This is a genomic window from Bradyrhizobium ottawaense (genome assembly GCF_002278135.3).
GTDB lineage: Bacteria > Pseudomonadota > Alphaproteobacteria > Rhizobiales > Xanthobacteraceae > Bradyrhizobium > Bradyrhizobium ottawaense.
On sequence record NZ_CP029425.2, the window covers coordinates 685989 to 911573 of the forward strand.

The 225585-nt window shown below is 63.7% G+C and carries 213 protein-coding genes, 1 tRNA gene and 7 pseudogenes (2 of these 221 running past the window's edge); 108 read left to right on the top strand and 113 right to left on the bottom strand.

The window, feature by feature from the left end; translation table 11 throughout:
• Positions 1-1262 (bottom strand): annotated as a pseudogene (locus tag CIT37_RS03150) (adenylate/guanylate cyclase domain-containing protein); it reaches 529 nt to the left of the window's first position.
• A gap of 248 nt (positions 1263-1510) precedes the next feature.
• Here CIT37_RS03150 and CIT37_RS03155 point away from each other — a divergent pair.
• Both CIT37_RS03155 and CIT37_RS03160 read left to right on the top strand, forming a co-directional pair.
• A complete protein-coding gene (locus CIT37_RS03155; RefSeq protein WP_152036320.1) occupies positions 1511-2506 on the top strand; it encodes an ABC transporter substrate-binding protein in 996 nt (331 codons plus the stop codon).
• Positions 2507-2794: 288 nt separating this feature from the next.
• The gene (locus tag CIT37_RS03160; protein ID WP_174719451.1) at positions 2795-3304 is read left to right on the top strand and encodes a cupin domain-containing protein; all 510 of its coding nucleotides are present in this window, start codon (positions 2795-2797) and stop codon (positions 3302-3304) included.
• A gap of 154 nt (positions 3305-3458) precedes the next feature.
• On the opposite strand, the gene CIT37_RS03165 is transcribed toward CIT37_RS03160, so the two are convergent.
• From CIT37_RS03165 to ligD, 5 genes and pseudogenes are all read right to left on the bottom strand, one after another.
• On the bottom strand, positions 3459-4421 hold the full coding sequence (locus tag CIT37_RS03165; RefSeq protein ID WP_161966324.1) for an ABC transporter substrate-binding protein: 963 nt from the start codon (positions 4419-4421) through the stop codon (positions 3459-3461).
• Between the two features lie 202 nt (positions 4422-4623).
• A pseudogene (locus CIT37_RS03170) lies at positions 4624-4830 on the bottom strand (DUF3606 domain-containing protein).
• A gap of 1 nt (position 4831) precedes the next feature.
• A complete protein-coding gene (locus CIT37_RS03175; protein WP_038973263.1) occupies positions 4832-5086 on the bottom strand; it encodes a hypothetical protein in 255 nt (84 codons plus the stop codon).
• 70 nt (positions 5087-5156) lie between these two features.
• A complete protein-coding gene (locus tag CIT37_RS03180; RefSeq protein WP_095424503.1) occupies positions 5157-5462 on the bottom strand; it encodes a hypothetical protein in 306 nt (101 codons plus the stop codon).
• 40 nt (positions 5463-5502) lie between these two features.
• Positions 5503-6363 carry a non-homologous end-joining DNA ligase gene (gene ligD / locus CIT37_RS03185; protein WP_435521329.1) on the bottom strand — a complete coding sequence of 287 codons (861 nt, stop codon included), beginning with the start codon at positions 6361-6363 and terminating at the stop codon, positions 5503-5505.
• A gap of 297 nt (positions 6364-6660) precedes the next feature.
• Between ligD and CIT37_RS03190 the strand changes: the two genes are divergently transcribed.
• The 8 genes and pseudogenes from CIT37_RS03190 (at position 6661) to CIT37_RS03225 (ending at position 12570) form a co-directional block, all read left to right on the top strand.
• Entirely contained in the window at positions 6661-6936 is a 276-nt protein-coding gene (locus tag CIT37_RS03190; protein ID WP_038973260.1) for a hypothetical protein, read from the top strand.
• Entirely contained in the window at positions 6937-8625 is a 1689-nt protein-coding gene (locus tag CIT37_RS03195; RefSeq protein ID WP_095424504.1) for a DNA polymerase/3'-5' exonuclease PolX, read from the top strand. It begins immediately after the preceding gene.
• A gap of 38 nt (positions 8626-8663) precedes the next feature.
• The gene (locus CIT37_RS03200) at positions 8664-9188 is read left to right on the top strand and encodes an MOSC domain-containing protein (protein ID WP_312015360.1); all 525 of its coding nucleotides are present in this window, start codon (positions 8664-8666) and stop codon (positions 9186-9188) included.
• A 12-nt stretch (positions 9189-9200) separates the two neighbouring features.
• Positions 9201-9365 (top strand): annotated as a pseudogene (locus CIT37_RS03205) (non-homologous end-joining DNA ligase); the annotation flags it as partial.
• 412 nt (positions 9366-9777) lie between these two features.
• Positions 9778-10734: a DUF3618 domain-containing protein gene (locus tag CIT37_RS03210; protein ID WP_095424505.1), complete on the top strand. Its 957-nt coding sequence runs from the start codon at positions 9778-9780 to the stop codon at positions 10732-10734.
• Positions 10735-10745: 11 nt separating this feature from the next.
• Positions 10746-11423 (top strand): hypothetical protein, encoded by a 678-nt coding sequence (locus CIT37_RS03215; protein ID WP_095424532.1) that lies wholly within the window; start codon positions 10746-10748, stop codon positions 11421-11423.
• Positions 11420-11836, top strand: a complete 417-nt coding sequence (locus CIT37_RS03220; RefSeq protein WP_038973256.1) for a phage holin family protein — start codon at positions 11420-11422, stop codon at positions 11834-11836. The genes CIT37_RS03215 and CIT37_RS03220 overlap by 4 nt, the downstream gene beginning before the upstream one ends.
• The gene (locus CIT37_RS03225; RefSeq protein WP_038973255.1) at positions 11833-12570 is read left to right on the top strand and encodes a hypothetical protein; all 738 of its coding nucleotides are present in this window, start codon (positions 11833-11835) and stop codon (positions 12568-12570) included. The genes CIT37_RS03220 and CIT37_RS03225 overlap by 4 nt, the downstream gene beginning before the upstream one ends.
• A 91-nt stretch (positions 12571-12661) precedes the next feature.
• On the opposite strand, the gene CIT37_RS03230 is transcribed toward CIT37_RS03225, so the two are convergent.
• Entirely contained in the window at positions 12662-12925 is a 264-nt protein-coding gene (locus tag CIT37_RS03230) for a GlsB/YeaQ/YmgE family stress response membrane protein (RefSeq protein WP_016839775.1), read from the bottom strand.
• Positions 12926-12962: 37 nt separating this feature from the next.
• Entirely contained in the window at positions 12963-13418 is a 456-nt protein-coding gene (locus tag CIT37_RS03235; protein WP_038973253.1) for a YidB family protein, read from the bottom strand.
• Positions 13419-14267: 849 nt separating this feature from the next.
• Here CIT37_RS03235 and CIT37_RS03240 point away from each other — a divergent pair.
• Both CIT37_RS03240 and CIT37_RS03245 read left to right on the top strand, forming a co-directional pair.
• Positions 14268-14477 carry a cold-shock protein gene (locus tag CIT37_RS03240; RefSeq protein ID WP_016839772.1) on the top strand — a complete coding sequence of 70 codons (210 nt, stop codon included), beginning with the start codon at positions 14268-14270 and terminating at the stop codon, positions 14475-14477.
• 226 nt (positions 14478-14703) lie between these two features.
• A complete protein-coding gene (locus tag CIT37_RS03245) occupies positions 14704-14943 on the top strand; it encodes a hypothetical protein (RefSeq protein ID WP_016839771.1) in 240 nt (79 codons plus the stop codon).
• A gap of 629 nt (positions 14944-15572) precedes the next feature.
• Here the strand turns inward: CIT37_RS03245 and CIT37_RS03250 are convergent.
• A complete protein-coding gene (locus CIT37_RS03250; protein WP_016839769.1) occupies positions 15573-15818 on the bottom strand; it encodes a hypothetical protein in 246 nt (81 codons plus the stop codon).
• Between the two features lie 465 nt (positions 15819-16283).
• Here CIT37_RS03250 and CIT37_RS03255 point away from each other — a divergent pair, with 465 nt between their 5' ends.
• Positions 16284-16526 carry a hypothetical protein gene (locus CIT37_RS03255; RefSeq protein WP_016839768.1) on the top strand — a complete coding sequence of 81 codons (243 nt, stop codon included), beginning with the start codon at positions 16284-16286 and terminating at the stop codon, positions 16524-16526.
• Positions 16527-17008: 482 nt separating this feature from the next.
• Here the strand turns inward: CIT37_RS03255 and CIT37_RS03260 are convergent, their stop codons facing one another.
• The 5 genes from CIT37_RS03260 to CIT37_RS03280 form a co-directional block, all read right to left on the bottom strand.
• Positions 17009-17752 carry a Crp/Fnr family transcriptional regulator gene (locus CIT37_RS03260; RefSeq protein ID WP_167456559.1) on the bottom strand — a complete coding sequence of 248 codons (744 nt, stop codon included), beginning with the start codon at positions 17750-17752 and terminating at the stop codon, positions 17009-17011.
• A 623-nt stretch (positions 17753-18375) separates the two neighbouring features.
• Complete coding sequence (locus CIT37_RS03265; protein ID WP_016839765.1) at positions 18376-18510, bottom strand: hypothetical protein; 135 nt, start codon at positions 18508-18510, stop codon at positions 18376-18378.
• A 63-nt stretch (positions 18511-18573) separates the two neighbouring features.
• Entirely contained in the window at positions 18574-18771 is a 198-nt protein-coding gene (locus CIT37_RS03270) for a hypothetical protein (protein ID WP_075968876.1), read from the bottom strand.
• Between the two features lie 261 nt (positions 18772-19032).
• Entirely contained in the window at positions 19033-19869 is an 837-nt protein-coding gene (locus CIT37_RS03275) for an ABC transporter substrate-binding protein (RefSeq protein ID WP_244611361.1), read from the bottom strand.
• A 393-nt stretch (positions 19870-20262) separates the two neighbouring features.
• Positions 20263-21309: a lysozyme family protein gene (locus tag CIT37_RS03280; RefSeq protein ID WP_038972830.1), complete on the bottom strand. Its 1047-nt coding sequence runs from the start codon at positions 21307-21309 to the stop codon at positions 20263-20265.
• A 909-nt stretch (positions 21310-22218) separates the two neighbouring features.
• Here CIT37_RS03280 and CIT37_RS03285 point away from each other — a divergent pair.
• Positions 22219-22410: a CsbD family protein gene (locus tag CIT37_RS03285; protein WP_038372499.1), complete on the top strand. Its 192-nt coding sequence runs from the start codon at positions 22219-22221 to the stop codon at positions 22408-22410.
• Between the two features lie 1252 nt (positions 22411-23662).
• Here the strand turns inward: CIT37_RS03285 and CIT37_RS03295 are convergent.
• Complete coding sequence (locus CIT37_RS03295) at positions 23663-25552, bottom strand: LuxR C-terminal-related transcriptional regulator (RefSeq protein WP_334262555.1); 1890 nt, start codon at positions 25550-25552, stop codon at positions 23663-23665.
• Between the two features lie 405 nt (positions 25553-25957).
• Positions 25958-26581, bottom strand: a complete 624-nt coding sequence (locus CIT37_RS03300; protein WP_038972828.1) for a response regulator transcription factor — start codon at positions 26579-26581, stop codon at positions 25958-25960.
• 386 nt (positions 26582-26967) lie between these two features.
• Between CIT37_RS03300 and CIT37_RS03305 the strand changes: the two genes are divergently transcribed.
• Positions 26968-27216, top strand: a complete 249-nt coding sequence (locus CIT37_RS03305; RefSeq protein WP_038972827.1) for a hypothetical protein — start codon at positions 26968-26970, stop codon at positions 27214-27216.
• Here CIT37_RS03305 and CIT37_RS03310 read toward each other — a convergent pair.
• The 7 genes from CIT37_RS03310 to CIT37_RS03345 form a co-directional block, all read right to left on the bottom strand.
• Positions 27191-27892: a phasin family protein gene (locus tag CIT37_RS03310; protein WP_095424509.1), complete on the bottom strand. Its 702-nt coding sequence runs from the start codon at positions 27890-27892 to the stop codon at positions 27191-27193. The genes CIT37_RS03305 and CIT37_RS03310 overlap by 26 nt on opposite strands.
• A 974-nt stretch (positions 27893-28866) precedes the next feature.
• Positions 28867-29232 carry a response regulator gene (locus tag CIT37_RS03320; protein WP_038972824.1) on the bottom strand — a complete coding sequence of 122 codons (366 nt, stop codon included), beginning with the start codon at positions 29230-29232 and terminating at the stop codon, positions 28867-28869.
• Positions 29225-31408 (bottom strand): PAS domain-containing sensor histidine kinase, encoded by a 2184-nt coding sequence (locus tag CIT37_RS03325; protein WP_095424510.1) that lies wholly within the window; start codon positions 31406-31408, stop codon positions 29225-29227. The genes CIT37_RS03320 and CIT37_RS03325 overlap by 8 nt, the downstream gene beginning before the upstream one ends.
• Positions 31409-31692: 284 nt before the next feature.
• Positions 31693-31932, bottom strand: a complete 240-nt coding sequence (locus CIT37_RS03330; protein ID WP_143279326.1) for a hypothetical protein — start codon at positions 31930-31932, stop codon at positions 31693-31695.
• Between the two features lie 1834 nt (positions 31933-33766).
• Positions 33767-34882, bottom strand: a complete 1116-nt coding sequence (locus tag CIT37_RS03335; RefSeq protein ID WP_244611362.1) for a L,D-transpeptidase family protein — start codon at positions 34880-34882, stop codon at positions 33767-33769.
• A gap of 33 nt (positions 34883-34915) precedes the next feature.
• A complete protein-coding gene (locus CIT37_RS03340; RefSeq protein ID WP_028141933.1) occupies positions 34916-35593 on the bottom strand; it encodes a nitroreductase in 678 nt (225 codons plus the stop codon).
• Positions 35594-35748: 155 nt separating this feature from the next.
• Positions 35749-36702: a LysR family transcriptional regulator gene (locus CIT37_RS03345; protein WP_095424512.1), complete on the bottom strand. Its 954-nt coding sequence runs from the start codon at positions 36700-36702 to the stop codon at positions 35749-35751.
• A 97-nt stretch (positions 36703-36799) separates the two neighbouring features.
• On the opposite strand from CIT37_RS03345, the gene CIT37_RS03350 reads away from it, so the two are divergent.
• From CIT37_RS03350 to recQ, 6 genes are all read left to right on the top strand, one after another.
• Positions 36800-37981 carry an MFS transporter gene (locus tag CIT37_RS03350; protein WP_028141931.1) on the top strand — a complete coding sequence of 394 codons (1182 nt, stop codon included), beginning with the start codon at positions 36800-36802 and terminating at the stop codon, positions 37979-37981.
• 120 nt (positions 37982-38101) lie between these two features.
• Positions 38102-39673: an amidase family protein gene (locus CIT37_RS03355; RefSeq protein ID WP_095424513.1), complete on the top strand. Its 1572-nt coding sequence runs from the start codon at positions 38102-38104 to the stop codon at positions 39671-39673.
• Positions 39674-39936: 263 nt separating this feature from the next.
• Positions 39937-41238: an O-acetylhomoserine aminocarboxypropyltransferase/cysteine synthase family protein gene (locus CIT37_RS03360; RefSeq protein ID WP_095424514.1), complete on the top strand. Its 1302-nt coding sequence runs from the start codon at positions 39937-39939 to the stop codon at positions 41236-41238.
• Positions 41239-41250: 12 nt separating this feature from the next.
• A complete protein-coding gene (gene metA, locus CIT37_RS03365; protein WP_095424515.1) occupies positions 41251-42249 on the top strand; it encodes a homoserine O-succinyltransferase MetA in 999 nt (332 codons plus the stop codon).
• Between the two features lie 104 nt (positions 42250-42353).
• Positions 42354-43097 (top strand): polysaccharide deacetylase family protein, encoded by a 744-nt coding sequence (locus CIT37_RS03370; RefSeq protein ID WP_095424516.1) that lies wholly within the window; start codon positions 42354-42356, stop codon positions 43095-43097.
• A 138-nt stretch (positions 43098-43235) separates the two neighbouring features.
• A complete protein-coding gene (gene recQ / locus CIT37_RS03375; protein ID WP_038972818.1) occupies positions 43236-45101 on the top strand; it encodes a DNA helicase RecQ in 1866 nt (621 codons plus the stop codon).
• Positions 45102-45277: 176 nt separating this feature from the next.
• On the opposite strand, the gene CIT37_RS03380 is transcribed toward recQ, so the two are convergent.
• Complete coding sequence (locus tag CIT37_RS03380) at positions 45278-46294, bottom strand: 1-aminocyclopropane-1-carboxylate deaminase (RefSeq protein ID WP_038950252.1); 1017 nt, start codon at positions 46292-46294, stop codon at positions 45278-45280.
• A gap of 158 nt (positions 46295-46452) precedes the next feature.
• Here CIT37_RS03380 and CIT37_RS03385 point away from each other — a divergent pair, with 158 nt between their 5' ends.
• From CIT37_RS03385 to CIT37_RS03395, 3 genes are all read left to right on the top strand, one after another.
• On the top strand, positions 46453-46917 hold the full coding sequence (locus CIT37_RS03385; protein ID WP_038950254.1) for an Lrp/AsnC family transcriptional regulator: 465 nt from the start codon (positions 46453-46455) through the stop codon (positions 46915-46917).
• Positions 46918-46960: 43 nt separating this feature from the next.
• The gene (locus CIT37_RS03390; RefSeq protein WP_038972816.1) at positions 46961-48124 is read left to right on the top strand and encodes a PLP-dependent cysteine synthase family protein; all 1164 of its coding nucleotides are present in this window, start codon (positions 46961-46963) and stop codon (positions 48122-48124) included.
• Positions 48125-48230: 106 nt separating this feature from the next.
• A complete protein-coding gene (locus tag CIT37_RS03395; protein WP_038950256.1) occupies positions 48231-48791 on the top strand; it encodes a carboxymuconolactone decarboxylase family protein in 561 nt (186 codons plus the stop codon).
• Positions 48792-48807: 16 nt separating this feature from the next.
• On the opposite strand, the gene CIT37_RS03400 is transcribed toward CIT37_RS03395, so the two are convergent.
• The gene (locus tag CIT37_RS03400) at positions 48808-49008 is read right to left on the bottom strand and encodes a diguanylate cyclase domain-containing protein (protein ID WP_240536474.1); all 201 of its coding nucleotides are present in this window, start codon (positions 49006-49008) and stop codon (positions 48808-48810) included.
• A gap of 92 nt (positions 49009-49100) precedes the next feature.
• Positions 49101-49973 carry a hypothetical protein gene (locus CIT37_RS03405; RefSeq protein ID WP_095424533.1) on the bottom strand — a complete coding sequence of 291 codons (873 nt, stop codon included), beginning with the start codon at positions 49971-49973 and terminating at the stop codon, positions 49101-49103.
• Between the two features lie 216 nt (positions 49974-50189).
• Between CIT37_RS03405 and CIT37_RS03410 the strand changes: the two genes are divergently transcribed.
• Entirely contained in the window at positions 50190-50435 is a 246-nt protein-coding gene (locus CIT37_RS03410; RefSeq protein WP_038972815.1) for a hypothetical protein, read from the top strand.
• A 9-nt stretch (positions 50436-50444) separates the two neighbouring features.
• On the opposite strand, the gene CIT37_RS03415 is transcribed toward CIT37_RS03410, so the two are convergent.
• A complete protein-coding gene (locus CIT37_RS03415) occupies positions 50445-51380 on the bottom strand; it encodes an alpha/beta hydrolase (RefSeq protein ID WP_095424517.1) in 936 nt (311 codons plus the stop codon).
• Positions 51381-51499: 119 nt separating this feature from the next.
• Here CIT37_RS03415 and CIT37_RS03420 point away from each other — a divergent pair, with 119 nt between their 5' ends.
• Positions 51500-52387, top strand: coding sequence for a branched-chain amino acid aminotransferase (locus CIT37_RS03420; RefSeq protein WP_028141917.1), 888 nt, complete (start codon positions 51500-51502; stop codon positions 52385-52387).
• A gap of 106 nt (positions 52388-52493) precedes the next feature.
• Here CIT37_RS03420 and CIT37_RS03425 read toward each other — a convergent pair whose 3' ends face one another.
• Both CIT37_RS03425 and phaR read right to left on the bottom strand, forming a co-directional pair.
• On the bottom strand, positions 52494-53111 hold the full coding sequence (locus tag CIT37_RS03425) for a class I SAM-dependent methyltransferase (RefSeq protein WP_028141916.1): 618 nt from the start codon (positions 53109-53111) through the stop codon (positions 52494-52496).
• A 184-nt stretch (positions 53112-53295) separates the two neighbouring features.
• On the bottom strand, positions 53296-53892 hold the full coding sequence (gene phaR, locus CIT37_RS03430; RefSeq protein ID WP_038950262.1) for a polyhydroxyalkanoate synthesis repressor PhaR: 597 nt from the start codon (positions 53890-53892) through the stop codon (positions 53296-53298).
• 316 nt (positions 53893-54208) lie between these two features.
• Here phaR and CIT37_RS03435 point away from each other — a divergent pair, with 316 nt between their 5' ends.
• From CIT37_RS03435 to yddG, 3 genes are all read left to right on the top strand, one after another.
• Positions 54209-55387, top strand: a complete 1179-nt coding sequence (locus CIT37_RS03435) for an acetyl-CoA C-acetyltransferase (protein WP_028141914.1) — start codon at positions 54209-54211, stop codon at positions 55385-55387.
• A 253-nt stretch (positions 55388-55640) separates the two neighbouring features.
• Positions 55641-56366 carry an acetoacetyl-CoA reductase gene (gene phbB / locus CIT37_RS03440; protein ID WP_028141913.1) on the top strand — a complete coding sequence of 242 codons (726 nt, stop codon included), beginning with the start codon at positions 55641-55643 and terminating at the stop codon, positions 56364-56366.
• 114 nt (positions 56367-56480) lie between these two features.
• Positions 56481-57350, top strand: a complete 870-nt coding sequence (gene yddG / locus CIT37_RS03445; protein WP_028141912.1) for an aromatic amino acid exporter YddG — start codon at positions 56481-56483, stop codon at positions 57348-57350.
• A 37-nt stretch (positions 57351-57387) separates the two neighbouring features.
• Here the strand turns inward: yddG and CIT37_RS03450 are convergent, their stop codons facing one another.
• Positions 57388-57810, bottom strand: a complete 423-nt coding sequence (locus CIT37_RS03450) for a cupin domain-containing protein (RefSeq protein WP_018320528.1) — start codon at positions 57808-57810, stop codon at positions 57388-57390.
• Between the two features lie 37 nt (positions 57811-57847).
• Positions 57848-58615, bottom strand: a complete 768-nt coding sequence (gloB, locus tag CIT37_RS03455) for a hydroxyacylglutathione hydrolase (protein ID WP_028141911.1) — start codon at positions 58613-58615, stop codon at positions 57848-57850.
• Positions 58616-58723: 108 nt separating this feature from the next.
• On the opposite strand from gloB, the gene CIT37_RS03460 reads away from it, so the two are divergent.
• The gene (locus CIT37_RS03460) at positions 58724-59470 is read left to right on the top strand and encodes a methyltransferase domain-containing protein (protein ID WP_038972812.1); all 747 of its coding nucleotides are present in this window, start codon (positions 58724-58726) and stop codon (positions 59468-59470) included.
• A gap of 94 nt (positions 59471-59564) precedes the next feature.
• On the opposite strand, the gene CIT37_RS03465 is transcribed toward CIT37_RS03460, so the two are convergent.
• Positions 59565-60353 carry a DUF4167 domain-containing protein gene (locus tag CIT37_RS03465; RefSeq protein WP_038972811.1) on the bottom strand — a complete coding sequence of 263 codons (789 nt, stop codon included), beginning with the start codon at positions 60351-60353 and terminating at the stop codon, positions 59565-59567.
• A 461-nt stretch (positions 60354-60814) separates the two neighbouring features.
• Positions 60815-61711 carry a peptide chain release factor N(5)-glutamine methyltransferase gene (prmC, locus tag CIT37_RS03470; protein WP_028141908.1) on the bottom strand — a complete coding sequence of 299 codons (897 nt, stop codon included), beginning with the start codon at positions 61709-61711 and terminating at the stop codon, positions 60815-60817.
• Positions 61712-61802: 91 nt separating this feature from the next.
• On the opposite strand from prmC, the gene CIT37_RS03475 reads away from it, so the two are divergent.
• Complete coding sequence (locus CIT37_RS03475) at positions 61803-62228, top strand: HIT family protein (RefSeq protein WP_038950266.1); 426 nt, start codon at positions 61803-61805, stop codon at positions 62226-62228.
• 24 nt (positions 62229-62252) lie between these two features.
• Here CIT37_RS03475 and CIT37_RS03480 read toward each other — a convergent pair whose 3' ends face one another.
• The 4 genes from CIT37_RS03480 to CIT37_RS03495 all read right to left on the bottom strand — a co-directional run bounded on the left by CIT37_RS03480 (position 62253) and on the right by CIT37_RS03495 (position 67109).
• Entirely contained in the window at positions 62253-62951 is a 699-nt protein-coding gene (locus CIT37_RS03480) for an ABC transporter ATP-binding protein (RefSeq protein ID WP_095424518.1), read from the bottom strand.
• Positions 62948-64786: a branched-chain amino acid ABC transporter ATP-binding protein/permease gene (locus CIT37_RS03485; protein WP_095424519.1), complete on the bottom strand. Its 1839-nt coding sequence runs from the start codon at positions 64784-64786 to the stop codon at positions 62948-62950. The genes CIT37_RS03480 and CIT37_RS03485 overlap by 4 nt, the downstream gene beginning before the upstream one ends.
• Before the next feature lie 11 nt (positions 64787-64797).
• Positions 64798-65673 (bottom strand): branched-chain amino acid ABC transporter permease, encoded by an 876-nt coding sequence (locus CIT37_RS03490; RefSeq protein WP_026202378.1) that lies wholly within the window; start codon positions 65671-65673, stop codon positions 64798-64800.
• A gap of 101 nt (positions 65674-65774) precedes the next feature.
• Positions 65775-67109, bottom strand: coding sequence for a substrate-binding protein (locus CIT37_RS03495; protein ID WP_038950268.1), 1335 nt, complete (start codon positions 67107-67109; stop codon positions 65775-65777).
• A gap of 390 nt (positions 67110-67499) precedes the next feature.
• Here CIT37_RS03495 and CIT37_RS03500 point away from each other — a divergent pair, with 390 nt between their 5' ends.
• Positions 67500-67979, top strand: coding sequence for a hypothetical protein (locus CIT37_RS03500; RefSeq protein ID WP_049801891.1), 480 nt, complete (start codon positions 67500-67502; stop codon positions 67977-67979).
• A 121-nt stretch (positions 67980-68100) separates the two neighbouring features.
• Entirely contained in the window at positions 68101-68571 is a 471-nt protein-coding gene (locus CIT37_RS03505) for a MarR family winged helix-turn-helix transcriptional regulator (protein ID WP_028141902.1), read from the top strand.
• A gap of 7 nt (positions 68572-68578) precedes the next feature.
• On the opposite strand, the gene prfA is transcribed toward CIT37_RS03505, so the two are convergent.
• The 3 genes from prfA to CIT37_RS03520 all read right to left on the bottom strand — a co-directional run bounded on the left by prfA (position 68579) and on the right by CIT37_RS03520 (position 73618).
• Positions 68579-69664, bottom strand: a complete 1086-nt coding sequence (gene prfA, locus CIT37_RS03510; RefSeq protein WP_028141901.1) for a peptide chain release factor 1 — start codon at positions 69662-69664, stop codon at positions 68579-68581.
• A gap of 57 nt (positions 69665-69721) precedes the next feature.
• Entirely contained in the window at positions 69722-71989 is a 2268-nt protein-coding gene (ptsP, locus tag CIT37_RS03515) for a phosphoenolpyruvate--protein phosphotransferase (protein WP_028141900.1), read from the bottom strand.
• 372 nt (positions 71990-72361) lie between these two features.
• Entirely contained in the window at positions 72362-73618 is a 1257-nt protein-coding gene (locus CIT37_RS03520) for an aspartate kinase (protein ID WP_028141899.1), read from the bottom strand.
• Between the two features lie 147 nt (positions 73619-73765).
• On the opposite strand from CIT37_RS03520, the gene CIT37_RS03525 reads away from it, so the two are divergent.
• The 4 genes and pseudogenes from CIT37_RS03525 (at position 73766) to CIT37_RS03540 (ending at position 76560) form a co-directional block, all read left to right on the top strand.
• The gene (locus CIT37_RS03525) at positions 73766-74233 is read left to right on the top strand and encodes a PH domain-containing protein (protein ID WP_028141898.1); all 468 of its coding nucleotides are present in this window, start codon (positions 73766-73768) and stop codon (positions 74231-74233) included.
• A 14-nt stretch (positions 74234-74247) separates the two neighbouring features.
• Positions 74248-75021: a bifunctional 2-polyprenyl-6-hydroxyphenol methylase/3-demethylubiquinol 3-O-methyltransferase UbiG gene (ubiG, locus tag CIT37_RS03530; protein ID WP_161966326.1), complete on the top strand. Its 774-nt coding sequence runs from the start codon at positions 74248-74250 to the stop codon at positions 75019-75021.
• Between the two features lie 100 nt (positions 75022-75121).
• Positions 75122-75396, top strand: a pseudogene (locus tag CIT37_RS03535) (GIY-YIG nuclease family protein).
• 264 nt (positions 75397-75660) lie between these two features.
• Positions 75661-76560: an EamA family transporter gene (locus CIT37_RS03540; protein WP_028141896.1), complete on the top strand. Its 900-nt coding sequence runs from the start codon at positions 75661-75663 to the stop codon at positions 76558-76560.
• Here the strand turns inward: CIT37_RS03540 and CIT37_RS03545 are convergent.
• Genes CIT37_RS03545 through CIT37_RS03560 form a run of 4 tightly spaced genes read right to left on the bottom strand, consistent with a single transcriptional unit; the run spans position 76557 to position 79031 of the window.
• Entirely contained in the window at positions 76557-77039 is a 483-nt protein-coding gene (locus CIT37_RS03545; RefSeq protein ID WP_038972803.1) for a DUF1178 family protein, read from the bottom strand. The genes CIT37_RS03540 and CIT37_RS03545 overlap by 4 nt on opposite strands.
• Complete coding sequence (locus CIT37_RS03550; protein ID WP_095424520.1) at positions 77036-77914, bottom strand: carbon-nitrogen hydrolase family protein; 879 nt, start codon at positions 77912-77914, stop codon at positions 77036-77038. The genes CIT37_RS03545 and CIT37_RS03550 overlap by 4 nt, the downstream gene beginning before the upstream one ends.
• Positions 77911-78186: a glutaredoxin 3 gene (gene grxC, locus CIT37_RS03555; RefSeq protein WP_028141893.1), complete on the bottom strand. Its 276-nt coding sequence runs from the start codon at positions 78184-78186 to the stop codon at positions 77911-77913. The genes CIT37_RS03550 and grxC overlap by 4 nt, the downstream gene beginning before the upstream one ends.
• Positions 78187-78221: 35 nt before the next feature.
• On the bottom strand, positions 78222-79031 hold the full coding sequence (locus CIT37_RS03560) for a ComF family protein (protein ID WP_028141892.1): 810 nt from the start codon (positions 79029-79031) through the stop codon (positions 78222-78224).
• Between the two features lie 225 nt (positions 79032-79256).
• Here CIT37_RS03560 and CIT37_RS03565 point away from each other — a divergent pair, with 225 nt between their 5' ends.
• Complete coding sequence (locus tag CIT37_RS03565; RefSeq protein WP_095424521.1) at positions 79257-80126, top strand: methyltransferase domain-containing protein; 870 nt, start codon at positions 79257-79259, stop codon at positions 80124-80126.
• 134 nt (positions 80127-80260) lie between these two features.
• On the opposite strand, the gene mutT is transcribed toward CIT37_RS03565, so the two are convergent.
• Positions 80261-80671 carry an 8-oxo-dGTP diphosphatase MutT gene (gene mutT / locus CIT37_RS03570; protein ID WP_038972799.1) on the bottom strand — a complete coding sequence of 137 codons (411 nt, stop codon included), beginning with the start codon at positions 80669-80671 and terminating at the stop codon, positions 80261-80263.
• 136 nt (positions 80672-80807) lie between these two features.
• Between mutT and CIT37_RS03575 the strand changes: the two genes are divergently transcribed.
• On the top strand, positions 80808-82133 hold the full coding sequence (locus tag CIT37_RS03575) for a TadE/TadG family type IV pilus assembly protein (protein ID WP_095424522.1): 1326 nt from the start codon (positions 80808-80810) through the stop codon (positions 82131-82133).
• Between the two features lie 218 nt (positions 82134-82351).
• Here the strand turns inward: CIT37_RS03575 and argJ are convergent, their stop codons facing one another.
• Both argJ and CIT37_RS03585 read right to left on the bottom strand, forming a co-directional pair.
• Entirely contained in the window at positions 82352-83593 is a 1242-nt protein-coding gene (gene argJ / locus CIT37_RS03580) for a bifunctional glutamate N-acetyltransferase/amino-acid acetyltransferase ArgJ (RefSeq protein WP_095424523.1), read from the bottom strand.
• A 104-nt stretch (positions 83594-83697) separates the two neighbouring features.
• Positions 83698-84606, bottom strand: a complete 909-nt coding sequence (locus tag CIT37_RS03585; protein ID WP_028141887.1) for a peptidylprolyl isomerase — start codon at positions 84604-84606, stop codon at positions 83698-83700.
• 354 nt (positions 84607-84960) lie between these two features.
• On the opposite strand from CIT37_RS03585, the gene secA reads away from it, so the two are divergent.
• Both secA and CIT37_RS40130 read left to right on the top strand, forming a co-directional pair.
• Positions 84961-87801, top strand: a complete 2841-nt coding sequence (gene secA / locus CIT37_RS03590) for a preprotein translocase subunit SecA (protein ID WP_028141886.1) — start codon at positions 84961-84963, stop codon at positions 87799-87801.
• 541 nt (positions 87802-88342) lie between these two features.
• Entirely contained in the window at positions 88343-88747 is a 405-nt protein-coding gene (locus CIT37_RS40130) for a DUF6006 family protein (RefSeq protein ID WP_414645261.1), read from the top strand.
• Between the two features lie 202 nt (positions 88748-88949).
• Here CIT37_RS40130 and CIT37_RS03595 read toward each other — a convergent pair whose 3' ends face one another.
• On the bottom strand, positions 88950-89393 hold the full coding sequence (locus CIT37_RS03595; protein ID WP_018320557.1) for a MarR family winged helix-turn-helix transcriptional regulator: 444 nt from the start codon (positions 89391-89393) through the stop codon (positions 88950-88952).
• Between the two features lie 37 nt (positions 89394-89430).
• Here CIT37_RS03595 and CIT37_RS03600 point away from each other — a divergent pair, with 37 nt between their 5' ends.
• The 8 genes from CIT37_RS03600 (at position 89431) to CIT37_RS03635 (ending at position 97057) form a co-directional block, all read left to right on the top strand.
• Positions 89431-89682, top strand: a complete 252-nt coding sequence (locus CIT37_RS03600) for a hypothetical protein (RefSeq protein WP_162130963.1) — start codon at positions 89431-89433, stop codon at positions 89680-89682.
• Positions 89573-90757, top strand: a complete 1185-nt coding sequence (locus tag CIT37_RS03605; protein WP_038950277.1) for a substrate-binding domain-containing protein — start codon at positions 89573-89575, stop codon at positions 90755-90757. The genes CIT37_RS03600 and CIT37_RS03605 overlap by 110 nt, the downstream gene beginning before the upstream one ends.
• Before the next feature lie 155 nt (positions 90758-90912).
• Positions 90913-92427, top strand: coding sequence for an amidase (locus CIT37_RS03610; protein WP_028141884.1), 1515 nt, complete (start codon positions 90913-90915; stop codon positions 92425-92427).
• Positions 92428-92463: 36 nt separating this feature from the next.
• Positions 92464-93321 (top strand): branched-chain amino acid ABC transporter permease, encoded by an 858-nt coding sequence (locus tag CIT37_RS03615; RefSeq protein ID WP_038972796.1) that lies wholly within the window; start codon positions 92464-92466, stop codon positions 93319-93321.
• A 2-nt stretch (positions 93322-93323) separates the two neighbouring features.
• Positions 93324-94541 (top strand): substrate-binding protein, encoded by a 1218-nt coding sequence (locus CIT37_RS03620; protein ID WP_028141882.1) that lies wholly within the window; start codon positions 93324-93326, stop codon positions 94539-94541.
• 6 nt (positions 94542-94547) lie between these two features.
• Positions 94548-95648, top strand: a complete 1101-nt coding sequence (locus CIT37_RS03625; RefSeq protein WP_095424524.1) for a branched-chain amino acid ABC transporter permease — start codon at positions 94548-94550, stop codon at positions 95646-95648.
• The gene (locus CIT37_RS03630; protein WP_028141880.1) at positions 95638-96369 is read left to right on the top strand and encodes an ABC transporter ATP-binding protein; all 732 of its coding nucleotides are present in this window, start codon (positions 95638-95640) and stop codon (positions 96367-96369) included. The genes CIT37_RS03625 and CIT37_RS03630 overlap by 11 nt, the downstream gene beginning before the upstream one ends.
• Complete coding sequence (locus CIT37_RS03635) at positions 96362-97057, top strand: branched-chain amino acid ABC transporter ATP-binding protein (RefSeq protein WP_028141879.1); 696 nt, start codon at positions 96362-96364, stop codon at positions 97055-97057. Before CIT37_RS03630 ends, CIT37_RS03635 begins: the two co-directional genes overlap by 8 nt.
• 225 nt (positions 97058-97282) lie before the next feature.
• Here CIT37_RS03635 and CIT37_RS03640 read toward each other — a convergent pair whose 3' ends face one another.
• The 13 genes from CIT37_RS03640 to CIT37_RS03695 all read right to left on the bottom strand — a co-directional run bounded on the left by CIT37_RS03640 (position 97283) and on the right by CIT37_RS03695 (position 110297).
• Positions 97283-97798 (bottom strand): hypothetical protein, encoded by a 516-nt coding sequence (locus CIT37_RS03640; RefSeq protein ID WP_095424525.1) that lies wholly within the window; start codon positions 97796-97798, stop codon positions 97283-97285.
• A 2-nt stretch (positions 97799-97800) separates the two neighbouring features.
• Positions 97801-98529: a thioredoxin domain-containing protein gene (locus CIT37_RS03645; RefSeq protein WP_095424526.1), complete on the bottom strand. Its 729-nt coding sequence runs from the start codon at positions 98527-98529 to the stop codon at positions 97801-97803.
• Positions 98530-98540: 11 nt separating this feature from the next.
• Positions 98541-99653 carry a tetratricopeptide repeat protein gene (locus CIT37_RS03650; RefSeq protein WP_095424527.1) on the bottom strand — a complete coding sequence of 371 codons (1113 nt, stop codon included), beginning with the start codon at positions 99651-99653 and terminating at the stop codon, positions 98541-98543.
• 26 nt (positions 99654-99679) lie between these two features.
• Positions 99680-100120, bottom strand: a complete 441-nt coding sequence (locus tag CIT37_RS03655; protein WP_095424528.1) for a hypothetical protein — start codon at positions 100118-100120, stop codon at positions 99680-99682.
• A 1038-nt stretch (positions 100121-101158) separates the two neighbouring features.
• On the bottom strand, positions 101159-101536 hold the full coding sequence (locus CIT37_RS03660) for a Rap1a/Tai family immunity protein (RefSeq protein WP_152036321.1): 378 nt from the start codon (positions 101534-101536) through the stop codon (positions 101159-101161).
• Positions 101537-101562: 26 nt separating this feature from the next.
• Positions 101563-102177: a reverse transcriptase domain-containing protein gene (locus tag CIT37_RS40135; protein ID WP_095424529.1), complete on the bottom strand. Its 615-nt coding sequence runs from the start codon at positions 102175-102177 to the stop codon at positions 101563-101565.
• Between the two features lie 236 nt (positions 102178-102413).
• Positions 102414-102677: a hypothetical protein gene (locus CIT37_RS03665; RefSeq protein WP_334262559.1), complete on the bottom strand. Its 264-nt coding sequence runs from the start codon at positions 102675-102677 to the stop codon at positions 102414-102416.
• Positions 102678-102966: 289 nt separating this feature from the next.
• Positions 102967-104484, bottom strand: a complete 1518-nt coding sequence (locus CIT37_RS03670) for a L,D-transpeptidase family protein (RefSeq protein WP_161966328.1) — start codon at positions 104482-104484, stop codon at positions 102967-102969.
• Between the two features lie 505 nt (positions 104485-104989).
• On the bottom strand, positions 104990-105952 hold the full coding sequence (locus tag CIT37_RS03675) for an acetyl-CoA carboxylase carboxyltransferase subunit alpha (RefSeq protein ID WP_018320570.1): 963 nt from the start codon (positions 105950-105952) through the stop codon (positions 104990-104992).
• A gap of 309 nt (positions 105953-106261) precedes the next feature.
• On the bottom strand, positions 106262-107551 hold the full coding sequence (locus CIT37_RS03680) for an IS4 family transposase (protein WP_038951373.1): 1290 nt from the start codon (positions 107549-107551) through the stop codon (positions 106262-106264).
• Positions 107552-107769: 218 nt separating this feature from the next.
• On the bottom strand, positions 107770-108729 hold the full coding sequence (xerD, locus tag CIT37_RS03685) for a site-specific tyrosine recombinase XerD (protein ID WP_028141871.1): 960 nt from the start codon (positions 108727-108729) through the stop codon (positions 107770-107772).
• A gap of 76 nt (positions 108730-108805) precedes the next feature.
• Positions 108806-109213 carry a nuclear transport factor 2 family protein gene (locus CIT37_RS03690; protein ID WP_028141870.1) on the bottom strand — a complete coding sequence of 136 codons (408 nt, stop codon included), beginning with the start codon at positions 109211-109213 and terminating at the stop codon, positions 108806-108808.
• A gap of 46 nt (positions 109214-109259) precedes the next feature.
• Entirely contained in the window at positions 109260-110297 is a 1038-nt protein-coding gene (locus CIT37_RS03695; protein ID WP_095424900.1) for an SDR family oxidoreductase, read from the bottom strand.
• 104 nt (positions 110298-110401) lie between these two features.
• Between CIT37_RS03695 and CIT37_RS03700 the strand changes: the two genes are divergently transcribed.
• On the top strand, positions 110402-110998 hold the full coding sequence (locus CIT37_RS03700; RefSeq protein ID WP_028141868.1) for a TetR/AcrR family transcriptional regulator: 597 nt from the start codon (positions 110402-110404) through the stop codon (positions 110996-110998).
• Between the two features lie 16 nt (positions 110999-111014).
• Here CIT37_RS03700 and CIT37_RS03705 read toward each other — a convergent pair whose 3' ends face one another.
• A complete protein-coding gene (locus CIT37_RS03705; RefSeq protein ID WP_014439243.1) occupies positions 111015-111161 on the bottom strand; it encodes a hypothetical protein in 147 nt (48 codons plus the stop codon).
• Between the two features lie 182 nt (positions 111162-111343).
• Between CIT37_RS03705 and CIT37_RS03710 the strand changes: the two genes are divergently transcribed.
• The 3 genes from CIT37_RS03710 to CIT37_RS03720 are packed head-to-tail and all read left to right on the top strand — an operon-like array spanning position 111344 to position 114437.
• Complete coding sequence (locus CIT37_RS03710; RefSeq protein WP_028141867.1) at positions 111344-111967, top strand: shikimate kinase; 624 nt, start codon at positions 111344-111346, stop codon at positions 111965-111967.
• On the top strand, positions 111964-113112 hold the full coding sequence (aroB, locus tag CIT37_RS03715) for a 3-dehydroquinate synthase (protein WP_028141866.1): 1149 nt from the start codon (positions 111964-111966) through the stop codon (positions 113110-113112). Before CIT37_RS03710 ends, aroB begins: the two co-directional genes overlap by 4 nt.
• Before the next feature lie 20 nt (positions 113113-113132).
• Entirely contained in the window at positions 113133-114437 is a 1305-nt protein-coding gene (locus tag CIT37_RS03720) for an HlyC/CorC family transporter (RefSeq protein ID WP_028141865.1), read from the top strand.
• 112 nt (positions 114438-114549) lie between these two features.
• Here CIT37_RS03720 and CIT37_RS03725 read toward each other — a convergent pair whose 3' ends face one another.
• Complete coding sequence (locus CIT37_RS03725; protein WP_028141864.1) at positions 114550-114819, bottom strand: BolA family protein; 270 nt, start codon at positions 114817-114819, stop codon at positions 114550-114552.
• A 106-nt stretch (positions 114820-114925) separates the two neighbouring features.
• Between CIT37_RS03725 and CIT37_RS03730 the strand changes: the two genes are divergently transcribed.
• Positions 114926-115558: a J domain-containing protein gene (locus CIT37_RS03730; RefSeq protein ID WP_028141863.1), complete on the top strand. Its 633-nt coding sequence runs from the start codon at positions 114926-114928 to the stop codon at positions 115556-115558.
• Between the two features lie 265 nt (positions 115559-115823).
• Here CIT37_RS03730 and CIT37_RS03735 read toward each other — a convergent pair whose 3' ends face one another.
• Positions 115824-116918 (bottom strand): citrate synthase/methylcitrate synthase, encoded by a 1095-nt coding sequence (locus tag CIT37_RS03735; protein ID WP_028141862.1) that lies wholly within the window; start codon positions 116916-116918, stop codon positions 115824-115826.
• Positions 116919-116999: 81 nt separating this feature from the next.
• Here CIT37_RS03735 and CIT37_RS03740 point away from each other — a divergent pair, with 81 nt between their 5' ends.
• Positions 117000-118220, top strand: coding sequence for a citrate/2-methylcitrate synthase (locus tag CIT37_RS03740; protein WP_038972785.1), 1221 nt, complete (start codon positions 117000-117002; stop codon positions 118218-118220).
• A 46-nt stretch (positions 118221-118266) separates the two neighbouring features.
• Here CIT37_RS03740 and CIT37_RS03745 read toward each other — a convergent pair whose 3' ends face one another.
• Positions 118267-119556, bottom strand: coding sequence for an IS4 family transposase (locus CIT37_RS03745; RefSeq protein ID WP_038951373.1), 1290 nt, complete (start codon positions 119554-119556; stop codon positions 118267-118269).
• A gap of 352 nt (positions 119557-119908) precedes the next feature.
• A complete protein-coding gene (locus tag CIT37_RS03750; RefSeq protein WP_095424760.1) occupies positions 119909-120568 on the bottom strand; it encodes a DedA family protein in 660 nt (219 codons plus the stop codon).
• Positions 120569-120935: 367 nt separating this feature from the next.
• On the opposite strand from CIT37_RS03750, the gene cobS reads away from it, so the two are divergent.
• From cobS to CIT37_RS03770, 4 genes are all read left to right on the top strand, one after another.
• Positions 120936-121934, top strand: coding sequence for a cobaltochelatase subunit CobS (cobS, locus tag CIT37_RS03755; protein ID WP_028141859.1), 999 nt, complete (start codon positions 120936-120938; stop codon positions 121932-121934).
• Between the two features lie 142 nt (positions 121935-122076).
• Positions 122077-123978, top strand: a complete 1902-nt coding sequence (cobT, locus tag CIT37_RS03760) for a cobaltochelatase subunit CobT (protein ID WP_028141858.1) — start codon at positions 122077-122079, stop codon at positions 123976-123978.
• The gene (locus CIT37_RS03765) at positions 123975-125069 is read left to right on the top strand and encodes an esterase-like activity of phytase family protein (RefSeq protein ID WP_095424761.1); all 1095 of its coding nucleotides are present in this window, start codon (positions 123975-123977) and stop codon (positions 125067-125069) included. The genes cobT and CIT37_RS03765 overlap by 4 nt, the downstream gene beginning before the upstream one ends.
• 298 nt (positions 125070-125367) lie before the next feature.
• The gene (locus CIT37_RS03770) at positions 125368-126480 is read left to right on the top strand and encodes an NADH:flavin oxidoreductase/NADH oxidase (RefSeq protein WP_095424762.1); all 1113 of its coding nucleotides are present in this window, start codon (positions 125368-125370) and stop codon (positions 126478-126480) included.
• Between the two features lie 73 nt (positions 126481-126553).
• Here the strand turns inward: CIT37_RS03770 and CIT37_RS03775 are convergent, their stop codons facing one another.
• A complete protein-coding gene (locus CIT37_RS03775) occupies positions 126554-127843 on the bottom strand; it encodes an IS4 family transposase (RefSeq protein WP_038951373.1) in 1290 nt (429 codons plus the stop codon).
• Positions 127844-128294: 451 nt separating this feature from the next.
• Here CIT37_RS03775 and CIT37_RS03780 point away from each other — a divergent pair, with 451 nt between their 5' ends.
• Positions 128295-128702 carry a hypothetical protein gene (locus CIT37_RS03780; protein ID WP_028141855.1) on the top strand — a complete coding sequence of 136 codons (408 nt, stop codon included), beginning with the start codon at positions 128295-128297 and terminating at the stop codon, positions 128700-128702.
• 47 nt (positions 128703-128749) lie between these two features.
• Here CIT37_RS03780 and CIT37_RS03785 read toward each other — a convergent pair whose 3' ends face one another.
• The 3 genes from CIT37_RS03785 to CIT37_RS03795 form a co-directional block, all read right to left on the bottom strand.
• Positions 128750-128995: a PilZ domain-containing protein gene (locus CIT37_RS03785; protein ID WP_026201681.1), complete on the bottom strand. Its 246-nt coding sequence runs from the start codon at positions 128993-128995 to the stop codon at positions 128750-128752.
• A gap of 344 nt (positions 128996-129339) precedes the next feature.
• Positions 129340-130653, bottom strand: coding sequence for a T6SS phospholipase effector Tle1-like catalytic domain-containing protein (locus CIT37_RS03790; RefSeq protein WP_095424753.1), 1314 nt, complete (start codon positions 130651-130653; stop codon positions 129340-129342).
• Positions 130654-130781: 128 nt separating this feature from the next.
• Complete coding sequence (locus CIT37_RS03795) at positions 130782-130916, bottom strand: hypothetical protein (RefSeq protein WP_275937776.1); 135 nt, start codon at positions 130914-130916, stop codon at positions 130782-130784.
• A 543-nt stretch (positions 130917-131459) separates the two neighbouring features.
• Between CIT37_RS03795 and CIT37_RS03800 the strand changes: the two genes are divergently transcribed.
• From CIT37_RS03800 to CIT37_RS03815, 4 genes are all read left to right on the top strand, one after another.
• On the top strand, positions 131460-131726 hold the full coding sequence (locus tag CIT37_RS03800; protein ID WP_038973646.1) for a hypothetical protein: 267 nt from the start codon (positions 131460-131462) through the stop codon (positions 131724-131726).
• Positions 131719-132015, top strand: coding sequence for a hypothetical protein (locus CIT37_RS03805; protein ID WP_038951164.1), 297 nt, complete (start codon positions 131719-131721; stop codon positions 132013-132015). Before CIT37_RS03800 ends, CIT37_RS03805 begins: the two co-directional genes overlap by 8 nt.
• Before the next feature lie 189 nt (positions 132016-132204).
• Positions 132205-132483, top strand: coding sequence for a DUF1488 family protein (locus CIT37_RS03810; protein WP_028141851.1), 279 nt, complete (start codon positions 132205-132207; stop codon positions 132481-132483).
• A 223-nt stretch (positions 132484-132706) separates the two neighbouring features.
• A complete protein-coding gene (locus CIT37_RS03815; protein ID WP_244611364.1) occupies positions 132707-133255 on the top strand; it encodes a hypothetical protein in 549 nt (182 codons plus the stop codon).
• A 302-nt stretch (positions 133256-133557) separates the two neighbouring features.
• Here CIT37_RS03815 and ftsZ read toward each other — a convergent pair whose 3' ends face one another.
• The 5 genes and pseudogenes from ftsZ to rpmB all read right to left on the bottom strand — a co-directional run bounded on the left by ftsZ (position 133558) and on the right by rpmB (position 137545).
• Positions 133558-134793 (bottom strand): cell division protein FtsZ, encoded by a 1236-nt coding sequence (gene ftsZ / locus CIT37_RS03820; RefSeq protein ID WP_099421832.1) that lies wholly within the window; start codon positions 134791-134793, stop codon positions 133558-133560.
• Between the two features lie 74 nt (positions 134794-134867).
• The gene (locus tag CIT37_RS03825) at positions 134868-135479 is read right to left on the bottom strand and encodes a hypothetical protein (protein ID WP_161966329.1); all 612 of its coding nucleotides are present in this window, start codon (positions 135477-135479) and stop codon (positions 134868-134870) included.
• Between the two features lie 116 nt (positions 135480-135595).
• A pseudogene (locus CIT37_RS03830) lies at positions 135596-135788 on the bottom strand (phospholipase effector Tle1 domain-containing protein); the annotation flags it as partial.
• A gap of 65 nt (positions 135789-135853) precedes the next feature.
• The gene (locus tag CIT37_RS03835; RefSeq protein ID WP_154694123.1) at positions 135854-136828 is read right to left on the bottom strand and encodes an AAA family ATPase; all 975 of its coding nucleotides are present in this window, start codon (positions 136826-136828) and stop codon (positions 135854-135856) included.
• Positions 136829-137233: 405 nt separating this feature from the next.
• Positions 137234-137545, bottom strand: a complete 312-nt coding sequence (gene rpmB, locus CIT37_RS03840; RefSeq protein WP_028141842.1) for a 50S ribosomal protein L28 — start codon at positions 137543-137545, stop codon at positions 137234-137236.
• Positions 137546-138103: 558 nt separating this feature from the next.
• On the opposite strand from rpmB, the gene CIT37_RS03845 reads away from it, so the two are divergent.
• The 5 genes from CIT37_RS03845 to CIT37_RS03865 all read left to right on the top strand — a co-directional run bounded on the left by CIT37_RS03845 (position 138104) and on the right by CIT37_RS03865 (position 144942).
• Entirely contained in the window at positions 138104-138913 is an 810-nt protein-coding gene (locus CIT37_RS03845) for a DUF3108 domain-containing protein (protein WP_038973650.1), read from the top strand.
• A 723-nt stretch (positions 138914-139636) separates the two neighbouring features.
• Positions 139637-143044, top strand: a complete 3408-nt coding sequence (locus CIT37_RS03850) for a helicase-related protein (RefSeq protein WP_095424757.1) — start codon at positions 139637-139639, stop codon at positions 143042-143044.
• A gap of 49 nt (positions 143045-143093) precedes the next feature.
• Complete coding sequence (locus CIT37_RS03855; protein ID WP_018316485.1) at positions 143094-143324, top strand: S4 domain-containing protein; 231 nt, start codon at positions 143094-143096, stop codon at positions 143322-143324.
• 132 nt (positions 143325-143456) lie between these two features.
• On the top strand, positions 143457-143795 hold the full coding sequence (fdxA, locus tag CIT37_RS03860) for a ferredoxin FdxA (RefSeq protein WP_011082989.1): 339 nt from the start codon (positions 143457-143459) through the stop codon (positions 143793-143795).
• A gap of 343 nt (positions 143796-144138) precedes the next feature.
• Positions 144139-144942 carry a CarD family transcriptional regulator gene (locus tag CIT37_RS03865; protein ID WP_080670149.1) on the top strand — a complete coding sequence of 268 codons (804 nt, stop codon included), beginning with the start codon at positions 144139-144141 and terminating at the stop codon, positions 144940-144942.
• Positions 144943-145222: 280 nt separating this feature from the next.
• Here the strand turns inward: CIT37_RS03865 and CIT37_RS03870 are convergent, their stop codons facing one another.
• Genes CIT37_RS03870 through cyoA form a run of 7 tightly spaced genes read right to left on the bottom strand, consistent with a single transcriptional unit; the run spans position 145223 to position 152146 of the window.
• A complete protein-coding gene (locus CIT37_RS03870; RefSeq protein ID WP_018316482.1) occupies positions 145223-145756 on the bottom strand; it encodes a response regulator transcription factor in 534 nt (177 codons plus the stop codon).
• The gene (locus CIT37_RS03875; protein ID WP_028141839.1) at positions 145746-147149 is read right to left on the bottom strand and encodes an ATP-binding protein; all 1404 of its coding nucleotides are present in this window, start codon (positions 147147-147149) and stop codon (positions 145746-145748) included. The genes CIT37_RS03870 and CIT37_RS03875 overlap by 11 nt, the downstream gene beginning before the upstream one ends.
• The gene (locus CIT37_RS03880) at positions 147121-147972 is read right to left on the bottom strand and encodes an SURF1 family protein (protein WP_095424758.1); all 852 of its coding nucleotides are present in this window, start codon (positions 147970-147972) and stop codon (positions 147121-147123) included. The genes CIT37_RS03875 and CIT37_RS03880 overlap by 29 nt, the downstream gene beginning before the upstream one ends.
• Complete coding sequence (gene cyoD, locus CIT37_RS03885) at positions 147969-148349, bottom strand: cytochrome o ubiquinol oxidase subunit IV (RefSeq protein WP_028141837.1); 381 nt, start codon at positions 148347-148349, stop codon at positions 147969-147971. The genes CIT37_RS03880 and cyoD overlap by 4 nt, the downstream gene beginning before the upstream one ends.
• On the bottom strand, positions 148346-148975 hold the full coding sequence (cyoC, locus tag CIT37_RS03890; RefSeq protein WP_095424759.1) for a cytochrome o ubiquinol oxidase subunit III: 630 nt from the start codon (positions 148973-148975) through the stop codon (positions 148346-148348). The genes cyoD and cyoC overlap by 4 nt, the downstream gene beginning before the upstream one ends.
• A complete protein-coding gene (gene cyoB, locus CIT37_RS03895; RefSeq protein WP_038951155.1) occupies positions 148976-150973 on the bottom strand; it encodes a cytochrome o ubiquinol oxidase subunit I in 1998 nt (665 codons plus the stop codon). It lies immediately after the preceding gene.
• Positions 150974-150985: 12 nt separating this feature from the next.
• Positions 150986-152146, bottom strand: coding sequence for a ubiquinol oxidase subunit II (gene cyoA, locus CIT37_RS03900; RefSeq protein WP_028141834.1), 1161 nt, complete (start codon positions 152144-152146; stop codon positions 150986-150988).
• 179 nt (positions 152147-152325) lie between these two features.
• Between cyoA and CIT37_RS03905 the strand changes: the two genes are divergently transcribed.
• A complete protein-coding gene (locus tag CIT37_RS03905; protein ID WP_028141833.1) occupies positions 152326-153654 on the top strand; it encodes an MFS transporter in 1329 nt (442 codons plus the stop codon).
• Between the two features lie 224 nt (positions 153655-153878).
• Here CIT37_RS03905 and CIT37_RS03910 read toward each other — a convergent pair whose 3' ends face one another.
• From CIT37_RS03910 to CIT37_RS03920, 3 genes are all read right to left on the bottom strand, one after another.
• A complete protein-coding gene (locus CIT37_RS03910) occupies positions 153879-154850 on the bottom strand; it encodes an IS110 family RNA-guided transposase (RefSeq protein WP_161966330.1) in 972 nt (323 codons plus the stop codon).
• 306 nt (positions 154851-155156) lie between these two features.
• Positions 155157-156548 (bottom strand): M48 family metalloprotease, encoded by a 1392-nt coding sequence (locus CIT37_RS03915; RefSeq protein ID WP_240536542.1) that lies wholly within the window; start codon positions 156546-156548, stop codon positions 155157-155159.
• A 134-nt stretch (positions 156549-156682) separates the two neighbouring features.
• Entirely contained in the window at positions 156683-157453 is a 771-nt protein-coding gene (locus tag CIT37_RS03920; protein WP_095425349.1) for a thermonuclease family protein, read from the bottom strand.
• 401 nt (positions 157454-157854) lie between these two features.
• Between CIT37_RS03920 and CIT37_RS03925 the strand changes: the two genes are divergently transcribed.
• The 4 genes from CIT37_RS03925 (at position 157855) to CIT37_RS03940 (ending at position 163034) form a co-directional block, all read left to right on the top strand.
• The gene (locus CIT37_RS03925) at positions 157855-159063 is read left to right on the top strand and encodes an ABC transporter substrate-binding protein (protein ID WP_028141831.1); all 1209 of its coding nucleotides are present in this window, start codon (positions 157855-157857) and stop codon (positions 159061-159063) included.
• 136 nt (positions 159064-159199) lie between these two features.
• The gene (locus CIT37_RS03930; RefSeq protein ID WP_095425350.1) at positions 159200-159988 is read left to right on the top strand and encodes an enoyl-CoA hydratase; all 789 of its coding nucleotides are present in this window, start codon (positions 159200-159202) and stop codon (positions 159986-159988) included.
• 2 nt (positions 159989-159990) lie between these two features.
• Positions 159991-160737, top strand: coding sequence for a VOC family protein (locus tag CIT37_RS03935; RefSeq protein ID WP_028141829.1), 747 nt, complete (start codon positions 159991-159993; stop codon positions 160735-160737).
• A gap of 182 nt (positions 160738-160919) precedes the next feature.
• Positions 160920-163034 (top strand): acetate--CoA ligase family protein, encoded by a 2115-nt coding sequence (locus CIT37_RS03940; RefSeq protein WP_095425351.1) that lies wholly within the window; start codon positions 160920-160922, stop codon positions 163032-163034.
• 208 nt (positions 163035-163242) lie between these two features.
• Here the strand turns inward: CIT37_RS03940 and CIT37_RS03945 are convergent, their stop codons facing one another.
• Genes CIT37_RS03945 through CIT37_RS03955 form a run of 3 tightly spaced genes read right to left on the bottom strand, consistent with a single transcriptional unit; the run spans position 163243 to position 166313 of the window.
• Positions 163243-164055, bottom strand: coding sequence for an enoyl-CoA hydratase/isomerase family protein (locus tag CIT37_RS03945; protein ID WP_028141827.1), 813 nt, complete (start codon positions 164053-164055; stop codon positions 163243-163245).
• Between the two features lie 16 nt (positions 164056-164071).
• Positions 164072-165232: an acyl-CoA dehydrogenase family protein gene (locus tag CIT37_RS03950; RefSeq protein WP_018316466.1), complete on the bottom strand. Its 1161-nt coding sequence runs from the start codon at positions 165230-165232 to the stop codon at positions 164072-164074.
• A gap of 16 nt (positions 165233-165248) precedes the next feature.
• Entirely contained in the window at positions 165249-166313 is a 1065-nt protein-coding gene (locus CIT37_RS03955) for an acyl-CoA dehydrogenase family protein (RefSeq protein ID WP_095425352.1), read from the bottom strand.
• A 261-nt stretch (positions 166314-166574) separates the two neighbouring features.
• On the opposite strand from CIT37_RS03955, the gene CIT37_RS03960 reads away from it, so the two are divergent.
• A complete protein-coding gene (locus tag CIT37_RS03960; protein ID WP_028141824.1) occupies positions 166575-167360 on the top strand; it encodes an SDR family NAD(P)-dependent oxidoreductase in 786 nt (261 codons plus the stop codon).
• Positions 167361-167554: 194 nt separating this feature from the next.
• On the opposite strand, the gene CIT37_RS03965 is transcribed toward CIT37_RS03960, so the two are convergent.
• Positions 167555-167827 (bottom strand): GlsB/YeaQ/YmgE family stress response membrane protein, encoded by a 273-nt coding sequence (locus CIT37_RS03965; RefSeq protein ID WP_080670147.1) that lies wholly within the window; start codon positions 167825-167827, stop codon positions 167555-167557.
• A 42-nt stretch (positions 167828-167869) separates the two neighbouring features.
• Entirely contained in the window at positions 167870-168445 is a 576-nt protein-coding gene (locus tag CIT37_RS03970) for a YidB family protein (protein WP_038947383.1), read from the bottom strand.
• Positions 168446-168606: 161 nt separating this feature from the next.
• Here CIT37_RS03970 and CIT37_RS03975 point away from each other — a divergent pair, with 161 nt between their 5' ends.
• The gene (locus CIT37_RS03975) at positions 168607-169614 is read left to right on the top strand and encodes a 2-dehydropantoate 2-reductase (RefSeq protein WP_095425354.1); all 1008 of its coding nucleotides are present in this window, start codon (positions 168607-168609) and stop codon (positions 169612-169614) included.
• A 16-nt stretch (positions 169615-169630) separates the two neighbouring features.
• Positions 169631-169843 carry a hypothetical protein gene (locus tag CIT37_RS03980; RefSeq protein WP_038947385.1) on the top strand — a complete coding sequence of 71 codons (213 nt, stop codon included), beginning with the start codon at positions 169631-169633 and terminating at the stop codon, positions 169841-169843.
• Between the two features lie 132 nt (positions 169844-169975).
• On the opposite strand, the gene CIT37_RS03985 is transcribed toward CIT37_RS03980, so the two are convergent.
• Positions 169976-170596 carry a hypothetical protein gene (locus CIT37_RS03985; RefSeq protein ID WP_038973549.1) on the bottom strand — a complete coding sequence of 207 codons (621 nt, stop codon included), beginning with the start codon at positions 170594-170596 and terminating at the stop codon, positions 169976-169978.
• A 242-nt stretch (positions 170597-170838) separates the two neighbouring features.
• Here CIT37_RS03985 and CIT37_RS03990 point away from each other — a divergent pair, with 242 nt between their 5' ends.
• From CIT37_RS03990 to CIT37_RS04020, 7 genes are all read left to right on the top strand, one after another.
• Positions 170839-172356, top strand: a complete 1518-nt coding sequence (locus tag CIT37_RS03990; protein WP_095425353.1) for an AMP-binding protein — start codon at positions 170839-170841, stop codon at positions 172354-172356.
• Positions 172357-172377: 21 nt separating this feature from the next.
• Positions 172378-173016, top strand: coding sequence for an RraA family protein (locus tag CIT37_RS03995; RefSeq protein WP_038973561.1), 639 nt, complete (start codon positions 172378-172380; stop codon positions 173014-173016).
• A gap of 27 nt (positions 173017-173043) precedes the next feature.
• Entirely contained in the window at positions 173044-173415 is a 372-nt protein-coding gene (locus tag CIT37_RS04000; RefSeq protein ID WP_038947388.1) for a dimethylsulfonioproprionate lyase family protein, read from the top strand.
• A gap of 125 nt (positions 173416-173540) precedes the next feature.
• Positions 173541-174497 carry a tripartite tricarboxylate transporter substrate-binding protein gene (locus CIT37_RS04005; RefSeq protein ID WP_038947389.1) on the top strand — a complete coding sequence of 319 codons (957 nt, stop codon included), beginning with the start codon at positions 173541-173543 and terminating at the stop codon, positions 174495-174497.
• 105 nt (positions 174498-174602) lie between these two features.
• Positions 174603-174679, top strand: a tRNA-Arg gene (locus CIT37_RS04010).
• A 592-nt stretch (positions 174680-175271) separates the two neighbouring features.
• Complete coding sequence (locus CIT37_RS04015; RefSeq protein WP_109866584.1) at positions 175272-177770, top strand: Ig-like domain-containing protein; 2499 nt, start codon at positions 175272-175274, stop codon at positions 177768-177770.
• A gap of 291 nt (positions 177771-178061) precedes the next feature.
• Positions 178062-179201 (top strand): amidohydrolase/deacetylase family metallohydrolase, encoded by a 1140-nt coding sequence (locus CIT37_RS04020; RefSeq protein WP_095424480.1) that lies wholly within the window; start codon positions 178062-178064, stop codon positions 179199-179201.
• A gap of 7 nt (positions 179202-179208) precedes the next feature.
• Here the strand turns inward: CIT37_RS04020 and CIT37_RS04025 are convergent, their stop codons facing one another.
• Genes CIT37_RS04025 through CIT37_RS04035 form a run of 3 tightly spaced genes read right to left on the bottom strand, consistent with a single transcriptional unit; the run spans position 179209 to position 180710 of the window.
• Positions 179209-179793 (bottom strand): TlpA family protein disulfide reductase, encoded by a 585-nt coding sequence (locus CIT37_RS04025; protein ID WP_028143847.1) that lies wholly within the window; start codon positions 179791-179793, stop codon positions 179209-179211.
• Entirely contained in the window at positions 179786-180247 is a 462-nt protein-coding gene (locus CIT37_RS04030; protein ID WP_028143846.1) for a DsrE family protein, read from the bottom strand. Before CIT37_RS04030 ends, CIT37_RS04025 begins: the two co-directional genes overlap by 8 nt.
• A gap of 19 nt (positions 180248-180266) precedes the next feature.
• Positions 180267-180710: a DoxX family protein gene (locus CIT37_RS04035; RefSeq protein WP_095424482.1), complete on the bottom strand. Its 444-nt coding sequence runs from the start codon at positions 180708-180710 to the stop codon at positions 180267-180269.
• 87 nt (positions 180711-180797) lie between these two features.
• Between CIT37_RS04035 and CIT37_RS04040 the strand changes: the two genes are divergently transcribed.
• Entirely contained in the window at positions 180798-181682 is an 885-nt protein-coding gene (locus tag CIT37_RS04040; RefSeq protein ID WP_095424479.1) for a LysR family transcriptional regulator, read from the top strand.
• 18 nt (positions 181683-181700) lie between these two features.
• Here CIT37_RS04040 and CIT37_RS04045 read toward each other — a convergent pair whose 3' ends face one another.
• Positions 181701-182846: an acyl-CoA dehydrogenase family protein gene (locus CIT37_RS04045; RefSeq protein ID WP_095424478.1), complete on the bottom strand. Its 1146-nt coding sequence runs from the start codon at positions 182844-182846 to the stop codon at positions 181701-181703.
• Positions 182847-182972: 126 nt separating this feature from the next.
• Between CIT37_RS04045 and CIT37_RS04050 the strand changes: the two genes are divergently transcribed.
• Complete coding sequence (locus tag CIT37_RS04050) at positions 182973-183653, top strand: alpha/beta hydrolase family protein (protein ID WP_161966331.1); 681 nt, start codon at positions 182973-182975, stop codon at positions 183651-183653.
• A gap of 3 nt (positions 183654-183656) precedes the next feature.
• On the opposite strand, the gene CIT37_RS04055 is transcribed toward CIT37_RS04050, so the two are convergent.
• Positions 183657-184631, bottom strand: coding sequence for a ketopantoate reductase family protein (locus tag CIT37_RS04055; protein WP_095424476.1), 975 nt, complete (start codon positions 184629-184631; stop codon positions 183657-183659).
• 153 nt (positions 184632-184784) lie between these two features.
• Here CIT37_RS04055 and CIT37_RS04060 point away from each other — a divergent pair, with 153 nt between their 5' ends.
• A complete protein-coding gene (locus CIT37_RS04060) occupies positions 184785-185588 on the top strand; it encodes an enoyl-CoA hydratase-related protein (RefSeq protein WP_095424475.1) in 804 nt (267 codons plus the stop codon).
• 3 nt (positions 185589-185591) lie between these two features.
• Here CIT37_RS04060 and CIT37_RS04065 read toward each other — a convergent pair whose 3' ends face one another.
• Entirely contained in the window at positions 185592-185864 is a 273-nt protein-coding gene (locus tag CIT37_RS04065; protein ID WP_038974703.1) for a hypothetical protein, read from the bottom strand.
• A 66-nt stretch (positions 185865-185930) separates the two neighbouring features.
• Positions 185931-186815, bottom strand: a complete 885-nt coding sequence (locus CIT37_RS04070; protein ID WP_028143838.1) for a LysR family transcriptional regulator — start codon at positions 186813-186815, stop codon at positions 185931-185933.
• 110 nt (positions 186816-186925) lie between these two features.
• Here CIT37_RS04070 and CIT37_RS04075 point away from each other — a divergent pair, with 110 nt between their 5' ends.
• The 4 genes from CIT37_RS04075 (at position 186926) to CIT37_RS04090 (ending at position 191074) form a co-directional block, all read left to right on the top strand.
• Positions 186926-188293 carry an FAD-dependent oxidoreductase gene (locus tag CIT37_RS04075; RefSeq protein ID WP_028143837.1) on the top strand — a complete coding sequence of 456 codons (1368 nt, stop codon included), beginning with the start codon at positions 186926-186928 and terminating at the stop codon, positions 188291-188293.
• A gap of 34 nt (positions 188294-188327) precedes the next feature.
• A complete protein-coding gene (locus CIT37_RS04080) occupies positions 188328-189332 on the top strand; it encodes an ABC transporter substrate-binding protein (protein WP_095424474.1) in 1005 nt (334 codons plus the stop codon).
• Positions 189333-189486: 154 nt separating this feature from the next.
• Complete coding sequence (locus tag CIT37_RS04085) at positions 189487-190260, top strand: ABC transporter ATP-binding protein (RefSeq protein WP_038947402.1); 774 nt, start codon at positions 189487-189489, stop codon at positions 190258-190260.
• The gene (locus CIT37_RS04090) at positions 190253-191074 is read left to right on the top strand and encodes an ABC transporter permease (RefSeq protein ID WP_161966332.1); all 822 of its coding nucleotides are present in this window, start codon (positions 190253-190255) and stop codon (positions 191072-191074) included. The genes CIT37_RS04085 and CIT37_RS04090 overlap by 8 nt, the downstream gene beginning before the upstream one ends.
• Before the next feature lie 208 nt (positions 191075-191282).
• Here CIT37_RS04090 and gtdA read toward each other — a convergent pair whose 3' ends face one another.
• On the bottom strand, positions 191283-192323 hold the full coding sequence (gene gtdA / locus CIT37_RS04095) for a gentisate 1,2-dioxygenase (protein WP_095424472.1): 1041 nt from the start codon (positions 192321-192323) through the stop codon (positions 191283-191285).
• 209 nt (positions 192324-192532) lie between these two features.
• On the opposite strand from gtdA, the gene maiA reads away from it, so the two are divergent.
• Both maiA and CIT37_RS04105 read left to right on the top strand, forming a co-directional pair.
• Positions 192533-193165, top strand: coding sequence for a maleylacetoacetate isomerase (gene maiA, locus CIT37_RS04100; RefSeq protein WP_038947404.1), 633 nt, complete (start codon positions 192533-192535; stop codon positions 193163-193165).
• Positions 193155-193667 (top strand): MarR family winged helix-turn-helix transcriptional regulator, encoded by a 513-nt coding sequence (locus CIT37_RS04105; RefSeq protein WP_028143831.1) that lies wholly within the window; start codon positions 193155-193157, stop codon positions 193665-193667. The genes maiA and CIT37_RS04105 overlap by 11 nt, the downstream gene beginning before the upstream one ends.
• A 196-nt stretch (positions 193668-193863) precedes the next feature.
• Here the strand turns inward: CIT37_RS04105 and CIT37_RS04110 are convergent, their stop codons facing one another.
• From CIT37_RS04110 to CIT37_RS04130, 5 genes are all read right to left on the bottom strand, one after another.
• The gene (locus tag CIT37_RS04110) at positions 193864-195477 is read right to left on the bottom strand and encodes a benzoate-CoA ligase family protein (RefSeq protein WP_095424471.1); all 1614 of its coding nucleotides are present in this window, start codon (positions 195475-195477) and stop codon (positions 193864-193866) included.
• The gene (locus CIT37_RS04115; RefSeq protein WP_028143829.1) at positions 195474-196613 is read right to left on the bottom strand and encodes an FAD-dependent monooxygenase; all 1140 of its coding nucleotides are present in this window, start codon (positions 196611-196613) and stop codon (positions 195474-195476) included. Before CIT37_RS04115 ends, CIT37_RS04110 begins: the two co-directional genes overlap by 4 nt.
• Before the next feature lie 189 nt (positions 196614-196802).
• Positions 196803-197018, bottom strand: a complete 216-nt coding sequence (locus CIT37_RS04120; RefSeq protein WP_028143828.1) for a hypothetical protein — start codon at positions 197016-197018, stop codon at positions 196803-196805.
• 119 nt (positions 197019-197137) lie between these two features.
• Positions 197138-197983: a cysteine rich repeat-containing protein gene (locus tag CIT37_RS04125; protein WP_028143827.1), complete on the bottom strand. Its 846-nt coding sequence runs from the start codon at positions 197981-197983 to the stop codon at positions 197138-197140.
• Positions 197984-198127: 144 nt separating this feature from the next.
• Complete coding sequence (locus CIT37_RS04130) at positions 198128-199129, bottom strand: NADP-dependent oxidoreductase (protein ID WP_038947411.1); 1002 nt, start codon at positions 199127-199129, stop codon at positions 198128-198130.
• Between the two features lie 212 nt (positions 199130-199341).
• Between CIT37_RS04130 and CIT37_RS04135 the strand changes: the two genes are divergently transcribed.
• Together CIT37_RS04135 and CIT37_RS04140 are read left to right on the top strand one after the other, a co-directional pair.
• Positions 199342-200640 carry a dicarboxylate/amino acid:cation symporter gene (locus tag CIT37_RS04135; RefSeq protein WP_095424470.1) on the top strand — a complete coding sequence of 433 codons (1299 nt, stop codon included), beginning with the start codon at positions 199342-199344 and terminating at the stop codon, positions 200638-200640.
• A gap of 9 nt (positions 200641-200649) precedes the next feature.
• Positions 200650-201591 (top strand): amino acid ABC transporter substrate-binding protein, encoded by a 942-nt coding sequence (locus CIT37_RS04140; RefSeq protein WP_095424469.1) that lies wholly within the window; start codon positions 200650-200652, stop codon positions 201589-201591.
• 186 nt (positions 201592-201777) lie between these two features.
• Here the strand turns inward: CIT37_RS04140 and CIT37_RS04145 are convergent, their stop codons facing one another.
• Positions 201778-202593 (bottom strand): ATP-grasp domain-containing protein, encoded by an 816-nt coding sequence (locus CIT37_RS04145; RefSeq protein WP_095424468.1) that lies wholly within the window; start codon positions 202591-202593, stop codon positions 201778-201780.
• Positions 202594-202977: 384 nt separating this feature from the next.
• On the opposite strand from CIT37_RS04145, the gene CIT37_RS04150 reads away from it, so the two are divergent.
• The 3 genes from CIT37_RS04150 (at position 202978) to CIT37_RS04160 (ending at position 206215) form a co-directional block, all read left to right on the top strand.
• Entirely contained in the window at positions 202978-203751 is a 774-nt protein-coding gene (locus CIT37_RS04150) for a ferredoxin--NADP reductase (RefSeq protein WP_028143822.1), read from the top strand.
• Between the two features lie 408 nt (positions 203752-204159).
• Complete coding sequence (locus CIT37_RS04155) at positions 204160-205872, top strand: FMN-binding glutamate synthase family protein (protein ID WP_174719452.1); 1713 nt, start codon at positions 204160-204162, stop codon at positions 205870-205872.
• 103 nt (positions 205873-205975) lie between these two features.
• Positions 205976-206215 (top strand): PilZ domain-containing protein, encoded by a 240-nt coding sequence (locus CIT37_RS04160; RefSeq protein ID WP_018316424.1) that lies wholly within the window; start codon positions 205976-205978, stop codon positions 206213-206215.
• A gap of 224 nt (positions 206216-206439) precedes the next feature.
• On the opposite strand, the gene CIT37_RS04165 is transcribed toward CIT37_RS04160, so the two are convergent.
• Positions 206440-207735, bottom strand: a complete 1296-nt coding sequence (locus tag CIT37_RS04165; protein ID WP_028143820.1) for a hemolysin family protein — start codon at positions 207733-207735, stop codon at positions 206440-206442.
• A gap of 241 nt (positions 207736-207976) precedes the next feature.
• Here CIT37_RS04165 and CIT37_RS04170 point away from each other — a divergent pair, with 241 nt between their 5' ends.
• Positions 207977-210052, top strand: coding sequence for a methyl-accepting chemotaxis protein (locus CIT37_RS04170; RefSeq protein WP_095424467.1), 2076 nt, complete (start codon positions 207977-207979; stop codon positions 210050-210052).
• Positions 210053-210266: 214 nt separating this feature from the next.
• Here the strand turns inward: CIT37_RS04170 and CIT37_RS04175 are convergent, their stop codons facing one another.
• The 3 genes from CIT37_RS04175 to CIT37_RS04185 form a co-directional block, all read right to left on the bottom strand.
• Positions 210267-212237, bottom strand: coding sequence for a carbohydrate porin (locus CIT37_RS04175; protein WP_028143818.1), 1971 nt, complete (start codon positions 212235-212237; stop codon positions 210267-210269).
• Positions 212238-212630: 393 nt separating this feature from the next.
• Positions 212631-212894 carry a hypothetical protein gene (locus tag CIT37_RS04180; protein WP_028143817.1) on the bottom strand — a complete coding sequence of 88 codons (264 nt, stop codon included), beginning with the start codon at positions 212892-212894 and terminating at the stop codon, positions 212631-212633.
• Between the two features lie 140 nt (positions 212895-213034).
• Positions 213035-213841, bottom strand: a complete 807-nt coding sequence (locus CIT37_RS04185; RefSeq protein ID WP_095424466.1) for a creatininase family protein — start codon at positions 213839-213841, stop codon at positions 213035-213037.
• Positions 213842-214006: 165 nt separating this feature from the next.
• Between CIT37_RS04185 and CIT37_RS04190 the strand changes: the two genes are divergently transcribed.
• From CIT37_RS04190 to CIT37_RS04220, 7 genes are all read left to right on the top strand, one after another.
• Positions 214007-215029, top strand: a complete 1023-nt coding sequence (locus CIT37_RS04190; protein WP_038973021.1) for an ABC transporter substrate-binding protein — start codon at positions 214007-214009, stop codon at positions 215027-215029.
• 10 nt (positions 215030-215039) lie between these two features.
• Positions 215040-215855: an ABC transporter ATP-binding protein gene (locus CIT37_RS04195; RefSeq protein ID WP_095424465.1), complete on the top strand. Its 816-nt coding sequence runs from the start codon at positions 215040-215042 to the stop codon at positions 215853-215855.
• Positions 215852-216670 carry an ABC transporter permease gene (locus CIT37_RS04200; protein ID WP_095424464.1) on the top strand — a complete coding sequence of 273 codons (819 nt, stop codon included), beginning with the start codon at positions 215852-215854 and terminating at the stop codon, positions 216668-216670. Before CIT37_RS04195 ends, CIT37_RS04200 begins: the two co-directional genes overlap by 4 nt.
• Positions 216670-217659, top strand: a complete 990-nt coding sequence (locus CIT37_RS04205) for a 2-hydroxyacid dehydrogenase (protein WP_028143812.1) — start codon at positions 216670-216672, stop codon at positions 217657-217659. The genes CIT37_RS04200 and CIT37_RS04205 overlap by 1 nt, the downstream gene beginning before the upstream one ends.
• Positions 217659-218396: an AprI/Inh family metalloprotease inhibitor gene (locus CIT37_RS04210; RefSeq protein WP_038947422.1), complete on the top strand. Its 738-nt coding sequence runs from the start codon at positions 217659-217661 to the stop codon at positions 218394-218396. Before CIT37_RS04205 ends, CIT37_RS04210 begins: the two co-directional genes overlap by 1 nt.
• Positions 218397-218498: 102 nt before the next feature.
• Positions 218499-218873 carry a caspase family protein gene (locus CIT37_RS04215; RefSeq protein WP_038947423.1) on the top strand — a complete coding sequence of 125 codons (375 nt, stop codon included), beginning with the start codon at positions 218499-218501 and terminating at the stop codon, positions 218871-218873.
• Between the two features lie 152 nt (positions 218874-219025).
• The gene (locus tag CIT37_RS04220; RefSeq protein ID WP_095424463.1) at positions 219026-219346 is read left to right on the top strand and encodes a YMGG-like glycine zipper-containing protein; all 321 of its coding nucleotides are present in this window, start codon (positions 219026-219028) and stop codon (positions 219344-219346) included.
• Positions 219347-219361: 15 nt separating this feature from the next.
• Here the strand turns inward: CIT37_RS04220 and CIT37_RS04225 are convergent, their stop codons facing one another.
• Positions 219362-220336, bottom strand: a complete 975-nt coding sequence (locus CIT37_RS04225; RefSeq protein WP_095424462.1) for an AraC family transcriptional regulator — start codon at positions 220334-220336, stop codon at positions 219362-219364.
• Between the two features lie 293 nt (positions 220337-220629).
• On the opposite strand from CIT37_RS04225, the gene CIT37_RS04230 reads away from it, so the two are divergent.
• Positions 220630-221742, top strand: a complete 1113-nt coding sequence (locus CIT37_RS04230; RefSeq protein ID WP_152036322.1) for a hypothetical protein — start codon at positions 220630-220632, stop codon at positions 221740-221742.
• Positions 221743-221776: 34 nt separating this feature from the next.
• On the opposite strand, the pseudogene CIT37_RS04235 reads toward CIT37_RS04230, so the two are convergent.
• The 3 genes and pseudogenes from CIT37_RS04235 to CIT37_RS40140 all read right to left on the bottom strand — a co-directional run.
• Positions 221777-221941 (bottom strand): annotated as a pseudogene (locus tag CIT37_RS04235) (JAB domain-containing protein); the annotation flags it as partial.
• A gap of 246 nt (positions 221942-222187) precedes the next feature.
• Positions 222188-223327 (bottom strand): phosphorylase family protein, encoded by a 1140-nt coding sequence (locus CIT37_RS04240; protein WP_223153803.1) that lies wholly within the window; start codon positions 223325-223327, stop codon positions 222188-222190.
• 96 nt (positions 223328-223423) lie between these two features.
• Positions 223424-223612: pseudogene (locus tag CIT37_RS40140) on the bottom strand (hypothetical protein); the annotation flags it as partial.
• 286 nt (positions 223613-223898) lie between these two features.
• Here CIT37_RS40140 and CIT37_RS04245 point away from each other — a divergent pair.
• Positions 223899-225585, top strand: partial view of a hypothetical protein gene (locus tag CIT37_RS04245; RefSeq protein WP_011082908.1) — the 5' portion only. The gene runs 125 nt beyond the window's last position; only the first 1687 of its 1812 coding nucleotides appear in the window; the start codon lies at positions 223899-223901; its stop codon lies beyond the right edge, outside the window.

A 225585-nucleotide genomic window follows, 5' to 3' on the forward strand; every position in this document is an offset into this window, starting at 1 on the left:
TTCGGCGCGAGGGAAAGTGCTTTGATCGAGGCCGACTCGGCTGCCGCAAACCGCGCGGTCCCGTCGTCGCTCATAGATAGTGCTCCAATCGTGGCATCGACACTCGCCACGCCGACCAATGCCTCGACGTTGCGGGGATCGAGCTCCAAGGCACGCTCAAAAAACCCACGTGCTTGCGTCAAGTGTTCGGGGGCGACCCCCTTGTAAAGGTAAGCCCTGCCCAGGAACACCAAGTCCATTGCATCAGGATGTAACGTGCGCTCGGCGCGTGTTGCCTCAGCCGCAACGAGCTGGGCTCTAAGCATGTTGGCAATCCTCGATACGATTTCGTCCTGCATATCGAAGAGGTCGGCGACCGGCTTGTCGAACCGCTCCGCCCATAAGTGATTGCCGGTTCGAACATCGATCAGCTCCACGTTCACCCTCAATCGCTTGCCACCTCGCTGCACAGAGCCTTCGAGCACATAGCGGACGTTTAACTCCCGCCCAACCTGCTTCACATCGACGGCCTTGCCCTTAAAAGTGAACGCGGTGTTGCGGGCGATGACGAATGAGCCGCTGATGCGGGACAAGTCAGTGGTCAAGCTTTCGGTTACACCATCCACGAAGTAATCTTGCTCGGGATCGCCGCCGAGGTTGGCGAACGGCAGCACAACGATGGAAAGATGAGGCGGTGAAAGCGGGCCTGGCACCGCGCGCGTGGTCTCTATCGCCGAGCTTGGCCCATCCCGGATGACTGCGTAGGCCCGGACCGGGCGAGCGATATTTTTGAGATTCTGCTCACCAAGATCAGCAAATTCAATTGCGACCTTGCCGCGGACATGATCATAGACGGCAGACGAGATGCAGATTCCGCCCGGTTCTGTAATGCTCTCAAGACGAGCGGCAATATTCACGCCGTCCCCAAAGATATCGTGCGGTTCGACAATTACGTCGCCAATATTGATGCCCACGCGGAAAGCAATACGCGTGTCCTCCACGTCGGCGATTGTCAGTTCAAGAATGCGGGTCTGGAACTGCATAGCAGCCCGAACCGCTTCGACCGCGCTCGGAAACTCCGCCAAGAACCCGTCGCCGGTGTTCTTGACGATGCGGCCGCCGTGCTCCGCAATCGCGGGTTCGACACTGCCCGCGAGGAGCGCTTTCAGTTTGGCGTGCGTAGCCTCTTCGTCGCTGTGCATCAGCCGCGAGTAACCAGCCACGTCAGCGGCCAATATTGCGGCTAACCTGCGCTCGAATCGGACCGGCCGCTCCTGCACCATGGCTCTCAACCCAACCGACGAGATATTGTACGACGGATCGGGTGACCGGGCCATACCGCTAATGTCGCCTAATGGCCCATCGCTGCCCAGCGGAATGCTTGTTGGGGCGTCGGCTGTCGGGTGTGGAGCGGAAACTGATTGCAGCGGTCCGGACCGCCGATTTTGACCCTGAGCAGACATTTTTCTAGCCACGCATTGACTCAGTATGCTTTGATCGGCCGAGAAATGTGGTCATCGGGATAAAGACCATGCGAAGGCGAGACCTTCTCACAGGCGTACTGGCCACGGCAACGGCGAGCGCATTGCAGGCCGCCGAAAGAAATAAGGTGGTCTATCGTCTCGCCGTTTGCAGCCAGTTCGGATTGGAAAGCTTCACGACGACCCACTGGGCGATCCTATTTAATCGATTGCCTCAGATGGGGTTCACCGAGGGCAAGAATCTGATCGTGGATCGATTTTCGACCGAGGGCCGACCTGAACGGTATGAAGAGATTGCTTGGAGCATGGTGCAAGCAAAGCCTGACGTGATAGCGCTTGGGTTCGATCATCAGCTCATCTTACAGGTCGCAAGATACACAACTACGATTCCCATCGTTGCAAGTTTTGGTGATCCGGTGGCTGCTGGAATTGTAAAGAACATGGCAAGGCCAGAGGGCAACATCACCGGCGTTTCGTTAGACGCTGGAATCGAGATGCAAGGAAAACATTTGGAAATTCTTCGGCGGGCTGTCCCTTCAGCATCGCAGGTTGCATATCTCTCGGACCGCGCAGGATGGGAAGGGAGTTGGGGCAAGGCGGTCAGAGAAGCAGGACAGCGGTCGGGAGCTACAATCATAGGTGCGCCGATGGAGCTTTCGGCAGGAGAGACGGAGTACCGCCAAACCTTCAGGACCATGGCGCAACAATCGGTTCAAGCGCTTATGGTTAGCGGACTTCCGCCGAATTCCGAGCACCGTGAGTTGATACTTGAACTGGCGACGCAACATCGGCTGCCGTCGATTACTTGGTGGACGGACATCGCCGAAAGCAAACAAGTGCTTTTGGCTTATGCGCCGGACTGGCCGTACTATTTCGGGATTTGGGCGGATGAAGTCGGCCAAGCTCTCAACGGCGTCGCACCGGCGGACATTCCAATTCATCAGCCCACGAAGCTTGTGCTTGCAATCAACCTGAGAACCGCGAAGACACTTGGCCTTGAGGTGCCTGCCACATTGATCTCTAGTGCGGATATGGTCATCGAATAGGGTATGCTGCACCGCATGAGTCCGTCAGCGGCCCATCTGCGAAGTTGCGCCGCGTCTGACGGAGGTCCGCTCATCGCGGCGAACCGGACCAGATTTGCTCAACCTGAGTTCTTCCTATTTTGACGCGGACGTGGCGCACACCGTCCTAGCTACGTCCGTTTTCGGCCGGTAGGCCACGCACCCGAGGCCGCGGCCAAGTTTTGCCTTCTCCCCCGTTGCGGACCAGTCTGGATAGACAAGCGTCTCCTACGGTGTGCCGCTGCGAACGTATAATAGACAGATGAGAGGTTGCTGCGTTCAATTTGCTTGCTGATCAGAGAACGCTGGCAATTCCAGCGCGAATGCGGGCGTCAACCCGCGCAGTTCCAAAGGGAGGACAACGAAATGCGTCAATCGCTGACGTTACGCGCTGCCATTGCGTTAGCTTTCACGGCTTCCGCCCACATCGCATTCGCGGAAGATGCCCCGAAGGACAACCAAGGATACACCACCCCTAAGACCGTCGTCATCGACCTCGGCAAGGAAATTCCAAGTATGGCAGGGTGGCAACTGAGGCTGCGTGTTTTGAACATCGCGCCGGGCGGACACATCGGGTTGCACAACCACAAGGACCGGCCCGCGGTTGTCTATTTCCATCAAGGGACGGATGCCGTCACAAACGAAGACGGCAGTTCAAAAACATTCCACCCAGGCGACACCACGGCTGAGGGTGTCAGTACAGTGCATTGGCATAAAAACACCGGCGATGATGCTGTGGTGATTTATACTGCCGACTTGATCAAAGTACCGGCGAAATAGCAGTAAAAGGGGACGCAGCCCACTTCCGCTTCTGGCCCGTAGCCGAAAGTGGCCTAAACGCGCGTCATGTCCGGCTTCAGGGGCAAACCGGACTACGGTCTGACTTGGCATCTGCCGCCGCTTTTGACCCGAAGCGGACTTTCGGTGCCTCAATCTACTCGATCACTCTGTCTGCCAACAGGAGCACTTGCTCCGGGACGGCCAAATGCAACGCTTTGGCCGTTTGGAGATTGATCACGAACTGAAACTTCGTCGGTTGCTCAACCGGCAAGTCCGCTGCATTCGCACCTTTTAGGATGCGGTCCACGTGATCGGCCGCTAAAACAAATAGAGCCTTGATGTCCGGCCCGTAAGCCATCAACCCACCCAGGTCCGGGTAATTGGTGACCTGATATACTGTCGGCAGGCGGTACTTAAGTGCGATTGATGGCAACGACGGCCGCGGCGGGTCCGCAAGTACGTAGACGATTTCGCACTCCGCGGCCTGCATGTCGGCGAACGCCTTTTCGACGTCCTCGGGGTTGGGCGCAACGAACCGTTGGGCTGAAATGCCGATGACGCCCGCCGACCTGGCCGCTACGTCGGCCAAAGCCGGATGCGTCGGGTTGTTTGAAGTGAGTACACCGATTTTCCGGACCTTGGGAAACAGAAGGCGAATAATGTCGAGCGTCTTCGCTGTGAGATCACCGAACATATTCGCAACGCCGGTGATATTACCACCGGGCTTGGCAAAACTTCTGACGAAGCCAGAGCCGATCGGATCGGTGGCTGGCGCCATGATGATCGGAGTCGTCGAGGTCGCTCGTTGTGCAGCTGCAATAGCAGGCGTCGCTTCGGCAATTATGATGTCCGGCTTTAGTGCAACGAGATCCTCGACTAATTTCGGTAACAGCGCGTAGTGTCCCTTCGCTTCGCGCAGTTCGAATATAAGGTCCTTTCCCTCCCGATATCCTTTGGCTTCCAAAGCTTCTCTGAACCAGCCGATGATCCGGTCGCCTTGTCCGGAGGTAACCAGCGCGACGCGCCATGGCTGCGATCGCTGGGCGTGCACCACGGCGCCAATGGCAACTAAAGAAGCTGTCGTAAGCAAGGCACGACGCGTTACTGAACGAGCCATGTGTCTCTCCTTGAGTTCGCACTGCGAGGTTAGCACGGGCGGATTCTTCAAAGAATATGGTCTCGCTTGCTGCGGCACGTGAGTCCGGAACTGGCCCTCAGGCGACCTTCCGCAATGCCCCATGCTTTGTCCGCTAGTGAGTCATTGCAGACGTTAGCTTGTTTCGGCTACAGGACGCCGAGCAACCTGCAGGGCTGACCGCCTACACATGGTTTTCCGGCCGGATCTCCTGAGCGGCCGAGAGGCTATTCGACGCTCGGGAATTGCCCACTTTCTTGACGGCCTTCTTCACCGCCGAGGCCGAGCGGCGGGTTTTCTTCGCTTCCTAACGGACTGCATCTTCCTGTCCCTTGGGTACGCGTGCCCGGTCCTGCTTGCGTCCGCGAGCTGTCTTCTTCGCTACCGCCATCCTATGCGAACTGATGACGATACAACGCCGCAAGGATTCGCAGGTTCAGCATCAGCTCTCGCACGCGGCTCGATGCCCAAAAGGTGGCAGCATCCGTTGAATAACAGACCGTCCCGGCTATTACGCCCTCATCCCATCTCGACGCGTGTTGGCGGTACATCCACGCCCACTGGGGACTACATTCGATGATTTGGTCGTTGAGACCATCGTGAACGTGGCACGGCATATCGGGATCGAACGTGTCCATCGACTTCATGCCGGATGTCCAATTGACTTCCTTCGCCGACTGAGAAGCTCTTAGCCCTGGATGTCGTCCTGGGATCGTCTCATTCCATCCGAGCCTTGTCATTCAGATCGCGGATCCGGGCTTCGGCTTCTTCCCTCGAAGTCACGATCTCCGATTCATCCGGCATGCGCGCGATTGCACTGAGCCTCTTGAGCTCATCGACTTGTTCTTTTGTGGGCTTTTCCACTTTCCAATCCTTGAGGGCCTGCACAACGGCTTCGTCGTCGAGCACATCCAGCAGATTGTTTATGGTTTGCTCGCAATCTCTGGGGCCGGGCTCGACATGCCGGGCCAAAATGCCTTGTGCGTCTTCCAAGGCCTTCGCCACTCGCTGTTCCGGATCCATGACCGGTACTCCACTTACTTATAGGAAAACGCGGTTATGATCAGCGCGTTCCTTTGCTCAGCCCTTTGAACGAGCTGGCCCGCAGCAGACCTTCGGAGGTAATGTCACGGTACTCAATGTCGGCATAAAACTTGGGTTCGACCCACGTGGCCTTCGGCTTCCTGATGGTCTTGGTCAGCTTCTGTTTTGGGCTTACCACGGTGTCTAGCGCCTTGCGGATCTGCGCTGAGGTGGTTCGGCTCCATCCGGTCCCGACCTTTCCCATGTAGACTAGATCCTTGCCTTCCTTTTTGCCCAGATAGAGCGCGGCCACGCCGGATGGGTCCTTGATGAAGCCGACAACGGGAAACTTTCCCTTCTGAACGACCTTGATCTTCTGCCAAGCCTCCACCCGATCCGATCGGTATGGGGCATCCACGCGCTTGGAGACGATGCCTTCGTAATTCAGCTTGCTGGCTGCGGAGAACAGAGCCTGGCCGTCCCCTTCGTGGTGCTCGCTATAAAGGACGGGCTCCTTGAGGTCGTGCTCCTCGATCAGATCCTTGAGCAGCCTCTTTCGCTCGATTTGCGGCTCTTTCCGCAGATCTCTGCCGTCCAGCCAGAGCAGATCGAAAGCGAAGTATACCAATCGATCCTGATCACCTCTGCCAAGGTCTGCCTGCAGCTCGGAGAAGTTCGTCCGACCATTATGGATGACGACAACCTCGCCGTCGACGATGGCCTGTCCTTCGATACCGAAGGCGCCCGCAATCCTTGAGAACTTATTGACCCAATTGTAGCCGTTGCGGGTGTAGGCCCGGCGGTCGTCACCGTCGATCCGGAGCTGGATGCGGTAGCCATCGTATTTGACTTCGTGAATCCATTGGGATCCCGAAGGCGCCTTCAACTTCAGGGTCGCCAACTGGGGTCCAATGAACCCTGGCATTGTAGGGACTTCGGCCTTTTCGGCTCGAGGCTTTGTACGCTTTGCCACGCTACTCAACTCGCAAAAAACCCGCCGCCGGGTTGGAGCCGACGGCGGGCAGTCTACCTACCTCAATCAACGAGTCTCGCAACTTCGAAAGCGGCGAGGAGTTCCAGCGACCTCTCTGTTCGCAAGGTTTCGACTTTTGCGCCAGGCCCGACGGGCGCCGACCGGCGGTCCAGTCCTTCTCAGAACCCATCGAACTCTCGGCGAGAGCCGGCGTTTACTGACATCATGTCAGACGCATTCGACTATTTCCGCGCCTACGCCGTCCGAGCTCTCTGCAAAGCGAGAGCCCTGCCGCGGGGCAAGATGAAGCATCTGCAACTGGTGGCCGGTCGGATCTACAATCTCCTCAAGAAGGAGGCTGCCTACGGCCCGAATGTCCAGCACCTTGAGGACTTTCGCGCAGCCCAGAAGCTCGAGGCCTCTCTCGATCGGCCAAGTGACCGCTCCGGCGGTCGCCTTACTCCGGCGGCGCCGCAAAGCTCGGACCGGGAGGCTGGCTGAATGCCTTCGCTTGACGCGCGCGGTGTGGCAAGTCTCCTGCGAGAGTACGCGCAGCGCACTGCCTTGCGAGGCGGCAATCCCTATCGGGCGAAAGCCTACTCTAGGGCCGCCGACAGCCTGGTGGCCCTAGCCGTTCCTCTGGACGTGCTCGTCGCCGAACATCAACTTACTGATATCCCGGGCGTCGGCGACGCTATTGCCGACATCATCACCAAGGTTCACAAGACGGGCAGTCATCCCAGCCTCGAGAAGCTGCGGAAGGAGATTCCCGCGGGCGTGCTCGAGATGCTCGGTGTACCTGGCCTTCGTCCGGAGAAGGTGCTGCGCCTGTACAAGGATCTCGGCATCGGCTCGCTCTCGGAGTTGGAGGCCGCCGCCAAGGATGACCGCATCAAGAAGGCGAAAGGGTTTGGCGCCGCGCTTCAGACCAAGATCCTACAGAACCTTGCGATCGCCAAAAGCGGAGAAGGCCACCTCCACCTCCACCTCCACCGAGCCGCCGCGCTGCTCGCACATGCGAAGGACTCGATCCGCAAGTCCCGCCCCGAACTTAAGCGTGTGACAATCGCCGGCGATTTCCGCCGCGGCAACGAACTCGTCGGCGATCTCGCGATCGTTGCGGAGGCTGCCAAGCCGGACAAGTCATCGACGCCATCGGCCGACGGGCTGCAAATCCGAGTATCCGACCGCAACCACTTCGGCGCTGCTCTCCTCTTCGCGACAGGCTCCGCCACTCATATCGAACAACTCCGGGCTTTGGCGGCGGAGAAGGGAATGCGATTGGAGCCCGACGGCTTGCACAAGGGACGCACCCTGATCGCCGGCGAGGAGGAGGCGGAAATCTACCGCGCCCTCGGTCTGCCCTTCATCGACCCTGAGCTCCGGGAGGGCCGCGGCGAGATCGAGGTGGCTCTGAAAGGCAAGCTCCCGAAGCTCGTCACCGACCAGGACCTGCGCGGCATCCTTCACTGCCACACCGATGCCTCCGACGGCACCGAGACGCTGGAGACCATGGCCAAGGCCACGCGCCAGCGGGGCTTCGAGTATTTCGGCGTGGCCGACCATTCCAAGTCCGCCCACTATGCCGGCGGCCTCTCCGTCGAGCAGATAGCGCAGCAGCACCGGGAAGCCGACCGTCTGAACAAGCGCTTCGGCAAGGACTTCCGGATCCTCAAGGGTATCGAGTCCGACATCCTGGCGGACGGGTCGCTTGACTATGACGACGACGTTCTCGAGCGCTTCGATTTCGTGGTCGCCAGCATCCATGGGCGCTTCAAGCTGGATCGCAAGGCGCAGACGCAGCGCCTGCTTCGGGCTATTTCCGACCCTCACACCACGATCATCGGCCACATGACGGGGCGACAGCTCCAGCGGCGGCCGAGCTACGAAATCGACGTCGAAAAGGTACTGCGGGCCTGCGCCAAGCATGACGTTGTCGTCGAGATCAACGCCCATCCTTGGCGTCTAGATCTGGACTGGCGTTGGCACCAGGCGGCGCTGGAATTCGGCTGCATGCTGAGCATCAATCCGGACGCGCACTCGATTCCAGAGCTCGACCACATGCACTGGGGCGTCGAGATGGCCCGCAAGGGCGGGGTCTCTGCCGACCGGGTCCTGAACGCGATGACGCTTGCCGAGATCACGCGCTACTTCCGCCAGAAGCGGCGCTCGCTCGCCCGGGCGGCCTGATGTCAGAGGGGCACGATCTGGCGCTCGAGGGGAGGGTCGTGGCGGTCGCCGCCGATCGCGGGCACCACTTCAGCAAACCAACTCAGGACCGCATAATCCTGGTGGAAGGCCAGGGCGTCGAAGGCGACGCCCACGCCGGCCCGTTCGTCCGGCACCGCTATTTGGCACGCCGCGGGCCCCGCCAGCCCAATCTACGGCAGGTCCACCTGATCCCGTCCGAACTCTTCCCGTCTCTCCTCGAAGTTGGCTTCGAGGTTGGCGCCGGCGACCTCGGCGAGAACGTCACCACCGCGGGATTGGCCCTCGAACGGATGCCGCTCGGGACCCTGATCGAGCTCGGGCCGTCCGCGGTCGTCGAGCTGACGGGCCTCCGGACGCCCTGCGTGCTCATCGACCGCTTCCGAGCCGGCCTCAAGCGGCAGGTGTTCTCGTCGGCGGAAACGGGCCCTCCGTTCAAATCCGGGGTGCTGGGCGTGGTACGGGCCGGCGGGACGGTCGCGGCTGATGATATCGCGCGGGCTCGCGTCCCGTCTTCCCCGTTTCGGCCTCTGCCGGCCCTGTAGCGAGCCCCTGCCATGGCACGAAAATCGACCCTGCCCTACCGCCTGCAGCCCATGCTGGCCACGCTGACCGATTCACCGTTCGACGACCCCGATTGGGTCTTCGAGGACAAATTCGATGGTTTTCGTATGGTCGCGGAAATCCGGGGTGGTCGGGTCGCGCTCTACAGCCGCAACGGTGGACACGGTCATGGCGGCGGCCACGGGTGGGGGCACCGCGGCGGCCGTGGCCATCATTACGGGTGGGGAAGGGGCCGTGGCCATCACTATGGCTGGAGCCACCACCATCGTTGGTGAATCACAACCAGGGCCGCTCATAGCGGCCCTTTTTATTCGTAGGCCAGACGGCGAAAAGCCATCTCTGGCCCTACGCTAAATTGCTTGCTGACGTTCCTCGCGACCGCGTCTTTTCAGGCCGCGTCTTCTCCGCGGACATCTGGCAGGCAGCTTTATCGCTGTCGCCCGGCACTCCCCTCGCGTTTGAGCAAAAACCGTTTTTGTCGCCTCGGCAGGCTGCCAAGCGACACGAGGAACGATTCAAGAAAGCGTGAGTTCGATCTCAAATCTAAAGAAACACGAAAAGGGTAACGCGATGACACGATCCGTGGAGGAGTTGAGACGCGAGTCCGAGCGTAGCCGTGCGGAGCTGGCGGCGACGGTAGGTCGGTTGAAGGAGCAGATATCGGACACTGCTGACGACATTCGCCACAAAGTTTCGCCGCAGCACATCAAATCTGAAGTTACCGACTATGTCAGCCAAAAGACCCAGAGCTGGGTCGAAGGGCTTAAGCAACAGATCATGGACAATCCCATGCGCGCAGTGGCCGCGGGCGCCGCACTGGGTGTCCCGTTGCTCCGCTTGGTACGAGGCACGCCGCTGCCGCTTCTCATGATCGGGGCCGGGCTGGCCCTGACCTCGAAGACGGTGCGGAATCGCGCTGCGGACGCCTCCGGTCTAGTCATGGACAAGGCGGGGCGCCTGCTTGAGGAGGTGACGGAGGGCGCGCGATCCATGCCAGGCGACGTCAAGGAGACGCTATCCTTCGCCCAAAGCCGAGCGGCCGGCATGGCAGATGACGCTCAGAAGGCCGCTGGTCTCGCCGCTGATCTGCGGGCAAACGCGGCGCAGGCTGCCAGCTTCGCAAGTGAAAAGCTCAAGAGCGGCATGGACGCTGCCAAGGATGCCGCTGCGAGCGCGCCCGATCAGGCTCGGCAGACCATCGGCGACAATGCCGCGTTGATCGGGGGCTTAGGCATCGCGATCGGCGCCATCATTGCTGCGGCTCTTCCAGAGACCAAGGCTGAAGGCAAAGTGATGGGCGGAGCAAGCGATGGAGTGAGGCAGGCTGCGGCCGCCGCGATGCAATCCGGAGTCCAGGCAGCGAGAGACGCGACCACGACCGCGGCCGATGCTGCGACGCAAAAGGTCGCCGAGGCAGATCTCGGCAGCCATGCCAGCCGCGTGACGCAGAACATGGCTGACAAATTGAAGGAGGCTGCCGAGGACGTCGTCAAAGCTGCCTTTAGCCCCTCTCAACCCAACACTTGAAGGAAACCATCATGAGCGAGTTCGATCCGGACAACGTGACACAGTTCTCAAAGAACCAAGACAATGGCACCGCCAAAGACATGAAGGAGCAGATGAGTGATGCCGCAGCGGAGGTGAAGCAGCGCGCTGGCGACGCTTTCCGGGCTTCGGCCGATGTCGCGCGCGACAAATTCGGTGAGGCCGCGGATGCAGCAAAGGGGGGTGCGGAAGGAACCTTGGACCAGATCCAGAGCCAGGCCCGCGAGCAGCAACGTTCGGGAGCAGACTTCGTAGAGCGCCTCGCTGACAACATCCGCGAAGCCGGCAGGGCTTTCGAGAGCGATGTTCCGTTTGCAGCACGTGGCATCGGCTCCGCCGCCGACTATGTCAAAGACGCTGCGCAGAAGATCCGGGATGGGAGCTTCCCAGATCTCGTCGAAGGCGCAACCGACTTCGCAAGACGTCAGCCTGCGGCCTTTCTTGGAATATCGGTGCTGGCAGGCTTTGCGGCCGTGCGCTTCCTGAAGGCATCGGGCGGACCGTCGTCATCCCAAGGGCAGCGTAACACCACTGGCAGCACTTCGGGGAGCGGACAGGCGTCGCGTGGGACCTCGTTTTCGTCGGGAGAGCAAAACTGGAGTCAGGAGACCAGGAACGGTCGCCCTCATACGCAACAAGATTCATATTCAAAGGGCAGCACCGTACCATGAGCATCGAGCGCGATATCAAAACCAGCCAAAGCGAGTTCAGGGAAATCTCGACGCTGCTTGGTGACGCCATGTCGCAGTTCGCCAAGCTGTTTCAGAATGAAATCGACCTGGCAAAAGCGGAGGTTGGCGACAAGCTCCAGAAGATCGGCGGCGCCCTCGGCTTGATCATAGGCGGCGCCGTTCTAGTGATCCCAGCCATCGTCATGGCCTTGTTTGCACTGTCCGCGGCACTCATCTCCGCCGGATGGTCGCAGCCGCTGTCGTATCTGACTTCGGCAGTCATCGCCGCCGTCGCCGCCGCCGCGCTGGTCGCAATGGGCATGAGCCGCCTTGATATGCGTCAGCTGGCCCCCCGCGAAACGATCGGCCAGCTGGAAAAGGACAAGGACACCGTGAAGGGAATGGTGCGATGAGTAGCACAAAGACCGGCTTTATCGACAATCTGGTGGCGGCTGCCAAGGACAACCCGCTTGCCGCGGCGCTCATTGGAGGCGGAGCGCTCTGGCTGTTGGCCGGCGACCAGAGGCTGAAAACTGTTGCGCGTTCCGCTGCCGAAGCCGTCGAACCCGTCGCCGACATAGGGACGAGTGCTTTCAGGTCGGCAGCATCCGCGATCAAGCAGACCGAGGCGCCGCCGACCGCACCCGAAATGGACAACGAAAGCGCGCGAGGGGGCGGCGAGAGTCTCCCTGGTGCGACAGCAGCCCTTTCCGATACCGTCTCGCAGGCCGCCGGCAGCGTCCGGGATCGTTTCGATGAAGGCGTCGCCTTCGCGCAGGAGCAGTTCAGCAAGCTCGGCAATCCGCTTCCGAACAAGGACACCGTGAACAGCGCGAAGTCGTCACTCACAGACATGCTGGAACGGCAACCCCTCGTCCTGGGAATCGTGGGCGTCGCGGTCGGTGCAGCGGTTGCAGGCGCGTTTCGCGCGTCCGACATGGAGAACAAGTATATCGGCGAAGTCAGCGATAACCTGAAGGCCGATCTGGATCGACGCGCTGGTGCCGTGTCGCAGGCGCTGCGGGAAGCTTCTGATACCGTCGTCGCAGAAATCGGCGATACCGGGGCCGAAGTCGTGGACCGGGTTAGGCAAGCGGGTATGGACGCTGCGGCAGCTGCGCGCGCCGAGGTGAAGTTGCCTTCGTGAACGGAATAGGAGGAGCGCGCGGAGGATGGCGCGCTCCTCCAAGCTCGTCAGGCAACATGGTCACGCAGATCGCTGCGCGCGGCCTTAACTTTCATATGGCGCGCCGTTGTCGTCCGGCGAAGAGACCATACACAAAGAGGACGATGATGGCGCCGAGGACCGCTCCGACCAGCCCGGCACCCTCTCCAGGACGGTACCAGCCTAAGGCTTGACCCAGGTAAGTGGCAACGAAGGCACCGACGATGCCCAGGATCGCCGTGAGGATGAACCCGGAGGGTTCGTTGTCACCAGGCATGATGAATTTTGCAATCACGCCCGCAACAAAGCCGATGATAATCGTCCAAAGAATGCTCATTCTCTCCTCCTCTCGAATACCGGCGAAAGTTCAGCTGTTATGTCGTCGGTAGGCGCCCCTCGGGCGTGTACTTGTCGATTGCCTGAGGCAGCTCGCGCGACAATCTTGCGAGTATTTCCTCTTGAGAGAGTCCGGTCTCCGTCTCGAGCTTGTCCAACACCTCGGGCCCGATTGCTTCCCGCAACTGCGGCGGCGAGAGCTCCCTGTTTGGCCCAGAACTGATCCAAGACCTAGCCGCGTCTCCGTGGCCATTTTGATTGAACTTCTCCAGGAGTTCGCCAATTCCTCCTTGGAGCAGTCCCCCTACCCCTCCGCCACTCAACATACCTGTGAGATTTCCGAGTAGGCCACCAAGCGGTTGCTGGGCGTTGGCTGGCTGAAGCGATCCAGCACCCGGCCCTCTGAGCAACTCTGCCAACTTGTCCCGATTCTGATACCCGGCGATTGCCAGCATCCCGAGAAGTGCAGTCATGGCTGGCATTCCGCGGCTCATCTTTATGGCTCCTCAACGGCTTTGACAGCTCGAACTCGGAGGAGCCAGCTCTGTTCCTATGCGCCGGCACTGGAAGCGCCGCGCTATCCGTACTTCCGGAAGACGCGATAGACGTGAGAGGCGCGTCCTAGATCGGCACGAAGGACGAAGCTGCTCGCCCCGGTCGCGAGCCTCACGGGAACGTTTGACAGAACGACGGGTTCGGCTAAGCGCCGCGCCGCTTGCCGACGCGCCTGCTTCATAGGGCTGCCATGTCGAATGTTGATCGCACCCCGTCCTGGGAAGAGGAAAACGTCCGAGCGGCCTCGAGCCCGGCCTCGAACTTCTTGTCGTTGCAGATCGGCGTGGTCATCGTAGCTGCGCTATACGTCGCTCGTGAGGTGCTCGTTCCGATTACGGTCGCGGTGCTTCTGTCCTTCGTCCTGTTACCTTTGGTGAACGTGTAAGTTAGCGTCTGGCGCTTCTGACAGGAACGACTCGGCGCTCCGTTGATTTGAGATATCGGTCTGTGGCGCGATACCTGGACCCCTCTAGGTTTTTCGTCATCCACCCGGAACGGCCCATCGTCCGACGCGCGTTAGGCGATGGGCCGGTTCTCGTAATGCCACCTCATCGGCATCGTCACAACGCATTCGTGCAGCACCGTGTGATGCACCGCTGGCTTTCTTCTTGAAGTTTCTCAACTGCTAGAGTATTGTCTCATTTATCGATACTGGCCGAACAACTGTTCCGCTTTCGCCTCAGATCCTGACGGCGCGCACGTTTCAGACATTCTCCAACATCGACTAACCGGACGACTGGCCGCAACTCTGTGCGCCAGGTCCTGCGCGCATACGAAAGGAAGACCTGATGAACACAGGTACAGTGAAGTGGTTTAACACCCAAAAGGGCTTCGGCTTTATCCAGCCATCAAACGGCAGCAACGATGTCTTTGTTCACATCAGCGCGGTCGAACGTGCCGGTATGGGTACTCTGAGCGAAGGTCAGACGCTGTCTTATGACGTCGTCGCAGACCGTCGCACGGGCAAGTCCGCTGCCGAAAATCTTCGTGCTGCTTAAGAGCACGACAGACCTGTCGCTCTAGCCACGGATGTACTGGTAGAGCTTGTGGTCACGCCCCGCTCCCGAGTTATCGGGGCGGGGCTTTTCATTCAAGCAGGTAAAAGATCGAACAGCGGGCGCCACTGCGGCTCCCTTGACTGTTGCGCCTGTGCCCGATGACTGCGTCAGCGTGTTCACCAGCCGCATCGGGAACGTGATTCCTCAGTGCCAAGCAGGAGACTCAATGAGCATAGTTAAACGTCATCTAGCCGAGCAAGAAGAACGCCTGGTCCTGATCGAGGAAATTTGTATCGATACAGGAGCGCTTGTCTTGGATACTGCCACAGACGAAGTCTACTTCTCCGCGGACGAAGCGGCTTACAAGAACGCATACGTCACAGTGTTCCAAGCTTGGGCAAAGGGCACGATAAAGGGCACCGCGGAACAGATATTCGAGGCTACAAAATCCATTCTTGAAGACTAGCAAGACCGCCGATAGAGCCGTAAACGTCGAGGAAAATATGTCATACGCCTATAAGCTAAATGAAGAGGTTCGGCACCACGCTCAGGGTCCCCAAGGACGCGCCGCAACTGAACTGCCGAGGATCTACACGATCGTACAGTGCATGCCGATCGAGTCCGATGGACGAGTAAGATATCGCATCAAGTGCAGGTCCGAGAACATTGAGCGCGTCGTTACGGAAGATCAGCTTTCGTATCTTCACTGATCTCCGCGAGAATGGCGCTTTGGTTGAGGGAGCTGGAATAGTACAAGTGAGTCCAGACCTTCAGCCACGCCAAAAGCACCGGATGCACACCTGAAGGTGTCATCGAGTCACTTCGCGTAACCCTGTGATCGGAGCCAAGCGATCCGACGCTCTCCATTCGTCCAATCGTCAATATCGGCTTTGCTCGTGAAGCCCGTAATCTCTCGCGCTTCTGCGCCCGGGTACTCGGCGATGATAGCCCAGTCGCCCTCGGATTTACGAACTGGTTTGAAGTTCACTTTTATTTTTGCCATGCCGAATTATGTAGGAAGGCGGCCGAAAAGGGAACCCGGTTGTGCCATGTTCGGCCTAGAGTAAATAGCAGACGTTGGCCCCCGAGGATGCCTTACTCTGGAGCGATCCTGTAAACATCGCCGGGTTTGAGGTTGAGTTCCTCGAACATCCTCTGCTGGTTTTCAGTGAGGACCGCTGGCACAACTGCCGCAGTCCAGCCTTCGGGAACGGCAGCAAGGACTAGCGTCAATGCCTGATTAGGCTTGGCTAAGGCGAGCCACATCTGCTTCGTTGGCTGCGGAGCGTCGTCCGAGGTCACCTCAACGATAGTGAATGAAGTGCCGAACGACTCTGCCATCCCTGGCCAATCCGCGGAATTGCTAAGAGTTGCAATAACTAGCTGGGTCGCTGAAGGCGGACGGGGTCAGCAATCAATCTATAGGTGGGCACCCAAGCGGTGTTCCACGATTCCATGGTCGCGCCGCAAACCGAGCACTCGAAGCTGGCGATCTGCCGACCCGGGGCCATCGCCTCGGTTCGGGTATAGATTGCTCCACAGTGGCAGGTTCGGTAGTGGGAATCGGGCATTCCCGTTTATGCGCTCAAAAGGCGAAACAGGCCACTGCGAAGATTGAACTAGGCCGTTGAGGAGGGAAGCAGGATAGCCGGTGAAGCCGGCAGAACCTGGCCCACAACTAGAACGTGCGATAGCTAAGCCTGGCTCCACTGTGCGGGCGCCGCCTTGCCCCCAGCTCTGGATATAGTTACTCTCCACTAGTTACTCTCCACGCGAAGCTCAATTCGATAATGGCAGAAACTTCACATGCCAACGACGACACGCGAGTACATTGATTTTTGGGTCGAGAACAGCGTTCACGCCGCGGAGCAATATGGGACGCCGGGCGCTTCACAAAGCGTGGACGTATTGGTTGACCGCCTCGTTGAGGGGGCCAAAAATCAAAACATCCCGCGAGAGGCCCTTGAAAAAGAGGTCGGTGATCTAAAGCAGCACATCGAGGGAAAACTCGCGACTGCCAACCGGATTGAGCAAAATCGCCGCAAGTGACTTCGACTTGCGCAGATCCAACGAAGTCGCGTCTAACTTAGCTCCGATCAGGAAAGGCACTGCGAGAACGGCCATGGCAATGCGAGAGGAAATAAAGCGAGTGATACATGCTGCGACACCCGGTATGTCGCAGCAGCTCTACTCAGCACTGCTGGTGTTAGGCGAGCTCCTTAGCAACGCACTCGACCGAATCGATGAACTCGAGAAGAAGGCCAACGGCCAAACGGCAGACAAGCGCTGATCGCCCGCCCCATCTCATTGCTCAAGCTTTTTCCGGCTACCTAGAACGACGTCAGGTTAGCCACAGGCGAGGCCCGCAATGGGTCAGAAGCGCCGATTTGACCAGCGGTCGGGCGCTTCCGGTTTACCACCGACTCCGGACAACTCGCCGCTACGCCCTAACGGAAGCGATGGGCCAAGAGCAGAAATCGCCGACGCAAGCCGCTCTGAGAACATCTTCTCATCGAGCATGTCGGGCTAGGCTATAGATCGTCATCCCGCTCTATTTCGGGCTTTTCGTGCAAAACGGCATCCAGCAGCGAATTGTGAACTTCTATCTTCCCATTATAGCTGATGAGTCCAAGTTTGCGGAATTTGTTCATGAAGAAGCTCACCCGGGATCGCGTCGTGCCGATCATCTCTGCCAACGTTTCCTGGCTGATATCGATCAGAATAGGCTGAGTTGTGCCTTCCGTTCCGAAATGCGCGAGCAGAAGAAGAAGGCGTGCAAGTCGCTTCTCGCTTGAATTGAAAAGCTGGTCGATCAAATCCTCTTCGATGCGGCTGTTTCGCGTCAGGAGATAGGCCATGAACAGCTCGGAAAATTTCGGCTCGGACTGAACGGTGTGGATCATCGCTTCTTTGCTTATTGAAGTGATCATGCATTCCTCCACCGCAGTTGCGGTCGCGATCCGCAGTGGATGACCATTGAGGCACCCTTCGCCGAAGAACTGGCCCGGTTCCAAAATCCCGACGACCGCTTCCTTTCCTTGCTCGGACACGACGGTGAGCTTGACGCGGCCTTTTTGAATGTAAAAAACTGCATCTGCCACGTCTCCTTGCGTGAAGACGTGCTGACTTCTCTCAAATTTCAGGATTGCCTTGCCTGCCCCTACCTTTGCGAGAAAGGCTTGGGGATCGAACGCCTTCTTGGTCGATTTCCCCACAGGAGTCTCCTTTACTCCGATGAGCGCGTTCTCATCGTTATAGCGGTTGAGCGCCGGCATGTCACTTACGTCTTCGCTGCCTAGGGGGTGCCGAAAATCACGCCCCGATCTGCGGGCTCGATCACAACGCCGCGTTTGCTCGTCGAAATGGCACGAAGTCTTACGTCGGCGCTCGCAATTCACCCCGGAGCCATCCTGCAAGTTCGCCGGACTTCATCGGATCGAAAAGCTCGACCACGCGCTGATGAACGTGATCGCAAGCGGGGCACTTGAATGTTCGGATGTCAAAGCCGGAGGCACCGGAGGTAATCCGTGCCAGTATTGTAATTGCTCTCTTGCACTTTGGACATCGTGGCTCGTGAACCGTGATCATGTGCTTTGCCTTCATCAGGCGGGAGCGCTACAGAACTCTCAGTCACCGGTAGTTGCCGATAAGTGAATGGTGATAAGATCACCATGCAACTGTCGCGAGTTCCGCGCTGTTCTGTTTTGCTCAGACGTGTGACAAGGGGTCCAACGACGGACAGAAGCCATCGTTCAAGCACCGGGAACGTCCGGTGAGGGTCAAAATGCAAACAACTCAATCTGAGTTACTGAGCGGACCTCAACGAAACGCTCCACTTCGCTGATGGGCCAAGACGGCATGCGGTTCGTCTTTAAGTGAAAGAGGCCGCCAGGCGGCCTTAATTCATTTTGCGATGCAGCTTCCAGATGATCTCGCGGAGGTCGCTCATGTACTCGGAAATCACCCGCTGCGCTTCCTCCACGCGGGAGGGCGTAAGTTGCTTTACGTCGCTCTGCTGTTCGGACTTAGTCATGTTTCTAACGCTCCCAGAGTGGCTGCCGGGAGACGCAACGCAGGAGGCTGGCTTTTTCAACGTTCACCTCGGCGGCTGCAATCCGGGCGAATTTAGCCATTCGCTGATGTGAGCGCCGGTCTCGGCTTGCCGGGCTTTGCGGATCGCGCGTTCCCGCTCGATACCAGGTGGAAGCGATTTGGCTTCCTGACGGAGGCGTTGGGCTTGTTCGGCAAGGCGCTCTTCAAGAGACGTGGTTTGCTTGAAACGGCGTCGCTGCATGGCGCTGCTCCTTTCTAGAGGAGGCGGGAGCGCTAGTGGCGTTCTCATCACCGATGAAAGCCAAGGGCCGTGCGGTGATCATGGAAGTCTGGCATGTCCGGTAACCGACATCTGGTCAATATTGACCACCAACTGGAATACAGATTCGGGAACGTGGCCCACGGCAGGTCCGGTAAGGGTCACAAGCGGCCCTCAACGGCCATCACCGTGAAGGTCCGCTCGGGGCCAACAAGAGACTCGTGCATCGCAACAATAGGATCTCTATTCGATCACCTCATCAGCGCGAAGCAGTAATGAGGTCGGCACGCTGAGGCCGAGTGCTCTGGCAGTCTTCATGTTGATCACGAACTCGAATTTTGTCGGCTGCTCTACCGGCAGATCGGACGGCTTGGCGCCTTTAAGTATCTTATCCACGTAGCCGCCTGCACGGCGGAAGAGATCGGCGAAATCGGGGCCGTAGACGATCAATCCCCCATTTGCGAATTGTCGGGAGAAATGAACGGCAGGCAGATGATGTTTCGCCGCGAGCGCGACGACTCGGGGGGCCTCGACAACAGTCAGAGTATCGCCAAAAACAATGATTGCATCAGCGCGCTGGGCGGCAGCCGAGGCAAAGGCCACATCAAGCTCCTCGGCCGTGGTCGCCTGAACTATCGGCAGAGCCACACCTAGGTTACGGGCCGTACTGGGTACCTCGTCGGCTAACAACAGCCTATGCATCGGGTTGCCTGGATTGGCCAGGATTGCAAACTGCGAGGCACCAGGCACCAGTTCCCGGAGGATTTCTATTCGTTTTGCGACAAAATCTCCCGGCACGTAAGTCGCAAGTCCCGTTATGTTGCCGCCGGGCCGCGCTAGGCTTTGCACGAGGCCAAGTCCCACAGGATCAGCCACGGCTACGAATACGATGGGAATGGTAGCAGTTGCCGATTTCAGAGCCTTGGTTGCCTGCGGTGCCGCGACGATGAGCACATCGGGACTGAGGGCAACCAGATCGGCAACCGAAGCGGGCAGTCGATCCGGAGGTTGGGAAAAACGATAATCGATAATCAGATTTCTTCCGTCTATCCAACCGTGGTTTCGCAGCCCATCAAACAACGCCAGTTCGGTTTGATTGAGCGTCCGCCCGCTTCCGTCACCTACAGCGAGAAAGCCAAGTCGATAGCGTCGGCTCTGCGCCCGCAAACCCCGTGACGAAACGAGTAACGCCGCAGTCCCGCCGCTTCATTCGACCCTCATCACAACTTGAGGACGACCGGTGCAGTATATCAGTTCTCGACAGAGGTGGCACTTGGTGAGTGCAATATTGCGTCGCAAAGCGGCGCGACGATATGTCCGCCTTGGGTCAAAAGCTGCTCACCACGTCTCATCGCGCAAGGTCAGATCTCCCTCAAACAGCGGACGTGGCGACGGCGCGTTCGTTGTTCGGCTCAGGGCCATGAGCGGACTTGGTCTAGCCCGCAAGCGTGGCAGGGCCTGCCGAAAACGAATTTATTGGCTTGCCGCCGCAGCGGCAGTCGCCACATATTTCGTGTAAAATTCGGCGACCCGGCCGCGCCACATACCGACGAACGCCTCTGAAGTCACGTTGTCCACCGATTTCCAAGTACGCTTGAACGCTGGAAGTGCATTGCCCCAGATAGCGCGTTTGCACCACCTTCCGCCCTTCTCCTTGCCTTCGCTGGTGGCGCACATGGATTTCCAAGCGATGCGAGCGGGCTGGCTGATGTGCTCAGCGGCGCCTTCCCAGCCCTGCTGATGGATCAGGTAAAGATCGCTCAAGTCCGGCTTCCGATGCGTGATCCACTCGAAAAGGATGCCTTCGGTAATGACCTTATAGGCGGCCGCAACGGCGTTATCCCGCGGACTGCGAATCTGCCCGAAACCGAACTTCCCGAACTCATATTGGCTCAGCTGAAACAAGCCGATATACGACCCGGTGCGTTGATTGGGATTGAAACCGGATTCGATCTTGGCAACCGCCATCATGAAATTAAAATCGAGACCAAATGCGTCGGAAGCGCGCTTGATCTCTTCGGCCGGCGTTCCGACCGGGATGTCCTTGAACGAACGCAAGACGATCTCCGCCGGTTTCTCGGCGGGCGGCAGTTCAGACCAGACGTAGTAGACCAGATAACGGAAATCCTGCGTCGACGCCACTTTCGGAGCATCGTTGGAAGCATCGCGTCCTGCCGGCAGCGGTTGGACGATATCCTGTCCCAACGACGCCAATTTGGTCGCGACGGGTTCATCGACGATCTCCGCTCCGGTGCTCAACGGCCCGGAACCTGCTGTCGTCACCGAGCCCAGCTCGGCTCTTTCTGCCCGAAGCGCTATCGCAAGTCTGGCCGATGCCTCGGCGTACAAGGCGGGCGTCGCCATGTTCGCAGGAGCCGTCATGTTCGCGGGAGCCGCTATGTTCGCTGCAGCGCCCGTCATGACATCCGGCCCCGTCCCGGCCGGCCTGTTACCGGCGGCTAGATAAAGTCCCACGGATGCGACCGCAGCCGCGATGCAGCTTGTCTGCCAAACCTTCATTGCCCGAAGTCCACGGATGGCTTCTGTACAAAGGCTGTTCGCATGTTCCTGCGGCCGGTGGTGCGTCCTCCTTCGTAAAATCTTAAGGTTTAAATGTGGTGAATGAGAGCAGACCTTCTGCCTCGTCACTCATCGTGTCCCGCTTTGGGTCACGAGCGCCCCTTGGCGGGAGACGCTGTGGGTCGGCTATGGGCCAGAAGCGTCGCTCAGCGGGCATCACCGTGAAAGTCAGGCTACGCGCCAGCTGAGTTTGAAAGAGCGTTGGCGCTGGATTGCAATTTGGCTGAGGCACACGCGCAAATTGGCGGCGCAAAGCTGTATATGGGTCGCGGGGCTGAGACTGAAGCCCATATCAAAGAAGCATTTCGCCTCTCTCCCGCGATATCTTCGCTCATCGCTGGTTCATGATAGTAGGCTTTGCCACTGCAAGGGCGTTGTGTGAGCTTGTTACAACTTTCACAATTCGCCGCCTTCGGGACGGCGCGTACAGTGATCACCCAGTTTACCTCGTCAAACGCGAGCGCATCTATGACGGTTTGCGGCTGGCGGGGGTGTCGGAAGAATGAAGTTATAGGTAGCGATTCCCACCGAGTGTCGCGCAGGTCCGCTTCGGGGCAAAGGCTGCCCTCGTCTGTCCGCAGGACGCTATTCTGCTCACCTGGCTGTTTCTCCATCTAGGCCCCGCCGCTTCATCAACGTGCGCATCCCCGAACATTTCCGCCAAACTGGTGAAAACTTGCGACTGGAGCGCTGACACATTGCACACAGAAACGAGCAGGACAGAAACGCAATCCGTTCCTTCGTCCGCTATAGCCAAGTCTTGGTGTGCAAGAGCGGTGCGCGCCTCGCAGGAACGACCGCGCAACGGTTTCGTTGTGCTCGTCTTCCGGACAAGAAAGGATAATGATCATGGACCGTGAACATGTGAAGGGCGCCGCCGACAAGGCAAAAGGTGCGATCAAACAGGGTGCCGGCAAACTTACCGGCGACAAGGACCTGGAAACCGAAGGCAAAATGGATAAGGCCAAGGGATCCGCCCACAACGCTGCGGGAGACGTGAAGGACGCCGCGCGGGATACCGCTGACGCCCTCAAGAAATAAGTAGAAAAAGGAAGGTCTGAAACTAGCCGCCGCAGGGCGGCTTTTTCTTTTCCATCACGTCCCGGACAAGTTTTTCGGGGCCCTTTAAGCTCGGGGTCTTTGCCCTCATGGCCGTGTGGCCATGGCCTCACGCTGCGCATCTTCGCTGAGTGTCCGCGGCGCACCTCTGCCGGAGCGGAGGTCGGCTCGGGTCACGAGCGGCCTTCAGCGGGCATCACCGTGAAGGTCCGCTGCGGGCCAATAGGCGGACTAACCAGACTTGCCCTGCTGCGGCAGCCCGCCGATCGGGCCAAGCGGCGCCGTGAACGTCGTTGAGAGGCGCGCGAACGGGCGAGGTCAAGCCCCTCCTGAGTCCAAGAAAGAAGCCGCCAGCTTAACGCCGCGGCTTAGATAGTCCCGGACTGTCGATTGCCTCCTTGGCCCCAAGCGTACCACCGTTACCTTGTTTGCGGCCATGCCCGTCCGACCTACAGAACAAGCTTCATTTCTGCTATCGGGCAGCCGAGTTGTGCACCGGGCTCTTAGCCGCTAAGGCGCGAAGGGAGGCGGACGGCAGCCGAACCCGCGCCGTATCGCCAGCCTCGACCGTCCCGCCGACCCGCACCACGCCCAGCACCTCGGATTGGAACGGAGGGCCCTTCTCCGCCGACGAGAGCATCTGTCGTTTAAGCCCGTCAATGAGGATGCAGGGCGTCCGTAGGCCGGTTAGCTCCACGATCGGCCCGGGTCCGACTTCGGCAGCCGCTCGAGGTCCAGGCCGGCGGTGGTGATGTTCTCTCCCAGGTCTGCCGCCGACCTCGAGCCGGTTTCGAGAAGGACCGCAAAGAGCTCGGATGGGATCAGGAGGACTTGTCGGAGATTGGCCAGGCGGGGCTGGCGACGCGCAGATAGCGATGCCCAACGAACGAGCCAGCGTGGCCGTCGCCTTGGATGCCGAACAGCGAGCGCCGCTATCGGCGCCAGAACCGATATCGCATAATTCATGTGAGGCGCGCTATCGCCGACACGCTAGGGTCGGGCCTTCTATCCGCGCCCTGATCGGAGGTGCCGCTCTGCAGCGCCGGCTCGCCTATCGGCGACGGCATGATTGAACAGGTCGAGCACTAGATCGAATGCAGCCATGTCCTCCTGTTCGATTGCTCCATCATCGGAGCGCTTGGGTGTCTCGGCGATGGTCGCGTCAACTGCGCGTTGCGATGTCAGCAGGGCAAAAAGCGTTTGAACCACGGCCCGGCCATTCGATCAGTGAATGCTAAACAATCAGATCGTGAGCCGCATGGAGATTGGCGTGCCATGAGTGATCGTGGTGCGCATCTGCAACATCAATTCCGTCAGCATCCTGGACCGGCTCCGGCCCCTCGCGCGCAACGGAATGCTGACCATCTCCATAGGCTTTTCCATCTCCGTGGCTCAGTTGCTGAAGGTCATACACGTCTGAAGACGTATTGTCGGCGAAACTCTGAAAACGAAAGGAATCGCCCAGTTCAGTGCCAACCGCTGATTTGGCCTGATCTGCATTGTCGGAAGAAGGCCCGCCCTTTCCTTCAGTGGCCGAATGTGCGTCATTGGCAGAATTTACGGACGCCGTTGGTATATTCTGCTGCGGTTTGCCAGTATCTAAATCAGCTGCCTGTGCATGCTGTGCGTGTTGCTCGCCGGCCGCGGAGCCATGTTCAAAAGTCTGCAAATCGCCGTGAGCCTGTCCGCGATTCGAATCTTCTCCCGGGGCCTCATGCTTGGCGTGCCCCTTGGCGGCTCCGGAGCCGTTGTCGGATTCATGCAGAGCCTTCTGCGATTGACCGCGATTTAAACCGTCGCCCGCAGCGTCATGCTTGGCATGCCCCTTGGCGGCTCCCGAGCTGTGGTCGGACTCATGTAAGGTCTTCTGCGATTGACCGTGATTTAAATCGTCTCCCGGGGTCTCACGCTTAGCGGCTTCGTCGGAAGGGCGCAAATCGAATTGGGATCGACCGTGATTTGACCCGCTGTCCCGGCCTGCCTCCGCGGGGCCCCGCTGCGAGGCTTCGTTCGCGGCCGCCGCAACAACATCAACGGCCCCCGAACCTCGGGGAATAGGGACTTCCCGGTCACTACCGCCATCCTCTGCATGGGCATTGCCGACATAAAGCTCGCGGCCGTCTGTGGCGATTGCATCGCCTAGGGCCAACTCGAATGCGAACGCCCGATCGTACTCGGCCGTGCCGCCGAAATTTGCGAAGCCGGGAAGTGCGGATGCCAGTCCGTTGGCGTCGCTTGCGGTAGATGAAGTGACGATGTCATCGCCGAAATCGGACGCCTGCACGGCGTGGTTGGCACCATCGAGCTCGTAGATCAAGGCGGCGAAAGCTGCAACCATGAAGATGCTGTAGCCGCTCGAACCCGGTCTCGGCGCGTTGAGTGCTGCCAGCGCAAATAGGCTCGCGGCAATCTCAGCGTCGACGAGTTTGCCGGTCGGCGATGGCGTCCCAGTTGCGACGCCGGCGCGGTCCTTGCTCGCGCCTCTGGCCGGGGTGCCACCTGATACTGCTTCCTTGCGGCTGATTTTAATGGTGACGACCTCCGCGCCGCCATTTGCGGCCTCGACCGTGAAACTTTCGGTTGCGGCGTGACCGGGCGAATCATCCAACGCTGCCAGGATCGCAGCAGCCAGGATACTCATCGCGCCATAACGGCGCGACAGTGCCAGCGCGGCGAGCTCCGTTCGGCTGTTGATTCCCAGCTTCTGTCGCGCGTGGTCGATGTGAATCCTGACGATCTCCAGGGAGACACCAAGCACCCGCGCAATTTCAGTGTCCGACAAGCCTTCCGCGACGAGATCCATGATCGTCCGCTCATTGACGGTCAGAAGCGCCAGAACGTTATTGCCGAATGAGGCGATTCCATTGGCTTCGTTACCGACCCTCGCCTGGTCAGACCCCCGTTTTTCCAGCCTCAGCGACTGCACCAGCGCTTCTGGCTTGGCGTTCATCGAAATCGCGCCGCAAGCGCCGGTCGCCAGTGCTCTGGCAAGATCGCCGCAGGTGACAGTAGCAGTGAAGAACACAAGCCGGGAGGAAAGACCTTCGTCGTCCACGGCGGCGAGGATGTCGGAGGCGGTTACATCAGTGAACCCGTCCTCCAGTAACACCACATCGGGCGTCAAGCGGCGAAGGGCCGCAAGGCAACTAGCGCCATCGAGACAGCACCCAACCACTTCGAAATCTGGCTGCGCTTCGAGCAGCGATACAAAGCCCTGCAGAACAATGGGACGTCTATCTGCTATCACAAGTCGAACGCGACGCATGGGCTTCCTTCGCTCGGCCTTGCAACACAACATGAGAGGCCGCGACTTAACTCCGCTCGGCCGGTTGCGTTCCAAATTGTCATAATGGGGTTCGTGCGGACGCTTCTGACGATGAGTTCAATCAGTTCGTCGGGATAGCTCCATATAGCTCGCCCCTTTTGCCGTCGCGCGCGTCAGAGGTCGTGCCGCTCAAGTGCGCACAGTGAGCAGGGCACTCTCCGATGTCGCTGCTGTGCAAAAACTTCCAAAATAGCAGGATTCCGGTCACTGGTGCAAATCGATCTCGACTGCGATCCGGACCAAGTCGGAGTGATTTCGAGCGCCGAGCTTGGACTTCAGCACGGAGGTCGTGTTGGCAACGGTTTTATAGGAGATGCCGAGTTCGGACGCGACTTCTGAAATGCGGTCGCCACGACCCAAAAGCCTCAGGATCTCGAGTTCGCGTGGGCTCATCTGCGTCAAAGGACTGGCCTTGATCGCCGCGCCCGCGAAAGTCGTCGCTTCCGCCAGACGCGGTGAGACGAAGCGCTCGCCGGCTGCAACCTTCCGAATGGCCTTGGCCAGGAGCCGGGGATCATCGCTCTTTGAGACATATCCCTGAATGCCCATCTCCACAGCGCGCACCACGAACGCCGGATCCTCACTCGCGCTGAGCATGACAATTTTGCCGGCCGGATCATCCCTGCGGATTCGCCGGGTCAACTCGAAGCCGGTAAGGTCGGGAAGCCAAATGTCAATCACGGTGACGTCGGGATGCTTCTGCAAGTACGCACGGTGGCCCTCCTTTGCATCGGAAGCCTCCAGGATCTCGACGGAAGGGTCCGATGTGAACAAGGCCCGGCAGCCGGTCACGACAACGGGATGGTCGTCGACGATTAGTACCCGCATTTCGATCTGGTCCTCATTTGCACGTGCTCGCTTCCTCCAGTTGTGGAGAACGTCGCGAGCACTTTAATGGTTCAAATATCTGAGCGGGACGTGGAGCGACCTGGCAAAAGGAGTACGAATTTCAGAAGATTTGGAATGTTTATTCCTTTCGGCAGAGGCTGCTGCTTCCTATCGCTTTGATGATCCTGAGCGCGCAGTTGTCCGGCGCGAGGGCGCTTCTCGTCTTCTCCTAATCAGTTCGAGTACCCTTGCGCTAGCCATGGCGCCAGCGGATTGATGTAGATTGCTGCTCGTCGTAGCAAGCCACGCGGCTTTGATTGGACACCGCGCACGCCGTGGTCGTTGATGTAATCCGAAGTTATTCGCCTTGCTAGGAATATCGCAGCATGTGGAACTGGATGATGCTGGGGCTAGAAAGCAATCGCGTGATCGGACTGCGCCTAGCGAAGTTGATGCGCGGGGGCAAAGCGGCCCAACGTGAAGCCCAGCGCATGGTGAGTGAAAAAGTGCTGGCGGCGGCGAAGGCCGGTACAAGCCTGATGGCTGGCGCATCGGGAGACAAGATTGTTGAGCAATACCGAAGGAAGGTCGCGGCAAACGCCAAACGGCTCAGTCGCAAGCGAACGCGCAAATGAAAATCGCGCTGAATTCGCCGGGGCGGCAAGAGCGGCTTGCCCTGCCGCTCTCTCCGTTGAACAAGTCCGCCCTGCTTAGCGTGGGATCTGATCCATAGTTTTTTTTAATCTGCTTCCCAGTATCGTCGGCCATTTTGAGCGACAAGTCGGCGATACGACGGCTGCTTTCCAGAGCGGTCTCCACTGTCTCCCGCACCATGTCACTCTGCACCGCCGCAAAGTCCTGTGGAGTTCGGCACGTCCACAACCTGTTCAAGTGGTCCATGTGCTTCTCAAATTGTTGACGAACCATCTGGAGGTACTCTTGGGACATTCCCCCCATCACTTTGGCGGCGGCTGTACCACTGTAGAGGAGCGTCTGCGCGTTGCGAGCTGACCGTTCGGTTGCCGCCGTTACCTTTTGCGCATCTTCTTCAGATATGCCAAGCGTGCGGCTAAACTGCTCGCTTGACCGTCCCATTACCGAGGTCGCCGCCTCGAGGCTGGAGCGCCAAGTCTGCTGTAACGTCTCAACATTTTGCTTGAGCATATCAGCGCTGGCCCGTGCCACTTCTTCGCCGGCTTCAGCCGCAGCTTGCCCGATGCGCGTGGTCTGCTCCGCAGCCCTCTCGCCTGTACGGCGGGCTGCGTCTTCCATGTTTTGTGTCGATCTCTCTTCCGGACGCGGGTTTGCCATCTTTAGTTCTCCAATGATTGTGTCGATGACTCCCTCAGCCTGTTGTGCAGAAACGCGATCCTGATGAGACCGTTCCTGAGACTTCCTACTCTTTCAGAATGGGCCGATGTCGCTAGGAATTATAAGCGAGGGTTTACTGCAGCTCATTCCCGCCGCAACGTATGTTGCTCAAGAAGGGTAGCAGAGGGCGCTCGCCGGCTGTTCTGTCGTGAGCTGACGAAACCGACGGTGCGGCCGTGAGACAGGTCAGCATTGATCAACGACGGCCGATTGCGCCGAGAAGTAATATCAACGCCGAAGCGATGATGGCGAGGAAAATGCGATTCATGGGCATTCACCGGCTGCGCAGCCCCGAGCACAAGCTGCTCTGACAGGCCGTCCGCGCTACGCTTGATGTTCGTAGCGCCTACGCTCAATGCCCCTGCTAGTAGTTGTTCCCGACCTATACTTTGGGAGCCGAACCCGAAACCAAGAAGAAGGACCGTTGTTTGGTCCGGGCCCAGCGAGGATCGTCCGCTGTTCGCCTTCGCTGGTATCTGGACGACGTTCAACGGTGATCGCGGACCGAAGTCGAAGCCGATACAGGGGCCGCATCAGGTCTACGGCTTTCTGACGACGGCGCCGAATTCGATGGTCGAGCCGATCCATCCGAAAGCGATGACGATGGTCCTGACGACAGATGAAGAACGAGAGGTATGGATGCGCGCTGTCGGACGAAGAAGGCATTGCAGCGGCCATTGACGGAAGACCCGCTCAGGATTGTCATGCGCGGGGTCAACCAAGAGGATCGCGCGGCGGCAGCGTAAAATTATGGACGCGCATTCGATGCCGTCCAGAGGATGCGCAGCTGCTCCAGCACGGGGGCGATATAGTTATGGATGAACTTGACCATGATCACGGTTGAGGTGATCCTCGCAGAGCGCAATGTGATGGCGGGGCAGACATTGCACGGAAGTCCTTGATCCGTGGCGGCCTTAGGAGTGCGACAGAAGCGTTCGCAACATATCGTTCAGTTGGTCTACGGAGAAGGGCTTACCAATTGCGGGGGCGTCTCTGAACTCCTCCTCTACGGGCGGGGCGCCATAGCCCGTGCTGAACAGGAAGGGAATCCTTCGCTCGCGTAAAACGCGAGCAACGGGGAAAACAAACTCTCCAGCCAAGTTGACGTCCAGAAGCGCCAGATCAAAGGAGCCGGTGGTCGCCAATTCGCATGCCTTTTTAAGATGAGCCGCAGAGGCAACAACCTTGAGCCCCAGTTCCTCCAGCATGTCTTCAATCATAAGGGCGACCAATCCTTCATCCTCAACGAGGAGGACCCTGGCGCCGGATACCTCAGACATTGGTGGACGCGCCCCTAATTGGAAATACCATGCGACAGCGAGTACCCTCCGTCTCAAAGACCAAGTCGAAGTCACCGGCGAGATCATGTTCGACGCAACGCTCCATTAGCCGCGTGCCGAACCCTCGCCGCTTAGGTGGGGTAACCGGTGGACCTCCGCGTTCGCTCCATTCGCATTCTAGTGTGATTTGAGGCCGTCCGCTGTCGACGATCTTCCAGGTAAGCGACACGGCTCCATCAGGTGCGGATAGTGAGCCGTATTTTGCCGCGTTGGTCAAAAGCTCATTGAGAACCATGGTGACACTCAGTGCGGTACGCGCGTCTAAATTGACGTTCGGACCGCCTGTGACAACCCGTCCGCCAGACACAGGCGCGACGATATCGTGAACTAGTTGCTCGAAAGGGGCATCTTGCCAATTGCGGGTCGTAAGAAGGTCATGGGCACGAGCAAGGGCCAACAACCTTCCTGTGAACGTCGGCAAAAACTCTTGCAGATCCGCCGCATGTCGAGCGGTTTGGCTCGCGAGTGACTGCACCGTGGCAAGCGTATTCTTTACACGGTGATTCAGTTCGTCGATGAGCACCTTCTGAGCATTCTCTGCCTCCTTGCGCTCACTGATGTCGACGAGCATGTTGATGGCGCCGACCAAGTGTCCCTTCGCATCACGGAGCGGAGTCGGATAAGGAATAAAAGGCACGCGTTTGCCGTCTGGACGCTCGGCAATTGCCTCGGCACCGCGAACTGGGCGGTTTTCACGCAGCGCCACTGCCATCGGACATTCATCGTGCGGCAGAGGCGAACCGTCGGGCCAATAGAGTTTCCAGGTTACGCACCATTCATCGCCAGGCTGGGGAGTTCTGCCGGCCATCTCGACCGCTGCTCGATTGAAGAAATTAATGCGGCCCTCGGCATTGGTGGTGTAGATCGCTGCGGGCAAAGCCTCAAGGAGATCGCGCATGCGCTGCTCGCCTTCGCGGAGACGATCCTCCAGCTGTTTGGTGGCTGTGACGTCCTGGGCGACACGCACGCCGTAAAGAAACCGGCCATTTGGATCGCGCACGGACGAACTGGAGATGTCTAGATGGCGCACAGAGCCGTCGGGCCGCAATGCACGCTTGCGAATCGTATAATTCTCGACCTCGCCGCGCACCTGAGCCGCATAGAGTTCGGCGTCCTTCGCCTGGTCATCTGGATCAGTGTAGTCATAGAACGTCATTGCCAGCAGTTCGCCGCGCGAGCGCCCAGTGATCCGACAAAGTGAATCATTCACCCGCAAGAAGCGGCCGCTCTCGTCCGCTTCCGATATCCCGACGATGGCAGCCTCGTATGTTGCCGCAAGTCGGGCATCACTGGCCTGGCGTGCTTCGTTGGCGGCTTGCAAGTCTGTGGTGTCGACAGTGAAGCAACGTGTGTTGACGAATTTGCCATCCACAAATCGGCCGTTTGACGTAATCAACACGTGCTTCACTGAGCCGTCGCGCGCGCGCAACCGCGCCGGATAACGGTCGAGCGGCTGGCCGCAGGAGAGGCGCTGGAGGATATCGCCAATCACCGGGGCGTCGGCATGAAACTCCGCGATGTGGCGGCCAATGTACTCCTCCGGGCTGTACCCGAGCAGAGTCAACTCGGCTTTGTTGGCGCGAAGGATAATGCCTTCACCGCTGACGATATGAAGGCCGACCGCGCTATTCTCGAAAAAGTCCTCCAGGTCCTGCGTTCTTCGCCGGACTTCTTCTTCGATCTGCTTCCGTTCGGTGATGTCCTGAAAGCAGTTGATGGCGCCCTGGATATTCCCGGAGTGGTCGCGCAGAGCGCGGATATTGATCAGGGCCGTAAAGCGAGAGCCGTCCGGCCGCGCCATAATAACTTCGGCGTTGCGTATGGGCGTTCCAGCCCTAACCGCGGTGGCCATGGGACAGTCACTGCGGGCCAGCGGACTTCCGTCGGGAAGGTACAGTTGGTGCGAACCGCAGAAGCGTTCCTTTTTGGCAGGGTTGGGGGTCCTTCCCCACAATTGCACCGCCTCGGTATTGAAGGCGATCAGCAATCCCTCGGCATCGCAAAGGCAAACCGCGCCAGGAATGGCATCCAGTGCAGTTTGGCCGGCCGCAACCAGCGCCTCGAACTCAGTCGGTTGGCGACGTGGGGAGTACGGAAATTCCTCGACATTGGACATCGAAGCGTCTCTCGGGGCGAGGGGACCCCAGGCGGGCCGTTCTGTTCGGGATGAACTGGCGGACGCCCCCGTTGGGCCGCCGAACAAGCCATAACAAATAGGAAAGCTGATGGTTCCACGTACCTCGCATCAGATCGTCGCCGATGGTTTCCTGGGTGGGGTAGCGCAAGCGGGCCGTTTCCTACGGCAGAACCTAAGTTGAACGTAAGGCGTTGGAATGATCGGCGCCGGCGCAAGCCGGTTCGGGGAGATCTGGTATGCGTCGCCGCATTAAGCAGTCCTTCTCATTCAATCAGCGGGCTCGCAGGAAGCTGCGAGGTTCCGGAAAGCCGTTGAAAAGCCGCTGAAGAGTTGCCGCCCGGCACCGCCTGAGTGTTGTTGGTGAAGCGGGTGAGGCAGGCTGAAGCCGCACTGCAAATTAATGTCGGGCTGGCCACGCCCAGCGCAGCGCCATCTTCTCCGCTTGGGCAGCTGACAGCAAAATCGACGCCGACCGGCGGGCGATAACGGCGCTCAACCTCCAAGATTCGGCCTGATGACGTTCGGTGATGTCACGAGTAAGCTTTGCGAAGCCGACTAACTCTCCCGATTCATCACGATGGTGTCGACAACAAGCGCCGAGGACCGCTGCCGTCCTTGTGTACTCGCCATGCCTCCGAATGGAAAAGGCCAGTTTCGCGTACAGCCGCAAATGCCGCCCTGCGCTTCTTTGTCTCGTTCTCTTCAGGCGTATAGAACGTCGGGAAGGACTTTCTGATATCTCATCAGCCGAATAACCCTTGAGCCTTTCTGCGCCGGGCACTCCCACGTTTGAACGCGGCCCTCTGTGCAACATGAAGATGGCGTAATCGACAATAGCATATAGAAGCAGCTCGAACCGGGCGCGCATCCCCGATGCGTTCGAATGGTGTCGGCCTCATTTTTCCTGGAAGGGCAGAACAAGGGTCATAGCGAACTTGATACCTAAGGGATTGTTGAATCGGAAAAGGTAGCAGGCGGCCTGATCGGCCCTCGTTGTGCTGATACGAGCATCTGGATCTCCGGCGAAGGCGCTTGCGTTGATGGACCGACTCAATGTCGGCGTATTGGCAAACCGGGCCAGCTTGGTTGCACCTTCCCAAAGCTCTACGGCATGCCCGTCCACGAGGTGCCTAGCCCTATCCCTTGCCGCTGCTTCGTCTTAGACATCAAGATCGACCCGAAGCTGTAAGATCGACCCGAAGCTGTATGTGCCCATCGGCATCGATGATGTAAGCGCGAAAGTCCGGCATGATCCTGGCCAAAACCCGCTATGTTCCAGAACCGGGACGAGTTTAGAGGCGATCTCCGAGTCAATTCGCCGGGCGGTCTCGCCGGGCCAAAAAACCGTGACCTTTTGCGATACGGTCGGCAAGCTTTTCCCAGTCCTCGGCGAGCCGAAGCCAGGGCTCTCGGTCAATGGGACTGACGGCTTGCGCCGCCAGAACTCTGCACTCTTCTGCTTCTTCGCGGAACCTATGGGCGTCCCTTTCGGTCACGTGAATGCTCGCAACATAATCTCCTAATATGCGGCCGCGAGCTGATCGTTCCGCCGCTTTTGCGCCTGTTCTTTTTAGCGATGTTCGCTGAGTATCGTTGCGGATGCGGTGATGTCCGGCAAGACCACACTAGGAGATCTCCGGGTCGTACCGGGCCGCGCCCTAATGGCGTTCACGGGCCGCGAAGCGAGCTAGGGATACCCGCAAGCGGCAGGGACCATCCGACGTCCGAGATGGGTCAAAAGCAGATGGTTGTGGGCGCGTGAAGGAGCGCTAGGCGCCAACCGAGGACACTTGTCGCTGCGGTGCCGGCACCTAGTTTGTCTCTTACGGAGAGCAGATCGTAATCGATGCGATCTAAGACAGAATCTTCGCAGCCCTCATTGGAGGGGTGTGAGACATGATTTTTTCGGTACTCCTTGGCTGCATGCCGAAATGTTCGGGATTAAGGGCTGAAAATCGCCGGAGGTATGGCTGGCTCGATGACTTGAGCGACCTGATTCGTCCGTAGACCGGATCAATTAAGCGATCTTACCTTTTGCCCCGGGGCCAAACCTAAGGGATTGGAATTGAACGCGTTTTGGGGCCAGATGGGGTCCTTCACATGGAGAATGTTGGAACTCGGTTGCTCTCCCTCCGCCAGCCTTCGCAAACAAAGTTTGCGCAAGGCTGTCGCGCCGAAGCCCGCGGGGCGGAGGCGGACTCGTTGCCGTTTGCTTTGGTTCAGCAAGCCGGGACGAACTTTTTTTCGAGGTCTCCGCTCCGACGCCGCCAGCATTCCCTGGACGGAATGCCGATGCCATCCTCTTCTGATGATCCACCGCGGACGCCGCACGAGCGTTCAGCACCGACCTGACGGGAAGCCGACACGCGTCGGATTACACTCCGGCAGCTTGTCCAACGAGCTGCCAAACCATCTACTCGCCAACGAGCCATCATTGTCGATCCAGGGGATCGGTGGCAATTGCGGCAGGTAGGATGCATACGGCATGACTTTCGCAAGCGTCACTCTGCCCGGAAATTGTGTGAGGAATGCCTTGTTCATTCCGCCGTCCAGTCCGCTGTATATCGGGGCAGCCGGAACGTTGTCTTCAAGCAATCGCGCGTATTCGAGCTCGTCGGAGCGCCTCTTCTCCAGCGCCCGCCGCGCGATTTCCGGATTGACGACGAAGGGGGGACATTTTTCGGTAGGGTTGAACACTGGAGGCGACGGCGAATTCAGGGGAGGTCGCGCATCGAACACATAGCGGCGGTCGCACACATCCACCCTTGGTTCGAGTCGCGTCGTCTCGAAATGATCGTTGCCGATCTTGAGCATTTTCCAGAAGACCAGGTTGGGGCTATTTCGATGCCGCGCCAGGTTTGCCGGCGTCAGGCGGAACGGATAGGCCTGGACCTGGAACGACGGCCGGCCGCCGAGGAATGAGTCGCGTGCCAGCGAATAGATTTCGCTGATCTGTTCGTCGGTCATGGCATAGCAACCGCTCGACCAGCAGTCGCCGTGGATCATGAGGAAGCTGCCGTTGCGCTTGTTCGCCTTGTCGAACGTGTTGGGAAAGCCGAGGTTGATCGAAAGATGGAAGTTGGAGTTGGGATTCATCAGCTCGGGTGTAATCGTATAGAACCCTTCCGGAGCCTGTCGGTCGCCCTCGTACAATTTCGGCCCGAGATCGCCCGACCACCGACAGATCGGATAGGTCTTGAGGATCTGGAAACGGTCGGTCGCGTCCTGCTTCCAGACCTCGAGCTCGGCCTCCTCCTTGAACAGGCGCACGACGATAGGTGAATATTTCGGCATCTTCTTCTGTTCGAGCAGCGAGAGCAGCTCAGCGGGTAGCTCCCTCGTTGCCTTGGCTGGCAACGGCTTGCTGCTTTCGCCAAGACAAATGACCGGCGTCAAGGCAGTGGCAAAAGCCGCCGCCAGCACAAGTACACGTCGGACCATGGCGCGGATCACTGCTGTGCCTCCAGCCCTTCCGACCGCAGGCCGCTACTTCTCGAAACCGACGAACACCGTCGCTTCCTCGACGGACTTCCGCTCCGACACCACGGCATTCGCCGGAAAGGTTTCATCCGGCCAGCCCAGCGCGATGCTTTTCATGATGACTTGATCGTCGGCTATGCCCGCGTGCTCGCGCACCACGGGGGACTGCATGATGCCCTGGCTGTTGATCACGGCGCCGAGCCCGCGCGACCACGCGGCATTGACCAGGGCGGTCGCCACGGCGCCGCAGTCGAAGGGCGTATCGTCGCTACCGTCAAGCACGCGATCATAGGTGATGATCACGCAGACGGGCGCGTCGAACTGGCGGAAGCCGCGCAGCACCCAGTCCTGGCGCTTTTCCGTGTTGTCGCGCTCGATTCCCATCGCGGAGAATAATTGTTTGGCGACGCCGACCTGCCTGTCACGGTGCTTGCCTGCAAAGGCCTGGCCCGTGCGGAACTCGCGCGACTGCGGGATGCCCGCCACCATCCGTTCGGTGTTGCCGGCGCGGATCCGATCCAGCGGTTCGCCGGTGATGACATAGAAATTCCAGGGCTGGGTGTTCATCGACGAGGGAGCGCGCATCGCCAAACCAATGATTTCCGCAATCAGCTCCTTGGGTACCGGATCGGGTTTGTAGCCGCGGATACTCCGGCGACCGAGGATGACGTCATCGAACTGCATTTGTGTGGAATTCCCCTGACAAGCTCTGAAACAGTTAGGACTTTCGCGGTTTCGGCACCCTCGCGCAAGCGTCGGCGGTGCGTCCTCAACGGTCCAGCCACGCGGAACACGATCGCATCAGTCTGGATTGACTGACGCTCTCTCCGCCATCAGCCTCATCCCGCCAGTTTCCACCTCCCATCCCCCGCCCGCTTCAGCGCGGGATCGCTCACTAGCACATGCTCGGCAAGGAAATCGATGAACGCGCGGACGCGTGCGGGCAGGGGGGCGGTGTGGCCGACATAGACGGCGTGGATGTCTTCGCGGTCGCCGGGATTGTAGTTCTGCAGCACCGGCACGAGGCGGCCGGATTCGATGTCGGGGCCGATATGGAAGAGCGCGAGGCGGGCGAGGCCGACGCCGCCCAGCGCCAGCCGGCGGGCGACTTCGCCGTCGCTGGCGCGTGCGACCGGCGGCGGCACGGCTTCCTCGGTGCGATCGCCGCGCCGGAATGGCCATCCGCCGCGGATGCGCGGAAAGGTCCAGCCGATGCCGCGGTGCTCAGTGAGATCCGCCGGCGTCCTGGGCGTGCCAAAGCGCGCCAGATAGTTTGGGGTGCCGACGACCACCATGCGGCTGCTGCCGAGCTTGCGCGCGATCAGGCGGGACGCTTTCAGAGGTCCCACACGGATCGCAACGTCGGCATGCTCCTGCATCAAGTCGACCAGCGTGTCGGTCAGCACGAGATCGAGCGTGACCTCGGGATGCTGTTCCAGGAAGCGGGGGATCAGCGGCATCATATGCAGCATGCCGAACGGGATATTGCAGTTGACCGTGAGGCGGCCGCGCGGCGCCGCGCCTGACGCCGCCTCGCGCTCGGCTTCCTCCATCTCCGCGAGGATCCGCACGGCCCGCTGATAGAACGCCTGGCCTTCCTCGGTCAGGGTCAGCTTGCGCGTGGTGCGGTTGACGAGGCGCGAGCCGAGGCGGGCCTCCAGTCGCGACATCAGCTTGCTCACGCCCGACGGCGTCAGCCGCAGCTTTCGCGCGGCCTGGGTGAACCCGCCGAGATCGACGACGCGGACGAAGACCTCCATCTCGGCGGAGCGGTTGGTGTCGAAGCGGGCCATGTTGAATTCACGTCACAAATGATTGGATTGAGGACATTCTAATGGTTTTGCACGGGCACGGCTATCTGTGGCTCGTCTCATCCATCGGAGCCCACGCATGCCTCCCGCCGTCCTCGCGCTCACCGCCGGTGCCTTCGGCATCGGCACCACTGAATTCATCATCATGGGCCTCTTGCTCCAGGTCGCCGCCGACATGCATGTCTCGGTACCGGTCGCGGGCCTGCTCATCTCCGGTTATGCGCTCGGCGTGTTCGTCGGTGCGCCCGTCCTGACGCTGGCGACGCGGCGGATGCCGCGCAAAACCGTGCTGCTCGCGCTGATGGCGATCTTCACGCTCGGCAATGCGGCCTGTGCGCTGGCGCCGAACTACGAATTGCTGATGGCCGCGCGGGTGCTGACCTCGCTTGCCCACGGTACTTTCTTCGGTGTCGGGTCGGTGGTGGCGACGAGCCTCGTCGCCGAGGACAAGCGGGCCTCCGCGATTTCCACCATGTTCATCGGTCTCACCGTCGCGACGTTGCTGGGCGTGCCCTTCGGCGCCTGGTTCGGTCTGATGCTCGGCTGGCGCGCGGCGTTCTGGGCCGTGACGGTCATCGGCGTGATCGCCTTTGCCGTGGTTGCGGCCCTCGTGCCCGGCCATGTCGGCAACGGCGACAAGCCGGTCTCGCTTGCCGAGGAAGTATCGGTGCTCGGCCGCCCGCAAGTGTTGCTCGGCCTTGCCATGACCGTGTTCGGCTTTGCCGGCCTGTTCGTCGTCTTCACCTACATCCAGCCGATCCTGACGCGCTTCACCGGCTTTTCGGAAGGCGCGGTGTCGCCGATCCTGCTGGTGTTCGGCGTCGGCCTCGCGATCGGCAACGTTGCCGGCGGCAAGCTCGCCGACCGGGGCCTCGCCGGCGCGCTGATCGGAACGCTTGCCGCGCTCGCCATCGTGCTGCTTGGGCTTGCCGCCGTGCTGTCGGTCAAGATCGCGGCGATCGTGCTGATCCTGCTGCTGGGTATCGCGGCCTTTGCGACCGTCGCCCCGCTCCAGCTTCGCGTGCTGGAAGCGGCCGGCCCCAGCGGCCGGACGCTCGCCTCAAGCCTCAACATCGCCGCGTTCAATCTCGGTAACGCTCTCGGCGCCTGGGCCGGTGGCGTCACCATCGACCGCGGGCTCGGCCTCTCGGCGCTGCCTCTGGTCGCAGCCGGCATCACCGCTGTCGGTCTGGTGCTGGCGCTGTGGAGCCTGCGGCTCGACCGCGCGCCGGCGGCCGTCGCGGCCTGCCCCGCGGAATAGCGCAAGCGGCGCGATCGCGGACAATTCGCCGCGTCGCGCCGTTGGCCCATGCAGAAAACGCACCTGTACACATCCTTTCGCCATCCGTAACTTCCTCGGCGCAATTTCAGGAGGTGCGACGTGGCGAAGAAGACGGCCAAGAAGACTGCCGAGAAGAAGACTGCTTCGAAGAAACCGGCGAAGACCTCCAGCAAGACCAGCGCAAGCCGCAAGGCCGTCGTTGCAAAGAAGGCGAAGAAGGCCGCGCAGCTCAAGCCGGCTTCATCGCGCCGTCCCCAGGGACCGGCCTGGCAGTGGTCGGCGGTGGAGACCGCGGCTGCAATCCGCTCCGGCGCAATCTCCGCAGTCGAAACCGTCGAAGCCCATCTCGAACGGATGCGCGCCGTCAATCCGAAGCTGAACGCGGTCGTCGTCGATCTCTCGGAAGAGGCGTTGAAGGCGGCGCATGCCGCGGACAAGCAGCGCGCCAAGGGCGGCGAGCTCGGCCTCCTGCACGGCGTGCCCATCACCATCAAGGAAAACGTCGATTACGAGGGGCGGCCGAATTTCAACGGCGTGCCCGCCAACAAGGACCTGGTCGCGCCGTCGGATGCGCCTGTTGTTCGCAACCTGAAGAAATCAGGTGCGATCGTCATCGGGCTCACCAACACGCCGGAATTCTCCTTTCGCGGCTTTACCGACAACCCCCTGCACGGGCTGACGCTCAATCCCTGGGATCCCAATATCACCTGCGGCGGCTCCTCGGGCGGTGCGGGTTCGGCGGTCGCCGCCGGCATCGGCACCATCGCCCATGGGAATGACATCGGCGGCTCGCTGCGCTGGCCCGCGCATTGCAACGGTGTCGCCACCATCAAGCCGACGCAGGGGCGCATCCCCGCGTTCAACGCGAGCGCAACGGCCGAGCGGCCGATGCTGGCGCATCTGATGTCGGCGCAGGGGCCGCTCGCGCGCCATGTCGCGGACGTTCGCCTTGCACTCGAGGTGATGAGCCGGCGCGATCCGCGCGATCCCTGGTGGGTGCCGGCGCCGCTGGTCGGCGAGAGGCCGAAGGGGCCGATCAAGGTGGCGCTGGCCAAGATCCCCGAGGACATGGAGGTCGACCCTTCCGTACGCGCCGCACTGCGCCAGGCCGCCGATCATCTCGAACGTTCCGGCTATCGCGTCAGCGAGGTCGAGGTGCCCGACATCAACGGCGTCTGGCAGACCTGGTGCGACATCATCACCAACGAGACCGTGGTGATGCAGGAGGCCGGCATGCTGAAGGTCACCTCCGAGGACTTCCACAAGGCCTGGGGCGGCATGAAGGCCAAGGCCAATGTGCTCGATCTCAAGGCCTGGATGCAGGCGACCGCCGCGCGCAACGGCCACATCCGCGCCTGGCAATTGTTCTTCGAGGAGTACCCGGTCGTGCTGGCGCCGACCACGGTGAAGCCGACGCCGGGCCCGCGCGAGGATACCGTCAGCCCCGAGCGCGTGCGCGAGATCTTCTGGGGCGAGATCCGCTTCATCTCGGCGATCAACGTGCTGGGCCTGCCCGGCGCCGTGGTGCCGGTGGCCGTGCACGACGGCAAGCCGATCGGCGTGCAGCTCATTGCCGGGCGTTATCGCGAGGACCTCGCGCTCGACGCGGCGGCCGCGGTCGAGAAGCGCGCCGGCGTGCTCGCGCATCGGCTGTGGGAGAGCATGGTTTAGTCCATGATTGTCGCCGCATTGGCGGCGCCATCTTTCTCCGCAAGGAGAAGGCATGGCGCCGCCACGGCCGTGCAGGTCGCACTTCGTTAATCCGCTTTAACCCGGATTCCGGCCAATTCGCCGACAAGCATTAGGGTTACTTCCTCGATCTCTAAGCGAATTATTGTCCGCTTTACCACCCGCCTCTAACACGGGGGCGGCGGACAACGCACATGCCTCATACAGGCCAATAAGTGCGGCCCGCCCCACGCGGAGGTGGCACGATGCGCAACGAGACGATCGCTATTCACGCCGGCTACGAGCCCGAAGCGACCACGCACGCGGTCGCCGTGCCGATCTACCAGACCGCGGCCTACGCTTTCGATAGCGCCGATCACGGCGCGGCGCTCTTCAATCTCGAGGCCGAAGGCTTTCGCTACAGCCGCATCGCCAATCCGACCAGCGCCGTGCTGGAGAAGCGCATCGCCCAGCTCGAAGGCGGCGTCGGTGCGCTTGCGGTTGCGACCGGACAGGCGGCGCTGCATTTCGCCTTCGTCAACGTCGCCGATCACGGCGGCAACATCGTTTCCGTGCCGCAGCTTTACGGCACCACGCACACGCTGCTCTCACACATCCTGCCGCGGCAGGGCATCACCGCCCGCTTCGCCGAGAGCGACAAGCCGGAGGCGGTCGAGAAGCTGATCGACGAGAACACCCGCGCTGTGTTCGCCGAGACCATCGGCAATCCCGCCGGCAATGTCTGCGATATCGAGGCGCTGGCCAAAATCGCGCATGCACATGGCGTGCCCCTGATCGTCGACAACACCGTCGCAACCCCGATTCTGCTCAAGCCGTTCGACTACGGCGCCGACATCGCCGTGCACTCACTGACAAAGTTTCTGGGAGGCCACGGCACCACGCTCGGCGGTGCCATCGTCGATTCCGGGAACTTCCCGTGGGCGAAATACGCCGATCGCTTCCCGGCCTACAACAAGCCCGACGCCTCCTATCACGGCCTCGTCTATGCCGAGCGCTTCGGCAAGACCGCCTATATCGAGCGCGCGCGCAGCGTCTATCAGCGCACCATGGGCTCGGTGCTGTCGCCGTTCAACGCTTTCCTGCTGCTGCAGGGCATCGAGACCGTGGCGCTGCGCATGGAGCGCCATGTCGAGAACGCGCGCAAGGTCGCCGAATTTGTCCGCAAGGATCCGCGCGTTGCCTGGGTCAATTACACCGGCTTTCCCGACAGCCCCTATTATCCGCTGGTGCAGAAATATCTCGATGGCAACGCCTCGTCACTGTTCACCTTCGGCATCAAGGGCGGAATGGAGGCCGGCAAGTCCTTCTATGACGCGCTGAAGCTGATCACGCGCCTCGTCAATATCGGCGATGCCAAGTCGCTGGCCTGCCATCCGGCCTCGACCACCCATCGGCAGATGTCGGCAGAGCAGCAGCGCGTCGCCGGCGTGCTGCCGGAAACGATCCGGCTCTCGATCGGCATCGAGCATGTCTCTGACATCATCGAGGACATCGACCAGGCGCTGGACAAGGCCTGCCTCTCGGCGCGCCTCGAGGCCGCGGAGTAGGCGGCGGCGTCAATGACGATCTTGATCGACAGGGATCAAGTCATATCGAGCCCGGCGCTGGTGCCGGCCGAGCGCGATCTCGCGCGCGATCACGGCGCTGAGCTCACGATCGGGCTCGTCAACAACATGCCGGATCCGGCGCTGAAGGCGACCGAGCGTCAGTTCTTGAAGCTGCTTCAGGCGGCGGCCGGTCCGCGCCGCATCCGCTTCCATTGCTTCTCGCTGCCCAGCGTGAAGCGCTCGCCGGAGGCGAAGTGGCATGTCGAGAGCGAATATTCCGACCTCTCCGATCTGAAGCGCCAGAAATTCGACGGGCTGATCGTGACAGGCGCCGAGCCGGTTGCGCCCGAGCTCGACCGGGAGCCTTATTGGCGTGACCTCGCCGACCTCATTGACTGGGCCAAGGCCAACACGCGCTCGACGATCTGGTCGTGCCTTGCCGCGCATGCGGCGGTGCTGCATCTCGACGGCATCGAACGGCGGCGGCTGCCGGCCAAATGTCACGGCATCTTCGATTGCGACGCCGTGACGAGCGATGCCCTGACGCGTGCCGCGCCGGCGCCGCTGAAGGTGTCGCATTCGCGCCTCAACGAGCTCGCGGAGAGCGACCTGGTGCAGGCCGGTTATCAGGTGCTGACACGCTCGGCGGAGGCCGGCGTCGACGTTTTCGTTCGCCAATATGACAGCCGGTTCGTGTTCTTCCAGGGGCATCCGGAATATGACGCGCTGTCGCTCCAGCGCGAATATCTGCGCGACATCGGCCGCTACCTTGCGCGGGAGCGTGAGAACTATCCGCGCCTGCCCGTGAGCTATTTTGACGCAGCGACGGAAGAGAAATTGGTCCGCTTCGAGAAGAAGGCGGCGCACCAACGCCATCCGGCGCTCACCAACGAACTGCCCGGGCTGAATTTGCGCGCCGATATCGGCGCCGGCAGTGCGGCCGCGGTGCTTTTCCGCAATTGGTTGCAATATCTCAGTGTGGAAACCGAAGCGCCGGCCCTTGCGCGTTAGCGAAGGATATTGGTTCCGCGTTAGGATTACCCAGGCGTTAGGCTTGCCTCGACCAGCGCGCGAATGTTTCAGTACAGACATACGGAATCACGGGAAACGCAGTCGTGTGGTCGGCACTCCAGGGACGCGTGAGCAATCGGCTGGCCCGGCATTTCCGCGCCGCGTCGCACCGGCTGCCTGCGCATGCGCCGATCGTGAGCTTTACCTTCGACGATGCCCCGGATAGCGCCGCAGGCGAGGGCGCCGCGCTACTGGAAGAGCATGGCGGCCGCGGTACGTTCTATCTCGCCGGCAGCCTGATCGGGCAGCCGTCGGACCATTGGAATGGCCTGTCGGACGATGCGATCGTGCGGCTTCACCGCGCCGGTCACGAGATTGCCTGCCACACCTTCTCGCACCAGAGCTCGGCCAATCTCGACGAGGCCGCGATGGCTCGCGAGATCGAGCGGAACCGCACCTATTTTCGCAGCATCGATTCCTCGATCAATCTGGAGAACTTCGCCTATCCCTATGGGATTGCCTCGGTCTGGCGCAAGCCGCAGCTCGCCAAGGCCTTCCGTTCTGCGCGCGGCATCCTTCCCGGCGTCAACAGCGACGTCATCGATCTCCAGTTCCTGCGTGCGTCGCCCTTGGTCAATTGTGAGATCGACAAGGCAGGCGTCGATCGCTATTTCGACGAGGCGGTGGCGAGCGGTGGATGGCTGATCTTCTACGGCCATGACGTCGCGGACGCGCCGAGCCCCTATGGCTGCACGCCGGACCTGATGCGTCATGCGCTGGAAGCCGCCGGACAGCGCAACATGCCGATCGTGACGGTCGCAGAAGCGCTGCGCAGGATCGGGGCGTAGGGCTTATTCACCTCTCCCCGTAGGAATGGGGAGAGGGAGGAAGCAGCCGCGCCTCGACCCTCAAACGCTCTTGCCACGCCGACGCCAGCATGCGACTGGCCTTGTGACGAATCTCTTGGCCTTGTTCCCCGAACGCCCATGAATGCCCCTTCCACCGCCCCGCGACCTGCGCCGGCCAACGGCCGCGATGCGCTGTCGGTGCTGCATTCGGTGTTCGGCCTGCCGGGCTTTCGCGGTTCGCAGGGCGAGATCATCCGGCACGTCACTGACGGCGGCAATTGCCTGGTGCTGATGCCGACCGGCGGCGGCAAGTCGTTGTGCTATCAGCTGCCGTCCCTGCTGCGCGAAGGCTGCGGCATCGTGGTGTCGCCGTTGATCGCCCTGATGCGCGACCAGGTTGCCGGCCTGCTCGAGGCCGGCGTCAACGCCGCCGCGCTGAATTCGTCGCTGACGCTGCAGGAGGCCTCCGACATCGAGCGGCGCCTGCTCGCGGGCGATCTCGATCTGCTCTATGTCGCGCCGGAACGCCTGGTGACGCCGCGGTGCCTGTCGCTGCTGGCGCAGGCGAAGGTGGCGCTGTTCGCGATCGACGAGGCGCATTGCGTCTCGCAATGGGGCCACGACTTCCGCCCCGAATATGTCGGCCTCTCCATCATCGCCGAACGCTTCCCCGACGTGCCGCGCATCGCGCTGACCGCGACCGCCGACGAGTTGACGCGCAAGGAGATCGTCGCGCGGCTTCAGCTCACGGACTCGCCGCAGTTCGTCTCCAGCTTCGACCGGCCCAACATCCGCTACGAGATCGTCGACAAGCGCAGTGCGGTGTCGCAGCTGAAGGAGTTCATCCGGGAGCGCCATGCCGGGGACGCCGGCGTGGTCTATTGCCTGTCCCGCAACCGTGTCGAGGAGGTCGCCGCCGCGCTCGACGAGGCCGGCATAGCCGCGCTGCCATATCACGCCGGGCTCGACAGCCAGGTGCGTTCGCGCAACCAGGACCGCTTCCTCAACGAGGACGGCATCGTCATCGTCGCGACCGTCGCGTTCGGCATGGGCATCGACAAGCCCGACGTGCGCTTCGTCGCCCATCTCGACCTGCCCAAGAGCATCGAGGCCTATTACCAGGAGACCGGGCGCGCCGGCCGCGACGGCAAGCCGTCGGCGGCCTGGATGGCCTACGGCCTTTCCGACATCGTGCAGCAGCGTCGCATGATCGACGAATCCAGCGCCTCCGACGAATTCAAGCGGGTCTCGATCGGCAAGCTCGATGCGCTCGTCGGCCTTGCCGAGACGCCGCACTGCCGGCGTCGGCGGCTGCTCGCCTATTTCGGCGAGATCGTGATGGGCGAGAGCTGCGGCAATTGCGACAACTGCCTGACGCCGCCGAAAATGCGCGACGGCAAGGTGCTGGCGCAGAAGCTGTTGTCGTGCGTCTATCGCACCGGGCAACGTTTCGGCGCGATGCATCTGATCGACGTGCTGGTCGGGCGCCTGACCGAGAAGGTGACGCAGTTCGGCCACGACAAATTGTCCGTGTTCGGCATCGGACGCGAGCTCAACGAAAAGCAGTGGCGCACCGTGCTGCGGCAATTGGTGGCGATGGGGCATTTGCAGAGCGACAGCGAAGCCTATGGCGCGCTGAAGCTGACCGAGACCGCGCGCGGCGTGTTGCGCGGTGAGACCGAGGTGTGGCTGCGCGAGGAAGCGCCCGGCACGCGCCTTCGCGCAAGCCGCGGCAAATCCCGCCGCGGCGACCTTGCGCCCGCCGCCAACGCCCCGCAAGGCGATGTCGATCCCGAACTGCGCGCGCGGCTGCGCTCGTGGCGTTCGGACATTGCGCGCGAGCGCGGTGTGCCGGCCTATGTGGTGCTGCACGATGCCACCATCGACGGCATCGTCCGGGCCTGGCCGACGACACTCGACGAGCTGCGCAACGTGCCCGGCATCGGCGACAAGAAGCTCGAGCATTACGGCGACGAGCTGCTGCAGATCGTCAGGACGCGGTAGGGCTTCTCGTCATCCCGGACAAGCGGAGCGCAGATCCGGGATCCATACCGCGTGATTTATCTTGGGGCACGGGGAGACGTTCTTCGCCAAACGTCTCCCTGGGGTTATGGGTCCCGGGTCTGCGCTTCCGCTTGCCCGGGACGACAGCGAGTGGAGGCGCGAGGTACGGCGCAGCCTCACCCATTCCTAAACGCGTAGGCATACCCGTTCAGGGCGGGCGCGCCGCCGAGATGCGCGTACAGGATCTTCGCGCCCTTCTCGAAATAGCCCTTCTGCGCGAGGTCGATCAGGCCCTGCATCGATTTGCCCTCGTAGACGGGGTCGGTGATCATGCCTTCGAGACGCGCGGTGAGGCGGATCGCTTCCTTGGTCTCTTCCGACGGCACGCCGTAGGCGGGATAGGCGTAGTCCTCGATCAGCACGACGTCCTCAGTGACGAGGTCCTTGCCGAGCTCGACGAGCTTTGCGGTGTTCTGCGCGATCTCGAGCACCTGTGATTTCGTCTGCGCCGGCGTGAAGGACGCATCGATGCCGATCACCTTGCGGGCGCGGCCGTCGGCGGCGAAGCCGACCAGCATGCCGGCATGGGTCGAGCCGGTGACGGTGCAGACGACGATGTAGTCGAACTTGAAGCCGAGCTCGGCTTCCTGCTTGCGCACCTCTTCGGCGAAGCCGACATAGCCGAGGCCGCCGAACTTGTGCACGGAGGCGCCGGCGGGAATCGCGTAGGGCTTGCCGCCCGCCGCCTTCACCTCGTCGATCGCCTGCTCCCAGCTCTTGCGGATGCCGATGTCGAAGCCGTCGTCGACGAGGCGCACGTCGGCGCCCATGATGCGCGAGAGCATGATGTTGCCGACACGGTCATAGACCGCGTCCTCGTGCGGCACCCAGGCTTCCTGCACCAGGCGGCACTTCATTCCGATCTTGGCGGCGACGGCGGCGATCATGCGGGTGTGGTTCGATTGCACGCCGCCGATCGAGACCAGCGTGTCGGCGTTGGACGCGATCGCATCCGGGATGATGTATTCGAGCTTGCGCAGCTTGTTGCCGCCATAGGCGAGGCCGGAATTGCAGTCCTCGCGCTTGGCGTAGACCTCGACATTGCCGCCAAGATGCTTCGACAGCCGCTCCAGCTTCTCGATGGGCGTGGGGCCGAAGGTCAGCGGGTAGCGCGGAAATTTGTCCAGCTTCATGGGTCATCCCGATTGGCGTTGGTGTTGGCAGCTGCCTAGCATCGCGTCGGAAAAATGTGCTCTCGAATATTGCGCCAATGTTGCGCCATTTCTTGCGGAAATAGTGGCAAGGGCTAATAATCCTTCCGAAAGATCACCTATTTATGAAAGCTTCTTTCATGTCTGCCCGGCTCGATCGCACCGACCTTAAGATATTGAGATTGCTGCAAAACAACGGTCGGCTGAGCAATGCCGAGCTGGCCGAAACCGTCGCAATCAGCCCCGCCACCTGCCATCGCCGCACCCAGCGCCTGTTCGAGGGCGGGTTCATCGCCACTGTGCGCGCCATGGTCGCGCCGAAGAAGGTGGCGAAGGGCACGCTGGTGATGGTCGGCGTCGTGCTCGACCGCTCGACGCCGGAGAGCTTTGCGATCTTCGAGCAGGCGATCGCCAAGCTGAAATTCGTGCTCGACTGCCACCTCGTCGCCGGCGACTTCGACTATTTCCTCAAGATCCGCGTCGGCGACATGGAGGATTTCAACCGCATCCATGGCGAGCAGCTCATCGCACTGCCCGGCGTGCGCCAGACCCGCACCTTCTTCGTGATGAAGGAAGTCGTCGACAACGCGCCGCTGGAATTTTGAGCGCGCCCTTGATGCGCAATGCGTGTCGTGAGAGATTCGCTCGATGCAGACATTTCCCTTCCGCCCGCACAATCCGGCCGGACCGGCCTATCGGCGCGGCTGGGTCGACGAGGCCGTTGCCGCGATCGAGGCCGACCAGTGCCGCACAGCGGACACGCATCTGATCCGGCTGATCGTGCCGGCGCTATCAGGCATCGACATCTATCTGAAGGATGAGTCGACCCATCCGACCGGCAGCCTGAAGCATCGCCTCGCGCGCTCGCTGTTCCTCTACGCGCTCTGCAACGGCCACATCCGTGAAGGCACGCCCGTCGTCGAGGCCTCGTCCGGGTCGACCGCGGTGTCGGAGGCCTATTTCGCGCAGATGATCGGCGTGCCCTTCTACGCCGTGATGCCGCGCACGACCTCGGCGGAGAAGATCGCCGCGATCGAGCATTATGGCGGCAATTGCCATCTGATCGACGACGGCCGCGCGCTGTATGCGGAGGCCGCCGCGCTCGCCGCGCGCCTGAACGGCCATTACATGGACCAGTTCACTTTCGCCGAGCGCGCGACGGATTGGCGCGGCAACAACAACATCGCTGAATCGATCTTCACGCAATTGCAGGGCGAGCCGCGGCCGTTGCCGGACTGGATCGTGATGGGCGCGGGCACCGGCGGCACCTCGGCCACCATCGGACGCTATTTGCGCTATCGCCAGTATCCGACGCGGCTCTGCGTCGCCGATGTCGAGCATTCCGCCTTCTTCGATTGCTTCCGCTCGCAGGACCGCTCCCGTGTGTGCGACCGCCCGTCGCTGATCGAGGGCGTCGGCCGTCCGCGCTGCGAGCCCTCCTTCGTGCCTGGCGTGGTCGACCGCATGATGAAGATCCCGGATGCGGCCACGATCGCGGCGATGAACGTGTTGTCGCGCCGGCTGCGCCGCCCGGTGGGCGGCTCCACCGGCACCAATTTCCTGGCGCTGTGCCGGCTTGCCTCGGAGATGCGCCAGTCGAACGCGACGGGATCGCTGGTGACGCTGATCTGCGATTCCGGCGAGCGCTATCGGCAGACCTATTACGAGCCCGCTTGGCTGAAGGCGCGCGGGCTCGATCCGACGCCGTTCGAGGCCAATTTGTCGTCGTTTCTCGCGACAGGTGAGCCGCTGACGCTCGCCGTCGACGATTTCGCAAATCCCCAGAGCGCACGAGGCCCCGAGGCGACATAATCGAATTTGTCGGAACGCCCGCCTGGCGTGCGATGTCACGGCAACTTCACTTGCGTTGCGCGCACCTGCGGGCAAGCCTCGTATTCTCAACGAGGAGATCTCCACCGTGCGCCTTCCCATTCTCGATCCGAAGGATCTGACCGACGAACAGAAGCCGCTCTATGACGACATGCGAGCCGGCATCAAGGACCACTTCAAGGGCTTCGTGAACATGCGCGACGACGGGGCGCTGCTCGGGCCCTGGAATCCCTGGGTCCGCGAGCCGCGCTTCGGCAAGCCGGTGTGGGAGCTGGTCAAGGCGATCGCGTCGAACCCGCTGCTGCCGGCCCCGGTGCGCGAGGTCGCCATCCTCGTCACCGGCTCGCACTTCCGCTCCGGTTACGAGCTTTATGCCCATGTGCTGGTCGCCGAGCAGCGCGGCCTGTCTGACGAAAAGCTCGCGACCATCGTCGCCGGTCAGCGGCCGGTGGATCTCACCAGGCAGGAGGCCATCGCGTATGACGTGGCGTCCGCGCTGGTCAGTGGCGGCGTGCTGCCGGAATTGACCTGGCGCGCCGCCGTGAAGGAGTTCGGCGAGCACGGCGCGGCCGAGCTGTCCTATCTCGTCGGCGTCTATTGCATGGTCTCGGTCACGCTCAACACGTTCGACGTGCCGGTGCCGGACTAAAAGCCGCGTCCTTCGATCACTCCGCCGCCTTGCTTGCAGGCGGCGGGGGCGCGAAGGCGATGCAGCGGTTGCGGCCCTCGGCCTTGGCCTGGTAGAGCGCATGATCGGCCGCGCCCATCAGCGCGTCGATGCCGGACATGCTGACGGCGGCCTCGGCGATCCCGACGCTCACGGTGAGGCCGAACTGAATTTCGCCGGCGACGATTTGCGCGCTCATCACACGTTTGCGGATGCGATCGGCCACGGTCCTTGCACGAGACAGGCTGGTCTCGGGAGATCCGGTTTACCACCTATCCACCATGATCCCAGTCAGTTGCGGACCGCATAGAGCGGCGTTCGCAAGGTCACCTGGTAGGACGGCTTCGGCATCCAGGCGATCTGCGCGGTGATGCCGAACAGGCGGTTGTCGTTGTCGTCCATGCGATCGAGGTCGAGCCGCAGGATCGGCTGCGTGAAGGACTCCGCCAGCGTCCGGCCCGCGAGCTGCGCCCCGCCGAACGACTGCATGCCGAGGCGCCCGGTGAACTTCCAGTTGCTCGGCCATTGGTAATAGCCGCCGGCATAGAGGATCGTGTTGGGCCGGATGCTGGCGAACGGACTGGCGATGGTGGTGGTGGTGTACTGCACGCCGGCCAGCCCGCCGCGCGTCTCGTCCTCGTCGAGGGCGTAGTCGAATTCCAGGATGTTGTTGAACGAATTGGTCATGCCCTGATCGTTCGGCACCGATTGCGTCAGGGTCGATTGCAAAGTGATGGTCGGGATCGAGCCGCCATTCTGCCGATAGAGGTCGGCCTGCACGCCAATGTTCCAGCTTGTGACGTCGAACGTCGACCAGCCGCCGCCGATGTCGGTCGTCGAGCCCGACACGCCGCCATAGAGCGAGACGCGGTCGTTGACGTCGACGGTCAGCGGCAGGTCGACGGCAATCGATTTCGCGGCCGGCAAGCCGTTCGACGGCGCTGCGCCTCTGCGCACCGCCAAAGCCCCGAGCGCGGCCGACACTGACGTGTTGCCGAAGCCGAGCCCGAGCGTGCCCGCCGGAATCGTCGCATAGGTCGTGCGCAGATCGAGATAGATGTTCGGGACCGCCGGCTTTGCCGGTGCGTCCTCCTCGGCTTCGGCGGAGAAGGCGGCGCTGGCCGAAATCGCCAGACAGGCCAGTCCCATTGCGACAGTGCGCAGAGCCGGACGATGCGATGGGCTGTGATGGGGCACGTGACAATCCGACGCGCGGGGACTGTGTGGCGAAATCGTGTGCTAGATGGAACGTGATCGCTCCCGTGGTCAAGCGCTATCCGCAAACGATGGACGGCATCGACGGGCGCGGCTACCCTGTCGTGATTGCACCGATACGCTTCGCCGGCCAGAGTGCAGGCCGGGCAATGGAGGACGACAGCCATGACCACGTCACGCCGCATCCTGCTCGCCGGAATGGCGGGGCTCGCCGTCGCTCCGACCGCTGTCGCGGCCGCACCCGCGCCAGTGCGCGATGACGCGACGGTTGCCGAAGAACGTTTTGCGCGCATGATCGCCGCGGCGCATGCGCCCGATGTCACCTGCGCCCGGCAGGCCGAACGTTATGCGGACGCGCATTGGCCTGACTATGTTGTGGCAGCCAGGGCCGTTATCGATGCGCGCGCCTGATTCGCGCTCTTACCTCGCAACCGCTCGTCGGACCTGCTCGCCGATCTGCGACAGCACCAGCTGCGCCTGCGGCAGGATCGCGCCCATGGCGTGGAAATTGTGAACCATGCCGTCGTGGCAGACATGCTCGACGGCGACGCCCGCGGCGAGCAGCTTGCGGGCATAGGCATTGCCTTCATCGCGCATCGGATCGTACTCGGCCGTGTGGATGATCGCGGTCGGCAGACCCGTGAGCCGTGTTGCCCGCAAGGGAGAAACGCGGGGATCGGCGGTGTCGATACCGTCAGGCAGATAGTCGGAGAGATCGGCCTCGATCGTGACGCGGTCGATCAGATGGCCCTCGGCAAAGGCCTCTCGTGAGGGCGAGGTTTCCTCGAAATCCAGCACCGGGCAAATCAGGCATTGCGCGGCGATGGCGAGGCCGGCGGTCTGCGCTGCCTCCTGGCACACGATCGCAGCGAGCGTTGCACCCGCGGAATCGCCGCCGACCACCAGACGGTCCGCATCGATGCCGAGCGATTCGGCCTCGCGCGCGACCCATTCGGTGGCGGCAATCGCGTCATCGACGGCGGCAGGGAATTTGTGCTCCGGTGCGAGCCGGTAGTCGACCGAGACGAGGCGGCAGCCGGTGGCATGCGCCAGCGCCGCCGCGATGCGATCATGCGTGGCAATGCCGCCCGCGACCATGCCGCCGCCATGGAAAAACACGAAGCCAGGCGCACGCTGATCGGCATTTGCAGGCGTGTAGAGCCGATAGGGCAGTTCGCTGGCGCGGCCGGGCATCATACCGTCGCGCACCGTCACCTCCGGCGCATCGGTGCGCGCGAACTGCATCAGCTTCGCCAGCGATTGCCGCCGCGCCTCCACGCTCGGCCGGCCCCTCGCCCGCGGCCCAGCCGCAGCCATCATGGTCAACAGGCGCTTTGCGAGCGGATCGAGCGACATGCTGCTTCCTTTTTCCCCTGGCAGGAGAGGGTAAACCACCAATTCCGCGCAGGGAATCATTTAGATGTTGCGTCCAATAGTGGCGCTATATTGCGGCAGCATGCCAAGGGAGGCCTGATATGGCCGAGATCAGGAAGCCGATCGAATATTCGCCGAGCTGGACCTTCTTCGAGGGTAAATGGCACGACGGCAATGTGCCGATCATGGGCCCGCGCACGCATGCGGCCTGGCTCGGCTCGATCGTGTTCGACGGTGCACGCGCGTTCGAGGGTGTTGCGCCCGATCTCGATCGTCACGTCGCCCGCGCCAATCAATCCGCGATCAATTTTGGCCTGAAGCCGGTAGTCGATACCGGCACCTGGCTCACGCTCGCAACCGAAGGCATTGCCCGCTTTGCGGCCAATGCAGAGCTCTACGTCCGTCCGATGTATTGGGCGCAGAACGGCTCGGGCGGCGGCGTGCTGTTCGACCCCGAGACCACCAATTGGTGCCTGTGCATCTACGAGGCGCCGATGCCCAAACCCGTCGGCAACGCCATCACCCTGTCGCCATTCCGCAGGCCGACCGCCGAATGCGCCCCGGTCGAGGCCAAGGCGGCCTGCCTCTACCCGAACAATTCGCGTGCGCTCGCGGAAGCCGCCTCGCGCGGCTTCCAGAACGCGTTGATGCTCGACATGCTCGGCAACGTCGCCGAGTTCGGCAATTCCAACGTGTTCATGGCCAAGGACGGCGTGGTCTATACGCCGGTGCCGAACGGCACCTTCCTCAACGGCATCACGCGCCAGCGCGTCATCACCCTGCTTCGCGGCGACGGCGTCACCGTGGTCGAGAAGACGCTGCGCTATGCCGACTTCCTGGCTGCCGACGAGATCTTCTCCACCGGCAATTTCGCCAAGGTCGCCCCGGTGATCCGCATCGACGAGCGTGAGCTGAAGCCGGGCCCGTTCTACACCCGTGCGCGCAAGCTCTATTGGGACTTCGCGCATGCGGTGAAGCTGGCGGCGTAGCTGCCATTTACTCCGCTGTCATCCAGTATTCCAGAGACGGCAGTGATTGAACCGATGGGCCTCGGCGTACTGGATGCCTCGCCTTCGCGGGGCATGACAGCTGATCTTAGTTGCGCTTTCGAAACCGGCTGAACTGAAACGCCTGCGTCGAGCCCCAAGGCGTATGATGCGTCTCGCGGCGCGTCTCGACCAGCTCGAAATCCGGCCCGAGCTCCGCAGCAAGGCTGGCGCTGTCATGGCGTTGCACCGGCAAGCCGCTGCATTTCTCCGGACCGTCGGGCGCAAAGGTCGCGATGATGATCTGGCCGCCAGGCGCAATCGCGGATCGCAGGCGCTGGACATAGGCGTCCCTGTCGTGCGGGTCGGTCAGGAAGTGAAACGCCGCGCGGTCGTGCCACACATCGTAAGTCCTGGCCGGCCGCCAAGCCGTGGCGTCGGCGACGATCCAGTCGACCGCGGAAGAGGCCCGACCGATTCGCGTCTTCGCCGCGTCGAGCGCGTTGGCGGAGAGGTCCAGCACGGTGAGATCGCGATATCCGTCTTGAAGAAGAGCATCGACCAGCCGCGAAGCGCCCCCGCCGATATCGATGATCGCCGCGTCGCGATCCGGATTGGCAGCGCGGATCATGTCGCGCGAGATCGTCGGGCTATCCTGAAACCAGCTGACCTCGGCCTCGCCCTTGGTGGCGTAGACGTTGTCCCAATGCATGGTGCGGTCGGGCATCGCGCGCTCCGTGCGTGTCAACCCGTCATCCTGAGGCGCCGGAGCGGAGGCCTCCAGCGACAACGGCTTCGCCGTTGCGCGAGGATGACTGGGTTAAAGCCGGTGAGGAAGAAATGGTAGGCGCGCGCGAAATTGCCAATCGCGCGCCCGCCGCGGGCGGACGCGCTGGTCGACGCGAAAGGTCCTACTCGTCCTTCTTCGACATGCGCTCGAGGCGCTCCTGCATGTCCTTCATCTGCTGGCGCAAATCGTCGATGTTGCTGTCCTTCGGCGTCTCGGCGTTCGCGTCGGACTCCGGCTCGGCGGCGGCCGCCGGACGGCCCGCATTGGGAGCAAACGGCTTGAACATCGAGAAGGTCTGCTGGAACAGCTCCATGTTCCGGCGGACTTGTTCTTCCAGAGGAGCAAAAGGAGTGCCGGACAGGGTGTTGGCGATCTGCTTGCGGAACTTCTCTTGCTCCTGGGTCAGGGTCGCAATCGACTGCTCCAGATATTTCGGCACCACCATCTGCATGCTGTCGCCGTAGAAGCGGATGAGCTGGCGCAGGAAGGTGGTCGGGAGCAGGTTCTGGCCGGCCTTGTTCTCCTGCTCGAAGATGATCTGGGCGAGCACGGAGCGGGTGATGTCGTCGCCGGTCTTGGCGTCATAGACCAGGAAATCTTCGCCATCCTTGACCATCGCGGCGAGGTCTTCCAGCGTCACATAGGTACTCGTTCCGGTGTTATAGAGCCGGCGGTTCGCGTATTTCTTGATGGTCGTGGGTTGGTCTGATTTCGCCATGGGCTCTCACTTGCAAGCGCGGAGAACGGGAACCGAGCGGGCTATGCCGCAGGGCGGGAAGAGTACGCAACGCAACAAAATAAGCATTTTCAAAGGGCTCACGCTACCGTTTTGTGCGGCACGGTTAATCGCAGAGCAAAATCTTGCTTGCGAAAGCGCCAAGAACACTATTTTGAATGCGCTGCGGTATGAATTCGGTCGCCGGCCGATTGACATGCCTCAACGACGTTAACAGGATGGCTGACGAGACTGGCGAGCCGTTTTCTCAAAGCCCCGCCTGCCCCTTTCAAGAAACCTCAAGCCTCAGGAGATGCCCATGTCAGACGATGTCGTCATCGTCAGCGCCGCCCGCACCCCGGTCGGAAGCTTCAACGGAGCGTTCGCGACACTTCCCGCCCACGATCTCGGCGCCATTGCCATTAAGGCCGCGCTGGAGCGCGGTGGCATCGAGCCCGGTCGGGTCTCGGAAGTCATCATGGGTCAGATCCTGACCGCCGCCCAGGGCCAGAACCCGGCCCGTCAGGCCTCGATCGCCGCCGGTATTCCGGTGGAGAGCCCGGCCTGGGGCGTCAACCAGCTTTGCGGTTCGGGCCTGCGCACGGTCGCACTCGGTTACCAGGCGCTGCTCAACGGCGATTCCGAGATCGTGGTCGCCGGCGGCCAGGAATCCATGAGCATGGCCCCGCACGCCCAGTATCTGCGTGGCGGCGTCAAGATGGGTCCTGTCGAGTTCGTCGACACCATGATCAAGGACGGCCTGTGGGATGCCTTCAACGGCTACCACATGGGCAACACCGCCGAGAACGTCGCACGGCAGTGGCAGATCACCCGCGCCCAGCAGGACGAGTTCGCGGTCGCCTCGCAGCAGAAGGCCGAAGCGGCGCAGAAGGCCGGCAAGTTCACCGACGAGATCGTTCCCGTCACCATCAAGACCCGCAAGGGCGACATCGTCGTCAGCGCCGACGAATATCCGCGTCATGGCGCCACGCTCGACGGCATGGCCAAGCTCAAGCCCGCCTTCGAGAAGGACGGCACGGTCACCGCGGGCTCGGCATCCGGCATCAATGACGGCGCCGCCGCCGTGGTGCTGATGACCGCCAAGCAGGCCGCCAAGGAAGGCAAGAAGCCGCTCGCCCGGATCGTGTCCTGGGCGCAGGCCGGCGTCGATCCGAAGATCATGGGCTCCGGCCCCATCCCGGCCTCGCGCGCCGCGCTGAAGAAGGCCGGCTGGAATGTCGGCGATCTCGACCTGATCGAGGCCAACGAGGCCTTCGCGGCGCAAGCCTGCGCCGTCAACAAGGATCTCGGCTGGGATACCTCCAAGGTCAATGTCAACGGCGGCGCGATCGCGATCGGTCATCCGGTCGGCGCGTCCGGCGCACGCGTCCTGGTGACGCTGCTGCACGAGATGCAGAAGCGCGATTCGAAGAAGGGCCTCGCCACGCTGTGCATCGGCGGCGGCATGGGCATCGCGATGTGCATCGCGCGCGACTGAAGATGGCTGACACGTAGCTTACGCGCAGTTTGCGCGTGCGCTGCACACGTCAGTGAGTGCGTTGCACGCGACTAAAAAGGCAGCGGTTGCAAATCAAATATTCTTCGCAATCTTGCAGGCCTCGACTAAATACAAACGCCCGGCTCAACGCCGGGCGTTTTGTTCTTGATGTCCGTCAAACCAACCGCATAATCCAACGTTAAAAAACAATCGCTTCAGAAACGTCCGAAGAGTCCAAGGGAAGGAATACGACATGGCACGTGTTGCATTGGTCACGGGTGGTACGCGGGGCATCGGTGCTGCGATCAGCAAGGCACTGAAGGCGGCGGGATACAAGGTTGCGGCGAGCTATGCCGGCAACGATACGGCGGCGGAGAAGTTCAAAGCCGAGACCGGCATTGCCGTCTACAAATGGGACGTCAGCAGTTTCGATGCCTGCGCCGAGGGCGTGAAGAAGGTCGAGGCCGAACTCGGACCGATCGAGGTGCTCGTCAACAATGCCGGCATCACCCGCGACACCGCCTTCCACAAGATGACGCTGGAGCAGTGGAACGCGGTCATCAACACCAATCTCGGCTCGCTCTTCAACATGACGCGCCAGGTCATCGAGGGCATGCGTTCGCGCAAGTTCGGCCGCATCATCTCGATCTCGTCGATCAACGGCCAGAAGGGGCAGTTCGGTCAGGTCAATTATTCCGCGGCGAAGGCCGGCGACATCGGCTTCACCAAGGCGCTCGCGCTGGAGAATGCCAAGGGCGGCATCACCGTCAATGCGATCTGCCCCGGCTACATCAACACCGAAATGGTGCAGGCGGTGCCGAAGGACGTCCTGGAGAAGAACGTGATCCCGCAGATCCCGGTCAGCCGGCTCGGCGAGCCCGAGGAGATCGCGCGGGCGGTCGTGTTCCTGGCGGCCGACGAAGCCGGTTTCATCACGGGCTCGACGATGACCATCAATGGCGGCCAGTATCAGGCCTGATATGGCGCCAAGCCTTCAGGTCAAAAGCCTGTAGCTTCAGGCGCGACAAGGCGTTAGTGAAGACGACAATGCCCGGCCTCGTGCCGGGCATCGTTGTCCTCAGAGCCTTCGTCAATGACCCCGCGCACAGCCACGCTGATCGGATTGACCGCGATCCTGATGTGGTCGCTGCTGTCGGTGATGACGGTGGCGACCGGAACGATCCCGGCGTTCCAGCTCGCCGCGATGACCTTCGCGATCGGCGGCCTGGTCGGCCTGCTCACCTGGATCGGCCGCGGCGAGGCGGCGAAGAGCCTGCGTCAGCCGCTGGTCGTCTGGGCTGTCGGCGTCGGCGGCCTGTTCGGCTATCACGCGCTGTATTTTCTCGCGCTGCGCTTTGCGCCGCCGGCCGAAGCCGGCCTGCTGAATTATCTGTGGCCGCTGCTGATCGTGCTGTTCTCGTCCTTCCTGCCGGGCGAGCGGCTCGCCCTCCATCACATCGTCGGCGCGATGCTCGGCCTTGTCGGCACCGTGCTGCTGTTCGCCGGCAACACCTCCGGCTTCGTGGCGGGGCAGGTGCCGGGATTGGCTGCGGCCTTCATCGCCGCGTTCGTCTGGGCGGCCTATTCGGTGCTGTCGCGCCGGCTCAAGGCCGTTCCGACGGATGCGGTCGCCGGATTCTGTCTGGCCACCGCCGTGCTTGCCGCGCTGATGCATGGCCTGCTCGAGACCACCGTCTGGCCGGAGACCACGCTGCAATGGCTCTCGGTGATCGCGCTCGGCATCGGTCCCGTCGGTGCCGCGTTCTACGCCTGGGACATCGGCATGAAGCGCGGTGACATCCGCGTGCTCGGCGCTGCCTCCTACGCGACGCCGCTGCTCTCGACCGGCTTCCTCATCGCCGCCGGTTTCGCCAAGGCCAGCGCCAACATCGCGATTGCTGCGATCCTGATTGCCGGCGGCGGTTTGATTGCCGCGAAGGATATGGTGCTACGGAAGCGGTGATCGTCATTCCGGGCGAATCCGGAATGACGGTGCGGGACTACGGCTCCCAGCCCTGTGGTGCGAGCTCGAAGCCTGCGAATTCGAATGCCGGGGCCACGGTGCAGCCGACCAGCGTCCACTCGCCCGTCGTCTCCGCCGATTGCCAGGCCTGTGCCGGCACGATCGCCTGCGGCCGGTCTCCATTCGCAAGGTCAGTGCCGAGCCGCACCTGGTGCTGCGAGCAGCCGTCGTGGGCGATGCGCAGCATCAAGGGACTACCGGCGTAATAGTGCCATGTCTCGACCGCATCGACGCGATGCCAGTGCGAACGCTCGCCGCGTGCCAGCAGGAAGTAGATCAGGGTCGAGCGCGAACGCCCGTTGGCGTCCGTGGTCTGGTCGCGAAACGTCTCGCGATAGTGGCCGCCCTCGGGATGCGGACGGAGTTCGAGGCGCGCGATGATCTCGGCTGCAGTCGGCATCGATCCAGTCAGGACTTTCTTCTGCAGGACTTGTACTTCAGGACTTGTTTTTGCGCTCGCGCAGCTCGCCGAAGACTGCGGCGGCATCCGCGCCCTTCATGTGCAGCCTTGCCGCGACCTGTGGCTCATCGGCGCGCAGGAACACGTTGGCCCGCTTCTCGTCGCCAAGCAGCGTTGGAATGGTCGGCTTGTTCTCGGCCCGGAGCCTCGTCACCTCCGCCGCGCGCGCCTGGAGCGCCGCATTGTCGGGATCGACGGTGAGCGCGAACTTGACGTTGGAGGCCGTGTATTCGTGGCCGCAATAGAGCTTGAAGTCGTCGGGCAGGGCACGCAGCTTCAGAAGCGAATCCCACATCATCGGATAGGTGCCCTCGAACACCCGGCCGCAGCCGATCGAGAACAGCGTGTCGGCGGCGAACACCGTCTTCTCGGTGTCGAACACGTAGGAGATGTGGTCGAGCGTGTGGCCGGGCGTCTCCAGGACGCGTGCCAGCAAATTGCCGATCTTGATCACGTCGGCATTGGCAACACGCAGATCGACGTCCGCAATTTTCGTGGTCTTGTCGTGCGGCGCGACGACGCGGCAGTTGTATTTCTGCTTGAGTTCGGCGACCCCGCCGACATGATCGCCGTGATGATGGGTGATCAGGATGTCTGTGAGCTGCCAGCCCTCGCGCTCCAGCGCTGCCAGGATGGGGCCGGCCTCGGGCGCGTCGATCGACGCCGTCGCCTTGGTTTCCACATCGTGGATCAGATAGCCGAAATTGTCGTTTAAACAGCTGAAAGTACGAATTTCGGCGGCCATGTCATCTCCATCGGGCTCAGCCCCGCCAGACAAATATGGCGTTAACGTTGCGCAGGCAATGCAATATTCCGCGCGCGGCGGCGGTCTCGCGCATGTTACATTGCCGTCATGACCATCGACGTCGTCGACCTCCGCGAGTTCTATTCCCGCCGCCTCGGGATCGTGGCGCGGCAAATGATCAATCGCGGCATCAGGGAACGCTGGCCGAGGGCGGAGGGCCACCGCGTGCTCGGCCTCGGCTATCCCACCCCCTATCTGGGGTTGTTCCGCGAAGACGCCGAGCGCTGCCTCGCCTTCATGCCGGCGGCCCAGGGCGTCCTGAAATGGCCGACGGGACGGCCGGCGCTGGCCTCTCTGGTCGACGAATTCTCGCTGCCGCTTCCCGACGCCGCGGTCGACCGCATCCTGCTGGTCCACGCGCTGGAGATGTCGGACGATCCGGCCGCGCTGCTGCGCGAGGTCTGGCGCGTACTGTCGCCGTCCGGGCGCGTGATCGCGGTGATCCCGAACCGGCGCGGGGTGTGGACCCGCACCGACAGCACGCCGTTCGGTCACGGCCGGCCCTATTCACGCTCGCAGATCACCGACCTGCTGCGCCAGACCTGGTTCACGCCGACCGCCTGGGGCGAGGCGCTGTTCATGCCGCCCTATGCCGGCGGCTGGGTGCTGAAATCGGCGCAGATGTGGGAGCGCGCCGGTGCGGCACTGTCGCTGCCCTTTGCCGGCGTCCATATCGTGGAGGCGACCAAGCAGGTCTACCGCGCGATCCCCGCCAAGCGCGAGCGGGCGCGGCTCATTCCCTCACTCGCGAAGCCCGTGCTGGTGCCATCCTCGACGACGGTGACGCGCAGCTAGGTCACAAGCGTTGCCGCGACCGGTGGTCGTCAAAAACAAAATCGTCCCGGCGAGGCCGGGACGATTCCAGATCAGTCGATCAGAAGAAGCTCACTTACTCGCTGGGCGCGAGATCATCGCCCGACGCGGCCGGAGCTGCTTCGCGCTCGGGGCGCGGGCCATGCGGCCGGCGCCGCCGGCGCGGGAAGCGTTCGCCACCGCCGGCACCGCCCTCGAAACCGGCCTGGCCGCCATTCGCGCCGCCGTTCACCTGCGGCTGCGCGCCGGTGATGAAGGAGGGCAGGCGATCGACGCTGCCGGTGTCGGTGACGACGGGCTGCGGCTGATTCTGCGGTTGCGGCTGGGGCTGATATTGCGGCTGCGGGCGATGGTCGCGCTCGCGGTGCTCGCGCGGTTGCTGCTGATCGCGCTGATAGGGCTGGTTTTCGCGCTGCTGATGGTCACGCTGGTGATGATCGCGCTGGCCGTCGCGGTCGCGCGCGAAGGGCTGCTGCTGTTGCGGCTGCGGGACGAAGCCCGGCTCCTGGCCGAAATTCGAGAAATTCTCGCCGTCGTCGTCGCCGTCGTCGCTGTTGCTGCTGATCGGCTCGTCGCCGCGCGGCTGCTGATTCTGGCGGAACTGTTCCTGGGCCGCGGCGATCAGACGGAAATAATGCTCGGCGTGCTGGTAGTAGTTCTCGGCTGCAACGGGGTCGCCGGAAGAGCGCGCGTCGCGCGCGAGCTGGAGATACTTTTCAGCGATGTGCGAGGCGGTGCCGCGGATCTTGATGTCGGGTCCGTTGGACTCGTAGACCCGGGTCATCGGGTTCTGGCTGCGCCGGTTGTTGTTGTTATTGTTATTGTTGCGGTTGCGCATCCGCTGCTTGTTCTGACCGTTTCTCATGTCCTGCCTTTAATTCCAGCCCTAAACGTTGCACGCATTACTTGATTGCTAGGAGTGACCTGGACAGCGGTTCACATCGCTCGCGCGCACCGCGCCCAAGAGCGGATCGAACCCTGCCGATGTTCGTCGACCGTCGCGTTCAAACAAGGACGCGTTCCCCACCCGCCAGCACTGATCGCCAGCGAACCCATTCATTTTGCCTGCCGAAACAAGCCCAGCTGTGTTGCGTAAGTCTTCAAGCGCAATATCAGGCTTTCGTTCACTTTGCGGTCGGAGAGCAGCGCAGCTCCAATGGCTATCGCGCTTCACAGGACCTGCGGCTTGGAACCTTTATCAGTAAAGCTCTCGCCCGAGAGCCCGGCTTTCGCCCGTAGGTCTACGGGGCCGGCACCGATGTGTTGATCGGAACGTAGTCGTTCCCAAGGGATATTCCAAGAGCTTTTTGCAAGCCAATCCGGCTTTTATGGGGGCATTTTTCGGGCCGAAACGGCCCGCAGAATGCCCGCCAGGTCGGCCTTGGGTGGCCTGTCCACCGTTAACGCGCCTGCTATCATCAAGGTTTCAATATTTCTGGCCTGCCCCTGTCCGGCCTCGACGATCAGCGCTCCGCCGGGGGCGAGACGTTCGGCGGCCTGCGGGATCAGGGCGCGATAGGCGTCATATCCGTCATTGCCGCCGTCGAGCGCCAGATGCGGATCGTGCTCGCGCACCTCGATGCTCAGTTTCGGAATTTCGGCGGAGGGAATATAGGGCGGGTTCGAGACGATGAGGTCAAACGGGCCGCGCAGCGCCGTCAGATAGGAGCAGGCGACGAAGCCGGCGCGATCGACGAGGCCGAGGGCGGCCGCATTGTCGCGCGCCGTATCGAGCGCCGTCGGGCTGACATCGGTGCCGACGCCAAACGCGTCGGGAATCTCCCGCAGCAATGCGAGCAGGATGGCGCCCGATCCGACGCCGATATCAGCGATTCGCGGGCGCCGCCCCGATATCGACAGGCCCCAGAAGATCTCGAGCGCCAGTTCGACGACAGTCTCGGTGTCCGGCCGCGGTACCAGCGTCGCCTCCGACAACCGCAACGGCATGCCCCAGAAGTCTCGCACGCCGAGAATGCGGGCGACCGGCTCATGCGCGAGCCGGCGTTGCGCGTATCGTTCGAGCCGCGTGGTCTCCTCAGGCGTGAGTTGTCGCGATGCCTGCGTCACCATACCGGTCAGATCGAGCTCCAGCGCGGCGCCGACGAGCAGGCGCGCATCGAGGGCCGCCTGCTCGATGCCGGCCGCTTGCAGCCGTGCCCCGAGCGCGCGCCGCGCACTCTCGACATTATGTCCGGGATCGATATTTGTCGCCAATGGAGCCATCCTGCCTGCCATCGTGGATAGATCGGCCGGCTCGCTTGCGTCAACGGAAAGGAGCGCGTTTGATCGCGCCCCGCAAGCGACGGAGGGGTCCATGACGGCCTATGACGATCAGAACGTCTTCGCAAAGATCCTGCGCGGCGAGATTCCCTGCTTCGAGGTTTTCAGGGACGACCGCAGTCTGGCCTTCCTCGACATCATGCCGCGCGCGCCCGGACACACGCTGGTGATTCCGCGGGCGCCGGCGCGCGGCATCCTGGATATCGCGGAGGACGATCTGGCCGCCGTCGCCCGGACGGCCAAGCGAATCGCGATTGCGGCGATGAAGGCGTTTGACGCGGAGGGTATCATCCTCCAGCAGTTCAGCGAGCCGGCCAGCGGGCAGGTGGTGCTTCACCTGCACATGCACGTCATGCCTGTCAGGGCCGGCGTCGATCTCTTGCCGGCGCAGACGCGCAAGGAAGATATGGCCGTGCTCGCCGATCACGCCAAGCGGATGATCGCGGCGCTTGGCGGCTGAGCCCGGTCGTTGAATGGCGGCTGACTAAACGCCGAGGTAGCGCTGCAGCAGCTCCGGCTGGGCCCTGAGCTCCTGCGCCGGACCCTCGTGCACGATGTGGCCGTTGTTGACGATGTAGATCCGGCTTGCCAGCGCCAGCGTCGCCGCCAAATTCTGCTCGACCAGCACGATGGTCTGGCCGGCCGCCGCCAGCTCGCGGCAGGCCTTGACGAGATCGTGGACGATGACGGGCGCGAGCCCCTCGAACGGCTCGTCCAGCAGCACGATCTTGGGATCGCGCACCAGCGCCCGCGCGATCGCGAGCATCTGCTGCTCGCCGCCGGAGAGCTCGGTGCCGCGGTTGCTCCGTCGCTCCTTCAGCCGCGGAAACATCTCGTAGACGCGGTCGAGCGGCCAGCGTTGCGGCGCGGTGATCCCGGCAAGGGTGATGTTCTCCTCCACCGACAGGCTGCCGAAGATACGGCGCTCCTCGTGCACGAGCTGCATGCCCGCCTGCGCGATCCTGTGGCTCCTGCGTCCGGCGATATCGATGCCGTCGAACTTCACGCTGCCGCTGCGCGGCGTCACGACGCCCATCAGGCTCTTCAGCGTCGTGCTCTTGCCGGCGCCGTTGCGGCCGAGCAGCGCCACCACCTCGTGACGTTCGACGTGCATGGCGACGTCGAACAGGATGTGGGAATCCCCGTAATAGCTGTTCAGGCCGTTGACCTCGATCAGGCTCATGCGGCGATCTCCCCGTGCACGCCGCCGAGATAGGCCTCCTGCACCGCGGCGTTGGTCCTGATTTCCTCCGGCGTGCCGTCGAGCAGCACCTTGCCCTCCTGAAGCACCGTCACGCGCTCGACCAGCTCGAACAGCGAATCCATGTCGTGGTCGATGATGATCATGGTGCGGCCGCGCGCGATCGATTTGAGCAGCTTGACGGTCTCGACCCGCTCGCGCGGGCTCATGCCCGCGAGCGGCTCGTCGAGCAGCAGCAGGCGTGGCGAGGTCGCCAGCGCGAGCCCGATCTCGAGCCGGCGCTTCTCGCCATAAGCGAGTTCGGCGACCGGCGTGTCGGCGCGGCGGGTCAGATTGACCAAAGCGAGCGTATGCTCCACCTGCTCCGCCAGGCCCTTGACGCTGGAGAGCTTGCGGAAGAGATCGAGGCGGAACTTGCCGCGCAGCTCGGCGAGCGCGGCAATCGTCAGGTTCTGCCGCACCGTCAGCCCGGTGAAGAGCTGGTTGACCTGGTAGCTCTTGGTGAGCCCGAGCTGGCAAACCTCGGTGACCTTCAATCCCGTGATGTCGCGTCCCTCGAACACGATCTGGCCCGATGTCGGCGCGATCTCGCAGGTCAGCATCTTGAAGAAGGTCGACTTGCCGGCGCCGTTGGGGCCGATGATGCCGCGCAGCTCGCCTTGATTGACGCTGAAATCGATGTCGCTGTTGGCGACGAGGCCGCCATAGCGCTTGGTGAGACCGGTGGCTTTCAGGATCGGCCCGGAATAGGCGGGGTGCGCGACCTCCTTGGCCTGCATCGGCGCGGGCGCAAGGTGCAGTGTCGTCTCAGTGTCAGGCTCGGCCTCCGTATCGCTTCGCTTACGCCTGCCGGAGAGAAGGCGATAAAGGTCCGCAAGACCGCCGATGATGCCGCCGCGCAGGAAGCAGACCAGCAGCACGAACACGACGCCGAGCACCAGCTTCCAGGCGGCGCCCAGGCCCAGCGCGGACTGGAGGAAATCCTGGAGGAAGAGCCAGACGGTCGCGCCGACCAGCGGCCCGAACAGCGTGCCTCGGCCGCCAATGGCGGTCTGCATCACCAATTGACCGGACGTGTCGAAAGTGAAGGCGTCCGGCGGCATGAAGGCCTGGAGCACGCCGAGCAGGCCGCCGGCGAAACCGGCGTAGGCGGCTGCGATCACGAAAGCAGTCAATTTGTAGCCGTGGATGTTGTGGCCGACCGCGGTGGCGCGCAGCGGATTGTCGCGGATTGCGCTGAGGATGGCGCCGACCGGCGAGCGCACGATCCTGAGTGCGATGATGACGCCGATGAAATAGCACAGCGCGATGAACTGGTAGAGCGACCAGCCATTGGTGAAGTGGACGGTGGTGAAGCCGAGATTGAAGCTCGGCGTTGGCACGCCCGGCAGGCCGTTCTCGCCGCCGGTGAAGTCGGAGAGCGGATTGAACTCGACAAAGAAGAACACCTCTGCGATCGCCACGGTGATCATGGCGAAGTAGATGCCGGTGCGGCGGAGCGCGATCAGGCCGATCAGATAGCCGGTCGCGGCCGCCGCGATCATGCCGATGATCAGCGCGCCCAGCACGTTGCCGAAGCCGGCGCGGGTCAGGAGGTAGGCGGCGACGAAGCCGCCGGTGCCGTAGAAGGCGGACTGGCCGAACGACAACAGGCCCGTGAAGCCGAACAGGATGTCGAAGCCGAGGCCGAACAGGCCCCAGACCAGGATCCGGTTCACGGTGTTGGGTGCGAAGCCGAGATGGGGCAGCACGAAGGGAGCCGCGATCAGGCCGATGGCCGTCAGTGCCTCGATCAGGAAGGGGCGTTGCTTGAGCATCAGGCGATCACTCACTCGCGGCCCTGGACGCCGAGCAGGCCATGCGGTCGCACCACGAGCACGAGCGTCATCGCCGCAAACAGCATCACATAGGCGTAGCCGGGGTTGAACATGGAGGTGACGCTGATGATCTCGCCGGCGATCAGGCCGCCCAGGATCGCGCCTGGGAACGAGCCGACGCCGCCGATCACCACCACCACGAAGGTCTGGACCAGGATGTCGTCACCGATGCCCGGCGTCAGCGACACCACCGGCGCGTTGACGATGCCGGCAAAGCCGGCGGCCATCGCCCCGATGCCGAACACCACCATGAAGACCCGGTAGACATTGATGCCGAGCGAATCCACCATCACGGAATCCTCGATGCCGGCCCGCACGATCATGCCGAGACGGGTCCGGTAGAGGATGATGAACAGCGCGCCGAGTGCGATCGCGACGATGCCGACCACCGCGAGGCGGTAGGTCGGATAGAACATGAAGCCGAGATTGGTGATGCCCTGGAATATCGCCGGCGGCGGCACCAGCTGCGACTGGCTGGAGAAGATCAGCCGGATGATCTCGACGAAGCAGATGCCGAGCCCGAAGGTCACGAGCAACTGGTCCTCGTGCGGCCGATGATAGAAATGGCGAATGATGACGCGTTCCATCGCAACGCCGAGCAGCATCACGAACAGCGAGCCGGCGATCACCGCAAGGATGAACGATTCGGTGTACTGGTAGGCGACGAAGCCGGCATAGCCGCCGATCATGAACATCGCGCCATGCGCGAGGTTGAGCACGCCGAGCGTGCCGTAGATAATGGTCAGGCCGGAGCTGATCAGCGCGAGCAGCGCGCCGAGCGCGAGCCCGTTGAAGAGCTGCGAGACGAGGTTGGGCCAACTAATCATGCAATGGTCACGGTTGTGGCGCGTTCCGGCGGTGCGCAAAAAAAGGGTGACGCCGCAGGAGCCGGAAGCGACCTACGGCGTCGCAGGGGGTTAGCGCGAGCTCAGCTGTAGTCGCCGGGATGGCAGCCAAAGGCGTCCGGCTTCTGCATCAAGCCTTCGCCGGGCACGATCTCGACCACATCGTACCAGTCTTCCTTGGTCTTCATGTCCTTCTGCTGCTTGCCCTTGACGATGATCACGGGGCGGACGCACTGATGGTCCTCGGGGCGGTAATGCACGTCGCCGACCAGGGACGGCAGCGTCTCGCCCTTCTCATAGGCCTTGATCACGTCGGGCGGGTTGAAGCTGCCGGCCTGCTCGCACATGCGGGCCCAGTGCGCGAAGCTGACATAGGCGTTCTCCGCGCCCCATTCCGGCTTGTAGCCGTACTTCTTCTCGAAGGCCTCGTTGAACATCTTGGCGAGCGGAAACTTGTCCTCAAGCGTCCACCAATAGTCGGTCGCGGCGTAGACGCCCTGCATCAGCCCGCCGGTCTCGCGCGCGATGAAGGGCACCTGGTAGGGGACGACCAGCTTCATCTTGTCGAGCACGCCGAACTGCTTGGCCTGCTGGGTCGACAGCACCGCGTCGTGGCCCCAGTTGACGTTGATCAGCACGTCGGCGCCGGAATTCGCGACGTTCAGCAGATACGACGAATAGTCGGGCGCGCCGAGCGGCGCGACCTGGTTGGTGACGGTGGTCCAGCCGGCGGTCGCGAGGAAGTCCTGCATCGACTTGGTGACGGTGTGACCGTAGGTGTAATCAGGCGTGAGATACGCAGCCTTCTTGCCCTTGCCGAACTCCTTGACCATGACGGGGCCGATCGCCGCCGCGGCGGTCTGGCCGAAGAAATTCTGGCGGAAGCCGTAGCGGACGCAGTCCTTGCCGGTGGTGTCGTTCGAGCCGGAGATGCCGCAGACGAAGATCACCTTCTCGCGCTGGGCGAGCTTGTTCAGCGCGACCGCAACGGCGCTCGAGGTGCCGCCGGTGATCATGATCGCCTTGTTCTCGCTGATGAAGCGCTGCTGCGCCTGCACCGCCTCGTTCGGCTTGGCCGCGGAATCCGCGACGCCGAATTTAAGCTCCTTGCCGAGCACGCCCTTGCTGGTCTTCGGCGAGATCTTCTTGATCAGGTCGTGACCGCTGTTGATGTGCTCGATCGCGAGCTGATAGCCCTTGAGCTCGTCCTCGCCCTGCACGGCATAGGTGCCGGTGCGCGGCACCGAGATGCCGATGAAGGCGGTGGAGCCCGAAACGCCCGCGGGATAGGAGCCGACGGCCGGCTTGTCCTCGGCGAAGGCCGGCATCGCAGGCAGCACCGAGCCGCCGATGAGGCCTGCCGTGGTCTGGAGCAGGCCGCGGCGCGAGAGGCCACGGCGAATGAGATGGTCGGTCATGATCGTTTCCTCCGGATATCGTTCTTGTTTGCAGGCAAAACACGACCTGTCCGGCGGCAACCGGCCTCGAAAGGCCTGCCTGCACCGGGCACGTCACATCCGCGTGTAGCTCCTGGACCTAAACATTGCTCGTGAGCACCATCTGTCAATTTCGCCTTTGGTCGAACGACGAAAATTATCGCGTGAAAACATATCGGATCACGATATATATTAGTCTTTGTGAGTACGAGATTGGCGGGTTCGGCGAGAGAGATGCCGCGGCAGACGACAGTAGCGGGTACCCGGAAGCGACGGTCCTGGCCGCAAGAGGCGGAGCGGCAGGAGGCGGCGTGGCCTGCCGGGGAGGGAAGTGACCAGCGCGCATCGCCGCAGTCCGGCGATGCCTCGCGCATGCCGGAGTCGCGCGGCCGGTCCGCCGGGCAGCGGGGGCCGGCCATCGGCTCCGTTCAGGCCAAGCGCACGCCGGTGCCGATGCAGAGACTGAGCGTGCGGGCCCAGAATGTCCTGAAGGAGCTCGCGGTCGAGCTCACCGGCGAGCAGCCGCCGAAGGGGACCTGGTCGCCCTCGCGCGAGCTGCTGCTCGCACTGACGGCGGAGCGGCTTGCGACGACGCGCAATTGCGGTCCTCACACCATGCGGGAGATCGTGGACTGGGCGCAGGGCTGCGGCGTGACCATCAAGCCGGTGATCCCGCCCGGCGGCTCGCTGTCGCAGATGTGGGGCGAGTTGATCACGAATGCATCCGAAGGCGCCTTGACCAGCGCCGAGATCGCCAGTGCGCTCCAGCGCTCGATCAGGCGGAAGAGCGTTCGTATTCCGATCGCGTTTCAGGTCATCCTGGTGAAGATCCTGCTCTCCAACTTCGAATAGGAGGGCTGCAAAGCCCGCTATATTTGTGCATCTGCGAGGCCCATCGGTGGTTCCGCCCCGCCTTCCTTGCTAGTCTCGGCAGCGCCCGCTCCGCCGGCGGGCGGAGGTCGAAAGGCACGGAATGGCTGACTCGAAGCGGAAGACTGGACGCACGGCGCGTGCTGCGCCCTCGAGGGGCGGCGCGATGCGCGAGGCCGACTACGCCGCGCTCGCCCAATTCCGCTACCAGCTGCGCACCTTCCTCGCCTTCAGCGAAGCGGCGGCCCAGAACGCCGGATTGACGCCGCAGCAGCACCAGGCGCTGCTGGCGATCAAGGGACTGGCCGACCCCAACGGCGCCAGCGTCGGCGACATCGCCGGCTTCCTCCTGATCCGGCACCATACGGCGGTGGAGCTGGTGGACCGCATGGCGAAGTTGAAGCTGATCGGCCGGGAGGCCGATCCCGAGGATGCAAGGCGCGTCCTGGTCAAGCTGACGGCCAAGGGCGAGCAGAAGCTTCGCTCGCTTTCGCGCATTCACCTGGACGAGCTGAGCGCCGCTGCACCCGCATTGGGCAAGATCCTGCGATCGTTCCTGGCAAAGGTGCGCTGAGCAGGGATCAGGCTGCCGCGCCTTGTGCGGCGAGCTGCGCGGCCTGGTGTTCGGTGGTCAGCGCGTCGGTCAACTCGCCGAGCGCTTCGCCCGCGATCACCTGCGGCAGCTTGTAGAGCGTCAGGTTGATGCGGTGGTCGGTGACGCGGCCTTGCGGAAAATTGTAGGTGCGGATGCGCTCGGAGCGGTCGCCTGAGCCGACCTTCTCCTTGCGCTCGGCCGACCGTGCCGCATCGACGCGCTGGCGTTCGGCGTCGTAGATGCGCGAGCGCAGAATGTTCATGGCCGAGGCGCGATTCTTGTGCTGCGACCGGCTGTCCTGCATCATCACCACGATGCCGGTCGGGATGTGGGTGATGCGGATCGCCGATTCGGTCTTGTTGACGTGCTGGCCGCCGGCGCCTTGCGCGCGCATGGTCTCGATGCGCAAATCGTCGTTCTTGATGTCGACGTCGACGTCCTCGACCTCCGGCAGCACGGCCACCGTCGCGGCCGAAGTGTGGATGCGCCCCTGCGTCTCGGTGTCCGGCACGCGCTGCACGCGATGCACGCCGGACTCGAACTTCAGCTTGGAGAACGCGCCGCGGCCCTGCACCTCCGCGATGATTTCCTTGTAGCCGCCGACGGTGCCTTCGCTGGCCGAGATCACCTCGACCTTCCAGCCCTGCAAGGCAGCGAAGCGCTCGTACATCCGGAACAGGTCGCCGGCAAACAGCGAAGCCTCGTCGCCGCCGGTGCCGGCGCGGATTTCCAGCACCACGTTGCGGTCGTCCATGGCGTCCTTGGGCAGCAGCGCAACGCGAATCTTCTGGACCAGCTCCTCGATTTTCGGCGCGAGCTCGTCGCGCTCGGCTTCCGCCATGCCGCGCATCTCGGCATCGGTCGCGGGATCGGCGATCAGCGCCTCGGTGTCGGCGAGTTCTTTGACGGCAGACCGATATGCCTTCACCGCTTCGATCAGCGGGGTGATCTCGGCGAGCTCGCGCGTGATCTGCACGTAGCGCTCGGAGGCGAGCTGTCCCAACGATTCGGCCTCGAGAGAGGCATGATGTGCAAGGAGCACGTCCAGTTTGGCTTCGGGGAGTGACGACATCGGTTCAGTCTCAAATGGCGGAAGGAGGCGAGGCGGCAGGGAGCGGCGACAGGCCCGCTACAACGCCAGGCCTTCGGCCTCGGCGAATTCCGTCAGTTTCTGCCGGATCGAGACGCTGCCCGCCGGCGCGTCGAGGAGCGGACCGAGCACGGCTTCGGCCTTCTTTGCATCGAGATCGATGACCATGGCCTTCACCGGACCGAGCGCGGTTGCCGAAAGCGACAACGAGCGGTAGCCCAGCGCAATCAGCGCCAGCGCGCCAAGTGGCTTGGACGCCATCTCGCCGCAGAGCGAGAGCGACTTCTTCGCCGCCTGTGACTTGCGTGCGATCTCGCGCAGCGCGCGCAGGATCGGCGCCGACATGGTGTCGAAGCGCTCGGAGACCTTGGCATTGCCGCGGTCGACCGCGAACAGGAACTGGAACAGATCGTTGGAACCGACCGAGATGAAGTCGACCTTCTTCAAGAGCTCGTCGAGCTGATAGAGCAAAGCGGGGACCTCGACCATGGTGCCGATGTCGATACGCTCCGGCAGCGTGTGGCCGTGCTGGCGCAGATAAGTGAGCTCGCGTTCGACCAGCGCCTTCGCCGAATCGAATTCGGCGACTTCCGAGATCATCGGGAACATGATGCGCAGCGCGCGGCCGCCACCGGCGCGCAGCAGCGCGCGGATCTGGCCGCGCAGCAGGCCGGGACGATCGAGCCCGAGCCGGATCGCGCGCCAGCCGAGCGCGGGATTTTCCTCGATCACGGCTTCCATATAGGGCAGCGCCTTGTCGCCGCCGATGTCGAGGGTGCGGAAGGTGACGGGCTTGGTGCCGGCCGCATCCAGCACGGTGCGATACAGCGCCAGCTGGTCGCTGGTGCGCGGCAGGCTCTGGCCGACCATGAATTGCAGCTCGGTGCGAAACAGGCCGATGCCGGCGCTGCCGGTGTCCTCGATATGCGGCAGGTCGATGGCAAGACCCGCGTTGATCATCAGCTCGACCTTCTGGCCGTCCCTGGTGACGCAGGGCAGGTCGCGCAGCGCCAGATATTGCGCCTGGCGGCGGGCGCGGAAGCGCACGCGCTCGGCGAAGGCCGCCTCGACTTCCTGCGAGGGGCGCACATAGATCGAACCGGAGGTGCCGTCGACGATGATGGCATCGCCGGGATCGGCAATGCCGGGCGCGTTCGGCACCTCACCGACCGCGGGGATGCCGAGCGCGCGCGCCACGATCGAGACGTGGGAGTTGGCAGTGCCTTCCTCCAGCACGATGCCGCGCAGGCGCTTGCGGTCGTAGTCGAGCAGCGCCGCCGGGCCCATCGCGCGGGCGATGACGATGGCGTTGTCGGGCAGCTGCTCGCGCGAGGGCGCGTGGTCCTGGCCGACCAGCTGCCGCATCAGGCGGTAGCCGAGATCCTCGAGATCGTGCAGCCGGTCGCGCAAATAGGGGTCGGTCGAGCGCAGCATGCGCGCGCGGGTGTCGGATTGCACGCGCTCGACGGCGGCTTCCGCTGTGAGGCCGGTGGCGACCGCCTCGTGCAGCTTGTGCGACCAGCCCTGGTCGTTGGCGAACATGCGATAGGCTTCCAGCACCTCGCGATGCTCGCCGCCCTCGGCGACGTCGCCGCGCTCCAGCATGCGGTCGAGATCGGCGCGGAGCTTGGCCAGCGCGGTGTCGAGCCGCTTGACTTCCTTGGGCAGGTCCTCGGCGATGTAGTCCTTGATGACGACGCGCGGCTCGTGCAGCACGACATGGCCGAGCGCGATGCCCTCCGAGAGGATCGCGCCGACCTTCTGCGCGGAATGGCGCGCGGCAGGCTCCAGCCCCGGCTGGGCCAGCGCGGACAGCTCGCCCGAGGCGATCAGCTCGGCCAGCACCATCGCGGTGGTCTGCAGCGCCTCGAGCTCCTCCTCGACATAGTTGCGCTTGGCGCGGTTCTGCACCACCAGCACGCCAAGCGTGTTGCCGGCCCGCAGGATCGGCACGCCGAGGAAGGAGTGGTAGATTTCTTCGCCGGTCTCCGGGCGGAACGAGAAGGCCGGGTGGGTTTGCGCATCGCTCAGGTTGAGCGGCGTCGCCTCGCTGGCGACGAGGCCGACCAGGCCCTCATGGGCGCTCAGCACGGTGTGATGCACGGCCTCGCGGTTGAGGCCTTCGGTGGCGTAGAGCTCCAGCGTGTTGTCGATGCGCAGCACATAGACCGAGCACACCTCGGCCACCATGTTGGCGGCGATCAGCACCACGATCTTGTCCAGCCGCTCCTGGGCCGAGACCTGTTCCGCCATGGTTTCGCGGAGCCGTCTCAACAAGACGCGGGGACCTCCCGACGCGCTCCGCATGTCCCGTCAATCTCCTCCGTGTGCCCGGCCCGGCCGTATCGGCCGGCGGCTGGCCTAAAATTCCAGAAAAACAACCAATTTGTTTGTCCGGCGCCGGCACAAGCCCAAAATCCACTGGAGATTTAGCGCTTGCACCGAATCAGCGCCGCCTAACTGGGACACAGTCTGCGGCAGCCCACCCTGTTCGCCGTATAGCGAATTGAGGCTTGTTTTGCCAAGCAAAACGCCTGCCAAACGCGAAGGTGTGTACACCTTCGCGTTTGCTGCGACCGCTAAGAGAAAATTAGTCCAGGCATGGTCCGGAAAGTGCGAAACGGTTTTCCGGAAAGACCATGCTCAAACAACAACCTGAAGCGCGACGATGGTCGCGTTTCAGGCCTGATCGAGACCGTAGAGCGTGTGCAGGGTGCGCACCGCGAGCTCGGTATAGGCGGTATCGATCAAAACCGAGAATTTGATCTCGGAGGTTGTAATGGCCCGGATGTTGATATTCCGTCCGGCGAGGGCCGAGAACGCCTGGGCGGCGACGCCGGCATGGCTGCGCATGCCGCTGCCGATCACCGAGATCTTGGCGACGTCGGTGGCGGTATCGAGCCGCGCGTAGCCGATCTTGCCCTTGGCGGCGGTAATCGTGTCCTTGGCGCGGGTATAGTCGGCCGCCGGCACCGTGAAGGTGAGGTCGGTCGTCTTGCCGTCCTCGGAGACGTTCTGCACGATCATGTCGACGTTGATGTTTGCATCCGCCAGCGGGCCGAAGATCGAGGCCGCAACGCCCGGCTTGTCCTCGATCTGGCGCACCGAGATCTGGGCCTCGTCCTTGGAGAAGGCGATACCAGTGACGACGTGGCTTTCCATGATCTCCTCCTCGCTGCAGATCAGCGTGCCGGGCGGCTGGTTGGCATGCGGGTCGATATCCTCGGGCTTGTCGAAGCTCGAGCGGACGAAGATCGGCATGTTGTGGACCATGCCGAGTTCCACCGAGCGGACCTGGAGCACTTTTGCGCCCTGGGAGGCCAGTTCCAGCATGTCTTCGAATGCGATCTTGTCGAGCCTCTTGGCCTTCGGCACGATTCGCGGGTCGGTTGTGTAGACGCCGTCGACGTCGGTGTAGATGTCGCAGCGGTCGGCCTTGACGGCGGCGGCGATCGCCACGGCCGAGGTGTCGGAGCCGCCGCGGCCGAGCGTGGTGATGCGGTTGGTCTTCGGGTCGATGCCCTGGAAGCCGGCGATGACCGCGACTTCCTTGCGATCCTTGAAACGGCTGATGATCTCGCTGCCGTCGATGTCCTCGATCCGGGCCGAGGCGTGGGCGTCGCTGGTCTTGATCGGGATCTGCCAGCCCTGCCAGGAGCGGGCCTGGATGCCCATGCCCTGAAGCACGATGGCAAGCAGGCCGGATGTCACCTGTTCGCCGGAGGCGACGACGGCGTCGTATTCGCGCGCGTCGTGCATCGGCGAGGCCTCGGTGCACCAGGCCACCAGCTCGTTGGTTTTGCCGGACATCGCCGAGACGACCACGGCCACTTCGTGGCCGGCGTCGACCTCACGCTTCACATGGCGTGCGACGTTGCGGATACGTTCGATGTTGGCGACGGATGTGCCGCCGAATTTCATCACGAGGCGGCTCATGACGACGCGTGCATTCCCTCATAAGGATAAGTATGGTGACCCGCGCGAGGCGATGCCGCAGGCCCGACCGCGCGTATACAGAGGGGCGGGGCCGGGGGCAAGCGGGTTCCTGCTGCGGCCAATCCGGGCAATGGGTTATCAGAGGTTATGGCGCGCTATATTGACGAAATCCTGCAGCCCGGGGAGCGGGTGCTGTATTCGACCAATGCGCATTGGATCTTCTATTTTCCGGCGATTTTGGCCTGGATCGCGGCTTTGGGCCTGCTGATCCTGTCGCGGCAGGCGGCCGTCGACTGGCTCGTTTTGCTTTGCCTGGGAGCCGCAAGTGTCGCGGCGCTGGCGGCCGTGTATTGGACCCTCAAGGGCTGGTTCCACCGCTTCACCACCGAGACCGACGTCACCAATCTCAGGGTCGTGCACAAGACCGGCTTCATCAAGCGCCGCACCTTCGAGATGGCGCTCGACAAGGTCGAGAGCGTCGATGTCGATCAGACCATCCTTGGACGTATTCTCAACTACGGCGACGTGACGATTCGCGGCGTCGGCGAGGGGATCGAGACGATCAAGACCATCGCCTCGCCGCTCGCCTTCCGTAGTTCGATCACCACGCGGTAGGACCGCGCGTAACCATGAGCATGCAGCAAAATACTTCTCTCTCCGCCAGCCCGCAGCCGGGCTCGACCGTCGACGCCGCCGAGATCGCAAAATTCTCGAAGCTCTCGGCGGAGTGGTGGGACCCCAACGGCAAGATGGCGCCGCTGCACCGGATCAACCCGCTGCGGCTCGGCTACATCCGCGACGCCGCCTGCCGCAAGTTCGAGCGCAACGTGCGCAGCCTCAACTGCCTCGGCGGCCTGCGCGTGCTCGACATCGGCTGCGGCGCCGGCCTGTTGTGCGAGCCGCTGTCGCGGCTGGGAGCGCAGGTCATCGGCGTCGACCCTTCCCAGAGCAACATCGCCGCGGCCAAGCTGCACGCCGACAAGGGCCATCTTGCGATCGACTACCGCTGTACCACGGTGGAGGAGATCGACCCGCGCGAGCGCTTCGATATCGTGCTGGCGATGGAAGTGGTCGAGCACGTCGTCGATGTCGGCGTCTTCCTGAAGCGCTGCGCCGCGATGCTGAAGCCGAACGGCCTCATGGTGGTCTCGACGCTGAACCGCAACTGGAAGAGCTTCGCGCTCGCCATCGTCGGCGCCGAATACGTCCTGCGCTGGCTGCCGCGCGGCACCCACGAATGGAACAAGTTCGTCACCCCCGACGAGCTGACAAAATACCTGCTCGACAATCGCCTCGTCATCACCGAGCAGACCGGCGTGGTCTACAGCCCCTTCGCTGACAAATGGACGCTCTCGTCGGACATGGACGTGAACTACATGGTGGTGGCGGAAGGGATGGTGTGAGTGTGATGCGAGTTGCGACTCCTCTGCCGATGTCGTCCCTGCGAACGCAGGGACCCATAACCACAGGCCCGTCTAGTTAGCCCAATCAGGCGCCCCGAGCATGTACTACGTCTACATCCTCGCCAGCCGCCATCATGGGACGCTCTACATCGGCGTAACCAACTCTCTCCAGAAACGCCTGGAGCAGCACCGCGCCGGCAAGGGCTCGGAGTTCGTCAAGCGCTATGGCGTGCACCGCCTCGTCTACACCGAATCCTTCGAGCGAGCGGAATTGCCCGCGAAAAACAGCTCAAGCGCTGGAAGCGCGACTGGAAGATCGAGCTGATCGAGCGCGATAATCCCGAGTGGCGGGATCCAAGTGATCTGTTGGTTTGACGGTGTGACGCGGCCCAGAAAATGCTGTCGTCCCTGCGAACGCAGGGACCCATACCGCGTGATCTGTCGGTGGGGCGCGGTGTTGGATGCGCGGGCTGGCAGTCGTCGCAAAACTGCTCCCTGGGGTTATGGGTCCCTGCGTGCGCAGGGACGACACCGAGTTTGTGGCGAGAGCATCGCTCCCATGACGTCCGTGTGGTTGACCGCGCTGGCCTCAACTTGCAGGTTGGCCGCAGTTATTTCCCGCTAATGCCCGCCCACCCCATGCTCACCATCGCCAGCCTCTGGATTCCCTTCACCCTCGTTGCTGCGCTCGGCCAAGTCGCGCGCAATGCGATGCAGCGGTCGTTGACGAAGCCGCTGGGGACCTGGGGCGCGACCAATATCCGCTTCCTGTTCGGCTTCCCGTTTTCGGTGCTGTTCCTCGGCGTGGTGCTGGTCGCCACCGGCGATCGTCTGGGCATGCCGCCGACCGTGTTCTGGCCGTGGCTCTTGCTCGGCGCGCTCAGCCAGATCGTCGCCACCGGCCTGATGCTGCTCGCCATGAACGATCGCTCCTTCGTGGTGACGACGGCGTACCTGAAGACCGAGGCGATCCAGACCGCGATCTTCGGTTTCGTCTTCCTCGGCGATCACCTGACCTGGCTGAAGGTGCTGGCGATCGTGATCGCGACCGTCGGCGTCGTCATCACCGCGCTCAGGCCCGGCGGCGAGAAGAGTTTTGCCGAATTGAAGCCGACCATCACCGGCCTCGTTGCGGCTGCCGCGTTCGCGCTGTCTGCGGTTGGCTTTCGCGGTGCGATCATCAACGTTCCCGGCGTCTCATTCGTGACCTCGGCCTCGTTCACGCTGGTGCTCGGCCTGTTCGTGCAGACGCTGGTGCTGACGATCTATCTGCTCTGGCGCGCGCCAAAGGTGCTGCAGGCGATCCTCGGCCTGTGGAAGCCGTCGATGCTGGCCGGCTTCATGGGCGCCTTCGCGTCACAATTCTGGTTCCTGGCGTTCGCGCTGACGGCCGCCGCCAATGTCCGCACGCTCGCTCTGATCGAGGTGCTGTTCGCGCAAGCGGTGGCGTATTATTCGTTCAAGCAGCCGATCGCGCCGCGCGAGCTTGCAGGTATCGCGCTGATCATCATCGGTGTGGCGGTGCTGGTGGGGGCCTAATTCCGGTCTTCCGGCAATGTCGGCAGCGGCGACACCTCGATGCCCTCATCGATCAGCGACTTCGCCTCCTCCGGCGAGGCCTCGCCGTAGATCGGACGGTGCTCCTTGTCGCCGTAGTGCATCGCGCGGGCTTCATTGGCGAAGCGCTCGCCGACATTGTCGGCGTTCTTCACGATGTGATCGCGCAGCTCCTTCAGCTTGGTGCGCAGCTCTTTCTCCTGCGCCAGCATCAGCGAGGTCGGTCCTGATGGTGTTGCCTCCGGCGTGGGGGCAGCCGCCGGTTCCGGCGGTGGCGCCGCGCGCCCACGGCCCTTCTTGCCGACGATGCGCGGGGCCATGATCGCCTTGTCGACCTTGGCGGAGCCGCAGATCGGGCAGGTCACGAGCTTGCGCTTGACCTGCGAATCATAGGCCGACGAGCTCTGGAACCAGCTCTCGAAGCCGTGGTCGCGGTCGCAGCGAAGCGCGTAGCGGATCATGCCGATCCCCGCACGAGGTGCAAATGATCCGGCCCAGCCTTGGGATCGGACACGCCGAAGCGGCGGCCGTGCTGGAGCGAGGGAATCGCGCGGCGGGCAGTCTCGACCTTGGCCGGGTCGATCCTGGCCATGATGATGCAGGGCTCGACATCGCCCTCGGCGAGAATCTCGCCCCAGGGATCGACGATCAGCGAATGGCCATAGGTCTCGCGCTTGTTCTCGTGGGTGCCTGCCTGGGCAGCTGCGAAGATGAAGCAGCCGGTCTCGATCGCGCGCGCGCGCAGCAGCACGTGCCAGTGCGCTTCGCCAGTCTTGCGGGTGAAGGCCGAGGGCACGGTGATGAAGTATGCACCGCTCTCGGCGAGGGCGCGGTAAAGCGCGGGAAAGCGCAAATCGTAGCAGATCGTCAAGCCCACCCGGCCCCACGGCAGGTCGGAGATCACCGCGGTCTCGCCCGGCTGGTAATTGGCGGATTCGCGATAGCTCTCGCCGTCCGGCAGCTCGATATCGAACATGTGGATCTTGTCGTAGCTCGCGAGCACATTGCCCTCGGGCCCGATCAGGAAGGAGCGGTTGACCGCCTTTTCGGCTGAGAAGCGCAGCGCCAGCGAGCCGACATGGAGATGGATCTTCAGTTCCGCCGCGAGCGCCCGGTAGGCCTTCAGCGAAGTGTCGTCCTCCTCGCTCTGCAGATGCTCGAACAGCGCCTTGCGGTTCAGTTGCATCATGTTGCTGACTTCGGGCGTCTGCACGTAGTCGGCGCCGCCCGCCGCAGCCTGCCGGATCAGCTTCGTGGCCTGTTCGAGGCTGGGCCCGGGCATCAGGCCGGTGCGCATCTGCACCATGGCGGCCGTGAAGGTGCGGTTCTCGCTCATGACACCGCCTTCACGCTGTCCAGCATGCCGTCGAGCTTGCCTTCGCGATCGAGGGCGTAGAGATCGTCGCAGCCGCCGACATGGGTTCCGCCGATCCAGATCTGCGGGAAGGTCGAGCCTTCGCCGGCGCGGTCGTACATCTCGTCCCGCCAGGAGGGGTTCTTGGCGACGTCGAATTCAGTAAAGGTCGCCTTCTTGCGGGTCAGCAGGGACCTCGCCGCGGAACAATAGCCGCAGCCCGGCCTGGTGTAGATCTCGACAGCAGCAGTCATGGCGTCCGGCGCTCTCATCTCATGAAGTCATTGAATTATATGGGACGGGGGCCGCTCTCGACAACCCGGGCGAAGACCAGCACGTCGACCTGGGCGGCCTTGGCCCGGAGCAGGACCCGCGCGCAGGCATCCAGCGTCGCCCCCGACGTCAGGACGTCGTCGATCAGGACAATGCGGCGGCCCTGGATTTCGGCCTGACGGTCGGGAGATACCTGGAACGCGCCCTGCACATTGGTGGCGCGCTGGGCCCGCGACAGGCCGATCTGCTGCTCGGTGGCGCGCACCCGGCGCAGCACCTCAGCCCTCGCCCTGACACCGCTCTGCCGCCCGATGATCTGCGCCAGGGCTCCGGACTGGTTGTAGCGGCGGCGCCAGGCTCGCCGCCAATGCAGGGGCACCGGCACCAGCATGTCGGCCCCGGCCAGCAGCTCGCCGCCCGCGCGCGCCATCCAGCGGCCCATGGCGGGCGCCAAATCGGTGCGGTCCTGGTATTTCAACGCATGCACCAGCGTGCGCGCGACGTCGTCATAGCGCACGGCCGCGCGGGCGCGCTGGTAGGCCGGCGGGCTCGCGATCGCCTCCATCGACAGCATGTCGGGGCCGGGATCATAGACGAAGGGAATGCCGAGCCGCGGGCAGTAGGGACGTTCGATGAATGACAGCCGCGCCCAGCACGAAGCGCAAACGCCCTCGCCATCGACCGGTTCGCGGCAGGACACGCACTGCGTCGGCAGCGCGATGTCGAGCGCGAGCCGTGCCGCGCGCGACAGCGCGTGGCGGCCGGCCGTCCACGCCGCCCGGAAGGGGGCGGCGATGGAACGGGTGGGGGCGGCGTCGGCGTCCATGCGGGAAGGCTAGCGTTCTGAGGCTCCGGGCTCAAGCCACGCTCTCGTGCCCCGGACGCAGTGCAGCGCCCCCGGCGATGCGAAGCATCGTCCGGTGCGGTGCGCTGCAGAGCCGGGGCCCATCTCACGGCATCGTCCGGTGTTGGTGTCTGGGTCCCGGCTCTGCGCAGCAGCGCAAGAGCGCTGCGGCGCGTCCGGGACACGGGAGCGATTGCCAGAACCAGCATGATCGGCGTAACCAGCGGCATGGTTCAGTCCCCGCAAACCCCGCCCGCTCTGTTCGATCGCGCTTTGCTGCAATCGCGGCAGCGGCGTGCGCAGACACAGGGCGAGGTGACCTTCCTGCTTGATCGCGTCGCCGAGGACATGTCCGACCGGTTGGCTGCGGTGATGCGGGAGTTTCACGCGGCGGTCGATCTCTGGACGCCTGGTGAGGGGCTGGCGGCGTTGCGCACGCGCCTGCCTTCCCTCCAACGGATCGCGCTCGATGCTGCGGGTTCAGAGACGCTGCCCTTCGCGCCCGAAAGCCTCGATCTCGTCGTCTCCGCGCTGGCGCTGCAATTCGTCAACGATCTGCCGGGCGTGCTCGCGCAAATCCGCCGCGCGCTCAAGCCCGACGGCCTGCTGCTCGCGGCGATGATCGGCGGCGACAGCCTGACCGAGCTGCGCCAGGCCTTTGCCGCCGCGGAAGCCGAATGCGAGGGCGGCGTTTCGCCGCGCGTCGCGCCATTTGCTGACCTGCGCGACATCGGCGCGCTGTTGCAGCGCGCGGGCTTTGCGCTGCCGGTGACCGACGTCGACCGCGTCGTGGTGCGCTATTCCAACGCATTCGCGCTGATGCAGGATCTCCGGCGCATGGGCGCTGCCAATGTGCTGATCGAGCGGCGGCGAACACCGAGCCGGCGCGCGACGCTGCTGCGGATGGCCGAGATCTACACTGAGCGCTTTGCCGATGCCAACGGCCGCATCCGTGCCACCTTCGACATCATCTGGCTCTCCGGCTGGGCCCCGCATGCGAGCCAGCAGCAGCCGCTGAAGCCGGGATCGGCGAAAGCGAGCCTGGCGGAGGCGGTGAAGAAGGCGGGGAAAGAGTGATGCGTGTCCCGGACGCGCTGCAGCGTGAAACGCTGCTGCGCAGAGCCGGGACCCAGCTCCGCGGCAAGCGTGGGCCCCGGCTCTGCAGCGCATCGCTGAAGGAGCGCTGCGCTGCGTCCGGGGCACAGTGCATCTCACATCAATAGATCAATCAAATGCGGGATCAGCGGAATGTCTGCGGGCGGCATCGGGTAGTCGCGCAGCTTGTTGGCACGGACCCAGGCCAGGGTCTGGCCTTCGCGCGGCGTCACCTGTCCCTCCCAGCGCCGGCAGACATAGAGCGGCATCAGGAGGTGGAAGGTCTCGTAGCCGTAGCTCGCGAAGGTCAGTGGGGCCAGGCACGGCTCGGCGACGGTGATGCCGAGCTCCTCGTGCAGCTCGCGGATCAGGCTCTGCTCCGGCCGCTCGCCTGGCTCGAGCTTGCCGCCGGGAAACTCCCAGAGGCCGGCCAGCGTCTTGCCCGCGGGGCGCTGCGCGATCAGGACGCGCTTGTCGGGGTCGATCAGCGCGCAAGCCACAACCAGTGTCAGTTTCAGATCGGCCATACGCGATGTCGCTCGCTGAAGATCATCCGCAACGGTTTATTAACCCTATTGCGGCCCATGTTTTCGAGGTTCCCATAAGTCATATTTAATCGACGGTTCCTAGAGTGGAAACGCTTAAACCACTCGGGCCCAAGCCATGCGCGCTGCGAATTCCACCATCATCCGCCGGTTCGTCCAAGACCGGCGCGGCAATATCGCGGTGATCTTCGCCCTCGCCTGCGTCCCGTTGATCACGGCGGTCGGCTGCGCGGTCGACTACTCGCGCGCGACGCAGACCCGGGCCAAGCTTCAGGCCGCAGCCGATGCTGCCAGCGTCGGCTCGATCGCCAAGGCATCGCCGGCCTTCAAGGCCGCCGGCTCCATGACGTCGGATGGCGCGATCTCCGTCGGCGTCACCGACGCCCAGAACATCTTCGACGCCAATCGCGCCAATCAGACCGGCTACACTCTCAACAGCGTCACGCCGACCGTGGTCAAAACCGGATCGACCGTCACCTCGACCGTCGCGTTCAACGCCACCGTGAACACCATGTTTCTCGGCCTGATCGGCAAGACCGCGCTGACGCTGACCGGTACGTCGAAAGCGACGGCCAGCATGCCGCTCTATATCGATTTCTACCTGCTGCTGGACAATTCGCCGTCGATGGGTGTCGGCGCCACGCCGACCGACGTGCAGACGATGGTCAACAACACATCGGACAAGTGCGCTTTCGCCTGCCACGACCTCAAGGACAAGAACAATTACTACGACCTTGCCAAAAAGCTTGGCGTGACCACCCGGATCGACGTGCTGCGGACCGCAACGCAGTCGTTGATGGATACTGCGAGTGCGACTGAAACCTATTCAAACCAGTTCAGAATGGCGATCTACGATTTCGGCGGCTCCGCAAGCACGCTCGGCCTGCGCAATCTGTTTTCGTTGTCGGGCTCTCTCTCCAGCGCCAAATCGGCGGCGGGTAATATCGACCTGATGTCGGTGAACGGTCAGAACGAGAATAACGACCAGGACACGGCATTCACCGCGATATTCCCTGCGATCAACGGCGAGATCAGCTCCCCCGGAACCGGCACGTCGTCCAGCCCGCTCAAATATCTGTTCTTCGTCTCCGACGGGGTCGCTGACGAGAGCAACACCGGATGCCTCAAACCGCTCTCCGGCACCACGCGGTGCCAATCGCCGCTCAATGCTGCGCTCTGCAAGACGATGAAGGACCGGGGCGTCAAGATTGCCGTGCTGTACACAACGTACCTCGCGCTGCCCACCAACAGCTGGTACATGAAATGGGTCGCTCCGTTCAATACCGGCCCCTACGGGCCGTCGCCGAACAGCGAGATCGCGCAGAACATGCAGAGCTGCGCGTCGTCCGGGCTCTATTTCGAGGTGAGCCCGACGCAAGGCATCTCGGACGCCATGAACGCGCTGTTCAAGAAAGCGGTCGCGGACGCGCGGATTTCAGGGTGATTTGAAGCACGGCTCTCGCGCTCTCTTACCGTCACCCTTGGGGTGTCCGCTCCTTCGGCGGCCCTCGAAGGGCGACGGCCCGGCTCTCTCCACGCGGCTGTAGCGGTGGCCGTGCATCCTTCGAGGCTCCCGATGGGGCGCTTCGCGCCCCATCACCCGCACCTCCAGCGACAATGGCTTCGCCATTGCGCGGGGATGACGGTCTGAGAGTAGCGAAACTACGACCTGTAATCGCCGTTGATCGCGACATATTCCTTGGTGAGGTCGCAGGTCAGCACGCGGTCGCGGCCCTTGCCGAGGCCGAGCGAGACCTTGATCGCGATCTCCGGGGCCTTCATCGCTTCCGAGACCTGCGCCTCGTCATAATCCGGATCGCGCGCGCCGCTCTTGGCGACGCGGATGCCGTTGAAGGAAATCGAAAGCTTGTCGCGATCGGCCGGCTCGCCGGCCTTGCCGACTGCCATCACGACGCGGCCCCAATTGGCGTCCTCGCCGGCGATCGCGGTCTTGACCAGCGGCGAGTTGGCGATCGACATCGCGATCTTGCGCGCGGAGGTCTTGGTCTTGGCGCCCTCGACGGTGATCTCGACCAGCTTGCGCGCGCCTTCGCCGTCCCGGGCCACTTGTTCAGAAAGATTGGCGAGCACCTGGTTGAAGGCTTTGACGAAGGCCTTCAGGCGCGGATCGCTGGCGCGGCTGATCTTCGGTGCGCCGTGCTCGGCGGCAGCGCCGGTGGCGAAGGCCAGCAGCGTGTCCGACGTGGACGTGTCGCCGTCGATCGTCACCGCGTTGAAGGTGTCCTCGACGCCGCTCTTGAGCAGCGCCTGCAAGGCCGCGGGCGCGATCGGTGCGTCGGTGAAGATGAAGGACAGCATCGTCGCCATGTCGGGGGCGATCATGCCGGCGCCCTTGGCCATGCCGTTGATGGTGACCTTGGCCTTGCCGAGCTTGACGGTCGCGGTCGCGACCTTCGGGAAGGTGTCGGTGGTCATGATCGCCTTGGCCGCAGCGAGGTAGTCGCCGGGCTCGGCGGCTTCAGCCAGTCGGCCCAGCACGCCGTCGAACTTGGTCGCGTCCAGCGGCTCACCGATCACGCCGGTCGAGGCCAGGAAGATTTCGCCCTCGCTGCATCCGACCGCCTTGGCCGCGATCTTCGCGGTCAGCGCGGTGGAGGCGCGGCCGGTCTTGCCGGTGAAGGCATTGGCGTTGCCGGAATTGACCACCAGCGCGCGCGCCTTGCCGCCTTTCAGCTTGGCGCGGCACCATTCCACCGGTGCGGAGGGGCATTTCGACTTGGTGAAGACGCCGGCGACCGCGGTGCCCTTGTCCATCACCGCCAGCAACACGTCGGTTCGGTTCTTGTAGCGGATGCCGGCTTCGGCCGTCGCGAGACGGATGCCCGCAATGGTGGGCATGTCGGGAACTGTTTTCGGGGCGAGCGGGGAGACGGAGGAGGACATCGCGGGGCGCCTTGGTGGGATCTGAATATGCAGATGCCCGGCGCGGGGGCCGGGCATCACGAAGGCTTAGATACTCTTCACGTCACCGAAGTGACAGCGAATTCTTACTTCTTTGCAGGCGGCGCCATCTTGCTGTCGGAGGGCTTCGCCGCATCCGCCGGCTTGGCGTCCGCCGCCGGCTGGTCCAGCCGCTCGACCTTGGCTTCGGCGCGCAGCTTGGCGACGTAGTCGGCCTGGGCCTTGCGGGTGACGTACTGCTCGATCTGGGCCTTGACCTGCTCGAAGTCTGGCGCCTTGCGGTTGCGCTTTTCCTCGACCTTGATGACGTGCCAGCCGAACTGCGACTTGACGGGGTCGGAGATCTTGCCGGGCTCGAGCGCGAAGGCGATCGTCGAGAATTCCGGCACCATCTGCTCCTTGGTGAAGAAGCCGAGATCGCCGCCGTCGGCCGAACCCGGATCCTTGGACTTCTTCTTGGCGAGCTCGGCGAAATCGGCGCCCTTGTCGAGCTCGGCCTTCACCGCCTTGGCCTCGTCCTCGGTCTCGACCAGGATGTGGCGGGCGCGCACTTCCTGCTCGCCGGTGATCTGCTTGGAGGCCTCTTCATAGACCTTCTTCATGGCGTCGGGGGTGGTGGCGGCCTTGCCCTCGCCCGCGAGCAGGCTGTCCATCAGAAGCCGGTTGCGGGCGAATGCCAGGCGCTTCTTGAATTCCTCGCTATCGGCAACCTTCTTGTCCTCGGCAGCCTTGCTGACGATTTTCATGTCGATCAGGAAGGACAGGACGTTCTCGTCCTTGGTCGCCGGGTCCATCTGGGCGAGGCTCGGCCCGAGCTCCTCCTCGGCCATGGCGACGTCGCTCTTCTTGATTTCAGCGCCATTGACCTTCGCCAGCACCGGATCGTCGGCGGCCCGGCCGGGACCCGCGATCAGCGCCAGCGCAAGGCAGCCCACGAGGGCGGTGGCGAGGCCGAAGCGCAGGCCGGTTTTGGTTACCGGGAACGAGGTGGTCATGGAAAATCCTTATGTTGAAGCAGGGGGCTGCTCGAGCGGGGCGGACACTCGCCCAATACAGGGGGGCTTGGCAACGCGAAAAGTCTGTCAAAATGATGAATTAGCCGCAATGCGCCCGCCGTTGACAAGGCCCTGACCGGGCCATATCTCTGCCCGGTCGCGACCATGGCGATGGCGTTTATTTTGCTGCGTTTTTGGCCGTTGAACCCAGACTTGCCCAATTCCCACCCATATGGCGGATGACCCCCCGCAGTCCGGGCTCTGACGCCATCAGGCGTCACGGTGAGTTGATAGGCAGGCGGGTGACAACTTCTTGGCTGCAACGCGTTTGAATCGCGAACACAGGAACTAGGCATGATCGGCGCGCTCGCCCGCAAGTTTTTCGGCTCCGCCAACGACCGGCGGGTGAAGGGATATCAGTCCCGCGTCAACGCGATCAACGCGCTGGAAGGAGAGGTCTCGCAGCTCTCCGACGAGGCGCTCAAGGCCCGCACCGCCGACTTCAAGAAGCAGCTCGCCGAGGGCAAGACGCTGGACGAGCTGCTGGTCCCCGCCTTCGCCACCGTGCGCGAGGCCGCCAAGCGCACGCTCGGCCAGCGCCATTTCGACGTCCAGCTGATCGGCGGCATGGTGCTGCATGAGGGCGATATCGCCGAGATGAAGACCGGCGAAGGCAAGACGCTGGTCGCGACCCTCGCGGTCTACCTCAACGCGCTCGCCGGCAAGGGCGTCCACGTCGTCACCGTCAACGACTACCTCGCCCGCCGCGACTCCGGCTGGATGGGCCAGATCTACGGCTTCCTCGGCATGACCACCGGCGTGATCGTGCACGGCCTCGACGATGCCGAGCGCAAGGCGGCCTATGCCTGCGACATCACCTACGGCACCAACAACGAATACGGCTTCGACTATCTGCGCGACAACATGAAGTACCGGCTCGAGGACATGGTCCAGCGCCCGCACTTCTTCGCCATCGTCGACGAGGTCGATTCCATCCTGATCGACGAAGCGCGCACGCCGCTGATCATCTCCGGTCCGCTCGACGACCGCTCCGATTTCTACAACACCATCGACGGCTTCCTGCCCAAGCTCGACAAGACCGACTACGAGGTCGACGAGAAGCAGCGCACGGTGACGCTGACCGAAGCCGGCATGGAGAAGATCGAGACCCTGCTGCGCGATGCCGGCCAGCTCAAGGGCGAGTCGCTCTACGACGTCGAGAACGTCTCCGTCGTGCACCACATCAACCAGGCGCTGCGCGCGCACACGCTGTTCACGCGCGACAAGGACTACATCGTCCGCGACGACGAGGTCGTCATCATCGACGAGTTCACCGGACGCATGATGCAGGGCCGCCGCTATTCCGAGGGTCTGCACCAGGCGCTGGAAGCCAAGGAGCACGTGCAGGTTCAGCCGGAAAACCAGACCCTGGCCTCGATCACCTTCCAGAACTATTTCCGGATGTACGAGAAGCTCGCCGGCATGACCGGCACGGCGTTGACCGAAGCCGACGAGCTCTTCGACATCTACAAGCTCGAAGTCGTTGAGATCCCGACCAACGTGCCGATCGGCCGCCTCGACGAGGACGACGAGGTTTATCGCACCCACAAGGAAAAATACGCGGCCATCCTCGCCGAGATCGAGCGGGCCAATTCGCGACTCCAGCCGGTGCTGGTCGGCACGGCGTCGATCGAGAAGTCGGAAGTGCTGGCCGAGTTTCTCAAGCAGAACGGCTACAAGCAGATCGATTTCGGCAAGGAGAACGCGCTCGACAAGCTCTACGCTGCCGCGCGCGCCGGCAAGCCGGCGAAACTGTTCGCGGTGCTGAATGCGCGCTTCCACGAGCAGGAAGCCTATATCGTCGCGGAAGCCGGCGTGCCCGGCGCGATCACGATCGCGACCAACATGGCCGGTCGCGGTACCGACATCAAGCTCGGCGGCTCGCTCGAGATGCGCATCCCGAAGGAGACCGCGGGCATCGAGGACGAGGCCGAGAAAGCCAGGAAGATCGAGCAGATCAAGGCCGACGTCGAGCGCTTCCGCGACATCGTGCTGAAGGCTGAAGAGATCGTCGAGATCGAGCCGGCGAAGGGCAACAAGCCCGCCAAGACCGTGACCAAGCCCGGCGGCCTCTACATCATGGGCTCCGAGCGCCACGAATCCCGCCGTATCGACAACCAGCTGCGCGGCCGTTCCGGCCGTCAGGGCGATCCCGGCCGCTCGAAATTCTTCCTGTCGCTGGAAGACGATCTGATGCGCATCTTCGGCTCGGATCGCCTCGACAGCATGCTCCAGCGTCTCGGCCTGCAAGAGGGCGAGGCCATCATCCATCCCTGGATCAACAAGGCGCTGGAGAAGGCGCAGCAGAAGGTCGAGGCGCGCAACTTCGACATCCGCAAGAACCTGCTGAAGTTCGACAACGTCCAGAACGACCAGCGCAAGGTGATCTTCGACCAGCGCGTCGACTTGATGAAGGACGAGAGCGTCGCCGAGACCGTCACCGACATGCGTCACGCCTTCATCGACGACCTCGTCGCCAAGCACGTGCCGGAACATGCCTATGCCGAGCAGTGGGACGTCGCCGGCCTGAAGGACGAATTGAAGCGCGTGCTCGATCTCGACCTGCCGGTCGACGAATGGGCCAAGGAAGAAGGCATCGCCGACGAGGAGCTGCTCACGCGCATCGAGACCAAGGCCGACGAGCACATGGCGGCCAAGGTGGCGCAATGGGGTCCCGACGTGATGCGTTACGTCGAGAAGACCATTTTGCTTCAGACGCTCGACCATCTCTGGCGCGAGCATCTGATCATGCTCGACCATCTGCGCCAGGTCATCGGGCTGCGCGGTTACGGCCAGCGCGATCCCTTGCAGGAGTACAAGACCGAAGCCTTCAATCTCTTCCAGGAGATGAGCGCTCACTTGCGCGAGGCGGTCACAGCGCAGCTGATGCGGGTCGAGATCGTTCCGCCGGAGCAGGAAGCGCCCGTGCTGCCGCCGATGGAGGCGCACAAGTTCGACCCGAACACCGGCGAGGACGAAATGGCGCTCGCCAGCGTCACGCTCGGCGCTCAGGCCAGCGATGCAGCGTTGCGCGATCCGAAGAACCCGGCAAGCTGGGGCAAAGTCGGCCGCAACGAGGATTGCCCGTGCGGTTCAGGCAAGAAGTACAAGCACTGCCACGGGCGGTATGCCTGATCGATGATCTCAATACCCAGCGAACTCGCGGTGCTGTATTGGCCTTCGAGTTCGCGAGGGATTGAAATGCTTCCGATCCATCTGGTGCCTGCTGATCTTCAGGTGCATCACGAATGGTAGGCACACGCCATTGAGGATGGCTGGCTCACATTTGTCAGGGGGGCTGGCTTCCGTCACGCGCGGCTGAGCACGCTTTGCCCACCTGGCAACCAGCCCCGACGTTGAGCGAACAGGTACTTGGCCCGTTCATCACCCTCGTGAGAAGCATCGCCCTGTTCCATGCGCGTGGCCTGCAGCGCCTGTTCCTTTGGTCACTCCCGGGTGCCGCTGCAGCAGATTGTCGGCGGCCACTCGCTCGTCCGGCTGCGCAGCTGAAGCCTGGAAAGCCGACGGTCAAAGCGCGGCATCGTGTCTCGGAGATCGCCTTCGGGTAGACCATCCAATATTTTGCCACTGCTCATTGTGATCTGGATCACCTCTAATGAGCTCAATCCGTGTTTTGATTGAATCGCACGGGGGCCGAAAATTGGGAGCCAGACAAATGTCCAAACGCGTGCTGCCAACCACCTTGTGTGTTCTTGCCCTGAGTTTCTACGCTTGCGGTCCCGCCCCTGCGAGCCAAGTGGGCGGATGGTGGGGCGGAACATGGTCGTGCAACATAGACGGCCGGTCGGCCCGGATGAAATGGGCCGCCGTTGATGACAGTCAGACAAGCTGTAACGGCGACACTTGCACCACCAGCTCCGGAGCACGCTGGGCAGGCAGCTTCTCGGATAATGGCTCGCGATGGGTGAAGTTAACAAATCCACGCAGCGGAACGCAGGGCGGCGTGTACTTCAACCATGCCGACGGCAATAAATGGTATTTAGCCAAACCGGTCAGCAACAAGTCCGCGGGCTGGACGACATGGAACGGCCAACGCTATCCCCTCTCGTGCTGGCGATGATGCAATTATGCGGCGCCTGCTCATTCTCCGCCTGGACGCGAGGGCGAGCCTTGAGAACTGAATAAGGCCTGGTGAGCTCTGTGAGCGCCACCAATGCCAGCGTGACCAACGCGCGTGCTTTCATGGAGGTCCTCTCTCCATGCATTGAATGGCAGATGAGTGTGTCGGCTTCGCAGGGCCCCCACGCTCCAATTCACGAGGTCTAATTCGAGCTGTCGATCAAGCTCTCCAGCAGCCGCTTGAGCTCGCTCGTCGACTTGTCACCGTAGCTCTCCAGGATGTGCTCCTCCTGGTCGACCGCGAGCGAGTTGAGCTTCTTGCACAACACTTTGCCGCGGTCGGAGATGAACATCAGCACCTTGCGGCGGTCGCCCGGGTCCTGCACGCGATAGACCAGCGTGTCGGAGACCATGCGGTCGATCATCTTGGTCAGCGTCGGATGGTTGAGCAGCACGGCGCCCGCAAGCTCGCCCATCGAATGGCCGTTGCCATCGGACAGCACCTTCAGGATGCGCCACTGCTCGACCGGCACGCCTTCCTTGCTCAACCGCAGCTCGAGCTGCCGGTTGATCTCCCGGTTGGCTTGCGCGAGCAAATAAGCGAGGTGTTCGGTGATCGGGGTGTTTTCTTTCGACGGTTTTGCCACGGCTAAGACTTTGTCTTGACCTAATTGAGTGAATGTCTTGCAATCGATGCTGCATCTATATGCACTTCAATTCTTGAATATTCAATATTTTCAAAATAGGATCATTGCACAACAAAAGGGCGGAAGCCGCGGCCGCCTGCTCAATGTGCTTTCAGGTCTGGTGCCAGACAGGAGTTGGCGTGCGCGCGACGGTAAACTTCCCGGCTCATGGCGGTCCGGCGTTGCCACCGTCTTTGCTGTTCAGGAATCTGTCGTCCGCGGCAGCGGATTTCGACCTGTCGCCGTTTGACACGCATGTCATGAAACGCCGCGGCGCGCGCAACAAGCTGCGCATCGGCAATTTCCTCACCTTCACCGGCTCGCCCGGAATCTGGGGCCCGACCTCCACCAACAGCGCCATGCTCGCGGTCGCCGAGATCAACAAGCGCGGCGGCATCCTGGGGCGCGAGCTCGAGCTCTCGATCTACGATTCCGGCGGCCCGATCGAAGACGTCGTGCAACGCGCCGAGCAGGCGATCGCCTTCGACGAGGTCGACCTGATCATGGGCTCGCATATCAGCGCCGTCCGTGTTGCCCTGCGCAAGGTCACCGGCAACCGCATCCCCTACATCTACACTCCCGTCTATGAAGGCGGCGAGCGCACGCCGGGCGTGATGGCGATCGGCGAGACGCCGCGCTGGCAGAGCCGGCCGTCGATCCACTGGCTGGCGGACGTCAAGAGGGCGGCGCGCTGGTACCTGATCGGCAGCGACTATGTCTGGCCGTGGCAGTCGCATCGCGCGGTGAAGCGCTACATCAAGGAGGCCGGCGGCCAGGTCGTCGGCGAGGAATTTGTCCCCGTCGGCGAGGACAATCACGAGCCGCATCTGGCGCGCATCCGCGCCGCCAAGCCGGATGTCGTGCTGATCTCGCTGATCGGCACCGACAGCATCACCTTCAATCGCGCCTTCGCGGAAGCCGGCCTTGCGACCTCGACGCTGCGGCTTGCCGGCGCGATGGACGAGACCGTGCTGCTCGGCATCGGCGCCGACAACACCGAGAATTTGTTCTGCGCCTCCGGCTATTTCAACTGTATGGCCTCGCGTGCCAATGACGAGTTCCTCGGTGGCTACCAGGCCATGTTCGGCCCGCACGCGCCGCCGGTCGGCTCGGTCGGCCAGTCGAATTATGAGGGGTTGCGGTTCCTGGAGTCGGTGGCCAATCGTGCCGGGTCGCTGGCCTTTCGTCCGCTGCTGAAGGCCGCACGCAACACCGTTTACTCGGCGGGCCGCGGTCCCGTGGTTCTTCGCGACGGGCGCGCCGAGATGCCGATGTACCTCGCTGAAGCCGACGGTCTCGACTTCAAGATCATCAAGACGCTTTGAGGGGCGGCTGTTGATACGTCGCAGCGGCTTCGCGAAAAAAGGAAAATATTTCCGTCTGTAATATCGACGCGAAGCCGAACGGGCCGCGCTTGTGCAAGCGCGACCGCGAGACTCCGTCCAACGCCAGGGATCAAGAAGCCTCAGAGGAGAGCGCCGTGACAGTTGTCCTTCCCACCCCCGCCCAATTGCGCAGTGTCGCCGAGCAATGCGGCCTTTCGCTCACCGATGACGACGTCGCCTCGTTCCGCGGCCTGATGCAGGGCTCGATCGAGGCCTACAATCTCGTTGCCGCGATGCCGGACGAGGTGCCCGAGGTGAAATATCCGCGCACCCCGGGCTATCGCCCCTCGGCTGAGGAGAACCCCCGCAACGCCTGGTATCGCAAGTCGACCGTGAAGGGCGCCGCGAGCGGCAAGCTCAAGGGCAAGACCGTCGCGCTGAAAGACAACATCATGCTGGCCGGCGTTCCCATGACGAATGGCTCGTCGACGCTGGAAGGCTATGTCCCCGATTTCGACGCCACCATCGTCACGCGCATGCTGGATGCCGGCGCCGAGATCGCCGGCAAGGTGCATTGCGAGCACTTCTGCCTGTCCGGCGGCAGCCACACCGGGTCCTACGGGCCAGTGCACAATCCACACAAGATGGGCTACTCGGCCGGCGGATCGTCGTCGGGCTCGGGCGTCGTGGTCGCGCTCGGCGAGGTCGACATGGCGATCGGCGGCGATCAGGGCGGCTCGATCCGCATGCCGGCCTCGTTCTGCGGCATCTACGGCATGAAGCCGACCTGGGGTCTCGTGCCCTATACCGGCATCATGCCGATCGAGATCTATGTCGACCATACCGGGCCGATGACGGCGACGGTCGCCGACAACGCGCTGCTGCTCGAAGTGCTCGCCGGCGACGACGGCTATGATCCGCGCATCAAGTCGCCAAAGGTCGAGGAGTACACCAAGGCGCTCGGCCAGGGCGTCAAGGGCATGAAGATCGGCATCGTCAAGGAAGGTTTTGAACAGCCGGTTGCAGAAGCCGCCGTGAATGAAAGCGTGCGCGAGGCCGCAAAGCGCTTCAAGGATATCGGCGCCACCGTCGAGACGGTGTCGATCCCGATGCACCTCCTGGGCGGTGCGATCTGGACCCCGATCGGCACCGAAGGCCTGACCCAGACCATGATGTTCGGCGACGGCTACGGCCTCAGCCGCGGCGATCTCTATTCGACCTCGCTGATGGATTTCCATCGCGGCTGGCGCCGCCAGGCCGATTCGCTGTCCGAAACCACGAAATTGTTCATGATGCTCGGCACCTACATCAACAACAATTTCGGTCCACGCTTCTACGGCAAGGCGCTCAACATCTCGCGCCGGCTGACCGCGGCCTACGACAAGGCGTTCGGGGACTACGATCTGCTGCTGATGCCGACCACGCCGATGAAGGCGACCAAGCTGCCGGAGCCCAATGCCAGCCGCGAGGAATACGTCGCCCGCGCACTCGAGATGATCTCCAACACCGCGCCGTTCGACATCACCCATCATCCCGCGATGTCGCTGCCCTGCGGCATGGTCGATGGCCTGCCGGTCGGGCTGATGCTGGTCGGCCGGATGTTCGAGGAATCCACCATCTACCGCGCCGCGCACGCCTTCGAGCAGATCGGCGACTGGAAGAAGATGTGAGCGGGGCCTCAGTGAAGACGAGCGGAACAGCAAAGCATGGCTAACGCGTTCGTCGCGGCGTTCGAGATCCTGAGCTTCGGTGCGATCATCGTCCTGATCGTGCTGGGGCTCGGGATCATCGCCAGCATGATGGGCATCTTCAACTTCGCGCAGGGCGAGTTCGTCCTGCTCGGGGCCTACATCACCTATCTCGCCTACGCCAAGGGCCTGCCGATCTGGGCCGGCATGGTCGCGGCGCCCTTCGTCGTCGGCGCGCTCGGCTTCGTGCTGGAGGCGTTGATCATCCGGAGATTCTACGCCGCGCCGATCGTGGCGATGCTCGGCACCTATGCGCTCGGTCTGATCATCCGCGAATCCGTGCGCGGCCTGATCGGCGGCTTCTATCTCACCGTGCCCGAGCCGATCGGCGGCTCGATCGACATCGGCGCCATGCACATCTCGGCCTGGCGCTTCACCATCATCATCATCACGCTTCTGGTGATGGCCGGCTGCTATCTGCTGCTGTCGCGCACCAACTTTGGTCTGCGCATGCGCGCCACGCTCGAGAATCCATCGCTGGCGCGGGCCTCGGGCATTTCCACGCCCCTGATGTACGGCGCCACCTTCGCGTTCGGCTCCGCGCTCGCCGGCCTTGCCGGTGCGCTGATCGTCCCGGTGTTCAGCCTCTACGCCGATCTCGGCCTGCGCTTCCTGATCCAGGGGTTCGTCGCGGTCATGGTCGGCGGCGTCGGCTCCTTCATCGGGCCGGTCGCGGGCGCCGGTGTCATCGGCACGCTCAGCGCCGCGCTGCCCTGGGTAATGGCGCCCGTCGTCGCCGACGTGCTCGTCTTCGTCCTTGCCATTGTCTTCATCAAATTCCGCCCGCAGGGCCTCATCGCTGGAAAAGGGGTTTAGTCATGTTCGATCGCACGCAGCTCTCACGTCGCCGCTTCCTCTCCAATTTCGCCTTTGCCTCCGGCGCGGTCGCAACCGGGGTCGGCAGCTGGGTGATTCCGGCGCCCTGGGCCAATGCCGCAGAGGCTCCGATCAAGGTCGGCATCGCGACCGACCTCACCGGCCCGATCGCCTATGCCGGCAATGCCGACGCCAACGTCGCCAAAATGGTGATCAAGGAGATCAATGCCGCCGGCGGTCTGCTCGGCCGTCCGGTCGAGCTCTACATCGAGGACACCGCCTCCAACGAATCCGTCGCTGTCGGCAATGTCCGCAAGCTGATCCAGCGCGACAAGGTCGACATGGTCTTGGGCGGCATCACCTCCTCGATGCGCAACGCGATCAAGGATCCCATCGTGGCGCGCGGCAAGACGCTCTACATCTATCCGCAGCTCTACGAGGGCAAGGAGTGCACGCCCTATCTGTTCTGCACCGGTCCGACGCCGGCGCAGCAATGTGACGAGTTCATTCCCTGGCTGATCAAGAACGGCGGCAAGAAGTTCGCGCTGCCGAGCGCCAACTACGTCTGGCCGCACACGCTCAACGTCTATGCCCGCAAGGTGATCGAGGCGAATGGCGGCGAGGTCGTGTTCGAGGAATACTACCCGCTCGACCAGGTGGATTTCTCCGCGACCGTCAACCGCATCATCTCCAACAAGGTCGACGTCGTCTTCAACACCGTCATCCCGCCGGGCGTCGGCCCGTTCTTCAAGCAGCTCTATGAAGCGGGCTTCCTCAAGAACGGCGGACGGCTCGCCTGCGTCTACTATGACGAGAACACGCTCAACATCAATCAGGCCGCGGAGATCGAGGGACTCGCAAGCTGCCTCGACTATTTCAAGGTGTTGACCAAGGAGAACCCGTTCGACGCCAAAATCCAGGCGGCCTACGAGAAGGATTTTCCCGGCAACTTCCTTTTCGCCGCCGGCAGTGCGGCGACCGGCACCTATCGCGGCCTGAAGCTGTGGGAAGCCGCGGTGAAGGAAGCCGGCAAGATCGATCGTGAGTCGGTCGCGGCGGCGCTCGACCATGCCAAGATCGCCGAAGGTCCGGGCGGACCTGCCGAGATGGTGCCAGGCAAGCGGCACTGCAAGATGAAGATGTACACCGCGGTCGCCAAGGGCGGAAACTACGAGATCGTCGGGCGCAGCAACGGCCTCGTCGATCCCAAGGAATGCTGAAGTGGAATGCTGAAGTCGATGGGCGCAGTGAAACAGGCGATCCCCGCCGAGATCGGCGGGGAGGCGGACGTCGCCATGGATAGCGGTCGGACGGCGAAGCGAGCGTCGGCGCGGAAAGTGCTGCCGATCGTCGAGGGCGTCGTGCTGGTCGCGGCGCTGCTCGCGCCGCTGCTGCTGCAGGACTATCTCACGGTGTTCGCGACGCGCGTGATCATTCTCGCGCTGTTCGCGCTGTCGTTCGATCTGGTCTGGGGCTATGCCGGCATCATGAGCTTCGGCCAGGCCCTGTTCTTCGGCTCGGCCGGCTATGGCGTGGCGCTGCTCGCGCGCGACCTCGACATCACCAACATCTTCCTGGTGCTGCCGGCGGGCACCATCATCGGCCTCACCTTCGCGCTGCTGCTTGGCGGCTTCCTGCTGCTCGGGCGGCATCCCTCCAGCGTGATCTTCGTCTCGCTCGGCACGCTGACGGGCTCCTACGCCGCCGATCGGCTGGCGCGCGGCTGGTACTATCTCGGCGGCCAGAACGGCATCCCCTCGATCGCGCCGATGTCGCTCGGTTCGTACGAGTTCACGGAAGGGCCTTCCTTCTATTATCTCGTGCTCGGCATCCTCGTCGTGGTCTACCTGCTCTGCCGCTTCCTGGTGCGTTCGCAGTTCGGCCTCGCGCTCGCCGGCCTGCGCGAGAACGAGCAGCGCATCGCTTTCTTCGGCTACAAGGCGCAGCACCTCAAGGCGATCATCTTCACCATCGGCGGCGGCGTTGCCGGGCTTGCCGGCAGCCTCTACGCCTTCCACGAGGGTTTCGTCTGGCCCAACATGGTCGGCGTCGTCGTCTCGACCCAGGTCGTGCTCTACGTGCTGTTCGGCGGCTCCGGCACGCTGATCGGCGCCGTCATCGGGGCCGTCATCGTCGAGGGCGTCAGCTTCTGGCTCTCGGACAATTATCGCGACATCTGGCCGATCATTCTGGGCTTGCTGCTGCTGCTCGTCATCCTGTTCCGGCCGCTGGGCCTGATCAGTTTCGTGCTCGGGGAGCGCGAGCGGGTCGGCAGCTTCGGTGCCAAGGCCAAGGAAAACGTCGGGGAGCATCGCGATGCTCCTTGAGGCCGCCGGCATCACGAAAATCTTCGGGAAGCTCACCGCGCTCGACGGTGCTGCGCTCAGCGTCGGCGCCAACGAATTCCACGGCCTGATTGGCCCGAACGGCTCCGGCAAGAGCACGCTGATGAAGTGCATCGCCGGCGCCGAGGTGCCGACGCAGGGCAAGGTGTCGTTCGTCAATACCGACATCACCGCCTTCACGCCGACCGAGCGCGCCCGCGCCGGCATGAGCCTGAAATTCCAGATCACCAGCGTGCTGCCGTCGCTGACGCTGTACGACAACATCCTGCTCGCGCTGCAGGCGCAGTCCTCGCTGGTCGACCTCGTGTTCTCGCGCACGAGAGCCGCGCTGCACGACCAGGTCATGACCATGCTGACGCAGTTCCGCCTCGCGAATCGCGCCTTCGAGGCCGCAGCGGCGCTGTCGCACGGCCAGCAGCAATGGCTGGAGATCGCGATGGCGCTTGCCGGCAAGCCGAAATTGCTGCTGCTCGACGAGCCGACCGGCGGCATGAGCCTGGAGGAGCGCCGCGTCACCGGCGAGCTGCTTCAGCCGATCAAGCAGCATTGCTCGCTCGTCATCGTCGAACACGACCTCGATTTCATCCGCGACATCTGCGATCGCCTCACCGTGCTCGACCAGGGCAAGGTGCTGGCGTCTGGTACCGTGTCCGAGATCCAGGCCAACAAAGCCGTCCAGGAGATTTATCTGCGCCGTGCCTGAATTTTTGGACATCAGACATCTCGATGCCGGCTATGGCCGCAGCCAGGTGCTGTTCGACGTCACCCTCGGCATTCCCTGGCGCGGCGGCGTTGCCGTGCTCGGGCGCAACGGCGCCGGCAAGACCACGCTGATGAAGACCATCGTCGGCGAATTGCCGGCGTGGAAGGGCGAGGTCGCCTTCGACGGCCGCGACATCAGCCGCCGCGCCACCCAGGAGCGGGTGCGCGCCGGCATCGGCTACGTGCCGCAGGAGCATTCGGTGTTCGCGCGCCTGTCGGTGCGCGACAATCTCGCCGTCGGCTCGCTCGCGAGCAAGAAGGCAGACGCGGTCGACCAGGTGCTGACCATCTTCCCGAAGCTCGGCCAGCGCCTCGACCAGCCCGCCGGCACGCTGTCCGGCGGCGAGCGCAAGATGCTCGCGATCGGCCGCGCCATGCTCGGCGATCCAAAACTGCTGCTGCTGGACGAGCCGACCGAAGGCGTCTGGATCGGCGTCATCGAGGAGATCACCGAACGCCTGATCGAGCTCGCCAAGAGCATCGCCGTCATCATCGTCGAGCAGCACCTCGACCTCGCGCTGCGCGTCGCCGACTACGCCTACGTGCTCGACCGCGGCCGCGTCGCGCTGCAAGGCGAGGCGGGCGAGGTGCGGGGCAATCCGGAGCTGATGCGATATCTGGCGCCGTAGAGTGTCACTTGCCACCAGCTCCAAACCCCTCGCAACGCGCCCTTCAGTCCCGTCATCCCGAGGTGCGAGCAGCGCGATGCGTAGCATCGCGTAGCGAGCCTCGAAGGATGAACGGCCGAGCTGTCAGTCGGGCCGTCGCCATTCGAGGGCCGCTGAAGAAGCGGCCACCTCAGGGTGACGATCAGAGATTGTCGATCGAGGGGGACCGGCACGAAAGTCGAGCGGTTACTTCACCGCCCCAAGGCCGCCGCACCTTTCAATGGCGGCCCGCCAGCCGGCCGCATCGATCCTGGGAAGTTGGTAGCTCGTCGTCCTGCTCGAAATCGTCAGCGGCGACGCTCTCTCCATCAGGCCGAGCAGGCGCGCCTGGGCCCGCTTCCAGCGCTTGCCGAACAGCTCCGGGTCCGGCCTCGAGTAGCCCAGATCCCATTGGACAAAATTGGTCGCGTCGTCGTCGGCCGAAATCTCCTCGAATTCGCCAGCGAGCTTGATTGACTTGCGGCCGTTTCCGATCGTGATCGTTGCCTTTCCGGCGCGGCCGGCCTCGCCGGGATATCTTGCATGCAGGCCCAGAGCGCGTCCGCAGCCCAGCATGAACGTCACCTTGCCCTGATCCCTGTAGCTCAGCGAGGGAAGATCGCGATTGTCGAATTCCAGCTTCCAGCTTCCCGCAGCGAGAGAAGGAGCCGTCAGGAGAGCCAAGGCAGGTGCAACGGCAAAGGCAAGGCCGGCGGCCTTCATGGTCACGTCCTTCGCGGGTTCGGAACGATCTTGATGTGCCGTGCGATGGCTTTGAGCAGCTCCGGGTCCTCGACCGCGACCGGCGGCGGCGGCTTGCCCTCGAGCGCCTGGCCGATCGTATGTCGCTGGTCATCCCTGGCCGCGATCTTGTCGCGATGGAAGGCAACGATCTCGGCAAAGGGATAGTCCAGCTCTTCAGCTGTCAATTCGGCGGTCAGCGCCTCGGCGGCTTCCCAGCTCGATGCCCGTCGCAGCACGTCGAGCAGCAGCAAGCGGGTATCGATCGAGGTGATCCGGGGCCTCTCGAGATGACCGGCGGCTCTGAGGCGGAGTGCAGCCGCGTCGGACGGCCGGTTGCTGTCGTCGGCCACCCATGCCGCCGACAGCGTGCTCAGGAACGCCGATCTCCGTTCTCCGTCATAGGCGTGCTGCGCGGCGCGCACCAGGAAGCGGCGCGATACCGGGTCGGGCGCTGGGTCGAGCGAGGCGGCGCGGAATTCGGCGGTATCGAGGAAGCTCCGCGCCCTCGCATCGCCCTTGTCGATGCTCGGGGCGACGTAGCCGCAATAGGGGCATTCCTGCAGCCAGCTTGCGATGGTCCAGCGGTACATTTTCGGCGGCCTCTGGTCGAGGTCGCGCGAGCCGAACGAGTTCGAGCTCATCAGCACGGAATGCTCGGAGGTCTTGCCGCAGCAATGGCATTGCAGCTTCCTGGTGTCGTAATCTGTCATCCGAGGTCCACCTACGCTCCCCATCGCTTTCGCAGATTGTCGCGAAACGTCTCCGACGCCTGGACCAGCGTCTCGAGCACGCCTCTCTGACTGCCGCCGTAGAGCACCTTCCGGTTGCCGGCCATGTCCAGGATGCTGCGACGAAAGATCGGCTTGCCGGCATCGAGGAAGGTCCGCAGCACCGCGAAGCCCCGCTCCAGGACCGGCTCGGCATCTTCCACCCGTTCGCGCGCATACCCCGTGGCGAGCTCCGCCAGGATCCAGAGCAGGGCCGCAGCGTCGTCTCCATAAGTCCGCTCGCAGATCTCCAGCAGCCGCTTCAGCAAAGGCTCGGCCTTCCAGAACTCTCCACAGTCGAGATAGGCCGATATCATGGCTTCGAGAGCCTTCTGAACCTCCAGGCTGTCGGGTCCAAATCGTTCCTCGATGATGTCGAGACCGGACGCGAAGGCGGTCACGGCCTTGCGCAGACTCTCGAATTTGGTCCCGTGTCGCTGCAGTTTGCAGGAATTGGCATGGACGATGGCGGAGGTGAGCAGCGTCCGGGCCGCTTCCTCGCTTCTCTTCCCGAATATCTTCTCTTTCAGACGCAGGCTGCGCAGCAGATTCGTCTCGGCGTCCGCCCATTTCGTCAGGCGCGCGCCGATCTCGGCGAGCGTGTCGACGGCGGCGGCCACTTCGATGCTGACGGCGCCGTGGACCTTCTCGAGGATCGAGATGCTGCGCTCCAGAAAAGCCCTGGCGCGGGAATAATCTCCGGCGGAGGCCCATTTCCGGGCGATGGCTTCGCATTCCTCGGCGGCCTGCCAACTGTGCTCGCCGGAGAGCCTGGTCCTGATAGCCAGCCGCCGCAGCTGAAACGGCTCGACCAATTTGAAGTCGACGCGGCCTGCATGGCCGATCCATTCATCGAGGTCGCCCAGGATGGACTGCGGCCCATGCAGGCTCTCCTGGATCGAGATGCAGCGGTCGAGAAAGGGGATGGCTTCGACCGGGTCCTCGCTACGACAGATCAGCTTGATCAGCGTGCGCAGGGCTGTGACGACCTCGTCGCTGATCGGACCGTGGCGCTTTTCCAGCCCGGCGATGTGTCGAAGGTGGTTCTCTGCGTAGAAGGATGCCATGGACCGCTCTGTTCAACCTCGGCCGCTCAAAGCCGCATCCTGGCGAGTTTTTCGCCGCGAGTCCGGCTCGGTCGTGAGCCGAATGCCTTGCGGCACAGCGGCCCGAAGGCTTCGATGGATGCGAGGACGCCGGCGCCGACATCGGCGGGCCTGGCCTCGAAGGTCTTGACCCGCCCGTTCTGACCAACGATGGCGGTCACGTCGCAGAAGAAATCCTCGCGCCGCTCGCCTTGGTCGGCTGCCTCGAAGGAGGCCGTCGTCTTCATTCGCCAGTGATAGGCGCGGTCCTGGTCCTTGCGGCCGAAAGGGACGATCTGATCGGGGTGGCCGTATTTCTGCATCAGCTCGACGATGGCGGTGCCCCTGAAATCGTCGCGTGGTCCCGCCAGCGCGTGCTGGTCCGCGACTGCGACCGCCGACAGAACGAAAAGAAAAATCACCGTACGAAGGAAAGTGCGTTGCAGCATGCCTTGGGCTCTATCGGAGGCAGTCGAAAGATATCTGATTACGTCCTGGCAACGCGGTTTGCACGCGCAACTTTCGGCCGAGCGAGAGGCGCTGGCGAACGATGCGGGGGGCCGCTCGCGAAATTGCCGGATAGCGCTTCCCGCCTTCGCTCTCCGAGCTACGGCTGACACCTCGCTCATCCGGGCTGCGCTCACCCGCTCCGGTTCTTCCAGTGTCAAACAGCCGACATGACATCGCGATCCCGCAGCGCTTTTCGCCCGGGTTTTGCTTCGCTTCTGGCGCCCTTCGGAATCGGAAGGGCGCAGGGAAGGCCGGGTACCGGCTGGCACCCGCGAGCCCCTGTGCAATGATGCGTAAGTCAACGCTCACAGGGGAGACACAGGTGCAGCCCGATAACCGGCCTTCCCTGCGCAGTGGTTTGACGGCTTATGTCGCGCTCTCCCCGGGGAGCGATGCACTCTTGCCCCCGTCGCCTCGCGAGATCGCTGATGTGCGCTACCCGGTCGGGCACGCACACCACCGCGGAGACTTGACGCCAGCCTGCGGGCGCCAGGACCACACGATTTTGCCGTACGCGGCCCCGCTTCGCCCTTCGGGCTTCGCAGGGCATGGCCGCGCTGTCGTACCGCGCCCGCTGATCGCTCACGGGGAGACCCCGCCCTGCGACCGCACCTGGCGCCAACACCGCCCGCGTCCACCGCAACTCACCCCACGAACCGTGACGATCGCGACCCGCCCCTTCCGGCGGGATGAGATGGCGTGGGAGTATAGGGTGTGTCGCGGTTCGGGTAAAGAGAAAATATGTATTATCCGAATTATACTCCTTCGAAGGCCAGAAAAGGCTACTCTCGCTTGTCATATCTTCCGGAGTTGACTGTAGCTGCTCAAGCATTTCGTGCAGCTCTTCTTATGCGCCCAATACGGGGCGTCTTCCCCCCGCTGCGACCTGCACGTCGTGATGATCGATCATCACCGTGGAGCTGCCTCTAGCGCGATGTACTCGCTATCCCCAATCGTTAACGTGTGCCGGTACGTTGTCATCGTGGACTATTCCAATTTGCATCCCCGCACGGAAAGGCTTGGATTAGCGCAAGTCCAAGTATAAGCGCTGCGTCCGTATGCAGTTTCTGCGGATTCTCGCGAAAATATTGCTTAGCAATCAAGCGGCCTTGGGTAACAGAGATTGCCTGTTCCTGGGGTGGGCAGTAGGCACTAGCGCCCAATGCTTCCCTAATGCCGATACCGGTGGTCATACCTTCCAGAAAACCGCGCATGTAAGCATTGCAGAACAGGTCCCCGGCAGAATCGTTCTTTTCATTGCAGGCTTGATAAAGCTCTGCTCCGCTAAGAGCCAATGCGCGTTGTGGTTCATACAGAAGCATCAACGACGCTACCGCAGCCAGTCGAAGCCTCATCCTTTTTCCCTCAGTCTACCGGTGCCCTAAAACGGCATATCGTCCGCCATTTCGTCAGGCCTGCTTGCATTTGATGCCACTTCGCTTTCGACCCTTGCGCTGAGGTTAGGCGCGCCTTGCGGAAGTTCATTGTTATGGCAAGCGATCTGAGCGATTACGGTCGCAACGTCGGCATGAAGTTTGAAGTCATTATTTTTGATTAAGTACCCTCGTACTCGACCGAAGTTTATCGTTGGAAAGAAGTCTTCGAGGTCGGCGTTGAGGACATATCGGCTTTTGATGTGCTGGTGCGCATTCGTGATGATGGACTGCGACTTTCGAAACCCGTGCGATAGTGGTTTCAGCTTGTGAGCTGAATCGATCTCTGCGCGACATTCATAAAGGATCGTAGAGAGATGGCGTTGAAGCGTCTTAAGTCGATCGATAGGGGCGCTAATCGTACGAACGCCTCCCGCTTTTTTCGGGACCGCAAAAACAGTGTACTTCGAAGACGGAGGGATTTGATGGACTATGAACGCAAGCGCGCTCGCCCTATAGCCTAGCACCTTAGCGAGATCGCTAAGGGACTCTGCATTTTTCAAATCATCTAGAACGCTCAATAGACCGCCCAAAGGAAGAAAAAAATGTGAGCTTACGGGCACTCCTTAGCGAGCGATCATTGCATCCCATGTTGTAAACCATGGTAGCATAGTCCTGTAGTCTGAAGCATTCGCCTCTGACCTTTTATCTCACGTTGCGATAGCGCAACAAAAAATCTGCCCGTAAGCTCGCTTGTAATCTAAGGGTGCATCTTGAAAGGCAAGGCTTGCGCCGAGAGCGCCTCGGTAATTCTTAGTAGGTCGCGCCCTGGTGGTCTATGATAATGAAGAGCGCATTTTTAAGGGGGGACGATTTCGAACATCTGCGCATGGTTTCGAAAGAGGCGTCGAACTCGACATCTGTCGCTCCTCTCTTCAGCGACGTCGACCTCCCGTTTCATGAGCCAAAACGGCGTGCGTTCGGCCGGCACCAACGAGTCCTGATAGTGCGCCAGGGGTTTGTAACCGCTGATCCATTGCGCGCCCAGCACGTCCAGGACTCCCCCAGAGATGCTCTGGAGCTTGCGTTCGATCGACCCTTTAGATCGATGCACGGTCGTCATGAGACGACGCCGGTTGTCAGCCTTGCTGTGATACCCGCCTTTTCGGAGGCCAACATTCGGAAATAGCTATCGACCACGGCGGAGATTTCAGTCTCCGTCCAAGGCGTCCCTGAAATGCCTTCGATCTGCTCGGGGTCCAAGCTTCTGCCTCTCGAACCCGAAGCGTATCAAGAGATCAATCGGGCGCAAGGTTGGCACTAGGAGCGCAGCAGCGAGCATCCTCCGCTTGCGCGGATAATGACGGTGTCAGCTCGGCTATATCGAGGAAAGCGCGGCTCCTGCCGCGCCCCTACTTCACCGCCCCAAAGCGGCTGTCGAACGAGTTCGACGAGATCACCGGTGCGGCGCCCATGATCTGCGTCGCTTCACCGGCACCATCGCTCACCGACGGCTTCAGCGCCGGCCGCGTCTGGGCGAGGCGGGTGTCGGGCTTTGCCGGCTCGGCAGGCTTGGCCGCGACGGCCGGCTTCGGCGCGTCCTTCGCCGCTTCCTTTGTCGCTTCCTTGGACTTGTCATGCCCCGGCACGAACCGGGTCACTGCGGCCTTGAGCCTCGACGCCGCGGTCGGCGGCGTCGTGGTCGTGGTGGCCGGGGCCACGGATGCCGTGGCTTGCGGCGGCGGGGTGGTCGCGGTCGTGTCGGATGAGCCCATGCCCATCTTGCGGCCGAGGTTAGAGAAGAAGCCACCGGACTTTTCAGCCGGCGCGGCGGTGGCGACGCGGGCGCTGGTCGCGGGGGCGCTGACGGCGACCACCGGCTCTTCCTGCGGCGCAGGCGCGGACGCCACGGAATCGAGGTTCGGCTTGGGCGGATTGACGTGTCCGGGGATCGTGCCCGGCGCCTTCGCCATCGCCAGCATCTGCAGCGTGGTGCCTTCGGCGCCTTCCGACAGGCCGGTCGAGCCTTCCGGAATCTTCGCGGCAAAGATCTTGTTCATGCCGCCGTCGATGCCGGTGTTCATGCGCGCCACCGGCGTGCCCTTGGCGACGAGCTTGGCGTATTCCGCCTCGTCCTTGGCCTGCTTGCCCCGCACGGCGGCGACGACGTCCTCGGGGATCACATAGGCCGGGCACTTTGCCGAGGCGTCGAACACCGGATCGCGCTTTGCGTCCGCGGGCTTCGCCGCGTCGAAGACGTACTTCTTCTCGCAGAAATCGACCTTCGGCTCCTGCCGCGTCACCTCGAAATGATCATAGCCTTCCTTGATCATCTTCCAGAACGGCATGTTCGGATTGTTCCGGTGCTTGGCCATGTTCACCGGCGTCATCTTGAACGGATAGGCCTGCAGCTGGAACGCCTTCTGGCCGCCGAAGAAGGATTCGCGCCCGAGCGAATAGATCTCCGCGATCTGCTCGTCCGTCATCGCGTAGCAGCCGCGCGAGGAGCAGTCGCCATGCACCATCAGCTGCGAGCCGGTGCGGCCGAGAGCCTTGTCGAACGCGTTCGGGTAACCCGTGTTGAAAGACAGGTAGTACGCCGATTGCGGATTCATCTGGCTCGGGTTGATCGAATAAAATCCCTCCGGCGCCTGGCGGTCGCCTTCGCGCACCTTCGGTCCGAGGTCGCCGGACCAGCGGCAGATCGGATAGGTCTTGAGCAGAGCGAACTGGCCGTTGCGGGCCTGCTTCCAGACCTCGAGCTCGGCCTCCTGCTTGAACAGGCGCACCAGGATCGGCGACTGCAGATCCATGTCCTTCTCGACCATCGCGGCGAGAAGCTTTGGCGGCACCGGCTGGTTGGCCTTGGCGTTGGTCGCGAGCGAGACCTGGTCGGTATCGCAGCCGGCCAGCAGGACGCTGGCCGTCATCAGCGCGACCGAAGCCAAAAGCGCGCGAGCAAGCGAACGAGAAATCAAGATGGACCCCACACCGTGCCGGGCAGAAAGCGCGAACCCCAATTCTGATGGAGCATGATCCGACCGGAGAACCGGACCCGTCGTGAACGGGCTTTTTCAGCTCACGCCCCAGCGCTTATGCCCTGAAGCCATTGATTAAAATTCTAACCTCTGGGTCATGTGGTCGCAACCCGAGCGGGGATCACGAGCCCGTTGGCCCATCGGCATGGTCAACGAAGACTGAATGGACGCGACTTTGGGCCTTACTTTGGGACCGAACTTGGGCTTTTCGGCCCGACCCGGACTCAGATCGCTGATTTGGGCAAAAAAAGGGTTAATGCGGGGTTACCGGGGCGGCCCGACAGGTTTCGTAGGGTGGGCAAAGCGCAGCGTGCCCACGTTCTGCCCCATTGATGCGAAGACGTGGGCACGGCGCTTCGCGCCTTTGCCCACCCTACGGCACCGGAATCGGGACGAATCAGCCCAGTTTCCTGCCGATATCGAGGAATTTCTGCCGGCGCTGCTTGCGGATGGCGTCGCCGTCGAGGCCCCGGAGCTCGTCGAAGGCCTTGGCGATGGCGTCGCCGGTGGTGGCGATCATGGCGGCGGGGTCGCGGTGGGCGCCGCCGACCGGCTCCTTCAAAATGCTGTCGATCACCCCGAAGCGGAGCATGTCCTGGGCGGTGATCTTCATGTTGTTGGCGGCTTCCTGGGCCTTGGTGCCATCGCGCCAGAGGATCGAGGACGCCGCTTCCGGCGAGATCACGCTGTAGATGGCGTGCTCCAGCATCAGCACCTTGTTGGCGGTGGTGATGGCGATGGCGCCGCCCGACATGCCCTCGCCGGTGATGATGGCGACGTTGGGCACGGTCAGCGCCATGCAGGCATCGGTCGAGCGTGCGATCGCTTCGGCCTGGCCCCGCTCTTCGGCGCCGATGCCGGGATAGGCGCCGGCGGAATCGGCGAGCGACAGCACGGGCAGGCCGAACCGCTCGGCCATCTCCATCAGCCGCACGCATTTGCGGTAGCCCTCGGGGCGCGCCATGCCGAAATTGTGCTTGATGCGGCTTTCGGTGGAATCGCCTTTTTCCTGGCCCATCACGCAGATCGCTTCGCCGCGGAAACGGCCGAAGCCGGCGACCAGCGCCTCGTCCTCGCCGAACTTGCGGTCGCCCGCGAGCGGGGTGAATTCGGTGATCAGGCCCTTGATGAAATCGTTGAAATGCGGTCGCTGCGGATGCCGCGCGACCAGCGTCTTCTGCCACGGCGTCAGGTTTTGATAGAGGTCGGCCAGCGCCTGCGCCGCCTTGTCCTCGATCCGCCCGATCTCATCGGAGATGTCGGTACCGGAGGCTGCCAGCGTCCTGAGCTCGTCGACCTTGGAGTCGAGCTCGGCGACGGGCTTTTCGAAGTCGAGATAGCTGCGCATCTGGTCTTGCATCAACTCAATATAGGGAGAACGGGGCGAGGCGGCGAAGCGGATTTAGACCGGCGGAAAGAAGTGTAGCTTCTTCAATGAGTTGACCTGTGTGCTGCGGGCGGGCCGTCAAATCATGCGAAGGCCCCGGCTCTTTCTGCGGAGATGTGGCCGAAGTCAAGGCGGTTTCGGTCCCTGCTGTCGTCCCCGCGCACGCGGGGTCCCATAACCACAGGGAGAAGTTTGGCGGAGACTGGCAGTGAAGCGGCCCTTCCGTGGGACTCACAGCGGCTGTCACAGATAGATCACGCGGTATGGGTCCCTGCGAACGCACTAGGGCATGCACATATCTCTGAGGCTCCATCCTGCTGCGACGGCGTTGAAGTATTCGAGGCCGTTTTTGAAGGTGATCGGGCCCGGCGGCTTGGACGATGGGTAGCCATCCCACCCGCCGAGACGGCCGATGATCCAGGCGGCCCAAGCGAGACTATCGGGCGGATGTGGGTTCTTTAGTCGCTTGCTCGCGGCTTCGAGTTGCCGGTTGAGGGCTGTGAGCGCGCCAATTTGGCCGTTGTCGAAGGCCGCGAGAATGGGCTGGCGACCACCATTGCGGGCCTGCAGAAGCTGGATGGTGATGACGGCCGCCTTGGCGGCGATCGCAACCAGCTTGAGAAGCCGATCGGCGGATCCGATCTGACTGTCTTCGAGCTTGAGGCCTTGTGTCTTCAGGATGCGGAAGAACTGCTCGATGATCCAGCGCTGCTTGTACCATTGGACGATGCGCCAGGCGTCCTCGATGCTGGTGACCTCGTGAGAGGTGAGAAGCCGCCAGTGCAGCGGCTCTATGCCGGTTTCGGCGTTAATCTCGCGCACATCGACCACCGCCAGCGGCAAGCTTTTCGGCAGATGGTGCAAGAACTTATTCTGCGGGCGGGCGAGCTCGATTGCGCCAAAGCGAAGTTCGAGGTGGGCCAGGCGAGCCGGCCGCGCGGCGCGCGCAGGCAGTTGGATCATACGCTGGTCCACCGCGGCCATGGCATCGCTGGCCTCATACAGGCTGCTGCGGTCGGCAAGCTTGCGATCATGCATGCTGCGCGCGATGACGTGGAAATGTTGCTTGGCCGAGCTGGCATAAAGGGCAAAAATATCGCTCTCGCGGTCACCCAGCACCGTCACCGCCGCGGCCTTGGTGAGCAGCGGCCTTGCCGCCACGGCAGTCGATATCCAGCGTTGCGATTCCTTGTCCGATAATTCCCGATCATCATGCGAGGTCGTGCGGCGACCTGCGCGCGTCCATATCTGCCCGCTCAAAAGCCCAAGACAGCTGCCGTCGTCGGCGTCCACAGCCAGCAGCGGGTGCAGCAGCACGCCGTGGTTATTGCCTTTGCCGATTTCTCCGAGCCCGCGCCGGCGTTGCGGCGTGGTGTTGAAGTGGATCTCGCTGGTGTCCTGGATGGCCAGCACGTGGCGGCCTTCCACGGCAGGGCCCGTGCTATTGCTCCAGCTTTCGATGATCCGATCCACCGTCACCTTGTCATGGCCAAGAAAGCGGTTGAACCGCACTTCCAGCGCGCGGTTCCCCCTGGAGAGCTGCCGAAGGCAGACAGTTTTGCCCGCAACCATGCGTTCAGCGAGCGCCGCCCCCCTTTATCGAGACGACGATCCCCGAACCGGCCCAGCGTCCAGTCAATCCGTGACAACATCGCAGCACCCCCGTCCAAACCATGGAGTGCCGCAATAGGAATCACATAGATCTCCGATTCTGGAACCCCCAGGGCGAACCCGAGTCAATCCGCCGCACCAGATATGTGCATGCCCTAGTGCGTTCGCAGGGACGACAGTCACTTCTCCGCCAGCGGGTGCAGGTCGCGCACGAGGCTCTTCAGCCGCTCCTCCACCACATGGGTGTAGATCTGCGTCGTCGAGATGTCGGTGTGGCCGAGCAGGGTCTGCACGATGCGCAAATCGGCACCATTGTGCAGGAGGTGGCTGGCAAAGGCATGGCGCAGCACGTGCGGGGAGACCAGCCGCGCCTGCAGCCCCGAGGCGACCGCGAGCTCCTTGAGGTCGCGGGCAAAATGCTGGCGCGTCAGATGTCCGCTCTCGCCGAACGAGGGGAACAGCCACTTGGAGGCGGCGAGGCTGTCCTTCTTCTTCTCCGTCTTCGCAGCTTCCGTCGCCGCGAGATAATCCGCCATCGCCTGGCGCGAGGCCTCGTTGAGCGGCACCAGGCGCTCCTTGTTGCCCTTGCCGCGCACCACGATCATGCGGGCGTCGCGCTTGGCCGCCGAGCGCGGCAGCGCCACCAGCTCGGAGACGCGCAGGCCGGTGGCGTAGAGCACCTCGAGCAGGCAATACAGCCGCAAGGCGCGCAGCCGCTTCGACGGCGAGGCATCTTGCGCCTCGCTCAATTCCTTGGCGCGGCGGAGCATGCGATCGACATCGGCGATCGACAGCACCTTCGGCAGGCCGCGGCCGCGCTTGGGGCCGGACAGGATCGCGGCGGGATCCTCAGCTCGGATGCGTTCGTTCAGCAGGAAGCGATAGAGATGCCGCATCGCCGACAGCCGCCGCGCGACGCTGGTGGATTTGAAGCCGCGGGCATCGAGATCGGCGAGATAATCGCGCAAATTTTGCGTCTCGGCGTCGGCAAAGCTGTGCCCGACGCGGCCCAAAAATTCCGAGAAATCGGTGAGGTCGCGGCGATAGGCGTCGAGCGTGTTGGGTCCGGCGCCCTGTTCCGCCGCGAGCATGTCGAGGAACAGGCCGGTGAGCTTGGCATCTGAGGGCTTGGTGCGCATGCCCGGGAGGCTAGCTCCTATTTCTTGAGAAACTCACCAGCAATGTGGAGCGGGCCCGAACGCTCTCTTCGAAATTCTAGGCCATTTCGCTGATCGCCGTCGCCTGCGACCAGACCACCATCCAACGCCCCTCGCGGTGCTCGTAAGTGTCGGTGTGCCAATAGTCCGCAGGGGCAACGCGGTGGCCAGCAAAAACGATCTCCAGCCTGGCGCGATATCGGATCACGGCGTGATCGTTCTGCTGGCGGACGGCGATCGCGCCGGGTTCCCACATCAGGTACTGGATCTGCCCGCTCTGGATCGCACCCAGATATTCGCCCTTGGAGAGCGGCATGCCGATGGGCGTTATCAACTGAAACTCCGGTGCATGAAGCGGCTCCGCCTGCGCAATGTCTCCCTCGACCAGCGCGCGCAGCCGGGCCCGTTCGGTGTTGCGGATGTGCTCGGCTTGCGGTGAGTCCGTGTCGGTCGCGTGCGTCGTCATTGGTGGTTCTCCAGTTCTGCAAGGGTGGGCGAGGGGGTCCAGCCGTCTACGGCGTGGCGATCAAGCGATGGTCGATCAGGCTTTGGGCGCTGGCCCGGATGCAATCCTCATCAGGCCGTGGTTGCCAGTTCAGCACGCGGTGCGCCTTGGCGGCGCTGACGCTGAGGTCGCGGTCGAGCTCATGCACGATCATGCGGGAGCGCCCGCTGAACGGGGCCAGCGCCCTCACCATCCAGTTCGGCACGTCGCCGCGCGGCAAGCGGGCCGCATAAGCCGGAAACGATGTCGCCAGCACCGCGGCCAAGTCCCTCAACCAGAAAAAACCTCCGCCGACGATGAAGCGCTCTCCGGCGGCATCAGGACAGGTCATCGCGCGGATATGGGCGTCGGCCACATCGCGCACATCCGCGACCGCAAAGCCAAAGCGCGGCACACGCTTCAACTTGCCGCTCATCATTTGCTGGATCAGTCCAACGGACGTGCCGTATTGCGGGCCGAGCAGCGGTCCGAAGATCATGCCGGGATTGATCACGCACAGATCGAGCCCGCTGTTCCGCGCAAAGCTCCACGCGGCCTGCTCGGCCAGCGTTTTCGATTTGTAATAGGGCGTCGCCCGCGCGCTGGTCGGATCGGTCCAATCGTTCTCGGTGTAGGGAGGCTGGCCGCTACCGTGATTGGTGGCGGCGATCGAGGATGTCAGCACCACGCGTGCCACGCCGGCGTCATGGGCCGCGCGCAACACGCGGAGTGCACCGTCGCGCGCGGTCTGGATCAGCTCGTCTGCGTTGTCAGGCAATCCCGCCGGAAATGGCGAGGCCGTGTGAATGACATAGCGACAGCCCTTCAGAGCGTCGTCCCATCCGTCGTCGGAGCAAAGATCCGCCCGGGCAAAACTGAGCGCACCGGCGGCAGGCGCGGTCGCGCAAATCTGGCTCCGGATCCGGTTGCAGGCGTGCAGACTGCGGACGGTCCCGCGCACGCGATAGCCGCTCGCCAGCAGCTGGCTGGCGACATGGCCGCCGAGAAATCCGCCGACGCCGGTCACCAGGACCGTGGCGGTCGGTTGAGGAAGTTGAGAATCCATTTGATTTTTCAAGCTCTTGCTCCGGTCAAGTCGAATTAGACAATTAGACTGTAGTTGTCTAATCGTCTTTTGACGAATTGGACTCGAACTGTCAATATGTCTCGATGAAGGACAGCGATCACAAGGCCGGAGCAATTCTCGAGGCGGCATTGCCGGTGTTCGTCCGCCACGGCTTCCGCAAGACGTCGATGGCCGACATCGCGCGGGCGGCGGGCATCTCGCGCGCGGCGCTCTATTTGAGCTTTGGCAGCAAGGAGGAATTGTTTCGGGCCGGGTCGGAGCGGGCGCATGCCAAGACGATGCGCAGCGTCGAAGCCGCGCTCGCCGGCGACGGCGACGTGTTCGGCCGGATCGAGCTGGCGATTGCAGCGTTCCAGCGCGATTTGATCGTGCCGTTCGCCGGCAGCGCGGACGCGGCAGAGCTGTTCGACGCCAATATGACGCTGGCCAAGGACATCACGCTGGCCGCACGCGCCCGGTTGGTGGCTTTGCTTGCTCGCGCACTGGCCGATGCGCAAGCGCGGAATGCGATCACCCTGGACGCTTTGAAGGCCTCGCCGACAGACCTCGCCGGCATCATCGTGGCGGCGATGGAAGGGATCAAGGAGGCGCAGGCCGCGGGCCAGAATCTTCTCGAAGATACGCAGCTATTCTTGCGCCTGCTGCGCCTCGCTTTGACGCGAAGTTCGCCGGGCGCCTGACGCGTGCAACCAGCGTCTATTTCTTGAGAAACTTGTCCGGCGGGATCGTCACCGTCATTTCCCGCGACTTCGGACTGACGAAATTGGCCAGTGCGAAGACCACGCCATAGACGATGCCGGCGATCACGGCGACGACCGTCAGGAAGCGGAAGAGGCTGGGCATCGTTCTGGGGTCTCTGCAGGGGACTGGCAGGCAAATTAACCAATGAAATCATCCAACATGTTCGCCGTTTCGTGGCAAGAGTCCACTGGCGAGGCCCCCTGCGGGGTCGTATAGGTGGCCAAAGCATGCCGCCTTTGGCGGCAGATCGAGCGAGATCCAGAGCGAGATCCAGAGCAATATCCATGTCCGACGCCGCGTTGCCGATACCAGCTTCGCCCGAAGCCGACATCCTGTCGGCGCTCGGGGCGCGCTCGATCGTGCTCGTCGGCATGATGGGGGTGGGCAAATCCACCATCGGCCGCCGCATGGCGACCCGGCTGAAGCTTCCCTTCGTCGACGCCGACACCGAGATCGAGACCTCGGCCCAGATGACCATCCCGGAGATCTTCGAGCGCCACGGCGAGCAATATTTCCGCGACGGCGAGGCCAGGGTGATCGCGCGGCTGCTCGACAGCGGGCCGGTGGTGCTGGCGACCGGCGGCGGCGCATTCATGCGCGAGGAGACGCGCGCGCGCATCGCGGCGAAGGCGGTGTCGATCTGGCTCAAGGCGGACCACGACGTCATCATGCGCCGCGTGCGGCGCCGTGCCGACCGCCCGCTGCTCCAGACCGCCGACCCCGAGGGAACCGTGACGCGCCTGCTCACCGAGCGCGAGCCGGTCTACGGCCATGCCGATCTCACCATCGCCTCGCGCGACGTGCCGCACGACAGAATCGTCGAGGAGACCATCGAGGCGCTACGCGCGCATCTCTGTGGTGAGCAAGCCACCCAACCACCTGCCGACGTTGCGAGTGCCATACGATGACTGCGCCGTTGAAACATTCCGATCCCGTCAACGTCGAGGTCGCGCTGGGGAATCGCGCCTATGACATCGTCATCGGCCGCGGGGTGCTGGCCTCGCTCGGCGAACGGGTCGCGGCCTTGCGTCCCGGCGTGCGCACCGCGATCGTGACGGATCGAACCGTTGCAAAACACTGGCTCGAGCCCACCGAGGCTTCGCTTGCCGCCAGCGGCATCCCGACCTCGCGCGTCGTCGTCGAGGAAGGCGAGATCTCCAAGACCTATGCCGGCCTCGAAAAGGTCAGCGAGGCCCTGATCGCCGCCAAGATCGAGCGCAACGATCTCGTCATCGCGCTCGGCGGCGGCGTGGTCGGCGATCTCGCCGGCTTTGCCGCGGCGATCCTGCGCCGCGGCGTCGATTTCGTGCAGGTGCCGACCTCGCTGCTGGCGCAGGTCGATTCATCCGTCGGCGGCAAGACCGGCATCAACTCGCCGCAGGGCAAGAATTTGCTCGGCGCGTTCCACCAGCCGGTGCTGGTGGTCGCCGACACCGCCGTGCTCGACACGCTGTCGCCGCGGCAGTTCCGCGCCGGCTATGCCGAGGTCGCCAAATACGGCGTGCTCGGCGACGAAGCCTTCTTCACCTGGCTGGAGAAGAACCATTCCGACATCTTCAAGGGCGGCTCGGCGCGCGAGCATGCGATCGCGACCTCCTGCCGCGCCAAGGCCGGAATCGTCTCCCGCGACGAGCGCGAGACCGGCGAGCGCGCGCTGCTCAATCTCGGCCATACCTTCGGTCACGCGCTGGAAGCTGCGACCGGCTTCTCCGACCGCCTGTTCCACGGCGAAGGCGTTGCCATCGGCATGACGCTGGCGGCGCAGTTCTCGGCAAAGCTCGGCATGATCGGCGAAGCCGATGCGTCGCGCGTCGAGCGGCATCTGATCGAAGCCGGCCTGCCGACGCGCCTGCAGGACATCGCGGGCTTTGCGCAGGAAGGGCTTGCCGATGCCGACGCGCTGATGGCCTTGATGGCGCAGGACAAGAAGGTCACGCGCGGCAAGCTCACCTTCATCCTGCTGGAGGCCGTCGGGCGCGCGGTGATCGCGAAGGATGTCGAGCCGGCCCCGGTGCGGGACTTCCTGAAGGACAAGCTCGCCCTCAGGGCGTGATACTTGCTGTCGAGTGATGCATGGACTGGCTCGGATTCACCATCGTCGTCCTCTGCCTCCTGGTCTCGGCGTTCTTCGCCGCGAGCGAGACCGCGCTGACCGGCGCCTCGCGCGCCAGCATGCTCCGCCTCTCCAAGCAGGGTAATCACGACGCCGATGTCGTCTCCGATCTGCTCGACATGCGCGAGCGCCTGATCGGGGCGCTGCTGCTCGGCAACAACATCGCCAATATCGGCTCCTCGGCGATCGCCACCGCCATCTTCACGGCCTGGTTCGGCGATGTCGGCGTGCTCTATGCGACCGGCGTGATGACCGCGCTGGTCGTGATCTTCGCGGAGGTGCTGCCCAAGACCATCGCGATCAATGCGCCCGACCGCGTCGCGCTTGCGGTCGCGCGCCCGATGCGGCTGACGATGTACGTGCTGGGGCCGCTGCTGCGCATCGTCGAGGTCATCGTGCGCCTGCTCATGCGCCTGTTCGGCCTCGCCGGCGAGCACCAGGCGATCCTGTCGCCGACCGAGCGCCTGCGCGGCGCGGTCGACCTGTTGCACCACGAGGGCAAGTTCGAGAAGCAGGACCGCGACATGCTCGGCGGCCTCTTGGACCTGCGCGAGCTCCAGGTCTCCGACGTCATGATCCATCGCACCGAAATGATGATGATCAACGCCGATTTGCCGCCGGAGGAGCTGGTGCGCGAGGTGCTGGCGACCGAATACACCCGCATCCCGCTCTGGCGCGAGAAGCCGGAGAACATTATCGGCGTGCTCCATGCCAAGGACCTCCTGCGCGCGATCCGTGCTGCGGACGGCGACACCTCGCGCATCGACGTCTCCACCATCGCGCTGCCGCCCTGGTTCGTGCCGGAGATGCGGCCGCTCGCCGAGCAGCTCAAGGCCTTCCGCCGCCGCAAGACCCATTTCGCGCTCGTCGTCGACGAGTATGGCGAAGTCGAAGGTCTGGTGACGCTGGAAGACATTTTGGAGGAGATCGTCGGCGACATCTCCGACGAGCACGACGTCGTGGTCGCCGGCGTGCGCGCCCAGCCGGACGGCTCGGTCGTGGTCGACGGCTCGGTGCCGATCCGCGATCTCAACCGCGCCATGGACTGGCACCTGCCCGATGAAGAGGCAACCACCGTCGCCGGCCTCGTCATCCACGAGGCGCGCTCGATCCCCGACCGCGGCCAGAGTTTTACGTTCCACGGCTTCCGCTTCCGCGTGCTGCGCCGCGAGCGCAACCGCATCACCGCGCTCCGTATTTCACCGGTGCCGCGCGAGGCGGAGCTGGAAGAGGCGAAGCCGAGACGGGCGGGGACGTCGTTCTAAGCCCCCAGTCATTCCGGGGCGATGCGGAGCATCGAACTAGGGTGCGCCCTTGCGCACCCGAGAATCTCGAGATTCCGGGTTCGGCTCTTCGAGCCGCCCCGGAATGACGAAGCTAGTTTTCCCCCGGCGCCTTCGCCTGGATCGCCAGCGCGTGCACGCTGCCGGAGAGTTCCGCGGCCAGCGCCGAATTTATCATGCGGTGGCGCTCGACCCGGCTCTTCCCTTTGAAGGCATCAGACACGATATACACACGGAAGTGCGTCTCACCGCCTGGCCGATGGCCGGCGTGGCCTTCATGCAGATGTGACTCGTCGACGACATCGAGGCTTTCCGGCGTGAAAGCTTCCTGCAACTTGTTGCTGATAGTGTCGCGCATAGCCATGTTGTGCCATCCGGGTGCAGAGATCACACCCGTCAATTGCCGGGGTTCGCAGCTAATTGCAATGTCAAGACTTGAAGGTTTTTGCATTGCGTAGTCAAAGTCAGCCATGCCGATCGATTCATCAAAGTTCTTCGACTCCATCCGCGTGAAGCCGCGGGGCAAGCAGCCGGAAGTGAAGCCGCGCGACACCGCGGTCGGTTGCGAATGGGCCGGGTGCCAGAACAAGGGCGCGCATCGCGCGCCGAAGGGCCGCGAGAACCAGCGCGAGTACTGGCACTTCTGCCTGAACCATGTGCGCGAGTACAACCAGAACTACAATTTCTTCTCCGGCATGAATGCCGATGCCGTCGCGCGCTACCAGAAGGATGCGCTGACCGGCCACCGTCCGACCTGGAAGATGGGCGCCAATGGCGGCAAGAAGGGTGCGGAAGCCGAGATCGACATGGCGGCCGATCCGTTCAGCATGTTCAGCGAGATCAACGGCCGCGCGGGCTGGCGGAAGGGCCCCGAAGCCGCGCCCAAGGCCGAGACGCGCAAGGTGATGAACGCCGAGCGCAAGGCGCTCCAGGTCATGGGGCTCGGCCCCGATTCCACGCTCGCCGACGTCAAGACCAAGTACAAGGCCCTGGTGAAGCAGCACCACCCCGACGCCAACGGCGGCGACCGCTCGACGGAAGATCGCCTGATCGAGATCATCAAGGCGTATAATTATCTGAAGACCGTGGTGCGGGAGGCGTAGGGCCTCGCGGGCGCTGTGTAGGTGCGAGGCACCTCGGCGCCAAACCCTCGGTGTCGTCCCGGACAAGCGGAGCGCAGATCCGGGACCCATAACCCCAGGGAGACGTTTGGCGAAGACTCATAGTGAAATGGTCTTCCCGTGGTCCTCACACCTGTCTCTCACCGATAAATCACGCGGTATGGGTCCCTGCTTTCGCATTGCTTTCGCAGGGACGACAGCGGAGTGATTGACTCCGCTGTTGCGCCTCTTTCCGCGCGCTGGTCGCCTACGCCTCCGGCATCGCCCCCACATACGACGAACTCGGCCTGATCAGCCGCCCGGTCCGCCGCTGCTCGAGCGCATGCGCGGTCCAGCCTGCGGCGCGCGCGACCGCGAAGATCGGCGTGAACGCCTGCCTCGGGATCGCCAGCGCATCGAGCAGGATCGCGGTGAAGAACTCGACATTGGTCTCCAGCGGCCGCTCCGGATTTTTCTTGCGCAGCGCGCTGCGGATATAGGCCTCGACCTCGCCGGCGAAGGGCAAATCGGTGCCGTTGGACGCCAGCGCCTCGACTGCGGTCTTGAGCACGTCGGCGCGCGGATCGCGCACGCGGTAGACGCGGTGACCGAAGCCCATCATCCGCTCGCCGCGGGCCAGCGCCGCATCCACCCAGGGCTGGATGCGTTCGCGCGAGCCGATCGCGTCCAGCATCTCCAGCACCGGCTCCGGCGCGCCGCCATGCAGCGGGCCCGTGAGCGCGCAATAGCCCGCAGTCACCGCGGCAAACAGATCGGCTTGCGTCGAGGCCACCACGCGCGCGGTGAAGGTCGAGGCGTTCATGCCGTGGTCGCTGGCGGTGACGAGGTAGGCATCGAGCGCGGTGACTTCGCCGGTTTCAGGCGCGCGCCCGTGCAGCATGCGCAGCGTATCGGCGGCATGGCTGACATTGGGATCGGGTGCGACCGGGTCGAGTCCTTTTGCGCGCCGGACCAGCGCGCCTGCGATCACCGGAAACGCGCCGACGATCGTCGCTTCGTGCTCGAGCCCGTGCTCGGCGCGAAGTCCTGCGACCGCCGCGCGAAACCCGTCGATGACGCCCATGCCGCGCGTTGCCGGCAGCAGGTCCGGCAGCCGCGCGAAGGCGCGCTCGCGCGCAAGGCCGAGGCTCGCCCGCACATTGGCTTCGGTGAGGGTGGTCTTGCTGGCGCCGTTCCAGAGCCGGGCGGTGACGCCCTCGAAGCTCGACTGGCTCGCCAGTCGACCGACATGCTCGCCGGCGATGATCAGTTCGCCGCGCTCGCCGTCGACATGGCTCAGCACGGTCTCGGCCGCGGGAACGCCGTCCAGCCCGATCTGGCTTTTGGTGAGGTGGATGTTCATGGCCCAAATCTCCCTTTGCGTTGCACCAAGGGAAATTCGGGCCTCTCGACAGATTGATCAATCTTGATTACATAAATCAATATGAAAAATTCCGAGGGGCTCTATCTCTCCGCCCGGGAAGCCGCGGCCGAACTCGCGATCTCGCCGGCCACGCTCTACGCCTATGTCAGCCGCGGCCTGATCCGCTCCGAGCCGACGCCGGACTCGCGCAAAAACCGCTACCGCGCCGAGGACGTTCGCGCACTGAAGGAGCGCCGGGTGCCGTCCCCGGAGCCGCGCGGCCTGCGCAGCTTCGACGCCGACCTGCCTGTCATGGACACGGAAATCTCGACCATCACCGAAGAGGGCGCGATCTATCGGGGCGTCAATTGCGTCGATCTCGCCGAGAACGACACGCTGGAGCACACCGCGACGCTGCTGTGGGATGTCTCCGAGGTCGATCCGTTCGCTCCGGACAATCAGCCCGCGCTCTCCGAAGAGATGCGCACGATCGCAGAAGCTGCACGCCGGGCCGCGCCGATCGACCGCGCCATCGCCGTGCTCGCGCTGGCCGCGAGCGTCGATCCTCGTGCGTTCACCCGTGCGCCCGACGGCCGTGCCATGGTCGGCGGACGGATCGTCCGGCTGCTGGTCGCGACCATGCTCAATGCCGAACCCTCAGCCGAGCCGCTGCATCAGCAGATCGCAAAAGCCTGGGCGGCGGACAACAAGCACGCGCCCGATCTGATCCGCCGCGCCCTCGTTCTGCTCGCCGATCATGAGCTGAATGCTTCGACCTTCACGGCGCGCTGCGCGGCCTCGACCGGCCTCAACCTCTATGATGCCGTGATCGCCGGTCTCGCCTCGTTGAAGGGGCCGAAGCACGGCGGCGCGAGCGTGCTGGCCTCGCAGCTCGTCAAGACGCTGATCGATCGCGACGTCGCGCCGATGGTGCGCGAGCGCGTCGCGCTCGGCGAGCGGTTTGCCGGCTTCGGCCATGGCGTCTACAAGCGCGGCGATCCCCGCGCGCAATCGCTGCTGAATGCGCTCTCCCGCGCCGGCGCGCCGCGAAAATTCACGCGCGAGGTACCGGAGCGGATCGCGGAGGCGACCGGCGAATTCGTCAATATCGACTATGCGCTCGCGGTGCTCGTGCACGCGCTGCGCCTGCCCGCCGGCGGCGAGCTCGCTCTGTTCGCGATGGCCCGCAGCGTCGGCTGGATCGCACACGCCAGCGAGCAATTGCAGTTCGGGAAGCTGATCAGGCCGAGGGCAAGGTATGTGGGACCTGCGCCGGGGCGGAGAGTGGGGGCTGCGGGTTAGCGGCACTGCGAGCGCATCATATTCCGCTGTCGTCCCTGCGAACGCACTAGGGCATGCACATATCTCTGAGGCTCCATCCTGCTGCGACGGCGTTGAAGTATTCGAGGCCGTTTTTGAAGGTGATCGGGCCCGGCGGCTTGGACGATGGGTAGCCATCCCACCCGCCGAGACGGCCGATGATCCAGGCGGCCCAAGCGAGACTATCGGGCGGATGTGGGTTCTTTAGTCGCTTGCTCGCGGCTTCGAGTTGCCGGTTGAGGGCTGTGAGCGCGCCAATTTGGCCGTTGTCGAAGGCCGCGAGAATGGGCTGGCGACCACCATTGCGGGCCTGCAGAAGCTGGATGGTGATGACGGCCGCCTTGGCGGCGATCGCAACCAGCTTGAGAAGCCGATCGGCGGATCCGATCTGACTGTCTTCGAGCTTGAGGCCTTGTGTCTTCAGGATGCGGAAGAACTGCTCGATGATCCAGCGCTGCTTGTACCATTGGACGATGCGCCAGGCGTCCTCGATGCTGGTGACCTCGTGAGAGGTGAGAAGCCGCCAGTGCAGCGGCTCTATGCCGGTTTCGGCGTTAATCTCGCGCACATCGACCACCGCCAGCGGCAAGCTTTTCGGCAGATGGTGCAAGAACTTATTCTGCGGGCGGGCGAGCTCGATTGCGCCAAAGCGAAGTTCGAGGTGGGCCAGGCGAGCCGGCCGCGCGGCGCGCGCAGGCAGTTGGATCATACGCTGGTCCACCGCGGCCATGGCATCGCTGGCCTCATACAGGCTGCTGCGGTCGGCAAGCTTGCGATCATGCATGCTGCGCGCGATGACGTGGAAATGTTGCTTGGCCGAGCTGGCATAAAGGGCAAAAATATCGCTCTCGCGGTCACCCAGCACCGTCACCGCCGCGGCCTTGGTGAGCAGCGGCCTTGCCGCCACGGCAGTCGATATCCAGCGTTGCGATTCCTTGTCCGATAATTCCCGATCATCATGCGAGGTCGTGCGGCGACCTGCGCGCGTCCATATCTGCCCGCTCAAAAGCCCAAGACAGCTGCCGTCGTCGGCGTCCACAGCCAGCAGCGGGTGCAGCAGCACGCCGTGGTTATTGCCTTTGCCGATTTCTCCGAGCCCGCGCCGGCGTTGCGGCGTGGTGTTGAAGTGGATCTCGCTGGTGTCCTGGATGGCCAGCACGTGGCGGCCTTCCACGGCAGGGCCCGTGCTATTGCTCCAGCTTTCGATGATCCGATCCACCGTCACCTTGTCATGGCCAAGAAAGCGGTTGAACCGCACTTCCAGCGCGCGGTTCCCCCTGGAGAGCTGCCGAAGGCAGACAGTTTTGCCCGCAACCATGCGTTCAGCGAGCGCCGCCCCCCTTTATCGAGACGACGATCCCCGAACCGGCCCAGCGTCCAGTCAATCCGTGACAACATCGCAGCACCCCCGTCCAAACCATGGAGTGCCGCAATAGGAATCACATAGATCTCCGATTCTGGAACCCCCAGGGCGAACCCGAGTCAATCCGCCGCACCAGATATGTGCATGCCCTAGTGCGAACGCAGGGACCCATAACCCCAGGAAGCAGTTTGGCGAAGACTGGTTGTGGAAGAGTCCTCCCGGGGTACAAGCACCGCCGTCTTATAGATAGATCACGCGGTATGGGTCCCTGCGTGCGCAGGGACGACACTTTTGGTGTGGCGACTTCCTACACCCGCGGCTTCGCTTCCACGACACCGCCGCCGTTCCGCCTCCGATAGACCCACACGCCAAGACCGCCCACGATCGCCACCGCCACCACGGTCAGCATCCAGATGTGCTTGCCGACATGCCCGTGGTGATGCAGCCCGGCATATTCGTGCAGGGCCGACACCGCCAGCACGCCCGGCAGCACGTGCGCGGGGGCCCAGACCAGGATCGCCGGGATGTTCACCGCGTAGAATTTTGCCGGCGCCATGCCCAGCGCGCCCGCCGTGACCGGCACGAAGGCCCGGATCGGCGGCACGAAACGGGCGAAGAACACGGCCCAGGTGCCGAAGCGGTGGAAGAAGCTTTCGCTCTCGGCGACCACGCGGGGATAATTGGTCAGCGGCCAGGTGTTGAGGATCTCGCGCTGCTGCCGGTGCCCGATCCAGTAGGCCGAGCCGTCACCGAGCACGGCGCCGACCGCCGCCGCGAGCAGCACCCATTGCAGTTTCAGCTCACCGCCAGGAACCAGGGCGCTCAGCGCCAGAATGATGGTCGAGCCGGGGATCACCGACCCCACCACCGGGACCGCTTCGAGCAGGGCGGCCAGGAACAGGGTCAGATAGGCCAGCCACGGATGGGCCGAGACGAACGAGATGAGGGGATCGAGGAAGGATGTCACGTCGTCTCCAGGGCGCTGTCATTCCGGGGCGATGCGAAGCATCGAACCCGGAATCTCGAGATTCCGGGTTCGCGCTGTGCGCGCCCCGGAATGACGGCCGTTCGACCCTACATAAGTAAGGGCGTGCGGCGAAAGTGCCATTCGCGTCGACAGGACCGCCCGCCCCGGCGCGAAATTCGAGCGTGATTCGCAAGGCAGCCCTCCAAAAACTGCGTTCCTTGCCTATCTAAATGAAAAGACAATGGAACTTTGATTGTGGCACGGGCTTCTGCCGGCCACTGGTCTCTGATAGGTTGATTTTCAGCACCCAGCCGCAGCCAACGTGCAAATAACCGGTTTCGGGACCGCCCGGGACCTCGGAGGATTGATGACGACCGCCGCCCTGTCCAAAGTTGAGGAAGTTTCCGGTCTGCCCGACATGAAGGTGTCGGTGCGGCAGGTGTTCGGGATCGACAGCGATCTCGAAGTCCCTGCCTATTCCGAAGTCGATCCTCACGTGCCCGAAGTCGATTCCGACTATCGCTTCGACCGCGCCACCACGCTCGCCATTCTCGCCGGCTTCGCCCGCAACCGCCGCGTGATGGTGACCGGCTATCACGGCACCGGCAAATCCACCCATATCGAGCAGGTCGCGGCACGGCTGAACTGGCCCTGCGTCCGCGTCAACCTCGACAGCCACATCAGCCGTATCGACCTCGTCGGCAAGGACTCGATCGTTGTCCGTGACGGCAAGCAGGTCACCGAATTCCGCGATGGCATTTTGCCCTGGGCGCTGCAGAACAACGTCGCGCTGGTGTTCGACGAATACGACGCCGGCCGCCCCGACGTGATGTTCGTGATCCAGCGCGTGCTGGAAGTCTCGGGCCGCCTGACGCTGCTCGACCAGAACAAGGTGATCAAGCCGCATCCGGCGTTCCGGCTTTTCGCCACGGCGAATACGGTTGGCCTCGGCGACACCTCGGGCCTCTATCACGGCACCCAGCAGATCAACCAGGGCCAGATGGACCGCTGGTCGATCGTCACCACGCTGAACTATCTCAGCCATGACGAGGAAGTGGAGATCGTGCTGGCCAAGGCCAAGCATTATCGCACGCAGGAAGGCCGCGACATCGTCAACAAGATGGTGCGCCTCGCCGATCTCACCCGTAACGCTTTCGCCAATGGCGATCTGTCGACGGTGATGAGCCCGCGCACGGTGATCACCTGGGCCGAGAACGCCGACATCTTCGGCGATATCGGCTTCGCGTTCCGCGTCACCTTCCTCAACAAGTGCGACGAGCTCGAACGTCCCCTGGTCGCCGAGTTCTACCAGCGCTGCTTCAACGCAGAGCTGCCGGAATCGGCGGTGAATGTGGCGCTGAGCTGATCTCTCACGGTGTGTCGTCCCGGCGAACGCCGGGACCCATACCGCGTGATGTTTCGATTGAAACGACGCTGATAGTTTCCTGACACGAGAGCGGCCGGTGGTTATGGGTCCCGGCGTTCGCCGGGACGACAGATAGGGTCAGATGACCACCTCCAACTCCAAATTCCGCAGCACCAAGGAAGCGCCGACCGAGCCGTTCAAGCGCTCGGTGGCCTCCTGCCTCAAGGCGATCGCCAAGACGCCGGAGCTGGACGTCAGTTTCGCGGCCGAGCGGCCGGGCCTCGCGCCCGGCAAGGCGCGGCTGCCCGAGCCCGCGCGCAAAATGACCAAGCGTGATGCCGCCATCGTGCGCGGTCACGCCGATTCCATCGCGCTCAAGATCGCCTGTCACGATGCCAAACTGCATCGCAAGCTGATGCCCGGCAATCCGCAGGCGCGCGGCGTGTTCGAGGCGGTGGAGCAGGCGAGGGTGGAGGCGATCGGCGCGCGGCGCATGGCGGGCGTTGCGAAAAACCTCACCGCGATGCTCGACGACCATTTCCACCGCGGCAAGTTCGACGAGATCACCGACCGTGCCGACGCGCCGCTGGCCGACGCGCTGGCGATGCTGGTGCGCGAGCGCCTGACCGGCATGGCGCCGCCGACGGCCGCGAAGAAGATGGTCGATCTCTGGCGTCCCATTCTCGAAGACAAGATCGGCAAGCGGCTCGACCGGCTCGACACCCTGGTCGAGGACCAGACCCGGTTCGGCGACGCCGTGCACGATCTCCTGACCGCGCTCGATATCGGCGACGAGCGCAACGCCGACAGCGAAGACAATGACGAGAACGACGAGAACCAGGACGGCGACAACGACCAGTCCGGCGCCGAAGGCTCGCCCGATTCCGACGCCGCGCAGGAGATGAGCGCCGACCAGGCGCAGGCGAGCTCGGAAGAGATGAGCGAGAGCGCGATGGAAAGCGCGCAGGCCTCGACCTCGGACACGTTCGACGACGGCGAGCTCGGCGACGACGAGACGCCGGGCGAGGCGACGCGTCCGAATTCGCACGGCAAGAACGAGCCGCGCGGGCCGGAATATCACGCCTTCGCGCCGAAATTCGACGAGATCATCGCCGCCGAAGACCTCTGCGACCATGACGAGCTGGAGCGCCTGCGCGCCTATCTCGACAAGCAGCTCGCGCATCTTCAGGGCATCGTCGCCCGCCTCGCGAACCGCCTGCAGCGCCGCCTGATGGCGCAGCAGAACCGCGCCTGGGAGTTCGATCTCGAAGAGGGCATTCTGGACCCCGCGCGCCTGTCGCGCGTCGTCACCGATCCCTATCATCCGCTGTCCTTCATGCACGAGAAGGAGGCGACGTTCCGCGACACCGTGGTGACGCTGCTGCTCGACAATTCGGGCTCCATGCGCGGACGGCCCATTACGGTCGCGGCGACCTGCGCCGACATCCTCGCGCGCACGCTGGAGCGTTGCGGCGTCAAGGTCGAGATTTTGGGATTTACCACGCGCGCCTGGAAAGGTGGCCAGTCCCGCGAAGCGTGGCTTGCCGCCGGCAAGCCGGCCAATCCCGGCCGCCTCAACGATCTCCGCCACATCATCTACAAGTCGGCGGATGCTCCGTGGCGTCGTGCGCGAAAAAATCTCGGCCTGATGATGCGCGAGGGTCTCCTCAAGGAGAACATCGACGGCGAGGCGCTGGACTGGGCGCATAAGCGCCTCCTGGGCCGGCCCGAGCAGCGCAAGATCCTGATGATGATCTCGGACGGTGCGCCGGTCGACGATTCCACGCTGTCGGTCAATCCCGGCAATTATCTCGAGCGGCATCTGCGCCACATCATCGAGGAGATCGAGACCCGCTCGCCGGTCGAGCTGATCGCGATCGGCATCGGCCACGACGTGACGCGCTATTATCGCCGCGCCGTGACGATCGTGGATGCCGAGGAGCTCGGCGGCGCCATCACCGAGAAGCTCGCTGAACTCTTCAGCGAGACCAACACCGCACCCACCCAGCCGGCCGGTCGCCCGCGACGCAAATTGCATTCGTGAGCACGCATCGATCCCGCCGCAGCTTTATCGGCTTTGCAGCGGCGGGATTTTCCACACTCGCAGTCTCTCGCTTCGCGCTGGCGCAAGCCGCGGCCGAGCCGCCGCCGCGCGCGCTTCAGGTCGAGAACGCCGTCGTCGAGCCTGTCAGCGTCGAGGTCAACGCGCGCGCCATTCCCGATTTCGAGCCGCGCGACCGCACGCGCACGCGCTTCGGCTCGCTGGACTATCGCAGCGGCCTGGTGCTGACCTCGCGCTATCGCGGCTTTGGCGGATTGTCCGGCATCCGGCTCGACGCCAAGGGCGAGGGCTTCCTCGCGGTCTCCGACCAGGGCGGCTGGTTCACCGGTCGCATCCGCTACGCCAATGGCAAGATGACCGGGCTCGACGACGTCGAGGCCGCGCCGCTGCTCGGCGCCGAGGGGCGGCCGATCACGGAAAAGCGCCTGTGGTGGGATTCGGAATCGATCGCGCGCGACGGCAATTTCGTCTATGTCGGGCTTGAGCGCGTCAACCAGATCCTGCGCTACGATTTCTCCAAGGGCGGCACGCGCGCGCGCGGCGAGGTGGTGCCGGTGCCGGCGGGGATCCGCAAGCTGCCCTCCAACAAGGGGCTGGAGGCGCTGGTCGTCGTGCCCAAAGAAAAGGACAAGGGCAAAGACCAGAACATGCCGCTGGCGGGCACTCTGATCGCCTTCTCCGAGCGCGGGCTGGATGCCGACGGCAACCTCACAGCCTTCCTGATCGGCGGTCCCTCGCCCGGCCAGTTCAGCGTGCGCCGCACCGAAAAATACGACATCAGCGACGCCGTGCTGCTGCCCTCCGGCGAGCTTCTGATCCTCGAGCGCAAATTCTCCTGGTTCACCGGCGTCAACATCCGCATCCGCTCGATCCCGCTGAAGTCGATCGCCCCTGGCGCGCTGGTCGACGGCCCCGCGCTGTTCGCCGCCGATCTCGGCCACGAGGTCGACAACATGGAAGGCATCGACGCCCACGTCACGGCCGACGGCGAGACCGTGCTGACGCTGATCTCCGACGACAATTTCTCGATGCTGCAGCGGACCTTGCTGCTGCAATTCACGCTGGCGGAGTAGGCCACTGCTGTCGTCCCGGGGCGCGACGAAGTCGCGAGCCCGGGACCCATACCCACAGGGCGTGATTTGACGATGACCCGGAGTGGCAGTTCGCTCGACGACTTTGTCCTGTGGCTATGGATCCCGGATCTGCGCTGACGCTTGTCCGGGATGACAGGGGAATTTGCCGCGTCATCTCGCGACCACATTGCGGGAATGCACGCCGAGGCGAGCCGCCATTCCCCAGCGCGCCTAGCAATCGTCTGTCCGCATACTACACTCTTTCCACTGCCCCTCTCATCCCCCGGAACTCCCCCGCATGAGCGTCCTGTTTTCCCCGATCAAGCTGCGCGGCCTGACGTTGAAGAACCGCATCGTGGTGTCGCCGATGTGCCAATATTCGGCCGACGACGGCGTTGCCAATGATTGGCACTTCACCCACATCAACAATCTCAGCCTGTCGGGCGCGGCGATGTTCTGCATCGAGGCGACCCATGTCGAGGCGATCGGCCGCATCACGCCGGGCTGCCTCGGGCTCTACAGCGATGCCGCCGAGGCCGCGCTGAAGCAGGTGCTGACCTCGGTGCGCAAGCATTCCTCCACCGCGATCGCGATGCAGCTCGCCCATGCGGGCCGGAAAGCGTCGAGCGCGCGGCCCTGGGACGGCGGCCAGCTGATCCCGGTGGAGCAGGGCGGCTGGCAGACGGTGGCGCCATCGGCGCTGCCGCACAAGGAAGGCGAAGCCGCGCCGCTCGCGCTGGACGCAGCGGGCCTCAAGCGCATCCGCGAGGCCTTCGTCGATGCAGCTCGCCGCGCCGAGCGCATCGGCATCGACGCCATCGAGCTGCACGGCGCGCACGGCTATCTCTTGCATCAGTTCCTGTCGCCGATCTCCAACAGGCGCACCGACGAATATGGCGGGTCTTTGCAGAACCGCATGCGCTTTCCGCTCGAGATCTTTGATGCGGTGCGCGCCGTCTTCCCGCACGACAAGCCGGTCGGCATGCGGGTGTCGTCGACCGACTGGGTCGAGGGCGGCTGGGATCTGGCGCAGACGATCGAGTTCGCCAACGCGCTGAAGGCGCGCGGCGTCGACTGGATCGATGCCTCCTCCGGCGGCGTCTCGCCGCTGCAGAAGATCCCGCTCGGCCCCGGCTATCAGGTGCAGTTTGCGGAGGCGATCAAGCGCGAGACCGGATTGCCGACGATCGCCGTCGGCCTGATCACCGACGGCAGGCAGGCCGAAGAGATCGTCGCATCCGGCAAGGCCGACATGGTCGCGCTCGCCCGCGGCATGCTCTACGACCCGCGCTGGGCCTGGCACGCCGCAGCCGATGTCGGCGGCGAGGTCGAAGCCCCGCCGCAATACTGGCGCTCGCAGCCCTCGACGCAGAAGGCGCTGTTCGGCAAGACCACGTTCGGGGCGAGGTAGGGGCCGCGTGTGCGTGCTGCACGTGTGGCGCGATATCCGCACCACAAACTCTGCTGTCGTCCCTGCGCATGCACTAGGGCATGCACATATCTCTGAGGCTCCATCCTGCTGCGACGGCGTTGAAGTATTCGAGGCCGTTTTTGAAGGTGATCGGGCCCGGCGGCTTGGACGATGGGTAGCCATCCCACCCGCCGAGACGGCCGATGATCCAGGCGGCCCAAGCGAGACTATCGGGCGGATGTGGGTTCTTTAGTCGCTTGCTCGCGGCTTCGAGTTGCCGGTTGAGGGCTGTGAGCGCGCCAATTTGGCCGTTGTCGAAGGCCGCGAGAATGGGCTGGCGACCACCATTGCGGGCCTGCAGAAGCTGGATGGTGATGACGGCCGCCTTGGCGGCGATCGCAACCAGCTTGAGAAGCCGATCGGCGGATCCGATCTGACTGTCTTCGAGCTTGAGGCCTTGTGTCTTCAGGATGCGGAAGAACTGCTCGATGATCCAGCGCTGCTTGTACCATTGGACGATGCGCCAGGCGTCCTCGATGCTGGTGACCTCGTGAGAGGTGAGAAGCCGCCAGTGCAGCGGCTCTATGCCGGTTTCGGCGTTAATCTCGCGCACATCGACCACCGCCAGCGGCAAGCTTTTCGGCAGATGGTGCAAGAACTTATTCTGCGGGCGGGCGAGCTCGATTGCGCCAAAGCGAAGTTCGAGGTGGGCCAGGCGAGCCGGCCGCGCGGCGCGCGCAGGCAGTTGGATCATACGCTGGTCCACCGCGGCCATGGCATCGCTGGCCTCATACAGGCTGCTGCGGTCGGCAAGCTTGCGATCATGCATGCTGCGCGCGATGACGTGGAAATGTTGCTTGGCCGAGCTGGCATAAAGGGCAAAAATATCGCTCTCGCGGTCACCCAGCACCGTCACCGCCGCGGCCTTGGTGAGCAGCGGCCTTGCCGCCACGGCAGTCGATATCCAGCGTTGCGATTCCTTGTCCGATAATTCCCGATCATCATGCGAGGTCGTGCGGCGACCTGCGCGCGTCCATATCTGCCCGCTCAAAAGCCCAAGACAGCTGCCGTCGTCGGCGTCCACAGCCAGCAGCGGGTGCAGCAGCACGCCGTGGTTATTGCCTTTGCCGATTTCTCCGAGCCCGCGCCGGCGTTGCGGCGTGGTGTTGAAGTGGATCTCGCTGGTGTCCTGGATGGCCAGCACGTGGCGGCCTTCCACGGCAGGGCCCGTGCTATTGCTCCAGCTTTCGATGATCCGATCCACCGTCACCTTGTCATGGCCAAGAAAGCGGTTGAACCGCACTTCCAGCGCGCGGTTCCCCCTGGAGAGCTGCCGAAGGCAGACAGTTTTGCCCGCAACCATGCGTTCAGCGAGCGCCGCCCCCCTTTATCGAGACGACGATCCCCGAACCGGCCCAGCGTCCAGTCAATCCGTGACAACATCGCAGCACCCCCGTCCAAACCATGGAGTGCCGCAATAGGAATCACATAGATCTCCGATTCTGGAACCCCCAGGGCGAACCCGAGTCAATCCGCCGCACCAGATATGTGCATGCCCTAGTGCGAACGCAGGGACCCATAACCCCAGGAAGCAGTTTGGCGAAGACTGGTTGTGGAAGAGTCCTCCCGGGGTACAAGCACCGCCGTCTTATAGATAGATCACGCGGTATGGGTCCCTGCGTGCGCAGGGACGACAGCGGAGAATGTCGCGCGGCGCTTTCGCCCACCCCTCCCCCTCCGTAAATCTCCCCAGCTTCCACCCCCCGCAAAACTGGCCTAACCTTGCGCGACCCCACTCCTCGCGGAGGCCCGCCATGCGTTTTCGTGTTCGCCAAACCGCCCATGTGTTCGAGCGCGTGGGGCTTGCGATGGCCGGCGCGGCGTGCGGGCTGTTCGTCGGCGCCTATGTGGGATCGGCGATATCAGCGCTCACCACGCAGGGGTTTCTGATGGTGATGATGCTGCTGGGCTTCGTCGGCTTCTATCTCGGCATCGACACGCCGCAATTGCCGTTCGACGAGGCGCATAGCGCGATCGACGCCGCCGAATTCCTCAGCGCGGCCGGGACGCTCTGCGCCACGCTCACCGCGCTCGCCTCCGTCGCCGTCATCGTGCTCCGTCTCGACCCGCACATGGCCTGGACCTGGCTCGCTCTGCTCGGCTGGATCGCCGGCGTCGCCATGCAGATCGTCGGCGGCGCGAAAGCGAGGATGCGGAAGTAGCTTCCTCTTGACCCTCCCCCGCAAGGGGAGGGCAAGCAAGATGTCCCTCAGAACACCACGCCCACCCGCGTGCCGCGCTTCCAGGCGATGCGGCAGCGCTTCTTGGTGTTGACGTGCAGCAACTCGAATCTGTCGGGGATGTTCACCTGGCCGCCGAGATCGACGCAGGCCCCGCCGGGCGAATAGTCGATCAGCGTGCAGTTGATCACAGGCGCGCGCGGGTCGGTGATGATCTTGGCCTGGCGCGACACCAGCCCGGCAGGCTTCACGCGGGCATATTTACGCGGATACATTGGCACTCTCCTCCAATTCCGCAGGTCTAGCGGCGGATCCTGTGCAGGATGATGCGGATGAGTTGATGCGATCCGGCTAAGGCGGGCGGGAGAATTTTAATGAAAAGTAGCGGCGAAGGAAGAAAGCGGCGGTAGCGGGGTGGGGCCGCCTCAAACTCCGTCGTCGTCCCTGCGAAAGCAGGGACCCATACCGCGTGATGTCTCGGTTGCGCCCGAAAGCAGTCCCGAACAACGAGTCTTCGCCAAACCACTTCCTGTGGTTATGGGTCCCTGCTTTCGCGGGGACGACAGCGGTGATGTTGGCGCACCTGCCTCCACACCCGTTAATGAGAGCGCCGCCCTCCTCACATCTCCGCCGTCTCCATCTCCGCATGCTGCGGCCCCACCGGCATCGGCACCGTCACGTACTCCTTCGGCAAATTCACCGGCCGATAGTCCGGCTCCACGGCCATCCGCTTCAACACGCTCTCATGCACATGCGCGCCTTCGGGGATGGGGCGCGGCTCGCAATCGGGGATGTAGAAGCCGGGAAACACTTTCCGCTCCGGCCACTCCCGGTACTTCGCGCTCTTCGGCAGATATTCCAGAACCCGCCAGCCCGGCGTCATCGAATCGTGCAGCACGCCCGTCTTCCCAGTGTAGGCCGGCTCGACGTATTGAAACGGTGAGTTCTTGCGCTGGATGCCCCAGGCGAGCTGCTTGATGGTCGCGGGGTTGAAGTTCAGCCCCGCCTTCTCCGCCTCCGCGATCATCCAGATCAGCGGATATTTCGAGTCCCCGCTTTGCGCCTCCGGATAGCCGCCGCCGACGTCACTGTGCACGCCGGCGAACCACACCTGCAGAATGTCCTGCGGCACCTTCTTCTCGTCGGGGACATACCGGTTGCTCCAGAACTCCTGCGGCTCCCAGTACTTCTTGAGGCGGAACATGCAGCGCCGCTCGTCGATCGCGATCGCCTGCCGGAAGATCTTGACGCTGGGGTTGCGCAACGTGAAGGCGAGCTCCTCCAGGCTCGGCCAGAACAGCCGGTCGGCGCGCGGCACGATCACGCTCGCCACGGTGTCCCACACGCCGATGAAGTGGATGGTCGGCCAGCGCGTCGAGGTGATGCGCGCGAACTGGGCGGCGAGATCAAACTCGTCCTTCGGCAGCGGCCCCTGGTCGTCGAAGGCGACGTCCGAGAGATCCTCGACGTCGTTGCCACGCCCGGTGCCGGAATATTGCTTGTAGGCGACGAGGCCCGAGCCTGCGAGGTTCGCCTGCTCCGGCCTGATCAGCCCGACCTTGTGGATCAACCCCGCCAGCACGCGAACCGTGTAGGCCCCGCGCGAAAAGCCGAACAGGTAGATGCGGTCGCCCGGCGCGTAATGCTCGACCAGGAAGCAATAGGCCGACAGCACGTTGTCGTCGAGCCCGTAGCCGGTGGCGAGCCCCAGCACCAGGTTGATATTGGCTTTCAAGCGGTGCCACGTCGTCGGCTCCGTCACCGTGCCGACGCCCGGATCGTAAAACACCATCTGCCGCGGCTGCGTCCTGTCGGTCTTGCGCAGGCAGCGATAGAGCTTCAGGACGTTGGAGATGTTCTCCGAGATCTCGTTGCCGGTGCCGTCACAGCAGATGACGAGGTTCTTCGGCGCGGTCGTGCGGTCGTGCTCCACGGGTCATCCCCTCCCGGTAATGCTACCGGGACGAGTATAGCAAAAAAGCGCGACGGCGAGGAGCCGGCGAACTCAGCCGCGACGGCGCTACGCTCCCTCGTCCCGCAGGCGGGGCGGGCGAAGGAAGCCTACTTCTTCTTCCCCGGTCCGAAATCCGGCTGCCAGGCCACATCCTTGCGGCTCGGCGCTGCCGCGATCACCTTGGCCTTGTCCTTCTTCGGCTTCTTGGTCTCGCGATTGCCGCGTTGCTGTCCCTTGGCCATGTCGGTCTCCTTCTGAGATTTATCTGGGGGTGCGAGTTCGTCCAGTTCGTCCGATTGCAGCACGCGTCCGCGCGGCGTGCAGACCCTCACGTCGATGGCGCCGTCGCGCAGAAATTTTCGCGCCAGCCGCAGCGCAAGGCTGGCGCTGCCGCGGCCGAGATTGGCGCAGCCATATTCGTGGTGGCGCTGACGAGATAGGGCACGCGAATGGCCCTAGCCATTGAAGATGGCCGCCGCGCACACCAGCAGCAGAAGGAACAGCGGAACCACCACCGGCGGCACGATCCATTCGGAAAGGCGAAACTGCGACATGCTTGCTCCTGCTCGAACTTGCGGCGGGAGCGCACGTGACCCTCAGTCACCGGTCGAAGCCGTTGCGAGATGTGCGGTGATGCGATGACTCTACGCCTGCACCGCGCCGATAGCGAGGGCTAAAACGCCGCGCGCGCCGCCGACAATAACGCTGGCTATTGCCGCGCAACGCGCGCATGCTCGCGCTCGCCAGCGTCCGGTGGGGCCCCTCTTTTTGAAAGGCAGGCGCGCATGACCATCCGCTCGCGGCACGAATTCGTGACGTTCAAGCATCCGTTTCACATCCGCGGCATTGCGCGCGAACTGCCGGCGGGCCGCTACGAGGTCGTCACCGACGAGGAGATGATCGAGGGCCTGTCGTTCGCCGCCTGGCGCCGCGTCGCCACCATGATCACGGTGCCCACCGAGGGCGCGCGCGGCGGCACCACGGAAGTGCATGCGATCGGCTCGGTCGACCTCGCGGACGCTCAACGCATCGATGCGACCGCCCATGACTGATGTTCCGGTCGAGCTCGACAAGCATCGCGGCATGGCTGCGCAAAAGGCCACCGATCTGCGCCGCGCGCTGTCCGAGGTCGAGAACAATGTCCGCGAGCTGCGCGAGCGCGAGGCCGATCTCGAAAGCCGCATGCTGACGGTGCCGGCGATGTCGTGGCCGGAAGCCGCGGTGAAGGCCCGCTATCTGCTCAACCTCTATGCCGCCGGCCTGCCCGCCGAGGACACCCGCCACCGCGCGCTGGTGGCCGCCCTGTTCGACGATTTCGCAAGGCTCAACGGCGACGGCTGAAGGCGGCCGCCCCACGGGTGTCGTCCCGGACAAGCGAAGCGCAGATCCAGGACCCATAGCCACGGAATTGAGTTGTTGCAGATGCTCGTGCCACGGCGTGCTTGAATCAAGCCGACCGGGTCACAGGTCCCGGCCCCCCGTGCGCAATGGCGCACCAGGCCGGGACGCGCGCAGTACAGGAGTAACCCCATGACGCTCACCAGCGGCCGTTTCATCGGCCACGACCAGGACCGCGGCATCGTCCAGTTCTCGATGCAGGACGGCGCGAAGGAATTCGCCTGCGCGATCTCGACCTCCGCCATGGACGATCTCGAGCGCGGCCCGCGCGCCCGCCCCAATGAGCGCGAAGCCCAGTTCACCCGCCTGCGCGAGCGCATCGAAGCCTGCGCGGGACGGAAGTACCAGGCGACGGAGTTCGAAGGCACTCCGCCGGGGATCGTGCTGCGGAGCATTGATTTTCGGGGGTAGGGGACACGGACGGCCCCATTGCCCCTCATCTGTTGATATTAACCCCTTGTTAACCATGCGGTTGCCTAATGTTGACGATGGGGGGATCACCATGTCGGCCCATGTGACGCGACCGAGGTTGATGCCTGTTTCGGCCGATCCGGCCATCCGGTCGGTGGCGAGGCTGGCGGTTCGCGCCAGGGCCGTCCTACAGGGCAAAGCGCCTGTCCTACGGAGCAAAGCCATGTTCGGAAAGGACGACTTAGTGGACAATCTCAGCCGCGATCTCGATCGCGCGCGCGGACGACGCGATGCGCTCGCATCCGAAGCCACGACCCTGACGGCCCAGATCGCCGAAATCGAAGCCCGCCTTTCGGAAGAGAAGAAAAGGCGGGAGCGTGAGCGCGTCCTGAGCGAGATCGAATTGATCAAGACGCGAGTCAAGCAGGCCGCCGGCGCGTTTGCGCCCGTCGTCGACGGTCTCTCCAGCGCGATCGAGCAGGCTGCGGCCGTCGTGCCCGAGGCGCGCGAGCTCAATAGTTTCCTCGTGTCGGTGGCGACCGAGATCGACAGCGTGCTCGATCCGCTCTTGCGCGAACTGGATCAGCGTGCGGATGCGGTGCGATCCGGACAGGCAGCGCTGGACTTGCCGAGTTCGGCCGTTGAAGCGCCGCCCATCGAGCTGCCGAAAGACCCCAACGAACGCCTGCTTCGCTTTCCGGCCTGGCTGTCGCGCGACAAGGAACCGGACAAGAAGGAAACCGCGGAGAGCCCGCGCAGCACGGCAGCGTGAAGCATCGGCGGCTGGTTTCGTTGCGGCGCATCCTTCGAGACGCCCGATCGAGGCGGGCTCCTCAGGATGAGGACTCGTTTCCGCGGCGAGATATCAAACATTCATGGTGAGGCGCCCGCCAAAGCGGGAGAGTTGTTGTTTTACTCCGTCATTCCGGGGCGCGCCTCTTGGCGCGAGCCCGGAATCCATACTCACGATGGTGGTTATGGATCCCGGGCTCGCGACTTCGTCGCGCCCCGGGATGACGACCTGTTGTTGGACTCCGTAGTCGACATGCAAGCAACCGCGGCTCTCTCGACCCCTCAGTTGGCGGCGCGGCGCAGGAAGGCCGGGATATCGAGAACGGCCTCGTCGGGCGCATTGCGCGCAGGCGCGCGGCCGTAAGGATCGAGCGGCTGAAGCGCCGCCTGCCGCGCATGGTCCAGGCCCGGCCGTGCCGGTGGCCCCACGGGGTGGTGCGGCTGCGGGCGGAGCGGCGGGCTGCCCGCTTGCGGAATGGGTGCGCTGCGCTCGATGCGATCGGCGATGCGGCGGCTGTCGTTGCGCAGCCTGCCGGCGAGCTGCGTGAGGGCGGTTTCCACCGGCAGCGCCTGCGCCGGGTCGAGATTGTCGATACCGGTCGCCACCACCGAGACGCGGACGATGCCTTCGAGGCTTTCGTCAAAGGACGCGCCGACGATGATGTTGGCGTCCGGGTCGGCCTCGTCGCGAATGCGGCTGGCCGCTTCGTCGACCTCGTACAGCATGAGATCCTTGCCGCCGGTGATGGAGATGATGAGGCCGCTGGCGCGCTTGATCGAGGGGTTCTCGATCAACGGATTGGAGATCGCGGCGACGGCGGCGGCGAGCACGCGCTTCTCGCCGGAGGCCTCGCCCCGTCCCATCATGGCCTTGCCCTTCTCCTTCATGACGGAGAGGACGTCGGCAAAATCGAGATTGATCAGGCCTTCCTTGACGATGAGGTCGCTGATGCAGGCTACGCCCGAATAAAGCACCTGGTCGGCAAGGGCGAAGGCATCGGCGAATGTGGTCTTGTCGCTGGCCACCCGGAACAGGTTCTGGTTCGGGATGATCAGGAGGGTGTCGACCGTCTTCAGCAGCTCCTCGATACCGGCCTCGGCAAAGCGCATGCGGCGCTGGCCCTCGAAGTAGAACGGCTTGGTGACCACGCCGATCGTGAGAATGCCGAGCTCGCGCGCGGTCCTGGCGACGACGGGTGCAGCCCCGGTGCCGGTGCCGCCGCCCATCCCCGCCGTCACGAACACCATGTGCGCGCCGGTCAACTGATTGCGGATCGCATCGATGGCCTCCTCGGCTGCGGCGCGGCCCAGCTCCGGCTGCGAGCCGGCGCCGAGGCCTGCGGTGACATGTGTGCCGAGCTGGATGAGGTGCTTCGCCTTCGACATGGCCAGCGCCTGCGCGTCGGTGTTGGCGACCACGAACTCGACCCCTTGCAGCCCGGCCGTGATCATGTTGTTGACGGCATTGCCGCCTGCGCCGCCGACGCCGAACACGACGATACGGGCCTTCAATTTCATGGATATCGATATTGCCAGCCATTTTTCCCTCGCGATTGGTCCGGCAAGCCGGGGATTGAAGAAAGTCTCGAGCGCTACCTGCTAGCCGCGCGATCTGCTTTGACGATGGCGGCCGCCAGATGTCCCAATCGACGCGCGGCGTGTCCCGCGATCGAGCCGTCCCGGCGATCGCTCCGCAGCGCCGTCACTTCGTCTTCCAGTCGTGCCGCCCACGCATTGGCTGCCATGGTCTCGGCGGTCGCCTGCTGCAGCTCGACGGCGAGGCGATCGGCGCGGTCCCGCTCGCGCTCGAACACGGCCCTGTAGGCGGTTGCGACGTCTTCGAGCCGCGCGATCTCCGCCTTGAAGGACTCGGTCTCTAGAGCGTTTTCGAGCGAAGTGGATACCGGTTCGCGTGAAGAAAACGCGTCAGAATAAGAATCTGGAGCCCCGTTCCGACGCCGTCGGAACGGAAATGGCTCTACGGCCTCGATCCTTGCCATGGAGGCGGCGATGGGGTCTGCCCGGCCGGCACGTCGCGGGCGGGGCGTGTACCGGAGCTCGGCGAGATCAACGCTCACCAGGGCCTTGCCGTCATCCGAACGCGAGCGCGGCAGCCGGCGTCGTCTCGCCAGCGACCGCGCGGCCTCGCGCGAGATGTTGAGGCGGGCACTGAGATCGGCATACGTCAACAACGCAACGCACATCGGCGCTTCTCCTGGAGCGAACCGGGAAGGCATTTCGAGCTAATGATGGCTGGACGATTACAGCAGGCTAGGGTGCGTTGGTTAATGAACGGTTAACGCGCGCGGAGGGTGTTTACGGGTGGCGGCAGCGGGCCGATCCTGGGATCGCAGAGCACCATCTGCCGCGGCTGCGTCTTGTTTCTCTTCCGAAGGCAGCGATGGAGCTTCAGGACGCTGGAGATGTTCTCCGAGATCTCGTTGCCGGCCGTCACAGCAAATGACGAGGTTTTTAGGCGAGGGGTTGGGTGCGGGGTGTGCGCGATGGTCCATGGGATGCGCCTCGGGGTGATGATACCGGGGCGAGTATGGCAGAATTGCAACAAATAGTTTGCAGGCTAGACTGGAATGTAGCCCGCACGCTCACCGTTCAACGCATTCTCTCCAGCGAACCACTCATAGTGGACCGCTGCAGCGACATCTTTCGGCGGCTCCTTGTTCTCAAGTACGATCAGTTGCAGATTCGTATTGAAGCTGGTCAACGAACGCCAAAATCCACTCTCCATTCCAGGATCTATTGGTCCGTCCTGATTCCCGTCGCCAATATTTCCCTTCTTGTAGCTCGTGAGAGGCGAATCGAGGAGCACCATGCCTAGATGGGGGCGACCATTCTTTCCGCAGTACCTGAGTAGCCCCAGCACGAATGCCGAATGCAGGATGGCTCGAAAGCCTTTGCCATGCGAACGTCTAGATTGACCGTCGATGACGATGTCATAGGTTGATTCATCAAAGTCAACTCGTCCTTCGCCCTTCCAATTCCATTCCTTCAGAACAGCCTCCACCTCCTTACAAAACGTCAGAAGTAGCTTTGACGGCAGCGGCTCCCATTTTTTGGCGGGGCCCTTGCTGTTAGCCGATGCTCTTTCGATGGCTTGCTTTGCCAGGCGCAGGCTAGACACTTGATCTTGGTCGTTTCGAATCGCTTCCAACTCGATCCGCCTCGATATTAGCTTTTCCAGGCGCTGCGCCCCCTCTCGCATTGTAGGGATAAGAACGTTGGCGATACGAGAATCGATCTCCCTCGTTGCTGCCGAGCTATCGGTTTGCTCTTCCTCTCTGAGTTTTCTGCGATTTCTAAGGCTCTCGGTTGCAGCGGCCAGATCAGTCTGGCGGCCCAAGATTTTTGACGCCTCTGCTTTGGAGGCCTCATAGATGTCTTTTGTCGCCACTGTCACTTTGTGTGTATGATCGGGCGACATCGGCTGATCGCAAAGCGGACATCTAACTTCTTGAAGGCCATTGAAAAAGTGCGATCCTTCCGCAATAAAGTCTAGGCGCTTTGTCGCCAGCGCCACCCCGCTGCTGTACCTCATGAACGTCCGGAATTTTCGAAGCCAGATAGCCAGAGGCCCATTCGAGGGTGAAGCGCTCAAACTCCTCTGGGCTAAACTGCGCTAGTCGATCTAAAGGATCGACAGGAAGGCCGACGCCGAGTCCCAGTAGCCTAGCGTTCGCATTAGGCCAAGGCGTAGGAAGCGGAAGATTCGCGACAGCTTTCGATTTGGTGTTGACCGCCCCCACGTCTCCCCCAGCAAGAGATGATTGTTGATTGCGAGAGCTACTTCATAGCACAACTTCTCGTAATTCCACTTTGGGCGAAGATTGCAGGTCCACAAACAAAAACGGCCGGATCTTCCGATCCGGCCGCAACGCAAACTCTTACTGGCTAAGTCTACGCCACGCGACGCAATCTAGCCCCCGCCCAATTCTGGAAAAACTTAGCTGGCCTTCTTGGCCGGTGCAGCCGTCGGGCCGACCTTTTTCTGGATGGCGCGCTTCAGCTCGAGGGCGCGGGGCGACAGAAGGTCGGCCTTGGCCTTGAGCAGGAAGGCATCTAAGCCGCCATTGTGGTCGACGCTCTTCACCGCGTTGGTCGAGACGCGCAGGCGCACGTTGCGCTCCAGGGCTTCGCTGATGAAGGTCACGTTGACCAGGTTCGGCAGGAAGCGGCGCTTGGTCTTGATGTTGGAGTGGCTGACCTTGTGGCCGACGAGGGGGCCCTTGGCCGTGAGTTCGCAGCGGCGAGACATGGTAGAAATCCTTAAGTTTCGAACCCCTAACGAGTGCGGCCGCCATTCGGGGCGCCACGGGGGCTAATTCTTCGTCCTTGCAGGGAGCGCGCGGACGTATAGGGGGGAAGGGGCGGGTAGTCAAGGATTTGGGCGGTCTTTTCGCCTCTCCCCGCCTGCGGGGAGAGGCCGGAATGCGCGCGAATAGCGCGGATTCCGGGTGAGGGGGCGTCTCCGCGGGGGAGGGGGCCGCCTATGACCTCAACTATCACCGCCCTCGCGGAGAGCCCCCCTCACCCCGACCCTCTCCCCGCAAGCGGGGCGAGGGGGAAAAGGCAGCGGGAGAGGCGAAGCCGATCACCAAAACGGCAATGTTTGTCGCGCCTTACCATCACATAAAGGGCGTATTCGCGACCGAAGACTCCGGTGGAGTTCCCGGCTCGAGACGCCCGGACACATTGTTTGCCGCGGTTTTTGGCTTAAGTAACAACCGTCGCGCCCCGATTGGATTGTTTCGTGCTCACAACGTCCCCTCTTGCGCCAGAAGAGCGCTCAGTCCGCCCGCGCTTTGCCGGCTGGCTGGCGGCGCTTTGCGGCCTGGCCGTGGCGTGGGGCGCGGTGCCCGCGGCGGCGCAGGGCAAGCTCGAGGCGCAATATGAGGCCTCGCTGGCCGGCATTCCCGTCGGCAAGGGCGGCTGGAACATCGACATCCAGGACGACGTGTTCTCGGCGGCGGCCGCGGGCGGCACCTCGGGGCTATTGAAGTCGTTCACGGGCGGGTCCGGCACCGGCGCTAGCCAAGGGCGGATCGTCAACGGCGCGCTGGTGGCGACCGGCTACCAGGCCTCCACCACCACCTCGAAGAAGACCGAAGAGATCCGCATCACGCTCGACAAGGGCAATGTGAAGGATTTTGCCATTCTGCCGGAGCCGCCGGTCGATCCGGACCGTATCGTCGTCACCGACGCGCATCGCCGCGGCGTCTGGGACCCCATGACGGCCTCGCTGCTGCGCGTGCCCGGCAATGGCGACCCAGTCTCGCCGGACGCCTGCCACAACTCGGCCCCGGTGTTCGACGGCCGCATGCGCTACGATCTGAAGCTTGATTTCAAGCGCATGGAGAATGTGAAGGCGGAGAAGGGCTATCACGGCCCGGTGGTGGTCTGTTCGCTCTATTTCGTGCCCGTCGCCGGCTACATCCCCGACCGCCCCGTGATCAAATATCTCGCCGCCCAGCGCAACATCGAGATTGCGTTTGCCCCCGTCGCCGGCACCCGCGTCCTGGTCCCGTTCTGGCTGAAAGTGCCGACGCCCCTGGGGCCGGCCATGCTGGAAGCGACCAGCTTCATCACCACGGCCCAGCCGCCAAGGGTGGCGAAGACGCAGTAAGCGGCGGCTGCCGTAGCGCGTTCTCTCTCTACCCTCTCTCTCGGCCGTCATTCCGGGGCGCGACGCAGTCGCGAACCCGGAATCCATCGTGAGACAGTCTCCGCTGCACGATGGATTCCGGGCTCGCGCCAAGAGGCGCGCCCCGGAATGACGAGCAGAGTTTTTGGCTGCGTGAAGGTTTTGCAAATTCAATCACTTGCCTACTGTGCATGGGGTTGTTTTCGCAAAAATTGGTCCCGGCGGCTCCGGTCCCGGAATCCATTTGACTCCTCCCTGATTCTGATTCGACTCCGCGCCGTCCCCAACTTAAGGCTTTGCGCCATCGAAACGTCACTTGTACGGCGGCCCAAAACTCCATCTAGTTGCGGCCAATAAGACTCCCGCGACATGTTGCGTGAACGGAACATGACTCCGGGGGGAGTCAGCGATTCGGCCGCGATTCGTTCTAGAGTCGTTCCGAAGCTTAAGACTAACGGGAAAAGCGTCGCAAAGTGAGACAGTTGCGCGAGGTTTTTCTCCCTCGCCCCGCTTGCGGGGAGAGGGTCGGGGTGAGGGGGAGTCTCCACAGATGCGGTGACAGATGGACTCGCGGAGAGTCCCCCTCACCCGGCGCTTTGCGCCGACCTCTCCCCGCAAGCGGGGCGAGGTGACTTCCAAGCGCTGCCCGCCCCCGCCCACAACAGCACTGACATTCGCCCAAATCGCCACTACCTAATCCCCCAGATGCCCTTTTCCTCCTCCCCCTTCGCTTCCGAGCGCGCGCCGTCCGATCGCGTGCCTGGCGCCGGCGTCACTGCGGTGCTCGGGCCGACCAACACCGGCAAGACCCATCTCGCCATCGAGCGGATGCTGGCGCACCCTTCCGGGATGATCGGGCTGCCGCTGCGCCTCTTGGCGCGCGAGGTCTACAACAAGATCGCCGCGCGGGTCGGAGCCGAGGCGGTCGCGCTCGTCACCGGCGAGGAGAAGATCAAGCCGAAGAGCCCGCGCTATTGGGTGTCGACCGTCGAGGCGATGCCGCGCGACCTCGACGTCTCCTTCCTTGCCGTCGACGAGGTCCAGATCGCCAGCGATCTCGAACGCGGCCACGTCTTCACCGATCGGCTCCTCAACCGCCGGGGCCGCGACGAGACGCTGCTGCTCGGCGCTGCCACCATGCGCCCGATCATCGAGCGGCTGTTGCCGGGCGTCTCCATGATCACGCGGCCGCGCCTGTCGCAGCTGGAATTCGCCGGCGATCGCAAGATCACGCGCCAGCCGCGCCGCACCGCGATCGTCGCGTTCTCGGCCGATGAAGTCTACGCCATCGCCGAGCTGATCCGCCGCCAGCATGGCGGCGCCGCCGTGGTGCTGGGCTCGCTCTCACCGCGCACCCGCAATGCGCAGGTGGCGATGTTCCAGAACGGCGATGTCGATTATCTCGTCGCCACCGACGCCGTCGGCATGGGTCTCAATCTCGACGTCGACCACGTCGCCTTCGCCTCCGACCGCAAGTTCGACGGCTACCAGTTCCGCCGCCTGACGCCGTCCGAATTCGCGCAGATCGCGGGGCGCGCCGGCCGCGCCACGCGCAACGGCACTTTCGGCACCACCGGCCGCTGCGCACCGTTCGAGCCCGAGCTCGTCAACGCGCTGCAGAACCACACTTTCGACCCCGTGAAGATGCTGCAATGGCGCAACGCCAGGCTGGATTTCTCCTCGCTCGGCGCGCTCCAGGTGTCCCTGAACCTCGCCCCCGGCCACGAGGCGCTGACGCGCGCCCCTGTCGCCGAGGACATGCGCGTGCTCGACCATGCCGCCCGCGACGTCGAGGTGCGCGATATCGCGCATGGCAAGGCGGCGGTGGAGCGGCTGTGGGAGGCCTGCCAGGTCCCCGATTACCGGAAACTGTCGCCGGCCGCCCATGCCGAGCTGGTGACCACGTTGTACGGCTTCCTGATGCGGAAGGGCTGCATCCCCGACGCCTGGTTCGAGGCCCAGATCACCCAGGCCGACCGCGTCGACGGCGACATCGACACGCTGTCGGCCCGGATCGCGCAGATCCGCACCTGGACCTTCGTCGCCAACCGCCCGGACTGGCTGAAAGACCCCGAACGCTGGCAGGGGATCGCCCGCGAGGTCGAAAATAAATTATCGGATGCGCTCCATGAACGCTTGACTGAGCGTTTCGTTGATCGCCGGACCAGTGTATTGATGCGCCGCCTGCGGGAGAACACGAGCTTGAATACTGAAATCGGCAAGACCGGCGAAGTCATCGTCGAAGGCCATGTCATCGGCCGCCTCGACGGCTTCACCTTTGCACCGGATGCGGCGGAAGCTGGTTCGGATGCGAAAGCCTTGCAGGCTGCAGCGCAAGCAGTGCTCGCCGGCGAGATCAACACGCGCGCCGAAAAGCTCGGCAACGCGCCGGACGATCAGTTCGTGCTGACCTCGGAAGGCACCATCCGCTGGACCGGCGACGCCGTGGCGCGGCTGTCTGCCGCAGAGGAGGCGCTGCATCCGCGCATCCGCATCATCTCGGACGAGCGTCTCACCGGGGCGCCGCGCGAAAAAGTGCAGGCCCGGCTCGAGCTCTGGCTCAAGACGCATGTCGAGAAGCTGCTCGGGCCGATGTTCGAGCTCTCCAAGGCCGAGGACGTCACCGGCATCGCCCGCGGCATCGCCTATCAGCTCGTCGAGGCGCTCGGCGTGCTGGAGCGGCCCAAGATCGCGAACGAGCTGAAGGATCTCGACCAGCCCTCGCGCGCGGTGCTGCGCAAATACGGCGTCCGGTTCGGCGCCTACCACATCTATTTCCCCGGCCTTTTGAAGCCTGCCGCGCGTGCGCTCGCAGCGCTGTTGTGGGCGCTGAAGCAGGACAATGTCGATCTGTCCTCGCTGTCGGGCGCGCAGCATCTGGCGAGCTCGGGCCGTACCTCGTTCCCGGTCGACAAGGCGCTGCCGCGCGATGCCTATCGCGTGCTCGGCTACAAGCAGGCCGGCGAACGCGCCGTGCGCGTCGACATCCTGGAGCGTCTTGCCGATCTGATCCGCCCGGCGCTGGCCTGGCGCGAGAACGCGTCCGGCGAAAAGCCGGCCGGCGCCTTCGACGGCCGCAGTTTCGTGGTGACGCAGGCGATGACCTCGCTCACCGGATCTGCCGGCGAGGATTTCGCCTCGGTGCTGCGTGCGCTCGGCTATCGCATGGAGAAGCGTCCGCCGCTGCCGCAAAAGCCGGCCGTGGTGGAAACGGTCGCGGCCGAGACGCCGCCGGCTGAAGGAAGCGCCGACTCCTCGACCGAGACCGCGGCGGAGGCCGTTGCCGGCCTGCCGGCGGAGGCCTCCACCGAAGCGGTCGCCGAGCCGGTCACCGTCGAAGATGCGCCCGGCATGGAGGTGCAGGACGAGCCGGCCCAGGAGGCCGAGCCCGTGCTGGAAGCCTCTCCGGAGGCCCCCGTCACGCCCGAAGACGCCCCCGGCATTGCGCCGCCGGCGGAAGAGCCCGCTGCGCCCGTCGAGGCTGCCGGCCTCGAAGCCGCTCCGGCCGAGACCGCCGCAACCGAAGCTGCCGCGTCACCCGACGCCGCCGCGCCTGAAGCTGCGGCGACGCCCGCCGAGCCCGAACTGATCGAGGTCTGGCGTCCCGGCGGCCGTCACGAGGACCGCAAGCCACGCCACGAGCGCCATCGCCATCAGCGTCATCACCATCAGCCGCGTCCGCAAGGAGGCGCCGAGGCAGGTGCCGCGCCCGCGGAAGGCGGGGCCGCGCAAGCCGCCGACGGCGCGAAGCCGGGCCAGCGTCATGGCGGCCATCGCAGGGACGGCGGCAGAGACTTCCGCAAGCCGCGCGAAGGTGGCGAAGGCGCGCCGCGTCCCGAGGGGCGCGACGACAGGAATCGCCGCTTCGAGGGCAAGGATCGCGACAACAAGGGACGCGATCGCGACAAGGGCAAGTTCGGCGGAGATCGCGACAAGGGCCGTGACAACCGCGGCCGTGATCGCGACAAGGGCCGCGACCGCCAGGGCGGACCGTCGCTGCGTCCCTACGCCTCGAGCGCAAACCCGCGCGAGCGCGATCGCCCGGCCGATCCGAATTCGCCCTTCGCCAAGCTCGCCGCGCTGAAAGAGCAGCTGTCTGGTCGGAAGGAGTAATCCCACGACCGAGCGGCAGCGCCTCGACAAATGGTTGTGGCACGCGCGGGTGGTGAAGGCGCGCACCTCCGCGGCCGAGCTCGTCGGGTCGGGCCACGTTCGCGTCAACGGTGAGCGCGAAAAGTCGCCGGGGCATGCGATCAAGATCGGCGACGTCATCACCGTCGCGCTCGATCGCACCGTGCGGGTGTTGAAGGTCACCGGCTTCAGCGAGCGCCGTGGCGATGCTGCCGCGGCGCGGGTGCTCTTTGAGGAGCTAAGCGAAGCGAAACGCAATTAATTGCGTTTCGAATTCACTTCTTGGTCGATCAAACACACAAAGCGGTCATGATCGGGCCTTCCCGACCTTGCGGCGCCCGGCCATCCGCGCTACGCAAGCCGCGACTTTTAAAAGAGCTTTTCGGAGCGTTGGATGACTTACGTCGTCACTGAAAACTGCATCAAGTGCAAGTACACCGACTGCGTCGAGGTCTGCCCGGTCGATTGCTTCTACGAGGGTGACAACATGCTCGTCATCCACCCCGACGAGTGCATCGATTGCGGCGTGTGCGAGCCGGAATGCCCCGCCGACGCCATCAAGCCGGACACGGAACCGGGCCTGGAAAAGTGGCTTTCGGTCAACGCCGACTACGCCAAGAGCTGGCCGAACATCACCCAGAAGAAAGAATCACCTGCCGACGCCAAGGAATTCGACGGCATGGAAGGCAAGTTCGAGAAATATTTTTCTCCGAACCCCGGCTCCGGCGACTGAATCGGGCTCAAACTTAACCCTAATAGCGGCGCTGTCGCTGAAAACCAGCCCTCAAGACCCCTAAATCATTGATTTTTGCGGGAAATGTGCTATATTGGGCACATTAAGCCGAACCCGTCAGCCCCGTTGGCCCCGCTGGGTTCCCGTGAAACCAAATGTCGAACAGGGGCGTGGCAGTTTCCGCGCGCAGGCTGTGTCACAGAAAACGCGTAAAAAGAGTACTTCAGCGAGGGCTTCCCATAAGGAGGCCAAAAAAGTCGCCGCGGCCAGCCGTAGCGCATCCAAGGGTCGGACCGCGACGAAGGCGCCGGCTGCAAAGTCCTCGAAGAACAAAAGAAGCGCAATGCCTAACAAGACTGCCAAACCGGCCGCGAAAGCGACCGCTGCCAAGCCTGCTGTCAAGCCCGTTGCCGCCAAGGCTCCCGCTGCCAAGCCCGCCGCGTCGAAGGCTCCCGTTGCTGCTCCTGCCAAGGCTCCCGTTGCTGCCGCCAAGCCCGCCGTGAAGCCGGCGGCCGCTGCGCCGAAGGTCGAGGAAAAGAAGGTCGTGACCCAGCGTCAGGGCTTCAAGGCCAATGAATTCGTCGTCTATCCCGCTCACGGCGTCGGCCAGATCCTGGCCATCGAGGAGCAGGAGATCGCCGGCGCGAAGCTCGAGCTGTTCGTCATCAACTTCATCAAGGACAAGATGACGCTGCGCGTGCCGACCGCCAAGGTCGCCAATGTCGGCATGCGCAAGCTGTCCGAGCCGGCGCTGGTGAAGAAGGCGCTGGAGACGCTCAAGGGCCGCGCCCGCGTCAAGCGCACCATGTGGTCGCGCCGTGCCCAGGAATACGAAGCGAAGATCAATTCGGGCGACATCGTCGCGATCGCGGAAGTCGTGCGCGACCTCTATCGCTCGGAGTCGCAGCCGGAGCAGTCCTACAGCGAACGCCAGCTCTATGAAGCGGCGCTCGATCGTCTGTCCCGCGAGATCGCGGTGGTGCAGCACTCGACCGAGACCGAAGCGGTCAAGGAGATCGAGGCCCAGCTCGCCAAGAGCCCGCGCCGCAACGCCAAGGCGGAAGCCGCCGAGGGCGAGGCGGATGCCGAGGGCGATGCCGACGATACCGATGGCGACGACACCACGGTCGCCGACGAAGCCGCGTAAGCAGCTTCGTTCTGCGCAAGCAACCAAAAGCCCGGCCTCGCGCCGGGCTTTTTGTTTGGGGACGTTTTCCAAGTCGATGACGGAAGCTTTGTGCAAGAGCTCTCTCGACAAACTCGGTGTCGTCCCGGCGAACGCCGGGACCCATACCCCAGGGAGAAGTTTGACGAAGACTAGTCGCTCGGTACGCCTACCGATCGCAACGATAGATTCCGCGGTATGGGTCCCGGCGTTCGCCGGGACGACGAGAGGAGAGAGTCTTCGTCAAACGACGCGTGGCCGCCTACTTCACCGGCCGCTTCTCGAGCTTGCGCGCCAGCGTGCGCCGGTGCATGCCGAGCCTTCGCGCCGCTTCCGAGATGTTGAAATCCGTCTCGATCAGGGTCTGGTGGATGCGCTCCCATTCCAGCGTCTTGATCGAGGTCGGCCGTGCATCGAGCGCGACCTCGGCGTTGCCTTCGGCTTTGTTGAAGGCGGCTTCGATGTCGTCGGTGTTCGAGGGCTTTGCGAGATAGTGGCAGGCGCCCAGCTTGATCGCCTCGACGGCGGTCGAAATGCTGGCAAAGCCTGTGAGCACCACGATCAGCATGTCAGGATCATGCGTGTGCAGGAGCTCGACGCAGGCGAGGCCCGAGGCGCCGCCGAGCTTGAGGTCGACAACGGCGTGGCCGAAGGAGCGCTCCTCCAGCACGTTCCGCACGTCCTCGATCGAGGCGGCGAGCACGACATCATAGCCGCGGCGCTCGAACGAGCGCTTCAGCGTGCGCGCAAAGCCGGCATCGTCCTCGACGACGATGAGCGAACGGTCAGGCGTCAAAATTCCCTCCGATCGCCAACGTTGCGAGCGGCAGCGTGAGGCGGACCGTGGCGCCGCGCTTCCTGTGGTTCTCGGCGGTCACGCTGCCTCCGAGCTTGCGCACGACGTTCACCACCAGGAACAGCCCGAGCCCGCCGCCAGCGCGGCCCTTGCTCGAGTGATAGGGCTTTCCGAGCTGCGCCAGCATCTCCGGCGCAAAGCCGGGGCCGCGATCGCTGATCGACAGCACGAGATTGTCGCCCTCGCGCTCGGCGACGAGCTCGACCCATTCCCGCGAGACCTCGTAGGCGTTGTCGAGCACGTTGAAGATGACCTGCTTCAACGCGATGTCGGAGACGATGGCGACGTCTGCGCCGAACGTATTGACGAAGTAGAGCGTCCGCGCCGAACGCGCGTCGCGCCATTCGTCGACCAGGGCGGTGACGAAGGCCGTCACCGTCGTCGGCGATGAGCCTTCGCCGCGTGCTTCGCCTGCCGAGACCAGGATCCCTGTCACGATCGACTTGCAGCGTTGCAGCGAGGTCTCCATCTCCGCGAGGTCCTCGGCGAGCTCCTGATCGGCGGCAAGATCGGGCATGCGGCGCCAATCGCTGAGGATCACCGAGAGCGAGGCGAGCGGCGTGCCGAGCTCATGGGCCGCGCCGGAGGCGAGCAGGCCCATGCGGACGATGTGATCCTGCTCGGCGGCATGCTGGCGCAAGGCTGCCAGATGCGCGTCGCGCTCCCTCAGGTTTCGATTGATGCGCGTGACGAACACGACCAGCAGCACGGCGTTGAGCACGAAGCCCAGCAGCATGCCGGCGACCGTGAGCGTGTAGGTCTCGCTCAATGGGTTGGGCGGCAGGTCCAGCGGGCGGTATGCCAGCGTCAGCCAGACAAAACTCGCGCAGGTCAGCGCGACCAGCGACCAGGTTGAGCGGGCATCGAGCAGCACCGCGCCGAGCGTCACCTGGAGCAGGAACAGCGAGGTGAAGGGATTGGTGGCGCCGCCAGAGAGGTAGAGCTGCGCGGTCAGCGCGGCGACGTCCAGCATCAAGGCGACCAGCAGCTCGTTGTTGGTGATCGCGGCGCGATGGCGCACCCAGACGAGGCTGGAGACGTTGAGCAGCACCAGCGCGCCGATCACCGCGCCCATCCGCTCCAGCGGCAGGGGAATGCCGAGCCCGAAATGCACGCCGCCGATGGTCACGATCTGGCCGACCACCGCGGTCCAGCGCAGCTGGATCAGCAGCGCCATGTTCTTGCGGTTCGTCTCGTCGTCGGTCGGAGTCGTGCCGATCAGCTCGCTGCGCGCGTCGGCCTGCGATTGCAGCGTGACGGCCAGCCCGTCATGCGCAAATGGTTGGGAAAGCGTCTTCCCGTCGTCAGGCCTGTTCGACGATCGTTCCAGCATCTGATCCCGTCCTGCGGGCGACGGCATCGGAGCCGCCGGCCGGTTCGTGGACGAAGCGTTTGCGGCGGAACAGCCCGCCGCCGAATGTGACGAAGAGTTTACCCGCCAGCATGAAAGCCAGGGCGAACCACGTCAGCGCGTAGATCAGGTGGTTATTGGGAAAGCTGACCACGGTCAATCCGCCGATCGGCCCGCTGCCGGATTGTGATCCGGCATCGGCATCGACGAAGAACGGCGCGACATCGTGCAGACCGCGGGCCGTCGCAATCGCGGCGACATCGCGCGAATACCAGCGGTTGTGCTGGGGCACGTTGTTCCGGAGGAATCCGCCTTTCGGCTCTGTGATGCGGAGCAGGCCGGTGATCTCGACCTGGCCGTCCGGATTGCCGTCCCGGCGCGTCGATGCGTCGCGCCGCTCGGACGGCACGAAGCCGCGGTTGACCAGGATCTGTGTGCCGTCGTTGCGCTGGAGCGGTGTCAGCACCCAATAGCCCGGGCCTTCCTCGGTGACCGCCTGGACCAGCGTCTCGCGGTCATGCAGGAAGCGGCCGGTGACGCTGACATGCCTGTATTCGTCATTTGCCGTGGAAACCGCAGGCCATGAATCGGGCGAGGGGACCGGCTGGGCCGGGGCATGGACGCGCTGCTCGACGCGGTCGATCAGCGCCAGCTTCCAGGCGCGGCGCTCGATCTGCCAGACGCCGAGTGCGATCAGAAGAACAAAGGCCGTCAGCGAGAGGACCGTGAGCCACAGGGACGGGGACCGCGCAGCCTCGCTGCGCGCTCCGTTCGCCCGGCTTGTCTCGGTCCCTGACTCGCTCACTTCATTCCGCTCATCTGGTGCATCGGCATCATGTTGCTGTTGAGGTGGCTCATCACCCACAGCGAACCCGACAGCGCGATCACCACCATCACGATGGTGAAGATCAGCGCCATCATGCTCCAACCGTTCTCGGACGTCGTGTTCATGTGCAGGAAGTAGATCATGTGCACGACGATCTGCACGACTGCGAAGGCCATGATGACGAGCGCGGTGATCTGCTTGCTCGGCAGTGCGCCGCTCATCACCAGCCAGAACGGGATCGCGGTCAGCACGACCGAGAGCACGAAACCGAGCATATAGGTCGAGAACGAGCCGTGGGCGTGGCCGCCTTCGTGGTGATGATCGCCCGCATGGGCGGCATGGGTATCGGTGTTCATCGCAGAACTCCCAGGAGATAGACGAAGGTGAAGACGCCGATCCAGACCACGTCGAGGAAGTGCCAGAACATCGAGAGGCACATCAGACGGCGGCGGTTGGCTTCGATCAGGCCGAACTTCTGGACCTGCACCATCAGCGTCACCAGCCAGATCAGGCCGCAGGAGACGTGCAGGCCGTGGGTGCCGACCAGGGTGAAGAACGCCGACAGGAAGGCGCTGCGCTGGGGCGTGGCGCCTTCATGGATCATGTGAGCGAACTCGGTGAGTTCGATGCCGATGAAGGCGAGGCCGAACAAGCCGGTGATCGCCAGCCAGACCTGCGTCTGTGCGACCCGGTTCTGCTGCATCGTCAGCATGGCAAAACCATACGTGATCGATGAAAGCAGCAGCATCGAGGTGTTCACCGCGACCAGGTTCAGGTCGAACAGGTCCTTCGGCGCGGGACCTGCGGCGTAGTTGCCGCCGAGCACGCCGAAGGTGGCGAACAGGATCGCGAAGATGAGACAGTCGCTCATCAGGTAGATCCAGAAGCCGAGCGAGGTGCTCCAGCCTTCCGGATGCGGGTGCTCGTCGGCGAGATAGAAGACCGGCTCGCCGGTCTGGGCGGGATTGACAGCGACAGTCATTTACTTGGCTCCGGCGAGCAGTTTGGTGCGCGCGTCCTCGGTCCGGATGACGTCTTCAGCCGGAATGTCGAAGTCGCGGTGATAGTTGAAGGTGTGGCCGATACCGACGACGAGCAGCGCGGCGAAGCTCACGGCGGCGAGCCACCACATGTACCAGATCAGGCCGAATCCCATCGCGGTGGCGAGGCCGGCGAGGATGATGCCGGTGCCGGTGCTGCTGGGCATGTGGATCGGCCTGAACCCGGTGAGCGGACGCTGGTAGCCGCGCTTCTTCATGTCCCACCACGCGTCATTGTCGTGAACGACGGGGGTGAAGGCGAAGTTGTAGTCGGGAGGGGGCGAGGAGGTCGCCCATTCCAGCGTGCGCGCGTCCCAGGGATCGCCGGTGACGTCCTTGAGCTGCTCGCGCCTGAGGAAGCTGACCGCGAACTGCATCAGCATGCTGAGGATACCGAGGAGGACGAGGAAGGCCCCGATCGCGGCGATGACGAACCAGATCTGCAAGGACGGATCGTCGAACACGCGCAGGCGACGGGTCACGCCCATCAGGCCGAGCACGTAGAGCGGCATGAAGGCGAGGTAGAAGCCGGTGACCCAGAACCAGAACGACATCTTGCCCCAGAACGGATCGAGCTTGAAGCCGAACGCTTTCGGGAACCAGTAGGAGATGCCGGCGAAGGCGCCGAACACCACGCCGCCGATGATCACGTTGTGGAAGTGTGCGATCAGGAACAGGCTGTTGTGCAGGACGAAGTCGGCCGGCGGCACCGCCAGCAGCACGCCGGTCATGCCGCCGATCACGAAGGTCAGCATGAAGGCGATCGTCCACATCATGGGCAGCTCGTAGCGGATACGGCCGCGATACATCGTGAACAGCCAATTGAACATCTTCGCGCCCGTCGGGATCGAGATGATCATCGTGGTGATGCCGAAGAAAGAGTTGACGCTGGCGCCCGAGCCCATCGTGAAGAAGTGGTGCAGCCAGACCAGGTACGACAGGATGGTGATGACGACCGTGGCGTAGACCATCGAGGTGTAGCCGAACAGCCGCTTGCCGGAGAAGGTCGAGGTCACCTCCGAGAAGATGCCGAACGCCGGGAGAACCAGGATGTAGACCTCGGGATGGCCCCAGATCCAGATCAGGTTCACGTACATCATCGGGCTGCCGCCGAAATCGTTCGTGAAGAAGTTGGTGCCGACGTAGCGGTCGAGCGAGAGCAGCGCGAGCACGACGGTCAGGACCGGGAAGGAGGCGACGATCAGGACGTTGGTGCAGAGCGAGGTCCAGGTGAAGACCGGCATCTTCATCATGGTCATGCCGGGGCAGCGCAGCTTGACGATGGTGCAGATCAGGTTGATGCCTGACAGCGTCGTGCCGACGCCGGCGACCTGCAGCGCCCAGATGTAATAGTCGACGCCGACATCGGGACTGTAGCCGATGTTCGACAGCGGCGGATAAGCCAGCCAGCCGGTGCGGGCGAACTCGCCGATGAACAGCGAAGCCATCACCAGCACTGCGCCGCCGACCGTCATCCAGAAGCTGAAATTGTTCAGGAACGGGAACGACACGTCGCGCGCGCCGATCTGGAGCGGCACGACGTAGTTCATCAGGCCGGTCACCAGCGGCATCGCCACGAAGAAGATCATGATCACCCCGTGGGCGGTGAAGACCTGATCGTAGTGATGTGCGTTGAGATAGCCTTCGGAGCCGCCAAAGGCGAGCATCTGCTGGCCGCGCATCATCAGCGCATCGGCGAAGCCCCGCAGCAGCATCACGATGCCGAGGATCATGTACATGATGCCGATGCGCTTGTGGTCGACGGTGGTGAACCATTCGCGCCAGAGATAACCCCAGAGGCGGAAATAGGTGAGACCGCCGAGCAGTGCGGCGCCGCCGAGCGCGACCACCGCGAAGGTGCCGACGACGATCGGCTCGTGCAGCGGTAGCGATTCGAAGCCGAGCCGGCCGAAGATGAGCTTGAGAAGATCAGGAGACATGCGGGGATCTCTTTAGGAGTCTGACTTCGGACGCAGTCCGAGGAAGAAGGACGAGGACTTGAGCGGCGCGAAGCTCGGCCGCTTCAGGCCGGCGCCGAGCAACGGCGCCGTGTCGACGGGAGCCGTGATGGACGCCGTGGTCTTGCCCTGCGGCGCATCGGGCGTGCAGATGCCGGCCACGAAAGTCGGCTCCGGCCCGAGCGGGGTGCCGCGGCGGGCGTACTTGTCGTAAGTGAGCGGCAGGATGTTGTTCAGGCCCTGATGACCGTTGCCGCCCTTGGCGTCGATCGCCATCATCTCGCTCTGGCACATCTTGCCGGTCTCGACGCACATGTTGAGGATCAGACGGTAGAGATCGGAGTCGATCGTGCCGTAGCGGCGCACCGGCTCGTTCTGGCTGGGCTTTTCGAGCTGGAGATATTCGGCGCGGCCGAGCGAGCCGCCGGCGGATTTGGCGCTGGCGATCCAGGCGTCAAAACCCTTGTCGTCAAGTCCCCTAAAGTTGAAGTGCATGCCGGAGAAGCCGGCGCCGCTGTAGTTCGCCGAGAAGCCCTTATACGTGCCGGCGTGGTTGACGACGGCGTGGAGCTTCGTCTCCATTCCCGGCATCGCGTAGATCTGGCCGGCGAGCGCGGGGATGTAGAACGAGTTCATCACCGAGGACGCGGTGATGCGGAATTTGATCGGACGGTCGACCGGAGCTGCGAGCTCGTTGACGGTGGCGATGCCGTAGTCGGGATAGATGAAGAGCCACTTCCAATCGAGCGCGACGACGTCGACCTCGAGCGGAGCCTTGGACTGGTCCAAGGCGCGGTCGGCATGGATGCGGCCGAGCGTGCGATAGGGGTCGAGCAGATGGGTGCCCATCCAGGTCAGCGCGCCCAGGCAGACGATGATCAGCAGCGGTGCGGACCAGATCACCAGCTCGAGCTTGGTCGAGTGGTCCCATTCCGGCTCGTAGCGAGCGGCCGTGTTGGACTGGCGATAGCGCCAGGCGAACAGCACCGTCAGCGCCATCACGGGGACGACGATCAAGAGCATCAGGACGGTGGAGATGATGACGAGGTCGCGCTGCTGGGCGGCGATATCGCCGGCTGGCGCCAGCACGACGTAGTCGCAGCCGCTGAGCGCGGCAGCCAGAGGTAGTAGCGCCAGGATCTTGAGACGAGACACGGGCCGAGCCTTTGAGAATGAGTTTCTTTTGCGGGGCCAACGGGTAGCTGCGGCGCAACAATCCGGACATTGGACAATTTGTCCAATGTTGCAGTGCGGAATGTTGGGCCAGAGAAGGCCAGATTGCCCGGCGCCCGCCGGGCGGTCGGCTTTGGTTTCAGGACGTTAAGGGCGCACGAATGGCGACGGCACAGACCCCCGCAATGGCAGACCTCCACACGGGCGAGCACGGCCACGACCAGGCCAGTCCCGGCGAGATCGCCATCGGCGTCATCATCGGCCGCACCTCGGAATTCTTCGACTTCTTCGTCTTCGCGATCGCCTCGGTGATCGTGTTCCCGCGCCTGGTGTTCCCGTTCGCGAGCGAACTGACCGGCACGCTCTATTCTTTCATGATCTTCGCGCTGGCCTTCATGGCCCGGCCGATCGGCACCGTCATTTTCATGACGGTTGACCGTGCCTACGGCAAGACCGCAAAGCTGATCTCGGCGCTGTTCCTGCTCGGCACCGCCACGGTCGCGCTGGCGTTCCTGCCGGGCTATCACGACATCGGCGTTGCCGCGATCTGGTTGCTGGCGCTGGCGCGCATCGCGCAGGGTCTGGCCTGGGGCGGCGCCTGGGACGGCATGGCTTCGCTGCTCGCGCTGAACGCGCCGCCCTCCAAGCGCGGCTGGTACGCGATGGTGCCGCAGCTCGGCGCCCCGCTCGGGCTGATCGTGGCGAGCGCGCTGTTCGCCTATTTCGCCGGCAATCTCTCGGCCGACGATTTCTTCGACTGGGGCTGGCGCTATCCGTTCTTCGTCGCGTTTGCCATCAACGTCGTGGCGCTGTTCGCGCGCCTGCGCATGGTGACGACCGAGGAATATGCCTCGCTGTTCGAGACCCGCGAATTGCAGCCCGCGCGCATCTCCGACACCGTCGCGAGCGAAGGCCAGAACATCATGTTGGGGGCGTTCGCGCCGCTGGCGAGCTTCGCGCTGTTCCACATGGTCACGGTGTTTCCGCTGTCCTGGGTGTTCCTGTTCACCCGCGAAAGCCCGGTGCGCTTCCTGATCATCGAGATCGTCGCCGCCGTGTTCGGTGTCGGTGCGATCGTGCTGTCCGGCGTCATCGCCGACCGCGTCGGCCGCAAGTCGCTGCTGATGGGATCGGCGATCGCGATCGCGATCTACAGCGGTTTTGCCCCGCAGCTGCTCGATGCCGGCGCGTTCGGCGAGACCATCTACATGGTGATCGGCTTCATCCTGCTCGGCCTGTCCTTCGGCCAGTCCTCCGGCGCGATCGCCTCGAACTTCAAGCAGGCGTACCGCTACACGGCGTCCGCGCTGACCTCGGACATGGCTTGGCTGTTCGGTGCCGGCTTCGCTCCGCTGGTCGCATTGCTGCTTGCCACCAATCTCGGTGTCATCGCCTCGGGTGCGTACCTGCTGTCCGGTGCGTTCTGGACCCTGCTTGCGCTCTGGCTCAGCGGCCAGCGCGAGGCGGGCGACATGGACGCGGGGCGCTGAGGCTCAAGCGGTCGCCACACAACAGCTGTCGTAGCAACCATTAAAGCACGCCCGATTTCCGCGAGCATGACGCCGTGCTTGCGGCCGTCAAGGCGTGGCCTGGCGGCAGTCGACGTGAGGTGAGACGAGCGCGACGGCCATCCTTGACGGCCGCGGCGCGCGGCGTCGTCTTGACGGCAGGTCGGGACGAAGAAACGGTCGCCTGATCGAACAAAGAAACGAGATCAGGTGACGGACACACTCGCGGTTCTGGGCGGTTCGGCGACCCACGGTGTTCCGCGGGCGACGACGGCGTTGATGATGACGATCAGCTTCCTGGCACAGGCGACCAGCGCGCGCTTGTGGCCCTTGCCGGCGGCGATCAGCCGGCTGTACAGGGCCATGAGTTGCGGATTCCAGCGGAAGGATGCCGGAAGAGCTGCGGTGTAGAGCGCCTGACGCAAGCGCTGGCGTCCGCCGTCAATCCTGCGGGCGCCGACATGCTTGCCGCTGTCGTCATCGTACGGCGCAAGCCCGGTGAGGGCTGCGGCTTGCTCGCGGGTGATCTGACCGATCTCGGGCATCCTGATCAAGATGGCAACCGCGGTCGGCAAACCGCTGCCGCCAACGCTGTAGATCAGATCGAGCCGTGCGGCGAGATCGCGATGCTTGCGGATCGCTGCCACCAGGGCCTTGAACTCGGCTCGTCTGTGCTTGGCCAACAGAGCGATCTGCTCCTTCCAGAACTTCTGGACACGTTCGTCAGGGCAGCTCTCCAGCCGATTCTTGAGCTTTGCGATGTCCTCCTTGATCTGGTCGATCATCGTCAGATGCACGGCAAAAGGCTGCAGCCGGGGGTCTGGAGCGGGATGGATCTTCTTGACCGCGGCGGTGCAGGCCGCAATCAATGCGGCATCCATTTTGTCGTTCTTGGCCCGTTGCAAATGGAACGTGGCATAGGCGCGGACCTGGATCGGCTGAAACACGATGACGACAAACCGCTGGCGTCGCAGTTCGGCGACCGCCGCCTGCTCGTAACCACCGCTTGCCTCGATCCCAACCCGCTTGACCTTGTGGCGCTTCAGCCACTCCACCAGCTCCTGGTGGCCTTCCGCCGTGTTCTTGACCTGCAGCTCCTCCGAACTGCCATCGAGCGCCACGTCGAGCTTATCTTTGCTGGTATCGATTCCAGCACAGATCGTGTTACGTTTGGCCATCTTCCTCGACCCTCCCTTGTGATGCGAACCTGAAGTTCGTTCAACCATGCGGGTCCCGATGAAGTGCCGACCGCGATCTTGCTACAAAACGCAGCCCTCAAGGCTTCGGTGGGCATCGATCCGATCGATCGGCGGCCCAGCTCGGGCGGCCACCCGGGCTGGGCCATTCCTCACGGAACCAGGCCATTCTAATCCGGCGCGCTAATACAAGGGTGGGCAAAGGCGCGCTTCGCGCCGTGCCCACCATCTCTCTCGATCGCAAAAGATGCGTGGGCACGCTTGCGCTTTGCCCACCCTACGGCAGCGTCAATCCGCCACGATCTTCACGCGATCGCGCACCTTCACCTGCGCGGTGCGATCGAGGCCGTTCAGCACGCGAAAACGCTCGGCGGGATGATCGACGCCGGCCATGCGGTGGGAGAGCGATTCCACGGTGTCGCCGGGCTGCACGGTGATGACCTTGATGCGCAGCGGTCGCGCGGCCTGGATCTCGTCCAGCGTCAGGCGGCGGAACGAATTGACGGTCTCGCGCGCATTGCGCTCGCTCTCGGTCGACTTCTGCCGGGCCGCGAAGATGAAGCGATAGACGTCGCTGCCGAAGCGCAGCGCATAGACCTTGAACTGCCACTGGTCGCCCTTGGCGGCGGCGGACGCGGCCGGGAAGCCGTTGATGGTGATGTCTTCGGTGGACGCCTTCTCGACGCCCTCCATCCAGCCGGAATTGAGGTAGTCGCCGAGCGACTGCTCGGCCGGCACCCGCACCACGTCGAAACGCATCGCCTGTGCGCCGCCCTCGCGCACGCCGATCACGGCCTGGGCGGTGTTGTCGAGCGTGAAATTGTCCGGCGCCTGGAAGGTGAAGCCCAGCTTCGGATGCAGGAAGCGGCGGCCGCGGACGAAACCTTCGCTGGGGTCTTCGCCGTAGACGAGATTGTCGATCGCAGCGAGATAGGTCTCGCGGTCGCGCTCGGCGCCTTCAGGCGCAGTATATTGCCGCGCAATGGTCTGCGCGTTCTGCACGCGCTCCGGGGTCGCCGGATGCGACGAGGTGAAATCCTGCGCGCGCGGATCGAGCGAGCTCTTGCCGGCCTTCAGCTCGGCATTGCGTTCCATCGCCGAGAGGAAACGCGCCGCGCCGTAGGGGTCGAAATGCGCCTTGGCCGAAATGCCGACGCCGATGCCGTCGGCCTCGAACTCCTGCTTGCGCGAAAAGCTCGCCATGGTGAGCTTGGTCTTGGCCAGCGCCAGCGCGGTGAGGTCGGGGTCGTTGCTCATGTCGGTGACGACGCGGGTGACGATCGCGGCCTGGCGCGCCTGGTCCTCGCGCATCGCGGCGTGCTTGGACAGCACATGGGCCATCTCGTGGCTGAGCACGGAGGACAATTCCGAGGTGTCGCTGGCGAGCGCGAGAAGTCCGCGCGTGACATAGAGCTGGCCGTTCGGCAGCGCGAAGGCGTTCACGGCGCCGGAATTGAGGATGGTGACCTTGTAGCCCTGATCGGGACGGTCGGACGCAGCGACCAGCCGGTCGACGGTCTTGCTGACGAGTGATTCGAGCCTGGGATCGTCATAGGTGCCGCCATAGCTCGCCAGGATGCGCTCGTGCTCCTTCTCGGTGGCGGGTGTCTGCGCGACGGCCGGCTTGGGCTTGGGCATCGCAACGGTCGGCGGGGTCGCGGCGGCCTGGAACCGGCCCATGTCGCCACAGCCGGCGAGGGCCGTACCCAGCACGAGGCAAAGCGCGGCCGGCGCAGCCCGCAGGCGGCGGCCTTCATTCCGTACGTGCCGTTCTAGCACCCCATTCACGTCGCTTAACCCGTGCCTGGCCTGATTTAAGGCCTTACCCCTGTCGGCTCGTTTGCGCCCAGCAACTCGACCTGCCCCACGAGCCGCACATCGATCCGCGGCCCCGTACTTCCCTCGACCCAGCCCCGGACTCGAATACGCTTACTTTCCAATGACTTAATGGTGATTCCAGCGCTTTCGAACGCCGGCAGCGTGCGCTTTGAAATAGTCGCGGCAAAGCCACGTGTCCAGTTCCGTCCGAAGTTGAGGTAGGTCATTGCCCCAGCTTGCCGGACCGACAGGACTTTACCCTCGACCACCACAAAGCGCCCGATCCCCGCCAAAATATCGTCCGGACTTTCCGCGTTTTTTATGGCCGACGGGTCAGCCCAGTTGCCCTTTTTTTGGCGCCGCGCCTCGGCCTCCGACGTCATCAGGGCCGCCGCGCAGTCCTTGTCCGTGATTTCGGCGGAGACCATGGCGTCGCCCTGGGCGAGCAGCACGGCCTGCAACGGGGTGTCGCTTTCGCCGATGAAGACCAGTGCGCCTTGCCGGCCGTAGCGGTCGGGCGTGTCGTCGCTACCGCGAAGCGTCACGTCGCGGCCGGCGAGCAGCGAAGCCAGCGCCTGCTTCGTGGTCGCCGTCGTCTCGATGCCTGCGAGGCGGATTTCGCGGCCGTCATCGAGACGCACGCTGCGGGCATCGACGATGGCAGCGACACGGCCTTCGCCTTGGGATTCGAATTGGCACGGTGCGGCGGACGCGGTGCGACCCGCGAGGAGAAGAATTGCGACGGTGAGATGAAGCCGTTGCGCCACGTTGCCCGGAGAGGTTGCGTTATGCCTGGATCATAACTCAAACGATGCCAACGACGAAGGGGCCTTCGTAGGGTGGGCAAAGCGAAGCGTGCCCACGTCTTTGCCGATCGCGCGGGCCGTGGGCACGGCGCGAAGAGCGCGCCTTTGCCCACCCTACGGCAGCGCGTGTGGGGATTTGCTGTTACGTCACACGCCCGCAATGACGCGGAAAGATCTTGCGTCATTCCACCATTCCGCTTTGCGGAAAACATGACGCAATCGCAGACGCGCATCGCAGCCCGCGCTTGCTGCGCTCTTGCGCATGCGGCATGATTGCGGCAACAGCGATTGCCAATAACGATTGCCAAGAGCAACAACCAAGCCGCCATCAGAGTACGGCGCGACAAGGGAGATCGTTTTCCATGAAGACTGTTTTGTCGGGCATTTTTGCCGCCGCGTTTGCCCTCAGTGCGAGCGCCACCGCGCAGGCCCAGGACAAGCCACCTCTCAAGATCGGCGGCATCCTCGACATGTCGAGCCTCTATGCCGACATCACCGGTCCCGGCAGCGAGACCGCGGCCAAGATGGCGGTGGAGGATTTCGGCGGCGAGGTGTTGGGCCGCAAGATCCAGGTGCTGGCGGCCGACCATCAAAACAAGGCCGATCTCTCCGCCAACATCGCCCGCGATATGCTCGACAACCAGGGCGTCGAGATGATCTACGACGTCGCGGCTTCCGCCACTGCGCTTGCGGCCGGCGAGATCGCCAAAGCGCGCAACAAGATCATTATCTTCAACGGCCCGGGCTCGATCCGTCTCACCAACGAGGCCTGCGGTCCCTATACCATCCACTACGTGTTCGACACCTACGGCCAGGCCAATGTGACCGGCCTTGCGGCCGTGAAGTCTGGCCTCGACAGCTGGTTCTTCCTCACCGCCGATTACGCCTTCGGCCAGGACCTGGAGAAGGACACCAGTGCCGTCGTCATCAAGACGGGCGGCAAGGTGCTGGGCAGCGTGCGCCACCCGCTCAACACGTCGGATTTCTCCTCGTTCCTGCTCCAGGCCCAGGCCTCCAAGGCCAAGGTGATCGGGCTTGCGAATGCCGGCGGCGACACCGTCAACGCGATCAAGCAGGCGGCCGAGTTCGGCATCACCAAGGGCGGCCAGAAGGTCTCGCCGCTGCTCGCCTTCGTCACCGACATCGACTCGATCGGTCTGGAGACCGCGCAGGGCCTGCTGCTGGCGGAAGCCTTCTACTGGGACCTCAACGACGACACGCGCGCATTCTCGAAGCGCTTTCAGGAGCGCGTGAAGCGGCCGCCGACCTCGGCACAGGCCGGCGTCTACTCCTCCGTCACGCATTACCTGAAGGCGGTGAAGGCGGCCGGCACGACCGATGCAGCGACTGTCATGAAGGTGATGAAGGAGACGCCGATCAACGACTTCTTCGCCAAGGGTGGCAAGATCCGCGAGGACGGCCGCATGATCCACGACATGTACCTGTTCGAGGTGAAGAAGCCGTCGGAATCGAAGGCCCGCTGGGACGACTACAAGCTGCTCGCCACCGTGCCCGGCAGCGAGGCGTTCCAGTCGCTGGAGCAGTCGCGCTGCCCGCTGGTGAAGAAATGACGCGAAGCGTCATCCCGGGGCGCGCATGAGCGCGAACCCGGGATCCATCGGGCCGCAGTGATCGTCGACAAATGGATTCCGGGCTCGCGCTTCGCGCGCCCCGGAATGACGAAGGAAACAACGAGGGAGGCGCCCCATGAACGACATGGTCCTGCAAAAGCTCGAAGGCGGGCTGCTCACCATCACGATGAACCGGCCGGAGCGGAAGAACGCGCTCAACCCCGAGATGGTGGCCGGGCTGGTCGAAGCGGCACGGCGGGCGGCTGACGATGCGGAGGTGCGCGCGGTGCTGCTCAAGGGCGCTGGTGGCTCGTTCTGCGTCGGCGGCGACGTCAAGTCGATGGCCGCGGGCCGCGCGCCGCTGCCGTTCGAGCAGAAGCTTGCGAATCTGCGCCGCGGCATGGAGGTCTCGCGCATCCTGCACCAGATGCCGAAGCCTGTGGTGGCGCAGCTCGACGGCGCCGCGGCCGGCGCCGGCCTGTCGATGGCGCTGTCCTGCGATCTCCGTATCGCCTCGGAATCCTGCAAGATCACCACGGCCTTTGCCAAGGTCGGCTTCTCCGGCGATTACGGCGGCACCTATTTTCTCACCCAGCTGCTCGGCAGCGCGCGGGCGCGCGAGCTCTATCTGATGTCGCCGGTGCTCACCGCGAAGGAAGCGCATGCGATCGGCATGGTGACCAAGGTCGTGCCCGACGCCGAGATCGACGCCGCGGCCCACGAGCTGGCACTGTCGCTGGCGCAGGGGCCGTCGATCGCGCTCGGCTTCATCAAGCGCAACATCAACAATGCCGAGCATCTGGCGCTGGAGGATTGCTTCGACGGCGAGGCGATCCACCACACCCGCTGCGGCGACACCGAGGACCACAAGGAGGCCGCCAAGGCCTTCGTCGAGAAGCGCAAGCCGACCTTCAGGGGCGCCTGACCATGGCGCCCTATATGCGGTTGCGGCAGATCTGCCTGGTTGCGCCGCAGCTCGCGCCCGTCATCTCCGACATCGCGGAAATCATGGGCCTCGCCGTGTGCTATCGCGACGGCAATGTCGCCAAATACGGCCTGGAGAATGCGCTGCTCCCGGTCGACACGATCATGCTGGAGGTGGTGGCACCCTTCAAGGGCGGTACCACGGCCGGCCGCTTCATCGAGAAGACCGGCGGCCGCGGTGGCTACATGGCGATCTTCTGCTGCAATGATCCCGACGAGCGTGGCCGCAACGCCAACGCGCTTGGCGTGCGCACCGCCAACGTCATCGATCATGCGCCCTATCACGGCGTCCAGCTCCACCCCCGCGACTGCCGTGCCGCCTTCATCGAGTTCAACCACACCGAAGGCAGCGATGACATTCTTGGCGCCTATCCGCCGGCAGGACCGGACTGGCAAAAATTCATCCGCAAGGACGTGACGCAGGCGCTGACGGGCGTGGAGATGCAGAGCCCTGATCCGCAAGGCCTGGCCGAGCACTGGGGCAAGATCATCGGCGTTGCGCCTGAAGGTGCCGAGCTGAAGCTGCCCAATGCGACCTTCCGCTTCGTGAAAGGCGCCAGCGAGATCATGAGCGCGCTCGAGTTTCGGGTGGCGGATCGGGCGAGCGTGCTGCATGCCGCGAAGGCGAGGGGGCTTGCGGTTGCCGGGAGCGAGTTCCTGTTGGGTGGGGTGACGTTCCGCGTCGGTTGATGGTCTTCTCGTTGTCCGCCACCCTGAGGTGCTCGCCTCTTCGGCGAGCCTCGAAGGGCGACGGCCACCGGCGGGGCCGTTCATCCTTCGAGGCTTCTCATGGGACGCGTTGCATCCCATGCCTCGCACCTCAGGATGACGGCGAGAGAGAGCACGTCTCTGCGAAGAAGGACACATCCGCCATGCCACATCCGCTCGACAGCTTCTTCGCTCCCGCCAGCATCGCGCTGATCGGCGCCTCGCGCGATCACGAGAAGATCCCGGGGCGGCTCTTGTCCATGCTGCGCAAGAACGAATATCCCGGAAAGATCTATCCGGTGAACCCGAACTACGCGGATATCGACGGGCTGGCCTGCTACGGATCGATCGGCGACATCGGCGCGCCCATCGACCTCGCCGTCATCATCATCCCGGCCCGTGCCGTCCTGTCCGCGCTCGAGCAATGCGCCGCCGCCGGCGTCAAGAATGCCGTGATCATCTCCTCCGGCTTCGCCGAGGAGGGCGGCGACAGCGCGGCGATGCAGGATGCGATCGCGGCGCTGGCGAGGCGCACCGGCATGCGGATATCCGGGCCGAATGCCGAGGGCTTCTTCAGCCAGGTGCAGCACGTGGCGGCGACGTTCAGTCCGGCGGTCGATGTCAAGCCAGGTGTAGTGCCGCTTGTCGCCACCAAAAAGCGGATCGGCATCGTCGCGCAGAGCGGCGGCATCGGCTTTGCCTATTATCATCGGGCGCGGGCCCTCGGAATCGCTGTCAGCTATGTCGTCAGCGCCGGCAATGAATCCGATCTCGGCGCCGGCGAGTTCCTGGATTACATGGTGCAGGATTCCTCGACCGAGGTGATCCTGCTGTTCATCGAAGGCATCCGCGACGTCGACAAATTTCTGGTCGCCGCCCGGCGCGCTGCGGAGATGAAGAAGCCGGTGATCGTGACAAAGGTCGGACGCTCCGGCGCAGGCCAGCGCGCGGCGGCCTCGCATACCGCGAGCATGGCCGGCTGGTCGGCCGCCTATGACGCGGTGTTCGCGAAATACGGCTTCATCGTCTCCAACGACCTGGACGAAGCGCTGACGATCGCCGCGGTGCTTGCCAGCAATCCGCTGCCGAAGGGCGATCGCGTTGCCGTCGTCACCGTTTCCGGCGGTGCCGGCATCTGGGGCGCCGATACGGTGGCGCTGCAAGGCTTGCAGGTGCCGGAGCTGTCCGAAGAGGTCCAGGTTGGGATCAAGCAGTTGATGCCGTCCTATGGCACGGCGCGCAACCCGATCGACGTCACCGCGCAAGGCGTCACCTCCGGCGGCTTGCAGAAGAGCGTCGACGTCCTCGCCGCCTCGGACGAGGTCGATGCGATCCTGGTGGTGCTGTCGCTGTCGAGCGAGGTGCGCAGGCCCTTCAAGGAAGAGGAACTGACGCCGGTGCTATCGGCACAGCACAAGCCGGTGGTGTTCTATTCCTACACGGTGCCGTCCGACTTCGCGCGCCGTGAGCTCGCCAAATCCGGCGTCGTGGTACTCTCGGGCCTCACCCATGTCGGCGTCGCGATGCGTCGGCTCGTCGACTTCGCCAAGTTCAGTCTGCCGAAACCCCTGGACGAAACCCGGCTGCCGGCACGCGACCTTTCTGTACATCTGAAATCGGCGGTCCTGTCCGAGGCCGACAGCAAGTCGTTGCTCCGCGCCGCCGGCATTGCAATGCCGGATGAGGTGCTGGTGAGAGACAAGAGCGAGCTCGACGAGGCGGTCGCCCGCGTCGGCTTTCCCCTGGCGATGAAGATCCAGTCGCCTGATATCGCCCATAAGAGCGAAGTTGGCGGCGTGCGCGTCAACATCACCACCAAGGGCGAGGTGTTTCTGGCATTCGAGGCGCTGCTGGACAATGCGCGCCGGCACCGGCCTGAGGCGACCATTCAAGGCGTGCTGGTGGGCCCGATGGCGAAGCGCGGTGTCGAGATCATCGTCGGCACGATGCTGGATGAGACGTTCGGTCCCATGGTGATGGTGGGTCTCGGCGGCATCACCACCGAGCTGTTCCGCGACGTCGTCTACCGCCCCGTGCCGGTCGACGCGGAGGCGGCGGGCGCGATGCTGGCGAGCCTGAAGGCGGCGCCGCTGCTGAGTGGATTTCGCGGGGCGGCGAAGGCGGACGTTGCGGCTCTGGCACGGTTGATCGCCGATATCTCCACGCTCGCCGCGCGGGAGGGAAAGGAGATCGCGGGGATCGAGCTCAACCCGGTGCTGGTGCACGCCGAGGGGCAGGGCGTGACGATCGTCGATGCGCTGGTGGTGGGAAGGAAGTAAGCCGCTAAAGCCGCCGCTGTCGTCCCGGACAAGCGCGCCCTAAGCGCGCGCAGATCCGGGACCCATAGCCACAGGGAGCGGTTTGGCGAAGACGCGGAGTGACCAGCTTGCGCCACAACTTCGCCCTGTGGTTATGGATCCCCGCGTTCGCGGGGATGACAGGGGAGGTTGTGGTCGCTGTGGAGTGATACGGCTAGCGCCGCCGTGATCATCGCCCCTTGAAATTCGCCGCGCGACGTTCTTCCGTGGCCTTCACACCTTCCTTGAAATCCTCCGTCGCGCGCAGCCGGGTCTGCTCGGCGAGCTCGTGATTGGTCGCGGCCATGACGCGATCGGCCAATCCGGCGCGCATCGTCGCGCGGGTGGAGAGCAGGCCGAGCGGCGAGCATTCGGCGATTTCGCCGGCGAGCTTCATCGCGGCCGCCTTGACCTGGTCCTGCGGCACCAGCTCGTTGGCGAGGCCCCATTTCACGGCTTCCTCGCCGGTGACGCGGCGGCTGGTGTAGAACATCAGCTCGGCGTTGTTCTTGCCGATCAGCTCCGGCAGCGTCGTCGTCAGGCCGAAGCCGGGATGGAAGCCGAGTTTCGTAAAATTCGCGGAGAAACGCGCTTCGGGGCAGGTGACGCGGAAATCGGCGGAGACCGCGAGGCCCAATCCGCCGCCGATGGCGGCGCCCTGCACGGCGGCAACAATCGGCTTCTTGGCGCGGAAGATGCGCACGGCCTGGATGTAGAGATGGTTGATCGGCCCGAGATTGTCGGCGGGGTCGCCCTTCTTCTCTGCCTCGCGCGCCTCCTGCGCCTGCCGTGCCGGATCGCCGAAATTGGCGCCGGCGCAGAACGCCTTGCCCTGGGCCGAGAGCACCGAGGCGCGGATCTCGATATCGCGGTCGAATTCGTCGAGCGCATCCGCGATCTGGTTGATCAGCGAGATGTCGAAGAAGTTCAGCGGCGGGCGGCGGATCTCGATGGTGCCGACGTGCCCGACCTTCTCGACGCCGATGTCCTTGTATGTGGTCATGATGATCCTTTGATGATTAGCGCAAACCAAGTCCGCGGGCGATGATGCCGCGCAGCACCTCGGTGGTGCCGCCCTGGATGGTGAGCTTCGGCGCGGTCTTGATGGCGAAGTCGAGCTGCCGCTCCAAGGTCTCGCGGTTGGTCGCGGTCTCCTCGACGAAAGCAGCAAGGTCGCGCACGCGGTGGGGAAGCTGCTGTTCCCAGACCGTGCCGATGTCCTTGACGATGGAGGCCTCGACCACCGGCTCCTTGCCGGCCTGCAGCATGCCGGCGACCGAGACCGACATGCGCCGCATGGTGTGGAGCTGCGCGACCAGGCGCCCGATGCCTTCGGCGCTACGCGTATCCGGGTTCGGGCCGACCGCGCGGACGAGCTCGGTCAGCACGTAATAGGTTTCGAGGAAACGCTCGGGGCCCGAACGCTCATAGGCGAGCTCGCTCGTCGCCTGCTTCCAGGCGCCGTCGACTTCGCCGAGCACGTGGTCATCGGGCACGAAGAAATCGGTGAAGACGACCTCGTTGAACTCGTACTGGCCGGTGATCTGGCCGATCGGGTTCACCTTGATGCCCGGCTGCTTCATCTTCACCAGGAATTGCGTCAGGCCGTGACGGCGGTTTTCCTTGGTCGGCTGCGACGTCCGGAAGATCGCGATCATGTAGTCGGCGATGTGCGCCGACGAGGTCCAGATCTTGGTGCCGTTGATCAGATAGCCGCCATCGGTCTTGGTCGCGCGCGTCTTTGCCGCGAACAGGTCGGAGCCGGAATTCGGCTCGCTCATGCCGATCGCAAAGCAGATCTCGCCGCGACAGATCCGCGGCAGGATGTCCATCTTGATGTGCTCGGGCGCGTATTTCAGCAGCACCGGTCCGCTCTGGCGGTCGGCCACGAAGAAGCGCCGGGTCGGCGCGTTGGCGACGCGCATCTCCTCGGTCACCACGTAGCGTTCGAGGAAGGAACGCTCCTGGCCGCCATATTTCTTCGGCCAGGTCATCCCCAGCCAACCCTTGGCGCCGACCCGTCGGGAAAATTCGGGCGCGTCGGTGTCCTCGCGATTGGGCTTGTGCGGATCGAAGGTGCCGGCGGCGATCTCTTCGGCGAGGAAGGCGCGCACTTCCTTGCGCAGCTGCTCGCACTTCTCGGGCAGGCGGATCGGATCGAAACGGAGTGCAGCGGTCATGTGTTTCTCTCCCTGATCAGCGCGACGCCACGAGCGGCCACAATTCGTCGGCGCCTCTGGTCGCGACCAGCTTGCCGAGTTCGACGGCCCAGTGGCTCTCCGAGCCGAAGTCGTCGCGCCAGGCCAGCGCCCGCAGCGAATAGCGGTACAGGATGTGCTCGAGGGTGAAGCCGATGGCGCCGTGCACTTGATGCGCGATGGCACCGCCCTTTTCCGCGGCTTCCGCGCAGCGGATCTTTGCCGAGGCAGCTTCGAGATAGACCTCGTCGTCGAAGCGCGTCGCATTCGCGATGGCGTCGGCGGCCGAGGTCGCAGCCGCAAGGGCCGCGGCGGATTCGCCGGCGAGACGCGCCAGATTGTGCTGCACGGCCTGGAATTTCGAGATCTTCTTCTCGAAGGCGACGCGCTCGTTGGAATAGCGCACGGAGATGTCGAGCATCGATTCCAGCGCACCGGCGATCTGCAGGCTGCGCGCAACGCCGCCCATCAGCATCATCGTGGTCTGGTCAAACTCCCTGGGCGCGGCCTTGCGCGCGACGGGCTGGACCTTGTCGAGCGTCACGGTGTCGCTGTGGTCGTAGCCGACATTGAGGCCGGACTCGATCCGGACCTTGCCGGCATCGACCAGCGCGATCGAGACGCCATCCTTGCCGTGCGCCAGCACCGCAAAATGCTTTGCCGCCTTCGCAAAGGGCACGCCGCGGGCGCGGCCGGAAAGCGAGCCATCGGCATCGAGGGTGATGCGATCCTTCGGCGAGGCCGGCAGCACCGTCAACTCGCCCTCGGGCGATGCGATCTTCGCCTGCGCCAGCAGCCAGCCGGCCAGCATGGTCTCGGCCAGCGGCACCGCGACGGCGAAACGGCCGGCGGCGTTCAGCAGCGCAAAGCCGTCGGCAAGGCTCGCGCCGGAGCCGCCGAGATCATCGGGCACCCAGGACAATGGCAGGCCGGCTTCGCTCAGCGCCCGCCACAGCGGCGCCTGCCAGGAATCCTTCTTGTCGTTGTTGATGGTTTGCGGATCGGCGAGATCGGCGAAGATCTTCTCCGCGGTCTCGACGACGATGTTATCACTCTCCGCCACAGCGTTCCCCGTGTTTTGCCGTTGGCGCGTCCCGCCTGGTGGAGCGAACCGCGCAGGTCTTCTTGCGCCCGATGATCCGAAAAAGCCATGGCCCTGACAAGCGTTGATCGCAGGTCAACCTGCGGCGCGGGCATGGGGGCAAGGATCAATAGGAGGCTAATTCCGCTTAGCGGAGTTTGCTTGATTTGCAGGGCGCGGCAAACTCGCTAAACAAGGCCAGCGACTTAAGGCTCGCATCAGATACAGGGGAAGGAAATCCGGATGGCCAAAGATAGTCTGTGCGCAATCGTGACGGGGTCCGCATCCGGACTTGGCGCAGCAACCGCGGAAATCCTCGCGCGAAGCGGGGCGCGGCTCGTCATCAACTATTCCTCTAGCCAGAAAGAAGCCGAGGCCACCGCGGACGTCTGCCGCAAGGCGGGCTCTCCGGAAGTCCTGGTCGCGCAGGGCGACGTTTCAAAGGACGACGATTGCCGCAAGATCGTCGCGGCAGCCAGCGCCTGGGGCCGGCTCGACATCCTCGTCAACAATGCCGGCACCACCAAGCATGTCGCCCATGCCGATCTCGACGGATTGTCGGCTGAAGATTTCCAGCGCGTGTATGGTGTCAACACCATCGGCCCGTTCCAGATGGTGCGTGCCGCGCGCAGCCTGCTCGAAGCCGGTGCCAAGGCCTCGGAGCGGCCCTCCGCCGTGGTCAACGTGTCCTCGGTCGCCGGCATCAGCGGCGTCGGCTCGTCGATCGCCTACGCCGCGAGCAAGGGCGCGCTCAACACCATGACGCTCTCGCTGTCGCGCGCGCTGGCGCCGCTGATCCGCGTCAACACGGTCTGCCCCGGCTATATCGACACGCCCTGGTTCACCAAGGGCCGCGGCGAAGCCGGCGCCAAGCAGGTGCGCGACAGCGTGGTGGCGAAGGTGCCGCTCAGGGTCGCGTCGACCGCCGAGGACATCGCGCAGCTCGTCTGCTTCCTGGCGATGCCGGCCTCCAGCAACATGACCGGCGAGGTCGTGCGCATGGATGCGGGGATGCATTTGATTACGTGAGATCGCGCTCCAATCTCCGCTGTCATCCCCGCGAACGCGGGGATCCATAACCACAGGGAGAAGTTGCCGCGCGACTCTGGTCACTCCGAGTCTTCGCCAAACCACTCCCTGGGGTTATGGGTCCCGGATCTGCGCTTCGCTTGTCCGGGACGACAGGGAGTTTGAGGGGCGAGATCAGCGCTTCGTGACAGTGCCTACCCCTTGATCACGCCGCTCGCCACCAGCCGGTGCCAGATGAACAGCACCACCACCGCGCCGAGCGTGGCCATGATGAAGCCGGCGCCCTGGTCGGGGCTGTAATGGCCGATGGCCTGACCGATGAAGGTCGCGAGAAACGCGCCGGCGATGCCGAGGATGGTCGTGAGGATGAAGCCGCTCGGGTTGTTCGGTCCCGGCGCCAGCCAGCGCGCGATGAGGCCGGCGATGAAGCCGACGACGATGATCCACAACAGGCCGCCCATGCTCATGACTGTGCTCCCCTTCCCGAAAGCGCGTCGATCAACGTCCGATTAAAGTTTGCCGGAGAGCTCGGTCTCGGTCGGCAGCCGTCCGTCCGGCGTCAGATGGTCGATCACCTGCGGCAGATACTGGCTGAGGCCGTTGAGCAATTCGTCGCGCGGCAGGCCGCTCTGGGCGGACAGACTCTCGATCTGGTCGGCGCCGAGTGCGCTTGCAAGGTCGCCGGGCGCGATCGGCTTGTTCTCGCCCTTGCCGACCCAGGAGTTCGCAGCCTCGCCGTGGCCGCCCTGCTGGAGCTGGTTGAGGAGATCGCCGAGGCCGCCGCTCAGCACGGTTCCGGCCGCGCCGCCGGCGAGCAAGCCGCCGAGCCCGCCCTTGAGCAAATCGCTGAGGCCGCCGCTGCTGCCGGTATTCACGGGCGTCGGAGGCGGCAGCGGAGAGCGCTGCTGCGGGGCAGGCGCCGCGCCGGGCTGGCCTGCCGTCAAATGCTTGAAGGCCTTCCACCCAAGCAGGGCAATGATCGCCATGGTCATCGGCGACATGCCGCCGGAGGACTTCTCGGAGCTGGGTGTGGAGGGGCCGCGGGGGCCGTTCTGCATGCCGTTGAGGACGTCGAGTAGACCCATGGTGCTCTCCTTTGGCGTCTCGTCGGCGAGCGCTCGCCGCTGGCTGCCCCCGGGCCGAAAACATATGGGGCTCTCATGACGGTTACAAGGCGGATGCGCCGCGATTGGTTGCCGGCCTCGCCTCTGCTATCGAGGGCGGGTCGTTCAGGGAGCAAGGCGAGGTGATGACGGATCGACCGATCGTGGTGGCCGGCGCGGGCGCCATCGGCTGTTTCGTCGGCGGCATGCTGGCGGCCTCGGGCCGCCGTGTCGCGCTGCTGGTGCGGCCGCGGGTGAAGACCGAGATCGAGCGGTTCGGCCTGCGATTGACGGATTTCGACGGCTCCGAGACGAAGCTTGGCGCAGGGCAGCTCGCGCTGTCGGAGGACCCCGCGATCTTCCACAGCGCCGGCATCGTGCTGGTCACGGTCAAGAGCGCCGACACCGCCGATGTCGCGGATCAGATCGCGCCGCATGCGCCTGAGGATGCCGTCATCGTTTCGCTGCAGAACGGCATCGGCAATATCGCGGTGCTGCGCGACCGCCTCGGTGGCCGCCACGTGCTCGCGGGCATGGTGCCGTTCAATGTGATCGCGATGGGCGAGGGCCGTTTCCACCGCTCGACCTCCGGCGACATCCATGTCGGAGAGGACGCTGGGAACACGGCCGCGGCGCTCTCGGTGCCCGGCCTCACGGTGCGCGCGAGCGGTGACATCACCGGCGTGCAATGGGGCAAGCTGATCATCAATCTCAACAATGCGCTCAGCGCATTGTCCGACTTGCCGCTCGCCGCGCAACTGTCAAACCGCGACTGGCGCAGGCTGTTCGCCGACCAGATGGCCGAGGGGCTCGCCGCGCTGAAGGCCGCCGGCATCGCGCCGGTCTCGGCAACGCCGATCCCGATGAACTGGACGCCGGCCTTGCTGCGGCTGCCCGACACGATCTTCAACGCGATTTTGGGGCGGACCATGAAGATCGATCCCGAGGCGCGCTCCTCGATGTGGCAGGATTTGAAGCAGGGACGCAAGACCGAGATCGACTATCTCCAGGGCGCCGTCATCGTGCTCGCCGAGCAAAACCATGTCGAGGTGCCGCTGATGCGCCGCATTGTTGCGCTGATCAATCAGGCCGAGGCAGCCGGCAACGGTCCGCCGCGTCTGACGCCGCAGCAGATTCGCGCGGTGGTTTGAGTGCAAGGAGGGATCGATGAAACGTAGCTTGATGATCGGGCTCGCGCTTGCCGCGCTTTGCGGCGCATCGACGCTCGCTCTTGCGAGACCGCCGACGGTCGTGAACTCGCCCGGCTATGATAGGCGGTTGCAGGAGAGCAGGTCGCAGTTGGGCAGTTCGCCGACGACTGCGCCGGTGGATGTGCCAACGGTCAAATCGAAGCGCGGCAAGAAGAAGCAACCGAACTGACGCTCCGCACCCGCTGTCGCAGGGTGGGCAAAGCGGAGCGTGCCCACCAACTTCTTTGTCTTGCCAGGGTGGTGGGCACGGCGCTTTGCGCCTTTGCCCACCCTACGATCATCGCGCAATGACGGCTGTAGCTCAGCCCTTCTTCGCCGGCTTGCTCGGGGTCGGATTGAACAGCTTCTTCAGATCGTTCAAGCTTTCCGACAGCCGCGGCCATTCGCAGGAGAATGAGCCTTTGGTGCACGCGCCCTTCGAGCGCTGACCGACGGTCTGCTGCACCTTTGGCCGCTCGACCGGGACGGGCACGCGCGCGACGTCGGTTCGCAGCGCGACCTGCTGGAGTTGCCGCGCTTGCAGTTCCTGCTGCTCGCGCTGTTGACGGGCGGCGGCCTCGGCCGCTTCGTTGCTGCGGCGCTCTTTGGCGAGATAGGCGGTATAGGCTGCGTCGATCTTCTTCTGCTCCTCCGGCGTCGGATTGGGTCCGGCGATGTCGAAGGTGCGATCCTGCAGGAAGTCGTAATAGGAGTATCCGCCGCCTGCCTTGCGGCGGCCGGCGAACTTGGCGTTGCAATCGGCAAGTGCGGATGTCTTCTCGGACTTGGTGGCGGCCTTCTCGGCGGCGTCGGCGCATTCCTCGAAATCGACCGGCGCGCGTTTCCACCATTGCGCCTGGGCATGCGCGTGCGTCAGCAGGAAAAATCCTGCCGCGGCAACGAGAACCAGCGCCGCACGACGCAATGCTATCACGGACGACATTCTACGAGAGCATTCCTTGCAAAACTCAACCCGAACTGAGTCGAGCCAGATTTTTGCCTCTTTATCGCCGGCTTGTCACCCATGGAACTCGGGAATTTCATGGCTGGGATGCTGACATTTTGTGCTTGACGTGGCGCATGAGTCACAGCGCCGCCTCGGCGGGCTGCTACACTTCGCCTTGCGAGCGCCTCATCTGAGGCGACGCCAAAAAAGACGCCAAGAAAACGAAATGGAAACGCCCGATGCTGCTGCCCCTGTCCGACGTGCCGCGCTGGTACGCTGAACGCAAACCACATGGCACGATCGCCGTCCGTCACGGGCAGGACACGCTGACCTGGGACGAGCTCGAGCGCGGCGCCAACCGGCGCGCGCGGGCATTTATGGCCAAAGGCGTCAAGCCCGGCGATTTCGTCGCAATCGGACTGCCCAACGGCAATACGTTCTTCGAGACCTCCTTTGCGGTGTGGAAGTGTGGTGCGACGCCGACCTCGCTGTCATGGCGGCTGCCGCGCGGCGAGGCCGCGGCCGTGCTCGACATTCTCAGGCCGTCGCTGGTGGTCGGCGGCGAGGCCGACTGGAACGCCCCGAACCGCCTCCCGGCGGATTTCGTACCGGAAGGATTTTCGGACCAGGCGCTGACGCCGCCGGTGGCGCGCTACTGGAAGGCCATGACCTCGGGCGGCTCGACCGGCCGGCCGAAGGTGATCCTCGATCATCAGCCGGCCGTGACCGACACGGTCGCCGCGCCGCCGCTCAATATCCCCTTCGGGGTCTCGCTGCTCAATCCGGGTCCGCTCTACCACAATGCGCCGTTCATCGTGTCGCACTACGCGCTGTTCACCGGCGGCCAGCTCACCGGTCTCGTCAAATTCGACGCCGAGGAGACGCTGCGGCAGATCGAACGCGAGCGCGTGCAATGGGTCAATTTCGTGCCGACCATGATGCACCGGATCTGGGCGCTGCCGGAGCAGGTGCGCAACGCCTACGATCTGTCGAGCCTACAGACCGTCTTCCACATGGCAGCTCCGATGCCGCCCTGGCTGAAGGAGAACTGGATCGCCTGGCTCGGGCCGGAGCGGGTCTGGGAGCTCTATGGCGGTACCGAGCGGCAAGGCTCATGCATCATCTCCGGCACGGAATGGCTGACGCACAAGGGCTCGGTCGGCAAGATCGGCGAGATGGCGAAGCTGCGCATCATCGGCGAGGACGGCAACGACGTCGCGCCCGGCGAGACCGGCGAGATTTATTTCCTCAACAACGACGGCAGGGACGCGACCTATCACTATCTCGGCGCCGAGCCGAAGCGCCGCAGCGATGGTTGGGAATCGCTCGGCGATATCGGCAGGCTGGATGCGGAAGGCTATCTCTATCTCGGCGACCGCCTCGCCGACATGGTGCTGCGCGGCGGCGCCAACATCTATCCGGCCGAGGTCGAGGCTGCCGTGTCCGAGGCTCCCGGCGTGCGCTCCTGCGTGGTGGTCGGGTTGCCCGATCCGGAATTGGGCCAGCGCGTGCATGCCATCATCGAGCCGGAGGGCGATGCCGACGGCCAGGCGATCGCCGACGCCATGGCGGAGTTCTTGAAGGACAGGCTCAGCCGCTACAAGCATCCGGAAAGCTTCGAGATCGTCGGCGCCCCGCCGCGCGATGATTCCGGAAAAGTCCGCCGCACGCTGTTGCGCGACGAGCGCGCAACGTGGATGAAGGAAGGGCGCGCCTTCCGGATTTGGCCGGCAAAGGCGCGGGCGCACGCCGATTGATTGACGGAAGGACTCCAGGACATGACCATTACCATCGCAGCCAACAGCGTGCCGAAGCCGCCGGCCGAGATCATCGAGGGCTTTCGCGGTGCGCCGACCTCGGTCATCTCGGACAATCTCGCGCGGCTGCCCGGCGCGGTCGGGCTAAAACCCTATCACCGCGGGGCTAAGCTGGTGGGCACGGCCTTCACGGTGCGCACCCGCCCCGGCGACAATCTCGCCATCCACCGCGCGCTCGAGCTGGTCGGCCCCGGCGACGTCATCGTGGTCGATGGCGGTGGCGACGAGACCCGCGCGCTGGTCGGCGAGATCATGAAGAACATCGCGCAGTGGCGCAAAGCCGAGGGCTATGTGATCGACGGCGCGATCCGCGATGTCGCGGCGTTCGCGGCCGACGACTTTCCCTGCTACGCCCGTGCCGTGATCCATCGCGGTCCCTACAAGAACGGCCCCGGCGAGATCAACGTGCCTGTCACGATCGGCGGCAGCGTGATCTCGCCCGGCGACATCGTGGTCGGCGACGAGGATGGCGTGGTGTCGTTTCCCGCCGCCGGCGCCGCGGCGCTGCTCGAAGCCGTCCGCGCCCAGGTCGCGCGCGAGGAGGAGACCATGAAGGCGATCCGCGAGGGCCGCTACCAGGGCTCGTATGGCAAGTCCTGATCAGGCGAGAACGAAGGGGAGGATGGCGTGAGTCAGAGGGAAGAATTCCACAATATCGACGACACCAGCGACGGGCTGTTTCGCGAGCTCGCGGCGGGGGTGACTACGCGCATCTTCTCCGGCGAGCAGGCGATGCTGTCGGTGGTGACGCTGGCGCCGCATGCGCAGGGCACGCTGCACCATCATCCCGAGGAGCAATGGGGCGTGCTGCTCGACGGCTCGGCCATCCGCGTCCAGGGCGATGAGGAGATTGCCGTGAAGAAGGGCGATTTCTGGCGCACGCCGGGCAATGTGCCGCACACCATGCGCGCCGGCCCCAATGGGGCCCGGGTGCTGGACATCTTCAGTCCGCCTCGGCCAGAATACAGAAAAGCGGGGTCGGGCTTCGGGACGACCTAAGCGCTTCGCGCTTAGGGTATCTTCTTGAGCATGATCTTATCGGAAAACCGCTGCACACTTTTCCGGATCATGCTGTAGCGCCAAAGAGCAAAAGCCGGGCGCTGAAAGCAAAAAGGGAGGGGACCATGACGATCACACGACGTACGCTGCTGGCTGCACCGGCCATTCTCGCAATGGCACCGGCGGCGGCGCAGGCTGGCAAGATCACGCTGGTCGTGCCGTTTCCGCCGGGCGGCTCGACCGATGCGATGGCACGGCTGTTGCAGGCCAGCCTGCAAACCAAGCTCGGTCGCATCGTCGTGGTCGAGAACAAGTCCGGCGCCGCCGGCGCGCTCGGCGCGGCTCAAGTCGCCAAGAGCCCGGCCGACGGCACCTCGTTCCTGGTCACCTTCGATTCCCACGCGGTGATTCCGTCGATCCTCGACAAACCGCCGGTCGATGTCGAGCGTGAGCTGATGCCGGTGCTGCTGATCGGCACCGCACCCTATGTGATCGCGGCCGGCGCCGGCCGCCCCTACAAGAGCTTTGCCGACGTGGTGGCCGCCTGCAAGGCGACCCCGGGCGCGGTGAAATATGCCTCCGTCGGCATCGGCACGCTCGGCCATCTCGCCATGACCGTGCTCGGCAGCAAGGCCGGGGTCGAGATCATGCACGTGCCTTATCGCGGCGGCGGTCCGGCCATGAACGACGTGCTCGGCGGCCATGTCGATCTCATCGCGGGATCGGCCGCGCTGGTCGCCGCCCAGCTCGGCACCAACATGCTGCATCCGATCCTGCAGCTCGGCCGTGAGCGGCTGCCGGCCCTGCCGGATACGCTGACCGCGATCGAGGCGGGCTTTCCCGATTTCGAGACGCTGGCCTGGTGGGGCATCTTCGCGCCCGCAGGCACGCCGCCCGATATCGTCGCAGCCATGGCGACGGCGTCCAAGGAAATCCTCAGCGAGCCCGCGACCGCCGCCCAGCTCAAGGACACCCAGCACATGAGGCTGCTGCTCCAGGACGGCGCGGCCTTCAAGACCTTCTTCGACAAGCAGGTCGCCTATTGGGGCAAGGTGGTGAAGGACAACAATATCAAGGCGTGAGGCCGAGCGGCAGCCCTTCGTATTGGGCAACGTGGAGGGCTTCCGATCCCGTCTCCGCTTTGATATGTACACCTCCAGGCAACCCGCCTGACTTGCGGGTTCCGCGGTCCCGTAGCTCAGCCGGATAGAGCGACGGTTTCCTAAACCGTAGGTCGGAAGTTCGAGTCTTCCCGGGATCGCCAATCTTCATAGTCTCTTGCCGGTCATTACAGCCCTGGGGCCTCCCTGCCAACTGCAGGCGTATGGTCACGGGTGTACGCGAGCCGGCACGCAGGACGTCATGGCCGTGTGGCCGGACGCCCCTCGGCAGAGATCGGAAATCCGCGGAAGTCATTCTCGTTTCGAGAGACGAGGTTCGGGCAGGCGTCCGCGACGTCGCTAGAGTCGGCGGCGCCGATTGATGTGTGCAGCCCGCCGTCGATGATTGGCGAAGCGAAGGCACGCGACGTGAGGGCGCAATACATATTGGTGTTGACGAAGACCTCACAGGTTCGTCGCCGATTTAAATAGCGCGCTCGATCGAAATTAAATTGCGATCATTAATTCTCAGTCCAGTGATAATATTAATTTTGGACGGCGGCGGGAACTGCGGCTGCGCGATTTAAAAACTCCATCCTCGGGTCAATGAATCGTCTCAAAAAAGGCGCGTGCGAATTCGAACACGCTCCCGATGGGGCGGCAAAGAACCAGTCGAGTTGGACTGAGCCGCGACATATCGAACCGTATGCGCAAGAGACTCAGTCTGCGCGTGCATTGCAGAGGGGATGAACAAACATGGCAATTGCTGGATTTCCAGACGCGAATAGCACCGGTCTTCCTGATGGCGTTATCCTGACTCCATCGGGCGATATAACTGTCACTCAACCAGGTACCGTCATCGACGCTCTCGATGTCAAAGGCACGATTTCGGTCCTCGCCGATAACGTCACGATTCAGAATAGTCGCATCACGTCCAGCGATTGGACAGGGATCTGGATCAAGGACGGCATTACAGGAACTGTCGTCAAGGACAGCGAGATTTTAAATGTTGGAAGCAGCCCGGATGGTGCGAACGGCATCGTCGGGTCAGGCACATTCCTGCGTAACGATATCCATGACGTGGAGAATGGTATTATTGTCACCGGGTCGAGCCTCGTTCAGGACAATTATATCCATGCCATGAATGCGCCCGATGTGCGTCTCGGCACGTCATTGGGTGGTCCGCACTATGATGGCATCGAGATCGACGGCGGCGTTTCAGACGTCATCATTCGGCACAACACCGTCATCAACGAGAACAGCTACGTCTCGGCCGTGATGATCAATAATGACTTCGGTCCGGTTTCCAACATTCAGGTGGACGGCAACTATCTTGCAGGGGGCGGCTATACCCTTTACTCCGATGGCAGCTTCAGCAGCACCGACAAGATTTCCGGCGTCTCGTTCACCAACAACGAACTTGGTGAGGGCAAGTGGGGTTACTATTACTTCAGGAACAACACGCCCGTCCTGACGAACAACGACGAACTCGGCACGGGATGGCAGACGTCGTCTCCGACGCCCCCCGCAACGCCCGATGTCCCGGCAGCGCCGAGCATCGCATCCTGGTCACCCGATACGGGCAAGACTGGCGATGGCATCACTGACGCCAGTCAGATCACGCTGCACGGTACCGCCGCGGCTGGCAGCACCGTGAAAGTCTATGACGGTTCGACGCAGATCGGCACGGCGACCGCGACTTCGACCGGAAGCTGGGACTACATCACCAAGGTCTTGACCGATGCGAAGCATACGCTGACGGCGACCGCGACCAACTCGTCGGGGCAAACCAGCGTGGCATCGGCTGCGGTGGCGGTCACCGTCGATACCAAGGCGCCAGCTGCACCGACGATCGCGAGTGACACCGTCAACACCGCCAATCAGGTCGTGATGTCGGGGACTGCCGAAGCGAACAGCGCGATCAAGGTGTTCGACGGAACGACCCAGGTCGGCACCGCGACGACCAACGCGAGCGGCGCGTGGAGCGTCACGACGTCCGCACTGTCGGCCGGTTCGCACGCCCTGACGGCAAAGGCGACCGACGTTGCCGGCAACGTCAGTGCTGCGTCGGCGGCTGTGGATGCGGTCGTCGGTTCTGGAACCCCGGGCTCCACCGGTTCGGGCACCACTGCGCCCGCCGCGCCGAAGATCGCCTCGTTCTCCAGCGATACCGGCACCGCCGGTGATCACATCACGAGCGACAAAACGGTGACCCTGGCGGGGACTGCGGTTGCCAACAGCACGGTCAAGGTGCTCGACGGCACGACCCAGCTCGGCACCGTCACGGCGGATGCGAACGGAGCATGGCACTACACCACCGTCGCACTGCCTGACGGCAAGCACAGCTTCACCGCGACCGACACGGTCTCCGGCGCCACCAGCAAGGCATCGGCTGCGCTGGATGTCACGGTGGATAGCGCTGCCCCCGATGCTCCGATCCTGTTGAGCGATCCCACCACGCATAACCGCGCAACGGTATCCGGTACGGCGGAAGCGGGGAGCTCGATCAAGCTCTATGAGGGCACGACCCTGCTTGGCACCGCGACCGTCGCGAGTGATGGCGACTGGAGCGTGACGACCCCGAATCTCAAGCACGGGTCCCACACCTTCACCGCGACCGCGACCGATGCCGCCGGCAACACCAGCGCCTTGTCGCAGCCGATCGATCCGCCGATTGGTCATGGCGGCACCAAGGACGCTGCGACCGTCGAGGTTACCAATGTGCGCCAGCACTGGGATCACACCGCGACGATCAAGGGCACGGCCGATCCCAACAGCGAGATCAAGCTGTATGACGGCACGACCTCGGTCGGTTCGGCCACGACGAATGCCGACGGCAAGTGGAGCTTCCAGACCTCCGACCTGTCGGGCAAGTCTCATGCCTTCACCGCGGAACAGGTCGACACCACAGGTCACGTGGTCGGCACCAGTTCGGGCGAGGCTATCATCGGCTCGGGCCGCAGCAACACGCTGACCGGCACCACCGGCAACGACGTCATGGTGGGCAAGGCGGGTGCGGATACGTTCGCGTTTGCGTCGAACTTCGGCCAGGACGTCATCAAGGACTTCGCTGCCCGTGGACCCACGCACGACACGATCGAATTCAGCAAGAGCGTGTTCGACAGCTTTGCGAGCGTTCTCTCCCACGCGGCCCAGTCAGGCCACGACGTCGTGATCGCGACCGGGAGCGACACCCTCACGCTGAAGAACACGCAGCTCGACAAGCTGAACAGCCACGACTTCCACTTCGCGTAAGGGACGGTCAGCCAGCACAAGCTGGTACTCGACAAACTGCCTCGGAGGATCCTTTGGGGGATCCTCCGACAAGGCCACGACTGAAGCTCGACGGCGGGGTGATCCCCCGCCTACGGCTTCCTAAACCGCAGGTCGGAAGTTCGAATCTTCCCGGGATCCCCATTTTTTCATGGGCCACCGTTACGGTTTGCCGCGCCATTCGGCGTGAATATTGCTAGAAGCGAACGGCTTCCTTCCTCGCTGGCCCGGCTGCGATGCCGCCGCACCTCACTGCCTCATCCGGAGACGACGATGCCTTTCGACTTGATCCTGCGCGGGGGGCGGGTGATCGACCCCTCCCAGAAGCTCGATGCCGTGACCGATGTCGCCTTTGCCGGCGGCAAGGTGGCGGCGGTCGGCGGCGCCCTCAAGGCCGACCCGGGCACCGAGGTGCGCGATGTCTCGCAGCTCATCGTGACGCCGGGACTGATCGATCTGCACACCCATGTCTATTGGGGCGGCACCTCGCTCGGCATCGATGCCGAGGAGTTCTGCCGCCTCTCCGGCGTCACCACGGCGGTCGACACCGGCAGCGCTGGACCCGGCAATTTCGCCGGCTTCCGCAAGCATGTGATCGAGCCGAGCGAGGTCCGCATCCTCGCTTATTTGCACGTCTCGCATGCCGGCATCTTCGGCTTCTCGCACCGGATCATGGTCGGCGAGAGCGAGGAATTGCGGCTGATGAATCCGATCGAGGCGGCCAAGGTGGCCGATGCCAACCGCGATGTCATCGTCGGCATCAAGGTGCGCGTCGGCCTGCATTCCTCAGGCACGTCGGGGGTGGTGCCGCTCGACATTGCGCTCGAGGTTGCCAACGAGGTCGGCATGCCCCTGATGGCGCATATCGACCATCCGCCGCCGAGCTATGAGGAGGTGCTGGCACGTCTGCGTCCCGGCGACGTGCTGACCCATGCGTTCCGCCCCTTTCCGAACACGCCGGCGACCGCGCAGGGCACGGTGAAGAAGGCGGTGCTGGACGCGCGCGAGCGCGGCGTGCTGTTCGATATCGGCCACGGCAAGGGCTCATTCGCGTTCAAGACCGCGCGCGCGATGCTCGCCAACGGCTTTTATCCGGACACCATCTCCTCCGACATCCACCAGCTCTGCATCGACGGCCCCGCCTTCGACCAGGTCACGACCATGTCGAAGTTCCTGTGCATGGGCATGGAGCTGTCCGACGTGATTGCGGCCTCGACGGTGAACGCGGCGATGGCGCTGCGGCGTCCCGAGCTCGGCAGCCTCAAACCCGGCTGCGTCGGCGACGCCACGCTTGTTACGGTCAAGCAAGGCCAGTTCGACTACGAGGACGTCGTCGGCGAGCACCTGATCGGCGACCGCAAGATTGTCTCGGAGGGCGTCGTCATCGGCGGCCGCTGGTGGCATCCGAACTGAGGCGGCGCTAGCTCTGCTCGCGATAGTATTGCAGCAGGCGCGTGCCCGCCGGCGACAGCCAGTCCGGCGCACCGGTGATGTAGCCTTCGACGCGCCCGCCCGTTCCGACGAGATAGGTGATGGGCATGCCGACGATCGAGAACATCTCGGTCGAGGCCTGGGCCGCCGCGCCATGAGCATCGACATAGCAGGCGAGGTTCTGCAACGAGAGGCCGCCGAGAAATGTGCGGGCCTTGCGCAGGTCTTTGGTGTCAGTGCAGATCGCGACCACGTCAAGCCGCTCGGGTCGCGAGGCCGCAAGGCTTGCCAGCATGGGCAGGTCGAGCTTGCAGGCCGCGCACCAGGTGGCCCAGAAGTTCACCAGGGTGATACTGCCCGGCTTGGCAGCCACGACGACGTCCTTGCCGTGCGGGTCCTGAAGCCGCAGTTGTGGCATCAACGCGTGCGGCCGCACCACTGTGAACTGGCTGCGGCCAGCTTCGAACACCGGCGGCCAGCTGTCCTGCGCGCCGGCGGTGCGCAGGACAGTGAGATAGGCCGGCGCGGCGATCAGGAGCGATCGCCGCGACAACGCGCGAGGCTTCTCACGCATGAATATAGGCCCAGCCTTTGAGTTGCAGGTCGACCACGCGTCCGATGCCGAACGGGACGAGGTTCGCGCCCGCAATCAGCGGGATCGAGACTTGCTCCTTGGCTTCCGCGATCACCTTGGACGAGGCGCACATGCTGTAACTGAGGCTCGGCAGCGATTGCCGCAGCGTCACCAGCGGCTCGATCAGTGGCGTCTTGTCGGCGCGGAAGATGTCGATGCCCTTGCCGTTGGCCACGACCTCGATCAGCATTTTCGCGCCCTTGTCGGCAAAGTGCTTGGCGAGATTGGCCGAGTAACTGATCGCGTGGCCCATGACATAGGGCTCGTTGCTGTCGATCAGGATCACGACGCCCTCGGTGAGGCGATCCTCCTTGGCCGCGGCGGTGCCGGCGGCCGTGAGGATCGATGCGCCCGCCAGCAGCCCCCTGCGAGACCATCCATTGGCAGAGATCATGGTGCGGCGTTCCCGTCGATCAGAACTGACGCGGCGCGATCGGCGCCTTGCCGTTGCGTCCCCACAGCACGAACAGGCTGAGCGCAAGCAACACGACGTTGAGCGGTGCAACGTCAGCTTCGCCGCGCGAGAGGTGGAAGACCAGCGCAATGACCTGCAACACCGCGCAGCCGAGCGCGGCCAGCACCGTCAGCCGCGGCAGGATCCGCGTCAGGGCCGGCAGCAGGATGCCGATGCCGCCGGCGAGGTCGACCAAGGCAATGGAGCGGACGAAGGTCTCCGAATACTGGCCGGCCCAGGGCATCATCGCGGCCAGCTGGGGAATCGGCGTGGTCAGCTTTACCAGACCCGCCGAGATGAAGACGAAGGCGAGGAGGACCTGCGCGGCCCAGATGCCGATGCGGAGGGCGCGGCCGGGGGCGGGGGTCCGAAGGTGGCGGTGGACATGGTGGTTCTCCGGAATGTGAGGGTTGCCACCATTTGATAGTTTCACCGTTTTTGATCATTATCGGCTCTGGGATTAGTTCATTTCCTGGATGTTGATGATCTCATGGATTCTCTGGTCAGCATGAGGGTGTTTTGCCTGGTCGCCGAGCTGAAGAGCTTCGCGACCGCGGCACAGCGCCTGCGCATCTCCCCGGCCATGGCGAGCAAGCATGTGATGCAGCTCGAGAAGCGCCTGGGCACGCGGCTGCTGAACCGGACCAGCCGGCGCGTCAGCCTGAGCGAAAGCGGCGCGCTCTATTTCGAGCAGGCGCGGCAGATGCTGGATTCGCTCGACGAGGTCGAGGCCGCCGTCAGCAATGCCACCGTCGTTCCGCACGGCACGCTGCGCCTGACCGCACCGGTGTGGATGGCGAACGCGATTTTTGCGGGCGTGCTGGCGGACTATCAGGCGCGCTATCCCGAGGTACGTCTCGACGTCGATCTCAGTGGCCGCCTGGTCAACCTCGTCGAGGAGGGTTTTGATCTTGCACTTCGCGCGACCGGCACGCCGGACGAGGCGCTGATCGCGCGTCCGATCACCAGCGTCCCGTTCTACATGGTGGCGGCTCCCGCCTTCCTCAAACGCGCGGGCCGTCCATCGACCTTCGCCGATCTCGCCGGCCAGCCGCTGCTGCACTACGCGCTTTACCCGGGCGAGAGCTTCTCCTTCACGGGCGAGCACGGCCCCGAGACCGTCAAGCTCAACCCGGTGCTGCGCAGCGGCAACGAAACGCTGCTGCACATGGCAGCAATCGAAGGCATGGGCCTCGCCTTTCTGCCGAAATGGCTGGTCGCCGAGGACATCGCCAGCGGTCGTCTGGAGCACGTCATGCCTGGCCACATCATCTTCGCCGGAAAGCTGTTTGCGGTCTATCCGAGCCGCAAATATCTCTCCGCGAAGGTCAGGACCTTCATCGACTTCATCGCCGCCGACAGGCGGATGAAGTAGCTGCTCACAGCAACCGGATCACAGTGACCTCGCGATCAGCAGCTTCATGATCTCGTTGGTGCCGCCATAGATCTTCTGGATCCGGGAATCGATGAAGATGCGCGAGATCGGGTATTCCTGCATGTAGCCGTAGCCGCCGAACAGCTGGAGGCATTCGTCGGCAGTCTCGACCTGCTTCTCCGAACACCAGTATTTCGCCATCGACGCGGTGACGGTGTCGAGATCCCCGGCGACCAGGCGCTCGATGCACCAGTCGACGAAGACGCGCGCGATCATCGCCTCGGTCTTGCGCTCGGCGAGCTTGAAGGCGGTGTTCTGGAAATCCATCAGCGGCTTGCCGAAGGCTTTGCGCTCCTTGGTGTAGTCGGTGGTGAGCTTGACCGCGCGCTCCATCGCGGCGACGGCGCCGACCGCGAGCGCAAGCCGCTCCTGCGGCAATTGCTGCATCAGTTGCACAAAACCCTGGCCTTCCTCCTTGCCGAGCAGGTTTTCCGGCGGCACGGTCACGTTGTCGAAGAACAGTTCCGAGGTGTCGGAGGCATGCAGGCCGATCTTGTCGAGGTTGCGCCCGCGCTTGTAGCCGTCCGCGCCTGCGGTCTCGACCACGAGCAGCGAGATGCCCTTGGCACCAGCATCGCCGGTGCGCGCGACCACGATGACGAGATCAGCGGCCTGGCCGTTGGTGATGAACGTCTTCTGGCCGTTGATGACGTAGGAATTGCCCTGTTTCTTGGCCGTGGTCTTGACGGCCTGCAGATCCGAGCCGGTGCCGGGCTCGGTCATGGCGATGGCGCCGACCATCTCGCCCGAGGCCATCTTCGGCAGCCAGCGCTTCTTCTGCTCCTCCGAGCCGTAGTTGAGGATGTAATGCGCGACGATGGCGCTGTGCACGGAGACGCCGGTCGTCAGCTCCGGCACCGTGCTTTCGAGGTCGTCCAGCACCGCCGCGTCATAGGCGAAGGTCGCGCCCAGCCCGCCATATTCCTCCGGCACGCTCGCCAGCAGCGCGCCCATCTCGCCGAGCCCGCGCCAGGCGAAGCGGTCGACCATCTTCTGCTCGCGCCATTTTTCGGCATGCGGCGCCAGATCCTTGGTGAGATATTTACGGAACTGGTCGCGGAAGACATCGAGCTCTTCGGTCATCCAGGAGGAGCGGTAGGACATGGTTACCTCGGTTGATGCGCGTTTCCGGCTTGGTAGGCCAGTCGGCCGCGGCAATTATTGTGTTTTCAGGCTGCGCCGGTGACGCTACCAAGGCGGCCGGGGCGGCGTCTGTCGGGATGTCTGATTTTGGCGACCAAAACACAAGAGCTCAAGCTCGAGATCGAGCGCATCGGCACGGTCTCGGCGATTCTGACGCAGCCGGACAATGCGCGTGCCTGTTACGTGCTGGCGCATGGCGCGGGCGCCGATATGCGGCATGCTTTCATGGAGAAGGTCGCGGCCGGCCTTGCCGATCGCGGCATCGCGACCTTTCGCTTCAATTTCCCCTACATGGAAGAGAAGAAGGGACGTCCCGACCAGCCGGCGGTCGCGCACGCTGCGATCCGCGCGGCAGTCGCGGAGGCGGCGCGGCTGTGCCCCGGGGTGACGCTCGTCGCAGGCGGCAAATCATTCGGCGGACGCATGACCTCGCAGGCGCAGTCCAAGGCGCCGTTGCCTGACGTCAAAGGGCTCGCCTTCCTCGGCTTTCCCCTGCACGCCGACAAGAAGCCGTCGTCCGAGCGCGCCGAGCACCTCGCCGGCGTCACCATCCCCATGCTGTTCCTGCAAGGCACGCGCGATGGGCTTGCCGATCTGAGCTACCTCAAGCCTGTCGTCGAGAAACTCGGTCCGAAGAAGGCGACGCTGCATGAGATCGAAGGCGGCGATCACTCGTTCGCGGTGCTGAAGAAATCCGGCCGTAGCAATGACGAGGCGCTTACAGAGGTACTGAACGCGCTCGTAGCCTGGATCGACACGCTCGCCTGAGGCTCACGCCGAATAAAGCCCCTTGTCGCGGGCCTTCTGGATCGCGAGCGCGGCAATGAGATCGAGCGTCGGTGTCGACAGGCCTGCCGTGCGCGCGAAGGCGGCGGGCGCCTTCACCAGAACGTCGATCTCCATGGCGCGGCCAAGCTCGTAGTCCTGCAGCAGCGATGGCTTGTGATTGGGGGCGGGTCCGCTCCGCGTCACGCGCTTGACCTCGGGGATGAAATGCTGCGCGATGTCGTTGGCCTCGTTCAGCATGCGCGGGATGACCTCCGCAAAGGCGGCGTCGTCGCGCACGCCGCGTGCGGTCTGGCCGGTCAGCAGGCACAGCACCGACAGCGACATGTTGGTCAGCAGTTTCGACCAGATCGCCTCGCGGATTTCCGCGACCGGCGGGGACTCCAGCCGCGCGTCGTTGAAGACGCCGCGCAGCTTGGTGATGCGCTCGCAATTGCGGTCGTCGCATTCGCCGATCAGCAGGCGGTTGCGGTCCGGGGTGAGGTTGTGCACCACGCCGGGCGCGGTCACCTCGTTGGAGGAGAAGACGACGCCGCCGATGATCCGCTCCTTCGGGATGCAGGCGCGCAAGCGTCCGCCGGGGTCGAGGAAGGAAATGTCCGGCGGTGTCGGGTGCCGCGGCGGCAGGCCGATCCCGTACCACCAGGGAATACCGTTCTGGGCAAAGACGATGGCGGTGTCGTCCCGAAGCAGCGGCTTGATGCTGGCGACCAGCCCCGGGAGCGCAGTGGCCTTCAACGTCGAGATCACGACGTCCTGCGGACCGAGCTGGGCTGGGTCGCCCGAGGCGTTCACCTTGGCGGAGACCTCGGAATCGCCGACGCGCAGTTTGAGGCCGCCCGCCCGGACCGCCTCCAGATGCGCCCCCCGCATCACGCACGAAACGTCATGACCAGCGCGCGCCAGCCGGACCGCGATATGGCTGCCGACGGCGCCCGCGCCGAAAATGCAGATGCGCATGATGATTCCGTCCCTGGTCCCAAACTGCCGCCCGGCGCCACCATGACACAAGCCGCCATGCGATGGGCGCGACCGCCCCACGCTGGAAAGATATGGATCGGGATGCGTTGCCTCGGCCATAGTGCACGGCAAACAATGACCGGAGGATCGCCGATGACTGCCAGCCCCGTGCTGTGGACCCTCGATGAGCGTGGGGTTGCGACCGTCACGTTGAACCGGCCGGAGGTCAACAACGCCTATGACGGCGCGCTGATCGCGGGCGTGCTCGCGGCCATGGACGATCTCGGCAAAAAGCCGAATCTTCGCGTCGTCGTGTTGAGGGGCAATGGCAAGCATTTCCAGGCCGGCGCCGACCTGAAATGGATCAACGGCGTGCGGCCGCAATCGGCTGATGCGAACGAGGCAGCCTCGCGCGCGACCTTCGAGGCCGTGCAGCGACTCAACACGCTGCCGATCCCGACGGTCGCACTGGTGCAGGGCGGCTGCTTCGGTGGTGGCACCGGCGTGATCGCAGGCTGCGACGTCGTGATCGCCGCGGACAACGCCCTGTTCTCGATCACCGAGGTGCGTTGGGGCCTGACCGCGGCGATCATCATCCCGCAGCTTTGCGACGCCATCGGCGTGCGCCAGGTCCGCCGCTACGCGCTCACCGGCGAGCGTTTCGGCGCCGAGGACGCCCGCCGCATCGGTCTCGTACATGAGGTGGTGCCGCTCGCCGATCTCGAAGCCGCCGGAACCAAGGTGGTCGAGCAGCTGCTCGCCAACGGGCCGGAGGCGATGGCCGAGACCAAGAAGCTCGCGCTGGAGAGCTCGTTCGGCGGCATGGCGGTGGACGATGCCGCGTATGCGCGGCTCGTCCACCTGCATTCGCTCAAGCGCCAGAGCGCGGAAGCGGCGGAAGGGCTGGCCTCGTTCGCCGAGAAGCGGGCGGGGAATTGGGGCGGTGGGAAAGGTTGAGTGTCAGCAGCCGCGGCAGATGTTGTTGATGCTGCGATAGACGGCGTCGTCGTCCTGCCGCATCTGGCGCAGAGTTTCGAGTGTCTGACCGTCGTTGGCGGGGGCAACGGGCCTGCGCTTCGCGGCCAGTTCGTCCTCCTGCCGCTTGTAGCAGGCCTCGCGCTCGGGCTTGGCCTGAATGAAGCGGCAGTTTTGCTCCACGGCTGCGGCGGGAGCGGCGGAGATCGCGAGAGCGATCACGGCGGGCAGGGCGAATTTCAAGAGCGTCGAATCCATGCGGCCACTTCTGTCAGGTCCGCCATTCCCGGGCAACCGTCTTTTGGCGGGCTACGGCACTGCACTTCACAGCGACGGCGCCAGTGACGTTTTCAGCAGCGTCAGCAGCGCCTGCACCGCGGCGGCATTGCGCCGCCGCTCGGGGATCGTGGCTTTCACCCACAGCTCCGGAATTGGAAAGTCGCGCAGCACCGGCTTGAGCGTGCCGTCGCGCAAGGCGTCCGCGACGAGATAATGCGAGATCAGCGCGATGCCGTTGCCGGCGATCGCGCTGCGCGCCAGCACGTGTCCCTCATTGGTGGAGAGCAGCGGGCTGACCTGGATGCTGATGCGGCCGCGTGGTCCGTCGAAGATCCATTCCGGGCCGGTCGGCATGAAGCTGAGGCAGCGATGCTCGACGAGGTCGCGCGGATGTTTTGGCGTGCCATGTTTCTTCAAATAAGCGGGCGAGGCGCAGAGCAGCCGCCTCAGCGCGCACAGCGGCTCGTCGACCACGCCGCCGAACGAATGCGGGAAGGCGCCGATGGCGATGTCGAAGCCTTCCGTGACGGGATCGACCGGGCGATCGATCAGCACGATATCGAGCTTCAGCTTCGGGTTCTGGGTCTGAAACGCGCTGAAGGCGTCGGCGAGCCGGGCGACGGTCAGCGAGGTCGGTGCCTTGATGCGCAGATGATCGACGAGGTCGTGGCCCTTCTCGCCCATGCGTGAGAGCAGATCGGTCGCATCGGTCACCACGCCGCGTGCGCGATGCACATAGCGCTGTCCGGCCTCGGTCAGCCGCAATTGCCGGGTCGAGCGGTGAAACAGCGCCGTGCCGATCCGCGCCTCCAGCTGCGTGACGCGCTTGGCCACCACCGAGGTCGAGACGCCGAGCTTTCGCGCTGCGGCCGAGAAGCCGGTGGCGTCGGCGGTCGCCAGGAACGCTTGCAGGTTCACCAGGATGTCCATCTCGACCTTTCTCGATTCGCGAAAGCTGATCGCGTATTTTGGTAGATTGTAGCCCGCCTCGCGTTAATTCATAGTCGAACCCAAGCAAGAGATTTGGGAAGGGACGCGCCATGCGGGCCATGACGATCGAAGAACCGGCACGACAGGTGCCGCTCTATGGCGAATATGAAGTCGTCGTGCTTGGCGGCGGCCCGGCCGGCATCGTTGCCGCGGCCTCAGCCGCGCGCGCGGGGCGAAAGACGCTTCTGATCGAGCGCTACGGCTTTCTCGGCGGCATGGGCACCGCTGCCGGTGTCACAAATTTTTGCGGTCTGCATGGCAATGTCTACGGCCAGGCCCATCGCCTCGTGCAGGGCATGGCGTCCGAGCTGCTGGCGCGGATCGATCGGCTCAACGGCCTGAACACGCCGCATCTGATCCTCGACAAGGTCTTTGCGCAGGCCTACGACACCGCGGCCTACAAGATCGCGGCCGATCAGTTGCTCGCGAGCCACAAGGTGCACATCCTCTTCCACGCGCTCGGCGCCGGCGTCGTGATGGGTGACGACAGCCGCATCGACGCGCTGATGGTCGAGACCAAGGCCGGGCGGCAGGCGGTGCGATCAGAGATCTTCATCGATTGCTCCGGCGACGGTGATCTCGCCGTCTGGGCCGGCGCGCCGTTCGAGATCGGTGACGAGCATGGCCATCCGATGTACCCCTCGATGATGCTCCGCCTCAACGGCATCGATCCCGCAAAGGCGGGCGAAGCCTGGCGCACCATTCCGCAATTGATGGAGAAGGCGCTCGCCGCCGGTACCCACACATTTCCGCGCAAGAGCGCCATCGTGCGGCCGCAGAAATCCGGCATCGAATGGCGGGTGAACTTCACGCAAGTGGCGCGCGAGGACGGCCATGCCATCAACGGCGTCGAGCCTGACGATCTAACCCGCGGCGAGATCGAGGGCCGCAAGCAGGCGCTCGCCGCCTACGAGTTCCTGCGCAGCACCGTGCCGGGCTTTGAAAAATCCTACATCGTCGATTTGCCGCCGCAGCTCGGCATCCGCGAGACCCGCCGCATCAAGGGCGGCTACCAGCTCAGCGGCGAGGACGTGCTCGGCTGCGCCTCCTTCGAGGATTCGATCGGCGTCAATGGCTGGCCGATCGAGGCCCACGTGCCCGGCGACGTGATCTTCACTTTTCCGCCGATCCCGGAATCGCGCGGCTATAACGAGTTGCCCTACCGCATGCTGGTGCCTGAAGGCGTCGACAACCTCCTGGTCGCCGGCCGCTGTGCCTCCATGACCCATGAGGGCCAGTCCGCGGCGCGGGTGTCGGGGGCCTGTTTCGTGATGGGCGAGGCGGCCGGTTCCGCCGCCGCGCTGGCGCTGTCCGGAAACCGCATCCCCCGTGATATCCCCATTGAAAAATTGCAGGAAACGTTGAAACAACAGGGCGCCTTCATCGGCCGGGACCAGATGGTGCCCGAAGGCCTGTAACGCACTGCAAGACAACGACGGCGGAGGAAACGGGATGATCGGGATAATGCGGCTCGCGCTTGCGGGGCTGGTGGCGATCACGGCGATGGGCACGGCGCGGGCCGAGGACGCGCTGAAGGCCAGGATCGGCGTGCTCCGTCTGTCCTCCTCCGCGCCGGTCTTCATCGCGCAGGACAAGGGCTATTTCCGCGAGGCCGGCCTCGAGGTCGAGCTGAAATTCTTCGAAGCGGCCCAGCCGATCGCGGTCGCGACGACCTCGGGCGACGTCGATTTCGGCATCACCGCCTTCACCGCCGGTCTCTACAATCTCGCCGGCAAGGGCGTGCTGAAGGTGATTGGCGGGATGAGCCGCGAAAAGGCCGGCTATCCCCTGATCGGCTATTTCGCCAGCAACAACGCCTACGCGGCCGGATTGAAGACGCCGAAGGACCTCGCCGGCAAACGCGTGGCGATGACGCAGGTCGGATCGAGCTTTCATTATTCGCTCGGCCTGCTCGCCGACAAATACGGCTTCAAGCTCTCTGAGGTGAAGATCGTGCCGCTGCAATCGTTGTCGAACGCCGCCGCCGCGCTGAAGGGCGAGACCGTCGATGCGGCGCTGCTGCCGATCTCGACCGCGCGAAAGCTCACGGACGAAGGCGGCGCGAAATTCTTAGGCTGGGTCGGCGACGAGACGCCGTGGCAGCTGGGCGCCGTGTTCGCCTCGCCGAAGACGCTGACCAACAAGGCGCTGGTGACGAAGCTGCTCGGCGCACTCGCCAAGGCCGACCGCGAATATCACGACGTCATCCTCGCCTCGATGAAGGACGGCGTCGCCCCGATCAACGACAAGACCAAGCCATTGCTGGAGATCATCGCCAAATACACCAACCTGCCGGTCGAGCAGGTGGTCGGCAATTGCGCCTATATCGATCCCGACGGCAAGCTCGACGTGAAGAACGTCGACAACCAGATCAAATGGCTGCAGGAGCAGGGCTTTGCCGACAAGGGCTTCGACGCCAACGCGATCATCGCCAAGGAATTTGTGAAGGCGGATTGATTGATGCGAGTCCTACTCTCTCCCCGTCATCCTGAGGTGCTCGCGAAGCGAGCCTCGAAGGATGCGCGGCCCGGATGCAGCGGGGCCGTCGCCCTTCGAGGCCTCCGCTTCGCTCCAGCACCTCAGGGTGACGGATTGAAGAGCGGAGTTTGAGATGGACCTGATCGCCAACCACATCAGCCACCGCTTCGGCGACCTCGCCGTGCTCGACGACGTCTCCTTCACGGTCAGCGCCGGGGAGGTGGTGGCGATCGTCGGGCCCTCCGGCTGCGGCAAGAGCACGCTGCTGTCCATCCTCGGCGGGCTGTTGCAGCCGACCTCAGGCGAGCCCGAGTTGCGTGGCGCGCCGCCGGCGGACAGCCTCAATCCGCTGACCTTCGTATTCCAGGATTTTGCGCTGCTGCCCTGGGCCAGCGTGGAGGAGAACGTCGAATTCCCGTTGCTGCACACTCAGCTCTCGGCCACTCAGCGCCGTGAGCTGGTCGAGGATGCCTTGCGCCGCACGGGGCTGACTGATTTTCGCAAAACCTATCCCAAGCAGCTCTCCGGCGGCATGCGCCAGCGTGTCGGCATCTCGCGCGCGCTCGCGGTGAAGCCCGCGATCCTCTTGATGGACGAGCCGCTCTCCGCGCTGGATTCGCAGACCCGCGAACTCCTGATGGAGGATTTCGTCCGCCTGCTCGCCGATGGCGGCATGGGCGCGGTCTATGTCACCCATAATCTCGAAGAGGCTGCGCGGCTGGCCGATCGCATCGTGGTGTTGTCACGGCGGCCCGGCCGCATCCGCGAGGTCGTGACCGTGCCGATGACGCGCACTGAACGCGGCGAAGCGGCGGCGCGCGAAAAACTGCTGGCGCTGCAGAACCAGATCTGGTCGCTGATCCGCAACGAAGCCATCGATGCCGAGCGCGAGGTCCAGCATGCTTGATCGCGCGGCGACTGACACTGCGAAGGATAGCGCGACGCGGCGCGTCCGCTTTCGTGGCGCCGGCTTCGTGCCCGCGTCGAGCCGTTTCGGCGGCTGGATCGCGCTCGCACTGGTCATCGCGATCTGGCAGGCGGCGGGCAGCACCGGCCTCGTCAATCCCCTGTTTCTGCCTGCGCCGTTGGCGATCGCGCGCTCGATCTATCAGCTCGCGATCTCAGGCGCGCTCTGGCAGCATTTGTCGGCATCGCTGCTGCGCATCGGCGTCGGCTGGCTGTTGGGGACGGCGGCTGGCATCGCCGTCGGCTTTGCCATCGGCCTGTCGCGGCTCGCGCGCAGCGTCGGCATCACCTTCATCTCGGCGCTGTTCCCGATCCCGAAGATCGCGCTGCTGCCGCTGTTGATCCTCTGGCTCGGCATCGGCGAAGAGCCGAAGATCGCGACCATTGCACTGGGGGTGTTCTTCTCCACCGCGATCTCGGTCTATAGCGGCGTCGATGCGGTGCCGCGCAACCTCATCCGCATGGCGCAGAGCTTCAACGTCCCCTTCGCCACCATCGTGCGCAAGGTGATCTGGCCCGGCGCGCTGCCCGCGATCCTCGCCGGCTTCCGCATCACGGCGTCGGTGGCGCTGCTGCTCGTCGTGAGCGCCGAGATGATCGGCGCCCAATACGGCATCGGCGCCTTTGTGCTCCAGGCCGGCAATCTGATGCAGACCGATCAGCTGCTCGCGGGCGTGGTGATCCTGTCGGTGTTCGGGCTGGCGGTCGGGAAGGTGATCGGCTGGTTGGAGACAAGGTTGCTGCATTGGCGGTAGGCGCGTCCGCAATGATGCGGGGCGCAGATGCGCCACAACCTCCGCCGTCGTCCCGGCGAACGCCGGGACCCATACCGCGTGATCTATCGAGTGTGGGCGGTCTTCGTACCGGCTGGATAACTGCAAGTCTTCGCCAAACTACTCCCTGTGGTTATGGGTCCCGGCGTTCGCCGGGACGACAGTTGAGTATTTGTCCGGCAGCGTGGCCTCACGCGTTACCGCGATCCTCGCGGAACAAATCCAGCTTCTGCTGCACCGGCCGATCTGAGAAGCTGAACAGCACGGCGTCCTCATCGGCCTCGTGCGTCACCCAGTGCCAGCTCGGCACCACGAACAGATCGCGCGGACCCCATTCGAAGACGGCATCGCCGATGCGGCTGCGGCCACGGCCCTCAATCGGACAGAACACGGTGGCATCGGTTGAACGATAGCGCGCGGTCGTAAATCCCTTTGGCAGCAGCTGGATGAAAGTGCCGATGGTCGGCATCGCGAAATCGCCGGTCTCGGGGTTGCTGAACTTCAGCTTGAGGCCGTGGCAGGCGTCCCACTCCTGGCTCGTTCTGGCTTTCTCCAGCGCCTCGCGCGTGTAGGCGTAGGGATAGCTGAAGATCGGCGAGGTCTTCGAGCTCCGCTTGACGTCGACCGGCAGCAGGTTGTGGCCGTAGCGGGCAAAGCTGTCGCCGGCCGGCTTTGTGATCCTCTGCTGATCTTCCTTGGAGCCTTCCGCAAAGGAGCAATCGAAGAACTGCACCAGCGGAATGTCGAGGCCATCCAGCCAGAACATCGGCTGATCGGTCTCGTTGGAATGATCGTGCCAGGTCATCGACGGCGTGATGATGAAATCGCCGGGCTCCATCGCAGTGCGCTCGCCGTCGACGGCGGTATGGGCGCCCTTGCCTTCGAGCACGAAGCGCAGCGCCGACTGGCTGTGTCGGTGGGCCGGCGCGACGTCGCCGGGCACCACCATCTGCACGCCGGCATAGAGCGAGGTCGTGATCTTGGACTGGCCGCGCAGGCCGGGGTTCTCCAGCACCAGCACGCGCCGCTCGGCTTCCTTGGCGGTGATCAGCTTGCCGGCCTCCGTCATGTAGTCGCGGATGATTTCGAATTTCCAGAGGTGCGGCCGGCAGGCGCTCTTCGGCTCCGGCGTGATCAGATCGCTCATCACCGTCCACAGCGCGGTGAGGTTTTCGCCGTCGATCTTCTTGTAGAACGCCTCGCGTTCCGGCGTCTTGGTCACGGCTTCCATGGCGGCGCTCCCGTTCGTTTTGTTGATTGACAGTATACTGACGATCTAGGTAGCGTCAATGCGAGGGGTGACGTGTAAGGTCGTCGTCATTCCGGGGCGACGCGCCAGCGTCGAGCCCGGAATCCATAACCCCGATCGGGAGTATGGATTCCGGGCGCTCGCTTCGCGAGCCCCGGAATGACGGAGAAAAACTAACAGGGAGGGTCCCAATGAAGCTGCACGGCTATTTCCGCTCCAGCGCCGCCTATCGGGTGCGGATCGCGCTGAACCTCAAGGGACTTGGTGCCGAGCACCTGCCGCATCATTTGCGCAAGGGCGAGCAATGCGCGCCCGCCTATCTTGCCATCAACCCGCAGGGCCTGGTGCCGGCGCTGGAGAACGACGGCGGGGCGGTGCTGACGCAATCGGTCGCCATCATCGAATGGCTCGACGAGACCCATCCCAACCCGCCGCTGCTGCCGAAGGATCCGCTGCGGCGCGCCAAGGTGAGGGCGTTCGCAATGGCGATCGCCTGCGACACCCATCCGGTGCAGAACCTGAAAGTGCTGGCGCGGCTGCGCGAGCTCGGCCTGCCTGAGGAGAAGGTCCAGGACTGGGCGGCCTGGGTCAACCGCGAAGGGCTGTCGGCTTGCGAGGCTCTGATCAAGGACGAGCCCGGCCCGTTCTGCTTCGGCGATGCGCCGACGCTCGCCGATCTCTGCCTGGTGCCGCAGCTCGCCAATGCCCGCCGTTTCGGCGTCGACGTGTCGGCCTATCCGCGTCTGCTCGCGGCAGAGGCGGCCGCAAAGGCGCTCGCCGCGTTTGCCAACGCTGCGCCGGAGAAGCAGCCCGATGCCGAGTAAGCCTCCTCCTCCGATCACGATCGACGCGGTTTATGCCGCGCCGGGCTATCTGTTCCGGCGCATGCAGCAGATCGCGGTCTCGATCTTCATGGAGGAGTGCAAGACGTTCGACCTGACCCCGGTGCAATATGCGGCGCTGATCGCGATCCACACCCATCCCGGCATCGACGCGACGCGGCTGTCGGCGGTGATCGCCTTCGACCGCTCCACGCTCGGCAGCGTGATCGAGCGGCTGCAGGCCAAGGACTATGTCGAGCGCAAGCCGGCCCCCGAGGACAAGCGGATCAAGCTGCTCTATCTAACCAAATCCGGCGCCGCGATCCTGCGCGAGATCATTCCCGCCGTCGAGCGCGCCCAGGCGAGGATGCTGGAGCCGCTGAAGCCCGCCGATCGCAAGACGCTGATGGGGCTTTTGGTGCAGCTCGTCGATCTCAACAACGAGGCCTCACGCGTGCCGCTGCGTGCCGAGGATGCGCTGGAGCATCTGGGGAAGGCGGGGTGAGGGTGGTGTGAGGCGATACTCACGCCTCATCCCCGCTGTCGTCCCGGGGCGCGCGTAGCGCGAGCCCGGGACCCATAACCCCAGGGAGAAATTTGGCGAAGACTCGCGGTTACCAGTCGCGCACCAAACCACTCCCTGTGGTTATGGGTCCCCGCCTGCGCGGGGACGACACCTGTGGTGTGGCGACGTCTCGTCTTCACATCCGCAGCAACGCCTGCCGGTCGATCTTCCCCGTGCCGGTCTTCGGCAGCTCGTCGGTGAAGATCACTTCGCGCGGATATTTGTAAGGAAGCAGCCTGCCCTTGACGTAGTCCTGCAGCCGCCGCGTCGCGTCACCCCGGTCGACCGTGCGGCTGTTCATCACCACCACGGCCTTCAGCGTCATGCGCCGGTCCGGCAGTTCGGCGGCGAACACCGCGCATTCGCGGATATCGGGATGGTCGGCGAGGCACAGCTCGACCTCGAGCGGGTAGACCCACTGTCCCGAGATCTTGATGAGATCGTCGGCGCGGCCGCGGAAGAAGTGGAAGCCGTCGGCATCGCGCACGAAGCGGTCGCCGGTGTAGATCCAGCCGCCCTGCCGAATCGTCTCCGCGGATTTGTCCGGCCGGTTCCAGTACAGCGGCGTGTTGGAATCGCCGCGCACCCACAAGATACCTTCCTCGTTGTCGGCGACATCGCGTCCGTCCTTGTCGCGCAGCGCGACCTCGTAGCCGGGCACGCGCAGGCCTGCGGCCCCTAACTTCTTCTGCTCGGGCCTGTTGGAGAGATAGATGTGCAGCACCTCGGTCGAGCCGAGCCCTTCGACGATCTCCAGGCCCGTGAGCGTCTTCCAGCCGTTGAAGACCTCGGCCGACAGCACCTCGGCCGCGGAGAGCGACATGCGCAGCGACGAGAAGTTGGTCTGTTGCGCGCCCTCGGCCTTGGTCAGGGACGTGTAGAGCGTCGGCAGGCCGAAGAAGACCGTCGGCTTGTGCTGCTCGATCGCCGCGAAGATCGTGGCCGGCTTCGGCTGGCCCGGCAGCAGCAGCGTTGCCGCGCCCGCCGAGAACGGGAAGGTGACGGAATTGCCGAAGCCATAGGCGAAGAAGATCTTTGGCACCGAGAAGCAGATGTCGTCGGGCGTCAGCTTCAGCACGTTCTGCGCAAAGGCGAGCTCGCTATAGGCCATGTCGTGCTGGAGATGCACGATGCCCTTGGGCCGGCCGGTCGAGCCGGACGAATACATCCAGAACGCCATCTCGTTGCGATGCGTCTCCGCTTCCGCCAGCTCGGCCGGGAATTGCCTGAGCCAGTCCGTCGCCGCGAGCGCGCTCGGCGCGGCGTGATCGCCCGCCTCGCCATTGGCGACAATCAGCGTGCGCAGGCGCGTGTCCTTGCAGGCCTCGGCATTGAAGCGTGGCGCGAATTCGGCGTCCGCCACCGCAACGCTGGCGCCGGAATCGGCGAGGTAGAATTGCAGCAAATCCGGCGGCGTCAGCGTGTTGATCAGGAGCGGCACGAAGCCTGCCCGCACCGCGCCGAAGAACGCGGCCGGGTAGGCCGGGGTGTCGTCGAGAAACAGCAGCACGCGGTCGCCGCGCTTCAGGCCGAGCGATGCAAAGCCGTTGCCCCAGCGGCAAGTCTCGTCGCAGAGCTCGGCGTAAGTCCGCGTGCCTGCCGGACCCATGAGCGCGACCCTGTCGCCACGGCCCTTGGCGAGATTGTCGAACAGCACGCGGCTGGCGTTGTAGATTTCAGGAACGGCAAAGCCGATCTCGCGCGCCCCCTCGCTATCGGCGGGAACCTGGTCGAAGATCTCGTTGCTCATGCCTCGTCCCCGCCGTTCTTGGCAGCCTCGTAACGCGCCATGAAGCCCGGCGACATGTGGCGCAGGCGTGCATCGTCGATGCGGCCGGAGCGGGTGATGTAGCTGTAGGCGAAGTCCATCAGACCCTGCTGCATGTGCTGGGCAAAATGCTCGTACCAGAAGGCGCTGGTGCGCGCCGCGTTGACGAGCTTTTGTACCACCGGTTTTCGCGCGGCCTGGTATCGGTGCAGGGCGGTTGCAAGATGCGCATCCGATTCCAGCGCCTTGACCAGCGCGATGGCGTCCTCGATCGCGAGCCGCGTGCCCGAGCCGATCGAGAAGTGCGCCGAATGCAGGGCGTCGCCGATCAGCACCATGTTCTTGAACGACCAGTGCTCGTTCCAGACCCAGGGAAAGTTGCGCCAGACCGATTTGTTGGAGACGAGGCAATGGCCGCCAAGCGTGTCCGCGAACACCTCTTCGCAGACGCCCTTGGACTGCTCGACGTCCTTGTAGGCGAAGCCATAGGCCTGCCATGTTGCGTGGTCGCATTCGACCAGGAAGGTGCTCATGGCGGGCGAGTAGCGGTAGTGATGGGCGTTGAAGGCACCGCGATCGGTCTTCACGAAGGTCTGCGACAGCGTGTCGAAGCGCTTCGAGGTGCCGTACCAGACGAACTTGTTGGAGGAGTAGGACAGCGAGGTGCCGAAATCTCCCTCGAAGGCGCGGCGCACCTGCGAGTTCAAACCGTCGGCGGCGACGATCAGATCGTGGCCGTTGAGCTGGTCGATCGCATTTATCTGCGTGTCGAAGCGCGGGGTGACGCCAGCGTCGAGCGCGCGCTGCTGCAGGAACCGCAGCAGCTCGAGCCGCCCGATCGAGGAGAAGCCGACCCCGTCGATGGCGACGCTGTCGCTGCCGAGATTCAGCGTGATGTTCTGCCAGCTCTCCATGTGCGGCGCGATCGCATCGACCGTCTCGGGGTCGTCGGCACGCAGAAATTCCAGCGCCTGGTCCGAGAACACGACGCCAAAGCCCCAGGTCGCGTCGGCCGGGTTCTGTTCGAACAGGTCGACTTGATCCTCGGGGTGACGCTTCTTCCAGAGATAGGCGAAGTAGAGCCCACCGGGCCCTCCGCCAATCACGGCGATCCGCAACGTCTGCCTCCCTAATTGACAGTATACTTACTATCTAGGGGTAGACTAATGTGCTCCGGCGTCCCGCGCCAGCGGAATTATCGGCCAGCGCAGGCGCGCCAAAGCGCACTTCGGCCACACGTTTTACGCGTGTCCGAAACCTCAGGTCCGAATCATAGCCAAACCGCGCCGGCTTGGCCATCCGCACCGTCAGACGCAGCGCTTCACGTAGACCCCGTTCACCAGCACCCGGGTACAGCGCACGGCTGGAACCGGCTTGCGGACCACGACGGCCGCGTTCGGCCCGGCGCAGCCGGCGCGATAGACCCCGCGTGCGCAGACCACCGCATTGGCGTCGGTGGCCTCGAACGTCATCGTCGCTCCGAAGGCGAGGAGCGCAGAAGCAACGAGCAGCAATGAACGCATGTTGTCCTCCCGGTCTTGCCGTGATCGAAATCGGATATCTGCAAAAGATCTGTCGTTGCAGGCGTGCGGAAATTCATGCGCACGCCGTTCGTCGTTGCGGCTTTGGCGCCTGCGCCGTGTTACCTCGCCGCGAATGGGGCGAGCACGTCCTTGCACGCCGGCGACAGCGAGGCAGCCCTGTTGGAAATGCATTGAATGATGCGGCCGCCTCCGGGCGCGACGCCGGCGCAGAGCGTGCGGATGTCGGCGCCGCAGGCCGAGCGCGCGATGAACAGCTCTTCGCGCGGCAGCAAGGGACGCAACACGATCACGGCTGGCGGTGCCGCCGGCGCGGCTCCCGCCGCGGGGGCTGCTGCTGCGGGAGCCGCACCCGCGGGCGCCGCCGTTGCGGCCGCGCCACCGCCGGCTGCGGCGCTCACGGCCTTCTCGCAGGCCGGCGAAACCCTGGCCTTGTTCTTTTCCAGGCATTCGAGCGCTGCCGCGCCGCCCGGCGGCACGCTGGCGCACACCTTGGGATAGTCGGCGCGGCACGCGCTCTTGACCGCCGCAACCTGCGCGCTGCTCGGCTGCTTGGCGGCCGCGGCCTTCTGCGCGGGTGCGGCAGCCGGCTTTGCCGCGGGGGCGGCATCTGCTTTCGGTGCGCCTGGCGCCGTTTCCGCCTTGGGCGCGGCCTCGCTCTTCGGCGCGGCGGGGGCAGCTTCGGTTTTCGCCGGTTCGACAGCGCGAACCGCGGTCTGGCATCCCGCCGACAGGCTGGACATGTTCTTCGCCAGGCATTGATACGCTTCCACGCCGCCGGGCGTCACGCTCGAGCAATGCGCCATGAAATCCGAACGGCATGCGGAGCGGATGGCGCTCTTCTGAGCTTCGGTCGGTGCTTGCGCGAACGCGCCTGTTGCAGTTGCGAAGAGCGCGGCCGCCAGCAACGCCTTGCGCGTCGATGCCTGTTTCAACGTGTTGAACATCTGGTGATTTCCTGCCCCGTCGGTCACGCCGACGACTTTCAAAATGTGATGTAATCGCAATCTTCGCGAGTGACGCCTCGCAAGCAGCATCATTCGCCGCTTTGACGTCACCCGCAAGTCAATTATGCCGGTGCAATTGCGCCGTCAGAGCCTGACCATGCGCTTGCCGCGGTTCTCGCCCGCAAGCAATCCGATCAGCGCCTTCGGCGTGTTCTTGAGGCCATCGATGATGTCCTCCTGCACCTTCAGCTTGCCGGATTTGACCCAGCCCTGGAGCTCGGCGAGCGCGCGCTGGCTCTCCTTCATGTAATCCATCACGATGAAGCCCTGCATGACCAGCCGCTTCACCACGATCAGCCCGGGCACGCCGCGCGGGCCGTGCGCGGAGGGCGCACCGTCATATTGCGAGATCGCGCCGCAGCAGGCGATGCGGCCGTAATTGTTCATCTGCGGCAGGCAGGCTTCCAGAATGTCGCCGCCGACATTGTCGAAATAGACGTCGATGCCCTTGGGTGCAGCTGCGCGCAGCGCCTTGAAGACCGCGCCGTCCTTGTAGTCCACGGCGGCATCGAAGCCGAGCTCGGAGGTCAGCCAGCTGCACTTGTCCGCGCCGCCGGCGATGCCGATCACGCGGCATCCTTTGATCTTGGCGATCTGTCCGACGATCGAGCCGACCGAGCCCGCGGCCGCGGAGACCACGACGGTCTCGCCCTCTTTGGGCTTGCCGATCTCCAGCAGGCCGAAATAGGCGGTGAGGCCGGCGATGCCGAACACGCTGAGCAGGTGCGTCATCGGCTCGAGCTTCGGCATCTTGGTGAGATGCTTTGCCGGCACCGCGGCAAATTCCTGCCAGCCGGTGTCACCGAACACGATGTCGCCCGCCGCAAGCCCATCGGCCTTCGAGCTGACGACCTCGGCAATGGCACCGCCAGCCATCACGCTGTTCGCTTCGACGGCGGAGCGATAGGTCGCGCCGTGCATCCAGGCGCGGTTGGCGGCGTCGAGCGAAATGTATCGCACGCGCAGCAGGACTTCGCCGTCCTTCGGCTCCGGCACCGTGCTCTCCACCATCTTGAAATGTTCGGGGCCGAGCTTGCCGCTGGGTTTTTCGACCAGCAGAATCTGGTGATTGATGTTGCCGCTCATGGCGTTTCCCTCTTTGATTGTCTTGACGATTATTGATGCAACCGCCGCAAACAAAACGTGCAGGCCGCATGCGTTGTGCGCTGCATGAAAGCTAGATCGCGGCGTTCCATTTCACAACGGGAACATCCTGAAAACGCGATCACACGCAAAGCGTGTTGCGTCGTTGTGATAACTGCGACATCATGAAGCGCCGGTGTACGTGGGGGTAAGCGATGTCGAACAGGTTTACGCAATACATTCTGGCCGCGATGGTGCTCGGCATCATCATGGGGTCGGCAATCTACAACTTCCTGCCCGACACGCGCGCCGACTGGGCCTCCTCCATCAACCTGATCGCCATGATGTTCCTGCGCCTGATCAAGATGATCATCGCGCCGCTGGTGTTCGCGACCCTGGTCGGCGGCATCGCCCATATGGGCTCGGGCTCCAAGCTCGGCCGCATCTTCGCCAAGACCATGGGCTGGTTCATCAGCGCCTCCTTCGTCTCGCTGCTGCTCGGCCTCGTGATGGTGAACCTGCTGCAGCCCGGTGCGAACTTCCCGGGCACGCTGCCCCAGGCGGGGCAATCGACCGGCCTGCCGGTGTCGGCATTCTCGATCGAGAAATTCCTGACCCATCTGATCCCGACCTCGATCGCGGACGCGATGGCGCAGAACGAGATCCTGCAGATCGTGATCTTCGCGGTGTTCTTCTCGGTGGCGATGGGCTCCATGCCCGAACGTTCGAAGCCGATCCTCGCGATGATCGACGACGTCGGCCACATCATGCTCAAGGTCACGAGCTACGTGATGCTGTTCGCGCCGCTCGCGGTGTGGGCGGCGATCACCGCAACCGTCGCCAAGAACGGCCTCGCGGTGCTCTGGAAGCTCGTCGTGTTCATGGGCGGCTTCTATCTCTCGCTGGCGATCCTGTGGACCATCCTGGTCATCGTCGGCTTCATCGTGATCGGCCCGCGCTACAGCCATCTGTTGAAGCTGGTCCGTGAGCCGCTGATGATCGCTTTCTCGACCGCGAGCTCGGAGGCGGCCTATCCGAAGACGCTCGAGGCGCTCAACCGCTTCGGCGCGTCGTCGCGGATCTCGAGCTTCGTGCTGCCGCTCGGCTATTCCTTCAATCTCGACGGCACGATGATGTACTGCACCTTCGCGGCCGTCTTCATCGCGCAGAGCTATCACATCGACATGCCGCTCGGCACCCAGCTTGCGATGCTGGCGACGCTGATGATCACCTCGAAAGGCGTCGCCGGCGTGCCGCGCGCCTCGCTCGTGGTGATCGCCTCGACGCTGGCGCAGTTCAACATCCCCGAAGCGGGCCTGTTGATGATCATGGGCATCGACACCTTCCTCGACATGGGTCGCAGCGCCACCAACGTGATCGGCAACACGCTCGCGACCTCGGTCGTGGCCAAATGGGAAGGCGAGCTCGGGCCCGAGCACGAGCTCGGACCCGGCGAGGTCGTGCCTGAGGACATGGTGCCGGGCGAAGTGCCCGCGATGGCCGGCCATGGATAGGAGCGAACCATGGGCCAGACACTGGCGAGGTCACTGACCTCAATCGGCTTGTTGCTCGCGGCATCGTTGCTCGCAACCTCCTTGTTCGCGACCTCGGCATCCGCGCAGACCGGCGGCGAAGGGCTCAGCCCGACGCTGTCGGCCATCAAGACGGCGCACACCGTGCGGCTCGGCTATCGCGAGAGCTCGCCGCCGTTCTCGTTCCTCGACCAGTCGGGCCGTCCAATCGGCTACAGCCTCGAGCTCTGCGAGGCCATCGTCGAGGAGATCGGCGTCGAGGTCGACGATCCCAATCTCAGAATCGACTACGTCAAGGTCACCTCGGACGACCGCATCGACGCCGTGCTGCAGAACAAGATCGACCTGGAATGCGGCTCGACCACGGCCAATGCCGAGCGCGGCAAGCGCGTCGCCTTCTCGCCGCTGATGTTCGTCGCCGGGACCAAGCTGATGGTGCCGAAGACATCCAGCGCCCAGTCGCTCACCGATCTGAAGGGCAAGACCATCGTGGTGACGAAGGGCACCACCAACGAGCAGGCGATCCAGGCCGCGGACAAGAAATTTTCGTTGGGATTGAACATCGCCGTCGGCGCCGATCACGAGCAATCCTACCAGATGCTCGCCGATGGCAAGGCCGATGCCTTCGCAACCGACGACATCCTGCTCTTCGGCCTGATCGCGCGCCACAAGGCGCAGGACAAGTTCCGCGTCACCGGCGATTATCTGTCCTACGACCCCTACGGCATCATGTTCAGGAAGGGCGAGCCGCAGCTATCGGCCGTGGTCGAGCGCGCCTTCCGCAAGCTCGGCTCCAACCGCGACCTCGTCCCGCTCTACAACAAATGGTTCACCGCAAGGCTTCCCACCGGCGAACGTCTGAACGTGCCGATCTCGCTGCAGCTGGAAGAGGCGTTCAAGGCGATGGACGATTCAGCGAGCGCGAATAATTAGACGGCGGTTCGCTCTCTCTCCGTCATCCTGAGGCGCGCGCTCGGCGGTGCAAGCGCACCGCCGAGCAGGCCTCGAAGGATGAACGGCCGAGCTGGCAGCCGGGCCGTCGCCCTTCGAGGGCCGCTGAAGAAGCTGCCACCCCCAGCGCAACGGCCTTGCCGTTGCGCTGGGGGTGGCGGTGATGGGTCATCGTTCGCTGTGCACTCGATCGAACACCCGATCCAGCGCCGCATCATACGCCGCTTGCACCAGTTGCGGATGCAGCTTGCCGAGCGTTTCCATCATCACGCCGGAATTGATCTCGAGCACTTTCCATTCGCCGTCGACGCGGACCACGTCGATCGACGCAAAAGCGATGCCGATCGCGCGCGCGGCATCCATTGCCAGCTCCACGCAGGCCGTTCGAACCTCGCTGTCCCCCAGCAACACCGGCTTTGCGCCGGCATCGAGATTATGTCGCCAATCCGTGCCGCGCTGCTTGCTGTAGACGACGAGGGGCGCCTCATCGAGCAGCACCACGCGGACCTCGTCCTCGATCGCGACATAGGGTGAGATCACGAGCCCGGCGCTCATCGAAAACACCTCGCTGGCCGCGTGGTCGAGTTCCGCCTCCGTCGTCACCTTGAACACCGAGCGCCCCGATGTCCCCTCGTTCGGCTTCACCACCACGCCTTGCGGATTCTGAGCGAGCAGCGCGAGCATCCGCTGGCGCCAATCGGCACCGGCGACGTGCACGCCCAGCTTCGGGTTGAGGAAGAGGTGATGGGAAATGCAGGGCACGCCCTCCAGCGCCAGCGCCTCTGATGTCGCCGATTTGTCGTTGGCGAGGCGATGGGCGATGGCGCTGTTGAGGCCGATGTCGTAGCCGAAGGCGAAGCGCCGCTCATCGCCCCGGCGCATCGCGATCAGCCAGCCACCGGCGCGGACATCGACCGCAATGCCATGCTCCGCGCAATAGCGCCTGATGGCCTGGACGAAGATTCGCTCGTCGCTTGCCGCCATGTGTTTCCGTCGCGCTTCAGACGTTCCTGGCGCCAAAAGCCGCAAAAATGCGGGAAACGGCGCCGAACCAGGGTGAAAGTCAGAGCTATTCTTAATGAAATTCTCGCGAGCGCGATGGAAATTAAGTGCTGCATTCGAACGCTGCAGGGAAAAGAAATTGCCCGCCGCGCGCGCCCGGCAGCAGATTCATTAACAATATGGCCAATTCCGCCGCAAATGCCGGTTTGACCGGCATCAATTGCATCCGGAACGAGGTTGATTATTGGTCTCAATGGCGTAGATCACACACGCGAAATCCTCCGCCATGGCAATGGTGTCCGCCCCGTTTCAGGGCCGGGCAACGCTTTTGCCCTAAAACCGCAATTATTCGGAATATCGAAAATCATGAGCGCGTTTTACCGAGAGAAGGTTCTTTCCGTCCAGCACTGGACCGACACGCTGTTCAGCTTCCGCGCCACGCGCGATACCGGCTTCCGTTTCCAGAACGGCCAGTTCGCGATGATCGGCCTCGAGATCGACGGCCGTCCGCTGCTGCGCGCCTACAGCATGGCGAGCGCCAATCACGAGGAAGAGCTCGAGTTCTTCTCGATCAAGGTTCAGGACGGCCCGCTGACCTCGCGCCTGCAGAAGATCAAAGAGGGCGACACCATCCTGGTCGGCCGCAAGGCGACCGGCACGCTGATCACCGATAACCTCCTTCCCGGCAAGCGGCTGATGCTGCTCTCGACCGGAACGGGCCTCGCGCCGTTCGCGAGCCTGATCAAGGACCCCGAGGTCTATGACCAGTTCGAGTCGATCGTGCTGGTGCATGGCTGCCGCCAGGTCTCCGAGCTCGCCTATGGCGAGAAGCTGGTCGCTTCCTTGCGCGAGGATGAGCTGTTCGGCGAGCTGCTCGCGGACAAGCTGATCTACTACCCGACCGTGACCCGCGAGCCGTTCAAGAACCGCGGCCGCATCACCGACCTCATCAACTCCGAGCAGATCTTCAACGATATCGGGCAATCGCCCCTCGACATCGCCACCGACCGCATCATGATGTGCGGCAGCCCGGGGATGCTCGAAGAGCTGAAGGTGATGTTCGAAGGCCGTGACTTCATCGAAGGAAGCGGCAACAAGCCTGGCCATTTCGTGATCGAGAAGGCATTCGTCGAGCGCTAAGCTCTTTTGAAGAAGCGGCGTAATCGCGCGCCACACTCAACTCGTCGTCCCGGACAAGCGCAGCGAAGCGGAGCGCCGATCCGGGACCCATAACCACAGGCCGTGGTTATGCGAAGGGTCGGAGTGACAGTCTTCTCTCACCACGACATCTTGTGGTTATGGGTCCCGGGTCTGCGCTTACGCTTGCCCGGGACGACAGCTGAGCTTGGGGAATCCAGTGTGACCCCACGCGCGGCCATTAAGGGCCCAGCGTCCGCCGCCCCTCCACCACCCTTCTGCTGCACTGCAAAACCCGCCCATCGGGCTGATTGATCTATCTCGGCCGAATTCGCTAGCCTGAAACAAGGGCCGCGTCATATCCGTATGACAGGCAAGGGCGTATCGTACCGCCTCATTGCTGGCGAGAGGATGGGAATCGTGGCCGACGACACCAAGACGCAGGACTTCTCCCAACACTCATCCCACAAACGCCTGCCGCTGGCGGAGGAGGGGATCATGGAGACCCTGCTGCTGCCATTCTCGCCGCGCTTCATCGTGCTGACGATCTGCGCAGTCGTCACCGCGCTCCTGATCGGTATCGGTATCGCCGACCGCAAGATCTTCGACATCCTGCTGGTGCCGATCCTGATCTTCGGCGCGCTGACGCTGCTCGGCGTCCGCGATCTCCTGCAGAAGAGCCACGCGGTGCTGCGCAACTATCCGATTTCGGCGCATATCCGCTTCCTGCTCGAAGAGATCCGCCCGGAGATGCGGCAGTATTTCTTCGAGAGCGAGAAGGACGGCATGCCGTTCTCGCGCGACACCCGCGCGGTGGTGTATCAGCGCGCCAAGATGGAACTCGACAAGCGTCCGTTCGGCACCCAGGAGGACGTCTACCGCCAGGGCTACGAGTGGATGCATCACTCGGTGTCGCCGAAGGCGCATGCCGAGGAGAAATTCCGCATCAGCATCGGCGGCCCCGACTGCAAGAAGCCCTATTCGGCCTCGGTGTTCAACATTTCCGCGATGAGCTTTGGCGCGCTCAGCCCCAACGCAGTGCGCGCGCTCAATGCCGGCGCCAGGAAGGGCGGCTTCGCGCACGACACCGGCGAGGGCGGCGTCAGCCCCTATCACCGCGAGATGGGCGGCGACATCATCTGGGAGATCGGCTCCGGCTATTTCGGCTGCCGTCATCTCGACGGCACCTTCGATCCCGAAGCGTTCGCGCGCGTCGCCGGTGACGACCAGATCAAGATGGTCGAGCTCAAGGTCAGCCAGGGCGCCAAGCCCGGCCACGGCGGCGTGCTGCCGGCGGCAAAGGTCTCGGAGGAGATCTCCAAGATCCGCGGCGTCGCGATGGGCGAGGACTGCATTTCGCCGGCCTCGCATCGCGCCTTCTCCACCCCGGCCGGCATGATGCAGTTCATCGCCGAGATGCGCCGCCTGTCGGGCGGCAAGCCGGCCGGCTTCAAGCTGTGCATCGGCCATCCCTGGGAATTCCTGGCGATCTGCAAGGCGATGCTTCAGACCGGCATCTATCCGGATTTCATCGTCGTCGACGGCAACGAAGGCGGCACCGGTGCGGCGCCGCTGGAATTCATGGACCATCTGGGCATGCCGATGCGCGAGGGCGTCAACTTCGTCCACAACGCGCTGATCGGCATCAATGCGCGCGACCGCATCAAGATCGGCGCGTCCGGCAAGATCGCCACCGCCTTCGACATGGCGCGCGCGATGGCGATCGGCGCCGACTATTGCAATTCGGCGCGCGGCTTCATGTTCTCGCTCGGCTGCATCCAGTCGCTGAGCTGCCACACCGACCGCTGCCCGACCGGGGTGGCGACCCAGGATCCGACGCGCGCGCGTGCGCTTTACGTGCCGCTCAAGATCGACCGCGTGCACAATTATCACCACGCGACGCTGCATTCGCTGACCGAGCTGATCGCCGCGGCAGGCCTCGAGCATCCGCAGCAGCTGCGCCCGATTCACTTCACCCAGCGCACCTCGACCACCGATGTGAGATCCTTTGCGCAGCTCTATCCGGCGCTGCGTCCTGGCGAGCTGCTCGAAGGCACCGAAGACCCGCGCTTCCGCGACGCCTGGCGGTTGGCGCAGGCGGAAACGTTCCAGCCGGCGCCATAGGGCATCGCTCGGCCGGTGGCGGCACCGGCCCGGCCCGCGCATATTCGTCGCGAGCGGAGCTGGCATTTAAGATTTTGTTCAACTTTGGGTGTAGATTGTGCCCATGGACGAACGGCGCGACAAGGCGAGACATCGCGTGCTGAAGGCCGGAACGATCGAGTTCGGCGGCGGCGCGATCGACTGCACCGTCCGCAACCTGTCCGACACCGGTGCCGCGCTCGACGTCACCAGCCCGGTCGGCATTCCCGAGCATTTCACCCTGTTCGTCCAAGCGGACGGAACGCATCTGTCGTGCACCGTGATCTGGCGCAAGGAGAAGCGGATCGGCGTGAGGTTCGGGTGAGGTGAGTTGGCGCGAGGTGAGTTCGCGCTGCAAACACCGCTGTCGTCCCGGGGCGCGACAAAGTCGCGAACCCGGGACCCATAACCACAGGGAGAAGTCGCCGCGCGAGCTGGCAACTCCGAATCTTCGCCAAACGGCCTTCCGGGAGTATGGGTCCCGGATCGGCGCGCGCTTGAAGCGCGCTTGTCCGGGACGACAGCTGTGGTTGAGGCTCGCTCTATCAACTACCCCGTCTCGACCTCACTCAACCGGCTCGCCAGGATCTTGTCGATCCGCCGCCCGTCGAGATCGACCACCTCGATGTGCCAGCCGCCGAAGTCGAAGGCATCGCCGGTGTCGGGCAGCACGTTGAACTGTTGCAGCACCAGGCCGGCCACCGTGTTGTAGCGGTGCGGCGGCAATTCGACGCCGAGCAATTCGCCGAATTCGTCCACCGGCATCCAGCCCGAGATCAGCAGCGAATCGTCGGCGCGCCTGACAAAGGCGGGCTCCGGCGGTCCGGCCTCCGAATGGAAGGCGCCGACGATCGATTCGAGGATGTCGGCGGCCGTCACCATGCCTTCGAAGCCGCCATATTCGTCGTAGACGAAACCGACGTGGACCGGCGCAGCCTTCAGGATGGTCAGCACGTCGCGCGCGTCTGCCGACGCCGGGATGCCGGGCGCTTCGCGCACCAGCGCGCGCAGGTCCGGCGTGCGTTCGTTCATATAGGCGATCAGCAGGTCCTTGGCCTGGAGCACGCCGATCGGCTTGTCGCGGTCGCCGTCGGAGACGGGAAAGCGCGAATGCGGGCTCTTGGCGATGATCTCCCGGATGGCCGCCGGATCGTCGTTGAGGTCGATCTCGTCGACCTCTGTGCGCGGCGTCATCACCGCGCCGACCGGCCGGTCGCCGAGCCGCATCACGCCGGCGATCATCTCCTTCTCACCGGGCTCGAGCACGCCCGCGCTCTCGGCCTCGCTGACGAGGTGGTGGATCTCGTCCTCCGAGACCTTCTCCTCGGCCTTGCCGCCGCGGCCGAGCAGCGTGAGGATCAGCCTGCCCGAGAGATCGAGCAGAAAGACCAGCGGCAGCGAGACTTTCGCAAGCACGTGCATGGCGGGCGCGACCCTGACCGCGATGCTCTCGGGGTCGCGCAGCGCCACCTGTTTCGGCACCAGCTCACCGACGATCAGGGTGGCGTAGGTGATCAGCGTCACGACGATGCCGACGCCGACGATGTCGGCAATTCCCGCGGATAGACCGAGCTCGAGCAGCCATTGCGTCAGCCGCTGTCCGAGCGTCGCGCCGGAGAACGCGCCGGAGAGCACGCCGACCAGCGTGATGCCGATCTGCACCGTCGAGAGGAACTTGCCGGGATTGGCTGCCAGTGTCAGCGCCCGCTCGGCGCCGCGCACGCCCTTGGCGGCGAGCATCGACAACCGGGCCGGGCGGGACGAGACCACGGCCAGCTCCGACATGGACAAGAGGCCGTTGATGACGATCAGGACGACGACGATGACGAGTTCGACCGAGAGCATTGACGTTCCGAGGTAAGGGAGTGTGGCCGAAGAGGACGCACACGCCTTGATATAGGTATTCGGCGAAGAAATGCCGGCAATTTTGCCGCATTTGGCGCCCCGAGGGAACCGTGTCGCCGCTGACTTCGACTCCGCTTGCGCGAGCTCCCGTGGAACTACGGGAATGCCGGTGCTTAACGGGCTCTTAGTGGCCCCCGGCTAGGTTTTCGACATTGCAGAAGTGTATTCGGGGGGGCCCAGGATGCGGATCGGGAAGCTTTTCGCGCTGTCGATGCTGACGGTGACGGTATTTGCAGTCATCCTCGGCGCCGAGGTGCTGATACCCCAGACGCGCATCTTCACGAACCGCTCCGACGCGATCAAGACTGTCGATGCCTTTGGTGCGACCCTGATGGTCAGTCAGCACGTCGCCGGCCTTCGCGCCCCCTATATCGGTCCGATCTTCCAGGAAGCGGCGGCGACGCCAGCCCAGATCGAAGCGGTCGGGAAGGCCGCGAAAGCCGCCGAGGCCGGCTTCGAGGCTGCAAGGCGCGCGATCCTGGTGCTGAATGACGGCGGAGCGATTGTCGAGAATCTCGACCGTGCCGCACGGCGGCTGAAGGAGGTCACCGCGGCGGCAGATCGCGCGATGAGCGTCCCCCTGGCGGCGCGCGATGGTGCTGTGATCAAGGGCTTTCTCCCCGGTGTTGCCGAGGTCATCGGCAACATCGAGCCGGTCATGAACCGGCTCGAAGCGAAAGTCATCAACGCCGATTCCTCGCTCGCGGCGCTGTTGAGCCTGGCGCGGACGGCCCAGGACCTGCGTGTCGCGGCCGGCAGCCGAGCGGCCACGCTGTCCCCGGCGCTGTCCGCGAGCCGCCCGCTCACGGCGACCGAATTGTCGCTGATGGATCGCATGCAAGGCCGCGTGGAGGCCGACCGCGAGCGCATCGAGGCAGGCATCGACCAACTCGGAAATCCCTCCCGCATCGCGACCGCGCTGAAGGCGGCGACGGAATCGTATTTTGGAAAAGCTGCGGCCGCCGTCGACAAGGAGATTCCCGCAGCCCGGAGTGACGGCAAGTACAGCAGCAACGCCGACGAACTGGCGAAGGTCATCGTGCCGGCCATCCAGATGTTCTACGGCGTGCGCGATGCCGCATTGGCGGAAGCTTCCGAGCGTGCCTCGGCCTCGCGCGATGGCGCACTGGCGATGCTCGCGCTCGCAGGCGTGGTGGTTCTGGCGCTGCTCGGGACTCTCGGTGGCGTGACCATGATGCTGCGCAGGCGCGTGGTGACGCCGCTCAGCCGGCTCGCGGACGTGATCGCAACGCTCGCTGCCGGACAACACGACGTCGAGAATCCCGCGACGGGCCGCAATGACGAGATCGGCCAGGTGGCGGGCTCGCTGCAGCACTTCAAGGATTCACTGCTCGCCAAGAAGGCCGCCGATGAGGCGGCCGCGGTCGAGGCCGACGCGAAGCTCCGGCGCAGCCAGCGTATGGACCAGATCGCGCGCGATTTCGAAGCCATGATCGGCGACGTGATCAACACGGTGTCGTCGGCTTCCTCGGAGCTGGAAGTGTCCGCGGGAACGCTGACGAGCACGGCCGATCAATCGGAAAAGGTCACCGCGACCGTCGCGGCCGCTTCCGAACAGGCCTCCACCAACGTGCAGACCGTTGCCGCGGCGGCCGAGGAGATGGCCTCGTCGGTCGACGAGATCAGCCGGCAGGTGCAGGATTCCGCGCGCATCGCCGGCGAAGCGGTGCAGCAGGCGGGCCGGACCAACGATTATGTCGGCGAGCTCGCCAAGGCCGCGGGGCGGATCGGCGACGTCGTCGAGCTCATCAGCCAGATCGCAGGCCAGACCAATCTTCTGGCTCTCAACGCCACCATCGAGGCGGCGCGCGCCGGCGAGGCCGGCCGCGGCTTTGCGGTGGTCGCCTCCGAGGTCAAGGCGCTGGCCGAGCAGACCGCCAAGGCCACCGGCGAGATCAGCCAGCAGATCACGGGAATCCAGACCGCGACGGAGGACTCCGTCGGCGCCATCAGGTCGATCAGTGACACCATCTCCCGCATGTCCGAGATTGCATCCGCAATCGCCGCGGCGGTGGAGGAGCAGGGCGCAGCGACGCGGGAGATTTCCCGCAACGTGCAGCAGGCGGCCCGCGGCACCCAGCAGGTCTCCGCCAGCATCGTCGACGTGCAGCGCGGCGCGAGCCAGACCGGATCTGCCTCCTCCAACGTGCTCGCCTCGGCCAGATCGCTGTCCGGCGAGAGCAGCCGTCTCAAGGTCGAGGTCGGCAAGTTCCTGGACGCGATCCGCGCTGCGTAGAACTTCTGCGCCTCTGCTGCAGGGAGAAGCAATCGCATTCGAAGAGCGACGTGCCCGCGGCCCATCCTTCGAGACGCGCGCAAGTGCGCGCTCCTCAGGATGGAGTGTGCGGAGCGCTTCGATGAGCTCCGGTGTCGCTTGCCTCATCCTGAGGAGCCCGCGAAGCGGGCGTCTCGAAGGACGAGGCGCGCGCATCATCCGGGCCGTACTGCGCTCAGAACTCCCCGTGCAGCCGCCCGGAAATGACCGACACCGGTCCGCGATCGGCGTTGTAGGCGGGGTTGACGATGAGCTGGTAGTCGGCGGTGAGGGTGAGATTCTTGTTCAGCGCATAGGCGTAATAGGTTTCGAGGATGCGCTCCTTGCGGTAGTTGAGCGCACCGTCGCCGACCAGCACGCCGAGGCCGCCGGCGGCGAGGAAGTCCCGGTAGTCCTGCGAAATCGCGTTGATCGCGCCGCCGACGCCGACCACGTCGTCAGGCCGGCCCCATTTCGTGCCCTTGATCGAAAGACCAGCCGACAGGCTGCGGTTGATGTCGGTGAAGGCGAGCGTTTCGCTCTTGCCGTCGTTCCAGCTCCAGCGGCCGAACAGTCCGACATCTTCGGTGATCGCCTGCTCGAGGTTGACGACATAGCCGACCTTGGTGCGGCCGCGCCGGGTCTGCGCAATGTCGAGATTGAGCGCGGGATTGTTCAACGTCTCGCGGAAGCTGCCCATGTTGGCGCTGTCGAGCCAGCCCATGGTCCTGAGCTTGCCGGGTTGGCCGAACAGCGAGAAGCGCGTCTCGAGCTCGATCACGTACTGGCCGCGCTCCCCGACCTTGGTGTCGAAATGATTTGAATTGGGCTCCGCGACCATCAGGAAATAGCCGCCGCGCAGGGCCCATTGCTTCTGATTGAGCTCGGCGGTGACGCCGTAGGTAAGGCCGACCTTGTCGGCGGAATAGTCGAAGGCGCCCGGGGCCCAGATCGACCAGTTCATGAAATCCCTGCGGGTGTCCTTGGCGTAGGCATTGCCGTCGAACACGTCGACCACTGCGAACTTGCCGGCCTGCACGGTGAGGCGGGACACGTCGACCTTTTGCCCCAGCTGCAACTGGCCGCTGGCGAGTTCTTCCTGCTCGCCGCCGAAGCCGAAGGTCTGGCGCACGAACAGGCGCGAGGTGTTGTAATGCGGATAGGGGAAGTTCGACTTCTGCGCTTCGCCGTTCGGGAAGCCGGCCGCGCCGACCGTGTCGTTCAGGCCAAATCCCTGGAGCAGCTCGGGATTGTAATAGACCTCGCCGCCGTCCCACAGCCGTGCGTTCAGGAACAGGCTGTTGCTCCAGGTCGCCTTGGCCTGCCTCGTCGGTGAGAGAGAGTTCGTTCCGCTGTAGAGCGCGGGGAACGACGGATAGCCTTGCGGCAGATAGGTGCTCTGGCCGTGAATCTCCCAGCGATCCGATTCGGTGTCGATGAGCGAGCTGTTCGGATTGTAGCTCGGCATGCCCGGCCAATCGACCTTGCGGTTGAGGCCGAGCCTGACCTGCTGGAAGTCGAGCGACGAAGAGCTGTATTGGGCCCCCGTGGAGAAGGCGACATTGGCGCCGTCGAAGCGGCTGTAGAGATATTCGAGCCGTGCGCTCCAATGCGGCGCGAAGCCGTATTCGACGCCGGCACCCGCGATCCAGCCGGGCCGCGTGTTCAGGATTTTCGGGACTTCGGCGCCGGAGGCCGGCGTGTCGAAATAGCGCTCGCCCATCCAGGCAAAGCCGCCGGTGGCGTAAACCAGCCACGGACCGCTGGTGTAGCCGACGCGGCCGCGCAGGCTGGCGGTGTAGTCCCATTGCTGCGTGACAGTGTTGGCGGGTGTCGTCAGGAAGGAGACGATCGAATTCGAGGTGATGTAGTTGGGGAACGTGAAATCGCCTTCGACGCCGACCAGCCAGCCGGAGTTGAGGCGGTAGTTGTAGCCCGCCTGCACGCCGCCGATCATGCCGCTGAAGACGCCGCTGTCGTTGATCCCTGTGCCGTCGTTCAGCGCAAACTGCGACGAGCCGCGGCCATAGCCGGCATGCGCACCGATATAGAGGCCGGTCCAGTCATAGACCGCTCTCGGCGCCGGCGCCTTCAGCGGCAGATCGGCCGCGCGCCCCGCGGCGGGAAAAGCCAGCACGCCCGAGGCAATCGCCGCGGCCGTTCGCAAGTATCTGTAACGGTGACTTCTCAACGTCAAAACGCACGCCCCCAAAACGCGAATGTGTCCCACCCGTCGCGATATCCCTGCCGATTCGCGGCGGCCCTGTCATCAGGTCTTGGTTGCTCGCGTCGTCGAGATGATCTCGATTCGACGCGATTTCGCCCCAAGTTCCCGAGCTTGGCTCGAACCTTATTGCGATTAATTCGCAATAGCAACTGGTGAAGATTGGCGCACGGGATGGTTCGCACCGCTGTGTGACGGGACGGCAACAATTCTCGGCCCAAAAAGAATGACCCCGCCCGGGGGGACAGCCGGGCGGGGTCGGGGGCACGACACGGGGTGGATGAGGCGCCCGTGTCGGACGCAGGATCCACGTAAGATCGGCCTCAGGTACTCAAATCAGTAGCAGCTACGAACGCGGCCAACGTACTGGCCGAAAGCGTTGTACTGGGCGACCCAGCCGCAGCGGTGATAGCCGTAGTAATAGGGGTCGTTGTTGGCGGCGATCGCGGAGCCGACGACAGCGGCGGTGGCGATGCCGGCACCGACACCCCAGACCCAACCGGGCTGCTTGGCTTCGGCCGAGGAGGTGGTGGACACGATGCTGCCGGTGACGGCGAGGGTCGCGAGAGCGAGAGCGGCAATCTTGGTCTTGATCGACATGTGAAACTCCATCCGGGGTTGAGGCGGTCCGTTGTGGCCCGCGTGCCCAGTTTGACGGAGGCTCCCCGCGTCCGGTTCGAATGCGGCGAATCCGCTCCCGGAGCGAGGAGTTTTCGTAAATGATTGCAATAGGATATTGGTTAGCCGAGGGGCCCCTTGGCGAGCCTGTTCACGTCGAAGTTATCGGCCTCGCCCAGGAGTTCGCAAAAAGCACGGGCGCCTTGATCGATGAGCTGCTCGCCCTTCGCGGCGACGGCCAATGTCGCATTGCCGACGGCGCCGCTGGCGTTGAGATCCTGCGCCTGCCAGGCGAACGGCGCGGGCCGCTGCGTCGACAGCCAGCGGTACTGCTGCTCCAGTGCGATGCTGCTCGCAGGAAAATCCGCGATGGCATCCTTGCGCACCTGATCGGGATAGCGCGCCAGCATGATCGAGGTCTCGACCGCGCCGCCATGAATGCCGTGGCGCACTTCGTCGGCCGGGAACAATGTGTCGGCGCCTGATAGCCGCGACCATGACGTGGTCACCACGAACATTTTTTGATGCGCCCGCAGATCCTGCGCCACCAGCATCATGGCCGCGCTGTTGCCACCATGGCTGGTGATGATGACGAGCTTCTTCACGCCGCGCCGCGCGACCTCCTCGCCGATCCCGGTCCATCGCTTCAACGCGGTTTCAGTCGGCAGCGTCTGCGTGCCGGGATAGTCGATATGCTCGGTGGAAATCCCGACCGGTTCGACGGGAAGAAAACTGGCCGGAACGTTGTCGGGCAGAAGCTCGCGCACGCGCGCAAGATACGCGTCCGCGATCAGCACGTCGGTGGTGAGCGGCAAATGCGGGCCGTGCTGCTCGGTCGCCGCCAGCGGCAGCACCGCGATCCATCGCGACGTCTCCGCGGGGGGCGCATCGACCCAGCGGATCTCGGTCCAGTCGCGGGATGGCATCATTGAGTTTTCTTTGGAGGTTTCATTGCCCGAATTTGTCACGTAATTTGGGTTATCAGGGGACGCGGGCCCGGCCGGCTCGTGTCCCCTGACGTCATGCGGTTTTATCGCGTTGGCCTGCCACGAGCTAGACGCGATTATGCTGGAAGCGATCGACGGAGTGCCATTATGACCCCCTCTCATCTGCGCAGAGCGCTAACTGCGGGCCTGATGGCCGCTCTGGTCTGGAGCGTCCCGGCGCGGGCCGAAACGCTGGACAAGGTCACCTTCGGCACCAACTGGGTCGCCGAGGCCGAGCACGGCGGCTTCTTCCAGGCGGTCGCCGACGGCACCTACAAGAAATACGGCCTCGACGTCACCATCGTTCCCGGCGGCCCGAACGAGAACAACCGGATGCTGCTGATCGCCGGCAAGATCGATTTCTTCATGGCCGCGAACACGCTGATGTCGTTCGACGCGGTCGCCAACAACGTTCCCGTCGTGACCATCGCCGCGATCTTCCAGAAGGATCCGCAGGTGATGCTGACGCAGCCGGATGCCAAGGTCAGCAAGATCGAGGATCTCAAGCCGCTGACGCTGTTCGTCTCCAAGGAGGGCATGGGCAGCTATTTCCAGTGGCTGAAGTCCGAATACGGCTTCAGCGAGAAGAACGTCCGGCCCTATAATTTCAATCCGCAACCCTTCATCGCCAATCCCAAGAGCGCGATGCAGGGCTACGTCACCTCCGAGCCGTTCGCGGTGGAGAAGGCCGCCGGCTTCAAGCCCAACGTGCTGCTGCTCGCCGATTACGGCTTCAACACCTATTCGACCTTGATCGAGACCCGCCGCGACGTGGTCGAGAAGAAGCCCGACCTGGTGCAGCGTTTCGTCGATGCCTCCATGATCGGCTGGTACAATTACATCTACCGCGACAATTCCGCCGGCAACGCCATGATCAAGAAGCTCAATCCGGAAATGACCGACGACCTGCTCGCCTATTCCGTCGCCAAGATGAAGGAGCATGGCATCGTCGATTCCGGCGACAGCCTGAAGAACGGCATCGGCGCGATGAGCGACGAGCGCTACACCTCCTTCTTCAACAAGATGGTCAAGGCCGGCGTCGTGAAGCCCGAACTCGACTTCCGCAAATCCTACACGCTGCGCTTCGTCAACAAGGGCGTCGGCGTCGAGCTGCGCCCGAGCAAGCCGTAGCGCAAGCTCGATGTCATCAGGCAAAATCTCGTCCCCGGCCGACGCCGGCCTGACGCATCTCGCCGTCAGCCTGCGCGGCGTGACGAAGACCTATGACAATGGCGTCATGGCGCTCGGCCCGTTCGACCTCACTGTCCGCAAGGGCGAGTTCATCTCGCTGCTGGGCCCGTCCGGTTGCGGCAAGTCGACGGTGCTGCGGTTGATCGCGGAGCTCAGCGCGCCGTCGTCAGGCATCGTGCGGGTGGCCCATCACGAGGGCGTGGTACAGCCGGGTCACGGTATCGGCTTCGTGTTTCAGGAGCCCACCTTGATGCCCTGGACCAGCGTGCGCGAGAATGTGCGGCTGCCGCTGAAGCTCGCGGGCGTGCCGAAGGCGGAGGCGCGCGGGCGTGCCGACGCGGCGCTGGCCAGCGTCGGGCTCGCCGATTTCGCCGATGCCTTTCCGCGTGAGCTCTCCGGCGGCATGAAGATGCGGGTGTCGCTGGCGCGCGCGCTCGTCACCGATCCGGATATCCTTTTGATGGACGAGCCGTTCGCCGCGCTCGACGAGATCACGCGCTTCCGCCTCAACAATGATCTGCTCGCGCTGTGGCGCAGCCTCGGCAAGACCGTCATCTTCGTCACCCATTCGGTGTTCGAATCCGTCTATCTGTCGCAGCGCGTAGTGGTCATGACGGCGCGGCCCGGCCGCATCCAGGCCGACATCCGCATCGAGACGGTCGAGCCGCGCGGCGAGGCGTTTCGCACCTCCGCCGCCTATTCCGATTATTGCCGGAAGGTGTCGGCTGCGCTGGCTCCGTCTTATTCGGGGCAGTCGACCTTATGAGCGCGCAGGCGGCCGTCACTGCAAAACCGCGAGGCGCACAACGCGCGATGCGTTTCGTGCTTCCCGTCATCGTGTTCGCGGCCGGCATGCTCGCCTGGGAACTCTTGGTTCGCATCAAGGACATCCCGCCTTACGTGCTGCCGGCGCCCTCCGTCATCGTCCTGACGCTGATCAAGGACTGGGCAGTGCTGTCACAATCGCTCGCCACCACGCTTCTGACCACGCTCGAAGGTTTTGCGGCGGCCAGCATCGGCGGCATCGCGCTGGCGCTGTTGTTTAACCAGTCGAAATGGGTGGAATATTCGCTGTTCCCCTATGCCATCGTCCTCCAGGTCACCCCGGTGATCGCGATCGCGCCGCTGCTCCTGATCTACCTGGAGCAGCAGACCGCGGTGGTGGTTTGTGCTTTCATCGTCGCCTTTTTCCCGGTGCTGTCCAACACCACCCTTGGGCTCAATTCGGTCGATCGCAACCTTGCCGGCCTGTTCCAGCTCTATGGCGCCTCAAAGCCGCAGACGCTGCGCTTTCTCAAGCTGCCCGCGGCGTTGCCCTACATTCTCGGCGGCTTGCGCATCGCCGGCGGCCTGTCGCTGATCGGCGCGGTCGTGGCGGAGATCGCGGCGGGAACAGCCGGTGCCGGCTCGGGGCTCGCCTACAGGATCGCCGAGTCCGGCTATCGATTGAACATACCCCGCATGTTCGCAGCGCTGCTTTTGTTATCGCTGGCCGGGATTGTCATCTATGGGGTGCTGGCGGTAGTTTCCCACCTCGTTTTACGGCGCTGGCATGAAAGCGCTCTTGGAAAGGAAAACTGATGGCTGCCGGTTCGATTTCGTCCGAGAAGATCGACCTTCTGATCTATGGGCCGGTGCGGCCGATCCTCGAGAACGGGTTTTCCGACCATTTCGTCGTGCACAAGGCCGAGACGCGCGGCGACCTCGAGCGGCTGACGCCGGCGATCCGCGAAAAAATCCGCGGCGTCGCCGTGACCTATCACACCGTCCGTGCCGACAAGGAGTCGCTGTCGCAACTGCCCAAGATCGAGATGGTGGCGAGCTTCGGCGTCGGCTACGACCATATCGACGCCAAATACGCGGCCGAGCACAACATCATCGTCACCAACACGCCCGACGTGCTGACCGAGGAGGTCGCCGACGTCGCGATGGGCCTGCTGATCTCCACCTTGCGCGAGTTCATCAAGGCCGACCGGTATGTGCGTTCCGGCCTCTGGCAGACGCAGAACTATCCGCTCAGCGTCGGCTCGCTGCGCGACCGCAAGGTCGGCATCGTCGGCATGGGCCGGATCGGCCAGGCCATCGCGCGCCGGCTCGACGCCTCGCTGGTGCCGGTGGTCTACCACTCGCGCAATCCGTCCAAGGACGTCTCCTACAAGCACTATCCCGATCTGATCGAGATGGCGAAGGCGGTGGATACGCTGATGGTGATCGTGCCCGGCGGCGCCTCGACCAACAAGATGATCAATGCCGAGGTGTTCAAGGCGCTCGGCCCGCGCGGCGTGCTGGTCAACGTCGCGCGCGGCTCGGTGGTCGACGAGCCGGCGCTTGTGCAGGCCCTCAAGTCGGGCACCATCCTCGCCGCCGGCCTCGACGTGTTCGCGGCCGAGCCGACCGTGCCGGACGAGCTCAAGGCGATGCAGAACGTCGTGCTGCTGCCGCATATCGGCTCGGCCTCGGTGGTGACGCGCAACGCGATGGACCAGCTCGTGGTCGACAACCTCAAGTCATGGTTCTCGGGCAAGGCGCCGTTGACGCCGGTTGCCGAAACGCCATTCAAGGGGCGCTGATGCGAAGTCTTCGGGTCGTTGCATCCGCCGTCGCGGCCCATTTGGCCGCGATCGGCGCCGTCGCGGCCCATTTGGCCGCGATCGGCGTTGCTCAGACGAGGCCGGCGCATGCGCAGGATACGACGACCCTGAAGAAGGAGATGCTCGGGCAGTGGGAGCTCTCGACCACCGAGCGCAGCAAGACCTGCGTCGTCACGATGAAGGGCGACGCCGCGGGGCAGGGCTTCAAGCTGGAGCTGGAGCCGGCCTGCAAGGCGGCGCTGCCCTTCACCAAGGACATCGTCGCCTGGAGCGTCAGGGGCCTCGACATCGTCCGCCTGCAGGACGCGACCGGTGAAGCCGTGATCGACTTCACCGAGGTCGAGGCCGGCATCTTCGAAGGCCTGCGCCAGGGCGAGGGCGTCTACATCCTGCAGGATCTCGCCGCCGCGCGCTCGATGGCCAAGTCGATGGACCAGATGATCGGCGACTGGGCGATGGTGCGCGGCAACGGCCAGCCGGTCTGCGGGCTGACGCTGACCAACACGGAAGCCGGCTCCGACAATTTCCAGGTCTTCCTCAAGCCGAAATGCGATCCGGCCATCGCGCAGTTCAACCCGACGCAATGGCGGCTCGAGCGCGGCCAGATCATCCTGATGTCGAAATCGGGCAACGTCTGGCAGTTCGAGGCCGACGACAACGCGCAGTGGCGGCGCGTCCCCGATACCGCCGATCCCCTGATCATGCTGCGTCAGTAGGCGGGCCCACATTCGCTGCCGCCGAATGGCGCCACGCGAAGGCGGAACCTGCAGACCGGGCATCTCGTTGACGGAAGAGGCGATTTCGTTGGGAGATCCGGCATGGCCAAACGCGTCCTCGCGATCGGCATCGAACCCGGCAGTGCCGACTACAGCGCATTCCCGCAGCTCACGCCGGAGCTCGTGCGAACCTACATCGATGCGCAGCTGTTGCGCCTGCGCGATCTCGGCTTCGAGGTCACGAGCTGCCTGATTGATCTCGACGCCACCGCGGAAGCCGGCGTCACGGCGGCGCTGCGCGACGAGCGTTTCGACTGCATCGTGATCGGCGCCGGCCTGCGCGAGCCGAAGGAGCGCCTCGTGCTGTTCGAGAAGGTGCTCAACCTCGTCCATCGCCTCGCGCCGGACGCTGCGATCTGCTTCAACACCACGCCCGCCGATACCGTCGAGGCCGTGCAGCGCTGGGTCGATGCTTGACGTCCAATCGGCCGGCCGGTGCATCGTACGCGGCGCGGTTTGAGCCGTCTTCGCGCTGCGCCTCCGGCCATCGCGGGCCGCCGTGCCGGCAATTTGTCTGGCCCGAATCCTCGCCCGGGGCTATGACTCCCTCCACCACAGGGAGGGCGAGCATGCTTCGAGGTCTTCGCATTGGAAGTTTTGGAATCGCGGCCTGTCTGACGGTTGCGATGGCGGTGCCGGCGCATGAGGCGGCGGCCCAGGATGCCATCGGCGGCGCGATCATCGGCTGCGTCGGCGGGGCGATCCTCGGTGGTGCGCTCGGCGGAGGCAGGGGGGCTGCCATCGGTGCCGTCGTCGGTGCCGGCACGGGCGCCGCGATCGCCTCCGAAGGCGAGCGCCGCCGCTCCGGCTACTACGCCTATCAGCGCGGCTGCTACATGCAGAGGCCGGACGGCTACTACGTCCGGGTCGATCACAGGTATTGCTACTGAGCCGGCCAGCGCGACTTATGTGATCGCTCTGTCGCGCACTTCGCCTGGTGTCGCATCGAAGTGGCGCCGGAAAATGCGATGAAAGTGCGATACTGTCGGGAATCCACACTCGTAGGCGACGTCCATGACCTTCATATGTGCGTAGTGCGGCGACGCCAGCATCTCGTGAGCCCGCATCAGGCGGCGAGTGGTCAGTTCATCGGTGAACGACGTTCCGGCTTCGGAGAAGAGCGCCTGCACATAGCGCGGCGAAACCAGAAGGCGGCGTGCGAGCGCCGTCAAGGAAAAGCCGGGCATCATGAAATTGCGATCAAGCTCGCGCCGGACGGTCTCAAACCGAGCCGCTCGCAAACTCGGCGCCTGTGTCTCCTGATGCAAGGTCTTGAGGGCCACTGCAGCCACGACGAGATCGGCGATGTGGTCGGCGGCAAAACGCGGGATATCGGCTTGCTCCGCGGCGCCGGATAGCTTCAGCAGCGTCTCGACGTAAGCGTATGCCAGCGCCGGCGCCGAAGCCGATGCCGGAATCGGCGTCATGAATCGATCTTCGACGTTGCACGTCTGGCCACGCAGCTGCTGGCGCGGCAATTGAATTGCCATGAAATTGCAGTGATGCTGCGCACTTACATTGATGGTCGACGGCACGCACTGTTCGATAAGCACCGCAGCACCGGCGGTGCAGGCAACGCTCTTGCCGCTTTGCTCAACGAGCATTTCGTCCGTTCCGCTATTGAGCAGAAGCACGGCATTGTCGGTGTTCTCGATGGCGATTTCCGCGGCTCCGCGCGAAATGGTCTGCACGGTCCCGCAAATGCGACCAATCGCGGCTTGGCCGAGCAGCATGATCTTGAGCTGGCCGTCGAAGGGCACGTTGGGCCTGGCGTCGGCGCGCAGACGCACGTAACCGGATGACAGTGAATCGACCCAGCGATCTCTGCGCAGCCACTCGTCGCCGGGAAGATCGGCGGAGTCAAACGAGATTCTCTGCATTTACATTGGAGTCCGCAGTGAGGGCTGGCGACATCGAGCATATTGGAACTTGGTGCCAAGCGCTATTCGCGAAAAGCAATAATTCCGTTCGTAAAAGAGCACCTCGGTGCGGTGTCGCGCCGTTATGTTGCACGGAAGCCTCAACAGTGCAGCTCATGGATATTGAGGGGCGAGAATACGCAAACCGCTACAGCACCGTTCGTCATAAGCGACGACAGTCTCGCCGCACCTCACCTAGAATCTTGCCGAAATGATGCCTTGGCGTCGAAGGCATGTTCATCTGAGGGGTTTCAGTGCTTTATCGGCATATTCGGCTATCGATCATCGCAACCGGACTGGTGGCGGCAACTTCCGCGCCTGTACTTGCCGCAGATATTCCGATCAAGGCGCCGGGGGTGGCCACCGCGAGCACGGCTGGCGGGGTCTACTTCTGGGCTGACGGCTCAGCGCAGTCGATCCGCCTGCCGACCTATGATATAGGCACTCGTCTGTTGCCGGTCGCCCCGGGATCGGGGATATCCGCGGCAAATACATATGACCCGCGGGCAACCGGATATGGCATCTCCGGCGGATTGGGCTTCGTTTTGCCTCCCGGTGTGTCTCTGTCGAATATCGGCACCAATGGGCGGATCGAGTTCAGCGGGTCCTATGTCAACGCGACCGCCTCGCAAGCAGCTACGGCTGTGTCGACATTGGGATCGGGATATTCGCTGCCGCAGGTTGGCGGGATCACAAACTTCGCGGGCTCGGTCGCTTGCGGCGCCGGCACATCATGTGTCGTTTCCAGCACGCTCGGTACCAGCTATTCGAGTTGGCAAGTCAGCGGGCGGTACGCGACAGATTTCAAGGTGAGCGGCGTCACCATTACGCCGTCGCTTGCGGTGTTTGGCGGCAAGTCCCGCAACTCTCAGACGTTGTCCGAAACCAATCTCGTTTTCGGCGGCACTGCGTCCGTCCGCTATGACGCGGACACCAAGCTCGATTGGACGGACTGGGGAGCCCGCGCCGGCCTGTCTGGTTCGGTACCTGTGACGGATTGGCTGACATTTGTGGCTGGTGGCAACGCCGGGCTCGCCATGCGGCGGGTATCGCTGACGGGCTCGGACTCCGTCAACGTCTTCGTGGGTGGGGTGCCCTTTTTCGCCCCGACCTTCTCTGCCACAACGTCCAGTGCAACGACCACCGCATTCGTTGCCAATGCCGAAGCCAGCGTCAACATCAAGCTGGCGCCGAGCTGGGCGTTGCGGGCCTTTGGCGGCCTCAACTACGATAACAAGGTCCCTGGCGTTTCAGCCCCGGCTGTCGTGCTTCCGTTCGGCTTTGGAGGCGCGAGCACGCCAGCGGGGGTCAAATACCAGGCCGAGACAAGCTATTACGCGGGTGGCGGATTAACGGTCAGGTTTTGAGAGCCGGTGCAAGGCTGGTCCGACACGCGTTGCCCTAGATCAACCGCATCCCGCGCAGGCTGGCATGCCCGCTTTTGCCAACGATGATGTGGTCGTGCACGGCGATGCCGAGCGGTTTTGCGATGTCGATGATCGCTTTGGTCATCTGGATGTCGGCCTGCGAGGGCGAGGGATCGCCGGAGGGATGGTTGTGCATGAGCCTGCGGCGTCTATTATCTATTTGAGTTTGCTGTTATTTTAGATTCTGATCGAGCTGTAGGAGGCGGAGACTGGGGCATGTAGTGGGTGATTGTTCGTGATAGTCACGAGAGTTCACGCTCGGTCCTGGCCGCTTCGATTGGAGTCCTTGTTTCAATGCCCGATCTGTCCGTGACATGCATTTCAGTGCGTATCGACGGCTTACGGACACCGCCGAAAGCATCAGCCTGAATGCTCAGGTTTTCCGTTAACGTGTCCTTTCATCGACGGCTTCCTCCAATACGTGCAACGTATCGCGCCGCTCGAACAGTAAAATTAGCTCTCTGACCCGGGCCGATTTGCGGTCGCCGGGAATTTCGTCAATGTCCACGCCCAGGAGAAAGCAAAGGTTCTTAAACTCTTCCATATCGAACGCCGTACACAGCTCATCGAACAATTTCTTACGTTGAGCTATCGAAATACGCGACTTCGTTGCCGCTACCGAAGCAACGGACTTCGGCCACGCCCCCTCCGAGAGGGAAACTGGGCGCGACTCAATGAAGCTTCGCAAGCACGAAGCCGCGGAATACGCTGCGTACTCTTGCCACATGTCATTCTTTTTGCCGTCGGCGAAGTCGCAGATGGCTCGGATCGTCAAGAATCCCACCTTCTTGACAGCGCTGAATGCCGCAGAAGCGACTCCTGCACTCTCCATCTCAATTGCGATGAGATCGCGTTGCAACGACCGAAGCTCTTGGGCAGCCTCGCTTGAAGCAATCACCTTCTCTCCAGAGGCAATTGGTCCGACATGAATTCTCGGCTCGATGGCGCTCGCGCTTTTCCCATCGGGCCTTGAAGGCAAATGTGCGCGCCACGTTGAGTCGGTCAAGTTCAGTATTCCATCCACGAGGATGGGGTCCGCCTGAAATTGCCGAGCTCGATGCTCCTGATGATTGGGTCGAACCTTCGAGAGCTCATAATAGAAAATGGAGTTCGAGGCCACGATATCGCCGAAGCCCTGATCCTTTCTAGAGATTCCACCAGCAATTCCATTCACAAGTACAAATCGCGGCTTCCATTTGTGGATGAGGTCCGATGTCGCATGTGCGGCATCGAGATTTCCCATCGAATGAAGGAGAGTGGCAACAACTCGATACGAGCCGCCGCGTCTTGTTGGAATCGTTCCGCGAAGGTACGTGCGGGTCGAATCCGATGTCGACGAAATCGGTACCAGCTCAGGAAAATAATGCTTAAGCGCAGCCAATTCCTTCCGCAACGCGACGACAACTGCGAAGTCGACTGATTCGTCCTCCACCTGTCGCGAGAGGTCGGTAGCCTGCTTGTCAGTAAGCTCGACAGCAACCGAGCTGAGAAATGCTGCGACGCGGCTCTCATGGCGCCGTTTCATGAGAAGCAACGAATCCGCTGTGTAAGTGGTCGGATCCTGATCGACCAAACGATGATGCGTTGGACATAGGATGATCAAGTTGTCTGCGTCGTTGCGCGACTCTTCGGATTGCGCGGGATCGAATCTCGGCCCCCCGGGAGAGGCCGCACGAATGTGGCAGAGTTCGCCCAGTAATGCGCGAGATTGAGGCTGAACGAGCTGCGTTGTACATCCCGGGAAAGCGCATAGGCCCCCCGAAGAAGCGAACAGAATCTTTATCGAACGATCACTGGGTTGTCGTCGCATAGCACCTCAAGCACGCTCCGCATGCCGTCGCCCCGTAGTCAAGAGATCATAGCCTTCAACGCCCATCAACCGGATACGTGTCGATAAGCCGACACTTTGTGGCTAACGTTGCTATTGAGCAGGCCGTCTAGAGCTGCGCGACATCGAGTAGCCTTCTAACTCTTCTTTGCGGGGGGCATGTTCTTTCCATTTGCATCGTGGAGGCATTCGCGCTTAAGTTGATCATATTGAAGGTCCGTCTTAATTGACATGGCGTACTTCCGCGCGGAAACGCGACGGGGGATGGATGATCGACTCTCTTCGCGTTGCAAAAACAGCAAATTTTCACATTCTTAAGCGGCAGATGAGCAATGCCGCATTGGATGACCTTTTTCGCCAAGTTCGGGCAAGCCAGCCCTCGGCCTCCCAAAACATATTCTACCATCGGCGCGTCCAAGCTGGGCGCGCGCGTTGGTCTGCGATCTCCTTCCTCTATGACCGCTCGCCTTCATTCTTAACCGAAGACGCAGGAATCCGAGAACGAATCTGCGGATTTATTCTTTTGATCGAATATCGCGATCATCTCGCGATTCTTAAATCCAAGCTCGATCTTCCGGCAGGATTTTTCACCCGCTATCTCGGTCGAGTATCAGCCGAACGCGTGGATCGTGCGGTCGCACGGCAGGGAGCGGTGTTCGAAAAGATTCGGCTTCGAAACATGTCGGTCTCCAAGCACGTGATGAGGAGTAAAACGTTCGAAGCCGATGACCTACAAAATGTTGTCGGGCCTGCTGGCGCAAACCGGTATGTGCCCCAGGCGTACGCGGTCCGGTCGGGAACTGACCACTATTCTACAACTCCTAGCACCGGCAGGATAGGGCAGCGGTCTGATCGGGTCGATCACCTCGCACTTGTGGAGTACGCGAAATCTGTAATTGACGAGCTGGTAGGTGGAAGAGCTGCACCTGCCAGCTTTCTCCGTACCTTAGCCCGCGCTATCGATTTGGCGAGTATTGGCGGCACCGCGCGTCCAACAAGTTTTGCCGTCGACGTTGCGGGATTTGTTGATGCGATCCATGTCGATCGCGAAATCAGACTTGTACATGAAGATAGCGGTAGACTCACTCAACTCTCCAAGCATGAAATCGATGCAGCGTTAAATGAGCTCGATCGTGCGTTTAGGGTCAGCGGCGACGGAAAGAGGATGGATATCTTCGACGGTGCTGATTCGGTTGGAGCAATTGCAATCAACCAAGCTCGCGTAGCATTGCGTGACTTGCAATTGCCGATCACTGCCGGCATCGAGGTCGAAAGTACAGAGTATGCTCTCGGTCACGATCCAAATCGGATCTCGCTCCGACGCTACATCGATCGCGAGGATAAGTTCATATTGCTGTTCGACGCCCTCTCTTTAGCTTACATCGACGGGACCTTGTTCCGCGACGAAGGCTTTGTAGATGGTGGCGCAGCCCTGTTGCGCCATTTGCGCTCTGATCCGCTCCTAGACGGAGTGACTGATGAAAAGGGTAACTTTTCGACGCGAAAGGCCACCTTTGATGCTGACTCCACTTTCGGTGTGATCGAAGCGAGTGTTGCGGACGGGGACGATGTGCTTGTGTGCGACGATCTTGGCGACGAATGGGCGGACTATATTGGGCTAAACAACTCCAGCAGCCCGCCTAGAATTACCTTTTATCACGCAAAGCATGGTCCACTATCGCTCGGTGCTGGGCCGTTCCATATCTCCGTGAGCCAAGCAATTAAGAACTTGCAGCGTATGAGCCTTCCGCCGGAATCGATGGAAGCGAAAATTCGTGGTTGGAACAACAAGTATGTAAGCGGTAGCGGAGTCAAAACCCGGATCAAGAGGATTGTCCGAGGCGATGCCGACGAGCTAATGAACGAATTCGCTCAAGTGCGGCTTGCGCCGGATGCAATTCGTCGGGTCTTCATCGTGACCTCTTCGCTGAGCCGCGGTGCTGTTGAAGAGGCGC

Excerpts from the sequence above, each read along its gene's own strand:
- CIT37_RS03940 (WP_095425351.1), top strand. The coding sequence starts at position 160,920 with ATGCCACATCCGCTCGACAGCTTCTTCGCTCCCGCCAGCATCGCGCTG.
- CIT37_RS03875 (WP_028141839.1), bottom strand. The coding sequence starts at position 147,149 with ATGCTGGAACGATCGTCGAACAGGCCTGACGACGGGAAGACGCTTTCC.
- CIT37_RS03545 (WP_038972803.1), bottom strand. The coding sequence starts at position 77,039 with ATGATCCGCTACGCGCTTCGCTGCGACCGCGACCACGGCTTCGAGAGC.
- CIT37_RS04045 (WP_095424478.1), bottom strand. The coding sequence starts at position 182,846 with ATGTCCTACCGCTCCTCCTGGATGACCGAAGAGCTCGATGTCTTCCGC.
- CIT37_RS03905 (WP_028141833.1), top strand. The coding sequence starts at position 152,326 with ATGGCGACGGCACAGACCCCCGCAATGGCAGACCTCCACACGGGCGAG.
- cyoD (WP_028141837.1), bottom strand. The coding sequence starts at position 148,349 with ATGAACACCGATACCCATGCCGCCCATGCGGGCGATCATCACCACGAA.
- CIT37_RS03565 (WP_095424521.1), top strand. The coding sequence starts at position 79,257 with ATGATCGGCGTAACCAGCGGCATGGTTCAGTCCCCGCAAACCCCGCCC.
- CIT37_RS03400 (WP_240536474.1), bottom strand. The coding sequence starts at position 49,008 with ATGAGCGCGCAAATCGTCGCCGGCGAAATTCAGTTCGGCCTCACCGTG.
- CIT37_RS04215 (WP_038947423.1), top strand. The coding sequence starts at position 218,499 with ATGGCCAAACGCGTCCTCGCGATCGGCATCGAACCCGGCAGTGCCGAC.
- CIT37_RS03965 (WP_080670147.1), bottom strand. The coding sequence starts at position 167,827 with ATGAGCATGGGCGGCCTGTTGTGGATCATCGTCGTCGGCTTCATCGCC.
- CIT37_RS04210 (WP_038947422.1), top strand. The coding sequence starts at position 217,659 with ATGCGAAGTCTTCGGGTCGTTGCATCCGCCGTCGCGGCCCATTTGGCC.
- CIT37_RS04005 (WP_038947389.1), top strand. The coding sequence starts at position 173,541 with ATGACGATCACACGACGTACGCTGCTGGCTGCACCGGCCATTCTCGCA.
- CIT37_RS03930 (WP_095425350.1), top strand. The coding sequence starts at position 159,200 with ATGAACGACATGGTCCTGCAAAAGCTCGAAGGCGGGCTGCTCACCATC.
- CIT37_RS04220 (WP_095424463.1), top strand. The coding sequence starts at position 219,026 with ATGCTTCGAGGTCTTCGCATTGGAAGTTTTGGAATCGCGGCCTGTCTG.
- CIT37_RS03425 (WP_028141916.1), bottom strand. The coding sequence starts at position 53,111 with ATGCCCGACCGCACCATGCATTGGGACAACGTCTACGCCACCAAGGGC.
- CIT37_RS03560 (WP_028141892.1), bottom strand. The coding sequence starts at position 79,031 with ATGGACGCCGACGCCGCCCCCACCCGTTCCATCGCCGCCCCCTTCCGG.
- CIT37_RS03310 (WP_095424509.1), bottom strand. The coding sequence starts at position 27,892 with ATGGCAAACCCGCGTCCGGAAGAGAGATCGACACAAAACATGGAAGAC.
- CIT37_RS03265 (WP_016839765.1), bottom strand. The coding sequence starts at position 18,510 with ATGACTAAGTCCGAACAGCAGAGCGACGTAAAGCAACTTACGCCCTCC.
- xerD (WP_028141871.1), bottom strand. The coding sequence starts at position 108,729 with ATGCGCACCAAGCCCTCAGATGCCAAGCTCACCGGCCTGTTCCTCGAC.
- CIT37_RS03810 (WP_028141851.1), top strand. The coding sequence starts at position 132,205 with ATGACGCTCACCAGCGGCCGTTTCATCGGCCACGACCAGGACCGCGGC.
- CIT37_RS04200 (WP_095424464.1), top strand. The coding sequence starts at position 215,852 with ATGAGCGCGCAGGCGGCCGTCACTGCAAAACCGCGAGGCGCACAACGC.
- CIT37_RS04110 (WP_095424471.1), bottom strand. The coding sequence starts at position 195,477 with ATGAGCAACGAGATCTTCGACCAGGTTCCCGCCGATAGCGAGGGGGCG.
- ubiG (WP_161966326.1), top strand. The coding sequence starts at position 74,248 with ATGAGCATGCAGCAAAATACTTCTCTCTCCGCCAGCCCGCAGCCGGGC.
- cyoC (WP_095424759.1), bottom strand. The coding sequence starts at position 148,975 with ATGACTGTCGCTGTCAATCCCGCCCAGACCGGCGAGCCGGTCTTCTAT.
- CIT37_RS03935 (WP_028141829.1), top strand. The coding sequence starts at position 159,991 with ATGGCGCCCTATATGCGGTTGCGGCAGATCTGCCTGGTTGCGCCGCAG.
- CIT37_RS03485 (WP_095424519.1), bottom strand. The coding sequence starts at position 64,786 with ATGCTCAAGCAACGCCCCTTCCTGATCGAGGCACTGACGGCCATCGGC.
- CIT37_RS03540 (WP_028141896.1), top strand. The coding sequence starts at position 75,661 with ATGCTCACCATCGCCAGCCTCTGGATTCCCTTCACCCTCGTTGCTGCG.
- CIT37_RS03680 (WP_038951373.1), bottom strand. The coding sequence starts at position 107,551 with ATGGTTGCGGGCAAAACTGTCTGCCTTCGGCAGCTCTCCAGGGGGAAC.
- CIT37_RS04160 (WP_018316424.1), top strand. The coding sequence starts at position 205,976 with ATGGACGAACGGCGCGACAAGGCGAGACATCGCGTGCTGAAGGCCGGA.
- CIT37_RS03770 (WP_095424762.1), top strand. The coding sequence starts at position 125,368 with ATGAGCGTCCTGTTTTCCCCGATCAAGCTGCGCGGCCTGACGTTGAAG.
- CIT37_RS03260 (WP_167456559.1), bottom strand. The coding sequence starts at position 17,752 with ATGCCGGCGCTCAACCGCTATAACGATGAGAACGCGCTCATCGGAGTA.
- CIT37_RS03550 (WP_095424520.1), bottom strand. The coding sequence starts at position 77,914 with ATGAGCGAGAACCGCACCTTCACGGCCGCCATGGTGCAGATGCGCACC.
- CIT37_RS03775 (WP_038951373.1), bottom strand. The coding sequence starts at position 127,843 with ATGGTTGCGGGCAAAACTGTCTGCCTTCGGCAGCTCTCCAGGGGGAAC.
- CIT37_RS04040 (WP_095424479.1), top strand. The coding sequence starts at position 180,798 with ATGGATTCTCTGGTCAGCATGAGGGTGTTTTGCCTGGTCGCCGAGCTG.
- CIT37_RS03255 (WP_016839768.1), top strand. The coding sequence starts at position 16,284 with ATGCCAACGACGACACGCGAGTACATTGATTTTTGGGTCGAGAACAGC.
- CIT37_RS03915 (WP_240536542.1), bottom strand. The coding sequence starts at position 156,548 with ATGGGCCGGTTCCAGGCCGCCGCGACCCCGCCGACCGTTGCGATGCCC.
- CIT37_RS03210 (WP_095424505.1), top strand. The coding sequence starts at position 9,778 with ATGACACGATCCGTGGAGGAGTTGAGACGCGAGTCCGAGCGTAGCCGT.
- CIT37_RS03165 (WP_161966324.1), bottom strand. The coding sequence starts at position 4,421 with ATGGCTCGTTCAGTAACGCGTCGTGCCTTGCTTACGACAGCTTCTTTA.
- CIT37_RS03925 (WP_028141831.1), top strand. The coding sequence starts at position 157,855 with ATGAAGACTGTTTTGTCGGGCATTTTTGCCGCCGCGTTTGCCCTCAGT.
- fdxA (WP_011082989.1), top strand. The coding sequence starts at position 143,457 with ATGACTTACGTCGTCACTGAAAACTGCATCAAGTGCAAGTACACCGAC.
- CIT37_RS03725 (WP_028141864.1), bottom strand. The coding sequence starts at position 114,819 with ATGGCTATGCGCGACACTATCAGCAACAAGTTGCAGGAAGCTTTCACG.
- CIT37_RS03500 (WP_049801891.1), top strand. The coding sequence starts at position 67,500 with ATGCCGGAGTCGCGCGGCCGGTCCGCCGGGCAGCGGGGGCCGGCCATC.
- CIT37_RS03660 (WP_152036321.1), bottom strand. The coding sequence starts at position 101,536 with ATGAGGCTTCGACTGGCTGCGGTAGCGTCGTTGATGCTTCTGTATGAA.
- CIT37_RS03575 (WP_095424522.1), top strand. The coding sequence starts at position 80,808 with ATGCGCGCTGCGAATTCCACCATCATCCGCCGGTTCGTCCAAGACCGG.
- prmC (WP_028141908.1), bottom strand. The coding sequence starts at position 61,711 with ATGGCTCCATTGGCGACAAATATCGATCCCGGACATAATGTCGAGAGT.
- CIT37_RS04155 (WP_174719452.1), top strand. The coding sequence starts at position 204,160 with ATGGGAATCGTGGCCGACGACACCAAGACGCAGGACTTCTCCCAACAC.
- CIT37_RS03300 (WP_038972828.1), bottom strand. The coding sequence starts at position 26,581 with ATGCGGGTACTAATCGTCGACGACCATCCCGTTGTCGTGACCGGCTGC.
- grxC (WP_028141893.1), bottom strand. The coding sequence starts at position 78,186 with ATGACTGCTGCTGTCGAGATCTACACCAGGCCGGGCTGCGGCTATTGT.
- phaR (WP_038950262.1), bottom strand. The coding sequence starts at position 53,892 with ATGGCGAAATCAGACCAACCCACGACCATCAAGAAATACGCGAACCGC.
- CIT37_RS03745 (WP_038951373.1), bottom strand. The coding sequence starts at position 119,556 with ATGGTTGCGGGCAAAACTGTCTGCCTTCGGCAGCTCTCCAGGGGGAAC.
- CIT37_RS03630 (WP_028141880.1), top strand. The coding sequence starts at position 95,638 with ATGCTCCTTGAGGCCGCCGGCATCACGAAAATCTTCGGGAAGCTCACC.
- CIT37_RS04055 (WP_095424476.1), bottom strand. The coding sequence starts at position 184,631 with ATGCGCATCTGCATTTTCGGCGCGGGCGCCGTCGGCAGCCATATCGCG.
- CIT37_RS03505 (WP_028141902.1), top strand. The coding sequence starts at position 68,101 with ATGGCTGACTCGAAGCGGAAGACTGGACGCACGGCGCGTGCTGCGCCC.
- CIT37_RS03645 (WP_095424526.1), bottom strand. The coding sequence starts at position 98,529 with ATGACAGATTACGACACCAGGAAGCTGCAATGCCATTGCTGCGGCAAG.
- CIT37_RS03990 (WP_095425353.1), top strand. The coding sequence starts at position 170,839 with ATGCTGCTGCCCCTGTCCGACGTGCCGCGCTGGTACGCTGAACGCAAA.
- CIT37_RS03960 (WP_028141824.1), top strand. The coding sequence starts at position 166,575 with ATGGCCAAAGATAGTCTGTGCGCAATCGTGACGGGGTCCGCATCCGGA.
- CIT37_RS03735 (WP_028141862.1), bottom strand. The coding sequence starts at position 116,918 with ATGAACATCCACCTCACCAAAAGCCAGATCGGGCTGGACGGCGTTCCC.
- CIT37_RS03460 (WP_038972812.1), top strand. The coding sequence starts at position 58,724 with ATGACCATCGACGTCGTCGACCTCCGCGAGTTCTATTCCCGCCGCCTC.
- CIT37_RS03380 (WP_038950252.1), bottom strand. The coding sequence starts at position 46,294 with ATGAAGCTGGACAAATTTCCGCGCTACCCGCTGACCTTCGGCCCCACG.
- CIT37_RS04140 (WP_095424469.1), top strand. The coding sequence starts at position 200,650 with ATGGGCCAGACACTGGCGAGGTCACTGACCTCAATCGGCTTGTTGCTC.
- CIT37_RS03615 (WP_038972796.1), top strand. The coding sequence starts at position 92,464 with ATGGCTAACGCGTTCGTCGCGGCGTTCGAGATCCTGAGCTTCGGTGCG.
- CIT37_RS03815 (WP_244611364.1), top strand. The coding sequence starts at position 132,707 with ATGTTCGGAAAGGACGACTTAGTGGACAATCTCAGCCGCGATCTCGAT.
- recQ (WP_038972818.1), top strand. The coding sequence starts at position 43,236 with ATGAATGCCCCTTCCACCGCCCCGCGACCTGCGCCGGCCAACGGCCGC.
- CIT37_RS03285 (WP_038372499.1), top strand. The coding sequence starts at position 22,219 with ATGGACCGTGAACATGTGAAGGGCGCCGCCGACAAGGCAAAAGGTGCG.
- CIT37_RS03195 (WP_095424504.1), top strand. The coding sequence starts at position 6,937 with ATGCCTTCGCTTGACGCGCGCGGTGTGGCAAGTCTCCTGCGAGAGTAC.
- prfA (WP_028141901.1), bottom strand. The coding sequence starts at position 69,664 with ATGTCGTCACTCCCCGAAGCCAAACTGGACGTGCTCCTTGCACATCAT.
- CIT37_RS03180 (WP_095424503.1), bottom strand. The coding sequence starts at position 5,462 with ATGGATCCGGAACAGCGAGTGGCGAAGGCCTTGGAAGACGCACAAGGC.
- CIT37_RS03805 (WP_038951164.1), top strand. The coding sequence starts at position 131,719 with ATGACTGATGTTCCGGTCGAGCTCGACAAGCATCGCGGCATGGCTGCG.
- CIT37_RS03525 (WP_028141898.1), top strand. The coding sequence starts at position 73,766 with ATGGCGCGCTATATTGACGAAATCCTGCAGCCCGGGGAGCGGGTGCTG.
- cobT (WP_028141858.1), top strand. The coding sequence starts at position 122,077 with ATGACCACCTCCAACTCCAAATTCCGCAGCACCAAGGAAGCGCCGACC.
- CIT37_RS04125 (WP_028143827.1), bottom strand. The coding sequence starts at position 197,983 with ATGTTCAACACGTTGAAACAGGCATCGACGCGCAAGGCGTTGCTGGCG.
- yddG (WP_028141912.1), top strand. The coding sequence starts at position 56,481 with ATGACCCCGCGCACAGCCACGCTGATCGGATTGACCGCGATCCTGATG.
- CIT37_RS04085 (WP_038947402.1), top strand. The coding sequence starts at position 189,487 with ATGGACCTGATCGCCAACCACATCAGCCACCGCTTCGGCGACCTCGCC.
- CIT37_RS04080 (WP_095424474.1), top strand. The coding sequence starts at position 188,328 with ATGATCGGGATAATGCGGCTCGCGCTTGCGGGGCTGGTGGCGATCACG.
- CIT37_RS03270 (WP_075968876.1), bottom strand. The coding sequence starts at position 18,771 with ATGCAGCGACGCCGTTTCAAGCAAACCACGTCTCTTGAAGAGCGCCTT.
- CIT37_RS03740 (WP_038972785.1), top strand. The coding sequence starts at position 117,000 with ATGAAAAATTCCGAGGGGCTCTATCTCTCCGCCCGGGAAGCCGCGGCC.
- CIT37_RS03835 (WP_154694123.1), bottom strand. The coding sequence starts at position 136,828 with ATGAGGTACAGCAGCGGGGTGGCGCTGGCGACAAAGCGCCTAGACTTT.
- CIT37_RS04170 (WP_095424467.1), top strand. The coding sequence starts at position 207,977 with ATGCGGATCGGGAAGCTTTTCGCGCTGTCGATGCTGACGGTGACGGTA.
- CIT37_RS03665 (WP_334262559.1), bottom strand. The coding sequence starts at position 102,677 with ATGACGACCGTGCATCGATCTAAAGGGTCGATCGAACGCAAGCTCCAG.
- mutT (WP_038972799.1), bottom strand. The coding sequence starts at position 80,671 with ATGGCCGATCTGAAACTGACACTGGTTGTGGCTTGCGCGCTGATCGAC.
- ptsP (WP_028141900.1), bottom strand. The coding sequence starts at position 71,989 with ATGCGGAGCGCGTCGGGAGGTCCCCGCGTCTTGTTGAGACGGCTCCGC.
- CIT37_RS04075 (WP_028143837.1), top strand. The coding sequence starts at position 186,926 with ATGCGGGCCATGACGATCGAAGAACCGGCACGACAGGTGCCGCTCTAT.
- CIT37_RS03175 (WP_038973263.1), bottom strand. The coding sequence starts at position 5,086 with ATGAAGTCGATGGACACGTTCGATCCCGATATGCCGTGCCACGTTCAC.
- CIT37_RS03350 (WP_028141931.1), top strand. The coding sequence starts at position 36,800 with ATGCCTCCCGCCGTCCTCGCGCTCACCGCCGGTGCCTTCGGCATCGGC.
- CIT37_RS03385 (WP_038950254.1), top strand. The coding sequence starts at position 46,453 with ATGTCTGCCCGGCTCGATCGCACCGACCTTAAGATATTGAGATTGCTG.
- CIT37_RS03620 (WP_028141882.1), top strand. The coding sequence starts at position 93,324 with ATGTTCGATCGCACGCAGCTCTCACGTCGCCGCTTCCTCTCCAATTTC.
- CIT37_RS04190 (WP_038973021.1), top strand. The coding sequence starts at position 214,007 with ATGACCCCCTCTCATCTGCGCAGAGCGCTAACTGCGGGCCTGATGGCC.
- CIT37_RS03225 (WP_038973255.1), top strand. The coding sequence starts at position 11,833 with ATGAGTAGCACAAAGACCGGCTTTATCGACAATCTGGTGGCGGCTGCC.
- CIT37_RS03800 (WP_038973646.1), top strand. The coding sequence starts at position 131,460 with ATGACCATCCGCTCGCGGCACGAATTCGTGACGTTCAAGCATCCGTTT.
- CIT37_RS03710 (WP_028141867.1), top strand. The coding sequence starts at position 111,344 with ATGTCCGACGCCGCGTTGCCGATACCAGCTTCGCCCGAAGCCGACATC.
- CIT37_RS03415 (WP_095424517.1), bottom strand. The coding sequence starts at position 51,380 with ATGTCGCTCGATCCGCTCGCAAAGCGCCTGTTGACCATGATGGCTGCG.
- CIT37_RS04015 (WP_109866584.1), top strand. The coding sequence starts at position 175,272 with ATGGCAATTGCTGGATTTCCAGACGCGAATAGCACCGGTCTTCCTGAT.
- CIT37_RS03520 (WP_028141899.1), bottom strand. The coding sequence starts at position 73,618 with ATGAGCCGCCTCGTGATGAAATTCGGCGGCACATCCGTCGCCAACATC.
- CIT37_RS03235 (WP_038973253.1), bottom strand. The coding sequence starts at position 13,418 with ATGAGCCGCGGAATGCCAGCCATGACTGCACTTCTCGGGATGCTGGCA.
- CIT37_RS03865 (WP_080670149.1), top strand. The coding sequence starts at position 144,139 with ATGCCTAACAAGACTGCCAAACCGGCCGCGAAAGCGACCGCTGCCAAG.
- gtdA (WP_095424472.1), bottom strand. The coding sequence starts at position 192,323 with ATGGAAGCCGTGACCAAGACGCCGGAACGCGAGGCGTTCTACAAGAAG.
- CIT37_RS03705 (WP_014439243.1), bottom strand. The coding sequence starts at position 111,161 with ATGCCCAGCCTCTTCCGCTTCCTGACGGTCGTCGCCGTGATCGCCGGC.
- CIT37_RS03675 (WP_018320570.1), bottom strand. The coding sequence starts at position 105,952 with ATGCAAGACCAGATGCGCAGCTATCTCGACTTCGAAAAGCCCGTCGCC.
- CIT37_RS03995 (WP_038973561.1), top strand. The coding sequence starts at position 172,378 with ATGACCATTACCATCGCAGCCAACAGCGTGCCGAAGCCGCCGGCCGAG.
- CIT37_RS03345 (WP_095424512.1), bottom strand. The coding sequence starts at position 36,702 with ATGGCCCGCTTCGACACCAACCGCTCCGCCGAGATGGAGGTCTTCGTC.
- maiA (WP_038947404.1), top strand. The coding sequence starts at position 192,533 with ATGAAGCTGCACGGCTATTTCCGCTCCAGCGCCGCCTATCGGGTGCGG.
- CIT37_RS04180 (WP_028143817.1), bottom strand. The coding sequence starts at position 212,894 with ATGTCGATCAAGACCAAGATTGCCGCTCTCGCTCTCGCGACCCTCGCC.
- CIT37_RS03250 (WP_016839769.1), bottom strand. The coding sequence starts at position 15,818 with ATGGCAGAGTCGTTCGGCACTTCATTCACTATCGTTGAGGTGACCTCG.
- CIT37_RS03305 (WP_038972827.1), top strand. The coding sequence starts at position 26,968 with ATGTGGAACTGGATGATGCTGGGGCTAGAAAGCAATCGCGTGATCGGA.
- CIT37_RS03475 (WP_038950266.1), top strand. The coding sequence starts at position 61,803 with ATGACGGCCTATGACGATCAGAACGTCTTCGCAAAGATCCTGCGCGGC.
- CIT37_RS04205 (WP_028143812.1), top strand. The coding sequence starts at position 216,670 with ATGGCTGCCGGTTCGATTTCGTCCGAGAAGATCGACCTTCTGATCTAT.
- CIT37_RS03325 (WP_095424510.1), bottom strand. The coding sequence starts at position 31,408 with ATGTCCAATGTCGAGGAATTTCCGTACTCCCCACGTCGCCAACCGACT.
- CIT37_RS03695 (WP_095424900.1), bottom strand. The coding sequence starts at position 110,297 with ATGGATTCTCAACTTCCTCAACCGACCGCCACGGTCCTGGTGACCGGC.
- CIT37_RS03155 (WP_152036320.1), top strand. The coding sequence starts at position 1,511 with ATGCGAAGGCGAGACCTTCTCACAGGCGTACTGGCCACGGCAACGGCG.
- CIT37_RS03240 (WP_016839772.1), top strand. The coding sequence starts at position 14,268 with ATGAACACAGGTACAGTGAAGTGGTTTAACACCCAAAAGGGCTTCGGC.
- CIT37_RS03340 (WP_028141933.1), bottom strand. The coding sequence starts at position 35,593 with ATGCAGTTCGATGACGTCATCCTCGGTCGCCGGAGTATCCGCGGCTAC.
- CIT37_RS03780 (WP_028141855.1), top strand. The coding sequence starts at position 128,295 with ATGCGTTTTCGTGTTCGCCAAACCGCCCATGTGTTCGAGCGCGTGGGG.
- CIT37_RS03850 (WP_095424757.1), top strand. The coding sequence starts at position 139,637 with ATGCCCTTTTCCTCCTCCCCCTTCGCTTCCGAGCGCGCGCCGTCCGAT.
- aroB (WP_028141866.1), top strand. The coding sequence starts at position 111,964 with ATGACTGCGCCGTTGAAACATTCCGATCCCGTCAACGTCGAGGTCGCG.
- CIT37_RS04150 (WP_028143822.1), top strand. The coding sequence starts at position 202,978 with ATGAGCGCGTTTTACCGAGAGAAGGTTCTTTCCGTCCAGCACTGGACC.
- CIT37_RS03280 (WP_038972830.1), bottom strand. The coding sequence starts at position 21,309 with ATGAAGGTTTGGCAGACAAGCTGCATCGCGGCTGCGGTCGCATCCGTG.
- CIT37_RS04020 (WP_095424480.1), top strand. The coding sequence starts at position 178,062 with ATGCCTTTCGACTTGATCCTGCGCGGGGGGCGGGTGATCGACCCCTCC.
- CIT37_RS03190 (WP_038973260.1), top strand. The coding sequence starts at position 6,661 with ATGTCAGACGCATTCGACTATTTCCGCGCCTACGCCGTCCGAGCTCTC.
- CIT37_RS03945 (WP_028141827.1), bottom strand. The coding sequence starts at position 164,055 with ATGACCACATACAAGGACATCGGCGTCGAGAAGGTCGGGCACGTCGGC.
- CIT37_RS03390 (WP_038972816.1), top strand. The coding sequence starts at position 46,961 with ATGCAGACATTTCCCTTCCGCCCGCACAATCCGGCCGGACCGGCCTAT.
- CIT37_RS03700 (WP_028141868.1), top strand. The coding sequence starts at position 110,402 with ATGAAGGACAGCGATCACAAGGCCGGAGCAATTCTCGAGGCGGCATTG.
- CIT37_RS04195 (WP_095424465.1), top strand. The coding sequence starts at position 215,040 with ATGTCATCAGGCAAAATCTCGTCCCCGGCCGACGCCGGCCTGACGCAT.
- cyoB (WP_038951155.1), bottom strand. The coding sequence starts at position 150,973 with ATGTCTCCTGATCTTCTCAAGCTCATCTTCGGCCGGCTCGGCTTCGAA.
- CIT37_RS03655 (WP_095424528.1), bottom strand. The coding sequence starts at position 100,120 with ATGCTGCAACGCACTTTCCTTCGTACGGTGATTTTTCTTTTCGTTCTG.
- CIT37_RS03795 (WP_275937776.1), bottom strand. The coding sequence starts at position 130,916 with ATGGCCAAGGGACAGCAACGCGGCAATCGCGAGACCAAGAAGCCGAAG.
- CIT37_RS03245 (WP_016839771.1), top strand. The coding sequence starts at position 14,704 with ATGAGCATAGTTAAACGTCATCTAGCCGAGCAAGAAGAACGCCTGGTC.
- CIT37_RS04030 (WP_028143846.1), bottom strand. The coding sequence starts at position 180,247 with ATGATCTCTGCCAATGGATGGTCTCGCAGGGGGCTGCTGGCGGGCGCA.
- CIT37_RS04135 (WP_095424470.1), top strand. The coding sequence starts at position 199,342 with ATGTCGAACAGGTTTACGCAATACATTCTGGCCGCGATGGTGCTCGGC.
- CIT37_RS03910 (WP_161966330.1), bottom strand. The coding sequence starts at position 154,850 with ATGGCCAAACGTAACACGATCTGTGCTGGAATCGATACCAGCAAAGAT.
- CIT37_RS04090 (WP_161966332.1), top strand. The coding sequence starts at position 190,253 with ATGCTTGATCGCGCGGCGACTGACACTGCGAAGGATAGCGCGACGCGG.
- CIT37_RS03650 (WP_095424527.1), bottom strand. The coding sequence starts at position 99,653 with ATGGCATCCTTCTACGCAGAGAACCACCTTCGACACATCGCCGGGCTG.
- CIT37_RS04025 (WP_028143847.1), bottom strand. The coding sequence starts at position 179,793 with ATGCGTGAGAAGCCTCGCGCGTTGTCGCGGCGATCGCTCCTGATCGCC.
- CIT37_RS04105 (WP_028143831.1), top strand. The coding sequence starts at position 193,155 with ATGCCGAGTAAGCCTCCTCCTCCGATCACGATCGACGCGGTTTATGCC.
- CIT37_RS03450 (WP_018320528.1), bottom strand. The coding sequence starts at position 57,810 with ATGCCGACTGCAGCCGAGATCATCGCGCGCCTCGAACTCCGTCCGCAT.
- CIT37_RS04070 (WP_028143838.1), bottom strand. The coding sequence starts at position 186,815 with ATGGACATCCTGGTGAACCTGCAAGCGTTCCTGGCGACCGCCGACGCC.
- CIT37_RS03970 (WP_038947383.1), bottom strand. The coding sequence starts at position 168,445 with ATGGGTCTACTCGACGTCCTCAACGGCATGCAGAACGGCCCCCGCGGC.
- metA (WP_095424515.1), top strand. The coding sequence starts at position 41,251 with ATGACGATCTTGATCGACAGGGATCAAGTCATATCGAGCCCGGCGCTG.
- CIT37_RS03730 (WP_028141863.1), top strand. The coding sequence starts at position 114,926 with ATGCCGATCGATTCATCAAAGTTCTTCGACTCCATCCGCGTGAAGCCG.
- CIT37_RS03785 (WP_026201681.1), bottom strand. The coding sequence starts at position 128,995 with ATGTATCCGCGTAAATATGCCCGCGTGAAGCCTGCCGGGCTGGTGTCG.
- CIT37_RS03640 (WP_095424525.1), bottom strand. The coding sequence starts at position 97,798 with ATGAAGGCCGCCGGCCTTGCCTTTGCCGTTGCACCTGCCTTGGCTCTC.
- CIT37_RS03585 (WP_028141887.1), bottom strand. The coding sequence starts at position 84,606 with ATGACCACCTCGTTCCCGGTAACCAAAACCGGCCTGCGCTTCGGCCTC.
- CIT37_RS03980 (WP_038947385.1), top strand. The coding sequence starts at position 169,631 with ATGAAACGTAGCTTGATGATCGGGCTCGCGCTTGCCGCGCTTTGCGGC.
- CIT37_RS04185 (WP_095424466.1), bottom strand. The coding sequence starts at position 213,841 with ATGATGCCATCCCGCGACTGGACCGAGATCCGCTGGGTCGATGCGCCC.
- CIT37_RS04120 (WP_028143828.1), bottom strand. The coding sequence starts at position 197,018 with ATGCGTTCATTGCTGCTCGTTGCTTCTGCGCTCCTCGCCTTCGGAGCG.
- CIT37_RS40130 (WP_414645261.1), top strand. The coding sequence starts at position 88,343 with ATGTCCAAACGCGTGCTGCCAACCACCTTGTGTGTTCTTGCCCTGAGT.
- CIT37_RS03950 (WP_018316466.1), bottom strand. The coding sequence starts at position 165,232 with ATGACCGCTGCACTCCGTTTCGATCCGATCCGCCTGCCCGAGAAGTGC.
- CIT37_RS03625 (WP_095424524.1), top strand. The coding sequence starts at position 94,548 with ATGCTGAAGTCGATGGGCGCAGTGAAACAGGCGATCCCCGCCGAGATC.
- CIT37_RS03985 (WP_038973549.1), bottom strand. The coding sequence starts at position 170,596 with ATGTCGTCCGTGATAGCATTGCGTCGTGCGGCGCTGGTTCTCGTTGCC.
- CIT37_RS03435 (WP_028141914.1), top strand. The coding sequence starts at position 54,209 with ATGTCAGACGATGTCGTCATCGTCAGCGCCGCCCGCACCCCGGTCGGA.
- CIT37_RS03215 (WP_095424532.1), top strand. The coding sequence starts at position 10,746 with ATGAGCGAGTTCGATCCGGACAACGTGACACAGTTCTCAAAGAACCAA.
- CIT37_RS03360 (WP_095424514.1), top strand. The coding sequence starts at position 39,937 with ATGCGCAACGAGACGATCGCTATTCACGCCGGCTACGAGCCCGAAGCG.
- CIT37_RS04060 (WP_095424475.1), top strand. The coding sequence starts at position 184,785 with ATGACTGCCAGCCCCGTGCTGTGGACCCTCGATGAGCGTGGGGTTGCG.
- CIT37_RS04240 (WP_223153803.1), bottom strand. The coding sequence starts at position 223,327 with ATGAAACGGCGCCATGAGAGCCGCGTCGCAGCATTTCTCAGCTCGGTT.
- CIT37_RS03220 (WP_038973256.1), top strand. The coding sequence starts at position 11,420 with ATGAGCATCGAGCGCGATATCAAAACCAGCCAAAGCGAGTTCAGGGAA.
- CIT37_RS03720 (WP_028141865.1), top strand. The coding sequence starts at position 113,133 with ATGGACTGGCTCGGATTCACCATCGTCGTCCTCTGCCTCCTGGTCTCG.
- CIT37_RS03670 (WP_161966328.1), bottom strand. The coding sequence starts at position 104,484 with ATGACGGCCAGCGTCCTGCTGGCCGGCTGCGATACCGACCAGGTCTCG.
- CIT37_RS03320 (WP_038972824.1), bottom strand. The coding sequence starts at position 29,232 with ATGTCTGAGGTATCCGGCGCCAGGGTCCTCCTCGTTGAGGATGAAGGA.
- CIT37_RS04165 (WP_028143820.1), bottom strand. The coding sequence starts at position 207,735 with ATGCTCTCGGTCGAACTCGTCATCGTCGTCGTCCTGATCGTCATCAAC.
- CIT37_RS03420 (WP_028141917.1), top strand. The coding sequence starts at position 51,500 with ATGGCCGAGATCAGGAAGCCGATCGAATATTCGCCGAGCTGGACCTTC.
- argJ (WP_095424523.1), bottom strand. The coding sequence starts at position 83,593 with ATGTCCTCCTCCGTCTCCCCGCTCGCCCCGAAAACAGTTCCCGACATG.
- CIT37_RS03825 (WP_161966329.1), bottom strand. The coding sequence starts at position 135,479 with ATGTGCGTTGCGTTGTTGACGTATGCCGATCTCAGTGCCCGCCTCAAC.
- cobS (WP_028141859.1), top strand. The coding sequence starts at position 120,936 with ATGACGACCGCCGCCCTGTCCAAAGTTGAGGAAGTTTCCGGTCTGCCC.
- rpmB (WP_028141842.1), bottom strand. The coding sequence starts at position 137,545 with ATGTCTCGCCGCTGCGAACTCACGGCCAAGGGCCCCCTCGTCGGCCAC.
- CIT37_RS03230 (WP_016839775.1), bottom strand. The coding sequence starts at position 12,925 with ATGAGCATTCTTTGGACGATTATCATCGGCTTTGTTGCGGGCGTGATT.
- gloB (WP_028141911.1), bottom strand. The coding sequence starts at position 58,615 with ATGGCCGCCGAAATTCGTACTTTCAGCTGTTTAAACGACAATTTCGGC.
- CIT37_RS04130 (WP_038947411.1), bottom strand. The coding sequence starts at position 199,129 with ATGAGCGGCAACATCAATCACCAGATTCTGCTGGTCGAAAAACCCAGC.
- CIT37_RS03490 (WP_026202378.1), bottom strand. The coding sequence starts at position 65,673 with ATGATTAGTTGGCCCAACCTCGTCTCGCAGCTCTTCAACGGGCTCGCG.
- CIT37_RS04225 (WP_095424462.1), bottom strand. The coding sequence starts at position 220,336 with ATGCAGAGAATCTCGTTTGACTCCGCCGATCTTCCCGGCGACGAGTGG.
- secA (WP_028141886.1), top strand. The coding sequence starts at position 84,961 with ATGATCGGCGCGCTCGCCCGCAAGTTTTTCGGCTCCGCCAACGACCGG.
- CIT37_RS03465 (WP_038972811.1), bottom strand. The coding sequence starts at position 60,353 with ATGAGAAACGGTCAGAACAAGCAGCGGATGCGCAACCGCAACAATAAC.
- CIT37_RS03495 (WP_038950268.1), bottom strand. The coding sequence starts at position 67,109 with ATGACCGACCATCTCATTCGCCGTGGCCTCTCGCGCCGCGGCCTGCTC.
- CIT37_RS03410 (WP_038972815.1), top strand. The coding sequence starts at position 50,190 with ATGACCACGTCACGCCGCATCCTGCTCGCCGGAATGGCGGGGCTCGCC.
- phbB (WP_028141913.1), top strand. The coding sequence starts at position 55,641 with ATGGCACGTGTTGCATTGGTCACGGGTGGTACGCGGGGCATCGGTGCT.
- CIT37_RS03690 (WP_028141870.1), bottom strand. The coding sequence starts at position 109,213 with ATGACGACGCACGCGACCGACACGGACTCACCGCAAGCCGAGCACATC.
- ftsZ (WP_099421832.1), bottom strand. The coding sequence starts at position 134,793 with ATGAAATTGAAGGCCCGTATCGTCGTGTTCGGCGTCGGCGGCGCAGGC.
- CIT37_RS04065 (WP_038974703.1), bottom strand. The coding sequence starts at position 185,864 with ATGGATTCGACGCTCTTGAAATTCGCCCTGCCCGCCGTGATCGCTCTC.
- CIT37_RS03480 (WP_095424518.1), bottom strand. The coding sequence starts at position 62,951 with ATGAGCCTGATCGAGGTCAACGGCCTGAACAGCTATTACGGGGATTCC.
- CIT37_RS04145 (WP_095424468.1), bottom strand. The coding sequence starts at position 202,593 with ATGGCGGCAAGCGACGAGCGAATCTTCGTCCAGGCCATCAGGCGCTAT.